The 226,329-nt window shown below is 58.0% G+C and carries 210 protein-coding genes and 2 pseudogenes (1 of these 212 only partly in view); 101 read left to right on the top strand and 111 right to left on the bottom strand.

Features of this window, described 5'->3' with window-relative positions; all coding sequences use genetic code 11:
* Positions 1 to 649: 649 nt before the first annotated feature.
* The 5 genes from glpK (at position 650) to ptsP (ending at position 7,182) form a co-directional block, all read left to right on the top strand.
* The gene (gene glpK, locus ACIQWS_RS15840; RefSeq protein ID WP_346305877.1) at positions 650 to 2,149 is read left to right on the top strand and encodes a glycerol kinase GlpK; all 1,500 of its coding nucleotides are present in this window, start codon (positions 650 to 652) and stop codon (positions 2,147 to 2,149) included.
* Between the two features lie 78 nt (positions 2,150 to 2,227).
* Positions 2,228 to 2,953, top strand: a complete 726-nt coding sequence (locus ACIQWS_RS15845; protein ID WP_223615868.1) for an MIP/aquaporin family protein — start codon at positions 2,228 to 2,230, stop codon at positions 2,951 to 2,953.
* A gap of 15 nt (positions 2,954 to 2,968) precedes the next feature.
* On the top strand, positions 2,969 to 3,970 hold the full coding sequence (gene dhaK, locus ACIQWS_RS15850) for a dihydroxyacetone kinase subunit DhaK (protein WP_223615867.1): 1,002 nt from the start codon (positions 2,969 to 2,971) through the stop codon (positions 3,968 to 3,970).
* A gap of 111 nt (positions 3,971 to 4,081) precedes the next feature.
* Positions 4,082 to 4,711, top strand: coding sequence for a dihydroxyacetone kinase subunit DhaL (dhaL, locus tag ACIQWS_RS15855; protein ID WP_346305878.1), 630 nt, complete (start codon positions 4,082 to 4,084; stop codon positions 4,709 to 4,711).
* Positions 4,708 to 7,182 carry a phosphoenolpyruvate--protein phosphotransferase gene (gene ptsP, locus ACIQWS_RS15860; RefSeq protein ID WP_403181220.1) on the top strand — a complete coding sequence of 825 codons (2,475 nt, stop codon included), beginning with the start codon at positions 4,708 to 4,710 and terminating at the stop codon, positions 7,180 to 7,182. The genes dhaL and ptsP overlap by 4 nt, the downstream gene beginning before the upstream one ends.
* Before the next feature lie 5 nt (positions 7,183 to 7,187).
* Here the strand turns inward: ptsP and ACIQWS_RS15865 are convergent, their stop codons facing one another.
* From ACIQWS_RS15865 to ACIQWS_RS15885, 5 genes are all read right to left on the bottom strand, one after another.
* Entirely contained in the window at positions 7,188 to 8,666 is a 1,479-nt protein-coding gene (locus ACIQWS_RS15865; RefSeq protein WP_403181223.1) for an MDR family MFS transporter, read from the bottom strand.
* Between the two features lie 476 nt (positions 8,667 to 9,142).
* A complete protein-coding gene (locus ACIQWS_RS15870; protein ID WP_346305881.1) occupies positions 9,143 to 10,180 on the bottom strand; it encodes an extracellular solute-binding protein in 1,038 nt (345 codons plus the stop codon).
* Between the two features lie 71 nt (positions 10,181 to 10,251).
* Positions 10,252 to 11,064 (bottom strand): ABC transporter permease, encoded by an 813-nt coding sequence (locus ACIQWS_RS15875; protein ID WP_403181227.1) that lies wholly within the window; start codon positions 11,062 to 11,064, stop codon positions 10,252 to 10,254.
* Positions 11,061 to 11,894: an ABC transporter permease gene (locus ACIQWS_RS15880; RefSeq protein ID WP_403181231.1), complete on the bottom strand. Its 834-nt coding sequence runs from the start codon at positions 11,892 to 11,894 to the stop codon at positions 11,061 to 11,063. Before ACIQWS_RS15880 ends, ACIQWS_RS15875 begins: the two co-directional genes overlap by 4 nt.
* A gap of 11 nt (positions 11,895 to 11,905) precedes the next feature.
* The gene (locus ACIQWS_RS15885; protein WP_403181234.1) at positions 11,906 to 12,658 is read right to left on the bottom strand and encodes an MBL fold metallo-hydrolase; all 753 of its coding nucleotides are present in this window, start codon (positions 12,656 to 12,658) and stop codon (positions 11,906 to 11,908) included.
* A 129-nt stretch (positions 12,659 to 12,787) separates the two neighbouring features.
* Here ACIQWS_RS15885 and ACIQWS_RS15890 point away from each other — a divergent pair, with 129 nt between their 5' ends.
* The 3 genes from ACIQWS_RS15890 to ACIQWS_RS15900 all read left to right on the top strand — a co-directional run bounded on the left by ACIQWS_RS15890 (position 12,788) and on the right by ACIQWS_RS15900 (position 15,507).
* On the top strand, positions 12,788 to 13,615 hold the full coding sequence (locus ACIQWS_RS15890; protein ID WP_403181239.1) for an IclR family transcriptional regulator: 828 nt from the start codon (positions 12,788 to 12,790) through the stop codon (positions 13,613 to 13,615).
* A gap of 8 nt (positions 13,616 to 13,623) precedes the next feature.
* Positions 13,624 to 14,430 carry an inositol monophosphatase family protein gene (locus ACIQWS_RS15895; RefSeq protein ID WP_403181242.1) on the top strand — a complete coding sequence of 269 codons (807 nt, stop codon included), beginning with the start codon at positions 13,624 to 13,626 and terminating at the stop codon, positions 14,428 to 14,430.
* 237 nt (positions 14,431 to 14,667) lie between these two features.
* Positions 14,668 to 15,507, top strand: a complete 840-nt coding sequence (locus ACIQWS_RS15900) for a bifunctional allantoicase/(S)-ureidoglycine aminohydrolase (RefSeq protein ID WP_403181244.1) — start codon at positions 14,668 to 14,670, stop codon at positions 15,505 to 15,507.
* A gap of 47 nt (positions 15,508 to 15,554) precedes the next feature.
* Here the strand turns inward: ACIQWS_RS15900 and ACIQWS_RS15905 are convergent, their stop codons facing one another.
* Both ACIQWS_RS15905 and ACIQWS_RS15910 read right to left on the bottom strand, forming a co-directional pair.
* Complete coding sequence (locus ACIQWS_RS15905) at positions 15,555 to 15,776, bottom strand: hypothetical protein (protein ID WP_403181247.1); 222 nt, start codon at positions 15,774 to 15,776, stop codon at positions 15,555 to 15,557.
* On the bottom strand, positions 15,773 to 16,528 hold the full coding sequence (locus tag ACIQWS_RS15910; RefSeq protein ID WP_403181250.1) for a COG4280 domain-containing protein: 756 nt from the start codon (positions 16,526 to 16,528) through the stop codon (positions 15,773 to 15,775). Before ACIQWS_RS15910 ends, ACIQWS_RS15905 begins: the two co-directional genes overlap by 4 nt.
* A 79-nt stretch (positions 16,529 to 16,607) precedes the next feature.
* Between ACIQWS_RS15910 and ACIQWS_RS15915 the strand changes: the two genes are divergently transcribed.
* Complete coding sequence (locus ACIQWS_RS15915) at positions 16,608 to 17,516, top strand: MurR/RpiR family transcriptional regulator (RefSeq protein WP_403181251.1); 909 nt, start codon at positions 16,608 to 16,610, stop codon at positions 17,514 to 17,516.
* Here the strand turns inward: ACIQWS_RS15915 and ACIQWS_RS15920 are convergent.
* The 4 genes from ACIQWS_RS15920 to ACIQWS_RS15935 are packed head-to-tail and all read right to left on the bottom strand — an operon-like array spanning position 17,502 to position 21,020.
* On the bottom strand, positions 17,502 to 18,287 hold the full coding sequence (locus ACIQWS_RS15920) for an undecaprenyl-diphosphate phosphatase (RefSeq protein WP_346305891.1): 786 nt from the start codon (positions 18,285 to 18,287) through the stop codon (positions 17,502 to 17,504). The genes ACIQWS_RS15915 and ACIQWS_RS15920 overlap by 15 nt on opposite strands.
* 24 nt (positions 18,288 to 18,311) lie before the next feature.
* Positions 18,312 to 18,911 carry a tyrosine-protein phosphatase gene (locus ACIQWS_RS15925; RefSeq protein WP_403181256.1) on the bottom strand — a complete coding sequence of 200 codons (600 nt, stop codon included), beginning with the start codon at positions 18,909 to 18,911 and terminating at the stop codon, positions 18,312 to 18,314.
* Positions 18,908 to 20,356: an ATP-binding protein gene (locus ACIQWS_RS15930; RefSeq protein ID WP_403181259.1), complete on the bottom strand. Its 1,449-nt coding sequence runs from the start codon at positions 20,354 to 20,356 to the stop codon at positions 18,908 to 18,910. The genes ACIQWS_RS15925 and ACIQWS_RS15930 overlap by 4 nt, the downstream gene beginning before the upstream one ends.
* The gene (locus ACIQWS_RS15935; protein ID WP_403181265.1) at positions 20,343 to 21,020 is read right to left on the bottom strand and encodes a winged helix-turn-helix domain-containing protein; all 678 of its coding nucleotides are present in this window, start codon (positions 21,018 to 21,020) and stop codon (positions 20,343 to 20,345) included. Before ACIQWS_RS15935 ends, ACIQWS_RS15930 begins: the two co-directional genes overlap by 14 nt.
* 456 nt (positions 21,021 to 21,476) lie before the next feature.
* Between ACIQWS_RS15935 and ACIQWS_RS15940 the strand changes: the two genes are divergently transcribed.
* A complete protein-coding gene (locus ACIQWS_RS15940; protein ID WP_403181268.1) occupies positions 21,477 to 21,737 on the top strand; it encodes a hypothetical protein in 261 nt (86 codons plus the stop codon).
* A gap of 33 nt (positions 21,738 to 21,770) precedes the next feature.
* Positions 21,771 to 22,559, top strand: a complete 789-nt coding sequence (locus ACIQWS_RS15945; protein ID WP_403181271.1) for a hypothetical protein — start codon at positions 21,771 to 21,773, stop codon at positions 22,557 to 22,559.
* Positions 22,560 to 22,606: 47 nt separating this feature from the next.
* Here the strand turns inward: ACIQWS_RS15945 and ACIQWS_RS15950 are convergent, their stop codons facing one another.
* Together ACIQWS_RS15950 and ACIQWS_RS15955 are read right to left on the bottom strand one after the other, a co-directional pair.
* Positions 22,607 to 23,245, bottom strand: a complete 639-nt coding sequence (locus ACIQWS_RS15950) for a DedA family protein (protein WP_403181274.1) — start codon at positions 23,243 to 23,245, stop codon at positions 22,607 to 22,609.
* On the bottom strand, positions 23,238 to 23,837 hold the full coding sequence (locus tag ACIQWS_RS15955) for a class I SAM-dependent methyltransferase (protein WP_403181277.1): 600 nt from the start codon (positions 23,835 to 23,837) through the stop codon (positions 23,238 to 23,240). Before ACIQWS_RS15955 ends, ACIQWS_RS15950 begins: the two co-directional genes overlap by 8 nt.
* Positions 23,838 to 24,104: 267 nt before the next feature.
* On the opposite strand from ACIQWS_RS15955, the gene ACIQWS_RS15960 reads away from it, so the two are divergent.
* The gene (locus ACIQWS_RS15960; RefSeq protein WP_223615845.1) at positions 24,105 to 24,779 is read left to right on the top strand and encodes a response regulator transcription factor; all 675 of its coding nucleotides are present in this window, start codon (positions 24,105 to 24,107) and stop codon (positions 24,777 to 24,779) included.
* Positions 24,776 to 26,137 carry a sensor histidine kinase gene (locus tag ACIQWS_RS15965; RefSeq protein WP_403181282.1) on the top strand — a complete coding sequence of 454 codons (1,362 nt, stop codon included), beginning with the start codon at positions 24,776 to 24,778 and terminating at the stop codon, positions 26,135 to 26,137. Before ACIQWS_RS15960 ends, ACIQWS_RS15965 begins: the two co-directional genes overlap by 4 nt.
* 20 nt (positions 26,138 to 26,157) lie before the next feature.
* On the opposite strand, the gene ACIQWS_RS15970 is transcribed toward ACIQWS_RS15965, so the two are convergent.
* Both ACIQWS_RS15970 and ACIQWS_RS15975 read right to left on the bottom strand, forming a co-directional pair.
* Positions 26,158 to 27,420, bottom strand: a complete 1,263-nt coding sequence (locus tag ACIQWS_RS15970) for an amino acid deaminase (RefSeq protein WP_403181285.1) — start codon at positions 27,418 to 27,420, stop codon at positions 26,158 to 26,160.
* A gap of 28 nt (positions 27,421 to 27,448) precedes the next feature.
* Positions 27,449 to 28,594, bottom strand: coding sequence for an NAD(P)/FAD-dependent oxidoreductase (locus tag ACIQWS_RS15975; RefSeq protein WP_403181288.1), 1,146 nt, complete (start codon positions 28,592 to 28,594; stop codon positions 27,449 to 27,451).
* Positions 28,595 to 28,722: 128 nt separating this feature from the next.
* Here ACIQWS_RS15975 and ACIQWS_RS15980 point away from each other — a divergent pair, with 128 nt between their 5' ends.
* From ACIQWS_RS15980 to ACIQWS_RS16005, 6 genes are all read left to right on the top strand, one after another.
* On the top strand, positions 28,723 to 29,397 hold the full coding sequence (locus ACIQWS_RS15980) for a helix-turn-helix domain-containing protein (RefSeq protein WP_403181293.1): 675 nt from the start codon (positions 28,723 to 28,725) through the stop codon (positions 29,395 to 29,397).
* 96 nt (positions 29,398 to 29,493) lie between these two features.
* Positions 29,494 to 31,035 (top strand): ABC transporter substrate-binding protein, encoded by a 1,542-nt coding sequence (locus ACIQWS_RS15985; RefSeq protein WP_403181296.1) that lies wholly within the window; start codon positions 29,494 to 29,496, stop codon positions 31,033 to 31,035.
* A 178-nt stretch (positions 31,036 to 31,213) separates the two neighbouring features.
* Positions 31,214 to 32,230: an ABC transporter permease gene (locus ACIQWS_RS15990; RefSeq protein WP_403181299.1), complete on the top strand. Its 1,017-nt coding sequence runs from the start codon at positions 31,214 to 31,216 to the stop codon at positions 32,228 to 32,230.
* Positions 32,230 to 33,123 (top strand): D,D-dipeptide ABC transporter permease, encoded by an 894-nt coding sequence (gene ddpC / locus ACIQWS_RS15995; RefSeq protein ID WP_288194369.1) that lies wholly within the window; start codon positions 32,230 to 32,232, stop codon positions 33,121 to 33,123. The genes ACIQWS_RS15990 and ddpC overlap by 1 nt, the downstream gene beginning before the upstream one ends.
* Positions 33,123 to 34,142 (top strand): ABC transporter ATP-binding protein, encoded by a 1,020-nt coding sequence (locus ACIQWS_RS16000; RefSeq protein WP_346307163.1) that lies wholly within the window; start codon positions 33,123 to 33,125, stop codon positions 34,140 to 34,142. Before ddpC ends, ACIQWS_RS16000 begins: the two co-directional genes overlap by 1 nt.
* A complete protein-coding gene (locus ACIQWS_RS16005) occupies positions 34,139 to 35,134 on the top strand; it encodes an ABC transporter ATP-binding protein (RefSeq protein WP_403181304.1) in 996 nt (331 codons plus the stop codon). Before ACIQWS_RS16000 ends, ACIQWS_RS16005 begins: the two co-directional genes overlap by 4 nt.
* Positions 35,135 to 35,181: 47 nt before the next feature.
* Here the strand turns inward: ACIQWS_RS16005 and ACIQWS_RS16010 are convergent, their stop codons facing one another.
* The gene (locus ACIQWS_RS16010; protein WP_403181307.1) at positions 35,182 to 36,648 is read right to left on the bottom strand and encodes a M81 family metallopeptidase; all 1,467 of its coding nucleotides are present in this window, start codon (positions 36,646 to 36,648) and stop codon (positions 35,182 to 35,184) included.
* A gap of 109 nt (positions 36,649 to 36,757) precedes the next feature.
* Here ACIQWS_RS16010 and ACIQWS_RS16015 point away from each other — a divergent pair, with 109 nt between their 5' ends.
* The 4 genes from ACIQWS_RS16015 to ACIQWS_RS16030 all read left to right on the top strand — a co-directional run bounded on the left by ACIQWS_RS16015 (position 36,758) and on the right by ACIQWS_RS16030 (position 40,902).
* Positions 36,758 to 37,582 carry a M55 family metallopeptidase gene (locus tag ACIQWS_RS16015; RefSeq protein WP_288194366.1) on the top strand — a complete coding sequence of 275 codons (825 nt, stop codon included), beginning with the start codon at positions 36,758 to 36,760 and terminating at the stop codon, positions 37,580 to 37,582.
* A 54-nt stretch (positions 37,583 to 37,636) separates the two neighbouring features.
* Positions 37,637 to 38,428, top strand: a complete 792-nt coding sequence (locus ACIQWS_RS16020; RefSeq protein ID WP_403181311.1) for a creatininase family protein — start codon at positions 37,637 to 37,639, stop codon at positions 38,426 to 38,428.
* Between the two features lie 77 nt (positions 38,429 to 38,505).
* A complete protein-coding gene (locus ACIQWS_RS16025) occupies positions 38,506 to 40,125 on the top strand; it encodes an ABC transporter substrate-binding protein (RefSeq protein ID WP_403181314.1) in 1,620 nt (539 codons plus the stop codon).
* A 99-nt stretch (positions 40,126 to 40,224) separates the two neighbouring features.
* A complete protein-coding gene (locus ACIQWS_RS16030; protein ID WP_403181318.1) occupies positions 40,225 to 40,902 on the top strand; it encodes a Pr6Pr family membrane protein in 678 nt (225 codons plus the stop codon).
* 13 nt (positions 40,903 to 40,915) lie between these two features.
* Here the strand turns inward: ACIQWS_RS16030 and pepT are convergent, their stop codons facing one another.
* The 7 genes from pepT to ACIQWS_RS16065 form a co-directional block, all read right to left on the bottom strand.
* Entirely contained in the window at positions 40,916 to 42,148 is a 1,233-nt protein-coding gene (gene pepT, locus ACIQWS_RS16035; RefSeq protein ID WP_403181321.1) for a peptidase T, read from the bottom strand.
* A gap of 177 nt (positions 42,149 to 42,325) precedes the next feature.
* Entirely contained in the window at positions 42,326 to 43,699 is a 1,374-nt protein-coding gene (locus tag ACIQWS_RS16040; protein ID WP_403181324.1) for an alpha-glucosidase/alpha-galactosidase, read from the bottom strand.
* A 17-nt stretch (positions 43,700 to 43,716) separates the two neighbouring features.
* A complete protein-coding gene (locus ACIQWS_RS16045; RefSeq protein ID WP_403181327.1) occupies positions 43,717 to 45,363 on the bottom strand; it encodes an ABC transporter ATP-binding protein in 1,647 nt (548 codons plus the stop codon).
* 35 nt (positions 45,364 to 45,398) lie between these two features.
* The gene (locus ACIQWS_RS16050) at positions 45,399 to 46,526 is read right to left on the bottom strand and encodes an ABC transporter permease (RefSeq protein ID WP_403181330.1); all 1,128 of its coding nucleotides are present in this window, start codon (positions 46,524 to 46,526) and stop codon (positions 45,399 to 45,401) included.
* Positions 46,526 to 47,536 (bottom strand): ABC transporter permease, encoded by a 1,011-nt coding sequence (locus ACIQWS_RS16055; protein WP_403181335.1) that lies wholly within the window; start codon positions 47,534 to 47,536, stop codon positions 46,526 to 46,528. Before ACIQWS_RS16055 ends, ACIQWS_RS16050 begins: the two co-directional genes overlap by 1 nt.
* 125 nt (positions 47,537 to 47,661) lie before the next feature.
* Positions 47,662 to 49,737, bottom strand: coding sequence for an ABC transporter substrate-binding protein (locus tag ACIQWS_RS16060; RefSeq protein ID WP_403181338.1), 2,076 nt, complete (start codon positions 49,735 to 49,737; stop codon positions 47,662 to 47,664).
* Between the two features lie 76 nt (positions 49,738 to 49,813).
* On the bottom strand, positions 49,814 to 51,286 hold the full coding sequence (locus tag ACIQWS_RS16065) for an alpha-glucosidase/alpha-galactosidase (RefSeq protein WP_403181340.1): 1,473 nt from the start codon (positions 51,284 to 51,286) through the stop codon (positions 49,814 to 49,816).
* Between the two features lie 245 nt (positions 51,287 to 51,531).
* Here ACIQWS_RS16065 and ACIQWS_RS16070 point away from each other — a divergent pair, with 245 nt between their 5' ends.
* Positions 51,532 to 52,395, top strand: coding sequence for an AraC family ligand binding domain-containing protein (locus ACIQWS_RS16070; RefSeq protein ID WP_403182507.1), 864 nt, complete (start codon positions 51,532 to 51,534; stop codon positions 52,393 to 52,395).
* 49 nt (positions 52,396 to 52,444) lie between these two features.
* Here ACIQWS_RS16070 and ACIQWS_RS16075 read toward each other — a convergent pair whose 3' ends face one another.
* From ACIQWS_RS16075 to ACIQWS_RS16095, 5 genes are all read right to left on the bottom strand, one after another.
* Positions 52,445 to 53,365 (bottom strand): HlyD family secretion protein, encoded by a 921-nt coding sequence (locus tag ACIQWS_RS16075; RefSeq protein ID WP_403181343.1) that lies wholly within the window; start codon positions 53,363 to 53,365, stop codon positions 52,445 to 52,447.
* Complete coding sequence (locus tag ACIQWS_RS16080) at positions 53,352 to 54,083, bottom strand: ABC transporter ATP-binding protein (protein WP_223615822.1); 732 nt, start codon at positions 54,081 to 54,083, stop codon at positions 53,352 to 53,354. The genes ACIQWS_RS16075 and ACIQWS_RS16080 overlap by 14 nt, the downstream gene beginning before the upstream one ends.
* A 5-nt stretch (positions 54,084 to 54,088) precedes the next feature.
* Positions 54,089 to 55,222, bottom strand: coding sequence for an ABC transporter permease (locus ACIQWS_RS16085; RefSeq protein ID WP_403181348.1), 1,134 nt, complete (start codon positions 55,220 to 55,222; stop codon positions 54,089 to 54,091).
* 4 nt (positions 55,223 to 55,226) lie between these two features.
* Positions 55,227 to 56,597 carry an efflux transporter outer membrane subunit gene (locus tag ACIQWS_RS16090; RefSeq protein WP_403181353.1) on the bottom strand — a complete coding sequence of 457 codons (1,371 nt, stop codon included), beginning with the start codon at positions 56,595 to 56,597 and terminating at the stop codon, positions 55,227 to 55,229.
* A gap of 294 nt (positions 56,598 to 56,891) precedes the next feature.
* A complete protein-coding gene (locus ACIQWS_RS16095; protein WP_403181356.1) occupies positions 56,892 to 57,530 on the bottom strand; it encodes a TetR/AcrR family transcriptional regulator in 639 nt (212 codons plus the stop codon).
* A gap of 206 nt (positions 57,531 to 57,736) precedes the next feature.
* Here ACIQWS_RS16095 and ACIQWS_RS16100 point away from each other — a divergent pair, with 206 nt between their 5' ends.
* The 5 genes from ACIQWS_RS16100 (at position 57,737) to cysE (ending at position 63,885) form a co-directional block, all read left to right on the top strand.
* The gene (locus ACIQWS_RS16100; protein WP_403181360.1) at positions 57,737 to 58,213 is read left to right on the top strand and encodes a (2Fe-2S)-binding protein; all 477 of its coding nucleotides are present in this window, start codon (positions 57,737 to 57,739) and stop codon (positions 58,211 to 58,213) included.
* Positions 58,210 to 59,193: an FAD binding domain-containing protein gene (locus ACIQWS_RS16105; RefSeq protein ID WP_403181363.1), complete on the top strand. Its 984-nt coding sequence runs from the start codon at positions 58,210 to 58,212 to the stop codon at positions 59,191 to 59,193. The genes ACIQWS_RS16100 and ACIQWS_RS16105 overlap by 4 nt, the downstream gene beginning before the upstream one ends.
* Positions 59,190 to 61,484: a xanthine dehydrogenase family protein molybdopterin-binding subunit gene (locus ACIQWS_RS16110; RefSeq protein ID WP_403181366.1), complete on the top strand. Its 2,295-nt coding sequence runs from the start codon at positions 59,190 to 59,192 to the stop codon at positions 61,482 to 61,484. The genes ACIQWS_RS16105 and ACIQWS_RS16110 overlap by 4 nt, the downstream gene beginning before the upstream one ends.
* A gap of 247 nt (positions 61,485 to 61,731) precedes the next feature.
* Positions 61,732 to 63,063, top strand: coding sequence for an NAD(P)/FAD-dependent oxidoreductase (locus tag ACIQWS_RS16115; RefSeq protein ID WP_403181368.1), 1,332 nt, complete (start codon positions 61,732 to 61,734; stop codon positions 63,061 to 63,063).
* Positions 63,064 to 63,075: 12 nt separating this feature from the next.
* Positions 63,076 to 63,885 (top strand): serine O-acetyltransferase, encoded by an 810-nt coding sequence (gene cysE / locus ACIQWS_RS16120; RefSeq protein ID WP_403181371.1) that lies wholly within the window; start codon positions 63,076 to 63,078, stop codon positions 63,883 to 63,885.
* Between the two features lie 21 nt (positions 63,886 to 63,906).
* On the opposite strand, the gene ACIQWS_RS16125 is transcribed toward cysE, so the two are convergent.
* Entirely contained in the window at positions 63,907 to 64,149 is a 243-nt protein-coding gene (locus ACIQWS_RS16125) for a hypothetical protein (protein ID WP_403181374.1), read from the bottom strand.
* A 351-nt stretch (positions 64,150 to 64,500) separates the two neighbouring features.
* On the opposite strand from ACIQWS_RS16125, the gene ACIQWS_RS16130 reads away from it, so the two are divergent.
* The 6 genes from ACIQWS_RS16130 (at position 64,501) to ACIQWS_RS16155 (ending at position 71,328) form a co-directional block, all read left to right on the top strand.
* Complete coding sequence (locus tag ACIQWS_RS16130) at positions 64,501 to 65,781, top strand: O-antigen ligase family protein (protein WP_403181376.1); 1,281 nt, start codon at positions 64,501 to 64,503, stop codon at positions 65,779 to 65,781.
* Positions 65,782 to 66,029: 248 nt separating this feature from the next.
* Positions 66,030 to 66,986: a galactofuranose ABC transporter, galactofuranose-binding protein YtfQ gene (gene ytfQ, locus ACIQWS_RS16135; protein WP_403182510.1), complete on the top strand. Its 957-nt coding sequence runs from the start codon at positions 66,030 to 66,032 to the stop codon at positions 66,984 to 66,986.
* Positions 66,987 to 67,063: 77 nt separating this feature from the next.
* Positions 67,064 to 68,581 carry a sugar ABC transporter ATP-binding protein gene (locus ACIQWS_RS16140; protein ID WP_403181381.1) on the top strand — a complete coding sequence of 506 codons (1,518 nt, stop codon included), beginning with the start codon at positions 67,064 to 67,066 and terminating at the stop codon, positions 68,579 to 68,581.
* Positions 68,578 to 69,594, top strand: a complete 1,017-nt coding sequence (locus tag ACIQWS_RS16145) for an ABC transporter permease (RefSeq protein WP_403181384.1) — start codon at positions 68,578 to 68,580, stop codon at positions 69,592 to 69,594. Before ACIQWS_RS16140 ends, ACIQWS_RS16145 begins: the two co-directional genes overlap by 4 nt.
* Complete coding sequence (yjfF, locus tag ACIQWS_RS16150) at positions 69,591 to 70,568, top strand: galactofuranose ABC transporter, permease protein YjfF (protein ID WP_223615809.1); 978 nt, start codon at positions 69,591 to 69,593, stop codon at positions 70,566 to 70,568. Before ACIQWS_RS16145 ends, yjfF begins: the two co-directional genes overlap by 4 nt.
* A 1-nt stretch (position 70,569) precedes the next feature.
* Positions 70,570 to 71,328 carry a FadR/GntR family transcriptional regulator gene (locus ACIQWS_RS16155; RefSeq protein ID WP_403181391.1) on the top strand — a complete coding sequence of 253 codons (759 nt, stop codon included), beginning with the start codon at positions 70,570 to 70,572 and terminating at the stop codon, positions 71,326 to 71,328.
* Between the two features lie 268 nt (positions 71,329 to 71,596).
* Here ACIQWS_RS16155 and ACIQWS_RS16160 read toward each other — a convergent pair whose 3' ends face one another.
* Positions 71,597 to 72,028 carry a MucR family transcriptional regulator gene (locus tag ACIQWS_RS16160; RefSeq protein WP_403181394.1) on the bottom strand — a complete coding sequence of 144 codons (432 nt, stop codon included), beginning with the start codon at positions 72,026 to 72,028 and terminating at the stop codon, positions 71,597 to 71,599.
* Positions 72,029 to 72,249: 221 nt separating this feature from the next.
* Here ACIQWS_RS16160 and ACIQWS_RS16165 point away from each other — a divergent pair, with 221 nt between their 5' ends.
* The 7 genes from ACIQWS_RS16165 (at position 72,250) to ACIQWS_RS16195 (ending at position 76,223) form a co-directional block, all read left to right on the top strand.
* Positions 72,250 to 72,771 (top strand): hypothetical protein, encoded by a 522-nt coding sequence (locus ACIQWS_RS16165; protein WP_403181397.1) that lies wholly within the window; start codon positions 72,250 to 72,252, stop codon positions 72,769 to 72,771.
* Positions 72,772 to 72,894: 123 nt separating this feature from the next.
* Positions 72,895 to 73,251, top strand: coding sequence for an ArsR/SmtB family transcription factor (locus ACIQWS_RS16170; protein ID WP_403181400.1), 357 nt, complete (start codon positions 72,895 to 72,897; stop codon positions 73,249 to 73,251).
* 48 nt (positions 73,252 to 73,299) lie between these two features.
* Positions 73,300 to 73,722 (top strand): arsenate reductase (glutaredoxin), encoded by a 423-nt coding sequence (gene arsC / locus ACIQWS_RS16175; RefSeq protein ID WP_403181403.1) that lies wholly within the window; start codon positions 73,300 to 73,302, stop codon positions 73,720 to 73,722.
* 1 nt (position 73,723) lies between these two features.
* Positions 73,724 to 74,425: an arsenical resistance protein ArsH gene (gene arsH / locus ACIQWS_RS16180; RefSeq protein WP_403182515.1), complete on the top strand. Its 702-nt coding sequence runs from the start codon at positions 73,724 to 73,726 to the stop codon at positions 74,423 to 74,425.
* 164 nt (positions 74,426 to 74,589) lie between these two features.
* Entirely contained in the window at positions 74,590 to 75,282 is a 693-nt protein-coding gene (locus tag ACIQWS_RS16185) for an RNA polymerase sigma factor (RefSeq protein WP_403181406.1), read from the top strand.
* Between the two features lie 89 nt (positions 75,283 to 75,371).
* Positions 75,372 to 75,896 (top strand): DUF4142 domain-containing protein, encoded by a 525-nt coding sequence (locus tag ACIQWS_RS16190; protein WP_403182519.1) that lies wholly within the window; start codon positions 75,372 to 75,374, stop codon positions 75,894 to 75,896.
* A 9-nt stretch (positions 75,897 to 75,905) separates the two neighbouring features.
* On the top strand, positions 75,906 to 76,223 hold the full coding sequence (locus ACIQWS_RS16195; RefSeq protein ID WP_403181409.1) for a cupredoxin family copper-binding protein: 318 nt from the start codon (positions 75,906 to 75,908) through the stop codon (positions 76,221 to 76,223).
* 64 nt (positions 76,224 to 76,287) lie between these two features.
* Here ACIQWS_RS16195 and ACIQWS_RS16200 read toward each other — a convergent pair whose 3' ends face one another.
* From ACIQWS_RS16200 to ACIQWS_RS16225, 6 genes are all read right to left on the bottom strand, one after another.
* Positions 76,288 to 76,950, bottom strand: coding sequence for a flagellar basal body-associated protein FliL (locus ACIQWS_RS16200; protein WP_403181412.1), 663 nt, complete (start codon positions 76,948 to 76,950; stop codon positions 76,288 to 76,290).
* Between the two features lie 186 nt (positions 76,951 to 77,136).
* Positions 77,137 to 77,442, bottom strand: coding sequence for a putative quinol monooxygenase (locus tag ACIQWS_RS16205; protein WP_403181416.1), 306 nt, complete (start codon positions 77,440 to 77,442; stop codon positions 77,137 to 77,139).
* A 102-nt stretch (positions 77,443 to 77,544) separates the two neighbouring features.
* A complete protein-coding gene (locus ACIQWS_RS16210) occupies positions 77,545 to 78,096 on the bottom strand; it encodes a fasciclin domain-containing protein (protein ID WP_403181419.1) in 552 nt (183 codons plus the stop codon).
* A 113-nt stretch (positions 78,097 to 78,209) separates the two neighbouring features.
* Complete coding sequence (locus ACIQWS_RS16215) at positions 78,210 to 79,685, bottom strand: cryptochrome/photolyase family protein (RefSeq protein ID WP_403181427.1); 1,476 nt, start codon at positions 79,683 to 79,685, stop codon at positions 78,210 to 78,212.
* Positions 79,686 to 79,694: 9 nt separating this feature from the next.
* Positions 79,695 to 80,519 carry a DUF1365 domain-containing protein gene (locus tag ACIQWS_RS16220; RefSeq protein ID WP_403181431.1) on the bottom strand — a complete coding sequence of 275 codons (825 nt, stop codon included), beginning with the start codon at positions 80,517 to 80,519 and terminating at the stop codon, positions 79,695 to 79,697.
* Positions 80,516 to 81,847: an NAD(P)/FAD-dependent oxidoreductase gene (locus tag ACIQWS_RS16225; protein WP_403181434.1), complete on the bottom strand. Its 1,332-nt coding sequence runs from the start codon at positions 81,845 to 81,847 to the stop codon at positions 80,516 to 80,518. Before ACIQWS_RS16225 ends, ACIQWS_RS16220 begins: the two co-directional genes overlap by 4 nt.
* 272 nt (positions 81,848 to 82,119) lie before the next feature.
* On the opposite strand from ACIQWS_RS16225, the gene ACIQWS_RS16230 reads away from it, so the two are divergent.
* Genes ACIQWS_RS16230 through ACIQWS_RS16240 form a run of 3 tightly spaced genes read left to right on the top strand, consistent with a single transcriptional unit; the run spans position 82,120 to position 84,181 of the window.
* Complete coding sequence (locus ACIQWS_RS16230) at positions 82,120 to 82,665, top strand: sigma-70 family RNA polymerase sigma factor (RefSeq protein WP_403181438.1); 546 nt, start codon at positions 82,120 to 82,122, stop codon at positions 82,663 to 82,665.
* 6 nt (positions 82,666 to 82,671) lie between these two features.
* Positions 82,672 to 83,319: a ChrR family anti-sigma-E factor gene (locus tag ACIQWS_RS16235; protein WP_403181441.1), complete on the top strand. Its 648-nt coding sequence runs from the start codon at positions 82,672 to 82,674 to the stop codon at positions 83,317 to 83,319.
* Between the two features lies 1 nt (position 83,320).
* Positions 83,321 to 84,181, top strand: coding sequence for an alpha/beta hydrolase (locus tag ACIQWS_RS16240; RefSeq protein WP_403181444.1), 861 nt, complete (start codon positions 83,321 to 83,323; stop codon positions 84,179 to 84,181).
* Between the two features lie 68 nt (positions 84,182 to 84,249).
* Here ACIQWS_RS16240 and ACIQWS_RS16245 read toward each other — a convergent pair whose 3' ends face one another.
* The 10 genes from ACIQWS_RS16245 to ACIQWS_RS16290 all read right to left on the bottom strand — a co-directional run bounded on the left by ACIQWS_RS16245 (position 84,250) and on the right by ACIQWS_RS16290 (position 96,412).
* Positions 84,250 to 84,660 (bottom strand): DUF2177 family protein, encoded by a 411-nt coding sequence (locus ACIQWS_RS16245; protein ID WP_346307767.1) that lies wholly within the window; start codon positions 84,658 to 84,660, stop codon positions 84,250 to 84,252.
* Between the two features lie 171 nt (positions 84,661 to 84,831).
* Positions 84,832 to 86,148, bottom strand: coding sequence for a BatD family protein (locus tag ACIQWS_RS16250; RefSeq protein WP_403181446.1), 1,317 nt, complete (start codon positions 86,146 to 86,148; stop codon positions 84,832 to 84,834).
* Complete coding sequence (locus tag ACIQWS_RS16255; protein ID WP_403181449.1) at positions 86,145 to 87,707, bottom strand: VWA domain-containing protein; 1,563 nt, start codon at positions 87,705 to 87,707, stop codon at positions 86,145 to 86,147. Before ACIQWS_RS16255 ends, ACIQWS_RS16250 begins: the two co-directional genes overlap by 4 nt.
* Complete coding sequence (locus tag ACIQWS_RS16260) at positions 87,704 to 88,711, bottom strand: vWA domain-containing protein (protein ID WP_403181451.1); 1,008 nt, start codon at positions 88,709 to 88,711, stop codon at positions 87,704 to 87,706. Before ACIQWS_RS16260 ends, ACIQWS_RS16255 begins: the two co-directional genes overlap by 4 nt.
* Positions 88,698 to 89,192, bottom strand: coding sequence for a DUF4381 domain-containing protein (locus ACIQWS_RS16265; protein ID WP_403181454.1), 495 nt, complete (start codon positions 89,190 to 89,192; stop codon positions 88,698 to 88,700). Before ACIQWS_RS16265 ends, ACIQWS_RS16260 begins: the two co-directional genes overlap by 14 nt.
* Position 89,193: 1 nt before the next feature.
* Complete coding sequence (locus ACIQWS_RS16270) at positions 89,194 to 90,159, bottom strand: DUF58 domain-containing protein (protein WP_403181457.1); 966 nt, start codon at positions 90,157 to 90,159, stop codon at positions 89,194 to 89,196.
* 5 nt (positions 90,160 to 90,164) lie between these two features.
* Entirely contained in the window at positions 90,165 to 91,136 is a 972-nt protein-coding gene (locus ACIQWS_RS16275) for an AAA family ATPase (protein ID WP_403181460.1), read from the bottom strand.
* The gene (locus tag ACIQWS_RS16280; RefSeq protein ID WP_403181462.1) at positions 91,133 to 93,679 is read right to left on the bottom strand and encodes a fused MFS/spermidine synthase; all 2,547 of its coding nucleotides are present in this window, start codon (positions 93,677 to 93,679) and stop codon (positions 91,133 to 91,135) included. The genes ACIQWS_RS16275 and ACIQWS_RS16280 overlap by 4 nt, the downstream gene beginning before the upstream one ends.
* Positions 93,680 to 93,736: 57 nt before the next feature.
* Complete coding sequence (locus ACIQWS_RS16285) at positions 93,737 to 95,407, bottom strand: arylsulfatase (RefSeq protein WP_403181465.1); 1,671 nt, start codon at positions 95,405 to 95,407, stop codon at positions 93,737 to 93,739.
* A 213-nt stretch (positions 95,408 to 95,620) separates the two neighbouring features.
* Positions 95,621 to 96,412 (bottom strand): hypothetical protein, encoded by a 792-nt coding sequence (locus ACIQWS_RS16290; protein ID WP_346307758.1) that lies wholly within the window; start codon positions 96,410 to 96,412, stop codon positions 95,621 to 95,623.
* Between the two features lie 242 nt (positions 96,413 to 96,654).
* On the opposite strand from ACIQWS_RS16290, the gene ACIQWS_RS16295 reads away from it, so the two are divergent.
* The 5 genes from ACIQWS_RS16295 (at position 96,655) to ACIQWS_RS16315 (ending at position 101,600) form a co-directional block, all read left to right on the top strand.
* Positions 96,655 to 96,882 carry a hypothetical protein gene (locus tag ACIQWS_RS16295; RefSeq protein ID WP_403181469.1) on the top strand — a complete coding sequence of 76 codons (228 nt, stop codon included), beginning with the start codon at positions 96,655 to 96,657 and terminating at the stop codon, positions 96,880 to 96,882.
* Between the two features lie 554 nt (positions 96,883 to 97,436).
* Positions 97,437 to 98,198, top strand: coding sequence for a transporter (locus ACIQWS_RS16300; RefSeq protein ID WP_403181472.1), 762 nt, complete (start codon positions 97,437 to 97,439; stop codon positions 98,196 to 98,198).
* 246 nt (positions 98,199 to 98,444) lie between these two features.
* Positions 98,445 to 98,870, top strand: coding sequence for a cysteine rich repeat-containing protein (locus ACIQWS_RS16305; protein ID WP_403181475.1), 426 nt, complete (start codon positions 98,445 to 98,447; stop codon positions 98,868 to 98,870).
* A gap of 27 nt (positions 98,871 to 98,897) precedes the next feature.
* A complete protein-coding gene (locus ACIQWS_RS16310) occupies positions 98,898 to 99,479 on the top strand; it encodes an OmpA family protein (protein ID WP_346307754.1) in 582 nt (193 codons plus the stop codon).
* Between the two features lie 408 nt (positions 99,480 to 99,887).
* Positions 99,888 to 101,600, top strand: coding sequence for a histidine kinase (locus ACIQWS_RS16315; protein WP_403181480.1), 1,713 nt, complete (start codon positions 99,888 to 99,890; stop codon positions 101,598 to 101,600).
* Positions 101,601 to 101,632: 32 nt separating this feature from the next.
* Here the strand turns inward: ACIQWS_RS16315 and ACIQWS_RS16320 are convergent, their stop codons facing one another.
* The 4 genes from ACIQWS_RS16320 to ACIQWS_RS16335 are packed head-to-tail and all read right to left on the bottom strand — an operon-like array spanning position 101,633 to position 106,973.
* Positions 101,633 to 103,231, bottom strand: a complete 1,599-nt coding sequence (locus ACIQWS_RS16320; RefSeq protein WP_403181482.1) for a bifunctional aspartate transaminase/aspartate 4-decarboxylase — start codon at positions 103,229 to 103,231, stop codon at positions 101,633 to 101,635.
* Positions 103,232 to 103,241: 10 nt separating this feature from the next.
* A complete protein-coding gene (gene aspT, locus ACIQWS_RS16325) occupies positions 103,242 to 104,933 on the bottom strand; it encodes an aspartate-alanine antiporter (RefSeq protein ID WP_403181485.1) in 1,692 nt (563 codons plus the stop codon).
* Between the two features lie 54 nt (positions 104,934 to 104,987).
* The gene (locus tag ACIQWS_RS16330) at positions 104,988 to 105,983 is read right to left on the bottom strand and encodes an HAD family hydrolase (RefSeq protein ID WP_403181488.1); all 996 of its coding nucleotides are present in this window, start codon (positions 105,981 to 105,983) and stop codon (positions 104,988 to 104,990) included.
* 21 nt (positions 105,984 to 106,004) lie between these two features.
* A complete protein-coding gene (locus ACIQWS_RS16335; RefSeq protein WP_403181492.1) occupies positions 106,005 to 106,973 on the bottom strand; it encodes a formylglycine-generating enzyme family protein in 969 nt (322 codons plus the stop codon).
* A 325-nt stretch (positions 106,974 to 107,298) separates the two neighbouring features.
* Between ACIQWS_RS16335 and ACIQWS_RS16340 the strand changes: the two genes are divergently transcribed.
* From ACIQWS_RS16340 to ACIQWS_RS16360, 5 genes are all read left to right on the top strand, one after another.
* Positions 107,299 to 107,709 (top strand): hypothetical protein, encoded by a 411-nt coding sequence (locus tag ACIQWS_RS16340; RefSeq protein ID WP_403181495.1) that lies wholly within the window; start codon positions 107,299 to 107,301, stop codon positions 107,707 to 107,709.
* A gap of 197 nt (positions 107,710 to 107,906) precedes the next feature.
* Positions 107,907 to 109,694: a hypothetical protein gene (locus ACIQWS_RS16345; RefSeq protein ID WP_403181498.1), complete on the top strand. Its 1,788-nt coding sequence runs from the start codon at positions 107,907 to 107,909 to the stop codon at positions 109,692 to 109,694.
* Between the two features lie 147 nt (positions 109,695 to 109,841).
* On the top strand, positions 109,842 to 110,879 hold the full coding sequence (locus ACIQWS_RS16350) for a transporter (protein ID WP_403181501.1): 1,038 nt from the start codon (positions 109,842 to 109,844) through the stop codon (positions 110,877 to 110,879).
* 743 nt (positions 110,880 to 111,622) lie between these two features.
* Entirely contained in the window at positions 111,623 to 113,746 is a 2,124-nt protein-coding gene (locus ACIQWS_RS16355; protein WP_403181504.1) for a mechanosensitive ion channel family protein, read from the top strand.
* The gene (locus tag ACIQWS_RS16360; protein ID WP_403181506.1) at positions 113,670 to 115,232 is read left to right on the top strand and encodes a transglycosylase SLT domain-containing protein; all 1,563 of its coding nucleotides are present in this window, start codon (positions 113,670 to 113,672) and stop codon (positions 115,230 to 115,232) included. The genes ACIQWS_RS16355 and ACIQWS_RS16360 overlap by 77 nt, the downstream gene beginning before the upstream one ends.
* 96 nt (positions 115,233 to 115,328) lie before the next feature.
* On the opposite strand, the gene ACIQWS_RS16365 is transcribed toward ACIQWS_RS16360, so the two are convergent.
* A complete protein-coding gene (locus ACIQWS_RS16365; protein ID WP_403182522.1) occupies positions 115,329 to 116,561 on the bottom strand; it encodes an alpha/beta hydrolase in 1,233 nt (410 codons plus the stop codon).
* 143 nt (positions 116,562 to 116,704) lie between these two features.
* Positions 116,705 to 117,337 (bottom strand): response regulator transcription factor, encoded by a 633-nt coding sequence (locus tag ACIQWS_RS16370; RefSeq protein ID WP_346307742.1) that lies wholly within the window; start codon positions 117,335 to 117,337, stop codon positions 116,705 to 116,707.
* Positions 117,338 to 117,654: 317 nt separating this feature from the next.
* Here ACIQWS_RS16370 and ACIQWS_RS16375 point away from each other — a divergent pair, with 317 nt between their 5' ends.
* Both ACIQWS_RS16375 and ACIQWS_RS16380 read left to right on the top strand, forming a co-directional pair.
* The gene (locus ACIQWS_RS16375) at positions 117,655 to 118,962 is read left to right on the top strand and encodes a DUF3300 domain-containing protein (RefSeq protein WP_403181511.1); all 1,308 of its coding nucleotides are present in this window, start codon (positions 117,655 to 117,657) and stop codon (positions 118,960 to 118,962) included.
* Between the two features lie 150 nt (positions 118,963 to 119,112).
* Positions 119,113 to 119,928, top strand: coding sequence for a DUF2950 family protein (locus tag ACIQWS_RS16380; RefSeq protein ID WP_403181515.1), 816 nt, complete (start codon positions 119,113 to 119,115; stop codon positions 119,926 to 119,928).
* 188 nt (positions 119,929 to 120,116) lie between these two features.
* Here the strand turns inward: ACIQWS_RS16380 and ACIQWS_RS16385 are convergent, their stop codons facing one another.
* The 5 genes from ACIQWS_RS16385 to ACIQWS_RS16405 all read right to left on the bottom strand — a co-directional run bounded on the left by ACIQWS_RS16385 (position 120,117) and on the right by ACIQWS_RS16405 (position 124,544).
* Entirely contained in the window at positions 120,117 to 120,533 is a 417-nt protein-coding gene (locus ACIQWS_RS16385; protein ID WP_223616054.1) for a hypothetical protein, read from the bottom strand.
* 147 nt (positions 120,534 to 120,680) lie between these two features.
* Positions 120,681 to 121,319, bottom strand: a complete 639-nt coding sequence (locus tag ACIQWS_RS16390) for a LysE family translocator (protein ID WP_403181518.1) — start codon at positions 121,317 to 121,319, stop codon at positions 120,681 to 120,683.
* Positions 121,316 to 121,855, bottom strand: a complete 540-nt coding sequence (locus tag ACIQWS_RS16395; RefSeq protein WP_346307738.1) for a hypothetical protein — start codon at positions 121,853 to 121,855, stop codon at positions 121,316 to 121,318. The genes ACIQWS_RS16390 and ACIQWS_RS16395 overlap by 4 nt, the downstream gene beginning before the upstream one ends.
* Before the next feature lie 357 nt (positions 121,856 to 122,212).
* A complete protein-coding gene (locus ACIQWS_RS16400; RefSeq protein ID WP_403181523.1) occupies positions 122,213 to 123,091 on the bottom strand; it encodes an MBL fold metallo-hydrolase in 879 nt (292 codons plus the stop codon).
* Entirely contained in the window at positions 123,084 to 124,544 is a 1,461-nt protein-coding gene (locus ACIQWS_RS16405; RefSeq protein WP_403181525.1) for an aminotransferase class V-fold PLP-dependent enzyme, read from the bottom strand. Before ACIQWS_RS16405 ends, ACIQWS_RS16400 begins: the two co-directional genes overlap by 8 nt.
* Before the next feature lie 135 nt (positions 124,545 to 124,679).
* Here ACIQWS_RS16405 and ACIQWS_RS16410 point away from each other — a divergent pair, with 135 nt between their 5' ends.
* The gene (locus ACIQWS_RS16410) at positions 124,680 to 125,189 is read left to right on the top strand and encodes an Lrp/AsnC family transcriptional regulator (protein WP_223613078.1); all 510 of its coding nucleotides are present in this window, start codon (positions 124,680 to 124,682) and stop codon (positions 125,187 to 125,189) included.
* Between the two features lie 146 nt (positions 125,190 to 125,335).
* Here the strand turns inward: ACIQWS_RS16410 and ACIQWS_RS16415 are convergent, their stop codons facing one another.
* Positions 125,336 to 126,142 (bottom strand): YdcF family protein, encoded by an 807-nt coding sequence (locus ACIQWS_RS16415; protein WP_403181528.1) that lies wholly within the window; start codon positions 126,140 to 126,142, stop codon positions 125,336 to 125,338.
* A gap of 82 nt (positions 126,143 to 126,224) precedes the next feature.
* On the opposite strand from ACIQWS_RS16415, the gene ACIQWS_RS16420 reads away from it, so the two are divergent.
* The 6 genes from ACIQWS_RS16420 to ACIQWS_RS16445 all read left to right on the top strand — a co-directional run bounded on the left by ACIQWS_RS16420 (position 126,225) and on the right by ACIQWS_RS16445 (position 132,396).
* Entirely contained in the window at positions 126,225 to 126,680 is a 456-nt protein-coding gene (locus tag ACIQWS_RS16420) for an EamA family transporter (RefSeq protein WP_403181530.1), read from the top strand.
* 101 nt (positions 126,681 to 126,781) lie between these two features.
* A complete protein-coding gene (locus ACIQWS_RS16425) occupies positions 126,782 to 127,459 on the top strand; it encodes an HAD hydrolase-like protein (RefSeq protein ID WP_346306614.1) in 678 nt (225 codons plus the stop codon).
* A 335-nt stretch (positions 127,460 to 127,794) separates the two neighbouring features.
* On the top strand, positions 127,795 to 128,397 hold the full coding sequence (locus ACIQWS_RS16430; RefSeq protein ID WP_346306615.1) for a hypothetical protein: 603 nt from the start codon (positions 127,795 to 127,797) through the stop codon (positions 128,395 to 128,397).
* Position 128,398: 1 nt separating this feature from the next.
* Positions 128,399 to 129,061: an ABC transporter ATP-binding protein gene (locus ACIQWS_RS16435; RefSeq protein ID WP_403181537.1), complete on the top strand. Its 663-nt coding sequence runs from the start codon at positions 128,399 to 128,401 to the stop codon at positions 129,059 to 129,061.
* 55 nt (positions 129,062 to 129,116) lie between these two features.
* On the top strand, positions 129,117 to 129,740 hold the full coding sequence (locus tag ACIQWS_RS16440; RefSeq protein WP_403181541.1) for an ABC transporter ATP-binding protein: 624 nt from the start codon (positions 129,117 to 129,119) through the stop codon (positions 129,738 to 129,740).
* 1 nt (position 129,741) lies between these two features.
* Entirely contained in the window at positions 129,742 to 132,396 is a 2,655-nt protein-coding gene (locus ACIQWS_RS16445) for an ABC transporter permease (RefSeq protein WP_403181543.1), read from the top strand.
* A 222-nt stretch (positions 132,397 to 132,618) separates the two neighbouring features.
* Here ACIQWS_RS16445 and ACIQWS_RS16450 read toward each other — a convergent pair whose 3' ends face one another.
* Entirely contained in the window at positions 132,619 to 133,032 is a 414-nt protein-coding gene (locus tag ACIQWS_RS16450; protein WP_223613075.1) for a hypothetical protein, read from the bottom strand.
* Between the two features lie 510 nt (positions 133,033 to 133,542).
* Here ACIQWS_RS16450 and repA point away from each other — a divergent pair.
* From repA to repC, 3 genes are all read left to right on the top strand, one after another.
* Positions 133,543 to 134,826, top strand: a complete 1,284-nt coding sequence (gene repA, locus ACIQWS_RS16455) for a plasmid partitioning protein RepA (RefSeq protein WP_403181546.1) — start codon at positions 133,543 to 133,545, stop codon at positions 134,824 to 134,826.
* 9 nt (positions 134,827 to 134,835) lie between these two features.
* On the top strand, positions 134,836 to 135,903 hold the full coding sequence (repB, locus tag ACIQWS_RS16460) for a plasmid partitioning protein RepB (RefSeq protein ID WP_346306456.1): 1,068 nt from the start codon (positions 134,836 to 134,838) through the stop codon (positions 135,901 to 135,903).
* A 207-nt stretch (positions 135,904 to 136,110) separates the two neighbouring features.
* Positions 136,111 to 137,457 carry a plasmid replication protein RepC gene (repC, locus tag ACIQWS_RS16465; RefSeq protein ID WP_403181551.1) on the top strand — a complete coding sequence of 449 codons (1,347 nt, stop codon included), beginning with the start codon at positions 136,111 to 136,113 and terminating at the stop codon, positions 137,455 to 137,457.
* Between the two features lie 59 nt (positions 137,458 to 137,516).
* Here repC and ACIQWS_RS16470 read toward each other — a convergent pair whose 3' ends face one another.
* From ACIQWS_RS16470 to ACIQWS_RS16500, 7 genes are read right to left on the bottom strand one after another with little or no spacing between them, the layout of a single operon-like run.
* Entirely contained in the window at positions 137,517 to 138,302 is a 786-nt protein-coding gene (locus ACIQWS_RS16470) for a transporter substrate-binding domain-containing protein (RefSeq protein ID WP_288193249.1), read from the bottom strand.
* A gap of 49 nt (positions 138,303 to 138,351) precedes the next feature.
* Positions 138,352 to 139,080 (bottom strand): amino acid ABC transporter ATP-binding protein, encoded by a 729-nt coding sequence (locus tag ACIQWS_RS16475; protein ID WP_403181556.1) that lies wholly within the window; start codon positions 139,078 to 139,080, stop codon positions 138,352 to 138,354.
* Positions 139,064 to 139,717, bottom strand: a complete 654-nt coding sequence (locus ACIQWS_RS16480; protein WP_105733670.1) for an amino acid ABC transporter permease — start codon at positions 139,715 to 139,717, stop codon at positions 139,064 to 139,066. The genes ACIQWS_RS16475 and ACIQWS_RS16480 overlap by 17 nt, the downstream gene beginning before the upstream one ends.
* 10 nt (positions 139,718 to 139,727) lie before the next feature.
* Positions 139,728 to 140,411, bottom strand: coding sequence for an amino acid ABC transporter permease (locus tag ACIQWS_RS16485; RefSeq protein ID WP_346305019.1), 684 nt, complete (start codon positions 140,409 to 140,411; stop codon positions 139,728 to 139,730).
* A gap of 15 nt (positions 140,412 to 140,426) precedes the next feature.
* The gene (gene kduD / locus ACIQWS_RS16490) at positions 140,427 to 141,182 is read right to left on the bottom strand and encodes a 2-dehydro-3-deoxy-D-gluconate 5-dehydrogenase KduD (protein WP_346305020.1); all 756 of its coding nucleotides are present in this window, start codon (positions 141,180 to 141,182) and stop codon (positions 140,427 to 140,429) included.
* 5 nt (positions 141,183 to 141,187) lie between these two features.
* Positions 141,188 to 142,024 (bottom strand): 5-dehydro-4-deoxy-D-glucuronate isomerase, encoded by an 837-nt coding sequence (gene kduI, locus ACIQWS_RS16495; protein WP_403181565.1) that lies wholly within the window; start codon positions 142,022 to 142,024, stop codon positions 141,188 to 141,190.
* Between the two features lie 42 nt (positions 142,025 to 142,066).
* Entirely contained in the window at positions 142,067 to 142,831 is a 765-nt protein-coding gene (locus ACIQWS_RS16500) for a GntR family transcriptional regulator (protein WP_403181567.1), read from the bottom strand.
* Between the two features lie 448 nt (positions 142,832 to 143,279).
* On the opposite strand from ACIQWS_RS16500, the gene ACIQWS_RS16505 reads away from it, so the two are divergent.
* From ACIQWS_RS16505 to ACIQWS_RS16550, 10 genes are all read left to right on the top strand, one after another.
* Positions 143,280 to 145,076, top strand: a complete 1,797-nt coding sequence (locus ACIQWS_RS16505) for an acetolactate synthase 3 large subunit (protein ID WP_403181570.1) — start codon at positions 143,280 to 143,282, stop codon at positions 145,074 to 145,076.
* 170 nt (positions 145,077 to 145,246) lie between these two features.
* Complete coding sequence (locus ACIQWS_RS16510; RefSeq protein ID WP_374042715.1) at positions 145,247 to 145,981, top strand: FadR/GntR family transcriptional regulator; 735 nt, start codon at positions 145,247 to 145,249, stop codon at positions 145,979 to 145,981.
* Entirely contained in the window at positions 145,978 to 147,165 is a 1,188-nt protein-coding gene (locus ACIQWS_RS16515; RefSeq protein WP_223616067.1) for a PLP-dependent transferase, read from the top strand. Before ACIQWS_RS16510 ends, ACIQWS_RS16515 begins: the two co-directional genes overlap by 4 nt.
* Positions 147,166 to 147,190: 25 nt before the next feature.
* A complete protein-coding gene (locus ACIQWS_RS16520) occupies positions 147,191 to 148,474 on the top strand; it encodes an ABC transporter substrate-binding protein (protein ID WP_403181574.1) in 1,284 nt (427 codons plus the stop codon).
* 121 nt (positions 148,475 to 148,595) lie between these two features.
* Complete coding sequence (locus ACIQWS_RS16525; RefSeq protein ID WP_374042717.1) at positions 148,596 to 149,522, top strand: carbohydrate ABC transporter permease; 927 nt, start codon at positions 148,596 to 148,598, stop codon at positions 149,520 to 149,522.
* Positions 149,522 to 150,370, top strand: coding sequence for a carbohydrate ABC transporter permease (locus ACIQWS_RS16530; protein ID WP_403181576.1), 849 nt, complete (start codon positions 149,522 to 149,524; stop codon positions 150,368 to 150,370). Before ACIQWS_RS16525 ends, ACIQWS_RS16530 begins: the two co-directional genes overlap by 1 nt.
* A gap of 17 nt (positions 150,371 to 150,387) precedes the next feature.
* Positions 150,388 to 151,467 (top strand): ABC transporter ATP-binding protein, encoded by a 1,080-nt coding sequence (locus tag ACIQWS_RS16535; RefSeq protein ID WP_403181580.1) that lies wholly within the window; start codon positions 150,388 to 150,390, stop codon positions 151,465 to 151,467.
* Between the two features lie 185 nt (positions 151,468 to 151,652).
* A complete protein-coding gene (locus ACIQWS_RS16540; protein ID WP_346308429.1) occupies positions 151,653 to 152,438 on the top strand; it encodes an amino acid ABC transporter substrate-binding protein in 786 nt (261 codons plus the stop codon).
* Between the two features lie 84 nt (positions 152,439 to 152,522).
* Positions 152,523 to 153,203, top strand: a complete 681-nt coding sequence (locus ACIQWS_RS16545) for an amino acid ABC transporter permease (RefSeq protein WP_288193239.1) — start codon at positions 152,523 to 152,525, stop codon at positions 153,201 to 153,203.
* A complete protein-coding gene (locus ACIQWS_RS16550) occupies positions 153,203 to 153,973 on the top strand; it encodes an amino acid ABC transporter ATP-binding protein (protein WP_223616076.1) in 771 nt (256 codons plus the stop codon). The genes ACIQWS_RS16545 and ACIQWS_RS16550 overlap by 1 nt, the downstream gene beginning before the upstream one ends.
* An 11-nt stretch (positions 153,974 to 153,984) precedes the next feature.
* Here the strand turns inward: ACIQWS_RS16550 and ACIQWS_RS16555 are convergent, their stop codons facing one another.
* From ACIQWS_RS16555 to ACIQWS_RS16580, 6 genes are all read right to left on the bottom strand, one after another.
* The gene (locus ACIQWS_RS16555) at positions 153,985 to 154,395 is read right to left on the bottom strand and encodes a VOC family protein (RefSeq protein WP_403181585.1); all 411 of its coding nucleotides are present in this window, start codon (positions 154,393 to 154,395) and stop codon (positions 153,985 to 153,987) included.
* Between the two features lie 241 nt (positions 154,396 to 154,636).
* Positions 154,637 to 157,300, bottom strand: a complete 2,664-nt coding sequence (locus ACIQWS_RS16560; protein WP_403181588.1) for a glycoside hydrolase family 99-like domain-containing protein — start codon at positions 157,298 to 157,300, stop codon at positions 154,637 to 154,639.
* Between the two features lie 318 nt (positions 157,301 to 157,618).
* On the bottom strand, positions 157,619 to 159,754 hold the full coding sequence (locus tag ACIQWS_RS16565) for a hypothetical protein (RefSeq protein WP_403181592.1): 2,136 nt from the start codon (positions 159,752 to 159,754) through the stop codon (positions 157,619 to 157,621).
* 280 nt (positions 159,755 to 160,034) lie between these two features.
* Positions 160,035 to 160,898 carry a class I SAM-dependent methyltransferase gene (locus tag ACIQWS_RS16570; RefSeq protein ID WP_403181595.1) on the bottom strand — a complete coding sequence of 288 codons (864 nt, stop codon included), beginning with the start codon at positions 160,896 to 160,898 and terminating at the stop codon, positions 160,035 to 160,037.
* A 170-nt stretch (positions 160,899 to 161,068) separates the two neighbouring features.
* Positions 161,069 to 162,013, bottom strand: a complete 945-nt coding sequence (locus ACIQWS_RS16575; RefSeq protein ID WP_403181597.1) for a TylF/MycF/NovP-related O-methyltransferase — start codon at positions 162,011 to 162,013, stop codon at positions 161,069 to 161,071.
* A gap of 52 nt (positions 162,014 to 162,065) precedes the next feature.
* Complete coding sequence (locus ACIQWS_RS16580; protein ID WP_403181600.1) at positions 162,066 to 163,355, bottom strand: FkbM family methyltransferase; 1,290 nt, start codon at positions 163,353 to 163,355, stop codon at positions 162,066 to 162,068.
* A 153-nt stretch (positions 163,356 to 163,508) separates the two neighbouring features.
* Here ACIQWS_RS16580 and ACIQWS_RS16585 point away from each other — a divergent pair, with 153 nt between their 5' ends.
* From ACIQWS_RS16585 to rfaD, 4 genes are read left to right on the top strand one after another with little or no spacing between them, the layout of a single operon-like run.
* On the top strand, positions 163,509 to 164,051 hold the full coding sequence (locus ACIQWS_RS16585) for a D-glycero-alpha-D-manno-heptose-1,7-bisphosphate 7-phosphatase (protein WP_403181602.1): 543 nt from the start codon (positions 163,509 to 163,511) through the stop codon (positions 164,049 to 164,051).
* A 16-nt stretch (positions 164,052 to 164,067) separates the two neighbouring features.
* Entirely contained in the window at positions 164,068 to 165,258 is a 1,191-nt protein-coding gene (locus ACIQWS_RS16590; protein WP_403181605.1) for an AGE family epimerase/isomerase, read from the top strand.
* Between the two features lies 1 nt (position 165,259).
* Positions 165,260 to 166,711 (top strand): D-glycero-beta-D-manno-heptose-7-phosphate kinase, encoded by a 1,452-nt coding sequence (gene rfaE1 / locus ACIQWS_RS16595; RefSeq protein ID WP_403181607.1) that lies wholly within the window; start codon positions 165,260 to 165,262, stop codon positions 166,709 to 166,711.
* Positions 166,712 to 166,727: 16 nt separating this feature from the next.
* Positions 166,728 to 167,708 carry an ADP-glyceromanno-heptose 6-epimerase gene (gene rfaD, locus ACIQWS_RS16600; RefSeq protein WP_403181610.1) on the top strand — a complete coding sequence of 327 codons (981 nt, stop codon included), beginning with the start codon at positions 166,728 to 166,730 and terminating at the stop codon, positions 167,706 to 167,708.
* A 182-nt stretch (positions 167,709 to 167,890) separates the two neighbouring features.
* Here the strand turns inward: rfaD and ACIQWS_RS16605 are convergent.
* Together ACIQWS_RS16605 and ACIQWS_RS16610 are read right to left on the bottom strand one after the other, a co-directional pair.
* Positions 167,891 to 168,906, bottom strand: a pseudogene (locus ACIQWS_RS16605) (IS30 family transposase); the annotation flags it as partial.
* A gap of 156 nt (positions 168,907 to 169,062) precedes the next feature.
* Positions 169,063 to 170,544 (bottom strand): diguanylate cyclase domain-containing protein, encoded by a 1,482-nt coding sequence (locus ACIQWS_RS16610; protein ID WP_403181613.1) that lies wholly within the window; start codon positions 170,542 to 170,544, stop codon positions 169,063 to 169,065.
* Between the two features lie 432 nt (positions 170,545 to 170,976).
* On the opposite strand from ACIQWS_RS16610, the gene ACIQWS_RS16615 reads away from it, so the two are divergent.
* Positions 170,977 to 172,179, top strand: coding sequence for an MFS transporter (locus ACIQWS_RS16615; protein ID WP_403182529.1), 1,203 nt, complete (start codon positions 170,977 to 170,979; stop codon positions 172,177 to 172,179).
* 14 nt (positions 172,180 to 172,193) lie between these two features.
* Here the strand turns inward: ACIQWS_RS16615 and ACIQWS_RS16620 are convergent, their stop codons facing one another.
* The 4 genes from ACIQWS_RS16620 to ACIQWS_RS16635 are packed head-to-tail and all read right to left on the bottom strand — an operon-like array spanning position 172,194 to position 175,415.
* Positions 172,194 to 173,069: an SMP-30/gluconolactonase/LRE family protein gene (locus tag ACIQWS_RS16620; protein ID WP_403181616.1), complete on the bottom strand. Its 876-nt coding sequence runs from the start codon at positions 173,067 to 173,069 to the stop codon at positions 172,194 to 172,196.
* Positions 173,070 to 173,071: 2 nt separating this feature from the next.
* Positions 173,072 to 173,716: a 2-dehydro-3-deoxy-6-phosphogalactonate aldolase gene (locus ACIQWS_RS16625; RefSeq protein ID WP_346308433.1), complete on the bottom strand. Its 645-nt coding sequence runs from the start codon at positions 173,714 to 173,716 to the stop codon at positions 173,072 to 173,074.
* Positions 173,717 to 173,721: 5 nt separating this feature from the next.
* Entirely contained in the window at positions 173,722 to 174,651 is a 930-nt protein-coding gene (locus ACIQWS_RS16630; RefSeq protein ID WP_403181620.1) for a 2-dehydro-3-deoxygalactonokinase, read from the bottom strand.
* Positions 174,648 to 175,415: an SDR family oxidoreductase gene (locus ACIQWS_RS16635; protein WP_346308435.1), complete on the bottom strand. Its 768-nt coding sequence runs from the start codon at positions 175,413 to 175,415 to the stop codon at positions 174,648 to 174,650. Before ACIQWS_RS16635 ends, ACIQWS_RS16630 begins: the two co-directional genes overlap by 4 nt.
* A 99-nt stretch (positions 175,416 to 175,514) precedes the next feature.
* On the opposite strand from ACIQWS_RS16635, the gene ACIQWS_RS16640 reads away from it, so the two are divergent.
* Complete coding sequence (locus tag ACIQWS_RS16640) at positions 175,515 to 176,297, top strand: IclR family transcriptional regulator (protein WP_403181625.1); 783 nt, start codon at positions 175,515 to 175,517, stop codon at positions 176,295 to 176,297.
* Between the two features lie 13 nt (positions 176,298 to 176,310).
* Here the strand turns inward: ACIQWS_RS16640 and pip are convergent, their stop codons facing one another.
* From pip to ACIQWS_RS16670, 6 genes are all read right to left on the bottom strand, one after another.
* Positions 176,311 to 177,300 carry a prolyl aminopeptidase gene (gene pip / locus ACIQWS_RS16645; RefSeq protein ID WP_403181628.1) on the bottom strand — a complete coding sequence of 330 codons (990 nt, stop codon included), beginning with the start codon at positions 177,298 to 177,300 and terminating at the stop codon, positions 176,311 to 176,313.
* Between the two features lie 83 nt (positions 177,301 to 177,383).
* On the bottom strand, positions 177,384 to 178,010 hold the full coding sequence (locus ACIQWS_RS16650) for a nucleoside/nucleotide kinase family protein (RefSeq protein ID WP_403181631.1): 627 nt from the start codon (positions 178,008 to 178,010) through the stop codon (positions 177,384 to 177,386).
* A gap of 20 nt (positions 178,011 to 178,030) precedes the next feature.
* Entirely contained in the window at positions 178,031 to 178,720 is a 690-nt protein-coding gene (locus tag ACIQWS_RS16655) for a D-lyxose/D-mannose family sugar isomerase (protein ID WP_223614605.1), read from the bottom strand.
* Positions 178,721 to 178,736: 16 nt separating this feature from the next.
* On the bottom strand, positions 178,737 to 179,516 hold the full coding sequence (locus ACIQWS_RS16660) for an ATP-binding cassette domain-containing protein (RefSeq protein WP_223614606.1): 780 nt from the start codon (positions 179,514 to 179,516) through the stop codon (positions 178,737 to 178,739).
* Positions 179,516 to 180,598: an ABC transporter permease gene (locus ACIQWS_RS16665; RefSeq protein WP_288194435.1), complete on the bottom strand. Its 1,083-nt coding sequence runs from the start codon at positions 180,596 to 180,598 to the stop codon at positions 179,516 to 179,518. Before ACIQWS_RS16665 ends, ACIQWS_RS16660 begins: the two co-directional genes overlap by 1 nt.
* Positions 180,599 to 180,693: 95 nt before the next feature.
* The gene (locus ACIQWS_RS16670) at positions 180,694 to 181,710 is read right to left on the bottom strand and encodes a sugar ABC transporter substrate-binding protein (protein ID WP_346308439.1); all 1,017 of its coding nucleotides are present in this window, start codon (positions 181,708 to 181,710) and stop codon (positions 180,694 to 180,696) included.
* Positions 181,711 to 182,023: 313 nt separating this feature from the next.
* Between ACIQWS_RS16670 and ACIQWS_RS16675 the strand changes: the two genes are divergently transcribed.
* The 3 genes from ACIQWS_RS16675 to ACIQWS_RS16685 are packed head-to-tail and all read left to right on the top strand — an operon-like array spanning position 182,024 to position 184,550.
* A complete protein-coding gene (locus tag ACIQWS_RS16675; protein ID WP_403181639.1) occupies positions 182,024 to 183,172 on the top strand; it encodes an ROK family protein in 1,149 nt (382 codons plus the stop codon).
* 2 nt (positions 183,173 to 183,174) lie between these two features.
* On the top strand, positions 183,175 to 183,621 hold the full coding sequence (locus ACIQWS_RS16680; RefSeq protein ID WP_403182534.1) for an RbsD/FucU family protein: 447 nt from the start codon (positions 183,175 to 183,177) through the stop codon (positions 183,619 to 183,621).
* A complete protein-coding gene (locus ACIQWS_RS16685) occupies positions 183,618 to 184,550 on the top strand; it encodes a carbohydrate kinase (protein ID WP_403181643.1) in 933 nt (310 codons plus the stop codon). The genes ACIQWS_RS16680 and ACIQWS_RS16685 overlap by 4 nt, the downstream gene beginning before the upstream one ends.
* Before the next feature lie 9 nt (positions 184,551 to 184,559).
* Here the strand turns inward: ACIQWS_RS16685 and ACIQWS_RS16690 are convergent, their stop codons facing one another.
* The 8 genes from ACIQWS_RS16690 to ACIQWS_RS16725 all read right to left on the bottom strand — a co-directional run bounded on the left by ACIQWS_RS16690 (position 184,560) and on the right by ACIQWS_RS16725 (position 194,048).
* Positions 184,560 to 184,955, bottom strand: coding sequence for a type II toxin-antitoxin system VapC family toxin (locus tag ACIQWS_RS16690; protein ID WP_403181645.1), 396 nt, complete (start codon positions 184,953 to 184,955; stop codon positions 184,560 to 184,562).
* A complete protein-coding gene (locus ACIQWS_RS16695) occupies positions 184,955 to 185,194 on the bottom strand; it encodes a type II toxin-antitoxin system VapB family antitoxin (RefSeq protein WP_346306547.1) in 240 nt (79 codons plus the stop codon). The genes ACIQWS_RS16690 and ACIQWS_RS16695 overlap by 1 nt, the downstream gene beginning before the upstream one ends.
* Positions 185,195 to 185,270: 76 nt before the next feature.
* Positions 185,271 to 186,875: an ABC transporter ATP-binding protein gene (locus ACIQWS_RS16700; RefSeq protein WP_403181650.1), complete on the bottom strand. Its 1,605-nt coding sequence runs from the start codon at positions 186,873 to 186,875 to the stop codon at positions 185,271 to 185,273.
* Between the two features lies 1 nt (position 186,876).
* Positions 186,877 to 188,007: an ABC transporter permease subunit gene (locus ACIQWS_RS16705; RefSeq protein WP_403181653.1), complete on the bottom strand. Its 1,131-nt coding sequence runs from the start codon at positions 188,005 to 188,007 to the stop codon at positions 186,877 to 186,879.
* Positions 188,000 to 188,923 carry an oligopeptide ABC transporter permease OppB gene (gene oppB, locus ACIQWS_RS16710; RefSeq protein ID WP_105733698.1) on the bottom strand — a complete coding sequence of 308 codons (924 nt, stop codon included), beginning with the start codon at positions 188,921 to 188,923 and terminating at the stop codon, positions 188,000 to 188,002. The genes ACIQWS_RS16705 and oppB overlap by 8 nt, the downstream gene beginning before the upstream one ends.
* A gap of 82 nt (positions 188,924 to 189,005) precedes the next feature.
* A complete protein-coding gene (locus tag ACIQWS_RS16715; RefSeq protein WP_403181657.1) occupies positions 189,006 to 190,604 on the bottom strand; it encodes a peptide ABC transporter substrate-binding protein in 1,599 nt (532 codons plus the stop codon).
* A 58-nt stretch (positions 190,605 to 190,662) separates the two neighbouring features.
* Positions 190,663 to 192,261, bottom strand: coding sequence for a peptide ABC transporter substrate-binding protein (locus ACIQWS_RS16720; RefSeq protein ID WP_403181659.1), 1,599 nt, complete (start codon positions 192,259 to 192,261; stop codon positions 190,663 to 190,665).
* 191 nt (positions 192,262 to 192,452) lie between these two features.
* A complete protein-coding gene (locus ACIQWS_RS16725) occupies positions 192,453 to 194,048 on the bottom strand; it encodes a peptide ABC transporter substrate-binding protein (protein WP_403181662.1) in 1,596 nt (531 codons plus the stop codon).
* Positions 194,049 to 194,621: 573 nt separating this feature from the next.
* On the opposite strand from ACIQWS_RS16725, the gene ACIQWS_RS16730 reads away from it, so the two are divergent.
* On the top strand, positions 194,622 to 195,419 hold the full coding sequence (locus ACIQWS_RS16730) for a DUF1295 domain-containing protein (protein ID WP_346305383.1): 798 nt from the start codon (positions 194,622 to 194,624) through the stop codon (positions 195,417 to 195,419).
* A 50-nt stretch (positions 195,420 to 195,469) separates the two neighbouring features.
* On the opposite strand, the gene ACIQWS_RS16735 is transcribed toward ACIQWS_RS16730, so the two are convergent.
* Both ACIQWS_RS16735 and ACIQWS_RS16740 read right to left on the bottom strand, forming a co-directional pair.
* Entirely contained in the window at positions 195,470 to 197,095 is a 1,626-nt protein-coding gene (locus ACIQWS_RS16735; RefSeq protein ID WP_403181666.1) for a cisplatin damage response ATP-dependent DNA ligase, read from the bottom strand.
* The gene (locus ACIQWS_RS16740) at positions 197,095 to 198,111 is read right to left on the bottom strand and encodes a ligase-associated DNA damage response exonuclease (protein ID WP_346305385.1); all 1,017 of its coding nucleotides are present in this window, start codon (positions 198,109 to 198,111) and stop codon (positions 197,095 to 197,097) included. Before ACIQWS_RS16740 ends, ACIQWS_RS16735 begins: the two co-directional genes overlap by 1 nt.
* A gap of 114 nt (positions 198,112 to 198,225) precedes the next feature.
* On the opposite strand from ACIQWS_RS16740, the gene ACIQWS_RS16745 reads away from it, so the two are divergent.
* The 4 genes from ACIQWS_RS16745 to ACIQWS_RS16760 all read left to right on the top strand — a co-directional run bounded on the left by ACIQWS_RS16745 (position 198,226) and on the right by ACIQWS_RS16760 (position 202,073).
* Entirely contained in the window at positions 198,226 to 200,745 is a 2,520-nt protein-coding gene (locus ACIQWS_RS16745) for a ligase-associated DNA damage response DEXH box helicase (protein WP_403181671.1), read from the top strand.
* A gap of 26 nt (positions 200,746 to 200,771) precedes the next feature.
* The gene (gene pdeM / locus ACIQWS_RS16750; protein WP_346307591.1) at positions 200,772 to 201,458 is read left to right on the top strand and encodes a ligase-associated DNA damage response endonuclease PdeM; all 687 of its coding nucleotides are present in this window, start codon (positions 200,772 to 200,774) and stop codon (positions 201,456 to 201,458) included.
* A gap of 71 nt (positions 201,459 to 201,529) precedes the next feature.
* Complete coding sequence (locus tag ACIQWS_RS16755) at positions 201,530 to 201,748, top strand: type II toxin-antitoxin system PrlF family antitoxin (protein ID WP_346307580.1); 219 nt, start codon at positions 201,530 to 201,532, stop codon at positions 201,746 to 201,748.
* On the top strand, positions 201,735 to 202,073 hold the full coding sequence (locus tag ACIQWS_RS16760) for a type II toxin-antitoxin system PemK/MazF family toxin (RefSeq protein ID WP_346307581.1): 339 nt from the start codon (positions 201,735 to 201,737) through the stop codon (positions 202,071 to 202,073). The genes ACIQWS_RS16755 and ACIQWS_RS16760 overlap by 14 nt, the downstream gene beginning before the upstream one ends.
* Positions 202,074 to 202,093: 20 nt before the next feature.
* Here the strand turns inward: ACIQWS_RS16760 and ACIQWS_RS16765 are convergent, their stop codons facing one another.
* Positions 202,094 to 202,555 (bottom strand): Lrp/AsnC family transcriptional regulator, encoded by a 462-nt coding sequence (locus ACIQWS_RS16765; protein WP_346307582.1) that lies wholly within the window; start codon positions 202,553 to 202,555, stop codon positions 202,094 to 202,096.
* A gap of 120 nt (positions 202,556 to 202,675) precedes the next feature.
* On the opposite strand from ACIQWS_RS16765, the gene hppD reads away from it, so the two are divergent.
* The 3 genes from hppD to ACIQWS_RS16780 all read left to right on the top strand — a co-directional run bounded on the left by hppD (position 202,676) and on the right by ACIQWS_RS16780 (position 204,847).
* A complete protein-coding gene (hppD, locus tag ACIQWS_RS16770; protein WP_346307583.1) occupies positions 202,676 to 203,788 on the top strand; it encodes a 4-hydroxyphenylpyruvate dioxygenase in 1,113 nt (370 codons plus the stop codon).
* A gap of 55 nt (positions 203,789 to 203,843) precedes the next feature.
* The gene (locus ACIQWS_RS16775; RefSeq protein ID WP_403181678.1) at positions 203,844 to 204,068 is read left to right on the top strand and encodes a hypothetical protein; all 225 of its coding nucleotides are present in this window, start codon (positions 203,844 to 203,846) and stop codon (positions 204,066 to 204,068) included.
* 113 nt (positions 204,069 to 204,181) lie between these two features.
* Complete coding sequence (locus ACIQWS_RS16780; protein ID WP_403181682.1) at positions 204,182 to 204,847, top strand: nucleotidyl transferase AbiEii/AbiGii toxin family protein; 666 nt, start codon at positions 204,182 to 204,184, stop codon at positions 204,845 to 204,847.
* A gap of 9 nt (positions 204,848 to 204,856) precedes the next feature.
* Here the strand turns inward: ACIQWS_RS16780 and mazF are convergent, their stop codons facing one another.
* The 5 genes from mazF to hmgA form a co-directional block, all read right to left on the bottom strand.
* Complete coding sequence (gene mazF, locus ACIQWS_RS16785; protein ID WP_403181685.1) at positions 204,857 to 205,192, bottom strand: endoribonuclease MazF; 336 nt, start codon at positions 205,190 to 205,192, stop codon at positions 204,857 to 204,859.
* A complete protein-coding gene (locus ACIQWS_RS16790; protein ID WP_403181689.1) occupies positions 205,192 to 205,434 on the bottom strand; it encodes an AbrB/MazE/SpoVT family DNA-binding domain-containing protein in 243 nt (80 codons plus the stop codon). The genes mazF and ACIQWS_RS16790 overlap by 1 nt, the downstream gene beginning before the upstream one ends.
* A gap of 64 nt (positions 205,435 to 205,498) precedes the next feature.
* Positions 205,499 to 206,143: a maleylacetoacetate isomerase gene (gene maiA, locus ACIQWS_RS16795; RefSeq protein WP_403181692.1), complete on the bottom strand. Its 645-nt coding sequence runs from the start codon at positions 206,141 to 206,143 to the stop codon at positions 205,499 to 205,501.
* Positions 206,143 to 207,165 (bottom strand): fumarylacetoacetate hydrolase family protein, encoded by a 1,023-nt coding sequence (locus ACIQWS_RS16800; RefSeq protein WP_403181695.1) that lies wholly within the window; start codon positions 207,163 to 207,165, stop codon positions 206,143 to 206,145. Before ACIQWS_RS16800 ends, maiA begins: the two co-directional genes overlap by 1 nt.
* Positions 207,162 to 208,478 (bottom strand): homogentisate 1,2-dioxygenase, encoded by a 1,317-nt coding sequence (gene hmgA / locus ACIQWS_RS16805; RefSeq protein WP_403181698.1) that lies wholly within the window; start codon positions 208,476 to 208,478, stop codon positions 207,162 to 207,164. Before hmgA ends, ACIQWS_RS16800 begins: the two co-directional genes overlap by 4 nt.
* Before the next feature lie 74 nt (positions 208,479 to 208,552).
* On the opposite strand from hmgA, the gene ACIQWS_RS16810 reads away from it, so the two are divergent.
* The gene (locus ACIQWS_RS16810; protein ID WP_403181701.1) at positions 208,553 to 209,020 is read left to right on the top strand and encodes a MarR family winged helix-turn-helix transcriptional regulator; all 468 of its coding nucleotides are present in this window, start codon (positions 208,553 to 208,555) and stop codon (positions 209,018 to 209,020) included.
* An 18-nt stretch (positions 209,021 to 209,038) separates the two neighbouring features.
* On the opposite strand, the gene ACIQWS_RS16815 is transcribed toward ACIQWS_RS16810, so the two are convergent.
* The 5 genes from ACIQWS_RS16815 to ACIQWS_RS16835 all read right to left on the bottom strand — a co-directional run bounded on the left by ACIQWS_RS16815 (position 209,039) and on the right by ACIQWS_RS16835 (position 213,939).
* Positions 209,039 to 210,508, bottom strand: a complete 1,470-nt coding sequence (locus ACIQWS_RS16815; RefSeq protein ID WP_403181704.1) for a M81 family metallopeptidase — start codon at positions 210,506 to 210,508, stop codon at positions 209,039 to 209,041.
* A gap of 22 nt (positions 210,509 to 210,530) precedes the next feature.
* On the bottom strand, positions 210,531 to 210,899 hold the full coding sequence (locus tag ACIQWS_RS16820; RefSeq protein WP_403182539.1) for a RidA family protein: 369 nt from the start codon (positions 210,897 to 210,899) through the stop codon (positions 210,531 to 210,533).
* A 19-nt stretch (positions 210,900 to 210,918) separates the two neighbouring features.
* Complete coding sequence (locus tag ACIQWS_RS16825) at positions 210,919 to 211,746, bottom strand: carbohydrate ABC transporter permease (protein ID WP_288192171.1); 828 nt, start codon at positions 211,744 to 211,746, stop codon at positions 210,919 to 210,921.
* Complete coding sequence (locus tag ACIQWS_RS16830) at positions 211,743 to 212,612, bottom strand: carbohydrate ABC transporter permease (RefSeq protein WP_403181708.1); 870 nt, start codon at positions 212,610 to 212,612, stop codon at positions 211,743 to 211,745. The genes ACIQWS_RS16825 and ACIQWS_RS16830 overlap by 4 nt, the downstream gene beginning before the upstream one ends.
* 97 nt (positions 212,613 to 212,709) lie before the next feature.
* The gene (locus tag ACIQWS_RS16835; protein ID WP_403181714.1) at positions 212,710 to 213,939 is read right to left on the bottom strand and encodes an ABC transporter substrate-binding protein; all 1,230 of its coding nucleotides are present in this window, start codon (positions 213,937 to 213,939) and stop codon (positions 212,710 to 212,712) included.
* A 281-nt stretch (positions 213,940 to 214,220) separates the two neighbouring features.
* Here ACIQWS_RS16835 and ACIQWS_RS16840 point away from each other — a divergent pair, with 281 nt between their 5' ends.
* From ACIQWS_RS16840 to ACIQWS_RS16855, 4 genes are read left to right on the top strand one after another with little or no spacing between them, the layout of a single operon-like run.
* Positions 214,221 to 215,012, top strand: a complete 792-nt coding sequence (locus ACIQWS_RS16840) for an SDR family oxidoreductase (RefSeq protein WP_346306184.1) — start codon at positions 214,221 to 214,223, stop codon at positions 215,010 to 215,012.
* 1 nt (position 215,013) lies between these two features.
* Positions 215,014 to 216,081 (top strand): sn-glycerol-3-phosphate ABC transporter ATP-binding protein UgpC, encoded by a 1,068-nt coding sequence (locus ACIQWS_RS16845; RefSeq protein WP_346306185.1) that lies wholly within the window; start codon positions 215,014 to 215,016, stop codon positions 216,079 to 216,081.
* A 1-nt stretch (position 216,082) separates the two neighbouring features.
* Positions 216,083 to 216,964, top strand: coding sequence for a MurR/RpiR family transcriptional regulator (locus ACIQWS_RS16850; RefSeq protein WP_346306186.1), 882 nt, complete (start codon positions 216,083 to 216,085; stop codon positions 216,962 to 216,964).
* Positions 216,965 to 216,967: 3 nt separating this feature from the next.
* Positions 216,968 to 218,026: a D-TA family PLP-dependent enzyme gene (locus ACIQWS_RS16855; protein WP_346306187.1), complete on the top strand. Its 1,059-nt coding sequence runs from the start codon at positions 216,968 to 216,970 to the stop codon at positions 218,024 to 218,026.
* Here ACIQWS_RS16855 and ACIQWS_RS16860 read toward each other — a convergent pair.
* Complete coding sequence (locus ACIQWS_RS16860; protein WP_346306188.1) at positions 218,023 to 218,730, bottom strand: DUF3053 family protein; 708 nt, start codon at positions 218,728 to 218,730, stop codon at positions 218,023 to 218,025. The genes ACIQWS_RS16855 and ACIQWS_RS16860 overlap by 4 nt on opposite strands.
* A 347-nt stretch (positions 218,731 to 219,077) precedes the next feature.
* On the opposite strand from ACIQWS_RS16860, the gene ACIQWS_RS16865 reads away from it, so the two are divergent.
* Positions 219,078 to 219,500 carry a hypothetical protein gene (locus ACIQWS_RS16865; protein WP_403181723.1) on the top strand — a complete coding sequence of 141 codons (423 nt, stop codon included), beginning with the start codon at positions 219,078 to 219,080 and terminating at the stop codon, positions 219,498 to 219,500.
* A gap of 82 nt (positions 219,501 to 219,582) precedes the next feature.
* Positions 219,583 to 219,771, top strand: a complete 189-nt coding sequence (locus tag ACIQWS_RS16870) for a hypothetical protein (RefSeq protein ID WP_403181726.1) — start codon at positions 219,583 to 219,585, stop codon at positions 219,769 to 219,771.
* Positions 219,772 to 219,773: 2 nt separating this feature from the next.
* Here ACIQWS_RS16870 and ACIQWS_RS16875 read toward each other — a convergent pair whose 3' ends face one another.
* The 5 genes and pseudogenes from ACIQWS_RS16875 to ACIQWS_RS16895 all read right to left on the bottom strand — a co-directional run.
* On the bottom strand, positions 219,774 to 220,535 hold the full coding sequence (locus tag ACIQWS_RS16875) for an ABC transporter permease (protein WP_288192161.1): 762 nt from the start codon (positions 220,533 to 220,535) through the stop codon (positions 219,774 to 219,776).
* Complete coding sequence (locus ACIQWS_RS16880; RefSeq protein ID WP_346306191.1) at positions 220,532 to 221,458, bottom strand: ABC transporter ATP-binding protein; 927 nt, start codon at positions 221,456 to 221,458, stop codon at positions 220,532 to 220,534. The genes ACIQWS_RS16875 and ACIQWS_RS16880 overlap by 4 nt, the downstream gene beginning before the upstream one ends.
* Before the next feature lie 222 nt (positions 221,459 to 221,680).
* Positions 221,681 to 223,870: a TonB-dependent siderophore receptor gene (locus ACIQWS_RS16885; protein WP_403181733.1), complete on the bottom strand. Its 2,190-nt coding sequence runs from the start codon at positions 223,868 to 223,870 to the stop codon at positions 221,681 to 221,683.
* A 169-nt stretch (positions 223,871 to 224,039) separates the two neighbouring features.
* Positions 224,040 to 224,921, bottom strand: coding sequence for a helix-turn-helix domain-containing protein (locus tag ACIQWS_RS16890; protein ID WP_403181736.1), 882 nt, complete (start codon positions 224,919 to 224,921; stop codon positions 224,040 to 224,042).
* Positions 224,922 to 225,148: 227 nt separating this feature from the next.
* Positions 225,149 to 226,329 (bottom strand): annotated as a pseudogene (locus ACIQWS_RS16895) (MFS transporter); it runs 45 nt beyond the window's last position.

The raw sequence follows: 226,329 nt of genomic DNA on the forward strand, positions 1-226,329 counted from the left end.
AGGATGTGCTGTGGCGGCGCACCAAGGTCGGCCTGCATGTCACCGACGCCCAGGCCGACGCCCTCGAAACCTTCATGGCCAAAACCGTCCAGCGCAGATCGCAATAGCAGGTGGCGGCTGGCCTCGCGGCCAGCCCATTCAGTGACGTGTAAGCGGTTGTGAATGCGCGTTTTATTTTCACTTTACATTCCTTGCCTTCGCGTTTGGTTTCGGTTATCGTTTCATCAACGACAAATGATCGCTTAGACAGCGGCTGTATCCGGTGGAACGCTAGAGTTGGGGTGGCACGTGCAAGCACGTCCTTACGGGCTCATTGTTTTCGGAGTTGATCTCGACGGCTGCGGCATTGCCCAGCCCGCCGTGGACACGGCGTTTTGCGGGGTATCCGATAGCAGGATCTGGCGTTTCTCCGATCATGAGCCTGCCGGACCAGTGCATACGCCGTCACTTCTTTTGAGCATGGCCGCCAGTCCGAAACGCGCCGCTTGCCGCAACGCAATGGCTGCTCAAAACCTTGTTTTCAATTCACCATCCGACATCCAAACCAAGGGGATCGCAATCCGTCTGGGGAGCCGGGAGGCTTGCGGTTGCGACCTCTGGCCGAGCCGAAACACCACACCGAACGCAAGAGAAGAAACAGGAGGAAAGTATGACGAAATATGTTGGATCCATTGATCAGGGCACAACCAGTTCCCGCTTCATCATCTTTGATCGAAAGGGTACTGTCATTGCCGTCGATCAAAAGGAACACGAGCAGATATTTCCCAAACCCGGCTGGGTTGAACACAACGCGATCGAGATCTGGCGCAACACGATGAGCGTCGTTGCCGGTGCGCTCAAGAAAGCCAAGCTTTCCGCATCGGATCTGGTCTCGGTCGGTATCACCAACCAGCGCGAAACAAGCGTTCTCTGGGACAAGAAGACGGGCGCGCCGCTGCACAATGCCGTGGTCTGGATGGATACCCGCACGGACCAGCTCGTCGGCCGCTACGCGAAGGACGGCGGCAAGGATCGGCTGCGCGAAAAGACAGGTCTGCCGCTTGCGACGTATTTTTCCGGATTGAAGCTGCATTGGCTTCTCGACAATGTGCCCGGCGCGCGCGCCAAGGCTGAAGCAGGAGAGGTGCTTTTCGGCAATATCGATACCTGGCTGGTCTGGAACCTCACCGGCGGCGCCGATGGCGGCATTCACATCACGGATGTGACGAATGCCTCCCGCACGCAGCTGATGAACCTCAAGACCCTGGATTGGGATGACGAGATTCTCAAGCTCTTCAACATTCCGCGCGCCTGCCTGCCGACCATCCGCTCGTCGAGTGAAGTCTATGGCGAGATCAAGGCGGCGCCGCTCCAGGGCGTGCCCGTTGCCGGCATTCTCGGCGATCAGCAGGCGGCGTTGTTCGGCCAGGCATGCCTCAATCCGGGTGAAGCCAAGAACACCTATGGTACCGGCTGCTTCATGCTGATGAATACGGGTGAAAAGCTCGTTCCATCGACCTTCGGCCTGCTGACGACGGTCGGTTACAAGCTCGGGGACAAGAAGGCGGTTTATGCGCTCGAAGGTTCCATCGCCATTACCGGCGCCCTCGTGCAATGGCTGCGTGATAACCTCGGCATCATCCAGACAAGCCCCGACGTCGAAGCTTTGGCCCGGACGGTGGAAGACAATGGCGACGTGTATTTCGTCCCGGCGTTTTCCGGTCTTTATGCGCCGCATTGGAAGGACAGCGCCCGCGGCGTCATTGCCGGCCTGACCCGCTTTGCCAATAAGGGGCACATCGCCCGTGCGGCGCTCGAGGCCAGCGCCTACCAGGTGCGCGAAGTGCTCGACGCCATGGTCAAGGACTCCAAGGTCGAGATCAAGGAACTGCGCACGGATGGCGGCATGACCGTCAATGAATTGCTGATGCAGTTCCAGTCGGACATTCTCGACGTGCCGGTCGTGCGCCCGAAGGTCATCGAGACCACGGCTTTGGGTGCAGCCTACGCGGCCGGTCTCGCCGTCGGTTACTGGAAATCCACCAATGACATCGTGGAAAACTGGGGTGTCGACAAGCGTTGGCATCCGGCCATGTCAAAGGCCGAGCGTACCAAGCTCTTTGCCGCCTGGAACAAGGCTGTAACCCGTTCGCTTGACTGGGTGGATTAATACATCGTCAATTGGGGGAGCTGCGCTCGTTGCAGCTCCCTTTGTTCCGTTCATCATCATTTTTAGGAGGAGGAGACTATGCATACACCATTTATCGGTGAACTATTGGGGACGATGATGCTCATCATTCTCGGCGACGGCGTCGTTGCCGGTGTTTTGCTGCAGGGTTCGAAGGCGCAGAATGCGGGCTGGGTGGCAATCACCGCCGGCTGGGCATTTGCGGTGCTCGCGGGCGTGTTTGTCGCCACATCGACAGGCAGTCCCGACGCGCACATCAATCCGGCAGTGACAATCGGTTTTGCTGTTGTATCGGGCGACTATTCGAAGATTGCGTCCTATATTCCGGCTCAGCTGATTGGTGCCTTCCTCGGCGGCGTCATCGTCTGGCTGCAATATCTGCCGCATTGGGCGAAAACATCGGACGCCGGCCTGAAACTTGCAGTTTTCTGCACGGGACCGGCCATTCGGAATACGGGGGCAAACCTTATCAGTGAAATCATCGGCACCTTCGTGCTGGTCTTCGTCATTGCCGCCATTTTCTCGAAAGCGGTTGCAGGCGCCGGCATCACCCCGGCAATCGGGCCTTACATGGTTGCCATGCTGGTCTGGGCCATCGGCCTGTCGCTCGGCGGAACCACCGGTTACGCCATCAATCCGGCCCGCGATCTTGGACCGCGTATTGCTCACGCCGTGCTGCCGATCTCCGGCAAGGGCGGCTCCGATTGGGGCTATTCGTGGATTCCGGTGGTCGGTCCTATCGTTGGTGCTATCATTGCTGCGTTCTTCATCAAGGCCCTGATTTAACCCAAGGAGGCTGGCATGAAAAAGCTGATCAACGCTCCCGACGCTGTCGTGGAGGAAGCTCTGGACGGCATGACTGCCGCCCATGGCGATCTGATCCGAGTCCACCGCAACCCCAATTTCATCACGCGGGCCGATGCGCCCGTTCGGGGAAAAACCGCCCTCCTTTCGGGGGGCGGCAGCGGTCATGAACCCATGCATGGCGGCTTTGTCGGCCGGGGCATGCTCGATGCAGCCTGTCCGGGAGCGGTCTTCACCAGCCCGACCCCGGACCAGATGCTGGAAGCATCAAAGGCGGTCAACGGCGGCGCAGGCATTCTTCACATCGTCAAGAACTACACCGGCGATGTGATGAATTTCGAAATGGCCGCCGATCTTGCCCGGGCAGAAGGCATTGACGTCGAAAGTGTTGTTATCGACGATGACGTGGCGGTGAAGGACTCGACGTGGACCGCCGGCCGGCGCGGCGTTGCCACGACGGTTCTGGCGGAGAAGATATGCGGCGGAGCCGCAGAAGCCCGGATGCCGCTCGCACCGGTGGCCGATCTTTGCCGCAGGGTCAATGCCAACGGCCGCTCCATGGGCATGGCATTGTCGGCCTGTACCGTGCCGCATGCGGGCAAGCCATCCTTCATCCTGCAGGAGGATGAGATGGAAATCGGCATCGGCATTCACGGCGAGCCGGGCCGGCACCGGGTGAAGCTGGAGAGTGCGGATCGTGTGGCGGAAATGCTGCTCGAGCCCATTCTCGAGGACCTGCCTTTCAAGAGCGGCGACAATGTGCTTCTCTTCGTCAATGGCATGGGGGGAACGCCGCAGATCGAACTGTATATCGTCTATCGCAAGGCATATGAGATCGCGGCGAAACACGGGCTGAAAGTCGTCCGCAATCTTGTCGGGTCCTATGTCACCAGTCTGGAAATGGCGGGCTGCTCGATCACCCTGCTGAAACTGGACGATGAAATGGTGAAGTTCTGGGACGCTCCGGTGGTCACGCCATCGCTGCGCTGGGGCGCCTGACATGATCGGCTGAAGCCCTCGGTCCGGGCATCGGCCAGGCTGTGAAATCAAGTCCCATCCCGTTCGCGGGGTGGGACCATTGTTGTCAAAATCTATCCGGGAGATATTCAAATGGATGTGCTGTCCGTCGCAACGCTTGTCACGTGGATCAACCGTGCTGCCGATGTCTATGAGCGTGAAAAGGCCTATCTGACGGAACTCGATGCGCCGATTGGCGATAGCGATCACGGTGAGAACATGGCCCGCGGCTTCCTCGCGGTCAAAGCCAAGCTGGCGGATCAGTCATTCCCGGATGCCGCTGCTGTCTTCAAGACGGCGGCGATGACATTGCTCTCGACCGTGGGCGGCGCCAGCGGTCCGCTCTATTCGACATTTTTTCTCAGTGCTGCGGTGAAGGCGACGGGCAAGGCTGATCTTACCCTTGCCGACTGGACGGCCTGCCTGGAAGCCGCTCTTGCCGGCATCGTGCAGCGCGGCAAGGCGGCGCTGGGCGACAAGACCATGATCGATGCGCTGTCTCCTGCCGCCGATGCGCTGAAGCAGGCCGCCGGCAAGCCACTTGCCGAAGCGCTGGCCCTGAGCGCGGCGGCGGCCGAAACCGGCATGAAGGCAACCATTCCGCTCGTGGCACACAAGGGCCGTGCGAGTTATCTTGGAGACCGCAGCGTGGGGCATCAGGATCCCGGCGCGACATCCACCCATTACCTGCTTAAAGCTCTCGCCGATGTTGCCGCGGCATGAGCGGCGCGTCTGATCACGTCGCGCTCATCCTCGTTTCGCATTCCCGCATGCTTGCCGAGGGTGTCGCCGCACTGGCGCGGCAGATGACAGGGGATACGGTCACGATCATCTGCGCCGCCGGGATGGGGGACAATGGTGACGAGATCGGCACTGACGCCATGCGTATTCTCGAAGCCTTGACCGAGGCGGACCATCCGGCGGGCAGTCTCGTGCTCATGGATCTCGGCAGCGCACTTCTGTCGGCGGAGATGGCGCTGGACCTGACCGAGAGCGACCAGCGCACGCGTGTGATTTTATCGGCGGCGCCGTTTGTCGAAGGTGCCATCGCAGCTGCAGTGGCAGCAGGGCAGGGCCTGCCGCGCGCGGAGGTTGAGCGTCAGGCGGTGCAGGCGCTGCGGCCCAAGATCGAGCAGCTGGGCGGTGAGGTGTTGTCCGCGCCGGAAGCCGCACCGGCAGATACCGGCGCGCCCGATGCCACGGCCGAAGCGGTCATTCCGGATCCGCATGGTCTGCATGCGCGCCCCGCCGCGCAGGTTGCGGCACTGGCTGCAAAATTCATATCGCAGATCGGCATTGCCCGGGCGGAAGGCAACAAATCAGCCGCTTCGGCGGTCAGCATGATCGACCTCATGACGCTTGGCGTGCGGCAAGGCGATCGCCTCATCATCACGGCGAGCGGTGCGGATGCACAAGAGGCCGTATCGGCCATGCGCGATCTGATCCAGAGCCTGGCCGGCAAGGCCGACCCTGCAGCAGCACCGGCGCAAGTCGTTGCGAAAGGCAATGCGACACCCGTTTCTCCGGGGATCGCCGTTGGACCGCTGACTGTTCTCAAGCGCCCCGTGCTTGAGGTGTCGAACGCATCCATTGCCGATCCGCAGGCCGAAATTGCCCGTCTGGATGCTGTCATTGCCTCCGTCGGCGAAACCCTGGGCAAGACGCATGGCATGGCGGGAGATATTGCGGCTGTTCAAATCGGACTTCTGGCCGAGCCTGGACTCATTCCGGCTGCCCGGACCAAAATCACCGATGAAAAATTGAATGCAACGGCGGCGGTTTCGGCGGTCTTTGACAAGGCGGCACTGGCATATCGCAGCCTTGAAGATGCCTATTTGCGTGCGCGCGAAGCCGATCTGCTCGATCTGCGCGATACAATCATCGCGGCGCTGCTCGGCCGCGCGGCGTTTGAACTGCCGGCCGGGCCGCCAGCCATCTTGCTTGCGGACGAGTTGCCGCCGTCCGTAGCGCTTGTTCTCGACCCCGCTCAGGTCCTCGGCGTGATCGAGCGGCGCGGCGGCGCGACATCGCATGCGGCAATCCTGTTGCGCGGGGCCGGTATTCCAGCCATCGCCAATGCCGGGGGACTTGTTCCGGCGGATGCGGCAACCGTTGCATTCGATGGCGCGACCGGTGCTGTTCTGTTCGATCCGACGCCCGAACAAAGCGCGCCTTTCCTCAAGGCGCGTGATGAAGAAAAGCTGGATGCTTCCGGCTCCACTCTGATCGACGGCAGCATCGAAATGCGGGACGGACGCCGAATTGAGCTGTGGGCCAATGTTGTCGGCGTTGGCGATGCCAAGGCTGCAGTGAAAGCCGGTGCTTTGGGCATCGGCCTGCTGCGCACGGAAATGATGTTCCTGGACCGGCAGGAAGCTCCCGGTGAAATCGAGCAGATGCGCGAACTCAAAGCGATCTTCGATGTATTCACGGGCAAGCCGATCGTGGTGCGCACGTTGGATGCCGGAGGGGACAAGCCGGTTCCCTATATGAACATGCCCGAAGAAGCCAATCCGTTCCTCGGTGTGCGTGGCTTGCGTCTTTCCCTCGCGGAACCGGCAATCTTCCAGACGCAGCTGCGTGCGATCCTGCGTGCTGCCGCCGGGCACGATGTGCGGATCATGCTGCCCATGGTGACGCAGGTCGATGAACTGCACGCGGCGCGCCGGGCCCTGGACGAGGCGCATGCGGCGCTCGATGCTGCAAAAATCGACCATCGCTGGCCCATCGATCTTGGCATCATGGTTGAGGTGCCGGCTGCCGCGCTGACGGCGAAACAGTTTGCGGGAGCGGCGGATTTCTTTTCCATCGGCACCAATGATCTGACCCAGTACACCCTTGCGGCGGAGCGGGGCAATCCACGGCTTGGCACCTTTGCAGATGCCGCCCATCCGGCCGTGCTTTCCCTCATCCGCGATGTTGTCGAAGCGGCGGAAGCGACCACTATTCCGGTTTCCGTCTGCGGTGAAGCCGCAGGCGATCCCGGTGCAGCCGTTCTTCTTGTCGCATCCGGCGTGACCAAGCTCAGCATGGGGGCGGCATCCCTGCCGCGTGTGGCAAAGCGATTGCTCGGAACAGAGGTAAATCTGCAGGATCTGCGGGACCGCTGGCAGGATGCTGCTTCAGCGGCCGATATGCGGCAGATCCTTTCGGACGGTGCACCCGGCGATCAGCGTTCCACGAAACGGGCTTGAACCGTTCAGTGATGCCCGCCTGAAGCCTGGCTCCCTTCGGGTTTCCGGATGAAGAACGCCGCGACAACGGCACCCAGCGAGATAATCGCTCCGCAGAGAAAAGCGGTTTTGATGCCGCCGGTCGTCGCGGTCAGAATATTGGCCCCACCCGCGGCGAGGCTCGCCGAACGCAAGGTCATGATGGCGACAAACAGCGCCGTTCCCGCCGCGCCGGCCACCTGCTGGGTGGTGCCGATCATGGCGCTGCCATGGGAATAAAGCTGTGGCGGCAATGAACCGAGGCTGACCGTGAACAGGGGCGTGAACATGAGCGCGAGGCCGATGCTCAGCACGATATGCGCGATCAAAAGGACCCAGAAGGGTGTGTCCTGCTGCACGAAGACGAGACCCCACAGCACCAGGCTCAAGACGATGGCGCCGGGGATGATCAGCGGCTTCGGTCCGTACTTGTCGAAGAGGCTGCCGACAGTGGGCGCGCAAAGACCCATGATCAGGCCGCCCGGCAACATCAGCAATCCGGTCTCCAGCGTCGAAAGCCCGAGGACGTTCTGCAGATAAAGCGGTAGCAGGATGAAAACGCCGAACATCGACATCATCAGGATCGCCATCATCGCGGTCGAAATCGCGAACGTCCGTATGGTCAATGTGCGCAGGTCAAGCAGGGCCCGCTCCTGCTTTTGCAGCTGCAGCTGGCGCAGGAGGAAAACCGCAATGACCACTGCTCCCAGCACAAGCGGGAACCAGGGCGATACGGTGGGCGTGTGAATCGCGGCTTCACCCAGTCCGCTGAGGCCGTAGACGAAACTGCCGAAACCCACGGCCGAGAGAAAGATGGAGAGGATGTCGATCGGCGCCTTGATCGGAACCGTTACATTGCGCATGCGCAGGGTGCCGAGGCCCAGCGCCAGCAGCGCAATCGGCAGGACCAGCAGGAACAGCCAGCGCCAGTCGAGTGCGGAAAGGATCAGCCCGGAAATGGTCGGTCCGATGGCCGGGGCCACGGAAATGACAATGGAGATGTTGCCCATGGTCTTGCCGCGCGTTTCCGGCGGCACGAGATTCATGATCGTGGTCATGAGCAATGGCATCATCACCGCGGTGCCGGACGCCTGGACGATCCGTCCGACGACCAGCTCCGGGAAACCCGGTGCCAGCGCGCATACCAATGTGCCGGTGCTGAACAGCGACATGGCCAGAATGAACACCTGCCGCGTGTGCAGCCGCTGCAGCAGAAAGCCGGTGATCGGGATCACCACGGCCATGGTCAGCATGAACGCCGTGGTCAGCCACTGGGCAGCACTTGCGGTTATCTTCAGATCCGCCATCAAGTGCGGCAACGCCACGCCCATGATGGTTTCATTGAGAATGACGACAAATGCCGACACCAGGAGCAAGGCAATGACAAGCCTGTTGCGGGCGCTATGGTCTTGCACGGGAGACGCAGACGACGTCCCATCGGCATAGGTCGGTGTATCATGGGTCATGGAGCTGCCTTGATTTGATATGGAATCTGGGTAGGCCCGGTTTGTCCGGCAACAGAAGCGCTTGATGCGTCTCATCTGTGATGACGAACCATCACGGGGGATTTCGACGGGTGCGATGGATTATTTTGAAATGTACATCGGCAAAGCGAGGCTCAGCATTGAACGAGGCATCGGAACAAATTCCTTGCGGACTCAAACGCGACTCATGGAAACAAGCATTCTCATTTGATTGCCCATAATGCAATAGAACGAATTCTGACAGACTTAAATATTTGATATCATATTCCCGAACCAGCCACTTCGTGCCACTGGCGGGTATGTATGTCTTCATGTACGGCTTAAGGAATTCAATTTCACAAGTGAAACAGAAATTATAGCGATATATTAAATAGATGCCGTATTTTCATGATAAATTAAATAATGAAACCGTGCGCTTACCGACGTAAGCGCACGGTTCGCTTTTGCGTTGGAAGCAACTATTTTGCGAGTTTATCCCAACCATCGGCAATTGCCTTGATCGCGCCGGAGAAGCTGGTCAGATTGGTTGGAAAACGCACTTTCTCATAGGCGCTGGCTGGCAGCATTTTCGTCTTCACGTCGTCTGGCAGCGCGATGTCCCGGGTCGGATGAGCATAGCCCTGGGCGAGAAGCAGCTGTCCTTCATCGGAGAACAGATAGTCGATGGCAACCTTTGCCGCGTTCGGGTGCGGTGCGACCGAACTGATGTACTGGGCGAACAGCATTCCAACGGTACCGTCGGCGGGAATGATGACCTTGAGCGGCAAGCCGGTCGCATCGCGCTTGGCAAAGCCGTCAAAATCATAGACCAGGGAAATAGGGCATTCGCCCTTTTGTACGGAGCCGACATTCAGGACCACGCCGTTGCGCAGGTTGCCGCTGTCGCGCAGTGTTTTGAACCAGTCGAGGCCGGGCTGCACATTGGCCTCGCTGCCGCCATTGGCATAGGCTGCGGCAAGGACGGAGGCTGTTGCATAGGTAGAGATGCGCGGATCGCGACTGCAGACCATGTCCTTGTATTGCGGCTTGAGCAGGTCATTCCAGGTCTGCGGCAGCTCCTTCACCTTGTCCGTGTTGACGAGGAAAGCGATGGCGCCCCAATAGGACGCGGCCCAACGGCCTTCGGGGTCCTTATATTGCGGCTTTATGCTGTCCCACGAGGTATTCTTGTAGCTGGCAGCCAGGCCGTTCTCCAGCAGACGTGCGGTGAAATCGTAGCCGATATCGGCAATATCCATGACCGGTGCATCCTTCTCCGCGAGAAGGTGCGTTATCTGCTCCGCCGATGTCATGTCGGTATCGACATGCTTGAGCGCGTATTTGCTTTCAATATTGGCGAAGATGGTCCCGAGATTGACCCAGTCATCCGACATGCCATAGCTGACATATTGGCCTTCCTTCTTGGCGGCGGCGAGCTTGTCGTCGGCCATCGCCGGCAGAAGCTGGGCGCTGAAGACGGCAGCGCCGATGATCATGGTAACGAGTTTCTTGGTCATGGTTTTCTCCAGAGGCGGGTTTGTTCGATACACGCCGCTCCCGCTTGCGGCGTGCATGTCGGTGTTTGCGTTCAGTGCGGGGTATCGGCTCTCGCGTTCTGGCGAACCCGCGTTGCACTCCACAGGATGGCAAGCGAAATGAGCCAGGCGAATGCAAAGCTCATGAAGGCAAGGGCGCTTGCCTGCCGGGCATCGGAACGCGTGAACTCGACGAGATAGATCGGAAAGGTCTTGAAGCGCGTGCCGGTCATCAGATTGGCAAGGACGAACTCGGCGAAGGCCGTGGAAAAGACCAGCAGGCTGCCGTTGACAATGCCAGGTGCGATGTTGGGCACGATAACCCGCAGCAAAACCTGCGCGGGGTTGGCGCCAAGGCTTTGCGCCGCCTCTGAAAGCCTGTTCGTATCCACGCTTTCAAGCGCGTTCATCACCGCGCGGTACATGAACGGCAGCGTGATGATGACATAGGCCGCAATCAGGAGATTGGGCGTGTTGATGAGGGGGAGCGGCAGCTTTGAATAGAGGCGGATGAGAGCAAGCGCCAGCACCACCCCCGACAGGGAAAAGGGCACGAGCGACAGGAATTCCAGCCATGGCTTGGCCCGCGGCATGCGCGCATGGACGAGATAGGCCGCAGGCACCACAAGGATCAGCGAAACCAGAACGGACAGTACGGAAAGCCAGAGCGAATTCATCAGCGTATCGAGGAAAGCCGAGCGCGATGAAACCTTGATCCACCAGTTCAGCGTCAGTCCTTCCGGCCACAGGGTCCGGTCCCAGCGGGTTGCGACGGAAAACAGTGCCGTTGCAATGACCGGGACGATCATGAACGCGATGAAGGAACCGATGACCGGTGCCCGCCATGTGAGGGATTTCATGCTCATGCGGAACGCCTCATGCGGCGCATGAAATGCTGATAGGCAACGAGGCAGCTTCCCATGACAAGCAGGGAAAGAACCGCAAGCGCATCAGCCAGTGCCGGGTCAAGCTTCACCTCGCCGCGTATGAGGGCGGCGATCTGCACAGGGATGATATTGACGTCGGAACCGGTAAGGGTCCACGCGGTCGCATAGGCGCCGAAGGCATTGGCGAACAGTAGGAAAAAACTTGCCAGCATGGCCGGCGCGAGAATGGGCAGTCCGATGCCGGTCCAATATTGCAGGCCGGAAGCGCCGAGGCATTCCGCCGCTTCCCGCCACTCCCGCCGCAGCCCCTTCAGCGCGGGGATGACGAGCAAAATGGCCAGCGGCAGCTGGAAATAGAGGTAAGCGATACCCAGGCCGCCGATCGAATAGATCCGGAAACCGGGATAGAGGTCGATACCGGCATAGCTCAGGAGGATCGTGATGAAGCCGGTTGAGCCAAGCGTGATGACAAAGGCAAAGGCAAGCGGGGCACCCCCGAAGTTTGCCGTGACATTGGCAAGGGCGGTCAGCGACAGCCGGACGGTGGCGTTGGAGGATGTGGCGATGGCATAGGCGATGATCGTCCCCAAAAGAGTCCCGCCCAGGGCCGTTGCGAGCGACAATTGCAGGCTGTTGGCGAAGGCTGTGGCGATGGATGGCGTCAATGCCCGCGCAAAATTACCCAGCAGCATGCCATCCGGCCCGCTCAAACTCGACTTCACAAGCATGAGGACCGGCAGGATTTCGAAGGCACTGACGAATGCCAGCAGCGGCAGAAGGCCCAACCAGGTGCGGTTGAGCTTTCCCAACCCAATCCTCTTCACGGCAGCACCACCACCGTGCCGTCACGCGCCACGATGACGTCACCGTCAAACACGGAACAGACCTGCCGCGCCACCTCGTCGTCATCCGTATCCGGATAGAGGTGTGTGAGCAGAACGCGTTTTACCCCGGCAGACGCTGCGAGGCGGCCAACGCCATCGGCCGTGAGATGATCCGCCGTGACAAAACCTGTGGGGAAGGAGCACTCGCAGGCGAAAAGGTCTGCCTTGCGGGCCAGTCCGGCAAGAGCGGCGCTTTCGATTGCATCGCCGGAATAAACAAAGACCCGGTCATCGGCTTCAAGCCGAAATGCCAGGCTGTTGTCCGTGTGGCCGGTCAGTGCTGTTTCGATGACGAAGCCGGGAAAATCATGCCGGCCGGCAGTCAATTCGACGATATTCAGTTCGTAGTTTTCCGGCTCCGTGCCGTCGAACAGGTTCATGATGCCGGCAACGAAATCGCTCAAACCCTTGCAGCCCATGAGGGTGAGGGGTGTCGTGCGGGTCCATCCGGGTGTGGCATTGAAAGCCTGCAGCAAGGCGATGAGATCGAGCACGTGGTCCGAATGCAGATGGGAGATAAAAACCTTGCCGAGGTCACGGTAGCTGAACCCTGCCGAATGCAGGCGCGCCAGCGTTCCCGCGCCCATATCAAACACCAGCCGCTCATCGGCGATATCAACGAGGTAGCCGGATGGGCTGCGGTTGGCGCAGGGAAGGACGGTGCCTGCTCCGAGTACTGTCACGTGCATGATTCATTCCTGGTAGCATCCTGTCTCAGGCAAAAGGAAGTTGCCCAGATAGGATTTGTTTTTTATTACGAAACAGTGTTTACTATTAACACGTGTCTGTTTAATGACAGGGAGGAGGAATTGTGCGCAATGGCTGAAGATCTCTACCGGGTGCAAAGCGTGGGACGAGCGCTGGATATCGTCGACAAGATCGCGGGTTCGGGGCGGGAGGGCGCGCGTCTGACTGACCTTGCGCGGGATGTCGGCATCACGAAAGCGGCGGCCTATGCCATTCTGTTGACGCTGAAGGCACGCGGCATCGTGACGGATGTGGGCGAGGGGATGACGCGGCGCTATCTGCTCGGCCTTGCCCTGGTGCGCCTTGGGGATCTCGCCATCAGCGGAACGGGGATCGCCGATGTGGCAATGCCGGTTCTGCGCCAGTTGACGCAGTCGATAGGCATCACCTCGCGCGTTGCCATCTGGGACGAGGATGCGGCCGTGGTGATCGGCAGGGCTGACGCACCCGATGCCATTCGCTTCGAGGCGGCGCTTGGCCGGCGCGAACGGCCGCATTGTTCGGCAGTCGGCAAAATCTTTCTTGCGGCCATGGCGCGCGAAGATGCGGTGACCATTCTGGAGCGTGTCGGATACCCCGCGCGGACCGCCAAGACACTCAGCTCGATACCGGCATTGAGCGCTGCGCTCGATCTCGTGACCGAGCGGCATTATGCGATTGATGACGAGGAAGATCACGAAGGCGTGGTCTGCGTCGCTGCCGGTGTCTTCGGACATGATGGAGCGGCCGTGGGGGCGATCAGCGTGACGACTTTGAAACAGCTGCTGCCGGATGCCGCCGTACCGGCGATGGCGCGATCGCTCATCGAACATGCCGACCGCATTGCCGCGGCACTGGGCGGCCTGCCGTCCGCCACGGCCTGGCGCATGAAATCACGGGCAGGCACAGCAAAACCATGAATGTTTCCATGAGCGATGCAGCGCTTTCCGCGCGTTACGATTTCGCGGTTTCAGTGGTGCAGCAGGCCGGTGCGGTTGCCATGCGCCACTTCCGCAGGTCTGACGGTCTCGGCATCATCGAGAAGGGGCCGCAGGACCTGGTCACCGCAGCGGATCACGCAATCGATGCTCTCATCCGCAATGCGATCCAAAGCCGATTTCCGGATGACGGCATTCTGACCGAGGAGTCCGGGGGAGATATCAGCGCGCAGGTGTGGGTTGTCGACCCCATCGACGGCACGGGAAATTTTGCCCGCGGCATCGCCGGTTTTGCCATCTCAATTGCTTTCAGCCTCAATGGTGATACGCGGATTGGCGTGGTGTTTGATCCCGTGGCTGGGGAATTGTTTGTTGCGCGCCGTGGCCATGGGGCGTTCTGCAATGGCGAGCGCATGCGGGTGAGCACAACCGCGACGATGGGGCGGGCGGCGGTTGAAGCGGGCTATTCCAGAAGGACATCGTCACGCGACTATCTGGCCTTGATGGCGCGTTTGCTCGATGGGGGGTGCGAGTGCGTTCAATTCGGTTCCGCGGCGCGCGGCCTGGCTCAGGTTGCCGCAGGGCGCATTGACGGCTATGTCGAGGCGCATCTCTTTGCCTGGGATGTGCTTGCCGGTTTGCTGCTTGTCGAAGAAGCCGGCGGGTATGCCGATCCGTTTCCCCTTGAAGGCGATGGGCAGAAGGGGCTGCCGGTCCGTGCCTGTACACGCGGGCTTGCGAGGCAGTTGCAGGAAGCCATGAATGGCGCCAGCGACCCCTTGGACAAAATGTCGTAGACGAAATCGTCAAAACATCTTCAATATCATTTTGAAAATGCTGCGCATCCGGTTGATTTACTATGGGCGGAATCGCCGCGTGAGCGGCGCTGATCAACCCATGTGATTTCAATGGGATTCTGCTAGGGATTGGGAGTTTGCTTCATTTGCAAGATGGTTCATAGGAGCGGGTAACACTGGCCCGCGGAATTGCGCATCTGGCGCTCAAACATTATTGGACAAGCTGAGGAGTCTCCTATGTCCCGAAACACCTATTATGCTCCCCAAGGCGGACATCCCTCGCAAAGCCAGCTGCTGACGGGCCGTGCCGTATTCACCGAGGCCTATGCCGTCCTGCCGAAGGGGGTGATGCAGGATATCGTCACCAGTGTTCTGCCGTTCTGGGACAAGACCCGGTGCTGGGTTCTGGCGCGACCATTGTCCGGCTTTGCGGAAACCTTCTCGCAATACATCATGGAAGTCGCACCCGGCGGCGGCAGCGCACGCCCGGAGCTGGACCCGGACGCGGAAGGGGTGCTGTTCATCGTCGAGGGCGCGCTGCAGCTGACGCTTGCCGGCAAGACCCACACCATGCAGCCGGGCGGCTATGCGTTTATCCCGCCTGCAGCCGATTGGTCCGTTGTGAATACAACGGATACGTTCGTGCGTTTTCACTGGATACGCAAAGCCTACGAGGCCGTCGACGGCATCGACCTGCCCACGCCGCTTGTGCTCAATGAAAACGACATTGCGCCTTCGGTCATGCCGGACACGGATGGCAGATGGGCAACCACGCGTTTCGTCGATCCCGCCGATGTGCGGCACGACATGCACGTGACGATTGTCACGCTGCTGCCGGGCGCCGTTATCCCGTTTGCCGAGACGCACGTCATGGAACATGGCCTCTATGTGCTGGAAGGCAAGGCCGTCTATCGTCTCAATCAGGATTGGGTCGAGGTCGAAGCCGGCGATTTCATGTGGCTGCGCGCATTCTGCCCGCAGGCCTGCTATGCCGGTGGCCCGCAGCCTTTCCGCTACCTGCTCTACAAGGATGTCAACCGCCACATGAAACTGACGCTGCATCCCAAGCAGCGCTGACGTGTAGGCGAATGGAGCAGCAGCCGGACACCCGCAGGCGTGTCCGGTTATGGCCGGCGTGAACGGACCGCAGCTGCGGTTGTGACGATAATCAGCGTTGCCAGGCATCCCGCCAGAAACAGATATCCGATGATGGCCGTATTCACGGCAGGCACCCATTTGACGATGGCCGCCGTCGCCGCCACCACGGCACAGGTGGCCGCCGTCAGCTTGGCATCGCCCAGGAACATCTTGTAGAGTTCCGCAAACACTTCCTTCAGAATATTCATCGGGAAAGCTCCTGCCGCTTTGCGCTTAGGATATAGGACATCGCGATTCCCGTCAGCAGGAAGAGGGCGGCGAAAAGCAGCAATGTCAGGTCCTGTCCCGGCCAGGCGATACCTAGGCCTTCTCCGGTCCAGAACACGCCGAAGGAGGACAGCATGACCCCGACGCCGAACTTCATGGTGTTTTCCGGAACGCGCGACAGGGGCTTGTGGACAACAGCGCCCACCAGCAACACGAGCACGCACGCGGCCAGTGCCCCAAGCGCAGCCGGACCGACGAGGCCGCGACCGGAGCCGACGGCGATCACGATGAACACGACTTCAAGTCCCTCGAGGAGAATGGCCTTGAATGCCGTTATACCGGCGATCCAGTCGAGCGAGGTGCCATGCGTCTGTGCCTCCTTGTCGAGATTGGCCTTTTCCGCCTGAAATGCGGCAAGCTCGTCGTGCAGGGGAACAATGCCTGCCGACCGGAGGATGGCCTTGCGCAGCCAGCCCATGCCGAACAGCAGGAGCAGAACGCCGATGACCAGTTGCAGGCCATGCAGCGGAACCTGATCGAGCAGCGGTCCCAGACCGGCGACGATGATTGCAAGGACCGCCAGGCCCGCAATGGTGCCGGCGATGGCGGGGCGCCAGCCCCGGAGGACACCGACCGCCAAAACGATGGTGAACGCCTCAACGACCTCGACAACGGAGGCGAGGAAGGCCGCGCCGATTGCTGGTCCCGCTATGCTCCACGAGATACTGTCCATGATGATGAGTCGCTTGGTTGTATTTACTACATTGCACGTGATAATGTAGTAAATACGACAAATGTCAATGGAGAACACGTTGTCCGGAGTACGTTCCATCTTTCTGCCGGTTCATGACGGCTCTCTTCCGCTGAGCCAGACGGAGCGGCGGGTCGCAACCTATTTCGCCGCAAACAGGCATCAGGTGCTGGTCATGTCCGCGATGGAACTTGCCAGGACTCTGGGGACCAGTGACGCGACCGTCATCCGCACCGCCAAGGCTCTCGGTTTCGACGGGCTTGATGCCCTGCGCCGCGCCATTGCCGATGACTTGAAGACGCAGGACAACCCGGCAGAGCGGATCACCCAGACCATCAGGGAAACCGGGGGAGATCTGAAGAAGGCGTTTGAAGACACGCAAAGGGCTCACATCCAGGCTATCGAAGCAATCAGCGAGAATGTGCCGGTGGATGATTATGTTGCGCTGGTGACAAGGCTGGCCGGGGCGCGCGAGATCGTCATTTTCGGCATCGGCCCCACAAGCGCGCTTGCCGTTTACTTCGCGACCCAGCTGACGCGGTTTGGCTTGAGGGCGCGGGCAGTGACGGCGACCGGTCTTCTGCTGGCGGACCAGCTCCTGCCGATGGAGAAGGGCGATTTGCTTTTCATTATGGCCTATGGGCGGGTCTATTCGGAACTCGACGTGCTCGTCGATCATGCGGACCGCGTGAATGCCGGAAAAATACTGGTGACGGATACGCTGGAAAGCCAGCTGGGGCCAAGAGTTGATATGACGCTCACGATCCCGCGCGGAAAGACCGATGCCTTCAGCACGCACACGGCAACGCTGGCATTCATCGAGGCGATCATCGTCGGCCTGGCGACCTTTCAGCCGAAGGCGGTGATTGAAAAGCTTGAACTTCTCAATCTGTTGCGCTCGGAGCTGGCCGGAGACGATGTCAGGCTCATGCATCGTCTCCACAAAGGCGGCAGATCAGGCAAGCACTGAGACACCGAGCAGGACAAGCCCGAAGAGAATGCGGTAGATCGCGAAAGCCGTGAAGCGGTTCGAACGTATGTAGTTGAGCAGCCATTTGACCGCGATGAATGCGGTGATGGTCGACACGACGAACGCTATGCCGAGGGCGCCCCAGTCCTCATTGCCGCCACCGGTTTTCCACTGGCCGTACAATTCATAGGCGCTGGCTGCATACATCGTCGGGATGCCCACGAGAAATGCAAACTCGGTTGCCGCTGCGCGGTTACTTGTTCCGGCCAGCATGGCAATGAAAATGGTGGCCGCCGACCGGGAGGTGCCGGGGAATATGCCGGCCACGATCTGTGCGATACCGACGAGAATGGCAACCAGCCACGTCACTTCAGTCCGGTCCGGCTGTTTTGCCGCAAGCCATTCGGCCACCAGCATCCACAGGCCGCCAATGATCAGCGCCCACGCGACCGGCTGCAGGGTCTCCGGCAGTTTGAAGCCCAGCTTCTTGGCGATAAGCCCCAAAGCGGCGGTTATCAGAAATGCCAGAAGCAGCTTGCCGACATAGGCTCGGTTTTCCGGCAGATGGAGCCCGAATGCGAGGGACCATATCCGCCGCCAGTACACGATGGTCACCGCCAGTATGGCACCGGCCTGAATGACGATGTTGAAAAGGTCCGACCTTTGCCCCAGCCAATGCTCGGCGATCAGAAGATGGCCGGTGCTGGAAATCGGGAGGAACTCCGTGATGCCTTCAATAATTCCCAGGATGACCGAATTGAGAATATCCATTTTGCGCGCCTAGAGATGAGAGGGTTACGAATCGGGGAAGCCAAGCCAAGGTTCGAGTTTTTCGAACGTGATGTCCATCGCATAGGCAGGGTTGCCCCAAACCGAGAAATGACCGAACAGCGGAGAAAACTGCGATTCCGCGTGTTCTTCGCCACCGTGCGCGATTGCCGCGATGTAAAGGGCCGCGGCCAGCCCGGTCCGGTCGGCCCCGCCTTCGCAATGGATCAGCACGGGCTTTTCGACCTGCTTCATCACAGCGAGCAAAGCTGCGGCGTCATCCTGCGAGAGGATTTCCCGCGACGACATGCGGAAGTCGACATGCTTAACCCCAAGATCCCTGGCGGCGAGCACTTCCTTGTCATACCAGCCCGTGCCCGTATTTTCACCGCGCAGATTGATGATGGTCTTGATGCCATAGGTCTTCTTGTAGAACGCGATCTGCGACGGTGTCGGCTGGGCCGACCGGTAAAGTTCGCCGGGGATTGTTGTATGGAAATTGCCTTGCCACCGCATGGTGCCGTAATAGCCGCCGACGCCCAGCACTGCGACAAGCAGCACCGCGCCGCTGCCTTTGAGAAGTTTTCGCCAACTGCCGCGACGAGCCGAATGCGTGTGCTGCTTCATTGGCCGTTGTTCTCCGCAGATGGGTTTGACATGAATGATTGTTTCGCGCGGGCCGTAGTCGCAGCCAGATCAGGGCGGTTGTAAGGCGGAACAACCGGGAACGACAATTTTACCCGCAGCCCCGGACCATTGTCTTGCAACGCAATACTCGCCTGGTGGAGGTCGAGAATAGCCTTGACCAGACTCAAACCCAGCCCCGTGCCGGGTGTCGTCCGGCTTTTATCGAGACGGTAAAGCCGTTGGAAGACCTTGTCGCGTTCTTCAACAGGGATTCCCGGGCCATTATCGGCAACGTCGACATTGATCGCGGCGTTCGAACGGGTTGCGTTGATCCAGATTTTCGCCCCCTCCGGGCTGTGGCGTATCGAATTCTCAACCAGATTGGCGAAGAGCTGAATAAGCAGCTCGCGGTCGCCCGTCATCGTAAATGCAACATTCGGTTCGAGCGATAGCCGCAATTGCTGTTTTCGATCATCGGCAACATCGGCGTAAACCTCCATGATCGTTTCAAGGCATTCCCGCAGGTCGATCCCGGAAAACCGTGACCGCCGCGATCCGGCCTCGATCTGCGCGATGCGCAGGAGGGCATCAAATGTCGCGTTGATGTGATGGCTTTCGTCCTGCGCCCGCTTGAGATCGGCGACAATCGACGACCCACGGCCCGCCCTGTCGATGGCCTGGCTGATGGTCAGGGACAATCTGTTGAGGGGTGTCTTGAGATCGTGGGCGATGTCGGTGCTGACCTGGCGCATACCTTCCACCAGCGAACTGACCCGGCCGAGGGCCTGGTTGACCTGCTCCGAAAGGCGGTCGATATCGTCGCCGTTCCCAACCAGCGGAATGCGCACGTCGAGCTTGCCGGAGCCGACCTTGCGCATGGTCGATGCAACCGTTTCCAGACGCTTCTGCACGCGCGACGCCAGAAAAACACCGCCCGCCGCGGCAAGGATCAAAACCATGACGCTGGCCCAGGCAAAACTGATGAAAACAATCCGCAGAAATTCTTCGTTTTCCCTGAAACTCATTCCGACAATCAGTGGTTGCTTGTCCACCTGGCCGGAATAGACGCGATAGGGCTCGTCATTGGCCAAGCCCAACCGCGTCCCCTCAACCGTCGACCAGCCGGAAGGCACCTCCGCCTTCTCTATGTTGCCTGCCAGGCGTTGCCCGTCCTTCGACGACAACAGGAAGACACGGCCGAGGCCCGAAGAAGACAGGACGTGGCTGGTGACCGTCTCGGACAGTTCGGAGGCATCGCCCTCTCCGTAGGAGGCGGTCAGTATCGCATAGGTATCCTGGATGGTCTGGTCCAGATGGTCGGCAAGCTCCTGTTTGAGCAGTTGAAACGTGATGAAGCCCGCCACGACAAACGACATGATGAAGAGCGTGGCAAAGATGATGGCCAGCCGGAACGGCGTGCTTTTGAGAAGGTCAATGCGGCGCATGCAGGCTGTAGCCGGTGTTTCGGATGGTGTGCAGCAGAGGAAACGAAAACGGCTTGTCGATCTTTGCCCTGAGACGGCTGATATGGGTTTCGACAACGCTGGTCTTCGGGTCAAAGTGGAAATCCCAGACGCGCTCGAGCAGCATGGTGCGGGTCAAGACCCGGCCCTCATTGCGGATGAGGACTTCCAACAGTCTGAATTCGCGCGGCTGCAAATCGATGATGTTGCCGCCGCGCTTCACGGTTCGGCGCATGAGATCAACTTCCAGATCCGCGACCGCGACAGTGTTGCTCTCGCTTTGAAAGGGCGGTCGCCGGTGCAGTGCGTTGACGCGGGCGGACAGTTCCGAAAAGGCGAACGGCTTGACCAGATAATCGTCGCCGCCCGCCTCCAATCCCTCGACCCGGTCATCCAGTCCGCCGACCGATGTGAGAAACAGGACCGGTGTCTTCACGCCAGCCACGCGCAGCGCCTTGACGATGGAGAGGCCATCAAGACCCGGAAGCATCCTGTCGACAATGAGAATATCGTATTCCGTGCCGGCTGCATGGGAAAGTGCGCTTCTGCCATCTGAAATCACCTCGGCGATGTGTCCGGCTTCGGTAAAACCTTTGGCAATGTAGTCCGAAGTCTGCCGGTCATCCTCGATGATCAGTATGCGCATGTTCCGTCCCGAATTCGTCCGTGTTGATCGACTGTAGCATAAACCAAAAGCACATGATGTCTTGATGTGGATTCTTGTCCTCTTCCACGGGGCGTACAGGTTTCTCGTCACGGCCACCTTTCCGGCACCTTACGGTTTGGTAAGAAACCGGCGCATGCCTGCGCTTACGAAATGGTAAGGGTGGGGCGAAGTGCCCGTAAGAATGGCCGTTCAAACTCTCCGGCAACGACCAAACCATGCTGGAGAGACCCAATGGATCGATATCTCGCGAAATACCCCACCCTGTTTATCGGGGCCGTGCTGTTGGCGGCCCTGCTGCTCTCGTTCCTGACCGTTCCCTCCTGAGGGAACCGCCGCGCCGCCCCTTACAAACCCAAATACTGGCAGCGAACCGGAATGTGTTGCGTTCGGTTTGCCGCCCTTTCCCCCCGCCGATCATTCAATGGAGTGTCCACAATGAAGAAATATGCCCTCCCTTTGTGCCTGCTTGTGCTCTCGACCAATTTTGTTGCACCGCAGAGTTTTGCCGCCGGGCCCGCACCTTGCGAAGACATGTTGAAGGATGTCCGTGCTGCCAAGGCCACGGCAAAGCTTAACGAAGCCGACAAGGCGCAGGTCGACCAGCTTGAAGCCAAGGGCGTCGAACGATGCAATGCGGACGACGACAAGCGCGCTGACGAATTCTTTGCGCAAGCTTTGAAATTGCTAGGCAAATAAACCGATTTTCACCGACCGGAAGGAATCCTGACAATGGATGTCACCAGGCAAGAAACGTATGGGGCGCTCAACCGCGTCCCCGAGGTCAAAGTCGATTTTTGGCTGATCAAACTGATGGCCGTAACCATGGGAGAAACCGCGGCCGACTATCTGGCGGTGAATCTCGGTCTTGGCCTGTCCGCCACTTCCCTGATCATGAGCACCGTCCTGATCCTGACGCTGGCCCTTCAGTTCCGCCAGCGTCAATATGTTCCCTGGGTCTATTGGACAGCCGTGGTTCTCATCAGCATTGTCGGCACGCTCGTTACGGACAATCTCGTCGATAATTTCCATGTTCCGCTGGAGGTGACCACGATTGTCTTCACGCTGGCGCTGATCGCCACGTTTGCGGTCTGGTATGCCTATGAAAAGACGCTCTCGATCCATTCGATTTTTACAACGCGGCGGGAAGCGTTCTATTGGCTTGCGATCCTGTTTACATTCGCTCTGGGGACTGCGGCGGGCGATCTGGTCGCGGAGAAATTCGGCTTGGGGTTTGCCGCCACCGGGCTGATATTCGGGGCAATCATTGCACTCGTTGCCGTTGGCTACTTCGTTTTTCACCTCAATGCGGTGGTGGCGTTTTGGCTCGCCTACATCTTCACCCGCCCGCTCGGCGCATCGTTCGGTGATTTTCTCTCGCAGCCCAAGGAATATGGCGGCCTGGGTTTTGGAACGATCATCACGAGCCTGATCTTCCTGGGGTGCATCATCGCCATCGTCGTCTATATGACCGTGATGTTCCGCAGCGGAAACCGCAAGGCCGCCAGCCAGGCCGCCTAGCGCCCCATTCCGCACCCGCAGACCTGGCCAAGGCTTCCAGTGGATCGCTATTCCTGCTTCACTGGAAGCCTCTGCCGGGAAGGGCTGCCGGCCATGCGGCGTTTGCAGATCGTAACGATGGCAAGGATTGACATCTCCACGCCGACAAGACCAACGGCTGCCCAGAACGCGGCTTGAAACGGGTCATAGTCAGACGTTCGCAGGACATATCCCAGACAGAGGAAAGGCGCGTTCCAGAGCATGCTGCCAAGCAATGTTGCGGCGCCAAAGATCTTGAAATCCAATCCCAGTATCCCGGCGGGAAGCGCGAGATAAACACGCGCTGTCGGGATGGTTTGCCCCGTCACGGTGACCCAGAAATGATTGCGCCGGTAGGCATTTGTCAGGCGGTCATAGAGTTGGGGGGACAGAAACACGAACCTGCCATACTGGCTGACCTTGCGGGCCACGCGTTCACCCCCCAACGTCCGGCCGATACCGAACCAGCAGCAGGCACCGATGGTCGATCCCAACGTGGTTGCTGCAATCGTGGCAATCAGGTTCTGCGGATCCGCGACCGTCATACCCAGCAGCATGAGCAGGACATAGGACGGAAACAGCGGGATGAATTTTTCCACAACGGCCAGACCTGTGAGGCCGATGAATCCGTAGCCCAGAAGCCATGAAACGGCGCCGAGCTCATCCATTGGCGCTGTCCGGTTCCACGGCTGCGGCGCGGCGTTTGATCCGGTAAACCGATGCCGGGGGGATATTGCGCATCGTCTTGCCGACAAAGCTTTCCTCCAGCTGCAGATGATCCAGAATATACTGAGGGACAGGACAGCGCGGACCATAGGTGATCTGGTAAAATGCGCCATCCGGGCGAAGATAGCGGAAGGCGCCGCTGAGAATTCCCTTCACCTGTCGCGGCGGCATCGTCAGAACACCCAAGCCGCTGACAACCGCACCGACCGTGCCAGGCTCGAACAGGTTGAAATCGCCGATCCGGGCGGCATCCATGCGCAGAATACGCGCATGCGGAAACCTTTTTCCCAGAAACCGGGCGAATTCCGTGCTGTACTCCACCAGCGTCAGCCTTGCCTCCGGTATGCCTCTCTGGAGCAGCGAACGGGTGAACGGCCCGGTTCCCGGGCCCAGCTCAAGAACCGGCCCCATATCCGCATCGATTTCTTTGGTCATCAGGGCGGAGATTCTGTTTCCCGACGGGAGTATGGCGGCGGTGCGCAGCGGATTGCGTATCCAGGAGCGAAAAAAGGAGAGAAGATCAGCAATCGGCATGACGCGATCCTTTTGCGCAAAGGGCGTTGCGGCATGCCAGATGGTGTGATGACCGGTGCGGTCGAATTGATTTCATTGTTTCCTCGCGTGAATTGTCGTTGACGGGGAAACGGTTGCAGCTTCTACATTGAGGCAGCGTGTCATGTCCGGGCTTGTGAACACATTTGGCGTTGCGCCGGAAAAAGCGATTTCCGATGCAAGCCAGCCTCAATGTACGCACGCTATCCTGTGTCATCTTGTTGGCGGACAGGCTTATGGGGGACTGGAATGCGGGTGTTGCTGGTTGAGGACGAGAAGGAGATGGTTGCCGCCCTGTGCAACGTCCTGACCCGTCAGAATATGATTGTCGATAGTGTCTCCACCATCGCTGCCGCGGAATTCATGCTGAGAGACAATGTGCACGACGTGCTCGTTCTCGACCGCCAGTTGCCGGATGGTGACGGACTGTCGCTGGTCCCGCGCTTGCGTGCAAACGGGCAGAACATCCCGGTTCTGGTCCTGACGGCGCGCGGCGATCTGAACGACCGTGTTGCCGGGTTGCAGAGTGGCGCCGATGACTACCTTGGCAAGCCGTTTGCCTATGAAGAGCTTCTGGCACGGGTCCGCGCCTTGCTGCGCCGGCCGTCGAGCCTCGTGCCGGAGGTGGCGAAGATCGGCCAGCTGGCGTTTGATTTCGGGCACCGCGAGGCCTGGGTCAAGGGCGAGCGCATCGACATGCCAAGGCGGGAGGTGCTTGTGCTTGAAGCATTGATGCGGCGCATGGGGCGCATGGTGCAGCGCGCCACGCTGATGGAAGCTGTCTTCGGCATGAATGACGAAATCGATTCGAATGCGCTCGATACGCATATTTCGCGGGTCCGCCGCAAACTCACCGATGCCGGTGCAGGCGTTACCATCAACGGTGTCCGCGGTCTTGGCTATCTCCTGCGGGAGACCGCATGAAATTGTGGAGTTCGCGGTCGCTGAAATGGCGGCTCGTCAGCCGCCTGCTGCTTTTCGAAGCCGCGATCATCCTGTCGCTGCTGGTCGCCATTGTCGGTGGTCTGTGGAGTTCCGGCTATCTGATCGAGGATTATGAAGGCGGTAATCTCGATGTCCTGAAAGATGCCCTGTCCCGCAATGAAGCGGGTCAACTGGTTCTGCTGGATACGCCCGATATGGAGCAGTTGCGCGGGGATGTCGCCGATCTCTGGTTCATCATCCGCGACAAATCGGGAAATGAACTGTCGCAGGGAAAGATTCCTCCTGCCTTCGCACCGACAGGCGCCATGCTCGATCATCTGGCGGATGCGCGTCTGGCCGATGAACCCGGTCGTCCAAAACGGCCCGACGCCGTCGTCAAATGGCAGGATACCGCCGCCGGGACCGTGCAGATATTCACGGGAACGCAGGGACGCATGTCGTTCAAGCGCATGATCGCCGGCGTCTCCGGCGGGATGATGACGGTCATTATCCCTCTCTTCCTGGCAATGGCCGTGGCCAGCCTCGCCATAACCCCGCTGGTCGTGCGGTTTGCGTTGAAGGGGGTCAAAAGGGCTGCCGACGAAGCCGCTCAAATCGCCTACGACAAACGCGGCATGCGTTTGTCGACGGCTGAAGTTCCCGACGAGCTTGGTCCGCTCGTCAATGCGGTTAATGACGCCTTGAGCCGGCTGGACAAGGGGTATGCCTTGCATGAACGCTTTCTGGCTCAAGCGGCGCATGAACTTCGAACGCCCATTGCGATCCTCAACACGCGCGTTGCGGCATTGCCCGCAAGTGCCGAGAAGACCCAGCTCCTGCAGGACATATCAAGACTGGCCATCCTGAGCGGGCAACTCCTCGACCTGCAGCGGCTCAATCATGCGCCCGTGGCTTTCGCTCCGGTCGATCTCGTGGGCGTTGCCGGACGCGTGGTGCTTGATCTTGCGCCACTGGCTTTTGCAGCGGGGTACGAAATGTCGTTCGAACCCGACGCTGACGAAGTCATCGTGGATGGCGATCCGATGTCGATCGAGCGGGCTCTCACCAATCTGGTTCAGAACGCGATCGATCATGGCGGCGGGTCAGGCACCATTCTGGTCAAAGTGCTGCAAACGAAAGCCATTGTCGTGGCGGATGAAGGCGCAGGAATTTCGCGGGAGAAGCGCGAAGAGGTTTTCGAACCGTTCAACCGCCTGCAGCCGCAGAGTTCCGGAACGGGCCTCGGCCTGAACCTGGTCAAGGAAATCATGCAGCTTCACAACGGAGCCATCGAGATCGGCAATGGCCCCCTCAAGGGCGCCTGCTTCACGATGCGCTTTGCCAGCACGACGGCTTGATCCCGGAAGGTCTATGGCCGCTAGAAAAATGTCTTGAACACGTCCTGGACGTTATAATCCTCATCGACGAGATACATGATGTCCCATTTGTCGAACGTCGTGCATGGATGCGAAATCCCCAGGCCGATACGGTCGCCATAGGCGAGTTTCAAGCCGGTATCAAAGCGCATGAAACAATGCTGGTCGTTGATATCGACGATTTGACATCCCTCGGGAAGGTCCCGAACGCCGGTCTCCGCAGTTGCCATGAGCAGCGGTATCGGTAATCCGGCGTCGGTGCCGCAATCGCGGCGGCCCGCCGTGAGCAGGGCAAGCCCGGGTTCGGGGATGGATTGAACATAGGCCCAGATTTCCAGCGCCCGCTTCAATCCATCCTCTTCTCCGATGATGGATTTCAGCTGGTTGTGGTGATTGTGATACAGGCCGGAATCGTGGGTCACGTAGCAGCCACTGCGCGTGACCACGCGCATTCCAGCCTTCGCCAACTGTTCGATGACAATGTGATAATAGGATGAGCCGCCGGCGGTGACGATGGGATCCTCTGTTCCGAACAGGTCCAATTCCCGGAACGATTGCGCAAGGGCGGCGATGTCGGCGACAAAGGCGGTCACGGCCTGTTCCTGCGCGCCGGATTTTGCCTTGATCAAGCCCTCGAAAGCTTCAATGCCAGCCAGGCAGACGTCCGGCGTGGCGCGGATGTGATGCGCAAGTGCGGTGGCGATGTCGTTGGTTCGGCAGCCGGTGCGCCCGCCGCTGTATCCGCGCTCGACAAGCAATTTGACCGGCCGGGCAAGACGGTTGCGCCGTGCGGCTTCGGCGACGGCGGTGACGCCTTCGACGCTGTCGATGATCATCATGAAGTCAAGGTCCGGCGCCTTCAGCATTTCGGCGATGGCATTGAGCTCGGCTGTACCCACGGCCTGGTTGGCGAGGATGATCCTCTGCGCGCCGAACTGGCGGCAAACACGCATCTGGTGAACCGTGGCAACCGTCAATCCCCAGGCTCCATCCGCAATCTGGCGGGCCATGATCTGCGGGCACATGGTCGTCTTGACATGGGGTGCGATCAGCGCGCCGCGATCGGAGACAAACCGCTGCATCCAGCGTGAATTGTGCGCCAGCGCATCGGCACGGATCACCGCTGCAGGAAGCGGGACATCGCCGGCAAGCACGTTCCAATGCTGTTTGCCGACATCGCTGAGCGGCATGCGCTTTCCGAATGGAAAACTCTTGAAGCTGTCGTCCAGCATCAGAAATGCCAGCGAATCCACGTTGAAAGTCATCAGCCGGTCCCTTTGATGCCGCGAGATATCAGGCTTGCAGCCGTTGAAGTGATTGGAGTTCCTTTCGCGCGGGGGAAACAGACCCCGCGTCGAAACCGGCTTCAAGGATCGCGTCCGGCACGGCCTCGTGACAGGCGAGCGCCGCCGCCACCTTTGCCAGCGCCGGAGCGGTCTGTATGCCATAACCGCCTTGGCCGGCAAGCCAGAAAAAGTTGGCGAGTGCGGGATCGTAGCCAACGACCGGGCTTCTGTCGGCGGCAAAAGTCCGCAGGCCAGCCCATCGCCGCGATATGGAACGGACCGGCAGATCGGCCGCCTGCTGGATGCGGTCGACAGCGATGGCCACATCCATTTCGTCGGCTTGCGCGTCACAGGGTTCGCTCGGTGTTTCGTCGGCCGGGGACGCCAGCAGCTTGCCCGCTTCCGGTTTGAAGTAGAATTCCTCGTCAACGTCGAGAACGAGCGGCCAGGAGGAGACATCGATACCGTCCGGCGCGTCCAAAATCATCGCCGTCCGGCGCAGCGGCGTCAGGCCGATCCGGGCCGCACCGGCCGCCGCCGCCACCTCATCAGCCCAGGCCCCCGCAGCATTGATGACCGTTGTGCCATGGAATGCACCATTTGATGTTGCAACGTCCCAGCCTGTCGAGGTTCGCTTCAGCGCAAGGACATCCGCCGACGTTGCGATGCTGGCGCCACGGGCGCGCGCACCTTTCAAATATCCCTGATGCAGGGCGTGGACGTCGATATCCCGGGAGGTCTCGTCCAACAGCCCGCAGGCGACATAGTCGGGACGGATGATCGATACGCGCCTGCATATATCGGCAGGTGTCATGACCGGAGAGGTTTTCCCGCTGGAGCCGAGGATATCGGCCATGGCCGCGATACCGTCACGCTGATCGTCCCGGGCGATATAAAGGACGGAGCGGGGGCTGAGCAGTTCATTCTGGGCAAAACCCTCCGGCGGCACTTCATACATACTGCGGCTTGCCCGGGTGAGCGCGCGGATGGCGGCATTGCCGTAGGTTTCGGAAAAGAGCGCTGCGGATCGTCCCGTGGTGTGATATCCACAATGGGACTCGCGCTCGACAAGAAGCACGGATGACTTGGCAGCCAGTTCGTAGGCTGCCGAAGCGCCGGCAATGCCACCGCCAATGATAATGAAATCGAACATGTATCGCTCCCGAATTTAGCGCATAAGAAACTTAATTTTCCTAATGATCAAGTAAATTTTCCTTATCGCGTCAATGGGCGGGCTGTAGTAGCGTAAATCGCGATAAATTGTAGGATGATAGAATTATAATGACCGATCAGAAAACTGGCTTGGGTGACTTTCTTCGGGACATTCGCGTTCGCAAGCATTGGACTTTGTTGGAAGTGAGCGAAATGACCGGGCTCGCGGTGTCGACGCTTTCCAAGGTCGAGAACAATCAGATGTCCTTGACCTATGATCGTCTGGTTCAACTCGCAGCGGGGCTGGGCGTCGATATTGTTGAGCTTTTCGGCACAAGGCCTGTGGATTCCACCCCCAATCTTTTGGGGCGCCGCGCCATAAGCCGGCAAGGGGAAGGGCGGCTGATCCAGACCGGAAACTATGACTATCTCTACCTTTGCACGGAAATATCCAAGAAATCCATGGTGCCGATCCTTGCCGTTCTGCATGCCAGGACAATGGAGGAATTTGGTGAATTCGTCCGCCATGACGGTCAGGAATATACCTATGTCGTTGAAGGCGCGCTGGAACTGCACACGGAACACTATGAGCCCGCGACGTTGAAAGCCGGTGATTCAGTCTATTTCGACGCTTCCATGGGGCACGCCTATCTTTCCGTCAGCGAAACTCCGGCGCGGATTCTCTGTGTTTGCTCGACCTCTGAAAAGGAGCTGATCAACTCACTGATCGGTGCCGATGGCGAGGTTTCGAATTTGAAAAAGAAATCCAAAAACCAGCGCAAAACTAGTATGATAAGAAAATAAGTTGCGCTTAGGAAAATCATTACCTATTCTGATTGTGCGGATAAATTGCCGGAAACAAGGCGCCGTTCGAGTCCGCCGAACCTCAGAGGGTCTAAAATGGTTTTCTCACATTGGAAAAAAATTGGGCTTGCCCTGTTGCTTGCCACATCGGTCAGCAGCAGCGCCATGGCCGCCGCCGACGTCCTGGTTCTTGCGCGCGCCGAGGATCCGCCGACTGCGGACCCGGGCGTGGAAATCAGCAACAGCGGCTATACGCTGATCTACGCAGCCTACGAACATCTGGTTGCGTATAAAGGAGCGACCACCGAGGTTGTTCCGGAACTTGCCGAGAGCTGGTCCGTCGATGACGCCAATCTGGTGTGGACGATCAAGCTCGCTGCCGGTCATAAATTCGACGATGGCACAGCCGTTGATGCGGCGGCGGTCAAGTTCAGTTTCGATCGCCTGATGAAGCTCAAGGCCGGACCGTCCGATTCATTTCCCGTGCTGAAGGAAGTGCAGGTCGTCGATCCGATGACGTTGAAATTCGTGTTGTCGTCGCCTTTCGCTCCGTTCCTGTCGACCCTTGCGGTTTCGGGTGCGGCGATTGTCAATCCGAAGGTGATGGAGCACGAAGTCAACGGCGACATGGCCAAGGCCTGGCTTGTCGAGCACTCTGCGGGGAGCGGCGCTTACAAGATTTCGAGCTGGGAGCGCAATCAGAGCATCGTGCTTGACCGCAATCCGCATTTTTCCGGGCCGGCACCTGCCCTGAAGCAGGTCGTCATCCGGGTCATGGGAGAAGTTTCCGCCCGCCGCCTGCAACTCGTCAATGGTGACGCGGATATCATCGAACAGGTGCCCGTCGATCAAGCGGAAGCCCTGAAGAAGGATCCCTCGATTGTTGTCGAGAGCAATCCGAGCCTCTATGTCAGCTACGTCTACCTCAACAACAAGCGTCCGCCGCTGGATGACGTTCGCGTCCGCCAGGCGATTTCCTATGCCGTTGACTATAAGGGCATCGTGGACGGCATCATGCAGGGGCAGGCCGTCCAAATGCGCGGGGCCGTGCCCGATGGAATGTGGGGCCATGATCCCGCAGGTTTCCAATACAGCTACAACATTGAAAAAGCCCAGGCACTGATGAAGGAAGCGGGTCAGTCCAATGTTCATCTGACCTATACGTTCTCCCAGGCCGATACGTCGTGGGAACCGGTCGGCCTTGCCCTGCAGGCCAGTCTTGCCGAAATCGGCATCAAGCTGGATCTGCAGGCGGTGGCTGATACGACAAAGCGCGAAATGGCGGCCAAGGGCAATTACGACCTTGCCCCGGGTGCTTGGACACCGGATTTTGCCGATCCCTACATGTTCATGAACTATTGGTTCGACCCGGCGAAAATGGGCGGGCCGGGCAATCGCGCATTCTATAATAATGCCAAGGTAACAAGCCTCGTGCAGGAGGCGGCCAGCACAGTTGATCAGGCCAAGCGCGAAAAGCTCTATCTGGAAGCCCAGACGCTTTCCACGCAGGATGCGCCTTATCTCTATCTCATTCAGAAGAATGATATTTTTGCGCGGAGGGCCGCAGTCCAAGGTTATGTCTATAACCCGATGCTGATCCAGGTCTACAACTTCGCGACAATGTCCAAGAAGGAATAGCCGGGCGCTGGCGTGACCACCCGGCCTGACATTTCGTCAGTTGAAACTCCTGTCCTAAGCGTTCACGCAACGCGAGGGACAGGAGGACTATCGGGTTCCGTCCGGACAGGACGGAAGGGATGCGCGCATTTCCATGATGTGACTCAGCATAACCTGCACGAAATGAGGATTGATGTTCATGACAATCACTCGAATTATCGTTCCGCGCCTCATCCTGTTGTTCTTCGTCGTCTTCGGCGTTGCCATCATTACTTTCGCCATTTCGCACCTGATACCCGGAGATCCCGCACGCCTGATCGCCGGAGACCGGGCGAGCGCGGAAACGCTGGAGAATGTGCGGCGCGACCTGGGGCTCGACCGGTCGGTCACCGATCAGTTCGTCATCTATGTGCGCAGCCTGCTGCACGGCGATCTTGGAACATCGCTGCGAACGCGGCGGCCGGTGGCCGCCGACATCGCGACCTTTCTGCCGGCCACGCTGGAGCTTGGCATTCTCTCGCTCGTGCTGGCGGTCCTGATTGGCGTGCCGCTCGGGGTTTTCTCGGCGATCTACAAGGATGGCCCGATCGACCAGATTGCCCGCACAATCTCGGTGTGCGGTATTTCAATGCCGGTCTTCTGGTTCGGCATGGTGGTTATCCTCCTGTTCTATGCCAAATTGCAGATTCTGCCAGGGAGCGGCAGGCTCGCCATGGCCTTTGCCGTACCGCAGCGTGTCACCGGCTTCTTCCTGATCGATACCCTGCTTGAGGGCCGGTTTGACGCGTTTCTCAGTGCCGTGCGGCATCTCATTCTGCCGACCTTCGTGCTGGCCTTCGCCAATCTCGGTGTCATTACGCGGCAGATCCGCGCGTCGATGCTGGATGTGCTGCAGGAAGACTATATCCGCACCGCCCGGGCAAGCGGCCTGCGGCGCAGGGTCGTCATTTTCAACCATGCCTTGCGCAATGCGTTGATACCCTCGATCACGCTGCTCGGTCTTGCCTTGGGCGATCTGCTCTACGGGGCCGTGCTCACCGAAACCATCTTCGCCTGGCCGGGCATGGGCACCTACGTGGTGACGTCGATCCAGACCCTGGATTTCCCGGCCATCATGGGATTCACCGTGGTTGCCTCCATCGGCTACGTCCTCATCAATCTGGTGATCGACCTGGCTTACATGCTTGCTGATCCGCAAATCCGGGAGGTGGGATAATGGTTGCTGTCAATCCCGAAGATCAAACCGCTGCAGGCCGCGTGTCGAAGCGCTCGCGACTGCATTTTCTCTGGTATCTGACGCGGCGAAGCCCGCTGACACTGGTCGGGCTGCTGATCATCACGCTGCTCGTCATCATGATCGTCGGCGCACCCTTCATCGCGCCGTATGACCCCAACAAAGTCATGCTGTCGGCGCGGCTGATGCCGCCGAGCGCAGCCCATTGGTTCGGCACGGATGAAGTCGGCAGGGACCTGTTTTCGCGGGTTGTCTACGGCTCGCGCGCGTCCTGCGGCGCGGCCTTCATGATCGTGCTCATTTCCATGAGCATCGGCGTGTTTCTGGGTTGCCTGTCGGGAATTGCCGGCGGAATTTTCGACAGCGCCATGATGCGTATCATGGACGTCGTCCTGGCCTTGCCCGCACTGGTGCTTGCCATGGCCTTGGCGGCCGCCCTTGGCCCAAGCCTTTTCAATTCGATGCTGGCGGTGGCGATCGTGCGTATACCAGCCTATGTCAGGCTGGCGCGCGGCCAGACGCTCTCGCTGCGCGAGCGGGTTTTTGTCAAGGCATCCCGAACGTTCGGAGCCTCCAACCTCTACATTCTGCGCTGGCACATGCTGCCGAATGCACTTTCGCCGCTGATCGTGCAGGCAACGCTCGATCTCGGCGGCATTGTCCTTATCGCTGCGGCGCTGAGTTTCATTGGTCTCGGCGCGCAGCCGCCAACGGCGGAATGGGGCGCGCTTGTCAGCAGCGGCAGGAGTTTCATCCTCGATCAGTGGTGGTATGGCACGTTTCCGGGGCTGGCAATTCTTGTGACGGCCATGGGCTGCAATCTTCTGGGTGACGGCATCCGCGACATGCTGGATCCGCGATTGGGGACGAGATAATGACGGCACACAGCGTACAGCGTCCGCACGCGTTGAGCATCGAAAACCTTTCGCTCGAATTTCCGACCTATGCCGGTGCCATCAAGGCGCTGGATGGCGTGACGATCAAAGTAGGAAATGCCGAAATCGTTGGTCTGGTGGGCGAGTCAGGCTGCGGCAAGTCCGTCAGCACAATGGCCGCAACACGCCTGTTGCCGGAAGGCCGGTACAAGATCACGCAAGGGAGCATTCGTCTCTTCGGGCGCGATCCGATGGCGATGGACGAAGAGGAACTTCAGCAGGTTCGCGGCAAACTGGTTTCGACCATTTTCCAGGAACCCATGAATGCGCTCAACCCGACGATCCGAATCGGCCAGCAGCTGGTGAGCGTCATTCGGCGTCACGAAGCGCTTGGCAGAAAAGCGGCGGAAGCGGTGGCGGTCAATATTCTGGCCGATATGCTCATCCCGGAGCCCGCCCGCATCATGCAGGCCTATCCCTTTGAACTGTCGGGCGGTATGCGCCAGCGCGTGCTCATCGCCATGGCGTTCTCGTGCAATCCGGGCCTGATCATCGCCGACGAGCCGACAACGGCTCTGGACGTCACGGTCCAGGCGGCGATCCTGCGGCTTATTCAGGGGCGGGCAAGGCGAACCGGAACATCGGTGGTGTTCATATCCCACAATATCGCCGTGGTATCGCAAATCTGCGACCGGCTTTACATCATGTATGCCGGGCGCATCGTGGAGTCAGGGCCGACCCGCGCGGTCCTCGACCGGCCACAGCATCCCTATACCCGGGCGCTTCTGCGCTGCCTGCCCGAACGTGTCCGGCCAAAGGAGCCGCTTGAGTCCATTCCCGGCACGGTGCCCAATCTCCTCGATCCGCCGCCCGGATGTTTTTATCGGCCGCGATGCCCGGAGGCTGATACGAGATGTATGGAGAAGCCGCATGAAACCGCCTTGCCGGGCGGGCAGTCGGTCTCCTGCTGGCAACGGGCCGGCCATCCATCCCTGCCGTCGAGCGAGGTTCCGTCGTGAAAGCAGCACCTCTCCTCAACGTTGAAAATCTCACCGTCCGGTTTCCCGGAGCAACAAACTGGTATGGGCGGGTGACCTCGCAGGTCCATGCCGTCAACAATGTCGATCTCTGCGTGCTGCCGGGCGAAAGCCTCGGGATCGTCGGGGAATCCGGCTGCGGCAAGAGCACGCTTGTCCAGGCGGTGATCGGCCTTGTCGGGCTGACGAGCGGCAGAGTGCTGGTGGACGGGCATGATTTTGCCGGTGCAAACGGCACGCTCAAGCGCGATCTCCGGCAGAAGATGCAGATCGTCTTTCAGGACCCGCAATCGTCGCTTGATCCGCGGTTGCCGGTCTGGCGCCTGATCACGGAACCGCTGCATATCAGGGGAGGCATGCCGACGGCTGCCTTGCGGGCGCGGGCGGAAGAACTTGCCATCTCCGTCGGGTTGAGAAGCGACCAGCTCGACCGTCTGCCGCACGAGTTTTCCGGGGGGCAGCGCCAGCGCATTGCCATTGCCCGGGCGCTCAGCACGGACCCCGAGCTTCTGATCCTCGATGAGCCGACATCGGCACTGGACGTGTCGGTGCAGGCCCAGATCATCAATCTGCTCTTGAAGCTGCAGCGCGAGCTTGGGCTTTCCTATCTGTTCATCTCGCATGACGTGTCGCTGGTCCGCCACTTTTGCGACCGGGTTGCCGTCATGTATCTTGGTCAGATCGTCGAAACGGGGACAGCGGAGGCGGTGTTTGACGATCCAGCGCACCCCTATACACGGACCTTGCTTGCCAGCGTTCCCAGTTTGAAAAATTCTCTGCTTGACGTGGATGCCAGCCTTACCGGCGAGCTTCCGAACAACCGTCGTCTGCCCGCCGGGTGCTACTATCGCGAACGGTGCGGGTCCGCCGTGCGGGGATGCGAATTGCCGCAAGCGCTTTTGACTGTGCGCAAGGCCGACGCGGAAAAGGCGTCCCCTCATCAGGCGCGCTGCCACCTGCATATGCCGGCATAGATTGGAAACACCGCAGGTCGTTTTGATCTGCGGCGTTTCCAGACGCTCTAGGCTATGGCGGTGGCAAAGGGGTTTTCCACCCTTGGCCAATAGCTGTTCTTCAGTTTTGTATAGGGCAGGTCTTCAAAGTGCGGCTGCAAAGCGCCTGGTGCCGCGATGTAAAGAATTTTGCTGGCGATCGGCTCAAATCCGGCGCGGAAGTGATTGCTTGATTTAACGATGACGATCTTCCGCGTGGAGGGATCAAGCCCGAGCGCTGTCATGCATTCCGGATGGAACGTCTGGGTGCGCAGGCTGTTGAGGATGATGTCGACCCCATCGCAACTGACCCAGGCGGCATCGCCGATCGACAGCGGCACAATGCCGAAACGCTGGGTGATGCCGGAGGCAAGACGCCGTACGGTCACCGTCAGATCAAGCGGCTGGCCCGATGCCTCGCCGATCTTGCCGCCGATCCGCAGGGGAAGCACCGCGCCTTCCCCGGCTTCGTGGCAAAGCCGGACGGCGATGGGATCCCAATAGAGGCAGCTTGCAACGTCCTTGATGCCCCGTTCGATGACCCGTCTGAGCACGAATGTCGAATCTCCGGGCGCGCCGCCGCCTGCATTGTCCGATACGTCGGCAAGCACAACCGTGCCGTGCGGTACCTCCAGTGCCTGGTCGAGCGCTTCGTCAATGCTGCTGTGTTCCGGTTTGAGTTCCTTTCGCAGCGCGAATATTTCCTGGCCAAATGCCGTTGCCAGCGCCTGCGCCTTGCCGATGTCGCGATCCACCACCACCAGCATCTTTGCGCCGACATCCGCGACATCGCCCCACGGGAAACCGTGGCAGAAGGAGACAGACAAGATGCCGTCCTGTCCCTCGAGCGCTTTCATCCGGTCAACCAGCCCGCGCAGCGGCTGCTGATGTACGCGGAACATGCCGATCATGCGGCAGTCGAAATCGGCCATCACCGGACGGCAGCCGTCCTCAAGCGCCTTGACCAGCAGCTGGAAAAGATGTTCCGCGCGCTCTTCTATGTCCGTATGTGGATATTCCTTGTAGGCGACCAGCATGGTGGCGTTGTCGATCATGGTCTTTGTCAGATGGCAGTGCAGGTCCAGTTCCGCACCGACCGGTATATCCGGGCCCACGATCTTGCGGACATGGGACAGAAGATCACCTTCGACATCGTCATAACCCTCGGCAACACAGGCGCCGTGCAACGCCAGCAGCACGCCATCAACGGGCATCGCCGCCTGAAGGTCGGCAAGAATTTCCGCACGAAACGCTTCATAGGTCGTCCGGGTGGTGGTGCCGCCCGGCTCTGCCACCGCGCAGAGGCTTTCAACCACACTCCAGCCGCGAGCCGTTGCCGCATTCGACCAGACATGCATCTGCGACGAGCAGCAGTTCAATGGCCTGGACGTGGCATCGCCATGGGCAATGAGATTTTCACGGAATGCCTCATAGCCCGTTGGTATGGGAGAAAAGGTATTTGTCTCCGTATCCAGGCCTGCAATGAACAGCTTCACGGTGATCCTCCGAAACTTTTGAAAATTAATTTTCCTATAGATAAATTATGTTTCTTGTCGGAAAGTCAATCTCGTATTAAGCCATATGGTCTGGAGCTGGGAGGAAAACATGCGCCTTTACATTTCTGCCGATATTGAGGGGATCGTTGGTGTGGTCAGCCGCGATCATCTGACGCCTGAGGGATTCGAGTATGAACGTGCCCGCGATTGGATGACGGACACGGTTGTCGCCGCCTGCGAGGAGGCGCACGAAAACGGCGTCGAGGAAATCGTGCTGAGCGACTCGCACGGCAATGGCCAGAGCATCAAGATCGAGCGCTTGCCCGATTATGTTCAGATCGTCCGCAGCTGGCCGCGGCCGCTGATGATGATGCAGGGCATCGAGGTCGGGACATTTGCCGGAGCCATGCTGATCGGTTACCATGCGGGGGCCAGCCATATGGGCGGGGTGCTCTCCCACACCATCGGCGGAACGGCATTTCACGAAATCCGCATCAACGGCAAGGTTGTCCCCGAGGCCGGTATCAATGCCGCGACCGCCGGTGATTTCGGTGTTCCGGTCATCCTGGCATCCGGAGACGATGTGGCGATGCAGGAGATCAGCGAACATCTCGGGGACATCGTGACCGTTCCGGTGAAGTGGGCCTATGGCACCCGTTCGGCGCGCTCGCTCACCCCCAATGCAGCCCATGAGAAACTGCGGGCGGGCGTGAAGACGGCCCTGTCGCGGATTGGTTCGACGCAGCCGCTGGTGATTGAGAAACCCGTTCTGGAGATCACCTTCCGCAACCGGCTTCCCGCCGAATTCCTGTCCTATCTGAAGTTCGTCGAGCGAACAGACGGCTATACGATCCGCTATCAGGGAGACGATATGGTCGATGTGTCGAAGTTCATCATGTTCGTTCTCGGCTTCAATTCGCAGTTGACCTTCTAGCCACGCACAGCCTGTCACCCGCGATGACAGAGCATTTTCGGGAGTATTGGAACAATGACAAGGGAAGTTGAATGGGCCCGCTTGACGGCCCCGGAACTGAAGGAGCGGGCAGGGCGTCCAAATGCGCTGGTGATCCTGCCGGTTGGCTCGCTTGAGCAGCATGGTCCCCATCTTCCGGTTATCACCGATACCGCCAGCGCCGTTGCGGTGTCGCTGCAGGCGGCGAGGCAGATCGCGGGCGAGATGCCGGTGACGGTTCTGCCCGGCCTCTGGCTTGGCATGAGCGAACATCACTTTCCCTTCGGCGGCACGATCAGCCTTGATTATGCGGCCTATCGCGCCGTGCTGACGAGCATCGTGCGCTCGCTCAAGGTTCTTGGCTTCCAGAGGCTGCTCATCGTCAACGGCCATGGCGGCAACATCGATCCGCTGGCGGTTTCGGTGCGTGAGCTGGCGGTGGAATACGCCATGGCCATCGTCGCCACGACACCGTGGATGCTCGCGCCGGAAAAGCTGGCCGCGGTCTTCGATGTGGATGCCGGCCCGACCCATGCCTGTGAAGGCGAATCCTCGCTGATGCTGGCCATCGCCGGGGATATGGTAAAGACGGAGAAGTTCTCCCAAGCTGCGGAAAAGCATGACGGCGCCATATCGGTTCCATCCGGGATTTCCCGCTTCTACGCCTTCCCGGAACGAGCCCCGGTCACCGGCACCATGGGAGACCCGCGGTCGGCATCGGCAGAAAAGGGCGAGCGCTTCCTCCAGATTCAGGCGGACGAGCTTGTGTCGCTGATCCGGTCGGAGCAACTCTGGTCGAAGCCGCAGGCGGTCTGGGCCGCATCGTAATCCGATTTGGTTTGCAAGGAAGACTGGCGGGGCGTTGTCCTGGCCCCGCCGATAAAAACAAAAGAGGAGAACATCTGATGAATTTCGGTATCGCCCGGCAATCCGCAGCTCTTGCCTGCACCGCTTTATCCCTCGCGCTTTTCCCGGTCCTGGCATCACCGGCCAGCGCCAAGACACTGGTTTACTGTTCAGAGGCTTCGCCCGAAGGGTTTGACCCGGCGCTTTATTCCGCCAACAGCACCTGGGATGCTTCCTCGAAGCCGGTGTACAATCGGCTTGTGGAGTTTCAGAACGGAACAACGACGGTCATTCCCGGTCTTGCCGAGAGCTGGACGATTTCCGATGACAAGCTCACCTATACGTTCAAGCTTCGAAACAACGTAAAATTCCACACCACCGAGTATTTTACGCCCAGCCGCGATCTCAACGCTGACGATGTTATTTTCTCACTGCAGCGCCAGCTCGACAAGACCAGTCCCTGGCACAGCTATATCACGGGCGTTACCTGGGAAATGACAACCGCCATGGGCCTTCCCGACATGGTCAAGGAAATCAGCAAGGTGGACGACAAGACGGTCAAGATCGTTCTGGCGGCCCCGAGCGCTTCGGTGCTTGCCAACCTTGCAATGGACTTTGCATCGATCCTTTCCAAGGAATATGCCGATCATCTGCAGGCGGATGGAAAGATGACGCAGCTCAACGAACTGCCGGTGGGGACCGGACCGTATCAGTTCGTCAATTACCAGCAGGATTCCGTGGTCCGTTTCACCGCTAATCCGGATTACTGGGGCGGCAAGCAGAAGATCGATGACCTGATTTTCTCCATTACCCTCGACCAGACGACGCGGATGCAGAAGCTGCGGGCAGGGGAGTGCCAGGTTGCCTCCTATCCGTCGCCCGCCGATGTCGCCGTGCTGAAAGCCGACAGCGAATTGAAGGTGCTGGAACAACCCGGCCTGAATGTCGCCTATCTCGCCTACAACACGCTTGTTCCGCCCTTCGATAAGCCGGAGGTGCGCAAGGCGTTGAACATGGCGATCAACAAGCAGGCCATCGTGGATGCCGTATTTCAGGGCATGGGGCAGGTCGCGAAGAACCCGTTGCCGCCGGCAGTCTGGGGCTACAACGATGCCGTCAAAGACGATCCCTACGATCCGGAAAAGGCAAAATCAATGCTTCAGGCTGCGGGCGTCAGCAATCTGGCGATGAAGATCTGGGCAATGCCGGTCAGCCGTCCCTACATGCCCAATGCCCGCCGGGCCGCCGAATTGATCCAGGCCGATTTCGCTAGGGTTGGTGTCTCGGTCGAGATCGTTTCCTATGAATGGGGCGAATATCTCAAGAAGGCGCGCGACAAGAACCGGGACGGAGCCGTCATCCTCGGCGGTACCAGCGACAATGGCGATCCGGATAACCTCTTGAGTTTCTTCTTCAGCTGTACGAGCGTCGGTGCCAGCAATTACTCCAACTGGTGTTTCCAGCCGCTCGATACGCTTCTGCAAAAGGCACGCCAGGTTTCTGATCAGGCCGAGCGCACCAAGCTCTACGAGGAAGCGCAGCTCATCATCAAGAAGGAGGCTCCGATCGCGGCCCTTGATCATTCGACCGTCGTCATGCCGATGTCGAAAAAAGTGTCCGGATATGTGCTGGATCCGCTGGGTTCGCATCGTTTCGACGGTGTCGATCTGGCGGAATAGCTGAAAGCTTCGGCGCAGTGACGATTTAGGCAAAAACCGCTTCAGTTTCCGGACGGATATGGCTAGAGCATTCTCCGGCCATCGGAGGAAACTGAGGCGGTGAAATCACCACAAATCATTCAGACATCGGGTATCACGGCCGTTCGAATCTACCGCTCCATGCTCGCAATGGTCGTGCTGACGGGTATTGGCATCGCGTATTTTGCCATCATACCCGCCGCCCATGTCAGCCGGCTCCGATTGACGGCTAACTTTTTCAGTTATTTCACCATCCAGACCAACACGCTTGTTTTTCTCGGCCTGGTGTTTTCCCTGGCGGCACCACGGTCCCGGCCGGGGCAATGGGCGCAATGTCCTCCGGTCAGGTCGGCGCTGTTGTCATACGTGGTCATGACCAGCGTCATTTATGCCCTTGTCCTGCAGACCGCGTGGCGGCCAACCGGATGGCAGGCACGCGGCGACCAGATTCTCCATTACGCCGTGCCGGTGCTTTACTTCATTGACTGGCTGTTCTGGGTCAGGCGCGGCGCGCTCTTGTGGCGCCATGCCTTGTGGTGGCTGTCTTTCCCCGCGGCTTATGCGGTCTACACCCTGATCCACGGCTATTTCTCCGGGTTCTATCCCTATCCCTTCATCGATGTCCCGGAGATCGGTCTCGACGAAACGGCGGTGAACATGGCCTGGATGACTGCCGGTTTTCTGGGGCTGGGAACACTGGTCATCACTATCGATCGCCTGGCCTGCAGATATGGTGCCCGCAACGCGCGGGCACTCTAGCGCAAATTTGGCGCTAGGCCCGTTCTTCCCAGATTTTTGCAAGCTCGACCAGCGTCTTGACGGCTCTTTCCATGTCCTGGCGGCTGACCCATTCAAGCGGTGAGTGGAAGGCGTGGCCGCCGGCAAAAATATTGGCGCAGGGCAAGCCCATGAAGGACAGCCGTGAACCGTCGGTGCCGCCACGGATGCTGCCGCGCACCGGCACCATGCCGGCCCGGCGGACCGCTTCAACCGCGTTGTCGACGATCTCCGGGTGGCGGTCGAGGACGGACTTCATGTTGCGGTACTGCTGCCTGACGGTGAACGTGTAGGACGAACCGGGATAACCGGCCATGACGTCCTTCACCAGCGCTTCGAGCACGGCTTCCTTGGCGGCAAGGCCGTCATCGGTAAAATCACGGATGATGAAGCTGAGCGCCGCCTTCTCCATCGAACCGGTGACGCCTGTCGGATGGATGAAGCCCTCTTTGCCTTCCGTTGTCTCGGGCGCGATGTCCCGGGGCAGCCGGTCGATGATGGCGCCGGCGATCTTGATGGCGTTTTCCATCTTGTCCTTGGCGAAGCCCGGATGAATTGCGACGCCCGAAATGGTGATGTCGACCCCGTCGGCCGAGAAACTCTCGTCCTCGATATGGCCTGCGGTTTCGCCGTCGACGGTATAGGCGAACTGTGCCCCGAGCTTGGCCACGTCCACCTTGTCGACGCCGCGCCCGATTTCCTCGTCCACGGTGAGCAGCAGCTTGATGGTGCCGTGGCGGATATCCGGGTTGTCGACGAGGAACTGCGCCGCCGTGATGATTTCCGCCAGCCCGGCCTTGTCGTCGGCGCCGAGAAGGGTGGTTCCGTCTGTCGTGATGATGTCATTGCCGATCTGGTCGAGCAGGACGGGATGGTCGCTGACCCGGATGACCTGCTGCGGATCGCCGGGCAGTTGTATGTCGCCGCCGCCATAATTATGCAGGATGCGCGGCTTGACGTTTGTGCCGGTAAAATCGGGGGCCGTGTCCATGTGCGAGCAGAAACAGATGACCGGCACCGGCTTGTCGACATTGGACGGGATGGTTGCGTGGACGTAGCCGTGCTCGTCCATATGCGCATCGGACAGGCCGATGGCGAGCAATTCCCCAACCAGCACATGGCCGAGATTCTTCTGCTTCTCGGTGGACGGTTGTGCGGACGATTTGGGATCCGATTGGGTGTCGATGACGACGTAGCGAAGAAAACGATCGGTAACGGTATCGGTCATGGGCTCAGCTCCAACCTTTGCATGCCAGTGATGCACTGCTGTAGCCTTTGCCGCCGGCATCGTGAACAGATTTTTGCCTTGCTCCCCGCTTTTTCCCATTCGCCTCCGCCGCAAGCACGCCGCCGGTGTTCAATTGCAGGGTGACAGCCCTGCAATTGATACGATGCATCGCTCCGTCTAAGCGGCCTGCACTTTCCGGGAACCACGGGCCCAGGCGGGAAGCCAATCGCCGTGCGCAGCAAGAAGATCATCGACGAGCGACCATATCTGATCGAGATCCAACTCAGCGGCGGTGTGCGGGTCCATCATCGCCGCATGGTAGATGTGATCCCGGTTTTCGGTCATCAGCGCCTGCACGGTCAGTTCCTGTACATTGATGTTGGTGCGGATGAGGGCGGTGAGTTGCGGCGGCAGCGCGCCGACATGGGTTGGCTGAATGCCGGACGCATCGACAAGGCATGGCACTTCCGCCGCACAATTGGCGGGCAGGGACGTGATGCAGCCATTGTTGCGCACATTGCCGTAGATGACCGATGGTTCGCCGGTCCATACGGAATTCATGATGGACGAGGCATATTCGCGGCTTTCGCTCACGTCGATCCTATCGGCCTTGGCATAGGTTTCCGCCTGTCCCTTCCAGCGTTCGATCTGCTCGATGCAGCGCTTGGGATATTCGTCCAGCGGAATGCCGAACTTTTCGATCAGATCCTCGCGGCCTTCCTTGATGAAGTATGGCGTGTACTCGGCAAAGTGCTCGGAGCTTTCAGTGACGAAATAGCCGAGCCGCGTGAGCATCTCGTAGCGGACCTTGTTCGGGCAGCGCGGATTCCAGTGGCTGGGCTTGGGCAACCGCCCCTCGCGATAGCCCCGGACAAGATCCGGATAGAGGTCGCGGTAACTGCCATCGGGCTGCTGGTGTTCGAACTGCAGGTAAAAGGCCATATGGTTGATGCCTGCAGCGCGATAGCGGATTTCTCCAATTGGGATGTCGAGGTCGCGCGCCAGTTCGCTCGCCGTTCCCTGCACGGAATGGCAAAGACCCACCTGACGGATCGTTGGGTATTTTTCAGCGATTGCCCAGGTGTTGATGGCCATGGGATTGACATACTGCAGCAGGATGGCCTGCGGGCAGACCGCCAGCATGTCCTCGCAGATATCCCAGAGGTGCGGTACGGTCCGCAGGCCGCGCATGATGCCGCCAACACCAAGGGTGTCGGCAATGGTCTGGCGCAGGCCGTATTTCTTCGGAACCTCGAAATCCGTGACGGTGCAGGGCTCGTATCCGCCGATCTGGAACGCAACCACGACGAAGTCCGCCTTCTCGAGTGCACGCCGGCGGTCCGTATGCGTTTCGATGACGGCCTTGGCATCGAGTGTTTTTGCCAGCTTGCCGGCGACGATGGCGCTCTCGGCGAGGCGCTGCGGGTTGATGTCCATCAGCGCGATTTTTGCGCCCGACAGGGCCGGGCGCTGCAGAACATCGCCGATGATGTTTTTCATGAAGACGGTCGATCCGGCTCCGATAAAGGTGATTTTGGGCTGTTTTGACATGGCAATCTCCGGGAGGATTATGCGGCTACCTCGAAGGCGGCTTTGACAAGCCGTTCAGTGTAGGCGGTCTTGGGATGAAAGAGAACGTCGTTGACGGGGCCTTCCTCGACAACCTTGCCGTGCTGCATGACCATGACACGATGGCAAAGAGCACGAACCACTTTCAGGTCGTGGGAAATGAAGAGGTAACTGAGGCCGCGCTCATCCTGCAGCTTGCGCAAGAGATCGATGATCTGCGCCTGGACCGACAGGTCGAGCGCCGACGTCGGTTCGTCAAGAAGGATGAATTCCGGTTCCAGCGCAATGGCACGGGCAATGGCGATGCGCTGGCGCTGGCCGCCGGAGAATTCGTGCGGGAAGCGGGACAGGATATTATGCGGCATCCCGGCGCTCGCCAGGGCTTTCTGGACACGGTCGAGACGGTCCGCCCGGTTGACGCCGATCCCATTGATAACCAGTCCTTCCTCGATGATCTGCCCGATCGACATGCGCGGGTTGAGCGAGGAAAACGGGTCCTGGAACACGATCTGCATGCGCGAGCGCAGCGGCCGCATTTCGGCCCGCGACTTGTCGTGGATCGGCTGCCGGTCGAAGTAAATCTCGCCACTGTCAGTATGCACCAGCCGGACGAGCGCCTGTCCGAAGGTGGTCTTGCCGGAGCCGGATTCACCGACGATACCGAGCGTCTCGTGTCTGTGGAGTTTCAGGCTGAGACTGTCGACAGCCACGAGCTCGTGCAATTGCGGCTTGAAGAAACCGCCGCGTTTGAGCATGTAGGTCACCCGCACCGACTTGCCCTCCAGAATGGCTTCGCAGTCCGCCGGCATCGGGTTGGCCTGTCCTCTGGGTTCGGACCCGAGGAGATGGCACGTATAGGGGTGGCGGGGGGCGGCAAAGAGCGCTGCGGTCGTGTTGTGCTCCTTCACCTCGCCATGCTGCATGACATAGACATAATCGGAAAACTGCCGGACAACGGTAAGGTCATGGGTGATGAGAATGACGGCCATTCCAAGCCGCTTCTGCAGATCGCGGATGAGGTTGAGGATCTGGGCCTGCACGGTTACATCGAGCGCGGTGGTCGGCTCGTCGGCAATCAATACGTCGGGATTGTTGGCGAGCGCCATGGCAATCATGACACGCTGGCGCTGACCGCCGGAAAGCTGGTGCGGATATTGGTTGAGCCGGGATTCCGGATCGGGAATTTGCACTTGTATCAACAGGTCCAGCGCGCGTTGCCGGGCGTCGCGCCGGCTGATGCGCTGGTGCACGCGGATGGCTTCGACGATCTGGCTGCCGATCGTATAGATCGGGTTGAGCGAGCTCATGGGCTCCTGAAAGATCATGGACATGCGATTGCCGCGCAACGCGCGCCGCGCCCGGCTCGAGAACTTGAGAATATCCTTGCCGTCATAGGCAATTTTCGATTCCTGGGACACCACGGCGCGCTTTGTCAGGAGCCCCATGATGGTGCGGGCGGTCACCGATTTCCCCGACCCGGATTCGCCGACAATTGCGATCGTCTCGCCGCGATAGAGTTGGAAGGAGACATCCTTGACGGCCTCCACGACCCCCTCTTCGACCGTGAAGCGGACGGCGACATTGCGGGCATCGATGATCGGATTGTCCCGATGGGCTGAACTGTCCAGCCGTTGTTCGGGTGCCATGGTGCTTGGTTCCTGCGTGTGCATGGTTTCCGGCCTCAATAGGGATCGACAGCATCGCGCAAACCGTCGCCCAGGGCATTGAAGGCAAAGACGGTCACAAGCACGAAGGCGACGGGGGTGAGAATCCACGGGTAGGACCCGATGACGGAATAGGTGGCCGTGTCCTGCAGCATCAGCCCCCAGGAAATCAGCGGAGGCTTCACTGCAAACCCGAGGAAGCCCAGAAAGGATTCCAGAAGGACAATGTGCGGGATCGCGATGGTGACGGCAACGATCACGTGGCTCATGACATTGGGAAAGATGTGCTGGAAAATGATGCGCCGGTCTGAGGCGCCCACCGCCAGCGCCGCACGCACATATTCGATGCGGGCAAGTGCCAGTGTCTTGCCGCGCACTTCACGCGACATCTGCGCCCAGCCAAGCGCCGACATGATGATGATGACGAAACCAAGGAAAATGCTCGTCGGAGCCGTGACGGGTATGAGCGAGCTGAGGGCGAGATACAGTGGAAGCTGGGGAAATGCCAGGACCAGTTCAACAAAACGCTGTGTCCAGGCATCGAACCGTCCGCCGAAATAGCCGGAGACCAGTCCGACGGTCGTGCCGACAACCGTCACGATGGAGACGACAATCAACGCAATCATCAGCGAGACGCGGGAGCCGTAAATGGCTCTGGAGAGAACGTCACGACCGAACTTGTCGGTTCCAAGGAAATGCACGGGCTTGCCGTCGAGGGTGCCGAAGAAATGCCGGTCCGCCGGGATGATGCCAAGCAGCTTGTATTCAAAGCCCTTGACGAAGAACCCCAGCAGGCGGGGATTGCCATAGTCCAGCCCGACCACCGGCTGGAATGTCACCGGATCGAGTTCCTCGGTCTCGGCGACCGGATAGGTGCGCGGGCGCAGATTGAAATGCGCATCCTTGTCGAAGAAGCGCACGGCTTCCGGCGGTGCGAAGCCGATCTCCGTCTGGGAAGGATCGACAGGGGCAAAGAAACCGGCGAAGACGGCCATAACAAGCAGCATGCAGACGAGGACAAGCCCGATCATGCCGGTCCAGGAGCGTTTGAGGCGCCGCCACACGAGAGCCGAATAGCTTTCATTGCCGCGGTTGGCTTTGCGGATGTCCACGGCGGCAACCGGCGGTCTTATCTGGATTTGCATCACCGCGCCTCCCCGTACTGGCGAACCCGCGGGTCCATCAGCGCCAGCAGAACGTCTGCAATGATGTTGCCGACAATCAATGTTGCCGAGAGCACCAGCATGAAGGTCGCCGTGACATAGACGTCTCCGATCCACATGGACCCGACGATGGCGGGCCCGACCGTCGGCAGCGCGAAGATGATGGCGGTTTCGATCTCGCCGGTCAGCATGTATGGCAGGACGACGCCCTGATACATGATGAGGGGATGCAGCGCATTCGGCACCGCATGGCGCATGATGACAGCGCCCTCGCTCAAACCCTTGGCCCGTGCCGTCTCGACATATTGGGCGTTGAGCGTGTCGAGCAGATTGCCGCGCATCACGCGCATATTGTAGGCGAGCCCGCCAAAGGTGGCGATGGCAACGACCGGCCACACATGCTGGACCAGATCAACGAACTTGCCCCACGACCACGGCGCGCCGCCATAGCGCGGGGAATAAAAGCTGCCGATCTCCGAGACGTTGAAGTGAAACACCATGATGTAGACAATGATCAGCGCCATCAGGAAGCGCGGTACGGTCATGCCCAGGAACGATATGCCGGAGAGCAGGCTGTCCACCCAGGAATATTGCCGCGTGGCGGCCAGTATCCCGAAGCTGATCCCGATGATCGACGCGAGGATATGGCAAGTGAGGGCGAGGAGAAGCGTGCGCGGCAACCGCTCGCCAACCACATCGGCAACCGGCTTGTTGTAGAACATGCTGTGGCCGAAATCCCCGCGGGTCACCATGCCGACGATCCAGTTGAGGTATTGCACGGGCAGCGGCTTGTCGAGGCCATTGGCAACCCGGTACGCCTGCGCCTGTGCATCGGCTGCCTCGAAGGACGCGCCACCCTGGTTCATCAGCTGTGAGCGGATGTAGTCGGAGTAATCGCCAGGCGGTGCCTGAATGATGGCAAAGGTCACCACGCTCAGCACAAACAGCACCGGGATGGCGGATGCGATACGCACAAGCAGGAATCGTAGCATGGGCCGGTTCGCTTTTCTTGTGTTGGTTTCAAAACTGGCGTGAACACATTCATGCCGTTGGATTTTTCAGTCCACCCGCCGGTCGCAACGCGGTGCGACCGGCCGGATCAGAGGCCTTGGGAGGCTTAGTTCATCGGTCCGGGTCCGCCGGGTTTTCCCGGCAATTGCTGCGGGAACAGTTCATAGTCGCCCTGCTTGTCCGCCTTGACGAAGATGCGTTCACGGATGACGGCATCTTCAGCCCAGTTGAACATGAAAATCGGCGCCCCGGACGGGATGTTGGAGAAGCGCTTGTTGATGACCAGTGCACCGGCAAATTCAGTCAGCCCGACCGTGTTGACGTTGGCGGTGTAAACCTTCTGATATCGCTTCATCAGTTCAGCCCGCTCGGCATTGTCCTGGCTCGCGATGAATGCGTTGACGATTTTCACCAGTTCTTCCTCGTAGGGCATCAGGTCGACTGCGCCGTTTTCCGGGGCACGGTGGTACCAGCTTGTGCGTGGCCCGACAGGCGCCAACTGTTCCGTGTTCTGCACGACGGAGGCGAGTTCCGACCTGTTGCGCAGGATCATCCAGTCAAAGCGGCCGCCGTAGTTGGCGGCATCCCGCTGGTTGCCATCAAGGGCGTTGAGAATGACACGCAGTCCGAGTTTTTCCAGCTGCGCGATAACACCCTCGGCAAGGTTCTTGTCGGTGCTGTAGGCATTGTTCACGAGAAGGGTGATCTCGACGTCCTTCCCGCCAGCCTTGTCCGGCGGGAAGTTGACGATACCATTGCCGTCGGTGTCCTTCAGGCCGGCCTTGGCCAGTTCAGCCTTCGCCCCCTCCAGATCGAAGGGGTAATAGACCGTGGACTGCCGGTCGTAGAAGCTCGTTGCCGATGACAGCCCGCCCGGATAGATCGCCGTGAACGGTCCTTTGACAAGGGCTTCGCCGAGCTTCTTGCGGTCGATGGCCATGGTGACGGCCTTGCGGAAATGCTCGTTGCGATTGAGTTCGCGCACGGCCTGACCGCGCGCATCGGGTGCGCCCCAGCCATTGGCGGAAAAGTTCATGTCGAGATTATAGCCGATCAGGCGGGGTCCGAAGGCAAGCCGGGCGGGTGCATTGTCCTGCGCGGCGCGTTTCAGCGACTCCACGAAGTTTTCCGGCTGTTCGAGATTGGAGAAATCGGCGGCCCCTGCAACGGTCTGGACGTCACGGTCGGCCCATGTGGAAAGCTTGTAATGCATCTCGTTGACATAGGGCAGCTGGTTGCCGGCTTCGTCTACTTTCCAGTAGTAGGGGTTGCGGCGCATCACGATGATGTCGTCGGGGCGGTATTCGACCGGTACCCAGGCACCCATGACCGGCATGTTCATATATTCCGGCGGGAAAGCGTTCTTGTACTGGTCGTAGGTTGTCCCGGCATATTTGGGATGCTTCGTCTTCAGAATATGCGCCGGGCCGGGGCAGAATGTGCCATAGGCCATGGCATAGAGATACTGGCGCGGGAACGCATCCTTGAAAGTCCACTGGACCGTATAGGCATCGACTTTCTTCAGCGTTGTGCCAACGCCGAAGGTTTCCTGTGTTGCGCCATTCAGCGGTGAAACATTGGGGTCGAGGACATTGTCTTCCCAATAGTACATGACGTCATCGGCATCGAATGGCGCACCATCGGACCATTTTGCGCCTTCGATCAGATGCATGGTCAGCGTGTGGCCATCCGGCGACCAGTCCCACCCCTTGGCGAGGTTGGGCAGCGGCTCGACGTCGCTCGCTTCGACCTGGAACAGCGGTGCCGTTCGCGTCAGGCATTCGGACAGGCCGATGTCGATGCCTCCATAACCCTGCGACTGGCCGCCGCTGTAGTTCCAGCCCTCCGGCCGGCCGCCGATGACGTGCCGCAAGGTATCGCCGTAGACACCGATGCCATCGGGCATGTTGGTCGTCCGGTAGACAAGGGGCTGCTTGGGCAGGCGGTCCTGAACCGGCGGAAGCTTGCCGGTCTTGACGAACTTCTCGGTCATCCAATCCGGCTCATGATAGGCGGGCAGGGTCTTGAATTCGAGGATCGCGTCGCGCGGGACATAGGTGATGTTGGCTTGCGCTTTGAAGGATGGCGGTTCAGGCGGAACTGTCGGCTCCGATGCCGCTGCCGGAACGGCCAGCATCGAAACACCCAAGGCGAGTGTACTCCAATAGCGCAGATGGCTCATCGTCTCTCCCTCTCGATTTGATCCAGCCGGTATGGCCATTCCCGTCTCCTCCAAGCCGGGAAAAGCCGCTGGAAAGCTAATTCACGGCCTGCGTCATCAATGCTTTCTCTGCCCGCAATTCTTCGATCGAGCGCACGGAACGGCTGGCAGAACCTTTCCATTCACGCGTTGCCACGGTCTTGTGGCGCAGGCGGTCCTTTGCCGCATCAATCGCATGGGCATATTGCGGCAGCCAGGGTGCTTGCGCGACGATCATCTCATCGACCATCTGCCAGACTTCCTCCGGCGTGCACACGGCGCCAACCAGCGGATCATGCAGGACGGCAAGCTTCAGAAGATCGATGTCGCCGCTGATGGCGGCGTGGACGGCCATGCGCTGCACATTGATCGATGCCATGCAGGTTGCGGCGCAGGCTTCCGGCAATGTGATGCCGGAGACCATGTTGATGCCGAACCGGTCAACGAAGCCGGGCGATTCAATGATCGCGTCGGCGGGAAGGTTGGTGATGATCCCGGTGTTGCGGGTGTTGAAATGGCCACGGTAGACCCGTCCGGTTTCCAGCGCTTCCAGAATATGGCTCGCATGTTCGTTGGAGCGGCGTGCCGGATCGATCGGCTTGGCGGCCGCTTCGAGAAATTGCGCAAATTCGGTCTCAAACCAGTTTCTGGTTTCGGTCGAATGCCGGAGATAGCCGCCGGTCTCGCCATGGATCCAGTTGGACATGTCGATCCATCTGGCGATTTCATCGGGACGCTTGCGATACCACGGCAGATATTCCGAGAGATGACCGTTGCTTTCGGTGGAATAGACGCCGAAGCGCTTCAGCACATCGATGCGCAGCTTTTCCTGCTGGGAAAAGACCGGATGCGCCTCGAATGCGGCAATGAGTTCCTCCGTGCCAATCCTGCGACCGCGCAGGCGGATATCGACAAACCAGGTCTGATGATTGATGCCCGAGCAGATATAGTCGAGCTCGTCCTTGGACCGGGCACCCAGAACTTCCGCGATCTGCTCCGCCCCATGCTGAACCCCGTGGCACAGGCCGACCGTGTCGACCTTGCCATATTCAATGGCCGCCCATGTGTTCATCGCCATCGGGTTGGCGTAGTTGAGGAATTTTGCGCCGGGTTCCGCAACTTCGCGGATGTCCTTGCAGAAGTCGAGAATGACGGGGATGTTACGCTGTCCGTAAAGGATGCCGCCGGCGCAGATCGTATCGCCGACGCATTGATCGATGCCATATTTCAGGGGAATGCGGATGTCATCGGCATAGGCTTCGAGCCCGCCGACCCGTACGCAGCTGATGATGTAGCGGGCACCCTCGATGGCCTTGCGCCGGTCGGTCGTGGCGGTTACCCGGGTTGGCAGATGATTGGCCTCGACAATGCGGTCGAGAATGGACTTGATCATTCCAAGGTTGTGTTCGCTGATGTCGGTCAGGGCAAATTCGATGTCCCTGAATTCCGGCACGCACAGAATGTCCGTAAACAGTTTCTTTGTGAAACCCACGCTGCCCGCGCCGATAATGGCAATTTTGAAACTGCTCATGCTGACCTCACCGTGCCCATCATCAATGCGGGTGAAAGCAACAGGGCAGGGTAGCTCCGGTGGAAAAACACCGGGCTTTGCAAAGACCAGGATTTTCCGGTCTTTCCCCTTGTTCTATTCCTTACCCGCAGTTCATCCGCTGTTCTTGATTGGCATTATGCGTATATTCGTGGGAGCGAATAGAGAGGGATTATGCTTTTGAGGGTAATTTTGTGCTGCAGAAACTGATCGATACCGGGCATACCATGAAGACGGTTTCCCTGCCGCGAGGCCGCCATACGCTGCACACCATGCCGACCAGCACCGGTTATGAGGTGCGGCGCGATGAAATCTATGATTGGGACGGCCGAAAACGCGGCCAGACCCCCTTCACCGTCCTGCAGCACACGATCAGCGGAACGGGCATGCTCCGCTATGAGAACCGCAACTACAAGGTGCGCGAGGGTGAAACTCTGCTGGTCCTCGTGCCGCATAACCATCGCTACTGGCTCGAGAAAGGCGATCACTGGGAGTATTTCTGGATTTCCATGAATGGCGAGGAAGCGCTGCGCATCCACCGCTCGGTGCTCGCCGCCCAGGGGCCGGTTTTGCGCTTGCCGGGCGAGACGATAGAGCATCTGGCCGATTGCAGCCTGCGCCTGATCGCGGACGCGGAGACCGCCGGCCGCGCCTCGGCCATCGCCTACGAGGCCGCCATGGCGCTCTATGACGGCGTGTTCGGCTCGCACCCCGTCGATCAGCACGAGAAGACCGTCATGCAGCCCGTCATCGATCACATCAGTGCCAATCTGGACAAACCGCTTCCCGTTGACGAGCTGGCGCGGGTATCGGGGTTGAGCCGGGCGCATTTCTCCCGGGTCTTTGCCGAGTGCGAGGGGCTGCCCCCGGCGGAGTTCGTGCTGCAGAAGCGGATGCAGCGGGCGACGAAGCTTCTGACCAACGCTGCATTCCTTCCGGTCAAGGAAGTGGCGATCATGACCGGTTTCGACGATGCCAATTACTTTTCAAAGGTATTCCGCCGCATCTACGGCGCCAGTCCGACGGAATTCCGCACCACGGGCATGTATGCCAGTCTTTCAACGCGCGCATCGGGATCGGGTGAAAGCTGATGCGGCAGACGGGCAGCGAACCGAAGCTGCCCCTGCTGCGATCATCCGGTCAGGTTTTGAAACGGACGATCACGCGCTGCCCGATGAGGAATGGTGACTTGGGCTGAATGCTGATGATGCATTCAGCCGTGCGGATATCGACGCGATCACCGGGCGCATCCCGCGATTTGGGTTGTTCAAGCACATGCTGGATGCTGATGACGCGTCCCTGGATGGACATGGTGTCATCGTTTTCCGCGATGATGTCGACATCCATGCCCGGTTTGACTAGTTTGACAAACTGCTCCTGAATTTCGGCACGGACGATACGCGGTGCCTCCGGCAGAAGCGTGAAAAGTTGGGTAACGGCTTGCGTCGATACGACTTCGCCAACGCGGGCGGACTGGCGAATGATGCGTGCCGCGATGGGCGCGCGGACAAGCCGCATCTCGACTTCGAGACGGCTGTTGTCCGCACGGCTCTCCGCTGCCGCCAGGGCGGCTTCGGCGATGACCACTTCGGCTTTGGTGGCCGACAACTGCGCCTCGGCTTCGTCAAGCGCCTGGGCCGAAACGGCGTTTCCTGCCGCTGCCCGGCGCAGCCGTGCCGCCTGACGGGTCTGGGCACCCAGCTTTGTCTGCAACGCGTCCAACTGGCCCTTGGACTGGCGTGCTTCGGCTTCGGCGGTGCGAACAGCGATCAGTTCGCGGCGATTGTCAAGCGCGGCGAGGATATCGCCGGCTTTGACCCGCTGTCCTTCCTTCACCGGCACATCCTGAATCACCCCGTCACGCTGGGTGGAGAGTCGCAGCAGGCCGCCCTCGACATCCACGACACCGCGTGCCGCCGCAATAATGCCTGGTCTGGCCTGGGCAATTTCCGCCTGATTGGCCTCCGTCGCGCTCGACATGGCCCAGAGCGCCAGACCGGCACCGCCCAGCGCTGCCAGAACGATCGCATACTGCAGAGAGGTGCGGCTAAACATAGTCATGACTGGTATTTCCTGACGCTTTTGCACCGGCGGCGGGACGCCAGTCACGAAGAATGCGGCCATCTTCCATTTGCAGGACACGGTCCGCGTGGGCAATAAGACGCGGGTCATGCGACACGCACAGAACCGTGGCCCGGGTTCGTCTTGCAATCGTGTGAAGAATCTCGATGACGATCTGGCCGTTGACGCTGTCGAGCGCGCTGGTCGGCTCATCGGCAAACAGAATGGCGGGTTTCTTCACAATGGCGCGGGCGATGGCCACTCGCTGCTTTTCGCCGCCGGACAGTTCGGCGGGGTGCAGGTGGCGCCGGGCAGCGAGACCAACCTGTTCCAGCGCCCGTTCCGCTCGCTCCGCCGTCTCTTCGGCGGCAACACCGAGATAGTCCAGCGGCACCTGGACCTGTTCGACGGCGGTCAGGGCAGGGAACAGGTTGAAGCCCTGGAAGACGAAACCGCAATGATGCAGGCGAAAGGAATCGCGCTCGGCATCGCTCGCCGCCACAAGATCGGTTCCAAGCGTTCTGATCGCGCCTGAATCGGGAATGGTCAGGCCGCTCAACGTCGCCAGCAACGTGCTCTTGCCGCATCCGGATGGCCCGATGATCAGGGTCAGTTCGCCCTGGAAGATATCGATGGATACGTCCTGCAATGCAATCGTGCGGATTTGCTTGACGACAAATGCCTTGCTGATGCCGGTCGCGGAAATCGTTGGCTGCATGGCGGTCACCGGAGCAATGTTGCTGGATCGGCGTGCTGCAGACGCCGCAGGGCGAAAAGGCCGGCAGCGAACGCCACGGTGAGCACAACGGTGGATGCTGCCAGAACGATGCTTGTCCGCAGTTCAAAGGGCACGCTGTAGATGCGGGCTATGAGAGCGGCGGCGGTGCTGAAGACGGCGCCGACAAGCAAGCCGAGAACCCCGACCCAGGCGGCCTGTTCGATGACGATGGCCCGCAGTCCCTTGAATGATACGCCAAGGGCCCGCAGCGTCGCATATTGCGGAATGGATCCGGCCACGGCGGCCATCAGTGTCTGGCTGGTGACGAGAGCGCCGACGAGCATGGCGATGATGGTTGCGAAGATGAAGGCGATACCGGCACCGGATTCGAGAAGCCAGTACCGTATCGACATTCCCGCCAGTTCCGGGGCGGACCACACGTGAAAGCGCGGGATTCCCGCTGGATTGTTCAAACGCTCGCGAATGGCTTCCGCTGGTCCGAACTTTGTCACAGTGTAAAGGAAATAGGTCACGTCGTCCGTTGCCCCAAGCGCATTGTCCAGAGTCCGCGCAGTTTCTATCGACGTGACGACGTTTACGCCGCCCAGCCCTCGCAGGCCCTCGATCAAACCGACAATGTGAATGCGGCGGCCATTGACCTCGGCGGTATCGCCGACATCGATGGCCAGCTTGTGCCTGTCGGTGGCATCCACCAGCGCTGTTCCGGGTTGCTGCAGCAGGTTGCGCATTGCCGGGGGAACAACCGTCGAGAGGCCGATGCTGCGAGGGCGCGCGTCAATGCCGACAATATTGATGCTGGTGCCGCCGCCGCGCGCGCCGCGCCAGTCGCCGGAGCCGAGCAGGAAGCGTTCCACATGGGAAATATTCGGTTCCATGTACAGGCTGGTTGCGATGCTGGCGCTGATCGGCCGCCCGAGATCCACGCTTTGCGTGCCGGGAAAACCCACCCAGTACTGCGCGCTGGACTGGGTAACGTAGAGCGCATTGGACCCGATGATGCCGAGAAGCAGGGCGCCCTGGACGATCATGAGAACGCCGGAAAAACCCACCGCTACAATCGCTGGAAGAAACCGCCGCCATTCATGGACCAATGTTTTGCGTGCTATCGAAACGGACATCCGGTTACCCCTTCCGTTGGCGGGTGGGGGCGTCTTGCGTGCTGGTCGTCAGGGGCGAGGCGCCGCCGATGGCCTTGTAGAATGTGATCAGGGCAAGCGCTTCGGCTTCCTGCGCCTCGGCCAGCTGCTTGCGCTGCGCCAGGACGCGCATCGCCGAGCCAATCGACTTGGATCCGTCGCTCAGGCCTTCCCGTTCGAGGACCGTGGTTGCGGAGCGCATCTTTTGCGCGGATGCCAGATTCGCATTCAGTCGCCGGGTCGTGGTATGAACGGCCGACCACGCCCGCAGCGCGGATGATGCTTCCTCATAGGCAACGAGAACACTCTGTCGGTAGGCCGCAACAGCTTCGTCGAACAGAGCCTGCCGTGCCGCAACGACGTCGCGCCGCCGTCCCTGATCGAAAACCGGAATTTGAACCGACGGCCCGCCCATGATGCCGAACGGCGAACCGTTGGACGGACCGCCAACACCGACAATGCCGCTCAGGCGGAGTTTTGGGTAGAGGTCGGCCTGGGCGATGCCGATATCGGCGGCAGCACGCACGGTTGCAAGCTCGGCCCGCCGGACATCCGGACGGGCGCGCAGGAGGTCCGCCGGACGGCCTGTGATGGGGTCGAGGCGGGCGACGGGTTGAGGTTTTGTGTGCTGCAGGGAGGTGTCGATCTGCGTGGTCCCGAGAAGGGTGGCAATCTGCTGCAGGGTGATGTCGATCTGTGTCTGGAACCGGGCCTGTTCCGCCTTCGCATCGCCAAGGCTTATCCGGGATTCCTCTGCGTCCGATGCGGCGGCAAGGCCGGAACGGTATTTGACCGCGGCAAGCTTGCCATCGCGCTCGATCAGGGCAAGGGAGGCGCGGGCGATCGCCTCGCGCTCCTGCAGCGCGCGCAGGCGCACGTAAGCGCTGGCAATTTCGGCGGCAACAGCGATGCGTGCGGCTTCGACATCCTCGGCGACCATATCGGCGGATGCCTTGGCTGCCCGCTGTGTGTTCTCGCTCAAGCCAAACAGGCCAAGCTCCCAGCCCACTTCAAGGTTGAGCTGAACCGGTCGGCGCAGCAGTTCCTGCGATTTGGTCGAACCCGTTCCGGCATTGGCCGTGCCCGATACATCGGCGGTGGGCATGAAAAGTGTTCTTGATGTCCGCGCCATTGTTCGCGCGGCGACAAGCTGCTGCTTCGCTTGGACGATGGTGAGGTTCTGTCCAAGCGAACGTACGACGAGCCCGCTCAGGACCGGATCGCCGAAAGTCTGCCACCAGTCGCGCAGGTCCCGCTGCCGGCCAGCAGGCATCTTCGCGGCGGCGGCATAGCGCGCCGGCAGGCTGGGCGCCGAGAGAGCCAAGCCCGATGCATCATTCTGGCAAGCGGTAAGCATCGCCGCACCGGTAAGGACGCAGATGGTCTTCACGCACGCATGGCGACAGAAAAATGGGGTAAGGGGCAATGTCAAATCTCACGCACGCGACCTTGGACCGGGCACCCGGTATTTCGGGCACAGCCATGGTCGTGGAAGCCGCGGGAACGAACGTTTTTCCCAATCGCGCTCGGTGTTGTAACTGCAGGCATTGCTTCTCACATCCAATTGTCCGCGCATCGTTGCATGCGAGGATTGCGGGAACATGATGGAGCGGTTGCCCAGGCGCGGATTTTGGCTTGAAAAACTGCCGTTTCAGGGGGTGTGTTTTGCCCCGGCACCCCACCGCAGACCATCCATCAGCAGTTTCACCAAACGGCGGGAACGCTCATGCCAGTCGGGAGCATCGGGAATGGAATAGATGGTGAAGAGGGCATGCAGCAGGTCTGTGCTGTCGATGTCCCGCCGGATGAGATTCTGATGTGCGGCCGCTTCCACGAGATTGCGCAGGGCGACGGAAACCATGCCCGAACTCTCGGCAAAAAGTTCGGAGTTCGTGTTGACCAGCATGCGCAGGCTGTTTGCCATGCCTCTTTTGGCGGCGATATAGCCGACAAACCGCTGCATCCACTCCTCGAGAGCCACATCCGGCGCATGGCTCAGGGACAATTCGCCCGCTGCCGCGCAGAGACTCTCGACTTCGCGGCGGTAAACCACTTCGACGAGATGTTCGCGCGTCGGGAAATGACGGTAGAGTGTACCGATGCCAACACCGGCGCGCCGCGCGATGTCTTCGAGGGAGCCTTCAATGCCACGTTCCGAGAAAACCGCGGCCGCGACTTCGAGCAGCTTTTCCCGGTTGCGTCGCGCATCGGCGCGCATGCCCTTGGCTGCCGACGGGGTTGGCTCGGAATTTTCTGGCGGCTTGGCAACCAAAATCTGCTCCACGCTCATGGGGGCTTGACCACGAGCAACAAGGTCTTAAGATAAGCGGAGGCCCCTCCGTTTAAGTGGAGTCCGTTTGCCTTCTTATCGCAGAATCGGTGCCGGTGTCATGTCTCTCATACGCATAGGCTGGTTTTGAACTTTCTGGCAGGCGGCAGGTGTCCGCATCCCGGGCCGCCGACTGAATCTGCATCCGCTACAGCAGGAGCAATAGAATGACCGGAACAATCGACTTGAAGCTGAACATCAATGGCAGGGAGCAGACGCTTGCCGTCGAGCCGCGTGTGACGCTGTTGGATGCCCTGCGCGAGCATATTGGTCTGACCGGAACCAAGAAGGGCTGCGATCAGGGACAGTGCGGCGCCTGCACCGTTCACATCGATGGCAGACGCGTGCTCGCCTGCCTGACGCTTGCCGCTCAGGCCGAGGGCCGTGCGATCACCACGATTGAAGGCATCGCGGCAGAAGATGGCGAATTGCATCCTGTCCAGGCAGCCTTTCTCGAGCATGATGCTTTTCAGTGCGGTTATTGCACGCCGGGACAGATCATGTCGGCGGTTGCCTGCATTCGGGAAGGACATGCGGGATCAGACAACGAGATTCGTGAATATATGTCGGGCAACCTGTGCCGGTGCGGGGCCTATTCCCATATCGTGGCTGCTGTCCGTGAAGCTGCGGAGGCCGCATCATGAAGAATTTCACCTATCTGCGTGCAGGTTCGGCGGACGAGGCGCGCACGGCCGCAGCGCTTGCCGGGAGCATGATCCTGGCCGGTGGCACCACATTGCTTGATCTTGCCAAATGCGGGGTTGCCGAACCGGACACCGTCATCGATATCACGCATCTCGCTGGTCTTGACCGCATAGAGGTCGACGGGACCCGGGCATCGATCGGGTCGCTTGCCCGCATGAGCGCGGTGGCCGATCATCCCGCAATGCAGGACGCCTTTCCGGCCGTCACGCAATCGCTGGCGCTGGCGGCCTCCGCGCAAATCCGCAACATGGCGACCATTGGCGGCAACCTGCTGCAGCGCACGCGCTGTCCCTATTTCCGTGATGCGGCCGTTTTTCCCGCCTGCAACAAGCGCAGTCCCGGCTCCGGGTGCACTGCCCTTGGCGGCGTGACCCGCAATCACGCGGTTCTGGGAACGAGCGACGCCTGCATTGCCAGCTATCCGGGCGATCTGGCTGTCGCGCTGGTTGCCTTTGATGCGATTGTGCATCTGGGAAGCCGCGAGATACCGGTCGATGACTTCTTCCTGCTGCCCGGCAATCATCCGGATCGCGAACACGCCATGGAGCGCGGTGAAATCATCACGTCCGTGACAATACCGCTATCGGCCGCCGCACGGCGCTCCACCTACCTCAAGGTCCGCGACCGGCAGTCCTATGAGTTCGCTGCCGCCAGCGCCGCTGTCGGGCTGGAACTGGCTGCCGACGGAAGGACGGTTCGCGATGTGCGCATAGCCCTTGGCGGCGTCGCAACGAAGCCGTGGCGGGCCCGCGCGGTGGAGGCGGCATTGATCGGCAAGGTGCTGGAACCGGAGCTGGTCCGTCAGGCCAGTCTGCTGTCCATGCGAGGCGCGGCTGATCATGGCGCGAACCACTACAAGATCGATCTCGCCCCGCGTGTGATCACGCGCGCTGTCCTGCAACTGGGAGGTCTGGCATGACTTTCATCAATCCAAAGGCCAAACACGGCGATGCATCCGACGGCAATCTCGGCGGACGCCTGTCAAGGCTCGATGGCCCCGCTAAAATCACCGGCAGTGCGACCTACGCCGTCGAACATCAGATCGAGGGGCTGGTCTATGCCGTAACGGTGCAGAGCACGATTGCAGCCGGTATCGTAACATCCGTTGATGCCAAGGCTGCCGAAGCATCGCCGGGCGTGCTCCTGGTGTTGACGCCCGACAATATCATGCCGTTGAAGTCAGCGACGACATGGGCCGGTACGCCCGGCCCGGAGGGTCCGTTTCTGGCGCTGCCGAGGATTGTGAGTTTCAATGGCCAGCACATCGCTGCCGTTGTGGCCGAAACCCTGGAGCAGGCCACGGCCGCCGCCGCCCTGATCAGGGTCACCTATGAGGAAAAGGAGCATGTTTACGGCCTTGACGACCCCAGGGCCGGGGACGGGGTGCCGATCGAGCGCATGACGATGTCCCGGGGCGATGCCGAGAAGGCACTGGCCGAGGCTCCGGTGCGGATCGAACAGGAATACCGGACGCCGCGCGAATACAACGTTGCCATCGAACCGCACGGCATCATCGCGCAGTGGGAGGCAGACAGCCTCACGCTATGGGAGCCAAGCCAGTGGATCGACGGCATGGCCCGTTCCTACGCTGAATGGTTCGACATACCGTTCGAGAATGTCCGCATGATCTCGCCCTATATCGGCGGCGGCTTCGGCTCGAAGGCGCTGTCACTGCCGCATGGCGCCGTTGCCGCGATTGCCGCGCGGATGCTTGGCAAACCGGTGAAGCTTGTGGTCACGCGTCCGCAAACCTTCACCGCCTATGGCGGCCGGCCCGCCACCCGTCAGACATTGGCCCTTGGGGCAACCAGGGAGGGCAAACTCCTTTCCATCGTGCAGCGCGGCGTCAACGAGACATCGATGCTCGGCGTTGCGGTCGAGCCGCTCGGTTCTGTCACCGCGATCATGTATGCGGTGCCCAATTTCAGCTCGCGGCAGAATGTCATTCCGCTCAACACGGTTACCCCGGGTGCCCTGCGGGCGCCGGGGGAAAATCCCAGCGCGTTCGGCATTGAATCGGCGATCGATGAGCTTGCCTATGAAGTGGGTATCGATCCCCTGCAGATCCGCCTGCTGAACTATGCCGAGGAAGATCCGGAGGCGAAAATTCCCTGGTCGACTCGCCGGCTGCGGGAGGCCTTCGCCGCAGGCGCGGAAGCCTTCGGCTGGTCAAAGCGCTCGCCGGCGCCGCGTTCGATGCGCGAAGGCAACCAGCTGATCGGCTGGGGTGTCGCGGCAGGGACCTATCCGGTGCGGCGCACACCTGGTGAGGCGCTGGTCCGCATTCTTGCCGATGGCACGGCGGAGGTCGCGAGCAGCAGCATCGATATGGGGCAGGGAACCTATACGATCCTTGCCCAGACCGCAGCTGAGGTTCTGGGTATTCCGGTTGACCGGGTTCGCGTGAAACTCGGAGACTCCGCCTTGCCCCGGGCGCCGGTTGCCGGCGGCTCGCAACTTGCCAACCTGATGACGGGCGCTGTCCACAAGGCAGCCCACGCGGCACGCGATGAACTGATCGGTCTTGCGCTCAATCATCCGAGTTCGCCTTTTCTCGATCAGCAGACCAATACCCTGACCATTGCCGATGGCGTGATTTCGACGCCGCGCAGCGAAAAGCCCAATATTTCCATCGCCGATTTCATGCGTGTCATCGGGCAGGAAAAGGTGGAGGCGTTGCGCGATACCCTGCCGGAGGACAAGAAGAACACGCAGGACCGCTACAACAACTTCACCACCATGATGGCGATGAAGCCGCCGACGGAAGGCGGCTACTCCCTGCACAGCTGGTGCGCGCATTTTGTCGAGGTGCGGGTTGATGCGGATTTCGGCACCGTGCGTGTCTCGCGCATGGTCTCGGCGCTTGATTCGGGCCGCCTGTACAATCCCAAGCTGGCGGAAAGCCAATGGCGGGGCGGCATCATCATGGGCATCGGCCAGGCGTTGCTGGAGGAGGGCGTCGTCGATCCGCGCTATGCCCGCGTGATCAACAACAATCTCGGCGATTATCTCGTGGCGACCAATGCCGATATCCCGGATCTGCAGGTGATCTCCGTGGGTATCCCCGATCATCATGCTTCCGTGCTCGGCGGCAAGGCTGTGGGAGAACTGCCGATCGTCGGTGTGGCCCCGGCCATAGCGAACGCGGTTTTTCATGCCACGGGAAAACGCATCCGGGACCTGCCGATCACTCTCGATAAGCTCCTGTAAGGCTTGTCCGCAAACAGGAACCCATCTGACAATATGTGTTTCGCGCATGCATGGCGCGAAACACGCTCGTTTGAGCATATTCCTGCACAGATAGGCGGTCATTGGCAAAACAATGCCTCCTCTCGAAACCGATCTTCTCTACCTTGCGGCAGCGGCGGCGTAATGGCATGGCTGCAAAGCATCTGCCACGGCGTTGCCACGCCGGTAGACCCGTGAGATCGATTGTTGGTGAGAGGAAACCTGTTCAATGCCTGGCCCCTATGTTGTGCGCGTTCATGGTGACGAAGACCTTCCGGAAGAGGTGGATGTGGTCGTTGTCGGCGGCGGTATCATAGGAGCTTCGACTGCGCTCGAACTGGCCGAACGGGGCCTCAAGGTGGCCCTGTGTGAAAAGGGCGGCATCGGCCAGGAACAATCCAGCCGCAATTGGGGATGGGTGCGTATATCGCGCCGTGACCCGCGCGAAGTGCCGCTGATGGCGGAGGCGCTGCGTCTATGGTCCGGTTTTGATCAGCGGCTTGGCCGCGATACCGGGTATAGGCGCGCCGGCATTCTGTTCACGGCGCCGGACGACAAATCCTACGAGGAAAACGAGCGCTGGCTGCAAAATCTGGAAGGTTATCAGCTGGAGAGCCGCATGATCAGTGGCAAGGAGCTCGACGATCTCCTCCCGGGCGGACATCTGCCCCTGAAAGGTGCCCTGTATACGCCCGTCGATGGGCGGGCTGAACCGCAGAAGGCGGCACCCGCCATCGCTGAAGCGGCGCGCGACAAAGGCGCGTCCATCCTCACGGAATGCGCGGTGCGGGGCATCGAAACAACCGGCGGCAAGATATCCGGTGTTGTCACGGAACGGGGGACAATCGGATGCAGCGCGGTGGTGCTCGCCGGCGGCGCGTGGTCCAATCTGTTTTGCGGCCTCTATGGCATCGATCTGCCGCAACTCAAGGTGCTGAACACCGTCATCCGCACCAAGCCGTTGCAGGGAGGCCCGGAAACGGCGCTCTGGTCCAAGGATTTTGCCATCCGCAAGCGTCAGGACGGGGGATACACCATTGCCTCCGGCCATGAGAACATTGTCGATATCGTGCCGAAATCATTCCGCTATGCGCGGCAGTTCCTGCCGGCGCTGAAACTGGAATGGGATTCCTTGTCTTTTCGCTTCGGCGGCCGCTTCTTTGATGAGGCGCGCATTCCGGCCAAATGGAAAATGGATGAGGCGAGCCCGTTCGAGTATCACCGGGTCCTTGATCCCAAGCCATCGCTCGATCTGTCGAACCGCTTTTTCGACAGCCTCAAAGCGGCATTTCCCGTATTCAATCAGGCGGAGATCGCCCAGCGCTGGGCCGGCTATATCGACGCCACGCCTGATGCTATACCTGTCATTTCGGCCGTCGACGAAATCCCCGGCTTTCACATCGCCACGGGCTTTTCCGGCCATGGGTTCGGCATAGGACCGGGTGCCGGGCGTTTGATGGCCGATATCGTGACCGGGCGCACGCCGGTGGTGGACGCGGCGGCTTTCCGGTTTTCCCGTTTCAGTGACGGGTCCAAGATAACGCCGATCACCGGATTTTGAGTGTGGTGCACAATGACCAATGCAACGGCAGTTTCAAAAAAGCGCGCACTATGGTCGCGTATTCTTACAGAGGCGGCGGCGGTGAGCGAGCGCGAACCGACGCTTTCCTCGTTTCTGCAGCATGCGGTATTGCGCTTCGACAATCCTGAGGATGCGCTTTGCCAGCAGTTGGCGGATGTTCTCGCCAGCCCTGTCGTGACAAGCGAAAAACTATGGGATCTGTTCAGCGAGGTGCTGAAAGAGAACCGGGCGGTGCTGTCCGGAATGGAGGCGGATGTCAGCGCCGTCCTTGAGCGCGATCCTGCCACCAGGAGCGCATTGCATGTGCTGCTCTATCTCAAGGGGTTCCACGCGATCCAGGTCCACCGGTTTGCCCACCATTTGTGGGATACGGGCCGGGAGGATATGGCTGCTTTCCTGCAATCGCGATCGTCACGTGTTCTGCAGGTCGACATTCATCCCGCCGTGCGCATGGGAAAGGGTGTGTTCTTTGATCATGCCACCGGCATCGTGGTCGGCGAAACCGCCGTGATCGAAGACAATGTTTCCATTCTGCAGGGCGTGACGCTGGGCGGTACGGGGAAGGACACCGGAGACCGGCATCCCAAGGTGCGCCACGGCGTTCTCATCGGTGCCAGTGCCACCGTTCTTGGCAATATCGAGATCGGCGTCAATTCCAAGATCGGCGCCGGTTCGGTTGTCCTGAAATCCGTCGAAAACAGGAAAACGGTGGCAGGTGTTCCCGCTAAGGTCATCGGCGGCGTGCAGGAAAGGGAGCCCGCCCGTTCCATGAACCAAATTCTTTATGATGTCGGGCTCTGAACCCTGCAGAGGAGGATGGGACTATTCCGCCGGATTATCGTTGGCTATTCCGCGCCTGTCGGGTTCTTTCAGCCGCGCCATCGAGAATTTCAGGACATTTTGCACGACATCCAGCTCATGACGGCCGGCGGGCGTCGCACCGCGGGCATCTTCGGTGAGTTTCAACATTTTCCGGAACAATTCGCGAATTTCGAATTCGGACAATGGAGCCATTGTTTGAATGTCTTCGATACGCATCGGTGTGTTGTCGCCGTGTCCATGCATCAGGATTCCCATTGAAATCCTTTTCAGCCGGGGTGTCTGGACATGAGTTTCTTCAAGTCGCGCAAGAATTGAAAATTATTACCGCCACAATCGCGTTGCATTCGGGCGGGTCAAACCGGTGCTTTGACCACCATTGAGATGGCAGTTGATCGCTCCCGCCATTTTTGAACAACGACATTGCAATATGCCTATTCATTGCACTTGACCCCGTTGCGCAATCTGAAACATAGTCGGGAGGCGGATGGTTCCAAGGAAAAACACCGGGTCGATTGCCGGTGAAAATCAACATCCGCACGTGGGGGCGGGCATGACGATACAGGGCAAAACACCATTCGGGTCAGCCAGACCCTGATGCGCACCTTTGTGTTTCTGGGGATATTCTTTCTATTCTGGATTACCACGACTCCATTTCCCGATTTGAGCGCTGTCATCAATCCGGCCGATCCGCGCTCCGACGCGCTCTATCAGGTGGTGATGCTGCTCCTCTCCGCCATGCTGCTCTTCTTCGGTTTGCGACACCCCCTCCGGCGAATGATCCTGCAGCCAGCCGCTCTGCTTTCGGCAATTTTCATCTGGTATATCTTCGTTTCGATCCTGTCGCTTCACCCGGACGTTGCCGTGAAAAGGGCCATTCTTGGCGCTCTGGTTTGTATGAACGCGAGCATATTCCTGCTCCTGCCAAAATCGGAGCGGCATTTTGCGGCACTCTTGAGTTTGGCCACCCTGGTGATGCTTGGGTTCGCCTACTGGGGCGTCACGGTCTGGCCGCAATATGCGATTCACAATATCGGTGATTTTGCCGAACGGGAACTGGCAGGCGATTGGCGCGGTCAGTTCTCGCACAAGAATATCACCGCAGGCGTGATGGTCATATCGGTCTTCTTCGGCCTGTACGCGTGGTCATCCCATCTGCGCCTGAGAGCCGTTGTCATTGTCGTCCTGTCAACGTACTTCCTGTTCAGGACCGGTGGTAAAACCTCCTCGGCAGCTTTGCCGGCCACACTTGTTCTTGCAGCCCTGTTCGAGCGTCTGCGATCGCTGCGTTTCCTCATCGTCCTGGGCGGAATTATCGCCATCAACTTCGTCACGGTCGGCGCGGCTTTTCTCGAGCCGGTGCGCGAGATGCTGGCCTCGGTCGGAATAGACCCGACATTCACGACACGCACCGATATTTGGAGGCTTGCGATCAATGCGGCGGCGCGCCAGCCGATCACCGGATACGGCTTTGACGTGTTCTGGGGGTCTCCTGAACTGATTTATGGCGGCGGCCAGATCGAAAGCGGAGCGTTGAACGCGGGAACCGCCCACAATGGCTATGTCGATACGCTCGTTTCAGCCGGAATTCCCGGCCTCATACTCATCTTCGTCTGGCTGTTGATTCTGCCGATCCTTTATATCGAGCGGGCAGAAGAACAGGGAGGAAACCCGCATCTGACGCGCCTTTTCTCCCGTATTTGGCTCTACGTGATTTTTGCGAGCTGCACGGACACCCTTTTCTTCCAGAATCGCAATCCGGTCTGGTTCGCGCTGCTCATTGCCGTCTTTGGCCTGCGTTTTCAGGCCAAGTCGGACATGATCGAGAGTGCCGTGCCAAGGGTGGCAACGGGTGCCTTGTCGGCGCAGCCCACCTAAACCATCCCGATAGCCGATGGAGTTTCATGACAATCCGTCGGGCTGGCGCGCCTCCGCTCGCGCTTCGGTACTTGGCATTCTCGTTATCCTTCCGTGACTGATTTCCCTCGGCGGCTGCCCGCAACCGGGCGCTTTGTCGTGACTCAAAACCGTCTTGTTATTTGTATTACTATATTATAGTAATACGCTGGAGGTCTGGGAGGATCTTGTAAATTTGACCAATTTCGGGAGGAGACGTCATGATTTCCATGAAGAGAATTCTGCTTGCCAGCACGGTTGCCATGTTGTGCGCCGGTGCTGCGCATGCGGCTGATTTGACAGTCGGTTTTTCACAGATCGGCTCGGAGTCGGGCTGGCGTGCGGCTGAAACATCCGTGTCGAAGATCGAAGCCAAGAAACGCAGCGTCGATCTCAAAATTGCCGATGCCCAGCAGAAGCAGGAAAACCAGATCAAGGCGATCCGCGGCTTCATTGCACAAGGTGTCGACGCCATCTTCATCGCTCCGGTCGTGGCGACAGGGTGGGACACTGTTCTTGCCGAAGCCAAGGAAGCCAAGATTCCGGTCATTCTTTTGGACCGCACCATCGAAACAGCCAATGACGGTCTCTATCTGACTGCGGTCACGTCCGATACCGTCCACGAAGGCAAGGTTGCCGGCGAATGGCTCGTCAAAGCGGTGGCCGGCAAGGACTGCAAGGTTGTTGAATTGCAGGGAACGGTTGGTTCAAGTCCTGCCATCAACCGCAAGAAGGGTTTCGAGGACGGAATCGCCTCGGCCTCCAATATCAAGATTACCCGCAGCCAGACCGGCGACTTTACCCGCTCCAAGGGCAAGGAAGTCATGGAAGGCTTTCTCAAGGCGGAGAACGGCGGCAAGAATATCTGCGCTCTCTACGCGCACAATGACGATATGGCCGTTGGTGCGATCCAGGCAATCAAGGAAGCCGGGTTGAAGCCGGGCAAGGACATTCTCGTCGTGTCTGTCGATGCGGTGCCTGATATTTTCAAGGCGATGTCCGAAGGGGAAGCGAACGCAACGGTGGAACTGACCCCGAACATGGCGGGACCAGCCTTTGATGCCTTGAAGGCATTCAAGGACAGCGGAAAAGCCCCGCCAAAGTGGATACAGACGGAATCGAAGCTCTACACACAGGCCGATGACCCGAAGAAGGTCTACGAGGAAAAGAAGGGCCTGGGATACTGATCAGGACCGCCGTGCCAGCCGTCCCATTGGGGGCGGCTGGTCACTGATCGGAAATCCGCTGATGGGGAGACGGCGCAATGACGGACAAACCCGGTCTTCTTGCGGTAGAGGGCATTTCCAAATCATTTGTTGGTTTCAAAGCGTTGGATGGCGTTGATTTCACCGTCAGGCCGGGGGAAATCCACGCGCTTCTCGGCGAAAATGGCGCGGGGAAATCAACGCTGATCAAAGTGCTGACTGGTGTCCACCAGCCGGATGCCGGCGTGATCAAAATCGACGGGCAACCGGTGGCCATGCGCGATACGCAGCATGCTCAATATCTCGGTATCGGTACGGTTTACCAGGAAGTGAATCTGCTGCCCAATATGTCCGTTGCCGATAATCTCTTCATCGGGCGCCAGCCAATGCGGTTCGGTTTCGTCAACCGCAAGCTGATGGAAAAACAGGCGCAGGAATTGCTGGCGCAATATGACCTGCATCTGGATGTTTCGTCCGATTTGTCCCGTTACTCCGTTGCGGTGCAGCAGCTCGTGGCAATCGCCCGCGCTGTTGATATGTCGGGGCGCGTTCTTGTCCTTGATGAACCGACCGCCAGTCTTGACCGCCATGAGACCGAAATCCTGTTCGCCATACTACGCCAGTTGCGCGCCCGCGGCTTTGGTATTGTTTTCATTACGCATTTCCTCGACCAGGTCTATGAAATCTGTGACCGGGTCACGGTCCTGCGCAATGGAAAGCTGGCCGGCAGCGCTTTGACTGCGGAACTTCCAAAGATCGATCTGGTTTCCCTGATGCTTGGACGGGCATTGGCGGTCGCAACGCACAATACGCGCCATGACCGGCCGGTCCCCGCCATCAAGCCGTTCTCCTTCAAGGGACTTGGACGCAGCCGCAGCATTGCGCCGTTCGATCTCGATATCGGTGAAGGTGAAGTGATCGGGATGGCCGGGCTTTTGGGATCGGGCCGCACGGAGACCGCCAAAATCCTGTTCGGAATCGACGCCGCGGACACGGGGCATATCCGCATAGACGGACGTCCCGTGCTCATCCGCACACCGCAGGACGCTGTCGCCTGCGGGTTCGGTCTGTGCCCGGAAGATCGCAAGTCCGACGGGATCATAGGCGATCTTTCCGTGCGCGAAAATATTTGCCTGGCGCTGCAGGCCCAGAAAGGCTGGTTCAACCGGTTGTCGAGCCGTGAGCAGATCAGCCTAGCCGACACATTCGTCAAGGCGCTCGATATCCGCACCACGGACATTGAGAAGCCGATCAAATTTCTATCCGGCGGCAACCAGCAGAAGGTTATCCTTGCCCGCTGGCTTGCAACCAATCCCCGGTTTCTCATTCTCGACGAGCCGACGCGCGGTATCGATGTCGGCGCGCATGCGGAGATCATCGCGCTGATCAACCGGCTTTGCGACGATGGCATGGCGCTGCTTGTCATCTCCTCGGAGATTGAGGAAATCGTTGCCTACAGCACCCGTGTGGTTGTCTTGCGGGATCGCGCGCATCGCGGCGAAATTTCCGGTGACGATATCACGACATCAAACATCATGCAGATGATTGCTGCTGAATCTGAAGGGGCCCCTGCATGATCCGTCTGAATACTGCAGCCTTGACGAAAGCCATGCCGCAGCTGCTTTCGCTGATGCTCATCCTGTTTCTCAATTATCTGGCATTTCCCGGATTCTTCGAAATACGCCTTCAGGACGGCCGGCTGTTCGGCAGCCTGATCGATGTCCTCAATCGCGGGGCCCCGGTGATCATCCTGGCAATCGGCATGACCGCTGTCATCGCCAGCCGCGGTGTCGATCTTTCGGTCGGCGCTGTCATGGCCGTCTCGGGCGCGCTGGCTGCAACGATGACCGTCGCCGGTTATCCCCTGCCTGTCGTCATTGTTGCCGCCCTCGGCACGGGTCTGGCGTGCGGCCTGTGGAACGGCATTCTCGTCGCCTATTTCGACCTGCAACCCATCGTGGCGACCTTGATCCTCATGGTGGCTGGCCGCGGCATTGCGCAGCTGATCACCGAGGGTTCGATTGTCACCTTCACCGAGCCCGGCCTGATCTTCTTCGGAACAGGCTCCTTTGCCGGCATTCCCATGCCCATCCTGATCGCGGTCTCGCTTCTCGTCGTGGCGATTGCCGTGGTCCGGCGCACGGCAATCGGGCTGCTGATCGAATCGATCGGCATCAATCGAAGCGCAAGCAGCTATGCCGGACTGAACAGCAAACTGCTGCTGCTCGTCATCTATGGGTTTTGCGGGTTCTGCGCTTCACTGGCCGGGATCATCATTGCCGCGGATATTCGCGGTGCCGATGCCAACAATGCGGGTCTCTGGCTGGAACTGGATGCAATTCTCGCAGTTGTCGTCGGCGGGACGTCACTGTTTGGCGGCCGCTTTTCCATTCTCATGTCGGCGCTTGGCGCAGTCATCATTCAGGCGATGAACACGGGGATATTGCTGTCCGGTTTCCCGCCCGAATACAATCTCATCCTGAAAGCGCTGGTCATCATTGTCATCCTGCTGGCGCAGTCATTTTCATCCCTGGGCGGCTGGGCATTTCTCAAGGGGGAATTCCGCTCAAAGGGGGCAAAAAGACAATGAACACACGCCTTTTGCCCCTTTGTGCCACACTGCTCATCTGCCTCATTGCGTATGCTGCCTGTGTTTTCCAGTTTCCGGCGATGTTCTCGACCCGTGTTGCCGGCAATCTGCTGACGGACAATGCCTTTCTGGGAATTGCCGCTGTCGGCATGACGTTCGTCATTCTTTCCGGCGGCATTGACCTCTCTGTGGGATCGGTGATTGCCTTTACCGGCGTGCTTCTGGCCGTCCTCATCACGCATTACGGCGTTCATCCGCTGATTGCCTTTGCAATTGCGCTTTTGATCACCACGGCTTTCGGGGCAAGCATGGGCGCGATCATCCACTACCTTGAAGTGCCGTCCTTCATCGTCACGCTGGCTGGCATGTTTCTGGCACGGGGCATGTGCTTCGTGATGACAACGGATTCAATCCCGATCGATCACCCGTTCTATACGGCATTGCAGGGGCTGTTCTACCGGTTGCCAGGCGGCGGACGGCTGACCTTCATCGGTTGCCTCATGGTGCTGGTGTTTTTGGTCGGTATCGTCGTTGCGCATTTCAGCAAGTTCGGTTCCTACATCTATGCGGTGGGCGGAAACCGCACGTCGGCCGAGCTGATGGGCGTGCCGGTTGCCAGGACCACGATCGGCATCTATGCGATGTCGGGCTTCCTGTCGGGGCTCGCCGGTATTGTCTTTTCGCTTTACACTTCTGCGGGTTATTCGCTCGCCGCTGTCGGCGTCGAACTCGATACCATCGCGGCAGTGGTGATCGGGGGGACGTTGCTGACCGGGGGCGTCGGCTATATCGCCGGTACGTTCATCGGCGTGATCATCCAGGGGATTATCCAGACTTACATCGTCTTTGATGGAACCCTGTCCAGTTGGTGGACAAAAATCGTTGTCGGTGTCCTTCTCTTCTCGTTCATTGCCTTGCAACGCATATTGGTGTTCCTGTCACTGAAGAGAACAACGGCAACCAGTGGGGGGTGATTTGCCACGCAACGACCTTACAAATTACGATTTCCGGACGGCAGGCCATTCGCACACGCATCACGGCCACGTCATGCGCGCGCTCGGCTTGCGCATCATCAGCGGTGACTACGCGGAGAACAGCATTCTGCCGGGTGACGCCGAGCTGTTCGAGCGCTTCGGCGTATCGCGGACGGTGCTGCGCGAAGCACTGAAGACGCTGGCGGCCAAGGGCCTGATTCAGCCGCGCGCCAAGATTGGCACGCGCGTGCTCGAGCGCTCGCATTGGAATCTGTTCGACCCGGACATTCTGGTCTGGCATTTCGAGGCCGGTCCCACGCCGGAATTCCTGTCGAGCCTTCTGGAAATGCGTCTGGCGCTCGAACCCGAAGCGGCGGGCCTCGCCGCGCGCCGCAGAACGGCCGCTCAGCTTGAAATACTCTATAAATGGGTCGACAGGATGGGGGAGGCTGGCCAAGCCGCATCCAGTTTCGTCGACAGTGATCTTCAATTTCATATTGCCATTGCCGATGCGTCTCACAATCCCTTCATGCGCTCGATCAGCGCGCTCATAGAGGTGGCCTTGGTGACCACGTTCACGATCAGCTCGCCGATCCCGAATCCTGAGCGCCACAGCTATTCGGTGGCACGCCACAGGGCCATTGCCGATGCGATCAGGGACCGCAATGTGAGCGCTGCCAAAAAGGCCATGCGCGGGGTCATCGAGGACGGTGCGGAACGCGTTCTTGCCGCGACAAAGGGCGTGCAGAACGCCGATTGACGCCGTCAGCGCTTCCCGGCCGCCCCTGATGACGCCACCGGGGGCATCACCACGGAATGGGGGTCGTTCCGCAAGCATGCTCGCGATATCGCGAGCATCTTCGACGATCAGGATTCGAGCCGGAATGTTCAGCGATAAAATCGCCCGACTGGCCCATTTCCGGCGGCCTGAATCACCACGCCATATATTCAGTTATGTTTCGACGGGGGAAATGGTGTGACTGGCGCTCCGGCATTCACGCTTCAAACAGATAATGCTGCGGGCCCGACTATAAACCCATTCGTTTTCGGCCAAGACCATTTTCCTTTGCCAGAGCAGAGCGCTTGGTCGAATAATTGGGTGCAACCATCGGATAAGAGGAGTCCAGGCTCCATTTTTCGCGGTAGGCTTCCGGCGTCAATCCATACTCGTTCATAATGTGACGCTTCAAAGTTTTGAACTTCTTTCCGTCATCCAGGCATATGATGTAGTCGGCCAATATCGATTTGTTCGGATTAACGGCTGGTGCTGCCTTTTGCGCTAGAGGAAGCGGCGCATGTTCAAGCGCAACTTTGTCAAGCGCGGCGTGAATTTCCGTAATGATCTTGGGCAATTCAGTCCAGGGTATCGAACTGCGCCGAACATAAGCCGCCGCCAATTTGGCTGACAATTCGACAAGCAGAACATTATGTTTCAATGTGTCATTCCGGTCGTCTTTCACGATGATCCTTTTGACTTTGTGTCTGTCGGATATATAAGTATTCGTTGAAGTACATTAAATTGAATTGGGTGAAAATTAAAGATTGAAGTGAAAAATATTCCAAAAACGGGGAGGCTTTATGCAGCAATAAGGCGGCGTTGTTTTGTATTTTGATTTGATCCGAAGATTGCGCATTTCGACACATTCGCTTCATGCGAACGATAAGAATGGGAGGAAACAGCATGGCCATTTCACGTAAGGAAGAAGCGCGCGCTTTGAGTGCGGAAGAGCGAGTCCTCGTCGATAAATCGCACCATCCTGAGCTGCAGGACTTGAACGATGCGGAACTGGCCAATTTGGTCAAGCTGTTGCGCGGGCAGCGTGACAAAGCCCAAACGCAGGCGCATCGCCGTCGCCGCGAAATGCGTGGCAAAGCGGCGCCGAAGGGTGCAACTGCGTCGACCAAAGACGACGGTTCTCAATTGAAGGTTGCGGTCCTCGCCATGGCGATGCGTCGTCTCAACAATGAAATTGAACGCCGCCGTCGACTGACGGCAAGCATCGAACTGATTGAAAATGCCCGCAAGGCGTTGAACATGAAGCAAGGCGCAAGAAAAGACGCCGCTGAGCTGAACACGCGTCACGCGCATCAAGGTTTGCGGGTCATCGAAAACTCCAAGGTTGGAAGCTTAATTCGGCCAATGGAGCGCGGGCGGCAGCGGGCTGCGGCAAAGGTAGCGCAGGCGAAGCGGGACGCGCGGTAACATTGAACGATCCTTTCCGGCAGGAATTGCTGAAGCATGCCATGGCCTCGTCGGGCGATGGAGTTCCTGCGTAGCAAGTCACTGTTCTTGACATCGATTCAATATATCTGTAAATCTGGATATATGGAAAAAGAAAACACCATTGAAGCCTTTTCGGCTCTCGCGCAACCCTCGCGCATGGATGCGTTCAAGCTGATCGTGATGCATGAGCCCGAGGGGATCGCTGCCGGGGAAATCGCCCGTATTCTCGATGTTCCTCAGAACACCATGTCGACACATCTCGCGATCCTGTCACGCGCCGGGTTGATCGCTTCGGCGCGCCAGAGCCGTTCCATTATCTACAGAGCCAATTTCGGCAAGCTGCGCGCCGCCATCTACTATCTCCTGAAGGATTGCTGCGCGGGCCACCCGGACATTTGCGCACCGCTCGTCGCCGACATTGTTCCCTGTTGCCCGCCCGAGGAAAAACGCAATGCCTGAACGCGTCCGGTCTGATGCGATCATGGCCAAAGCAGAAAGGGCCGTCTGATGACCGTCACCATTTATCACAATCCATCCTGTGGCACCTCCCGCAATGTCCTGGCGTTGATACGCAATGCAGGCATTGAACCGACCGTCATCGAGTATTTGAAGACGCCGCCCGCCCGACAGGAATTGAAAGACTTGATCCGCACGGCAGGGCTGACCGTGCGCGAGGCCATCCGCGAAAAAGGAACGCCTTATGCGGAACTGGGACTGAATGATCTGTCCTTGAATGACGAGCAGCTGTTGGACGCCATGGAGGCCCATCCGATCCTGATCAATCGCCCCTTTGTCGTTACGGAAAAGGGCGTGCGTCTTGCCCGGCCATCCGAAGCGGTCCTCGATATCCTGCCGAGCCCGCAAAAAGGTGCGTTCGCCAAGGAAGACGGCGAAGTCGTCATCGACAGTGAGGGAAAGCGCATTGTCTGATTTGCCCAATGCCGCATCGAGCGTCCTGCATATTCCGGACGCTGAAAAGCTGTCTGCACCATTCTCGGCACACCGTCCGCGCATCCTTCTGCTTTACGGCTCCCTCCGAAAAGTGTCCTACAGCCGTTTTCTGACCCAGGAAGCAGCGCGCCTGCTGGAGCATTTCGGGGCGGAAACCCGCATTTTCGATCCGGCTGGCCTGCCTTTGCCTGACGATGCGCCGGTTGATCATCCAAAAGTCCGGGAGCTGCGCGACCTCTCGCTGTGGTCGGAGGGGCAGGTATGGACCAGTCCCGAACGGCACGGTGCGATGACCGGGGTGATGAAATCGCAGATCGACTGGATACCCCTAGCTATGGGCGCGATCCGCCCCACGCAGGGGCGGACGCTGGCGGTCATGCAGGTGTCCGGCGGATCGCAGTCGTTCAATGCGGTCAATCAGATGCGGGTGCTCGGCCGCTGGATGCGCATGATCACCATCCCGAACCAGTCGTCAGTCGCCAAGGCCTATCAGGAGTTTGATGAAAACGGCCGCATGAAACCATCCGCCTATTATGACCGCGTTGTCGATGTGATGGAGGAATTGGTCAAATTCACGCTGCTGACGCGTGATGTCTCCGGCTATCTCACCGATCGCTACAGTGAGCGAAAGGAAGATGCGGCGGCGCTTGAAAAGAGAGTTGCGCTGAAGTCGGCTGTTTAACGCATCATCTGGCGGGCTGATGTCCATCACATCGATATCTTGCTCCGTACCGGCCCTGGAAGCATTCAGGCTGCTTCAATGTCTCGGCCCATATTGATCTGAAGCCCAAGATGCCGGGAACCTTTTGCCGCAAATATCATCTATGATGGCCAGAGGAGTTCAGGATGATGGTATTACCGGCAAAGACAGAGTCCCCATCCGGTCATGGGGACGATGTCGAACTTGTTCGACGTGCGCTGATCAGGGATGCCGATGCTTTCCGCATAATAATGCGGACGCATAATCGCCGGCTTTACCGAATTGCCCGCGGCGTCATTCGGGATGACAGCGAAGCCGAGGATATCGTTCAGGAAGCCTATTGCTCCGCCTTCTCTCATCTCGACCAGTTCCGGGGTGAATCCTCACTCGCAACCTGGCTTTCCCGCATTGTCGTCAATGAAGCTTTGGGGCGTTTGCGCAAAAAGCGGCGTGCGCCGGATAGTGCAGCGTCGACGAGCCGGAATTCAGACACGCGGATCATCCCGTTTCCCATCAAAACCGGTGAAGACCCGGAGCGGTTAATGGCACAGCGGCAGATTTTGCAAATGGTTGAACGGGCAACCGATGCTCTTCCCGACGTGTACAGGACTGTTTTTATCGCGCGCGTGATCGAGGGGCTCAGTCAGGAGGAGACAGCGCAGGTGCTCGGGATCAGAGTGGAGACGGTCAAGACACGTCTGCATCGCGCTCGTGCGCTCGTACGCAAACAGTTGGACGACCAGATCGGCCCGGTCTTGATGGATGCCTTTCCATTCGCTGGACAGCGCTGCGCCCGCTTGACAACAGCAGTCATGAAACAGCTCGGCTTCATCGAGTGAGCTCCGGGAACCTTTTTCGCTGTTCCACATCAAATGGCTGTCAGTTGAAAAAAAACGACCCGGACATTTCTCCGGGTGAAGGAGGTATTATGTTTTCTCGAACAATGACGGCCCTGGCTGTTCTTTCCCTGTTGGGCAGCGCTTCGCTCGCTCATGCGGCAGACAAGCCCACAGACCCGCAAATTGCGCACATTGCCTATACGGCGGGCATCATCGATATCGAAGCTGCGAAACAGGCGATTGCCAAATCAAAAAACAAGGACGTTGTTGCATTTGCCAGGGACATGGTGCGCGATCATGAAGCGGTCAACACGCAAGCTCTCGCATTGGTCAAAAAGCTGAAGGTCACGCCCGAGGACAACGACACCAGCCGTTCGCTCGTCAAGGCGGCCGCCGCCGAACGCGCCAAGCTGGACAAGTTCGACGGTACCGCCTTTGACAGGGCCTATGTAACCAACGAGGTGACCTATCACAAGCAGGTCAATGGCGCGCTTGAAACCTTGCTCATTCCTTCAGCAAAAAATGCTGAGCTTAAAAGCCTGCTGGAAACTGGACTGAAGATCTTCCAGGGACATGAACAGCACGCCGAACATGTTGCGGCCGGGCTCAAATAGGGCAGACCGATGGCGTCGCAACTCAAGACATGGATCTCGATTGTCCTGATACTGGGTATGGGGTCCATTCCTGCCAGGGCGGAAACAATACGGGTCACGATCGAGAAAATGGTGTTTACCCCAGCCGTCATCGCCGCAAAAATTGGCGACAGGATCGAATGGATCAACAAGGATATCGTGGATCATACGGCAACAGTGAAAGGCGGATGGGATGTCGTGATCTCCTCGGGCAAAGCGGCAACGCTCCAGCTTGAGCAAGCAGGGTCGGTTGACTTCTATTGCCGCTTTCATCCCAACATGAAGGGGCGCGTTACCGTAACTCGCTAGTTTTCAAGGTTGCAGAAAAATAACCGGACGGATCCCGGCTGTCCTTGGCGCAGGGAACAACCGGTCAATGAGACGTCATAGCGCCGATCTGTCCGGGCGGATTGGCGAAGTCCTCATGGATGAGCTCGGCAGAACCGGGTATCGGTTTCCCCTTATGATCAAAACGCAGCACAACCATGTAGTCGAAAACATCGTCGGGCCATTGCCCGCCGGGTAACAGCGTCGACGGATCACCCCCCAATGCTTCGATGAGCTGCGAGAGTGTGCCGTGATGCCAGGCAATGAGCACCGATTTGCCGTGCGGCTCGGTTCTCAAAGCCTTGGTAAGGCCGGTCAGATCCTTGTTGCCGAATCGCAGATCGACAGGCAGCCCCAGTGCTTGGCTCAGAGGCTCCAGGGTCAGCCGTTCGCGGGCACTGTTCTTGGAATCTGCGGTCGCAATCAGCGTGTCGGGCCGGAATGGACTGCCGTCGAGCGTCAGGTGCTGAAAATACGCGCTGTAGGCCTGCGCCCGTTTTTCACCAGCCGGAGAGAGACCTGTTCCGCTGTCCGGCTTTTCTCCATGGCGGATAATGGCAATTGTCGCATCGGCGAGACCGGTCGTCTTGCCTTCGAAAGCAAATCCGCTGGCACAGAGCAACGCGTTCGAGCCGATCAGGATCGTCATGACCAGAGCCAGACACCTCGCGTATTTGTTCTGCATGATGGAAAAAACTCTCAGGGGCATTTTCGTTTCCTCCATCAGGCGCATTCAAGATGCGGCTCATCTCCTGTCCGGTTTTCCATTCTATGTGCAGCGATCAGGTTTTCATATGCTGTTCTGCCAGAATGGCCCAAACATCACCGTCGTACCCATTGGGCCTACAACAGGTGCGCTCAGAAACTTCAGAAATATTGGGGCCTGAACCGATTTTCAGGTGGCCGACGGTTTTGATGCCAGAATATCAACCATCTGAATATCGGGTGGCGTGGCAAAGAGTTCGTCGGCCCGTCCCATCAGCAGTTTGGCGAGATCGCCGGCAAGGTGTGCATCGCGCGCACCGGCAGTGTTGAATGTGTCAAAGATCGCGAATGACGATGGACCGCTGCGCACAGCAAACCACGACACCGTATCACGCTCCTTGTTGACGATGGCCAGCCCTGCAATGAGGAAAGACTCCACATCATCTTCCTTGCCTGCTTTTGCTTCAAGCGAGACATAGAGACCATATTTTACCATGGGATTGTCCTTTCCTGCCGTCCGTTGAAACTGGCCCCTATTCATATCACATTAGCAGGGGCCAGCCGACTGTTCCCTTCGTACCGGGAACCGGAAACGGATTTACATCTTGGGCAACAGAACTTTGTCGATGACGTGAATGACACCGTTTGACTGTTTGACGTTGGCGATCGTCACATTGGCAACCGTGCCGTTTTCATCGGTCAAAGTCAGCTTGTCGCCCTTGTATTTTGCGGTCCACACGCAACCGCCAACGGTCTTGACCGGGTGCGCGCCCTTGTCATCATCGACCATCTTCATGATGGCCTTCGAATCCGCATTGGCGGCGACGACATGGCAGGTCAGAATCTTGGTAAGCTTGTCCTTGTTTTCAGGTTTCAGCAAGGTTTCGACCGTGCCCTTGGGCAGCGCGTCAAATGCTGCATTGGTTGGTGCAAAGACAGTGAAGGGACCCTTGCCCTGCAAAGTTTCGATAAGCCCTGCTGCCTTGACGGCTGCGACGAGTGTGGTGTGATCTTTGGAGTTCACGGCGTTTTCAATGATGTTTTTATTTTCGTACATGGGTGCACCGCCGACCATGGGATTCTCCGCAAACGCGGCTCCCGAAATCAACACAGATGCGAGTGCAACCAGGCGAATGGAATTGGTGAACATTTCTCTCTCCACTGTTTTTTCCCTTTGATTGGGAAGCGCCGGAGTTACGAGCGGCTTTTCAAATTAGTTTCAGCGGGGATCGAATAAGGGGACATTCACGGGGAAGAAGCGTGCTAATGGCCGGGAGAATCTTTACGGGTGTTTGCATAGGCAACCAGCGCCTGTTGTCGCGCTGCTTGATGGTCAACGATGGGATGGGGGTAGTTCTGGCCCAGAACAACGCCCGCCTCGTTCAAAATGTTCTCGGGCGCGAGCCAAGGTGCGTGCAGATATTTGTCGGAAAGATTTTTCAGCTCCGGAACAAATTCCCGCACATAGGCGCCCAATGAATCGAACTTGGCGCCCTGCAACATAGGATTGAAAATCCGGAAATAAGGCGCGGCATCTGCACCCGATCCTGCAACCCATTGCCAACTGGCGGCATTGCTGGCGGGGTCGGCATCCACAAGCGTATCCCAGAACCACGCCTCGCCCTTGCGCCAGTCGATGCGCAGATGCTTGATCAGAAATGATGCGGTGATCATACGGACCCGATTGTGCATCCAGCCTGTTTTCCAGAGTTGGCGCATGCCGGCATCGACGATCGGATACCCCGTCCGGCCCTGTTGCCATGCCTTGAGGTCATCGGCCTTGTTCTGCCAGGCGAAGCCATCAAACGATGCATTATAGTTCCTGGTCGCAAGCGCGGGATTGTTGAACAGGAGATGGTAGGAAAATTCCCGCCAGCCGATTTCCCTGCGGAATTTATCCACATCCTTGCCGTCCCGTGCAAGGCTTGGTGATTTCAGGGCATGCCATATCTGGAACGGTGTGATCTCACCGTGGGCAAGATGGGGGGAAAGCCTTGAGGTTGCTTCGATGGCAGGCTTGTCCCGATCATGATCGTAGCCGCCAATAGCGCCGCCGAGAAAGGCGGCAAGCTTTTCCTGTGCGCCGTTTTCCCCCGGTGTCCAATCCTTGGCAAAGTCCTTCGCCCAGTCGGGTTTTTCAGGCAGAAGCGCCCAGTCGTTCAGGCGCTCCGAATCCATCGATTCATGATATGGCTCCAGCGTTCGCGGTGCTGGAACCGGGTCACGTGGTTCCGGACCTGCCGTCAAAGCGCGCCAGAACGGCGAATAGACGCGATAGAACCCGCCAGTGCCGGTTTTGAACAAGAACGGCTCATGCAGGAGATGCCCGTCAAAGCTTTCTGCCGATATGCCTCGGCGGGTGAGTTCGGTTTTGAGGCTTGTGTCCGTCCTCACGCCAGGGGGATCGTACCGCCTGTTCCACAGAACCATGTCGGCGCCTGTGTCGTCCAGCAACCGATCAACAATGGTCTGCGTCGCCCCGCGTTTGAGAACAAGGTTCGCGCCAAGAACCCTGAGCGACGCTGAAAGCGCAACAAGTGAGTGGTGCAGCCACCATCGGCGCGCCCCGCCAACAGGCCGTGATGCTTCGGTGTCCCCCTCATCCCAAACGAATACGGGAATGACTGGTTTACCAGTGTTTGCGGCCGCATACAGGGCACGATTGTCGCTGATCCGCAGATCGTGTCTGAAGAGGACAATGACGGGGAAACGGGTGGCCGATGATTGCTGTTCAGTCATGTATGCCTGTTATTTTGAGAACTGTGTATCCGATTCCGTTCGGCGCGGAATGATTGTCCGGGTTTGAACAGGCGTCCGCGGCCGGGGTCTGCATTTGACACCCTTGACCCAGATCCATAGGGCTTCCCAATGGATGCCTGCAATGACCTTGAGAGTCAGCAGGGGATAGCCGAGAAACAGTTTCAGCAACTGGCGGTCGCTGAATTCCTGCCGCTTGCCTGAAAAGGCTGTTGCGATGATGAGCCCGTCCTTGTCGCTCGCATTGATGACAACCGATGCTGTATCGGCCGGCCGGGTGATGGTGAAATCATAGTCCAGCGCCATCTCCATGAAGGGCGAAACGTAGAATTCCTTGCCGCATTCCTGATGCAACGGCTTGCCGTCGTCCGTATCGCCCAGCGGAAAAACGTAGCTGTGACGCTGGCCGAACGTGTTGTTGACCTCGTAGATCAGTGCCTTCAGCCTGCCGTTCCTATCATGGCAGAAATAGACGCTCAGCGGGTTGAACACATAGCCAAGTATTCTGGGCATGGTCATCAGCTTGATGGGCCCACCATCGGGTACCATGCCGGCATCCCGCAGATGGTCCTCCACATAACCGCGCAGGTCCGGACACCGCGCTGCCGCATCAAACTTGGAGCCGTGGTCGCCATCGAAAAAACCGAAGAGATTGAACCGGTTGTGGGAGAACAACCGGCTGGCGCGCGCGATACCTGCGATCTCGTCAATATCGAGCAGCATGTAGAACATGCGGTAACGCAGAAAATGCTGTTTGGGACGCAGGCGCCGATGGGTGACCCTGCCAGTGTAGATCGCCGAGCGGAAGGCATTCATGCCGCGACCCCGATTGGTTCGGGGCGGCTCTGGCGATAGATGCGCCCGGATTCATCGGCAACCTTCCAGGGTCTGCGCGCGCCGCCGAGATCTTCCGCCACCGCAAGGCCCGCTTGCAATCCGTCTTCGTGGAAGCCCGCGCCAAAATAGGCGCCGCAGTACCAGGTGCTGCGCTGTCCCTGCATCTGCCAGAGCTGTTTTTGCGCCTGCATCGCCGCGCCGTCAAAAATCGGGTGGGTATAGGTTTCCCGGTGCAGGATTTTTTGCGCATCCGGCTGATGCTGCGGATTGAGCGTGACGAAGAACTGACGGTCGGTTTCGAGCGGCTGCAATCGGTTCATCCAGTAGGTTACACACAGCTGGTTGCCCGAACCGGCAGCTTCCTGGCGCTGTCCAAGATAGTTCCAGCTGGACCAGACGGCACGCCGTTTGGGCATGAGTGTGTCGTCTTCATGCAGAACAGCATGGTTCACCGAATAGCGGAACGCGGAAAGAAGATTGGCTTCCAGGGGCGTCGGGTCGGACAGCAAAGCCAGCGATTCATCGGCGTGGCCGGCCAGGACAACGTGATCGAAAACCCGGGTAACACCATGGATGTCGGTTACCGCGGCGCTGTCTCTGCCGCGACGGATGGATGCGGCGGCGCATCCGGTCTGGATGCGGTCCCTGTAACCTGCCGTGAGGCGATCGACATAGGCGCGGCTGCCGCCCTTGACGGTACGCCATAGCGGCCGGTTGGCCAGTTTCAGCAGGCCGTGATTATCGCAAAAGCGGATGAACGCCTCCGCTGGATACTCGAGCAATGCCGATGCCGGCGCCGACCAGATGGCGGCTGCCATGGGCAGGAGGTGATCGTCGCGGAAGGCGCGGCCATATCCCTCCCGTTCCAGAAATTCACCCAGAGCGAGCAAACCGAGTTTGCCCGCGTGGGCCGGAGTTTCGCGATAGAAGCGCAGGAGATCGCGCAGCATCATCCAGAAACGCGGGTTGAACAGGTTGCGCTGCTGGGCAAACAGGCCGCTGAATCCGGTGCCCGAATACTCCAGCTTGCCGTCGTCGAGCGATACCGCAAAGGACATGTCCGATGCCGCTGTTTCCACGCCGAGATGGTCGAGCAGGGCAGTCAGATTCGGATAGGTATGTTCATTGAAAACGATGAAACCGGTATCAACCGGAATGGGGCTTCTGCCTGTCTGGCTGACAAGGAATGTATTGCTGTGACCACCCACGCGCAGCTCCCGTTCGAAAACGGTCACGTCATGATTCTGGGAAAGAAGCCATGCGGCGGACATGCCCGCAATACCCGATCCTATGACAGCAATTTTCAACGATGTTCTCCCGTACTCATCATGTGGAAACAACACGGATCGGGATGATCAGACGTTGTTTCTTGCAGCATCAGTGCATACGGTGGAAATACGGAATTGGATCAGGATTAGTTTCGGTGCTGATCCGATTGCGGCGCATCTGCGTATTGAGCGGTATGAATGGCCTCGCAACCTTTACCTTCGGCGATTTCCACAGGATATGGCAGCGTTTTGGACGCGGTCGGTTTTCGTATGCCGGAACAAAGCCGGCAATCAGGCGTACCGTTCAGACAATGACCGGGCCGGCCGATTATTCCGCAAAAATCCTTCGTATCGCGCAGCGCAGTGACAAGGCGGCTTTCGCCGAACTTTTCGGCTATTATGCGCCGCGTATCAAAGGGTTTTTCATGCGCGGCGGCATGGCGCCGGGGCAGGCCGAGGAACTGGCGCAGGAAACCATGCTGATGCTCTGGCGCAAGGCATCTCTGTTCGATCCTGCCAAAGCATCCGCTTCCACCTGGATTTTCACGATTGCGCGAAACCTGAGGGTCGATGCGATCCGGCGCGAGCGTTATCCCGCGGCGCATCTCATGGAAGAACATGAGCCGGATCTTGAGCCTTCTCCGTCAGAGATGCTGCTGCGGCTGGAAGGCGAAACGCTGGTGCGCACGGCCATGCAGAAATTATCGCCAGAACAGATGAGCGTCATCCAACAGCACTATTTTGACGACAAGCCGCACAGTGAGATCGCCCGGACGCTGGATTTGCCGCTCGGAACCGTCAAATCCCGATTGCGTCTGGCGATGCAGCATCTCAGAAATCTGCTGGGCGAGGAATGAGCTGACATGACCCATCGCCCTTCCGATGAAATTCTGATGGCCTATGCCGCAGGCAGCCTTGCCCAGGGACCGGCCCTCGTTGTCGCGGCACATTTGTCGCTCTGCCCGGACAGCGCCGACCGCGTGCGGCAGTTCGAGGCGGTGGGTGGTATGGCGCTCGAGGATGTGCCCGTTGCGGAAATGGCAGCAGATGCCCTGGAACAGGTTCTTGCGCGTCTTGATACGCCATCATCCTTGCCGGTCACGCCGCAGGTCCGGCATCTTGCCGCCATGCCGGATGGTCTGGTTCTGCCGTCACCGCTGGAGCAATATGACATGGGCAAATGGAAGTTCCTGGCGCCGGGCGTGCAGTGGAGTTCGATTGGCAGAGGTGGTGCGCCCCGCAATCGGCCGATGCTGCTGCGTGCGAAGCCCGGAATGGTGCTGCCGGAACACACCCATAGAGGTGTCGAATATACGCTGGTGCTCAAGGGGACGTTGCACGATGCGCTGGGTGATTATTATCCGGGCGATCTTGTTGTCGCCGATGCCAGTCTTGAACATGAGCCCAAGGCGGGGCCCGACGAAGAATGCATCTGTCTGGCCGTGGTGGATGGGCGTTTGCAATTGAAGAGTGTGCTCGGCCGCCTCGTTCAACCATTGCTTGGATTTTAACGTGTTGCGTCAGCTGCTGACACTTTTGACGGTTGTAACGCTGGTTGGATGTTCGGCCGGAAAAATGCTCGATATCACGACGTCGTCCGGCGGAGCGTCTGTAACCCGGAACATTGCCTATGGCGGGGATCCCCGGCAGGCGCTTGATGTCTACGCGCCCAAAAATATCAGCGCGGCGCCCATGGCAATTTTCTTTTACGGCGGCACCTGGCAAAGCGGGGATAAGGCAACATACGCTTTTGTGGCTTCGGCGCTGGCCGCCCGAGGTATCGTTACGGTGGTTCCGGATTACCGGCTGTATCCTGGTGTGCGTTACCCGGCCTTCCTGCAGGATGGGGCTGCCGCGGTCCGCTGGGCGAAGGATCACGGTAGGACCTATGGCGGAGACCCTAACAAAATCTATCTCATCGGGCATTCGGCCGGCGCCTACATCGCCGCCATGCTGGCATTGGACAAGAGGTGGCTTGGCGAGCAGAAGCTTGATCCGGCGCGTGATCTGAAGGGGTTTGTCGGTATTTCCGGACCGTATGATTTTCTGCCGTTCGACGATAAAATCGTGGCCGATATTTTCAGCCCGGCGCGGACGCCAGAATCAACGCAGCCGGTCAATCAGGTTCGACCCGGCAATCCGCCGGTACTCCTGCTGCACGGGCAGAGCGACGATGTTGTCTATCCGCGCAACAGCATGGCGCTTGCGAAGAAACTGCGGTCTGTCGGGTCTTCGGTCCAGACGAAGCTTTATCCGGGTGTCGGTCACATCGGCATTATCGGAGCGATGGGATCGCCGATCCGCTTCATTGCGCCGACGCTGCGCGATACCGTTGATTTCATTCTTGGGCATGGGGGGAACGACAGATCATGACCGGCGCGCTGTCCGGCTTTCCGGCATCCCCACTTCAAAGGCGGAGTGCGAGGACATAGGTCGACCTGTCAAACCGTGGCCAGCCACCACCGTGTGAACAGAAGACTGAGGGTTGCGCATAGACCCGATGCGAAGGTGCCCCAGCCCATATCGACAATCGTCACCGTCGTGGACCATTGTTTGAGTGTCGCCTGATTGGTCAGATCATAGGTCGCATAGGCCGTGAAGCCGAAAAGCGCCCCATAGACGAGAGCGGTTGTCCAGCGGCCGTTTTCCAATGCGGGGCTGACCGCGAAGATCACGATACCCGCGACAAAGATCAGATAGAAGGCAATTGCCGCGGGATAGTTGGCCTGTGTGCCAATGACATCGGGAATCCGGTTGCGGTAGAAGCCGTTTGCCATGATGCTGAGCCAGACAAAATCGACCGCAAGAAACAGCGCCGCTGTCGAGAGATAGGCGATGACGTATTTGAGCATGAAAGTTTCCTTTCTGCCTCATACGCTGGCGCCCTTTGGATGGATCATCCATGTCAGGATAAAGTGAGCTGCGTCTTCATCGTCACAATCGTGATCAGGGACGGCGGCATTTCGTGTGAACAGAGCATGTGAGATTCGTAAGATTCCGACTGAGGCGAAGAGCTTCGCGCGTCAGGGGTTGAGCGGTGGCAGTGCTGGCTTCTCGTGCTTCACGTCAAGCCGCCTGCCGTTGCCGTCACGCCACGAGAAAATGGCGGAAGCCAGTTCATTCATGGTGATTTTGGAGTTCACCACAGTATCCGAACGGTATAAATCCGCCTCGAAAGCCTCAAGTGATTTTAGAATTTCCTGATCCTGTGTAGCGGCCGCCCAGGCCGCAATGCTCTTGTATCCGGCACTTGTCGTCCAGGTTCCCAAAGCGGCATAGGCCGCAGACGGATCGTCCGAGTTCAAGGCGAGATAGAGCTGCCGGAACCTGGCGGGTTCCGATCGTTCAAGCATCTTTCGGCGCGCATCCATCCATTTGAACAGGCGCGGCAATGCGATCCAGCAGAACCAGGCGGCCAAAACTGCTGCAGACAAGATTATCCCGGCAAGCACTATTGTATGCAGTGAAGGTGCACGCGACGATTGCGGTTGTGCCGGCATATCCGGAATGATTGCATTCGTCGTCGCGGGAGCCGCCTTCACAGTGAGCGCAATGGTGGAAAGCCTGGCCTGCTGGCGACTGGCTTTGCCCGTATCGTACCAGTCAATGGAAAGGCCCGGAATGATCAGGCTGCCTTCGCGCTCTACGACGTAAGTGACACTGTCGGTCCGCCTGCTGCCCGATCCGCCACCGGCTCCCTTGATGCCGTTCTCCAAATGCGGCGGTTTGACGTACATCCTGACCCCGGCCGGCGTTTCAAAATGCGGTTGCGGCAACATCATTGCCTGCGTTCCCCCGGCCGTCTGCGACACTGTCCGCACCAGGGTGTCGCCGACTGTCAGTTTGCCGGGGTCGCTGTCCAAGGTCTGTGACAGCTCGAGACTGGTCGCGGCTAGGATCGGCCCGGCGTTGCCGCTGCCGGGCACGTCATTCACATGAAACCTCGCGGGCGGAAGCGACACTTTCGCCGTGACCGACTGGCCCGGCACGGCGGCGTAGCCGAATTCTATGTCTGCGGTCGGCAATGCATAGTCGCCCGTCAATTGCGGAATGACGAGATAAGTGCGGCGGATTCCCGAGTACTGCGCTCCGTCCTTGACGACGTTGAGGTTCTGGGCGCGCCCGTCGGAGAGTGTGACAATCGCATTTGGAAGATCGAACACGGGAAATTGTGGCGGTGCGGTGAAATAATTCGGTACGAAGACATCGATGTCGATCTGAATCTGTTGACCGGCGACCAAAGTACCCTTCGTGGCAATGGTCGCCTCAGCAAAAGGGTCGGCGGCGAAAGCGGTGTGATGCCAGAACACCACCAGCAAGGCTGCAGCAAGGATTCTCATTTCGCACCCTGCGCCGCCTCGAGTGCAAACTTCCGCGCCAGCAGCTGTGCCGGGCTGACCGCAATATTCTTCATCCAGATATCCGCTGCCTGTTCCGCGACGTCGACCTCTCCCTCTTTCCCCTGTTTGCCCTTTTCATCGAATTGGATCTGATCAGGATCGTCATCCGGATCCCGTGGCTCTTCGCTCTCATCCTTCTTTTTGCGCGCTGCAAGCCGCTCGGCAACGTCAAGGTTACCCTTGGCCGGTATCCAGTCCTTGCGCACCGCCAGCGCTTTTTCATATGCGGCAACAGCCGCATCATATTTTCCAAGCTGCATGAGGCAATTGCCTTGATTGAACCAGCTTTCGGGCGTGTTTTCGCGTGCGAATGCGTTTATCGCCTCGTCAAATTTCCTGGCACGGTATAGCGACGCTCCTTTCCAGGCCGGATCGGCAAACGTGTCGGCAGCGTCCGGAAAAGCCCCGCGTTGATAGGCAAGGCGGCCCTGTTGGTCTCGGGTAAGCCAAGCGTCTGCAAACCAGTTGTCAGCGGCACGAGCCGTATCCGCGCTCGTGATCATATGGAAGGCAAGGATGGCCCCCGTCCATCGGATGCCCCCGCCACGCCGGAACGTGAAAGCGGCAAGCAGGGCGATCGGGATCGTCAGCCACCAACCGAAATCCCGCCACCGGGTTTGGCCGGCATCCGACCGCTGTTCAAAATGCGTCCGGATATGTTGGGCAATCCAATGCACGTCGCTGTCGTCCGCCGTGTAGGTGGCGACGCTGGTTTCGCTGTTGCGCAACTCTCTCAAAGCATCGATGTCGAGTTTGGCAAAGATGCGGTTGCCATTGGCATCATTGGCAAAGCTGCCGTCGGCGGTCTTGACCGGACCCCCTTGCGCAGTGCCGATGCCGAGAATCACGAGCCCGCTTCGCCGCTTCGATTGAACAGCTGCAAGTGAGCCGGAATCGATACCGTCGGTCATTAAAAGGATCGTGCCGGATGCTTCTTCATCAGCCAGGGTTTTTTCTGCCAGTTCCAGCGCGGCCGCGGTGTTCCGGCCGCCGACCGGCATGATGGGCGTGACCAGGGAATTCACATAAGTCCGGATAAGCGAAGCGTCCTCCGTCAGCGGCAGCACGAGATGAGCCGATCCGGCATAGGCGATCACAGCGGTCCTGGCCGCTGGGCGCAATGCCAGTATGTCGTCAATCTTCAGCTTGGCCCTTTCCAGCCGCGACGGTGTCACGTCAATCGCATCCATTGTCCGCGAGAGGTCGATTGCGACAACAAGCGCGGCGGCATCCTGCACAAACGGCGGCAGTTCCTTTTGCCAGGTCGGCCCCGACAGCGCGATCGCCGATAGGGCGATCAGCATTGCCATCCAATGATAGGGGCGGATGCCGCCACGGTGCTCCCTGCCGGAAATCAGATGATCGAGCAATTCCGGTACAATCATGCCGCGCCACTTTATTCTCATGTCACCTTGCCGCGCCGCCAGCCAAAGGAACAGCATCGCCGCCGGAATGCCGGTCAGCCACCACGGTCGCAGGAAGTGGAAGTCGGCGATCATGACTGCGCTCCACCGGGTAATTCCCGGCGCCTCCTGAATTCCGTTCCCAACCATGCCAGTGCATGAAATAGCACCAGGAGAACCAGAGCAGCGCCGAGCGGATAGACAAAAAGCTCGGTCCGCGGCTGCCAGGACAGAATTTTCTGCGTGGCAGGCGTTATCCGGTCCAAGGTCGCATAGACGTTTTCCAGGCTTTTCAAATCCTGCCCGAAGAAATAGCGGCCGCCGGTGGCCTCAGCGATCTTCTGCAGCATGGCCACGTCCAGCTTGTCCTCGCCAACCGCATTCATATCACCAATTCCGATTGTATGGACGGTAATCTTGGCTGTTTTGGCGATATCGGCAGCTTTTGCGGGAGGCATTTTGCTCGCGGTGTCATTCCCGTCGGTCAAAAGCACAAGCACCTTTTCCGGAATGTTCGGATCGTTGAACATTTTGATGGCGAGCCCTATCGCATCGCCGAGAGCTGTTCTCGGTCCAGCCATGCCGGGAAGCGCATCCGCTATCATCGTCTGAACCGTGGCATGGTCCATCGTGAATGGGGCAAGCGGGTAGGGCGCGTCACCGAAAGCTATCAAACCGATCCGGTCGCCCTGCCGTTTCGACACGAAATCAGCAACAACTTTGCGCACTGCCTCGACGCGGGATACCAGGGTGCCGCTTGGTTCGCGGAAATCCTTCGTGTCCATGGACTGGGATAAATCGATAGCAAGCATGAGATCCCGCTGCGGTTGCGTCTTCTGCAGCGGCGGCTCGATAAACTGCGGACGGGCAAGCGCAAGGACTATCAGTATCCAGGCGAGGCTTGCGGATAGAGTCTGCAGGACTGACCGTTGCGAAACCAGCGATCCCGTGGTCGGAACAACGCCAGCCGCACGGGCGACTTCTTCGAAGAAGGGAATGCGGACCGCAGTGGTCTGCTCCTTGTAAGGCGGCACAATCCACCAGATCAGGAGCGGTACTGGAAGCAGGACAAGCAGCCAGGGATAATCAAGTTGATACATGATGCTTTCCGATCCAGCGGATGGCTGCTTGCCTCAACTGCGAAGCATCCGGGCCAGATGCCGCATGCGCGGACACATATTCTAGTTCCGCAATGAAACGGGCAAGCTCGGAGTCCAGGCTGTGGTTGGGTGCCGCGCGCTCCAGGAAGGTCACCCACTCTTTTCCCGTCAGTGAGGCCACCTGTTGGCGCGGCCACGCGGCAAGCGCGGTCCTTTTCAAGATGACCGGCACATGTCCGGGAAGGTCGGCCATGCTCATCTGCCGTAAGCAGTTGATCGCTTCCCTGCGGTAACGGTTCCTCCGCCACCGCCTTGCCCATCGCCAAATGCTCCATCCAAGCGCAAGGCAAATGGCACCGGCAAGCACGGCCCAACCCCAGGTTTGCGGCATCCACGACACGTCAGGGGGGAGCGCAATGTCTGCGAGCGTTTTCAGCGCAGTGTTCGTGAGGTCATCGGGCATTGGCGCGAGTTCGGCCATCTCACCGTCTCCGCTGTCGCCATGCCGCCTGCGCGAGCAGACTGCGCAATTGCGGCGCGGTTTCCTGGGCGGTTGAAACCGGCAGCATCGGCAGTCCGAGTTCGACTTGCCAGGCGAGAAGGTTGCGTCCGCGTTGACGTGCGAATTCGCCGATCGCGCTTCGCATCTGGGGCCGCTGGAACGCCAGTTCGGCTTGCGTGGAGCCCCCGCTGACGACGATCCCGCCGCTGGTTGGGAGTTGAAGCAGAAAAGGATCGTAGACCAGGATTGCCAGAACATCGTTGTGCGTCGCGAGCCGCAGCAGCATGTCCTTGGTCGCGTCGGTATGGCCGTCGAAATCACTGACGATGACAATCAGATGATCGTGATCCGCCACGCTGGCGACCGCCTGGAGAGCGGCATTGAGCTGTCCACTGGACCGTCTTGCCAGCATATCCGCCGTCAATTCCTGATTCATCGCGGATATTCTGGTCGACAGGGCGAAAATTGCTTCGCGGCTGCGGTGAGGCCGCAGTTCATCAATTCTCTCGTCGTTGAAGACAAAGCCGCCGACACGGTCTCCGGAACCGAATATGCGCCATGCGCAAAGCGCCGCGGCTTCCGCCGCAGTCACGGATTTCATCGAGCGGCGGCTGCCGAAGAACATGTTCGTTCTCTGATCGACGACAATAAGCGCCGGGCGCTCCTTTTCCTCGCCGTAAATCCGCACGAACGGCTTTCCCGTCCGGGCCGTAACCCGCCAGTCGATGGTGCGGATATCGTCGCCCGCGTGATATTCACGCAATTCTTCAAAGGTCAGCCCGCGGCCACGCATTTTTGAGTTGTGCCGTCCGACCAAAGACTGCTGCACGGTGGTCTTCTGCAGAAATGTCAGGTTGCGGGCCACCATCTCCAGCTTGGCCAAATCGTCGACGGTGACATAAACGCCGCTTGCGGTTTTCTGCACGTGAGCGGGACGCGTGACCATGGCATTCAAGCCACAGCCACGAGTTCGACGATCCGGTCGATCACGGCATCAGGTGATATACGTGCGGCGTGCGCGTCGTAGGAAAGGATGAGCCGATGCCGGAATACATCGTGAACGACGGCTTTGACATCGTCGGGCGTGACATAGTCGCGCCCCTTGAGCCAGGCGTATGAGCGCGAAACCTTGTCCAGTCCGATCACCCCGCGCGGGCTCACGCCCACCTGCAGCCACTTGGCCAGATCCTTGTCCAGCTTCAGCGGATAGCGCGTGGCAAATACAAGGGCCACCATATAATCCTCAACAGCCTTGGTCACGGTTACATTGCCAATCGCCTTGCGGGCATCGAACACCGCGGAGGCACTGATTTTCCGGGCGGATTTGGCCGTTTTCGCCTGTGCGTTCTCCTCGCTTCTCACCAGTCGCATGATCGCTGCTTCGGACGTCTCATCCGGATATCCGACTTCGATATGCATGAGAAAACGGTCAAGCTGGGCTTCGGGAAGAGGATAGGTGCCTTCCTGTTCGATCGGATTTTGCGTGGCCATCACCATGAAAAGATCGGGAAGGGGATAGCTCTTGCCTCCCACCGTCACCTGCCGCTCTTCCATCCCCTCGAGCAAGGCCGACTGGACCTTGGCCGGTGCGCGGTTGATTTCATCGGCGAGTATAAGGTTGGCAAAGATGGGGCCCTGCTGAAACTTGAACTGACCCTTGCCGCCTTCGCTGAAATAGATTTCCGATCCGGTTATGTCGGCCGGCAGCAGATCGGGCGTGAACTGCACGCGCGACAGTGAAGCATCAAGATTCTTCGCCAGGCTTTTGATTGCTCTAGTCTTTGCCAGTCCCGGCAGGCCTTCGACAAGAAGATGGCCGTTGGCCAGGATGCCAAGCAACAGGCGTTCAACCATCGCCTGCTGGCCAATGATGGACTCGCCGATGTGTTTGCCAAGGAGTGTAATGTCGTCACGTGCGGTCATTCCGTCGCTCCGCCGAAAAACCATGAGTAGTACGCATTCCCGGCGACGCCTCCGCGCAACTGCGCGGCATTGCGCTGCCATCCCGCACGGTCGCCGTTATAGGCGCTCAGGCCCGTTCTGTAGAACGTGTGGAGTTTGCCGCGCTCCTCCTGCATCGCCGTGGTGAACGCGGCGCTTGCGCCATCGATGACAGGCTCCTTTGCGAGGTCCATGAGTTTGGGAAGCGTGATCGCGAACGAGTCGGGGCGCACCCAGGAGCCATACTCGATGCGCGGGTAGTCGTCGGTAACCGCTACGGCATCGCCGACGTAAGTCTCAAGTGCGGCCCGGTCGGTTACCCACGTCGCCATCAGTCCGGCAAGGGAATTCACGCCCACTTCCGCAAGGGCCTGTTTGACATCGGGCTGGTCGAACCGGGCCTGCATGCGCGGGAGGTCGAAACGCAGCGGTTCCTGCGAACCGACCAGCATCATTTCATGAAGTTCGGTGGTCCAGAGCCCGACATGCGGAAACACATCGAGGAAACTGCGCACCAGGGACCGGGTGTCCTCGTCATTCTGGGTGGGAAGGGGCAGCCATTGCGCCACCAGCCCGCCGCTTCGCAGCCTGGAAGATGCGAGGCGATAAAAGTCTGTCGAGTAGAGATTTGCCACGCCCGCTGCTGACGGGGGCGGGGGTTCGAGCGTGATCAGATCGTACCTGTCGGCGCTTGCAAGCAGTTCACGCCTTCCGTCGCGCAGACGGATATCCAGTCGTGGATCGGATGCGACGTGATTGTTTCCGGCGAACAGGTTTGTCGCCCGCGTGACGGCCGGCAGAAGTTCGGCTGCGACCCTCCGTTCGAGGCCGTGATAGGTGAGCACGGCACCCGCCGTGATTCCGGTGCCCAACCCGATGACAAGCGCCGATTGCGGCTGCTGCTGCATGCTGATCAAAGGTATCAGCGCCTGAAGCCGCATGTAGCGCAGTGACGGCAGTGAATCCCCGGTGTTGGAAACGCCCTGAATGTAAAGTCTCCTGAATTTCTTGTCGCCTCCCTGCTCGAGAACAGCCACTGCGGCACCGAGGCCCTCTTCGTAAAACACCAGCTTGCCGCCACGCGATTGGGCCAGGAGATCCGCAAAGCGTGTCGAGGGGAGCAGAAAGGTGAGGGCCACGGCGGTGGCGCAAAACACCAATGCTGCAGCGCGATGCCAGGCAACGGCAGCGATATTCCGGTAGACGGCGATGATACCAATTGCCGTTGCAATGACAGCGAGAAGCCCGAGCGAACCGATAAAGCCAAAGCTTGGGATCAGAAAAAATCCTGTCAGTGCCGTTCCGACTATGCTTCCCAGGGTGTTCCAGGCACTGACAAGTCCGACGCTGCGGCCTGTGCGGCCATCCCGTGCCACAATTTTCAACACCACCGGAAATGCCGCACCCAGGAGGACGGTCGCGGGCAGCACGGTCGCGAATGCAGCTATGGTGAACCTGGCGGACATTCCGGCGAGCTGGCTACCGGTGAGGTTCAGGACCCAGTATTCCGCCAGCGATTGTGCCGTAACGATCCAGTTTCCCAACAGTGTTGTCGAGATCAGGGCGGCAAGCCCGGCTCCGGAAAGGAGAAGACCCAGCGTGCTCCAAAGGTTTTTCAAACGATCGATTTTGGCTGCCATCACAGCAGAACCGATGGAAAGCCCGAACAGATAAGTCGCCAATACAATGGCGAAGGCAAAGCTTCGGGTGCTCATGAATTGCACAATGGACTGGGTCCAGACAACCTCATAGCCGAGGGCTACCGCGCCTGCGACAGTATAAAGCGCGAGTGCGAGACGCACGTCGCCGGTGTGGGGCTGGGAATTCCGCACGGCCTGCACCGCGGGAGGCGCGCGTCGGGGAATGGCCCACGATCCCGCGGCAGCGGCAATGCTGCAGCCGGCGGCGACATAGGCTGCACCCGAAATACCCAATGAAGGGATCAATATGAACGCGGCAGCGAGCGTGCCCGCAATCGCACCGGCGGTGTTGGCGGCGTAGAGGCGACCGCCCGCCGAACCGATATTGTTGCTGATCGATGTCACCGAGCGCATCAGAGCCGGCAGCGTGCCGCCCATGAGGACGGCTGGAGTTCCGATAAGAATGAAGACGGTCGACCAGGCGATAACCGGCGAGAACGTCTCGATCTGCACGAATGGCAGCGCATAATGTGATAGTAATATTGTCAAACCAATGCCGCAGAACGCTACTGCCGCTTCGAGCCCGGCATAGAGAGCAAGCGGCCTCGCGTGCCTGTCGGCTTGTCTGCCGAATACAATGCCGCCAAGCGCCAGCCCTCCCATGAAGGCCGCAACCCCCGCGGTCACGGCATAGACATCCACGCCGACGACAAGCGACAACTGCCTGATCCATACGACCTGGAATACCAGAGACGAGAAACCGGAGAGAAACAGCAGCAACATGGCAATATAGAGCGATGCGCCGACGGCAGCGTGGCTTTCAGCCATGCTGCTTGCTTTGTCGCGAAAGTGCCTGTTCGGCTGCAGGTCCGCATTGGCGGTCATCAGGAAGCCTCCTTGCATAGTGAGAGGAAGAGGCCGCCAGAGGCGGCCTCTCCAGGATCATTTGGCTTTCTTTTGTTCCGCAGCTTTCTCGAACATCGAATCGATCTGTTTATGGACAGCCTTTTCGACCTGATCGACACTGAAGCTCGCAGGCTTCTGGCTTGGCGGATACTGGATGAACGTCTGCAGGAATTCTGACGCTTTCATCGTGGCGATGGCGGTCAGATAGACATTCTTAGTCAGCCAATCATTGTACTGGTCGGAGGTGATATCGGCCCGTTCATACGGATCCATGCGCAGATTGAAGAGCTTTGGCACCCGCAAGCAAATCAGTGGATCCTGCCAGATGTTGAGATTACCCGGGGCACGTTGCTCGCAGAAGACGGCCTTCCAGTTATCCCAACGAATAGCGACGAGTTGCCCATCATCGTCGAAATAGAAAAATTCGTTGCGCGCACCCTTGGGTTGTTGCCCTTCCAGGTACGGCAATTGATTGTACCCATCGAGATGCACTTTGAATGTTTTTCCGCCGACGTCTGTGCCTTTCAACAGGCGATCCTTGATGTCTTTATCGCCAGCCGCTGCGAGAAGTGTGGGAAACCAGTCCAATCCCGAGAATATCTCGTTACTCACACTGTCGGGCTTGATTTTACCGGGCCAGCGGATCATCGCCGGCACACGGAACGCGCCTTCCCAGTTGGAATCCTTTTCGCTTCGGAACGGACTCATTGCGGCATCTGGCCACGAGAACATGTTGGGGCCGTTGTCGGTGGCATAGACGACGATCGTATTCTTGGTGAGGCCTTCGTCATCAAGCGTCTTCAGGAGCTTGCCAACATCCTGGTCATGCTCCCACATGCCGTCGGCATATTCGTTGCCGGGCATACCGCTTTTGCCGCGGTATTCTTCGCGAACGTGGGTAAAGACATGCATGCGGGTGGTATTCATCCACACAAAGAACGGCTTATCTTCCTTGCCGTGCTTCTTGATGTAGTCGATGGCAGCGCCTGTCGTTTCGTCGTCAATCGTCTCCATACGTTTGGTGGTGAGCGCGCCGGAGTCTTCGATTTTGCCGTCGGCGGTCGCCTTCAGCACGCCGCGCGGCGAGAAGTTTTTCACGAACGGATCGTTCGGGTCCTTGGGCCAGTACGGGCGTTCCGGCTCCTCTTCAGCATTCAGGTGATAGAGATTGCCGAAGAATGCGTCGAAGCCGTGGTTCGTCGGGAGGTATTCGTCCTTGTCACCAAGATGGTTCTTGCCGAACTGGGCCGTGTTGTAGCCGAGCGGCTTGAGGGCTTGGGCAATAGTGATGTCCCGATCCTGCAGGCCAACAGGAGCGCCGGGCGCGCCAACTTTGGAGAGGCCCGTGCGCAAGGGTGATTGGCCGGTGATGAACGACGAGCGGCCTGCGGTGCAGCTGTTCTCGGCATAATAGTCCGTGAACATCATGCCTTCCTTGGCGATGCGATCGATGTTCGGGGTCTGATAGCCCATCAGCCCACGCGTGTAAGCACTGATATTGGACTGGCCGATGTCGTCACCGAATATGACAAGAATGTTGGGTTTGGCCGCCTCTTGCGCATATGCCGGCTGAGTGCCCTGCCATTGCGAGAATGAGATGGCGGTAAAAGCCGCCGCGGTTGCCAAAAGCACTGCTTTGGCTCTGATTCCTCGCGGTATGCAGGCGCTCCACAGGGACGCGCGCTTGTGCGTGGGGTCAGCTGTCATGATGATTCAACCTCCTGTTGCAGATTGTGGTGTGGCTCACGTCGTGGTCTCCCGCTAAGGTTGGTGAACCGGCCGCAAAGCGCGGTTGCTGGCATCGTTTCCCACCCTTGAAGTTGCCGGAAGTACGTTACTGTTACGAATGAGGTTCAGAGCGCGGCCAACCGTGGTTTGCCGCTGTAAAGCGGCTGACACGCATGAAGTAACGATTGGATTTTATTTCCCGAGCGCAAACTGAAAATTGACCCCGGCGAACACCTGCCACTCGGGATTGCCGGCGCCATGGTCGAACACCGTATACTGAGGCTCGACGAACGCATTCATCGTGACCTTGTCGTTGACCTGGAACACCTTGCCGACGCCGAGCCCGACAGGGATCGAGTAGTTTCCGCTTTCCAGATCAAAGTTCCAGGTGGCCGTGGAGCGGAGATAGAAGCCATCTTTCAGATTGAAATTGACGATCGGCTGGAATGTCGCAAGGGAAACATCCTCACGGCTATCTGGGCCGGCAAACGAGGTTTGATAGGTGGCCAGTCCGGCGATCAATCCCCAGGTCTGGGGAGCGACAACAACGCCCGCAGCACCGACCTGCCATTTGCCCGATCCAAGCACGTCATCTGTAGCTGTCGGCAGCACGACGAGAGGGCCTAAGCCGAACGACACTTTTTTTCCGGGGACCAGAAAAAGGTCCATCAGCGTGAGATCGCCGAGCCCCGTGCTGTATCCCGCCGGAAATTCAGGCGCTGTCGCTACAGGCAGCGTGAACCGGAGCAACTGCGGAGCGCCGAACATGTCTGATGGTATCAGGCCGCGCAGCAGGAACTGATTGGCATACCGGTTGCCCGGCAACCCGGAAAGCTCGGGAACATAGTAATCATGCAAATTGATCGTTATTTTGGGCGTGAGCGGGTTGTTGGCAGCATTCACATCCTCATGTTGTTGAGCAAAAGAACAGGTAGCGGAGAGAATACTGGCCGCAACGGCTGTCATAAGGGCGATAAATTTCATGAATGGCTCCCCGCGTTTGATTGCGGAAGGATATTCATGGCGTTGTCCGGATGTGAGTACGTAACTGTTACATTCAATCGATGTGTATCGTCCGGATAAGTAACCGTAACGTACTGCCATATTATTTTTGCCGATACATCATGTATCAGCCTGGCTGCTCGCTGGAGCATGCCTGACTGATAGGGGCGGGTCAGACGAAAGTGATTCAGATGGCGTCGGCACAGCGAGGACTTTGGAAATTGATGCTGAAGCTGCCCGCGATGCGGGAGCAGCTGCAAGTGGAGAGTGCGAAAAATAAGGCACTTGTGGGACTATGCGACGCGTTTGATGATGCGACGACTGCCCTTGACGAACTGAACCGTGATCCAAGGTCAAACGCAGACCTGATCAAGGAGTATGAAACCATCTGCTCTGAAATCGAGAGCGAAGTCATTGATTTATGTATAAATCTGAAAAGCCGGTCCATTTAGCCGAAAGTGTGCTTGTCAGGGAGGCGGACGTTTACGCCGCAGCTTCATGGATCGGGCAGGGGGGCGCCAGCTCCCGGCTGGCGGGTTTTTCCAAGCCGGCTTGGGCCGTATGGCAGCCGCTATTGCTTCTTGATGAACTTATCCGGTGAATAGGAGAACGTCAGCCCGAAGAAGACCTTCCAGTCGCGCAGTACGACAAACGCGCCCGCCGCACCTGCCTGCCATTTGCCGCTGCCGAAGCGATCCTCGCTTGTGGTGGGAAAACTGAACAGGGGACCGACACCGAACGCCCAGCCCTTCCGCCCGAAAACCGGAAAAGGTTGGGATTATCGTGCAGCAGGCATGAGCCTCCGAAGTACGTTACGATTACACATTCAACCGAACCGTCGCGCTCGGGATTTGAGCGTAACCGTAACGTACTTTTCACCGAGGGCGGACGGATGGCATCCTGAACCGTGAAACGGGGACTATCCCAGGATTCAGGTGCAGGGCTGATAATGATGCGTATTCGACACTCTTTGTCAGCAGCGGCTCTGCTGGTGTCCGGATTTGTCATGGCCCAGATCAGTGCCCATGCCGATGACGCTGACGAACTGGCGAAAAAGGTGTCAAATCCTGCTTCGTTTATGATCAGTGTTCCGGTTCACGGTGACAGTGATTTTGCGAACAGTACTGCCGGTCACGGTTTCTATCAGACCTTGGACATCGAGCCCGTGATCCCGTTCTCGCTCAATGCGGACTGGAATCTCATCTCGCACACGGACATACCATTTGCCTATTCCGACCCGGCAGGACCTGACGCCAGCCGTTTTGGGTTGGGGGATATAAGTCAGAACCTGTCGTTCACCCCCTCGTCGCACGGGGCGATTATCTGGGCATTCGGACCGCAGCTGTCGTTCCCCACCGCGACCAATGCCATGTTCGGCTCCGGCAAGTTTTCGGCGGGGCCATCCGGACTGCTGCTGCTTCAAACCGAGAATGTGACGACCGGAGCGTCCTTCGATCACATGTGGTCGCTCTTTGGGTCATCCGGAAGGCCCGATGTCAACCAGTCGGAAGTCCAGCCTTTCATCGCATGGCATATCGGCAAGGGCCGGACGATATCCGCCAGCCTGGACGCGTCCTATGACTGGACCGGTGACAACTGGAGCCTCCCGGCTTCCGTATCCTTTTCCAAGATTGTCAAGATCGGCGAGCAGACAGTGAGCCTTTCGATCGGCGGAAAATATTGGATTGAAGGACCGGATCAGTCACCGGAGTGGGGCATAAAATCGGGAATTACCTTCCTGTTCCCCAGCGGCCGGCCGAAGCCATAGCCCCAAAGATCCACCCGTGTTGCGGGATCGCTTCGCACCCGATGCAATCTCGCACCTACGCTTGCTGTTACGGTTACGTACTTTCGCATATCGCGTGATTTTGCTTCGTTCAGCTTGGAGTATCTGAAGCTGCTGGTGATCGTTGGAAGCCATGTTGCACGCCATCATCGCTACGGCCAGCCGATGAACCGGAGCACCGGATCAACCTATGGACTGCACGCGAAACTGAGTGGATAGGATCGAGACATGTCAAACAGATTTATCGTTTTGGGTGGGGCGGCCGTCATCGCCTTTCTTGCACTGAGCGCCGCCGGGCGTGCCGAGACTATCAGCTATGGCGATGCCGTAACGACGCTTGCCAATGACTGCGGTCCGGATATCAAAAAGTTCTGTGCCGGCCTGAACCTTGGCAACGGGGTCATTGCAAACTGTCTTGCGAAGAACGCTGCGAAGATTTCGCCGAAATGTACGTCATCGTTCAACGCGGTGGCTGGTTCCATCGGGCAGCGCCGGGAGGCGCAGACCGCTTACTTCAATGTCTGCAAGGGCGACATCGCCCGGCACTGCCGCGGTATCAAGGGCGACGGCTACCAGCTGTCCTGCCTGATCAAGACACAGAAGATCGTCAGCGGCGAATGCAATCAGGCAATCAGCAACGCCGGATGGCGGTGAACCATGCGCCCCACAGGAGAAAAGACAATGTCCGCTCGTCGACTTGGCATCATCATCGCAGCCGGTATCATGTTCCAGCCCATCGGCGCCTTTGCGCAGGAAGTGACCCAGCAGCGGATCACCGCCAGCCTTGGCAAGGTCACGAAAGCCGCTCCAATCATCGATGTCGAACTGCTTCGGCAGGAGGCGCTGGGCAACCCCGGACAGAACCTGCAAACGCTGCCGAACTGGAAGAAGGTCAGCAAACTTCCGCAGATGCTCGTCGAGCTTAATTTTGACAACAACTCCGTTGCGATCGAGCCGCGCTCTTACCGGACAATCGGACTGCTCGCCGATGCGCTCCACCATCCCAACCTATTGAAGTACAAGTTCCTCATTGTCGGGCACACGAGTTCGACCGGTGACGCCAAGCATAATCTTCAGCTCAGCCAGGAGCGAGCGGACGCCATCAAAGACGCCCTTGCAACGACGTTTGCAATCGAGCCCGAACGGCTGTTTGCGGTCGGTGTCGGACAGGAATATCCGATCGAAGGGTCCAATCCGACAGCGGCAGACAACCGCCGGGTCCAGCTCTTCAACCTCGGGACTTTTACCGCGGTGAAGAAATAGAAGATGCGCGCTGCGGGTGAGTGCGACCATTCGCAGCGCGTCCGGCAAATGGCCGGCGTCACGACCCTCGTTCCCGACAAGAGCTGGGAACGGGTTGAAGCGCGAAGGTAATCCATCTCGCTCCGGAGATGGGAAGACAGTACGGATTCCTGCCAACCCACAATTAGGGATATTGCTTTTGTGGCAGTAAATCTCGGTTGGTACTGTTTTGTATTTACTGGAAGATGTTTCTTTTTCACCAGTAAGGGTTATCAGCTTAATTATGTATAGACTTCATAATAAATTTTGTGCTGATTAACGCCGCCGCTTTATAATGTAATATTTTCATATACGGATAGATCTACTTTATAGAGGCAGCAAGGGACATCGAATCACGAAAGCTCCCATGATTTTGTTCGGATATGACAATTGAGGATATTGCGCAGACATGGCGACCGCTGGAGCGTTAAACTGATACCCGATCTGCTTCGACGTTGCGGCTTGATAGCGCCACGCGGAAACGCACTCTCGAACGGCACTCGCGCCGATACGTCGGCATTGCCGCTGTCGTCTTACGGCTTTTTTATGCTGCTAAGCGTTTTTGTTATCGTCATGGTTTTCGTCGTCGGCGCTATTGAAAGCCGGGGAAGGATAATCTCCCAGGCGGAAATCGAGTTGCGCCAGAAAACTGCTTTGCTTGAAGCCTATGTCAGCAAGATTCTGGAAGCCAACGACATGGTGCTGAACGACATTACGACTGAAGTCGGTGCGATCCCCTGGGCCGAAATTGCCGGTTCAGCGCGGGTTTCACAACATTTGGCAACGCAAAAACAGTATTTGAAACACTCCGGCGTTATTGCGCTGGTGAACGCTGAGGGTTTGCTCGTATCCTACAGCGAAGGCTTTCCGGCCAAGTCCCTGAATGTATCCGACAGGGATTACTTCCGTTTCCATCGCGGCGATACATCGGACGTAACGTTCATGGGCGAACCGTTGATTGGCCGCGTGTATGGAAAGCCGTCTTTGACCATGAGCAAAGCGGTGCGCCGTCCCGACGGCACGTTCGATGGCTTGATATTGATCACAATGCCCATCGATTATTTCTCAAGATTGTTCAATGGCGCTGCCTCCCAAACCGATGCCACCCAATTGCTGCGTGTGAACGGCGACGTCGTGGTGAATGTTCCGTTCTGGGAGGGGAGTGCCGCCGCGCCGGCATGGTTTGCGGCGGCAATTGCCAGGAACCCGGAGTCGGGCGAAGTTCATCATGTTACGTCGTCGGAAGGCATCGACCGCATCGTCGCTTACCGAAAAATTCTCGACTTCCCGTTTTATGTCACATACGGAATCGATGAAAACGCCCTGATGGAGGGCTGGCGGCAATCGGTTCGCATCTACAGCCTGGTGTTGGGGACGGCATTGGCTGCCTTTATAACGACGGCATGGCTCGCGCGCAGTCGTTCAATCGCCTTGCTGCACTCAAACCAATCGCTCCGGGAGGTTGGCGAAAGGCTTCTCGTTTCGCAGGATGAAGAGCGGCGTTCCATTGCAAGAGACCTGCACGATTCGACGGGTCAGCATCTGACTGGCGCGGCCATGGAACTGGAAAATCTTCGATCCACCCTGCCAGAGCTTAACACGGAATCGTCGTCGGCATTGTCCCGCACGGCCCAACTGATTTCGCTCAGCAACAATGAATTGAGGACGCTTTCCTATCTGCTGCATCCTCCCATGCTGGATGAATCCGGGCTGCCGAATGCTTTGGAGCTCCTCATCGGAGGATTTGAGGAACGAAGCGGCATGGACATCGAGTTGCGGGTCGATCCCGTTCTTGGCGTAAAACGGCCGCCGGCGGGTGTCGAACTTGCGCTTTTTCGCATTGTGCAAGAAGCCCTGACCAACATCTACCGGCATTCCAAGGCGACAAAAGCTGTCATCAGGCTCGTCCGGAACAGCACGACGACAGATTCGCGCCTTTCGTTGACGGTGAGAGACAATGGTGTCGGCATCGAACGACGGAAGCGCGTTAGCATAGGTGTTGGCCTGTCCGGCATGGAGGCGCGCCTTCGTCCGTTGAACGGCACGCTCGATATCTCGACAAACAAACAGGGCACGACGATCTCGGTACAGGTGCCTGGCTAGGTGTAGCGAGATCGCGGTTTGCTGAATAAGGTCTATTTCTTCGGTTTTTTCGTGAAGTCCGCGTAAATCTGGTCCGCCATTTGGCGGAGTGAACGTCCGATATTGGCGTACTCATATTCATTGAGATTGGCCAGCGACACACGCCCTGCGGGTTGACGCGTGCCGAAACCGCTGCCTGGAAGGAGGACGATGCCGGTATCGTTGGCAATGCGGAACAGGAGCTCGGTGGGCGCGACATTCTTTTTGACCCAATCGGCAAAGGCATCGCCATATAGTCTTCTGGTAATGTCTTCGAGATCGAGCAATGTGTAGTAGTCGACCGCGTTCTCGTCCGGCCGGGGTGACAGGCCGAGTTCACGATAAAGAGCGGCCTCGCGGCGGCGGATGAGTTTCTTCAGCTCCGCCTTGTAGCCATCGCTCTCATCCATGAGCGCAAAGAGCGAGAACAGGACCATCTGGATCTGCTGGGGTGTCGACAAGCCGGCGGTGTGGTTCAACGCCACGGTGCGGCTGTCGGCAACCAGCCGGTCGAGGAAATTGAGCTTCGACACATCGGGCACCAATGTCGAATACCGTTCTTCCAGTTCCTTGCGGTCCGATTTTGGCAACGCCTTCAATTTTGCGTCAAAGATGTTTCCCTGCTGGGCCGCAATGACGCCCAGACGCCAGCCGGTTGCGCCGAAATATTTGGAGAATGAATAAACCAGCAGTGTGTTGGCCGGGCAGGTGGCAAAGAGAGATTTAAAGTCATCGGCAAAGGTGCCGTAGACATCATCCGTAAGGATCATCAGATCGGGGCGCTTTTCCGTGACGATCTTTGTGATCCGTTCCAGGCTCCGGGTGTCGAGCTTGACCGATGGAGGATTGCTTGGATTGATACAGAAGAAGATCTTGATGTCCTTGTCGAGAAGCTTGTCCAGTTCTTCGTCGGGATACTGCCACCCCGCACCGGGATCGGCATTGATGTGAACCTGCTTCAGCCGATAATCGTTCAGTTCAGGTATTTCGATGTAGGGGGTAAAGGCAGGCATGCCGATTGCGACTTTATCGCCGGCCGCAATGAGCTTGTTCTGTTTCAGCGAGTTAAAGATGTACGTCATCGCAGCCGTTCCGCCCTCGGTCGCGAACAGATCGATATCGCTTGAGGTCAGGAACCCGCCGATCATTTCCTTGACGATATAGTGCTTGACGATCTCTTCGCTTATTCGAAGCATGCGCGGCGGCACCGGATAGTTGCTGCCGAGAATCCCCTCGACAGCCTCGTGCAGGAAGTCGGAGGCTGAAAGGCCAAGCTGGTCACGCACATAGCTGAGGGCGCGTCCCAGAAAAACCACACCGGGCTGCGCGCGATGCTCGGAAATGAACCGCTCGAAACGGGCTTCGATCCCTTCGATCTTCGGCAGACCGCCAACGCCATTCTGCATATAGGAAAAGGACAATTCTGCTTCGGCAACCGCAAACAAGCCGAGACGGAAAAAGGCGCGCCGCGGCAAAGTTGCAAGGAAGTTCGGATTGCCGCGTCCGGCATTGAGGATCAACCGGTTTTCCCGCGCTGAGGCAACTTTGATAAGGGCATCCTTCAATTCGAAGGGGCTGAGCTTGGCGTATTGGCTGTAATCGGTGCGGGGCATGATTGTCTCCTCAAGCAAATGCGACGACCAGAGGGCCGAGCAGGGTCAGGAACACGTTGGCAAGGGCGTAGGTTATGGCAAAGGGTGCCGTGGGAATGGAATTTCCAGCCTTGTCGAGAATTTCCCCGAAGGCCGGGTTGGCGCTGCGTGAGCCGGAAAGGGCACCGGCGAAAATAGCTGTATTGTCATATTTCAGGACATAGCGGCCAAACAGCATGGTGATGATCAACGGCAGGATCGTCACAACGACGCCGATGAGGAAAATGGAAAGGCCGCTCGTTGCGATCGTTTGCACCGCCTGCAGGCCGGATTGAAGTCCCACGACCGCAACAAAACCTGCCAGCCCGAGATCGCGCAGAAGCGTCGATGCGCCGGTCGGCATATTGCCGATCGCGAGGTTTCGGCTGCGATACCAGCCGAAGAGAAGACCGGACAGCAAAGCGCCGCCGCCGCTGCCGAGCGTCAACGGTATGGAGCCGATACGAAGGACAATCAGGCCGACAAGCAGGCCGGCAACCAGGCCCAATCCATGGAAGACGAAATCCGTCTTGTCGCTCGGCAGAATGACCGTGCCGATCGATCTGGACGCGCGTTGCAAATCCTGATCCGTGCCATAGAGAGTGACGACATCGCCAGGCTCAATTCTGGTGTCGGGATCAAGCGGCAGGGGTTTGTCGGCACGTTTGATGCCCGTCACGTAGATGCCGTGACGCAAATCCGCCGTCGCGGCCTTCTTGATCTCGCCCACGGTCTTGCCGATGAATGCCGGGCTGTTGATTGTCACGTCACGTGTGACGACAACGATATCCATGCCCTCGGACGACTGCAATTCGGTTCCGATTGCTTCGGCCGCATTCACGACGCCGGCCCGTCTGCCAACAACAAGGATGATATCGTCGGCCAGAAGCGTGAGATTGGGTTGCACGCCGATCAGTGCGCCGGCTCGCTTGATCCGTTCGATTGTAAAGGTCGCGTCGCTCGCGCCGGCATTCTCAACCTCAGCAACGGTCCGCCCTGCTGCCTTGCCCACACGATAGATGCGGCCAACAAGATCGGGTGCAGCCGGGTGTTCTCCCGGTCCATACATTTGTGCGCCAGCCAGCAGCGCTGCCTGCGCTTTGATCGCATCGTCTCTGATGCTGCGGCCCATGAGTTTTGGCAGAATATTGACGCAGACTATGATGGCGCCGAAAGAACCGAAGATGTAGGTGACCGCATATCCGACAGCCACATTGCCTTGCAGTCTCTGCACCTCGTCTGCTGCCAGACCAAGCTTGCCGATGGCCGCGCTTGCCGTGCCGATAATAGCGGATTGCGTGAGCGCGCCGGATGCGATGCCCGCTGCCAGCCCCTTATCGAGACCAAACATCCGGGCAAGCACCACAACGGTAATAAGACCACTGACGGCGAGAACGACAGCCATGGCAATTTCGCGCAAGGATTGGCGGCCTAACGAGCGAAAGAATTGCGGGCCGCTTTCAAAACCGACCGCGTAGATGAACAGTGCGAAGAGAACCGACTTGACCCCGTTGTCAACGGAGACTCCGACCTGGCTGATCAAAACCGCGACGAGAAGAGACCCTGCAACGCCGCCCAACTGGAACTTGCCGAACTGGATCTTACCAATCGCGTAACCGCCGGCCAGCGACAGGAAAAGCGCGATTTCAGGTGATTGGCGAAAAACTTCATGAATCCAGTTCATCAATTCCCTCCAGTAGATGCCGCGGGTTGCTGACGTTTTCCGTGCCGAAATAGATCATCGATCTTCGAAGCTGTAAATCCTGCCCCAATCGGCCTTCATATCGACGAGCAGCCAGTTGCGGGTGCCGGCTTCTGTCAAAGCCTTGTCGAGTTTGCCGAAGTGGGAGTCGCGATCATAGGCGTATTCCCTGTCTGCGTCTGTGTGGTGCACGATCATCCCAAATCGAGGGCCGTCGCCTGCCGTTGCCCAACGCAGCATTTCGTAGTCGCCGTCGGAATTCCCCGCAACGAAGATCGGGCGGTGACCGATGAACTTGTTGATGCCGACGGGTTTGCCTGCGCCATCGTCGATGAAGTCGATTTTCGGTTCACGCGTGAGGACGGGCGTGTCACCCTCCAGGAGGTACTTGGTTTCTATGCTGCTGCCGATCACCTGTTCCGGCGGAATTCCGTACATCTTCTGCGTCATCGGACGCATGAATTCGACACCGCCGCCGGAGACGATGTAGGTTTTGAAACCATTGTCCCGCAGGTAGTCGAGAAGTTCGCGCATCGGCAGGAACGTGATTTCATTGTAAGGGCGCTTGAACTTTGGGTGTCTTGCCGTCGCGAACCAATCGGTAACGATCTTGGAGAATTCGTCCGTTGTCATCTCCGCATGCGTTGCCATACCCAGTTCGACAATGCCCTTTTCGCCCGCGCTGGCCAGGCCTGCAAGATTGCCTTCCAGGATGGATTTGAATGGTTCCTTCTCCTTCCATTCCGGATGTTCCGGAGCGAGAACCTTGACGCGATCGATCATGAAACCGAGCTGAAAATAGTATGGCTGCTCGGACCAGAGGGTTCCGTCATTATCGAAAACGGCAATGCGATCCGCAACCGGAACGAAACTCGTTCCCTCCGTCGTCACCTTTTGAACGAATGCGACGATTGCAGCTTTCGCGCGGCCTTCGCGCCACGAAGGCAGCGCATCCTGGCTGAGCGCCAGTGTTGGGACAGCGGCAATCAGAATGGCTGCGAACAGCCCGGCGAGCCTGGCAAGTCTGATCATGGAGTGCTCCATTCTAGGCAATCAAGGGCGCTTGACGCACCGGAAGCCAACATGACTGGTGGAGGTGTCTTCCGGCTCGGCGTGTCTGGCCGCCGGACGGTAACGCCTGCAGTAATTCGGGGCACAAAGGTGCGAGCCGCCCTTGAGGACCCTTCGCGGTATCCGGATTGCAGCCTGCCGCGGATCATAGCTCATTTCGATCGCACCGCCGCGGGGATTGACAGGGATGCAGCACGCCTTGGCTGCAGGTTCGGGATGGCGCGTCGACCAGAAATCGCTCGTCCATTCCCAAACATTGCCAATCATGTCGTAGACACCATAGCCGTTCGGCGGGAAGCTCGTGACGGGGGAGGTCCGGTCGTTTCCTTTCGAGCGAAGGTTGTGGTGGGGAAAAATACCTTGCCAGGTGTTCGCCATCAGTCGGCCGTCCGGTGCAAGTTCGTCGCCCCAGGCAAATTCAGCGTCGTCAAGCCCACCGCGCGCGGCAAGTTCCCATTCAGCCTCAGTCGGCAGATCCTTGCCAGACCAGTCGGCGTAGGCCTTGGCATCGCACCAGGCAACGTGGACGACCGGATGATCGAGTTTCCGTTTCAAATCGCTTTTGCGCCCGTATGGATGTTTCCAGTCGGCGCCGAATTTGAAGGTCCACCATTGGTTTATGTCCGAGCTGGTGACCGGTTCGCTGGGAGGATCGAACATGAGCGACCCTGCCTTGAGCATGTGTGGCAACGCCCCGGGATAGTCCTTCGGGTCTGGCGCTTTTTCAGCAAGCGTAACGTAGGAAGTCGCTGCAACGAATTCCCCGAACTGCCTATTGGTGACAGGTGCGGCGTCGATCCAGAAGCCGTCGACCCGGACCGGGTGGCTTGGAGCTTCTTCGGCATAGTGCTTGTCGGAACCCATGGTGAAGGTCTTGCCAGCTATCCAGACAAGACCGTCCTCGGATATCGACGGCTCGCTTACATCTTCCCGTTGAACTGCCACGGTCATCCTGTCTCGCCTCCACATGCATCGAGCGCAGCATCAAGAAGAAGAAGGGCTGACTGAAGTACGTTACAGTAACAAATCCCGATCCGGGCGTTTCCGAACACAACAATCGCGCATACGCGTCTGTTGATACGGATGGAGGCAGTCGACGATGACGCCGTTCGGAAGACGAGATCTGACGCCCGCCGGTGTATCGAAGGCGATGCCGGAACGGCAAAGGGCAAGCGAGACGCGGTGGTCTTGTAACCGTTACGTACTTAGCTGATCGCTCCAGGATATCGATGATGGCTTCAAGCATTCGCCAAGAGCACGCCGGAAATTGACGCCGGTGAAACACGACCAGGGTGTTGACCACCACGCATTGCCACTCCTCATTGCATTGGATGACAAAGCCGCCGGAAAACAACGGGCTGCTTCGACGTCTCATCCAGACGCGATAATTGGAGGGTCATCAAAGGGAGCGAGACCAGACAAAGCCATGTCGGAGGTATCGGAACGGCGGGGACTGTGGAAACTGATGCTCAAGCTGCCCGCGTTGCGCGGCAAGCTCCAGGTTCTCAGTGCGCGGAATACCACATTGCTGAGTTTATGCGAGGCATACAACGACGCAAGCTCTATGCTGGATTTGTTGCGAAGGAATGGATCAAGCGATATCAAATTGATTGCGGAGTACCAAGATCTTTGCACGGAACTTGAAGAAGAAGTCATCAAGATGTGCGTTTCAGTGAATCAAAAATGATGTGATCTAGGTTTTGCTGCTGAAATTGGCGATGAGTAATTACAAATGATTAGGCGGCGTGTGCTGTAATTAAGAATTATATTGTTTCGTTTGAATATTAAGGGAATTCACTGTTTGAACCAAGGGTTTCCCCCTATACCGCGAGTATAAAATACACTCTAACTGTACTTTGTTGTTTTTCATGGGGGATGAGTGCAATGAACGTTGACGAGGTTGTCGACGCGCGGAAACCCGCAGGAGTAACCGATGAAGATGCCAAAGTAGAGCTGGAACGGCTTCTATCGGATGCACAGTTTCATTCCACGGAGCGCAACAGGAACTTTCTGAAATACGTCGCCAACGCGGTTTTCGAAGGCAACTCAGCCTCGGTGAAGGCCTATACCATCGCCGTTGATGTTTTCGGCCGTCCGTCCAGTTTCGATCCCTCCACCGATCCCATCGTCAGAATAGAAGCCACGCGCCTTCGTGCGTCGCTGGTTCAGTATTACGAGGCGCGCACGGACATTGGAAGCGTGCACATTGAATTGCCGCGGGGGCGATACATCCCCGTTTTCTCAAGAATAGCGGAGCTGGCGAGCGGCGCCAGTCAGGCAGAGGATGCCGCAGTCAAAGAATATGCACCCCATGTCGTTAAACCTGCGAAAGTCGTTTCCCTGCGAAATTTACTGCTGCTCGGTTTGCCGATCGCTGCCGGATGCCTTGGCCTTTGGGCTTTCCTGGCGCGGGGGCCCATCTATTCCGATAAGCCGAATGTTGCGATTGAGATGAAACTCGCCGGTGATCCGTCCGATGGCGAGGCCGTTTTCATTCGCGACTATCTGATGATTGCCCTGTCGCAGTTTCATACGCTCAAACTGTCCGCGCCTGACCAGCCGCAAGCCTTGGGCCGGGATGTTTCGAGGCAGACGGCAGATGTGACCTTCCTTACGTCGGACCGGCGCATGAGCCGTTACCATGTGAAGCTGAAATATCATTCCACTGCGAGCGAACGCGCGGTCTGGTGGCAGGTCGTCAATCCTGCCACCGGCGAGGCTTTGCGATCCGGGGTGGAGAAGATTCTTGTCGGCAATAAAACCAATGAAGATTTGCGCCGCGAACTTGTGACCAATCTGGCCAATCGCTTTGCCGGCGCGCGGGGCGTGATCAACAGCACGGAACTGACGCGGGAACTGGCAGCCCCGACCATTGGGAACGGGTGTATACTTCGCGCTGCTGTCGCCATCGAACAGCACAATGGCAACGAAATGTGGGAAGCCAGGACCTGTCTTGAATCCACGCTCAGTGTCGCCCCGAACGATGCCGACGTGAATGCCCAATTGGCGGTACTTTTGCTGGAGTCGACCGCGCCGGACATTGCCAATGATTCGACGGAACGCGCACTCCTCCTTGCAAACAAATCCGTATCGCTTGCGCCAATGTCGGAGCTGAGCAACTACGCGCAAATGCTGGCACAATTCCGCAATGGTCAAACGGAAGCTGCCTTCGTCTCCGGCTATCGGGCAATGGCGCTTAATCCGCAAAATAGCGCCATCCCGGCCCGATTGGGTGCAATGCTCTTTGCTGCGGGGCGATGGGCCGAAGGTTCCGGACTGGCGATCAAGGCAGGCCTGATCGATGATGTTCCGCACAGCGACGCAGGTCTGACCCTGGCCCTCGACGCATATCGGCGGGGTGAATTTGCGGAAGCGCTTTTACGCGTGCAGCAAATGGGCCGTTCGGACGATTATGTCGCCAATATTCTTGAGTTGGCAGCTGCAGCGCAAGTTGGCGATACGGCAACGGTTGGCGAGGTTGTCACCCGGCTCAAATCGCGTGACCGGCAATTCTGGACGACTTTTCGCGCCGAAATGGCCGCCCGCCAGTACGCGCCGGTCCTTATAGACAATCTTGGTGCCGGCCTGATGAAGGCCGGGCTTGCGCTGCCGCAGTGGCCCCAAGGGGGAGCACTGGACGCAACGTCTCCTCTCGTTAGTTCGACAAATTAACTGTTACGTACTTGCCCTTGCGGCCAGCGCGACCGTTCATGCTTTCATGAATGGCACGCGGCTGTTGCTTCATTGTTCGCGTTGCCGTGGCCGCAAACCAAAGGCGGTTGATGGGTATTGGAAACTGCCAGTATTGGAGCTGTTAAAATGACTGTACACAGGGTCTTCACCGTTCCGGTACGGATGTGGTCGCACCATAAATTGAAGCGGATCGTCGCGGTTTCAGCAACGCTCTCGCTGGCTTTCGCCGGCGCGGCGTTTGCTGCGGAAGGCGGGGCAGGCTTCTACCTTCTCGGTTCACGCGGCCCTGCCGCCGGCGCGCTTCCGCCTCCTGGAATCTATTTCCAGAATGACATTTATATATACTCCGGAAGCCTCGGCGGCGGCCGTGGTCTTCCGACGGGTGGCAAGGTCGTCGGTGATGTTGATGGATCGGTGGCTGTTGAACTGCCCACTGGAATATGGGTGACACCCTGGGAGATTTTGGGCGGGAACTTCGGCCTTTCGGCAACTGTGCCGGTTGGATACAAGAGCGCGTCGGCAAAGCTTGATATTGTCAGTCCGCGATTTGGCACCGCAATCCAACGGGGCCAGTCTGACGACATATTCACTGTTGGCGATCCCGTTATCAGCGGAATGATCGGATGGCACCATGGTAACTTCCATTGGCAAACAGGCGTCATGGTCAATGTTCCGATCGGCGATTATCACGATGGCGCGCTGGCAAATCTCTCGTTCAACCATTGGGGGGCGGACGTCTATGCCGCGGCATCCTGGATAGATCCCACATCGGGAATCGACATCTCCGGCGCGATAGGCGTTACATTCAACGCTGAAAACCCTGCAACGAATTATCGTACGGGTGACGAGCTTCACATTGAATGGGCAGTTTCCAAAACCTTCTCGCCGAAGTTCTCTGCAGGTTTGACCGGATATTATTATGACCAGATATCAGGCGATAGCGGCGCGGGCGCGGTGCTTGGCGGCTTCGAGGGGCGTGTCGCGGCCATTGGCGCAACCGTGGGATACAATTTCGAGGTCGGAGAAACACCGGTTGCGGCGCGGTTGAAATATTTCCATGAATTTGCGGCGGACAATCGGGCAGAAGGCGATGCAGGATATATCACTTTCTCCATACCGATTGGCCAGCACAAGCCGAAAACGCAGCTGGCTGCTTCCGAATAAGACGGACGCTCGCTTCGCAACCGGGTGAGGACACATCGGCGGCGGAGCGCCTGGACCGAGGCTGCTTCAACGCTTCCGTTATGCCGCTGGAAACATGGCGTGCTGAAATCAGTTCCAAACTTCGATCTTCGAGATTTTATCGTCTGGGGTCATTGTCAATTTGTATTGGGCAAACCTTGTCTTGTCGTCACATGTTACCAGCACAATCGTGGGGCCTGCTGCCGACAGGACGTGATCGATTCTTGCGTCGCTGATCTTGTTGCACCAGAATCCTGCCGCCCGTATTGCGCGCGCTGTCTGGCGCTCAAGTATGCGCACCTGCAATGACTGTGCGGCAGCAACGTCTGTCAGAGCGACGAGAAGACAAAGGCCCTGGGCTATACGTTTCATCCGTTACCTCGCATAAGTTACTGATAAGAAGATGCTTTGAGCACTCCGGCAATGCAACAATGTAACTGTAACAACTTTGACGTGGCCTCCGATTTATCCCAACAATCCAGACAGAATTGGTTCGCGCGTTCTGCCGAACCAATGCTTGATCCCAATGACCTAGAACGACCTGTGCGTCCGTAATTTTCCACGTATTACCTTGGGGGCGTGCCGTTCTGAGCCGATGGGCATCAAGCCAGGGAGTGTGGCGCAGTGGGGGGGGCGGCAATGGTCGGTTCAGGTGTATATCCGCTTTTACAAATGGCGAAGGCCGTTGCGGCAACTGTCCGGGGCGCACGGCTGGAGTGGTCGTGATGCGCATCAATGCAACTCAAAGGACTGCCATCCATCTTTGCCTGATCATCGGATTGATGTTCGCCGCATGGTCTGCCTCCGGGTCGAACAGTGCCGCACAGCCCGCGGCGGCGGCAATGCCGCCTGAAAAGGTCCAGCAACTGATCAAATTGCTCGACGATCCGGAAATCCGTGCATGGCTTGCCACCAAACCGAAGACAGTGCCTGCGCCTGCCACCGATGGCGTTCCAAGCGGTTTTACGCTTTGGACCAATGGCATACGTGAACATCTTCGTGCGGTGATTCATGCCGTTCCGGCTCTCCCCGGCGATCTGTTGAATGCAGGCAGAATCCTGGCTGCCAAGGTCAGCGAATATGGCTTCTGGTCCGCAGCGTTTCTGCTTCTGATACCCATTTTCTGCGGGATGGGCCTGGAGGTTCTTTTCAGGAAATGGATAAAAAATACCGCGGGATTGAACTCAAACCAGCCGCCGGACGACAAGGTGATCTTTCACGAAGACTTGGCACAGGCGGCCTTCGTAAAAATTGCCCCGATTGCTGTTTTCAGCATTGTAAGCTTCGGCGCTTTTTTGATCCTGGCATTGCCGCCTCTGTTCAACGCTCTCGTCGTCCCGCTGTTGCTGGCGCTGATCGGATGCCGGATGATCATTTGCCTGAGCCAGCTCCTGCTTGCGCCCGGCAAAGGTGAGGCCCACATCCGGCTTCTTCCGATGGAGGATATCTCCGCCCGGTTCTGGAGCCGTCGCACCAGCGCTTTTACAATCATATTGTTCGCCGGATGGGCTGTAGCCGGCGTTCTGGCGGCGCTGGCGATACCGGCCGACACAAAGAGCCTGATCGTCTATTGCATTGGTATCGGATTGCTGGCCGTGGCGGTGGAAGCCGTATGGCATCGCCCCGGGCCTCGTCGTGACGCCAGGGATATGGGCACGGGAGGCTGGCTGCTCGTCGCTTCCTTCTGCATTTTGTGGCTCTTCTGGATTGCTGGCATGAACATTCTGCTGTGGCTCGGCATCTACGCGATAGTCCTGCCCGGCATATTGAGAGCGACCAGTGCAATCGTTAAAACCGTGTTTGACCAGTATCGTGCGGATGAGAGCAAACCGGTTTTCGAAGTCTTGGTCGATCGCGGTGCGCGAGCCCTCATCATAACACTGGCCGTAATTTGGCTCGCCATGGTTGTGCGTCTGCATCCGACCGTTCTGACCGAAGATGCCGCGGCCAGCAAAGCGATCCGCGGCGTCCTCAGCGGTGTTGTTATTCTCCTTGTTGCGGACATGCTGTGGCACGTCGCCAAAAGCTCCATAAACCATCGGCTTGAGAGGGCCCGGCAAACAAGCAGCGATGCCGCGGAACTGGCGCGCAGCGGCAGACTGTTGACCCTGTTGCCGATCCTGCGCAATTTCCTCGCGGTACTCATCGCGGTTATTGCCATCATGATGGTGCTGTCGGGGCTCGGTGTGGAGGTCGGACCGCTGATTGCCGGCGCAGGAATTTTTGGTGTCGCAATAGGTTTTGGCTCCCAGACGCTCGTCAAGGATGTCATCAGCGGCGTGTTCTACATGATGGATGATGCGTTTCGCGTCGGCGAATACATCCAGAGCGGGAGCTATAAGGGCACCGTAGAGTCCTTCAGCATCCGTTCCGTCAAACTGCGCCATCACCGTGGCCCGATCTTCACGGTTCCGTTCGGCATGCTTGGTGCGGTCCAGAATATGAGCCGCGACTGGGTCATCGACAAGTTTCTGATTTCAGTCAGCTACAACACCGACATTGCGCAGGTCAAAAAGGTGGTCAAGACCGTGGGCGCAACGCTCTTGGAAGATCCGGAATTTGGTCCGCACATCATCGAGACGGTGAAGATGAAGGGCGTCGAGGCATTCGGCGACTATGGCATTAATCTGAGCTTCGCCATGATGACCAAACCCGGGCATCAATCAACCATCAGGCGACGGGCTTACGCCATGATACGCGATGCATTTACAGCGACCGGCATCGAATTTGCCTCGCCGACCGTGCAGGTTGCGGGTGACGATCATTCAGGCAGTGTCGCCGCAGCGGCCACGAACGATGCGATCCACCGCAAGAAGGCGGCGGATGCCGCGAAGGCCGGGGAAAGTTGAACCAAGGTCAATGAATTCTGATATGGGCGGGGTAGCAATGGCATTCAGCAACGCATTGAGCCGGCTTGTTCTGGGTCTCATCGGGATCGCTTGTTTGTCCATCGCCGCGCCGGCCCTGGCCGAGTCAAAGTTCCTCTCAAGCCACATTCTTGATCTGGACGGGATGAAGCAGAGGCGGCTCATTCGAATTCTTGTCCCTTATAGCAAGACGATTTATTTCATTGATCAGGGCAAACAGTATGGCACTGCAGTCGAGTTCGGCACTGCGCTCGAGACGGCGCTCAATGCCGGAGCCAAGAGAGAACTCGACCGTGTGCGCATCGCGTTCATCCCGGTTGGCCGCAACGAACTGATTCATGCATTGAATGACGGACTGGGTGATGTGGTGATGGCAAACCTCACAATAACGCCGGCCCGGCTCGAGCAGGTCGATTTCACCGTTCCCGTTTACGACAAAGCAAGCGAAATTCTGGTGATGGGACCTACTGCCGAAAGCGTCGTCGATCTCGATGACCTTTCGGGCAGACAGGTCGCCGTGCGGCAGACGAGCAGCTATTTCGAGCATCTTTCAAAACTGAATGCCGATTTGAAATCGCAGGGAAAAACCGAGATAAGCATTCGGATTATGGACGAAAATCTCGAGGATGAAGATCTTCTTGAAATGGTGAACGCGGATCTTCTGGCCTACACCGTCGTCGACAAATACAAGGCCGCAATCTGGTCGTCGATTTTCAAGGATATTGTCGCTCGTCCGGATATCGAAATTTCCGGTAACGGCCAGATCGCCTGGGCGATCCGCAAGAACAGCCCATTGTTGAAGAAAGAGCTCGACCGTTTCGTGGCGACGCATCGGGTCGGAACGACCTTTGGCAATATTCTGAAAAATACGTATTTCAAAAGCGATAAAATTCTTCAGCGCGCTTACTCAAGCGACGATGTCGAAAAATTCAAGCAACTGGTCACGCTCTTTCGCAAGCATGGTACGACCTATTCCTTTGATTACCTGATGCTGATGGCGCAGGGCTATCAGGAATCCAAGCTCGACCAATCGAAACGCAGTCCGCGCGGCGCAGTCGGTATCATGCAACTGCTCCCTGCCACCGCAAGCGATAAAGTCGTTGCGATTGCTGGCATTGATAAGGACGAAGACCGCAACATCGAAGCCGGTTCGAAATATTTGCGCTATCTTATGGATACCTATCTGGACGAACCAGGGCTGAATGCGCGTGAACGCGAGTTGCTTGCCTTTGCCGCCTACAATGCAGGGCCGGGCAACCTGAAGAAGTTCAGGAAAAGGGCCGCAGACCTTAGTCTCAATCCGAATATCTGGTTCGGCAATGTCGAGAATTCGGCCGCGGATATCATCGGCCGGGAAACGGTGCAATATGTCGGCAACATCTACAAATATTACGTTGCCTACACGATGCTGGCGGAGCGGCTCCAGGAAAACGCCGATGCAGTGAGTTCCGGCAAAAAGGGTGGCTAGACCATAACGGTTTTCAAAGTAGCAACTGACAGAATGGGCCGCCGTGAAAGATCAGGAATGTCGGGCCGTTCTACCGTTCACGTGCCATGGGTTGGCTTAATAGCTCAGCTCGCGGGACTGCGCCTGGTCTTGCAGTGTTTCATGGAATTTATCCGATTTGACCGGAGCGTGTTTTTGGCCTTCCAGAATGTTGATCGGCGTACTTACGGTTGTCGCCGCGACCTTGCCGACGACATTGACACCCCCAGCTATCACCGCCGTTACACCTTGACCGAGTGATACGTTGGAATCGGTAAGGGTCTGTCCGGTTACAAGCCGCTGGCCGATCAACTGCACAATCTGCGGGCTCTCTGCGAATTTGCCGTGGTTGAGGCTGTCCCCGCCCTTGACCTTCGTCAGGTCGATAACCGTAATTCCGGCTTGTTCGAGTTTGCTGCGATAGGGCTCGTCGGCGGGATTGATGGCCCCGAGCCGCTGTACGTCACCCGAGATGAAGCGGGAGGCTGCGAGCGCACGGTCGTCCTGGGAAACGAATATCGTGAATTTGGGTCGCTTTTCACCCATTTCCGTCCATTGGCGCGCGAAGACATCGACATCGATATCCGGCGAAGCCAGGATTACGTTGTCGATCTTTGGGGCAACGCGGCCGTCACGAATAGCCATCTGCCGCAAGGACTCCATGGCCAGCCATGTCCCCATCGAATGCGCCATGACGGTGATGTCTTTGACGTTCGGATCATTGGCAAGCGTGCGCAATGCTTGCTCGAAAGCCACTCTCGAATAATTGGTGCTTTCCTTGTCGTAATTGTAATCGAAGAGACTGGCCCTGGACGGCCAGGTGAACAGGATCGGCGTTACCTTGGCGCCCGAGTCGTGGATAATCTGGGCAAAACGAAAGACCGAATCCTCATAGCGGTTGTTGAATCCATGCACGAAGACCAGCGCATGTCCGCCGACGACATGCGCCCGGAACCATGTTCTGGCCTGATCGACGGATTTGAGCTGCTGGACACGCGTAACGGCAAAATCGGTATCGGGGTTGGGCGGCAGTTTCTTGGGCCATTGAACCGTGCCAGCCTTGCGTTTGCTGTCCGATGGGATCGAAACCGAGATATCGGTCAGATAGGGATGCGGGCTGCGCTCTCCGGTAAACAGCGTGGCGGGATCGTCAGATGGAACCCGGCTGGTCACGACAAGCATGTCCACAGTCGAACCGCCGGTTTTGTTGGAAACCGCGACAGGGGACATGACGCCCTTGGGATGGCCGGCACATCCTCCCAATACGACCACGCAGGCCAACAGGATTGACAGAGGAGATGACAATGGCATCAGGCCAGTTGCGGCGCGCTGTCCTATCGGGCGCGTGTCGTTCGGCAGCTTGTTTCGCCTGGAAGACGCATGGTTGGACAGAGGGTTTGGCATCGGGTGTTTCCTCGAGAACCTGCGGCGCACCCGGAAGGGCATGCCTGAATTCATGCCTCAATGAGCCGGTTTCGTATCGCGAAGCGGACAAGCGCCGCCGTGGACTTGGCATCCAGTTTACGCATGGCAGCGGAGCGGTGGCTTTCAACAGTCTTTTCGCTCAGTCCAAGGACCGCTGCCGTCTCCTTGTTGCTGTGTCCCTCGGCAATAAGCTTGACGACTGCCGTTTCCCGCGACGTCAGGATGCTCGGCGATGCATCAGATTTTGCGAGGTAAGAGGATACGAGTATGTCCGAGACCGCCTTGGTGAAGAACGGTTGGCGATGTTCCAGCGCCTCCACGGCCTGGATCAGATGGCGGGTTGCATCCGACTTCAGCAAATATCCCCGAACGCCTGCTTCAAGAATATTGCGCAGCAAAGCCTCATTGTCGTGTTGGGTAAAGATAAGGATTTCGGTTTTAGGGTTGTGGGTGCGGATCTGACGGGCAGCTTCGACGCCATTGATATACGGCAAAGCATAATCCAGGATGGCAATTTCGGGGTCGGTAACACGAGCCTGCTCAACCGCATCGCGTCCGTTCTCCGCCTCGGCAACGATTTCCCAGCGCTCCCGCGTAGAGAGAATGGCTCTGACGCCTTGCCGAACGATCTCATGGTCGTCCGCGATGAGAATCCGTGTCATATCCACCCCCCGGTTGACGCCTGGTCCGCTAGCTCAGTTCGCCGATCTGGAACAAGCTTCCGGATTACCTCAGCCCTACATCGGAAACTGAAATTCGGCAAAAATTAACAGTTACGTACTTACGCCGACAGAGCCGTTGAACGCTAATGCTCCCCAATAACCAATGGGAGCGCTGCGCACAATGCAACGGTCAATCACACGCAACCGCACAGCAGCACCATCATTGCACAGGTGTGCCGATTCGTGTCGCGAGGTTGCCGTCGCCGATCGATATCAACGCTCGTACTCCGAACACAATTCATTGAGGAGAAGCAAGTATGTCACTATATCCAAAGGCGATGGCCATCGCAGCTTCGGCGATTTTGCTGTTCTGCGGCGGCATCACGCCCGTGTGGTCGCAGGCACAAACGGCTGCAGCCCCGCCTGCCGCCGCGGTCGCTGAAGCACCCAAGCTGCTTTCGAACACCGAACTGCAAACGCTTGTCGCACGCATTGCGCTTTATCCGGATGACCTGGTGGCTCTGGTGCTGTCCGCTGCGCTTAATCCGCTGCAAATCGTGCAGGCCGAGCGTTTCCTCGAAGAAGCCAAGTCCAAACCGGATCAAAAGCCGGATAAGTCTTGGGATGGCAGCATCGTCTCGCTGCTCAATTACCCGACCGTTGTCAAAATGATGAATGACGACCTGAACTGGACCCAGCAACTCGGGACTGCCGTGGTTGACCAGCAGAAGGATGTCCTCGTTGCCGTACAGCAGCTGAGGGACAAGGCGGTTTCCCAAGGGGTGATCAAGTCCAATGACAAGGTCATCGTGGAAAAGCAGAAGAGCAACGTTGTCATCCGTCCTGTCAAAAAGGAGGTGACCTACGTTCCGGAGTATGATCCGATTATCCTGACGAGCCCGACTTATGTCGCAGCGGCGCCAATCGTCTACGGGAGCCCGTATCCGTCCTATTACTACCCATATGCGCCTTACTGGGCAGGTTTCGTTACTGGTGTTGCCTTTGGCGCTGCCGTGGACTGGAACAACTGGCATTCATGGGGCGGGAATGACGTCAATGTGAATGTCAACAATTTCAACCGCAATGATTTCCACTTTGACAAGAACAATATCAGCAACCTCAACTTTGACAGCGGTAAATTCAATTTCGACCGAAATTCCATCACCAACAATATCCGTCAGAACAACGGAAACCGTCTCGATGTAAAGGGCGGCGACCGCATCGGAAATACATCCGGTTTCGCCGGCGCCGGCTCAAGAGTTGGCAGTGCGGACGTTCGCCGCGACGTACAGAGCGGCCTGAAGGAACGGGTTGGCGGGAACGTTGCAAATGATCGCGCCAACCGGGCGGCCACACGGCCTGCCAACAACAATATCGCCCGTCCCAACCCGGCCAAAGGCAATATTGCAGGCAACACCCGGCCCAGGCAAACAATGGCGGCTCGTGCCGATCATCGCCCAAGACAGCCAAGTGCATTCGGCAATTATGCTCCGGGCCATGAAGTCAGGCAATTCTCCCAGCGTGGCAATTTCAGCCGTAACTTCGGTGGCGGCGACAGGCTTGGCGCGGGTGGTGGAGGCGTAAGGCATGGATTTGGCGGCGGCGGTCGCTTCCATCGCCGTTGACCATGAAGAACCACCGCAGTTTCCTTTGAAGGATTTTGAAAAATGTCCAGACACGTTCTGAAAGCACTTTTTGCATCAACGCTCATCTCAATGGCTGTACCGTCGTTCGCAGCCGAACCGTCATTGCAACGCTTTGTCGGCACTGAACCCTTGACCTTCAAGGACGCCGGCGAAGCGGTGGATGCCCTCAAGAAGGATCTTGAGACAAAGGATGTCGGCGCACTGGCAAAATTGCTGGGTCTTAACCCGGAAGAGGCAAAGAAATCGGACGATTTCGACGCGCGCCTGACTGAACTTCAGCAGGCGTCCAAGGAACAAACCGCAATGGAAGACCGCGAGGACGGCGGCAAGGAAGTGGTCCTGGGAAATCTCGCCTGGCCGTTTCCGTTTCCCTTGATGAAGCACGACAGCGGCTGGCGGTTCGATACGCTTGCGGGCCTTGAGGAGGTCCTGGCGCGTCGTATCGGCGAAAACGAGCTTGAGGCAATCGACATATGCCGCAATGAAATCCTCGCGCAGGCGGCCTATGCACAAGTGGACCACGAGGGCGATGGCGTGCTCGAGTTTGCCCAGAAAATTATAAGCGACGAAGGCAAGCAAAACGGGCTCTATTGGAAATCGGCTGGAGGCGAAGAGAGCCCTGCCGGCAATCTGGGGGATGCCGCCAAAATCGAAGCCAGTGCCGGCTCGGACCACGGTTATTTCGGGTATCGATTCCGAATCCTCACGTCGCAAGGCAGCAATATTGCCGGCGGGAAGTACAGTTTCGTTATCAACGGCCACATGATTGCGGGACATGCCATGATTGCTTCACCGGCAGTCTATGGCGAGACTGGGATCATGACCTTTGTCGTCAGTCATCACGGTACCGTTTATCAAAAGGACCTTGGTCCGGACACGGCGAAGATAGTCAAAACAATAACCTCGTTCAATCCTGACAAAACATGGGAGCCTGTTGAGGACTGATCGTGGGTCCGCGGGATATCCAGGGCAGATATTAACTGTCGGGAGCAATACGCAATCAGAGCCGGGTGGAGCGATCATCGCTTCATCCGGCTCTGATTTTATATTGCCTCCCGATGACAAACCGTTCGCCTGAGATGCAAATACCTGACAGGAACGGTGGAATCCGGAAATGTCGGCTTTCAAGATCCTTACATGCTGCACTTGTGATAGGTGACATACATGTTGTCGCCAAACGGATCGAAGCGCTGAAATTCTTCGGGGCCGACGATTTTGAAAGTAGCCGTGACATCGCTCTGGATCATTGAATCGGTGCATGAGAGCCGAGCGGACAAACGGTCTTTTTGTTTGCGCACGCTTTGGGTGGTGCATATCGCCATCGGCCCGGATACCTTGCTTCCGACGATCAGCAAGCCGGTTGTTGTTGAGGCGCCGCGGTCCTTGAACTCAATCTTTTTGCCGACTTTCTTGAACGTATCAGCGCAGTCGGTACCGTTCATGGTCCACGCGCCTTGCAATTCCTTCATTGAAGCCGCGATTACGCCGGATGTTAAACCAAGGCCTATCAGTCCGCTCAAGAGAAGGATTTTACCGGTTTTGCCTGACATCGAAGTTCTCCATGTTCATTTCGTCTGAAGACTAGGACAACGGCAATCCAACGAAAACACGGTCCGCTCGAATATACAGATTCGATACGGTAAATGTGCCGATGGCCGATGGCGATCAGCTGGCCTCAAGCGCTCATCGGATCAATGTCATCTTCGTGTCGTCCATGCGAACCAGACGGCGACAATGGCAAGGACAATTGCCAGGAAGCGGCGGATGAAACGCTCGCGGGATGGCTCGTTCAGGACCGCTCCCAGCGAGCCGGCGAGTATCACGATGGCGCAGTGAATTGCCGTTGCGACCAGGAGGTAGATGGTTGTGAGCACCAGGGTTTGGCTGAGCGTGGGGGAGACGTCGTCGAGGAAGGTTGGTAAGACGGCAATGTAAAAGACCGCCGCCTTCGGGTTGAGAAGGTTAGTCATCAGGCCGCGCGCAAAATGTTTGCTTGCCGGTTCTGCCACGGGACCAACCTCAGTTGAGCTGTCCCGCCAAGCGTCGACGGCGAGATAAAGCAGGAAAACAATACCTGCCCAACGCAGGGCCGCGTAGAGGCCGGGAGATTGCGTTACTATTTCCGCCAGACCCAATGACGCTGCAAGTCCCACCACGGCGAGACCGAGCGTAATTCCAGCCACGGTGGCAAATCCCGATCGGCGACCATCGCTCGCGGCGATGACAGCCAGGTATGCCATATTCGGCCCCGGCGTCAGCTCGATGATCAGCGACGTTGCGGCGAACGAAAACAATGTGCTTACGGGCAGTTCGTACAATGCCAGGCCGCTCATCATGTGTTGCCCCGGCTCGCGTTTCGGGATTGCAATCCGCTGCGCTTTTCGAGCAATTTGCGCCAGAGGCCGCCCTCGAATGCCGAGCTGATCTCTCGTGATGCGAGATAGGGGATCAGGACAAGCAGCATGATGAAGCTGGTGGCGAATATCTGGGGTGCCTTGCCAAGAAGATCGGAAAGCGATGCGGCTATTGTCCTTCCATGGATGAGCCCCACGACAATCTCCTCGAGAATCGAGAGTGTGATCAGCAGCGCCAGATAGAGCAGGGCCTTGGAGGCAATGACATTGATGATCCGGCGATCGCTATAACGATCGCCCAGATGGACGGCGTGCCCAAGCAGGATGAACTTGGCCAACAGCAAGGCCTTGAGGGCAGGGAGCCCGAACGGCCAGAAACCATCACCAGAGCTGCCTACAATCGTGATTTTATAGAGGATGATGGCACTCAGGCAAACGTAGAGATAAACCGCAAGAACGGCGAATTGCAGCAAGTCACTCTTCAGTCGGGTGATCATCAAGCTGGCGTTGATTGGCATGGTGGCCTCCTGATCGAAACCGGTTACCGTCGGATTGGCATTTGTCGGCTCCCGACATCGCCGTTGCCTCATTTCGGATGGTACGCAACCAGAGCCGAAAGGGAAGCACGATACGGTAAATCAAGTGATGGATAGGCCTTTAACAAGCGTCCCAGAAATTGGAAATTATCTAATGATTCCGGTGCATTTTTGAAGAATGGGCATTTTAAAAAGCGTTCAGGCAGATAACACGAGTCCTAAAGTATAGGCCGCAATTTCCGGTGACCCTGCGGTCACGATTACGGCAAGGTGTTCTGCATCAGGATAGTTGAGCGCCGCGAATACCATGCAGAATTGTGCTGGACATCGAGATGAAAGTCAGCCCCATGGTGTGCCTTGAAATGCATTCATCGGCAGCTTGAGATAGCGTATGCCGTTCTCTTCCAACTCTGGAAGCCGGCTGCCGTTGATGTTGACCTGCAAGGCGTGCAGAATGAGTTTTGGCATTGGGAGCGTCCGGTCTCTGTTCTCGCGCATCAAGACAAAGTCCTCTTTGTTTGGTGAGCCTTTGAGATGGATATTCTCAGCTTTCTGACGGTCGACAGTGCTTTCCCATAGGGGTTGCCGTCCACCGGGCTGATAGTCATGTCCGACAAATATGCGCGTGTCTCCAGGCAGGGCGAGGATTTTCTGGATGCTTGCCCACAGTGTGCCTGCGCTTCCGCCTGGAAAGTCCGCACGGGCTGTGCCGCTGTCGGGCATGAAGATCGTATCGTGCACGAACGCCGCGTCGCCGATCGAATAGGTTATCGACGCAAGCGTGTGGCCCGGCGAAAACATGACGCCGGCCGCGATGCTGCCGATGGAGAAGGTGTCGCCGTCAACGAACAGCCGGTCCCACTGACTGCCATCGATGCGCAAATCCGGCCAATTGTAGATCTGCGACCAGATCTTCTGGACATCGACAATTCTTGCGCCAATGGCGATTGGCGCACCCGTAATCCCTTTGAGATAGGCTGCAGCCGACATGTGGTCGGCATGCGGATGGGTATCGAGAATCCACTGAACATGCAGATCTTGCGCACGGACAAAGTCCAGCAGCAGATCGGCATTGTATGTCGCTGTCGTGCCCGACTTCTCGTCGAAGTCGAGGACCGGATCGATGATGGCACAAGCCTTGGTCTTCGGATCGCTGACGACGTACTGAACCGAAAATGTGCGCGGGTCAAAGAAGGCGGTAACGTCAGGCCTATGCATGGACAGCTTCCTGAAAGTCCGAAACACGCGGCGAGAAAATCGCCCGTGCCGGATCGAATGTGTAGAGCGCTTCAAATGAAGGAGCATCACGCGCCAACTGAGCGACAGATTGCAGGATGAAGGAGACTTTTTCATCTGACAAAAGGACGCTCAGATTGAGTCTGGTAAATCCGGGCTTCTCGATCTCGTTGCCACTGAGGATCGCCAGCCGCATACGTTGCGAGGTGTCGGCATCAATCGACAGCAATCGGTGCACATAGGGCCCTGCGCAGGCGCAACCTCCCCGGGCCTGGATGCCGAACCGATCGCTCAGCAGCCGCGTGATCAATTGCTGGTGGACATACCCGCCTTTGGCGTTTCTGATTCGGAACGAGAATATCGGAAGACGTGGCAGTAGGCAGGAGCCGAGCAGTTCGATCTCGGGAATGTTCTGCCATGCCGCAAATGCCTTGTGCGTCAGTTCATCGTTGCGCCGCTTGATTTCGTCCAAGCCGATCGCCTGTTTGACCAGAAAAGCAAGTGCCGCTCGAATGTCACCGATGACGTTGGGTGTGCCCGCTTCCTCGCGCGCTTCAAGGCTGTCGCTGTAATCATGGCCGGTTGGCGAAACGAATTTCACGGTGCCGCCACCTGGCCAAGAGGGCTTGCTTGCGACAACGGCATCGTGGCGAACAATCAGGATACCTGTTGCTCCCGGCCCACCAATGAATTTATGCAGCGATATGACGATCGCGTCTATCTCGACGTCCGTTTCGGGGCGCATTGAGATTGGCAGGTAAGGTCCGGCACCGGCATAGTCCCAGACGATCTTTGCCCCTGCCGATTTGGCGATCTTCGTGATTGCCGCGACATCGGTCATAATCCCTGTCACATTGGACGCGGCCGAAAAAGAGCAGACCTTCAGATCTGCGGTGGCGCTCTCCAGCGCTTCTGTCAGAAGCACGGGATCCGGGCCGCCGTCGGCACCTTCGGCGATTTCTATGATCTGCGCGCCGCTTTCCCGCCATGGCAGAATATTTGAGTGATGCTCATAAGGTCCGATGATCACGCAAACCCGCTGGCCAGACGCGACCGCCTTGGAGACACCAAGCAAATTGACAAGCCGATTGATGCCCGCAGTTGCTCCGGACCCTGCAAAGATGACCGCGTGGTTGTGGTCTGCGTCGCAGCATTCCGCGATCACTGCGCGCGCAGCCCGGCGCAGGCGTGTCATCATGCCTCCGCAGTAGGAGGCTTCGGTATGGCTGTTTGCATAATAGGGCAACACGTCTTCGAGGATAAAATGTTCGACCTGTTTGAGCGCCCGTCCGGAAGCAACGTAATCGGCATAGACAAGATCTTTCAAGCCGAACGGCCCGTCGACTTTGGCCTGCGAACCAATGAGACCCTCGCGTAGCATGACGACGGGATCGGCCAAATCGAGGCTACTTCGGAATTTGGCGAGAACTGCCATTGGAACTGCTGATTGGCGAGTATTGACTGGCTCTTGCACTGTCGGTCTCCAGATAGGATTTGACAGAGATTATATTCCCCCTCACTCTTCAAATCCTCACCGATTTTTTGACAACTTGGAGCTAAAGTGGGTAAAATGATCGATAAATCCGAGAAAATTGATGATTTTGATCTGAAAATTCTGACTTGCCTTCAGCGAAACGCGGTCGCATCGCAACGTGATTTGGCCGACCAGGTGGGGCTATCGCAAAATGCCTGTTGGCGGAGGCTCCAACGGCTTCACGCTATCGGCATGGTGCGAGGCGCACACGCTGACATCAATCTGGAGGTGCTTGGTTTCGATCTGATCGTGATTGTCATGATCCGCACGCGCCACCACTCCAAGGAATGGTCTGATGATTTTCGCAAACACGTCGACCAGTTGCCGGAGGTTATCGATTTTTACCGAATTGGCGGGGATTGGGACTATTTAATCAAGGTCGCAACCCGTGGGATGTCGGGCTATGACGCTTTTTATCAGAAACTTATCACAAACTTCGATTTGGCAACCGTAACGGGCTATTTTTCGATGGAAGCCATTATCAACAACCGAGCGGTTGATCTAACTCGTGTCCGCCAGAGCGACAAGAGTCGTTTAATTCCGTAAAGCGTCCAGTGAGCCATAACATCGGATAATCTGGAAAAACCGCCCCGCGAAGCACTCAAGTTCAAGGCCGAATCCGCTTGAAGCCGGGAAAACGGGCTTGGAAGCATAGGTTCCTCGATCACAGCCAATCGAGACCGAGATCGGATCTACACCGGGTTCCGAGGGGACGGAAATAACTCCTCGGTCAAACCAAGGACACGATAAACCAACAATCCCAGCCATTCATGCATCGCAAGATCAGATGCGGCAAGACCTGTGGCAATGGTCGAAACGGGTCTGAGCCAATCTGCGCTTCCGCGGGTGCGATAATCCACGGGATAGGGAGTTATGTTCATACCGGCAGCACGAAAACATGCAACGGCCCGCGGCATGTGGCTCGCCGAAGTTACCAGCAGCCACTGTTCCCCTGGCTTGGCTTGAAACGCTGCGGCGGTTTCCGATCCGTTTTCGCACGTGTTGCGCGAAAGCTCCTCAATGCTGATGCGGGTTTCAGGTAGACCGATAGAGACAAGCACATCTTTGGCAATCTGCGATTCCGTCGGGGAGTTGTCGTGTACAAGATGATTGGCACCGCCGGACAGCAATACACGCGCATCAGGATGAAGCCGGGCGAGTTCAGCCGTTGCCGTCAGTCTTTCGGCTGCCTCGTTCAAAGCGGGGCTATGACGTCCGGCTGTTATGTGTGTGTCGACAGCGCCTCCGAGCATGATGATGCCGGCAACTGGCCCTGTAATGCTGGGTTGTGGAAAGCGGTTCTCAAGAAGCAGTAGAGCCGCTGGTCCTGCAGGAGACCAGCCAAGGATTGCAAGCAGCGCAACTGACATCGCGAGAAATGACAGACCTGTCCTGCGGAACCCCAGGATCAGGGCGAACATGCCTGAAATACCGAGAAGCCCGATGATATTGGACGGCAGGACCACGTAGCCCGCCACTTTGGAGATCAGGAAGAACATTGAAGGCCCCGGTGTTCACGGCATGATTGCTTGTATGCGTGATGTGTGCAGCATCGTACGCTTATTGTCCAATGGAACGAAGGTGATCGATACGGCGCAAGAGGAAGCCATATTGGGCAACGAGAAATCCAATTTCAAATCTCACATGATGGTTATCGCGCGGCGGTATCGGAATATCCCGATCATGCCGGCCGCCTGTCTGTCGGCTTTGCTCAGTGGATTGGTGTGTTGGCCGCTCGGTGATCCGCTTGCCATTACCAGTCATGAGCTTTTGATCCTGGCTCTGTTCGGCATTGTTAATTCAGCCGTTGGTCTTGCGCTGTTCACACTGGGTGCCCGGCATCTTCCGGCAATCGAGACGGCCCTGATTGGATCGTTGGACGCTCCGCTAGCGCCTCTTTGGGTTTGGCTCGCATTCAACGAAACACCCGGTGCAAGCACGATAATGGGCGCGCTGATTGTCTTTGCTGCGGTATGCGTGCACCTGATTGCCGGAACACTCAGACGAAAAACGCAATTTGAACCTGCCATATTTTGAAATCTGGGACCGCTGTTGCTGCCAAGCGGATCGGAATTGGGGGTGACGATCGGGGTCCGTTGCAGATACAAGAAGACAAAGCGAGGGGAAATCCAATCCAAATGCCGAATTCTGATCTTTCCGTTCTTCTGGACCTCGACGGTACACTGATCGACTCTCAACCCGGCATTGTGTCCAGCTGTCGTGCCGCCCTGCGTGCACTCGGACACGAGCCGCCCGAGGTTATGGATATTCAATTGTTGATCGGACCTCCTATCGAGGAGGTGATGCGCTATCTGCTCAAACCCTACGGCGACGGTCGCATCTCTGATGCGGTCGATGCCTATCGCAGCGACTACAGCGCTCGGGGACTTCTGATGAGCACGCTTTATGATGGGATTCCATCCGCACTGAATTCCCTTCGCAATGAGGGAATGAACCTGTTTCTGGCGACGTCAAAGCGCGTCTTCTTCGCCCGAAGAATTCTGGAAAATCTTGAACAGAGCGACCTGTTCGCCGGAATTTACGGTTCGGAACCCGGTGTTGTGACAGACCACAAGCCGGAGTTGATCGCGCATATTCTGGTAGAGAACCAGTTGAACCCGGACAAATGCGTGATGGTGGGCGATCGGAAATTCGATGTTTCCGGGGCGCATGCGAACAATATGAAAGCGATTGGCGTAACCTGGGGTTATGGCAGCCGGGAGGAACTCGACTTGGCAGGTGCCGATATGCTGATCAATGGCCCAGCAGATCTCAAGAATGCGATATTGAACTTACTGCGAGCAACGGCCGCCTGAAAACCCTTCAACAAAGCGGTGTTTCCTTCCGTCAGCGGTTAGTGGGTGTAATCGCGCTCTTTGCAATCTCAATTTGGGATTCGCGAAGTCGGAATTCTCTATGATGATATTGGCGGACGACCTTACATCAGTTCTTTTCCCGTAAATCTCAAAAGCGCCCGGATATCGCTCTTCGAATACAATTCCCGCCTGATCGGGACCGCCGAGAAGAGCGCTGTCCCAGCTGTGCGTATGGGCGATCGCCTTACCGAACCGTATGGTAGCGGCGAAGCGGTCGTAAAGTTGAATGTTTATGGTCTTCGATGGCGCATGGTGGCGCGCACGAAGGAATGACCATGAACAAATATCTCGAAAAACACCCCGCGGTCACGATCGCCTTGGTGCTCGGAGCTGCTGTCACATCATCTTTCTTAACATTGCCGGCAGCGTATTCCGCATCGATACCTCAGGTTGAGGATTCTGCGACGGAAAAGAATACGCCCGGAGACATCCCCGATAGCCAAGTCTTTACCGAGTATCGCTCCGCTCTCGGCTTTACTTTGAAAGTTCCCGAAGGATGGGCAAGGAAGGACGGACCGGACGGCGTCAGCTTTACCGACAAATTGGACGGCGTGGTGGTTATGGTTTCCGCCGCCGCTTCGCCGCCCTCGGTAGAATCCGTAAAGCGAGACTATGTTCCCAAAATGGAGGCCGCTGGAAAAGCGGTCAAGGTCGCTGGCGTTCGCGCCGTAAAGGTATCAGGTGGCAATGCCATCCTGATTTCATACACTTCAGATTCCGAGCCAAACGCCGTCACGAACAAACAGGTTCGGCTTGAGAACAGACGCTACCTTTACTTCAGGAATGGAAAGCTTGCCGCGCTCGATCTGTATGCACCATTTGGAGCGGACAATGCAGATCAATGGCGCATGATGTCCCAATCGTTTCGCTGGCAATGACATGCCGCTCGTCGAAGCCCATGAATTGTACCGATTTTACCACAATGGGGATGATGAAACGGCGGCGCTGCGTGGCGTCAGCCTTCAGGTTGGGCATGGCGAGATTGTTGCGATTACCGGACCGTCGGGCAGCGGTAAATCGACCTTGCTGTCATGCCTGACAGGCCTTGAAGAACCGGATGGCGGTTACGTCATCATTGCCGGTGAGAGGATCACGCGGCGCTCCGAAGCATTTCGAGCGTCCGTAAGGGCGACGCGTTTGGGCATTTTGCAACAGGTGCCGAACCTTCTTGCGCACCTTACCGTGACCGAAAACATCGAACTTCAGATGCAGCTGGCTGGCATGGCAAACATGAACAGCATCGAAATGCTGCTTTCGACTGTCGATCTGCGGCATCGTGCCTATGGTTATCCGAATGAGCTGTCCGGGGGGGAGGCGGCTCGCGCAGGGTTGGCTGTAGCGCTTGCGGCAGACCCGGTGCTGCTTGTCGCCGACGAGCCCACAGCTGAAGTTGACAGAAGAACTGAATCGCAGCTGATCGAGCATTTCAAAAAGCGGCGACAGGCCGGCAAGTCGACGCTCGTTGCGACCCATAGCGATGCGATGTCCGGTATCGCGGATCGTGTTTTCAGATTGAGGGACGGGAAGGTGGTCCATGACTGAATGTCTGGTCGATGCAAAAGATGTTGCAAGGGACTTTCCGGACGGAACATCCGGCGTGAGCACGGTCCTGCAGCCGTCATCGTGCAAGATCATATCCGGGGATCGGATTGCGCTTACCGGCCCCTCCGGAAGTGGCAAGTCTACGCTTCTCTATCTGCTGGGCGGCCTTGACCGGCCCACCCGAGGGATTGTGGTCTGGCCGGCGCTCGGTGCCGGAGATACCCTGCGGCCTGAGAAAATTACCTATGTTTTTCAATCACAAAGTTTGTTTCCCGCTCTGACGGTTCTTGAGAACGTAGCCTTGCCGCTGATCGTTTCAGGCGGGCAGGGCTTGCCTGATCAACGTGCGATGGCCTTGCTCGCTGAATTCCAGCTCGATGGGTTGGCGGGGAAGCTTCCGGAAGAGTTGTCGGGCGGGCAGGCCCAACGTGTCGCTTTGGCAAGAGCACTTGTAACGCAACCGCGATTGATCCTTGCGGACGAGCCGACCGGCCAGCTTGACGTGGCAACGGCCAGGACATTGATCGACGTGCTTCTCAGACAGATCGATGGCACGTCAACTGCGCTTATTATCGCGACGCACGATCTGAGGGTCGCCGAGCGCATGGAGAAACAATGGTCGATGCGACACGGCACGCTGACCACCGACAATCCATCTCTTGCCGAATTGGTGCCGTGAAATGATGGGTCTTTGGGTATACGGTCTTGTCACGCGCCGCCCCCTGCAGCTTTTGGGAACCGCTGCAGGTATTGCAGGGACAGTCGGCTTGATCGCGTGTCTCGGCCTCTTTCTTTCCTCCAGCGCCCAAACGATGACCAGGAGAGCGATTGCAGGCGTGCCGATTGACTGGCAGGTCGAAGTTCTGGCTACAGCCGATAAAGCAGAGATAAAGAAAGCGATTGCTGAATCCGCAAGGGTTGCGGCTATGGGGGAGGCGCATTTTGCAGGCGTGACCGGCCTGGAAGCCACAACTGACGGAACCACCCAAACCACCGGGCCGGGACAGGTGCTCGCATTTGACGCCGCCTATCTCCAAAGCTTCCCTGCCGAAATCCGCTCATTGTCAGCGCCAAACGGCGGTACGATGATAACCCAGCAGACAGCATCAAATCTCCACGTTAAGCCAGGTGATATTGTTACGATCCATCGTGTCGGTTTGTCGCCCGCGACGCTAAAAATCGACCGCATTGTCGATTTGCCCGACGCGGATTCACTTTTCCAATCGATAGGTTTGCCTCCCCAATCGGCCCCACAGGCGCCTCCCGACAATGTCTTGATACTTCCCTTGAACATTTGGAAAGACATTTTCAGACAACAGGAAGAAGCTTCTCCCGGTAGCATCAAGTTGCAGTTCCACGCGAAGCTTTCGCACGCAGAGTTACCTGCAAACCCTGATGCCGCCTATGCTTATGTCACTGGTACTGGCCGTCATCTTGAAGCCCGGGTCGCGGGCTCGGCGCTGCTCGCCAACAATCTTGGAGCACGGCTGGATGCGGTGCGAGGCGATGCCCTCTATGCCCGCGTTTTGTTTCTGTTTCTTGGAGTGCCGGGAATACTGCTTTCGGTGATGCTGACTTTTGCCATTGCCGCTTCAGGTGCCGGCCGCAGAAAACTTGAACAAGCTCAAATGCGCGTTCGCGGGGCATCAATGCGTCAAATCCTTTGGTTGACAGCGATGGAGGCGTTTGTTGTTGGTCCGTTGGGTGTCATCGGCGGAGTGATCCTGGCATTCATATTGGCCAGAACGTTCTTGGGAAATGTACCGCTGAATTTATCGCACGTGTTTCTGTTCGTGGCTCTGGCGGCTCTTGGCATGCTGCTATCCCTGGCAGCGGTCATTCTCCCCGCCTGGAATGCGGCGCGGCTTCGAACTGTTCAGCTTGCCCGAAAAGCAGTCGAACCTGCTGCGGTCCCGCTTTGGCGGCAATTCTATGCAGATATCGTGCTGATCTTGTCAGCAGCAGCTATTTTCTGGCATTCGGCGGCACATGGCTACCAGGTCGTTCTGGCGACGGAAGGCGTTGCAGCGACTGCCGTCGACTATACGGCATTCGCCGCTCCGATCCTGTTCTGGCTTGGATCTGCGCTTTTCTGTGTCCGCATCTGCGGTTTCATCATTCGTGGGAATGGCGCGATATTGCGCGCGATGGTCATGCCTGTGAGCGGGTCGATGACGAAGGTTGTATCGTCCTCGCTATCACGACAAGCCGGGCGATTGACGCTCGCAATTGCCATGGTCGCGATGGCGGTGTCGTTTGCAACCTCCACGGCGGTTTTCAATCGCACGTTCAACGATCAGGCGCATGTGGATGCCGAACTGACGAACGGCTCTGACGTCACCGTTTTTGGTACGACATTGCAACCCGCGGGGAGCCAATTGGCGCAATTGGAATCCATTCCAGGCGTCACGGTAGCGCGTCCCATGCAGCATCGCTTCGCCTATGTCGGCACGGATTTGCAGGATTTATATGGAATCGATCCCGCACGCATTCAGGCTGCAACGAAACTGTCCGACGCCTTTTTCTCTACGGGAACTGCCGCCGACAATCTGGCGAGACTCCTGAAAACGCCCGACGGGGTTCTCGTGTCGGAGGAAACGGTAAGGGATTTTCAGCTCAAAGCGGGTGACACGATAAACCTGCGCCTGCAAACCGCGGCCGACCATCAATATCATGCCTACCCGTTTAAATTCATCGGTGTCGTAAGGGAGTTTCCCACTGCGCCGAAAGATTCGTTTTTGGTCGCAAATATGGACTATGTTGCAAAAATTACCGGCGACGCGACGGCTGAATATGTGCTGCTGCGTACAAGCATCGATCCGGCAGCGGTCGCGCGCGCGGCCAGCGTATCACTGGGCTCGTTCCCGTCGTTGAAAATCGTGGATATTGGCTCGGTCAGCCGTTTGATTGGCTCCAGCCTTACCGCAGTCGATCTTCGTGGCTTGACCTCGATTGAACTGGTGTTCGCGCTCATCATGGCGATTGTCTCGGCTGGGCTCATGCTTGCCCTCGGTTTTATTGACCGAAGTCGCGACTATGCCATTCTCAACGCAATCGGGGTCAAGCCAGCCCAACTCGCGGCATTCTTGTGGAGCGAGGCCGCCATCATTCTGCTTGGAGGTTTGACATTCGGTCTTGTTACGGGCGTTATAACGGCAGGTATTCTCATCAGGATGCTGACGGGTGTTTTTGATCCGCCGCCAGAAACCATGTCGGTGCCGTGGCTTTACCTGCTCGCAGTCGGTGCCACCACAATCGCCTCGGTCATTCTTGCCGTGGCGTTTACCGAACGCCGCCGCAGACAGGCGTCCCAGGCATTCTGGCGACAAATATAAGCTCTTCGTGCACAGTTTCAGATGAGGTTGAGCTTGCTGGGCAGGATGAGAACAAGCCCAACTCGGGACCTCAATCGTAATAATGCACACTGTCTTCAATGGGCTGGACCAGCATGGCTTGCCCGCATTGAAAGTAAATCCGAAGCGCATTCTTCTCGCGCCACAGTCGATGGCGGGCGGCGACGCCCTACTCATGGAGTAGGGCCACCTGGCGTGCGCCGGTCACTTTACGGAAAAGTCGACCGCTTCCTTCATCGTGCCGTCAACGGCGATCTGCACCTGATAGGTGCCGACAGGCCAGCCAGCGTCCGGCTTGGAAAGCGAGGCGTCGATATGGTTTTCGATCTTGCCGATTTCGAAGCTGGCCTCGTCGATCTTGTAGTTCGCCGGCGCGACACCGCCCGAATCCACCGAAATCCAGCTCACGGTTAGCTTTGATCCCGAGGCCACCTCGTCGGTCAGGTCGGCGGAGAGGAATATCTTGGCCGTATCTGGCGCAAATGTCGCCTGGGTCTCGTTCGCGTCCTTGCTTGCGGAGAGCACAATGTTTTCGAACCCTTCGGCCTGCGCGTGCACAGCGAACGCTCCAACCGCCACCAAGGCAGCTGCCCCCATCATCATCGACCGAATGCGCATGTTTTTCCCTTTGGACTGAAACCGCGGCCCGCGTCCGACTCATGTGGTGCGTGCCCGTGACCGCCACAGTAGAATGCGAGGCCAGGGTTTGTCCATGGAGCCACGGCGGCACGATCTGCCTTTCGACGAAATCCTCCATGTCCGTCGTCAGGTGTCAAACGGCTTCAAAAACGCCCCCGATCTACACATAAAGGTGCGCCATGCTGGTCTCACCCCTCTTGAAGTCTTGGGATCGGCCAGAGTGACCAGCATGGGGCCCAAGGGCGCTGCCTTAATGGTTAATTTGCGTTAACTATAAAGTGCTTGACGCGACTCGGTTCTTTCAGCAGTTTACTTACGGTTTTAAGGGGTATCCTGCGATATAAGCGTTACACGTAAATCTGAATGTTAGTGCTGTTTTGCAGCGTTAAACCACCGGTCAGCGTTACCCTTTTTGGTATTTCTGTCGAATCGGCGCATCCTCATCCTGCGCTGATGCGATTCTATTGAACAGGCGCACAGGAACGATACGTGACTATGATGAATGCGGTACAGACAACTCAACCGGATGGCGCGCAATTGGCGGCTGTGCCACAGCCATCCGCTGCCTTGACCGCAGACCGGGCCATCGCTGCCGACGCAGAAATGCTGTCGGCACAGTTGCAGGCGATGCGCAACCGACTGTTTCCGCCGACCGCCCAGAAGGCTCTGCGCAAATTCACCAGCGGCGAGGCGGCAAAGCTCATCGGTGTTTCCGATGGCTATCTGCGCCAGCTTTCCATCGCCGGCGAGGGCCCCCAGCCGGAAACCGGTGCCAATGGACGCCGGCTTTACTCGCTCGCCGAGATCAATGCGCTGCGCCATCATCTCGCCGAAGCCGGCGGCCCGAAGGCCAGAACCTATCTGCCGCATCGCGATCCCTCGGCCAATGAGCATATGCAGGTGATTGCGGTCACCAATTTCAAGGGCGGTTCCGGCAAGACCACGACGAGCGCGCATCTGGCGCAGCATCTGGCCATGGCCGGGTTTCGCGTCCTTGCAGTCGATCTTGACCCTCAGGCATCGATGTCGGCGCTGTTCGGTTACCAGCCGGAACTCGATCTGACCGGCAATGATACGCTCTACGGGGCCATTCGCTATGACGGTGAACGGCGCCTGATGCGCGACATCATCCGCAAGACCTATTTTGACGGGCTCGATCTTATTCCCGGCAATCTCGAGCTGCAGGAATTTGAGCACACCACACCGCAAATGCTCGCCGACCGCCAGCATGGCGCGCAGCAGAGCATCGAACAGCAGTTGTTCTTTGCCCGGGTGCAGGCGGCGCTGGATACGATCTCGGATGATTACGACGTGGTCGTCATCGATTGCCCGCCGCAGCTCGGCTTTTTGACGCTGTCGGCGCTTTGCGCCGCGACGTCGGTTCTCGTCACGGTGCATCCGCAGATGCTCGATGTGGCATCCATGAGCCAGTTCCTGTTCATGACGGCGGATCTTCTGGCCGTCGTGCGCGAGGCGGGCGGCGAACTCAATTTCGATTTCATGCGCTATCTCATCACCCGCTTTGAGCCCAATGACGCGCCGCAGCAGCAGATTGCCGGCTTCCTGCGCTCGCTCTTCGGCGATCGCGTGCTGACATCGGCCGTGGTGAAATCGACGGCGTTTTCCGACGCTGGCCTGACCAAGCAGACGCTTTATGAAGTTTCACGCGACAGTTTCACCCGGGCGACCTATGACCGGGCCATTGAATCGCTGTCCTCCGTCAATGCTGAAATCCAGGGCCTGATTTTCAAGGCCTGGAACCGGCCTGTGTGAGGCAAGCAAATGACTGACAAGAACCGCAGGGATCAACTCAAAGCGCTTTTCGGAACGGTGGATACGGCTCCCCAGCCGGAGCCGACGCCGCTCAATGCGGCTCCGATGGACAACACTCCTCCTTCTGAGCAACCGAAGCAGCGCACGGCGTCCGGTGCCATCAAGGCTATGGGCCTGTCGCTCGGCGGTATCTCGCGTGAGCTGGAGGATGCCCGCAAGATTAGAGAAAGTCTCGAGGGAGCGGAACGGGTCATCGAGATTGATCCCCAGCTTATTGAGTATTCTTTTGTCGAAGACCGGCTGAGCCACGATTTCGGCCTTGACGAGACGTTCAGGGAACTGGTCGAGAGCATCAAGCTGAATGGCCAGCAGGTTCCCATTCTCGTCCGGCCGCATCCGGAGCGGAAGGGGTACTACCAGACAGCCTACGGCCATCGCCGTCTGCGCGCGGCGGCGGAACTCAAGCTGCCGGTGCAGGCGATCGTCCGTGAGCTCAGCGATGCCCAGCTTGTGGTGGCGCAGGGTAAGGAAAATGCCGAACGGCGCGATCTCTCCTTTATCGAACGGGCTTTCTTTGCCCGCAACCTGATTGACCGCGGTTTCAGCCGGTCGGTGGTGCAGGATGCCCTGGCTTTGCACAAAGCCGAGATGACCCGCTACCTCCAGGTCGTGGATGCCATTCCGAAGCCGATTTTGCAGGCCATCGGCCCCGCACCCAAAATCGGCCGGCCGCGCTGGGTCAAACTGGCTGATCTGTTGAAGAAGCCGGATGGCCGAACGGCCGCGCAGGCGATTGTGCAGCAGGACCATTTCAAGCTGCAGGGCAGCGACGGTCGCTTTGAAGCGGTGTTCGAGCGGCTGCTGGAGCTCAACAGGCCAGCTGCGGCAGCCAAAGCCGATCCTGCAGCCGCAAGGCATATACACGACGGCAATGGTGATTTCATCGCCCAGCTTCTGAACAGCAGAAAGGAGCGGTCGATCAGTTTTGCCGACACGGTTCCCGAGGGGTTCGTGGAGTTTGTGGCTGGCGAGTTAAACGGGCTTTTGCAGCGCTACAGGAGCGAGCAAAAAGCCTGAGACAGGCGTTATTCTGGTTTTGTGTAAGCGTTGAACGGAAAGAACAAAGAGAAGGAACAACGGCAAGAAAAAAGGCCCCCAGAACGTTACCGCTCCGGAAGCCCTCTTCAATGTAGCAATTTTAGAGAATCACTTCCTACCTGACTTGTCAAGCGTTGGACGCGTTCCGGCAACACCTTTCCCTTGCCTCAATTTGAGGTAGAGAAAATGACTGATCGTTTTGCAACGACGCCGTTTGGCGGGCGATCGCTGTCGCATGCCATGTTCGCGGTGCAGGAAAAGACAGCCCGCGCCCGTGAAAAGCTGGCCGGTAGCGATGCCAATCACCCGGAAAAATGGGCGCTGCTGCGGGAATTGACGCAGGCGCGCGCGGCTTTCTTCCTGTCGGATCGCACCATTGCCGTGCTGGAGGCGCTTCTGAGCTTCTATCCCGAGACCTTGCTCGACGGTAGCGCACCGCTGGTGGTGTTTCCGTCCAATGCGGAGCTATCCATGCGCACGCGTGGCATGTCGTCCGCGACCATTCGCCGGCATCTTGCCGCGCTGGTGGAAGCAGGATTGATCATCCGGCGCGACAGCCCGAACGGCAAACGCTATGCCCGGCGCGGGGAAGGCGGGGAAATCGAGCATGCATTTGGCTTTGATTTGTCACCGCTCGCGCTCCGCGTTGATGAAATCAGGGAACATGCGGCCGCGGCACGGGACATGGAGCGCGCCATTCATCGCGTCCGCAGCGAGATCACCATCCATTTGCGCGATGTCTCCAAGACCATTGACGCCGGACTGAGCGAGGAACGTCCAGGCGCGTGGGAAGCCTATGCGGATGAACTGGCAGCCCTTTCGGGGCGCGTCAGCAGGCATCTGCCATTGGAGACCATGAAAGCAAGGCGGGACGCGCTTGCTGATCTGCGCAAGAAGGTCGAAAAAGCCTATCTCGACACACTTTCAAACGAAGAAATGAGCGGCACTGACTCTTCTTCTGAGCACCATATTCAGAATTCAAATATAGACCACCATTTTGAAAGGGCTTACGAAAAAAGCCAGAAACGAACGGCAGCGCCTGAAACGGCAGGTAACGGGGATGCTAAAACGGAAGAAGACCGCAAGGCGGAAGCCGGGCGCAGCCAGGCAATGTCAAAAATGCGCCAGCGGTTGCTGGACGCCAAACTGAAACGGGCGCAGCACAGCGATACCCGGCCGGGGGATTTGGCCGCCGGGCCGGTGAAGACCGCGGCGCTGCCGTTGGGCGCCGTCCTGGAAGCCTGCCCGCAAATCCGGGATTATGCCCGCAATGACATCGGGGATTGGCGTGATCTGATGCAGACCGCCGGTCTCGTCCGCTCCATGCTCGGTATTTCGCCGGATGCCTGGGAAAGGGCGCGTGAAACCATGGGGGATATCAATGCTTCCATCACCATTGCCGCAATATTGGAGCGGGCTGGCGAAATTCGCTCACCCGGCGGATATCTGCGCGCGCTGACCGACAGGGCTGAAATTGGCCAGTATTCGGTCATTCCGGTGATCAAGGCGCTCAATGGTGAGGGGAGGGCATAGGTGCGAACAGCGAAAAGGGGCGCGCAAGCACCCCTGATCCAGCATTTTTGCGCCTCAGATCAACGAGAGGTGAGATCGTCAGGCAAATCGCGGTTGTGGAACTCCTTGAAAACAGTCCGCAGCGTTCCATTGGCGAAATTGGTCTTTACCCAGTTGTTGAGCCAATCCTGCAACGGTTTTTCTCCCTTCGGCAGAGCGATACCCAGATTGGTTTCCTTCTGGGTGAATTTGAGTTCAAGCGGATTGCTGGTGCGTTTCTTGTTCAGGCCGCCCAGCACAGCCGACTGGCTGGAGATGATGTCGACCTGACCCGACACGGCTGCCGTTATCAGGGTCGCATCGTCTTCGAAGCGTACGATTTGCGCGCCGGGCGCATTCTGGGTGATGTCCATGTCATTTGTCGTGGCGCGGGTAACACCGATGCGCTTGCCAGCGAGATCGGCATAATTCTTGATCTCGACATTCTTGGGCGCCGCGACAATCAGGCTCAGCGTGGCATAGGGAACGGAATAGTCGATAGCCTTCTTGCGCTCCTCGGTAATGCCGAGTGCGGAGACGACCATATCCGCCTTTCCGGTCTGGACGGTCGGTACACGGGCGGCATTGGTAATCTCGACCAGATCCAGTTTGACGCCGAGGTCCTTGGCAATGAGCCGGGCGGTCTCGACGTCGGAGCCTGTCGCTTTCAGATCGCTGTCGACATAGGAATATTCCGGGCTGCCCATGGCGACCGCAATGCGCACCTTTCCGGATTTCTTGATATTTTCCAGCACATCGGCTTGCGCCACCGTTGCGGCTATCATGAGCGCCGCTGCGGCGGCCGCCACTTTCATCATCGTTTTCATGTTCTCTCTCCCAGTTGATTCAGTCACACCGGTTTTGACCGGATTGCAGTCACAGGCCGTTTGCCAGAAAATCCTTCAATTCCTGGGTTTCCGGCCGTACGAGCATGTCACCGGTACCGGTCTCCCAGACCCGGCCGGTATTCATGTAGATGACGCGGTTGGCGACCTTGCGGGCAAAGGCCATTTCATGGGTGACGACGATCATGGTCATTCCACCCTTGGCCAGATCTTCCATCACACGCAGAACTTCGCCCGTCAGTTGCGGATCGAGCGCCGAGGTCACCTCGTCGAACAGCATCACTTTGGGCTGCATGGCGAGCGAGCGCGCAATCGCCACGCGCTGCTGCTGGCCGCCGGACAATTGTTCGGGATAGGCTTCGATTTTCTCGATCAGTCCAACCTTGGCGAGAACGGATTTTGCCGTCTCGAACGCCTCGGCGCGGCCGATGTTCTTGACGCGGCGCAGGGCAAGCATGATGTTTTCCGCCACGTTCATGTGCGGAAACAGATTGTAGCTCTGAAACACCATACCCACGTCCTGGCGCAAGGTCCGGATATTGAGCTCCGGCGATTCCACGCGGTGCCCGCAGACTTCGATGCTCCCGCCCTGGATGGATTCAAGCCGGTTGATACAGCGTAGCGCTGTGCTCTTGCCCGAGCCGGATTGACCGATGAGCGCCACCACTTCTCCCGGTGCCACATCGAAGGATACGCCTTTCAGAACTTCGACGGAGCCGAAACGCTTGATCACTTCATGGAGTTTAACGGCGGCCGACATTCAGTTTCCTCTCGAGAGAACGGCTCCAGACCGACAGCGGATAGCAGACGCAGAAGTAGAAGGCGGCGGCGATGCCAAAGATGAGAAAGGGCTGGAAAAGCGAATTGTTGATGACTTGCGCGGCACGGGTCAGCTCGACAAAGCCGACAACGGAGGCAAGCGAGGTATTCTTGACGAGCTGCACCATGAAACCCACGGTTGGCGGGGTGGCGATGCGCATGGCCTGCGGCAGGATGACGTCCACAAGCACCTGCCACCGGGTCAGGGCGAGACATTCGGCGGCTTCAAACTGGGTGCGTGGTACGGATTCGACGCATCCGCGCCAGATTTCGCCGAGATAGGCGCTGGAATAGATCATCATGCCGACACCAGCAGCCATCAGCGGCGGCAATTCAATGCCAATGACGCCGAGGCCGAAATAGATGACGAACATCAGGATGAGAAGCGGCGTTCCCTGAATGATCTGGACATAAACGAGGGACAGCCGTCGCAGCCAGCGCATCGTCGAGGTGCGTGCGAGCATGACAAAAAAACCCGCGACGCCGCCAAGCGCAAAAGCCAGTGCGGAAAGGACCACGGTCCAGACAAGCCCATGCAGCAGGTAAACGAGATGATTTATGGTGAAACCGTCGGTCATGGCAGCGTCCTCACAGGGGTGTTCCCAGCTTGCGGCGGCGCGGAAAGATCGCGAGTGCTATCGCGTGAAATCCGAAGCGCAGCAGATAGGTGATGACGAGATAGATCGCGGCGATGACGATGTAGGTCTCGAATGAGCGGAAGGTGTAGGACTGGATATTGTTGGCGACACCCGTCAGATCCTCCGCCGATATCTGTGACGTGATCGACGTTGAAAGCATCATCAGGATGAACTGGCTGGTCAGGGCGGGATAGACGCGTTCAATCGACGGCATGAGGATGATGTCGCGATAAATCTGGAAACGGGAGAGCCCAAGCGCCTCCGCTGCTTCGATCTGGCCGGGGTGCACCGCCTCCATGCCCGCCCGCACGATTTCGGCGGTATAGGCTCCGACATTGATCACCATGGCGAACACCGAGGCGAAAAACACCGGCATGGTCAGGCCGATCGACGACAATCCGAAGAAAATGAAGAATATCTGGACGATGAACGGCGTGTTGCGGACGATCTCGATGTAAATGCCGACGGCGAGACGTAACCAGGGATAGGCGCTGCGCCGGGCGATAGCGCAGAGAACCCCGATGACGAGCCCGATGGCCACCGCAACAACCGTCATCTCGATTGTCGTGACCGCGCCCTGAAGAAAGCTTTGCCAGTAGGGGAGGAGCGCTTCGAAATCGAACTGGTAATTCATGGCGCTTTTCCCGCTCTATCGTGCCAGCCAGCCGCCATCGACGGGCAGCACGGTTCCATGGACGTAATCGGAGGCACGGGAAGCCAAAAACACCGCCGCACCGCCGATATCCGAGGGATTACCCCAGCGGCCGGCCGGGATTCTGGCCAGAATCTGGGCGCTGCGGTCCTGATCGTCCCGGAGCGCCGTCGTATTGTTGGTGACGAAATAGCCGGGGGCGATGGCATTGACGTTGACGCCCTTCGCGGCCCATTCGCATGCCAGGAGCCTGGTGATTCCGGCCAGCCCGCTCTTGGAAGCGGTGTAGGAGGGGATGCGAATACCGCCCTGAAACGACAGAAGCGATGCAATATTGATGATCTTGCCCTGTCCGGCGGCAATCATGTGCCGGCCGGCGGCCTGGGCGAGGAAGAAAGCCGATTTGAGATTGGTGTCCATGACCGCATCCCAATCGGCTTCTGTGAAGTCGACGGCGTCATTGCGGCGGATGATACCGGCGTTGTTGACGAGGATATCCAACCGCCCGAAGGCTTTTTGTGTTTCCTCGACAATGGAGGCGACTGGCGCGATGGTGCCGAGATCGGCTCGTATTTCATGGAAACCTGCGCCTGCTTTTTCAACGAAGGAACGGGTTTCGTCCATGGACGAGCGGCCAACCGCGGCGATGGATGCACCCGCCTCGGCAAGCGCGACCGCGATGCCCTGGCCAATGCCGGTATTGGCGCCGGTAACGATGGCAATTTTGCCGGAAAGATCAAAAAGCTGTGTCACCGATGTCACCGCAGCGCACCGATGGGGATATGATCCATATCCGTGAAGCTCTTGTTGTCGCCGCCCATGGCCCAGATGAATGCGTAGTTGGAGGTGCCGACGCCGGAATGGATGGACCAGCCGGGCGAGATGATGGCCTGCTCATTGGCAACGACGAGATGACGCGTTTCGGAAGGGTCACCCATCATGTGGAATACGCGCTGATCATTGGCGAGATCGAAATAGAGATAGGCTTCGGAGCGCCGGTCGTGGGTGTGCGCGGGCATGGTGTTCCACATATTGCCGGGATCAAGCTGGGTCAGGCCCATCACCAGCTGGCAGCTGTCGCAGACCTCGGGATGAATGTACTGGAATATCGTGCGTTTGTTTGAGGTCAGTTGGTCACCCAACTGGATATGCTTCGCCCGTTCCGGCCTGATGAGTGTGCTCGGATGGGCGGCGTGGGCCGGCGTCGAGAGCAGATAGAATTTTGCCGGGTTCGCCGGATCGGCGCTTTCAAACACCACGTCCGCCACGCCTTTGCCGATGTAGAGACAATCCCGCGGGTCGAGGGCATGAACGGCGCCATCCAATGTCACACGGCCGCTGCCGCCAATATTGATGACACCCATTTCGCGCTGGGCAAGGAAAAACTCCTGGCCGATCGGCGTCGGTGCCGTCAATGTCAGCGGTTTGCCGGCGGGCAGGGCACCACCAATGACGAGACGATCGACATGACTGTAGGTCAGTACGATTTCATCGGTTTCAAAAATGCTTTCAATCAGAAAGTGGCGGCGCAAATCGTCCGTGCCGTAGGCACGCACGGCGTCGGGATGGGAAACCTGTCTGACTTCGATTTTCATGTCTTACCTTTGTGTGTTTTCTGTATTGCGCCCGTCCGCGCATTATTCGTCGTCGATGAAGTAACTGGGGTTGATATTGCGCATCTCCTTCACCTCGTTGAGCATTTGCCCGAGATGAAAGCCCATGGCTTCGACCGCATGCGCGGTGTCGTGCCGGCGGATACCGTCGAGAATGGCTTCGTGCTCGACAATGACGCGGGTCAGGCGGCCGCGTTGCGGCAGGGTCAGACGCCGGTAGCGGTCGATCTGCATCTTCACCTGCTGGATGACATTCCATATGCCAGGAAACCCAGCTATCGCATTGATCTGCAAATGAAAACTTGTATCGGCCTGATGGAAGAGCTCATTGTCAGGGACGGCCTCAGCCAGGGAGAGTTCGGTGATGCTGGCCTCAAGACGCTTGATATCGGCGGCGTCGGCCTGTTCGGCGGCAAGTCTTACGGTCGTCTCTTCCAGCGATTTGCGAATGAGAATGGCTTCGTAAAGCGCGCGGCGCGGAATGCGCGACACGAATGTTCCCGATTGCGGAAAAATATCGATCAGGCCGTCATCGGCGAGCCGCAGGACAGCCTGATGGACGGGCGTGCGGCTGACACCGAAATGCGCCGCGATGTCCTTCTCGGAGACAGGCTCCATCGGTTTGCGGCGGAGGGAAATGATATCCTCGAGCAGTTCCTTGTAGATATGGGTTGCCGCACGCGGTGTCGCCGCGCGCTGTTGCACATAGGCGGTCTGCGAGGATGAAAGCGGATGCGTCCGGTCGCGCTTTCTGTCGGTGTCATTGGTTTTTCTGTCGTCCGTAAGCATGCTGCCTGTCCTTTTGTCCTGCGGTCGTCGCCCGTCGCTTCTGGCAATTATCCCATTCGTATTGACGGATTTCCCCTGGCGTTTCGCAAGCCAAAATCTCAATTGAAATATAAATATTCTAATATTTCAGTTTTGACAAGCCGCTGAAAACTGGTTGTGCACAGGGCAGGCCCGCAGCGGTGGCATGCGCCCAGGCTCCAGTGCCCAGGCTGCATGTGCCTGCCAGCGGCGTTGACGGCCCGCCCATTACCGGTTAGTGAAATTGGTTATGAAAATTGCAATGGTTCTCGTGGTGGTGCGATCGCGCATGGGCAGGATGGTTTGACCATCCGGCGTTAAGCACCCATGCGCGGCAAACAGGCTCCTGACGGGGCCTTTTTTTACGCCCGAATTTCACCGGCAGCCCCGTCGAACCCGCCCTTTCCAACCATTGCAACAAGGAACTGCCATGACAGGCAAATACACCCATGAATCCGCGCGTGCGCCCATGACCGGGGCAGAGATCGTTCTCAAGGCACTGCGTGATAACGCGGTCGAACATATTTTCGGCTATCCGGGGGCAGCGGTGCTGCCCATCTATGACGAGATCTTCCAGCAAAGTGCGATCAGGCACATACTGGTGCGCCATGAGCAGGGCGCCGGTCATGCCGCGGAAGGTTATGCCCGTTCGACGGGCAGGGTTGGCGTCATGCTGGTCACATCGGGGCCGGGCGTGACCAATTCCGTCACGCCCCTGCAGGACGCCCTGATGGATTCCATTCCCATCGTGTGCCTGTCCGGGCAGGTGGCGACCACGCTGATCGGCTCCGATGCGTTCCAGGAATGCGACACTGTCGGCATCACGCGGCCATGCACGAAGCACAACTGGCTGGTCACCGACGTCAACGATCTGGCCGCCACCATCCACGAGGCCTTCCGCATCGCGCGATCAGGGCGTCCCGGGCCGGTGCTGGTGGATATGCCGAAGGATATCCTGCTTGCCAGCGGTTATTACACCGCCCGATCTGCGGTCGAGGAGAGGGAGAGCTATCGTCCGACGACAGCGGGTGAGGATGCGCAGATACAGGCCGCAATCGCGCTTCTGGCGAAAGCCCGCAAGCCCGTCATTTATACGGGCGGCGGCGTGATCGGATCCGGACCGGCGGCATCAGTCTCGCTGCGTGCGTTTGCCGAGCTGACCGGCTTTCCCGTCACCTCGACGCTGATGGGGCTTGGCGCATATCCGGCATCGGGGCCGAATTGGCTGAAGATGCCCGGCTTGCACGGCTCCTATGAGGCCAATATGGCCATGCACGATTGTGATGTCATGCTGTGCATCGGTGCGCGTTTTGATGACCGGGTAACCGCGCGTATCGACGGTTTTTCGCCGAAATCGAAGAAAATCCACATCGATATTGATCCTGCGTCCCTCAACAAGATCGTCACGGCCGACATTGCCATACGGGGCGATGTCGGTCGTGTTCTCAACGAGATGCTGCGTCTCTGGCGGGCTCTGCCGGTTCAGCCGGATCAGCGGCGGCTGCGGGACTGGTGGCAGACGATCAATCGGTGGCGGGCCCGCGAATCCTTCTCCTATGCGATGGACCACGCAGCCATCATGCCGCAATACGCGCTCGAGCGTCTTCATGCGTTGACCAGGGATCGCGATACCTACATCACCACGGAAGTGGGGCAGCATCAGATGTGGGCGGCGCAGTTCTACGGCGTGGAGAGCCCCAACCGCTGGATGACATCGGGCGGGCTTGGCACGATGGGCTATGGCCTGCCGGCCGCAATCGGCGTGCAGATCGCTCACCCCGAAAGTCTCGTGATCGATATTGCCGGGGACGCTTCGATCCAGATGACCATGAAGGAGTTGTCGACGGCGATCCAGTACGACGCACCGGTCAAGGTATTCATTTTGAACAACGAGCATATGGGTCTGGTCCGGCAATCGCAGGAGATCTTGCACGGCAACCGTCTCGCGCACTCCTATTCGGCAGCCTTGCCCGATTTCGTGAAGGTGGCCGAAGCGTTTGGCGCCGTCGGCCTGCGCTGCGACACACCCGATGCGCTGGATGATGCGATCCAGGAAATGATCGACGTCAAACGGCCGGTGCTGCTTGATTGCCGGGTCGCCAGACTGGAAAATTGTTTCCCGATGATCCGGCCCGGCCGCGCCCACAATGACATGCTGTTGCCGGATGAGATCACCGGCGCGTCCTTCCGCGGGCCGGTCGATCCAGCCAGCCAGGGCTTGGTGTAGCCGCTTCGGTTATCGTTCGGGGAGCGAAGACGCAGCGCCGCGGGCGTTGCGTCTTTTCCCGTTGCCGCTTTCCGGCCATGGCGTTCAAAAAAAATTGAACTGCCATTTGACAAGGGCGCGCTTCCATGCTGAATTGGCACAATGGTCCAACCAATTAAGCAGGGCATTTCGTGATCAACCCGATTCTTTCACCGGTGCAGACATCATCGCGCGACGACGCGGTGCTGAATGCATTGGTGGATTTCGTTGCCAGCGAGGGGTTGAAGCCGGGAGACCGCCTGCCGACGGAGCGGCTGCTGGCGGAATATCTGAAAGTCAGCCGGACGACCGTGCGTGAAGCGCTGACACGCTGGCAGGAACTCGGACTTGTCGAGCGGCGCCAGGGCAGCGGAACCTATCTGCGCTCGGCCGTGACCCGCAACATGCTGCACATGCCGCTGACACTGCCGTCCGGCAACGATTTCAACAGCCTGATGCATACGCTGGAAATTCGCCGCGGGCTCGAGGCGGAAGCGGCAGTTCTGTGCGCCGAGCGGGCAAGCGATGACGACATCGCCTTTATCGAGAAAAAACTGGTCGTCATGGAGGAAGCCTTTCATGCCCGCGCCGGCATGTCTTCGGAGGAAGACTGGGACTTCCATCTGGCGATCTTCCAGACATCGGGCAATCCGCTGTTCGAACAGATCATTGCCGCGATGTATGAAATGTTTCACCGGTTCTGGGAGCATCCGCTTGGCGTGCGCGACTTTGGTCATGCCAGCTTTCCCTACCACCGTACCCTTTTCAACTGCATCGCGGCCCGTGATCCCGTGGGCGCACGCGCCGAGGCATTGAAACTGATCGCCACGGTTGAAGATGACCTTCGACGCGGCGCTGCAAATCTCAGGAAACAGAGCAAGACATGAACGACAATCCCTTTTTCTATGATCAGGACCTCATGGCCCAGGCGGCGACACTGCTTGCCCATGACGAGCCATTTCCCGGCGGGTCTGTCGTTCCGCCCATCTATCAGACATCGCTGTTCACCTTCGAAAACTATGCGGATATGGCCGATACCTTTGCCGGCCGCAAACGCCAGCCGATCTATTCACGCGGCGACAATCCGACAGTCATGGAATTTGAAAGCAAGATCGCGGCGCTGGAAGGCGCGGAGGCCGCCCGGGCGTTCTCCAGCGGCATGGGCGCGATCAGCGCCACCGTGCTGGCCTTTGTCGGGGCAGGCGACCGGATCGTCGCCGTGCGCAACTGCTATGGCGACGCCTACCGCCTGTTCGAGCGCCTGTTGCCGCATCTCGGCATCAAGGTCGATTATGTCGACGGTTCCGACCCGGATGCAGTTGCCGCAGCACTTCCCGGTGCCCGGCTGCTCTATCTGGAAAGCCCCAGCTCCATGATGTTCGAGTTGCAGGATATTGCCCATTACGCGCAACTGGCCAAGCAGCATGGTGTCGTCACCACCATCGACAATTCCTATGCGACGCCGCTGTTCCAGAAGCCGATCAGCCATGGCATTGATCTTGTTCTACATTCCGCCTCGAAATATCTCGGCGGGCACAGCGATACCGTGGCCGGTGTGGTGGCCGGATCGCGTGAAATGATCGATCGCATCAATGGCCGCACCTATTCCTATCTCGGCGCCAAGCTTTCGCCCTTCGAGGCATGGCTGTTGCTGCGCGGGTTGCGCACGCTGACCTTGCGCCTGCCGCACCACATGAAGAGCGGTCTGACCATCGCTGAACGGCTGAAAGGGCGGGATGATGTCGAGCGCGTCATTCACCCAGCCTATTCCAACCATCCTGGTAAGGCAACGCTTACGGGATACACCGGGCTGTTTTCCTTCGAGGTGACCGAGGATGTCGACGTGCCGGCGTTTGTCGATGCGTTGAAGCTGTTTCGCATCGGCGTCAGCTGGGGCGGTCACGAGAGTCTTGTCGTTCCGGCGATGGCCTCGTTGCAGCAGACGCCGGACGCCAATTCCATCGGGCGCTTCGGTGTCAGCCCGCGAACCATCCGTCTGCATGTGGGACTTGAAAATGTAGAGGAGCTCTGGGCCGACCTTGTGAATGCCCTGGATAAAGCAAAACGCTAATCAGAAAGCCAAGTGGGAGCATAAAATGCAAAAAAGAATGGGAACATTTCTCGCCGGTGCCATGGCGGCATTGGCCATGACCGTATCGTCAGCCTTTGCTGACACGACCATCAAGATGGTCGAAGTGATCACCAGTCCGCCGCGCACGGAACTGCTGAAAAAGCAGATCGCGGGCTTCGAGAAGGCCAATCCGGGAGTCAAGGTGGAACTGGTTTCGCTGCCCTGGGGACAGGCTTTCGAAAAATTCCTGACGATGGTTCAGGCTGGCGATACGCCCGATATCGTCGAAATGCCGGAACGCTGGCTCGGGCTCTATGCCAACAATGGCCAGCTCGAAGATCTTGGAGCCTATGTTGCGAAATGGAAGGACGGCGGTACGCTCGGCGAGCGTGCGAAGCAGTTCGGGTCCGTGGTCGACCACAAGCAGTACATGATCCCCTACGGCTATTATGTCCGCGCCATGTTCTGGAACAAGAAGCTGTTTGCCGAAGCTGGGCTCAAGGAAGCGCCAAAGACGCTCGATGAGTTCATGGAAGCCAACAAGAAGATTTCCGCGATCAAGGGCAAGTATGGCTACTGCCTGCGCGGCGGCCCCGGCGGCTTCAATGGCGTCCAGATGTTCATGAACATTGCCAATGGCAAGGGCGCGTACTTCAATGCCGATGGCACGGCGACGTTGAACGAGCCGGGCTCGGTCAAGGGTCTCGAAATGCTCGCGGAGATCTACAAGAAGGGCTATGCGCCGAAGGACAGTGTCAGCTGGGGTTTCAACGAAATCGTCACCGGCTTCTACTCCGGCACATGCGCCATGCTCGACCAGGACCCTGATGCTCTGATCGGTATTGCCGAGAAGATGAAGAAGGAAGATTTCGGCGTGGCGCCGATGCCGACCGGACCGAGCGGCAAGTCCTATCCGACACTCGGTTATGCCGGATGGGCCATGTTTGCCAACTCCAAGGTCAAGGATGACGCCTGGAAGCTGATGGGCACGCTGCTGGCACCGGAAGACAATCTGGAATTCGCCAAGAATGTCGGCGTCCTGCCGATCCACAATGGTGCGGACAAGGATCCCTATTTCGGCTCGGAAAGCTTCAAGGGCTGGTTCCAGGAGCTGAGCGACCCGAAGACGTTCGAGTTCGTGACGCCGCCGACCCATCTGGAAAATCTCGGCAACTTCTACGATTCCGTATCGGTGAAGAATTTCCAGGAAGTGCTGCTTGGCCAGAAGACAGCCAAGCAGGTTGCGGATGACTGGTCTGCATTCCTGACCGAGCAGCAGCAGGCCTGGATGGCCAAGAACAAGAAATAACTCGACCGGATGCCCTGGCGCCAACAACGCCGGGGCATTTTTCTCATGACTTTCGCCAATCCGGGAATCCGGTGGCGAGGGACGGGGAATTGTTTGCAAAAGAGGGGCCAGAAACATGGCAATGCAATCCACCGCGGCACTGACGCCGCAACAGGAGAGAAGGGCAAGCAGCAAGCGCCGCTTCAGCGCTGCTTTCGAGCCGTGGTTTTATCTCAGTCCGGCGCTTGTCCTGCTGCTTGTCGTTCTGGTGGTTCCGCTGATCTTCGGCGTCAGCTATTCCTTTCGCAAGTTCTCGGCGTTCAAGTCGGACTATGTCGGGCTGGCCCAGTACAAGGCCCTGTTGTCTGACCCGGTTCTCGGACAGGCCCTGATGAACACGTTGTGGTGGACGGTTGCCAGCCTGTTTCTCCAGTTCTTTCTTGGACTGGGGCTGGCTCTGCTGCTCGACCGGCCGTTTTTCGGCAAGAAGGTCGTGCAGGCGATTGTCTTCCTGCCATGGGCAGTGCCGTCTTTCCTCTCCGGGCTGACCTGGGCCTGGCTGTTCAATCCCATTGTCGGCCCGCTGCCGCACTGGCTTTTTGCGCTTGGCCTCAAGTCCGAACCCACCAATATTCTTTCCGATCCGGCCACCGCCATGTGGGGCCCGATCATCGCCAATGTCTGGTTCGGCGTGCCGTTTTTCGCCATCACCCTGCTGGCGGCATTGAAATCCATTCCATCGGAGCTGCATGAAGCGGCGGCGATTGATGGCGCAAACCCGTGGCAGCGTTTCACCAGGGTGACGCTGCCGTTCCTGGCGCCGACCATCGCCATCACCGTCATGCTGCGAACGATCTGGATCGCCACTTTCGCCGATCTCATCTACGTCATGACCGAGGGTGGCCCGGCCGGTTCGACCAATACGGTTGCGACCTATATCTATGTCAGCGCCTTCAAGACCCTGGACAAAGGCTATGCTTCGGCTGTTGCCGTGCTGCTTCTGGCGCTTCTCATCCTCTATGCGGTTGTGCTGATCCGCATCCGCCGCTCACTTGTGAGGTATTCCTGATGATCGCCGGTCGTTCCCGCAAAGCCCGTATTCTGGGCAGCATCGGCCTTTATAGTGCCGTTGCGGCTTATGTCATCTTCGCGCTGTTTCCGCTGTTCTGGACGCTGAAGATTTCCGTCACCCCGCAATCGCTCCTGTATTCCGAAGGCATCACGCTGTGGCCGTCGTCTGCGACCTGGGAGAACTACAAGACCGTACTGCGTGCAACAGACTTCCCGCGTTATTTCCTCAACAGCGTGATTGTCTCTGTCATAACAGCCGTGCTCGTCACCATCATTGCCTCTGCCGCAGGCTATGCCATGTCGCGGTTTTCATTCCGCGGCAAGACGACCGTGGCTGTGACGCTGCTTCTCACGCAGACATTCCCGCTGGTGATGGTCATTCCGCCGATCTATCGCATCATGGGTGAGCTCGGGCTGACCAATAGCCTGACCGGGCTGATCATCATCTACACGGCGTTCAACATCGCCTTCGCAACCTTCCTGATGCAGTCGTTCTTTGACGGCATTCCGAAGGACCTGGAGGAGGCTGCGATGATCGATGGCTGCAGCCGCAGCCAGGCGCTGCGCCGGGTCATCATTCCGCTCACCCTGCCGGGCATGGGCGCGACACTTGGCTTTGTTTTCACCGCTGCATGGAGCGAACTGCTCTTCGCCCTCATGCTGATCAGCAGCGACAGCCAGAAAACCTTTGCCGTTGGCCTGCTCACCTTCATCGGCAAGTTTGCCGTCGACTGGGGGCAGATGATGGCGGCCTCGGTGCTGGCGCTCATACCGGCCTGCCTGTTCTTCGGCTTCTTGCAACGCTACCTCGTGACCGGCCTGACCGCCGGTGCCGTCAAGGGATAATCGAAAGAGATAAGCTCATGGCTTCCGTCACCATTACCAATGTTCAGAAAAACTATGGCGCGATGAATGTGTTGTCAGCAGTGGACCTTTCCATTGCCGACGGCGAGTTCGTGGTGCTCGTCGGCCCGTCCGGATGCGGCAAGTCGACCCTGCTGCGCATGATCGCCGGGCTGGAGGAAATCTCCGCCGGGGAAATCCGTATCGGCGAGCGCGTCGTCAATGACATCGCACCGAAGGATCGCGATATCGCCATGGTGTTCCAGTCCTACGCGCTTTATCCGCATATGGATGTGGCATCCAACATGGGCTTCAGCCTGTTGTTGCGCAAAACCGCCAAGGATCTGGTTTTCGACCGCGTCGGGGCGGCTGCCAAGCGGCTCGGTCTCGACGTCTTCCTGCAACGCCTGCCGCGTCAGCTCTCCGGCGGCCAGCGCCAGCGCGTGGCCATGGGCCGCGCGATTGTGCGCGATCCCCAGGTGTTTCTCTTTGACGAGCCGTTGTCCAACCTCGACGCAAAATTGCGCGTGCACATGCGCACGGAAATCAAGGCACTGCATCAGCAGCTGAAGACGACATCCGTCTATGTCACCCACGATCAGGTGGAAGCCATGACCATGGCCGACCGCATCGTGGTGATGCATGACGGGGTGATCCAGCAGGTCGGCACACCGCTCGAACTGTACGACCATCCAGCCAACCTCTTTGTCGCAGGCTTCATCGGATCGCCCGGCATGAACTTCCTGCCGGCAGTGGTCAACCGCAACGATGCCACGGTTGAGGCGCGCCTCGGTGATGGCCAGACAATTGCCCTCAATGCAAAACTGCCTGTCGAGGACGGCGAGCGGATAACCCTCGGTATCCGCCCGGAAAACATCGAAGTCGGCAGTTCGGACGCGTTGGAAGTCAAGATCCAGGTCATCGAACCTTTGGGGCTGTCGACCCAGTTCTACACGATCCTGGCTGATGTGCAGGTTTGCATCTATGCGATGGGCCGGACGGACCGCAAGCCGGGGGACACGATGCGCATCGGAATCCGGGCCAGCGACGTGCACGTTTTCAATCCGGCAACCGGGCAAAGGATCGATCCGGCGGCCTGACGCTGAACCATGGCCCTGCCGGTCTTTCAGGCGAGGAATTATTTTTCCTTGTATTGGGTATTCGTGGTATTAAATTCACAAATTCGCGTTTCATGACAGCGAATAGTGCCTGTGCATGCTTAGGACAAAGTGACATTTTCCAATCATCCGCCGAAAGGCTTGGAAACTCAGGATGGAAACAAAAAATGAACTGGCTCAAATCCCTACTCGTCGTTGGCGCTCTGCAGGCTCTGGCAATTGTGCCGATGCAAACCCAGGCGCAGGCGCAATCCAACCTTGAACAGATCAAGACGGCCGGCGTGCTCAAGATCGGCACGGAAGGCACCTATGCGCCGTTCACCTATCACGACACCGCGGGCAAGCTGGTTGGCTTCGATGTGGAAATCGGCGAGGCCATTGCCAAGAACCTCGGCGTAAAAGCCGAATTCCTCGAAGGCAAGTGGGATGGCCTGATCGCCGGGCTCGATGCCAAGCGCTATGACACGGTCATCAACCAGGTCGGTATCACCGAAGCGCGCAAGGCGAAGTATGATTTTTCCGAGCCTTACATCGCCTCCAAGGCCGTGCTGATCACCAAGGGTGACAACACGGACATCAAGTCTTTTGCCGATCTGAAGGGCAAGAAATCCGCCCAGTCGCTGTCGAGCAATTTCGGCAAGATCGCCCAGAGCAATGGCGCGGAGCTTGTCGGCACGGATGGCTTTGACCAGTCGATCCAGCTCCTGCTCAGCGGCCGTGCCGATGCGACGGTCAATGACAGCCTGTCTTTCCTCGATTTCAAGAAGCACAAGCCGGACGCCAATGTGAAGATCGCAGCAACCCAGGACAATGCCGATTTCTCCGGCATCATCATCCGCAAGGGTGAACCGGACTTGCTTGCCGCCATCAACAAGGCGCTTGTAACCATCAAGGCTGACGGGACTTACAAGCAGATCGCCGACAAGTATTTCGGCCAGGACGTTTCGAAGTAAGGCTGTTTACGCCCGGAAAAAAGTACGCTCTAACAGGGCAGGGGGATCACACTCCCTGCCTTTTCTTTTGAGGGAGATGCAGCCTTGTCCCATTGGCTGACACTGATGCTTGAATCTCTCGGGCCGCTCCTGTGGGCCGGGCTGATTTTCACCATTCCGTTGACGCTCTTGTCCTTTGTGCTCGGGCTGACAGTCGGTTTGATCGCGGCACTCGTCCGGCTGTTTGCGGCCTGGCCCTTCGTGGCTATCGTCAAGTTCTATGTCTGGATCATTCGCGGCACGCCGCTGCTGGTGCAACTGTTCCTGATTTTCTACGGGCTCCCCAGCGCCGGCATCGTGCTCGACGCTTTCACCGCGGCCCTGATCGGCTTCACCCTCAATATCGGCGCCTATACGTCGGAAATCCTGCGTGCTGTGATTTCATCCGTGCCGCGCGGGCAGTGGGAGGCAGCCTACTCCATCGGGATGACCTGGTCGCAGGCCATGCGCCGCACCATCCTGCCGCAGGCGGCACGTGTGGCAGTGCCGCCGCTGTCGAACACCTTCATCTCCCTCGTCAAGGACACATCGCTGGCCGCTGCCATTACCGTGCCTGAAATGTTTCAGGCAGCGCAGCGCATCGTTGCCACCACCTATGAGCCGTTGATCCTCTATGTGGAGGCAGCGATCATCTATCTGATCCTGAGCTCTGTCCTTTCTTCCCTGCAGGCGCGGCTCGAACAGCGTCTCAATCGTTATGGCGGATTTCTGGAGGCACGGTCATGATGATTGAACTGAAGCATATCGAGAAGCGTTTCGGCGATCTGACGGTTCTGAAGAATGTGTCTCTGAGCATTGCCGAAGGCTCGGTCATGGCGCTTGTCGGACCCTCCGGCGGCGGCAAGAGCACCTTGCTGCGCTGCATGAATCTCCTGGAGATTCCGACCTCCGGTTCCGTGGAAATTGACGGTGACCGGCTGGATTTCCAGCCTGGTGTCAAGGTGACCACCAAGTCCATCCAGCTGGTACGCCGGCATTCGGGCATGGTGTTCCAGAATTTTCAGCTGTTTCCGCATCGCACAGTGATCGAGAACGTGACGGAGGGGCTGACGACCGTTCTGAAATGGCCGAAGGAGAAGGCGCGGGAGCGGGCCATGGCGCTGCTCGACAAGGTTGGCCTTGCGCACAAGGCGGAGGTATGGCCGTCAACCCTCTCCGGCGGGCAACAGCAGCGTGTCGCGATTGCGCGCGCGCTGGCCCCTTCGCCGAAAATACTGCTCTGCGACGAGCCGACGTCGGCGCTCGATCCTGAACTCTCGGGCGAAGTCGTCGACGTGCTTGCCCAACTCGCACGTGAGGGAACGACCATGGTCATGGCGACACATGATCTGCGGCTGGCTTCGCGCATTGCCAATCAGGCCATCGTGCTCGACGGCGGCGTGATCGTGGAGACCGGCACGTCGCACGATATCTTCACCCAGCCGAAGCAGGAACGCACCAAGCGCTTTATCGCGACGCTGACCCATGAGGGTCATATGCATGGCGAGGGCATCTGAGGGTAAAGCCGTCAGGACGTTTTGGCGTTTGTCGGGACGTTGATCATCCACTGGACGCCAAAACGGTCTGTCAGCTTGCCGAAGAAATCACCCCAGACTTGAAGTCCGAACGGCGTGGTGATGGTGCCGCTCGCCGCTAGGTAGTCGCACAGCCGTTTCGCATCATCCCGGTCTTCGATCACAAGCATATGGGCGGAACCGCGCATGGGTTCGGCATCGTCATTGTCCGAGGCATAGAAGAGGACGCCCGGACCTTCGAAGCGCGCATGCATGATCTTGCCGCGCATGGCTTCGGCCGGCACTGGCATGCCGTTTGCCCCATAGCGCAATTCTTCGGTGATGCGTCCCAAACCGCACTCGGCATAAAAGGCGAGTGCCTGCTCACAGGTCGTTGTAAAGAAAAGATAATTGGACAGGATCATGATCGACGCTCCAGACGTTGAAACGATACTTCAGCCAAGAGCAAATGCCGATCACATTACCCACATATGCGGATCAGTCACGGGGAAATTGAAGGCAGAAGCCCTCGGAATACTCCAACTGACAGGGACAGCGATCCGTGTCAGCTGTGCTTTGACTGAGGATGTTCCGCATTGTCGATCATCCTACGTGGCTTACCGGCAATTCCTAGTCCAGCACCATAATTGCCGGAAACCCATCTACCTATGGTCTGGCGAAGATCTTACGAAGCCCTCGAATTGGCGCTGTCAGGCGCCAGGATATAGATTTCAGCAAAGCGGATCTGTGCGTACGCTCTGATTCAAGTTCTTTTGTCAGGGTCGCACGCGTTTGCTGTAGCTCGTTGAATATGTGTCGCGTCTGAATCTTTGCTGCTTGCACCACTCGAAAGGCGCCCTCGTCTTTCTCGCGTGCAACCCGCCGAAGTGTTGCAAGTGCGCGCGATGCCGTGCCGGTGGGATCCAGCGCGAGTATGTCCCGGACGTCGTCGATGGCTGCCTTCGTCTCTTCGAGGTAGCGCCGGCCATTCCGCCCATCCGGCTCGACATAGGTGCCTTCACACCATTCATTCCATGAATGAAGAAATACAATTCTCTCATCCGGCGTGCGGTAGCGGTAAGTATCGAGCATGGCTTGGGTCAGCCAGATGCGATACGCATCATTCTCGGTATTGACGTGGACGATAGCGCGGGATGCATATCGTGGTGTATTGTCCCATGGCAGCATTACGGTCCGGTGTCTGCGATATTCCGGTAAAGGCCGACCTGAGTGAAAGCTGGCGAATTTTCTGTAGTCAACGATGCGGCCCTCGAAATCTTTTGGCAGATCACTTGCTGCAATATGGTCGCTGAGCACGTTTTCAGGAATGGTGTTGCCGGGTATCTCATAAGCCGCATCGAAGCCGAGTGCTCGCGGATGCGTTGGCTCCTGAGACCAATCATCCACCATCACAAGATAAAGACCCGGGAATCCATGGCGTTTGGCCTCTTCACGCCAAATATCAGTGCTGGTGTTGATATCTGGAAACAGATGGGACTTGTAAACCATCAAGATCGGCTTGCCGTCGACCTTCTCGTACCGCTCGTCTTGGAACGCCGCGATGAGCTCCTGAATGAACAAAACATCGTCTTCGGGAGAGTGGTTCTGCGCGATGATGACCTCTTTGTCACCGCCATCCCAGCGTTTGCTCCAGTTTTCATTCGCCCATAAAAAGAAGAAGGGCGCCTTTATATCGGATTTTATATAGTTTTCGATCGGCTTGTAGAGAAGTTTCTTGCCCTGGAAATAGTAATAGTAAAAGCAGAATCCCGAGATGCCGTGTTTTAAGGCCAAATCGATCTGCGCCTTCATCACGTCGAGCGAGCGCAGATCGTAGTAACCCAACTCCCCCGGAATTCGCGGCTGATAATGGCCGGGGAAAAGTGGTTCAGCTTTGATGACGTTGGTCCATTCGGTAAACCCTGTGCCGTGAGCCCAGTTGTTTTCCGCGATTGGATGAAATTGGGGCAGATAGAAGGCAAAGACCCGCGGTACCTCGTTTGCCGGAAGTTGATCTTCCGGCACCTGAACAGAATCCTCGGCCTCAAGTGTCGGAGAACGCCAATGGGGAGCCAGTTCCGTGCTTGAATAAGCGGATGGCGGTTTTTGATAGAGGACGCGCATCGATCGCCCTTCCCGCCGTCCAAATTTCAAATAATGCACCAACGGATTGAGACCGGCTTTGGCAACATCCGCATTGGCGATCAGATAGTATTGGGAATCGAAATGCTGGCTCGGAGAAATGCCGTGTGATCCGCCGATCGAGAGAAAATGATCAAGGGCTTCGCTCCCGTCTACTTCAGGGATATGGACGCTATACCAAGCGGCATCGAACATTCCAGACTGCAGAACGAGCGCACGAACTTCGGCAGTAGCGTGCGATGTTCCTCCAGCTTCGATCGGTAATGTATCCGCGTCCATCCGAGGTTTCATCGAGATGAGAGACGAGAGATACGCGGTTGCTTCCTGAACCTCGCTGACACTGATCTCACAAACAGGACCGGTCAGATTGCGGACGATTTTCACATGTGAGCCATTGTCCGAGAAATGTCCAGAAAACGGATTGTAGTTCCTGAACACCCCAATCCGGCCAAGCAGGATAATACCGGGAACACCTACCGCATTTGCCATATGTGCGGGGCCGCTGTCGATTCCGATAAAAAACTTGGCGCGCCGGATGACTTCGGCGGTAGCAAGCAACGGAGTCTTGTTTACCAGGTCAATCGTTCCTTCAAGCGGGCTCGGCAGCGCCTGCTTCTTGAGAGAACCGACTTCAACGACGGCTATTCCCAGCTCTCGTTGGAGCCAGGAAACCAGTTCTGCCCATTTTTGCGGCTCCCAGTCCTTGATGGCATCATTGGACTCTCGATGGATCGCGCAATAATTGGCAGGAAGGTCCAGCGCATCCACCAAAGTCCTTGCATTGGCATCAATGTAAATTCGAGGGCTTGCTGAAAGGGGAGGCAAGCCGGCGCCAATTGAAAACGCCTGGAGGATCGAGCCAAAATCGAACCATTCATGAGCATTTACAAGTGGATTGCCATGCTTCTTGAGCAAAGGTATCCGACAACACTCGCATACCCGGAAGTTAACATGCAAATCGATCACGTGGTCGAATTTTTCGTGATTGGCCTTCTTTATCCAATCCGTAAGACAGTCGATGATGACGGTTTCGTCCACATTGGGATTGGTGTCGATCAACTCGCGATAGGCTTTGCTGACCGCCCACGTAATTTTCGCATCCGGATAGGCTTTTCTAAGATAGCGACTGACAGGCTCGCATGCGATAATATCACCAATGTGCTCAATTAGTCCGACTAAAATCTTCATTTCGCCTCTCAGCTATTAATATCCCAAGGAGGTAACGCCCCCCTCCGTCACCTATTTATTGAAGGCCTATCAAATTGCCGCACCAAGTCCAATGATCTTATTTAACATTGTTGTAATGGCCGCAAAAAATTCATCGTTTTGCCTGCCCGGCTGGATCTTGCGGGCCGCGCACCAGCGTTTGCATGGACGGTTACCACAGGGAAGGGCGGTCAATACGCATCAATGAAGAATCCAAATAAGCTCAAGGGAACGATCCATCTGGGCTGTTTGAAAGGCGCCGTCCGAGACTACTCACAATACCTGCGGCCAAACTTCAACTCATTTCTTGTGTGGCGGTCTGCACTTGTCGACAGGCACACGGGCAGCAATTGCCGACCACTCTCCCCAGCCACTTCCTTCATCCAATACGGATACATCAATGGAATCTTTATTCCCGTAAAGTGAGGGATCCAGAGTAACTTCTAACCAATCCAGCGCCTGCGGCATGAGGAACTGCGAACCATCAACGATGGACAAACGTTGATTCCCAGCTGTAGGTCCTGAACGATATAGGAAGCTTTGGCCGCTTCTCAGTTGAAACCGTAGCGCAGCCTTAGTTGCATCCCCGTCTGGACCAAATGTGCCGAGGACCTGAAGTCCATAGCTGCACAAATTGGTCTGAAGTCCATCTCCACCTGTAATATCTTTGACATCCAATACCTGCGCGATCGGCAGATCACCGCTTGATCCATAGGCGAATGGGATTTTGAGTTGCATTGGCTGAGAAGGTATTTCGGTGCTCACATTGCAGACTTGCTTCCCACCAGCTTCCGCTACGATATCAATATGTCGTCCAATTGAGCTCGCGACATAACCTTCGACCTTAAAACGATATTTACCATTAGCTGGAGTGATCTCGCGCCTGTCCCTCCACCCACTTTGCACCAGTGCGAAACCGAGTTGACGGTTCTTTTCGTCAAGAATGCGTACAAAATCCGGATAAGCGGTGGCGTGCTCTGTATCTAATTCGATAAATGACGAGAAACGCAAGAATTTTGAATCTGTGGTTGTCATCATCTGGAAGGGCGCTATCGAACAGTCCTGCACGTTTGGCTGCTTGTTTTCACGGGACGCCTGCCCGAGCTGTTCTCTGATGCCGGAGAAGGGAATTGATTGAAAATAGCCGAAGTTCGATTGATATGCAGGTTCCGAATACTGCTTTATCTGCCTGTAGAAATCAGGTGCTGTGAGAGTTCTTTGCGCAATCTGATCATCAACGCCTAACGCCAAGCCGAGGGTGGCAACCTTCCAATCGAACAAAGGGCCAGAAAAATAACCCAACGCGGAGTATTGATAGGCGATAAGGACAAGCAAAAAAACAGAAAGTGTGGTGACCCTCCAAGCCGCGCTTAACCGCCGTTGAAAACTCTCGAAATAAAGGATCGAAAGAGCCAGCCAGCCCAGCAGGGAAGGGGTGGTGTAGTGAGTGGTGACGGCAAGTCCCATGCCGATGTTGGAGCGGGAAACGGATGCACCCGCATAACTCAAGACGACGTAGAGAGCGAAGGTCGCCAGCGCCCAGTCCACTGCAGCAGAAGGTTTTTGGCGGAGCAATTGCACAATTTTCATAGATAGAAGCAGCAGATAAACAAGCCCCATTATCTCCACTTGGTAGAACCGATCAGACGACCCCAGTAAGTAATGGAAAGGTGATCCCAATAGTCTTAGCAAGAACAGTATTATGGTATCCAGGTTGGTTAAAAAGCCTAGGTTTAAAGGAGCAGCGCCTGGACTATGGTTCCATAGTAGAAATATAAATTCTAGTGCCAGTCCACCAAGAAAGGTACCGGTGAGACGTGCCGGGAAGCGCATGACAATCGCATAGGCAACATAGAGCGGTAGGACTAGAATTCCATTGCCCATGGTGCCGATTGAAAGGAGGCCTGCCCCGACCGCCCCAAGACACCGCAGCCAATTTAGGTCTTTTCGCTCGACGGCAATTAAATACAACCCTGCCAAAGGCACAAGATAAGCCAAGTGAAACTGGGCCTGAAATGCCCACGTAATGTTTTCGCCCTGCACAAGCAAAAAGCACCAGCAAATGATAAGAGCAAGTGGAATGGATGAGGCATTCCGCCGTTTCGCCAGCAGGTAAAACAAGGCTATGTTGCAAGAAATGCAAATGAAATTCGCTGTGATAGCGAAGATGCTGATGCCGCCGAATGCGTAGTTATCAAACCAAAATATGATTCTTTGCAGGAGAATTCGGTGCTCATTGTGTGGCTCTATCCAAGCTCTCCAATGACCGTCTTGCAATTTTTCCAAAAACCCAAGATACCCTTCCTGCATATCCCATACGGGAACAGGATTGTAAGCGACTATGGTTTGAAACATCGCCAATATCGTGATGACGATGGCACATAGCCAAATATAGATTCGAAACGGGGTGTCTAAGGGGGATGTTTTGTTTGTCACGTGCTCTTGAGCCACTTCAATTACCGATGCTTGTCACTGTCATGCGGTTGTCAAACGCACAATGATGTTGTTGATTCAGTCCGACCCAATTCACAGTATAATTTGTATTTATCATCTAACGTAAAAGCCGCGGTGATCGTCAATTCTTCAGGGTGAACAAGCCATGCCATTTCACATGGTTATAATTTTTTGTTACGATCGGTCCTCGAAGACTTTTCTTCCAAAGATAACCGGTGGCGCCGAATCTATAGCAGCCGACGATCTGCATTTAATTAATACACTAACGCCGCTGTTGAACCAAGGCGGCTCGAGATGGCGGCTCCTTATGGGTCAATAACCACACAATCTGTTCCGTTCGGAGAGTGTCTTCGTCATAAATTTCAGCAATATCCAAGGGAATCGCATCATCATTCTTAGTTCGATAATCCCTTATTATCTGCAAGCCTGCATCCGTGGCAGCTCTTTCCAGTTGTGGCGCTGTAATCTTATTGAGTGTGACGTAGGTCTCCCACAATTTTTGCCGCTCAATCTCCTGGTCGGCATCTAACGGTATATAGACTGACCAAGCCTTTCTGAGTGCCTCGGGGGTTGCAGGCGCATCCCATAAAGTTTCTTTAAATACATCGTGCTCCATGGAGAGATGTCCCCATGGCTGATTGATCCACGGTGCCAAGTGGGATCCGTCGCGCGAATAAAACAATGGAGATATCTGCAGGAACACGACGCCACCCGGCCTTAGAACCTCCGCGATACTGCGGAATGCATCTTGTAGGGTGTCCCTTCGGACATGCTCAAAAACCGACCATGTGTAGATGAAGTCAAAGGTACCCAGGTCGGTAAGCCGCTGCCCTGGCTCAATTTTGTACAACTCCAGATTATTCGGCAGTGTCTCAAGACCCATGTTTTTTCGCGCGTAATCCGCGCATTTGAAAACCACATCCAAGATCTCGACCCCAACGAGCCTTTGAGGTTTCTTTTGGAGAGCCAACCCGAGTGCAACTGTCGCTTCGCCACATCCAAACTCGAGCACATCTTTGTCAGCTACGCCGCCATGCGCTTCAAACCATTCACTGATAATCCTAACCACATCATTGAATTTGTGAGAGTAAGTCTCGTCTTCACAGTTCTGGGTTGTCCAATTCATATCTGCTTTGATCTTCCGGATTCTAAACAATCATCAAGTTGCGTAAACGGAAGCCGAACACAGGATGATTGGTTCTGTGCCGGCACGATGTTTTCCCGTTTGGGAAAATGGAACTACCAACAGGACACTGCAATTGTATTGCGCAAACATGACAATCTGACTTGGCGGGTTCATCTGCCGATCTTACGGATTATCACTGTTCCGGCAAGGTCCGGAATCGGGACGATGTGTTCCGGTTTGTCCGCAAAGAATTCGTCAATGGCTCGAATGGCGCCTTCCCAGCACAAACTCATATAGTCGTGCATGATAAGAAAGCCACCGTCGTTAAGCCGGGGATAAAAATATTCCAATCCCGCTTTGATCGGGGCGTAAAGATCGGTATCGATGTGGACGAGGGAATATCGGCCTGATGCCGGAAGATGCGCGGCGGTATCGGGAAAGAAACCTTGAACGAAACTGGTGTTCTCTTCACCAACACGTTTCTTCACGAACTCCAGACTTGTCTCGCTGAAGGCACCGCTCAGGTGCTGTTCGTTTAGCTCCAGATCGCGATCGTCAAAACCGTTGAACGTGTCAAGGAGGTACAATTGACGCGCCGATTTTCTCGCGAAATTGGCAAGCAGTACAGCGGTATCGCCCTTATAAACACCAAGCTCGACCACTTCACCTTTGATTTTGTCCTTCTCGATGAGATCAAACGCCATGCACAGCCCGTAGAACCGCACCATATCGCCGTAGCCGTAGCTGATGGTATTGATTTCGTTGCCGAATATGCCTCCTAAGGCTTCGTACCGCTTCAATTGGCTGCTGTAGCGTTCCGGGATATGACCGAGAAATGTTCCTGGCGGCAGGGTAAAATCATGTGTTTTGGCTGCAGGCTGCGGCTGGGCGGGTGCATCTGCTTGCCCTGTCCTTGACTCAAGATGCGCCAGCCTGGAACCGAGCGCAACCAGTGCATCACCATGTTTTTCTTCGATTGCTGCCAACCGCTGGCCGAAGTCGGTCAGTGCGTCGCCATGATGTTGTTCGAGATATTCCAGCCGATCTGTAAGCTGTTTCAGACGTTCCAGAAGGCTCTGCAAATCTGTCGACTTAATGTCTGTCCCGCGATCCACGTGCAACTCCATTATGTAAGACGAAATTTTGAACAAATTCAGATACTGTAGGTCAGTTCGTTCGTTGTTGGCCCCGCAACATAGATATAACAGCGCGCAACGGGGCGGTGATTTTCCAAGACATCGACCCATAGACAGCTGTCAGTCGATGATGCAATTCGGTCTTTTCCTCTGTTATTTGATCGAAACGAAAACGCAGGTCATTGGAATGACTTTCCGATATGGCAATTGTCTGCCGCAAAATGCGGTCGTCGCGCTGCAGCTCGTCGATGACACGTGAGGAGGTAGCTGCCAGTGCCTTCAGTTCGTCTTTTTCCGCTGCTTCTGCGGCAAGCTTATACCGCAGGAAGGCGACGTCGCCGTGAGATCGTTCGATCTCCAGTTTTTGATTGTCATGCGTGTCTAGAATCAGTGCCCCGCCAGTACGGGCGGCGGCACAGGTGCGCAGGATTTCCGGAACATATTGCGGTTTGTTGAAAAGGGCCAGTGCCAGATCATCCGCCGTCTCCAACTCAAGGACCATCTCGCATTTCCGAGAAACATAGGCCCTACACATTTCAAGGTTCTTGCCCTGCACGCCGACGAGCGCGACCTCGCGTGCGCCTGAGAATATATCGAGCGGATTTGCCATGAAATTTTGCTCATTGTAGGCATCAACCACATGAGCAAAGACTTGATAGCCTTCACCTTTCAAAATCTCCCAGGTTTTCAGCCCGCCATCGAGCGAGTTGCATTCGGCATAGATCACTGGGGACAAGCGCTGAAGCGTGCTGGATGCACCTTGGAGCACGAAATGCTCCATACCTTCTGCGTCGATCTTGATCAGCTGGCATTGTCGAAGATCCAGTGAGTCGAGAGTGATTTGGCGAACGGACAGGTGTGAACTATCGGTGACACCCGTTGTTACATCCGGAACAGCAGCGAGCACCGACGCGCTGCCGAAGGAGTCCGAGCTATCCGGATTGATCGCCAATAAATCGCGATCCCCAACTTGCGCTCCGGCGATTGCGTTTTCGATGCGCACATTGGCAAGCGCGTTGGCTTCGATATTCCGGATCAGAAGTTGATGCGTCGTTTTTTGCGCTTCTATGGCAATGACGGACCCGCCCAGCCCCACATGACGGGCGAAAGCGAGTGTATGCGTTCCTATATAGGCTCCAACATCGATGACGGTGTCACCGTCTTGTAGGAATTTCTTGATAAAGCTGATTTCATTCTCGGCCCATTCACCATATTTCTCGAGGGAGAGCCTTATGGCGCCAGAATCTTTGGCAAAGTAGGTCATATCGCCATATCGCGTTGAAATTGACTTCACCGCCGGCGTTTCGGGTATCGTGTTCATCCGTTTTGCTATTAATCCTGCGTTAAAGTATCTAATATGCGCTTGGTTAGCCTACACGCCCATGGTATGCGCGTCGAGTGGAGATGCAACTTCCGATAGTCAGAGAGTAGAAGCGTTGCTTTTGAAGCGTCATATTTTATTCGGCAGGTGTTGATGGTGATCGCCAATGCGACGCGTGACACGCGCCCGATGGCCTTCCTCGACAGGGATGGTGTCTTGAACGTGGATACCGGATATCCGATCCATCCGCATGAAATTGTATGGATGAAGGGCTGTTTTGAGGCGTTGAAACGCTTAAAGGACGCTGGATATCGTGTTGTGATCGTTACAAATCAATCCGGTGTGGCGCGTGGTTTTTTCTCGGAGGGTGACGTGCAAGCGCTCCACAATTGGATGAACGGCGAATTTACCCGACGCGGCGGAGACATTTCGGCATTCTATTATTGTCCCTATCTTCCAGACGCGCCGCTGGAGGCATACAGACACGACCATCCTGACCGGAAGCCCAATCCTGGCATGATATTCCGTGCGCTTCGGGACTATCCGACTGATTTTGCGCAGTCGTTTCTTGTAGGAGATAAGGATAGCGATCTGGAAGCCGCAGCCGCTGCTGGAATACGGGGTTTCAAATTTGCAGGCGGGGATCTGGATCAGTTCGTTCTTCAATGCCTTTCATCGACACACGTTTCCTCTTAGGTTAAATCAAGAACCCATGACTGTTGGTTATTCCGAATCGATTGAAAGCTATTGCGCGCATATAAAGAACGTCGTTCTGCCGTTTTGGCACGACAACACGTTCTCTAAAGAGACGTCACTCTTTGCAGAGCGACTGGATCTCACTGGCAATGTTCTGCTCAACACTCCGCATCGCGCTATGGTTCAGGCGCGTCAGATTTTTGTCTACAGCCATGCTGCATCGACCGGCGTGTTTCCGCAAGGAGCGGAGTATGCCATGCGGGCTGTTGAGAATCTTCTTGAATGCTTTTGCGACGCTGGTGGTGCAGAGAACGGCCTGCACTTTTCTATTACGAAGAATGGCGATGTTGTTTCCAGTGTCAGGGATAGCTACACACATGCGTTCGTACTTTTTTCCTTTGCCGCTGCCTATCGATTGTCGGGTGACAGGAACCTTCGGCTGGCTATCGACCACGTCGTGAGCTTTGTTGATCAACGGTTAAGTGATCCCCGCTCCTTTGGCCTCTTTGATCAGTTTCCGCCTTCCACCTCTCTGAAAGCGCAGAACCCTCTTATGCATTTACTTGAGGCCTATCTTGCTCTTCACGAAGCCATTCCCGACGGGGATTTTCTCGTTCGAGCCGCGGCTATAGTTGAGCACTTTAAAAGCAGGATGTTCATGCACAAGCATGGCGTGCTCGTCGAAAAATATGGTGATGACTGGTCAGTCTTGGATGAGCAATCGCCCGACCTTTTTTACGAGCCAGGTCACCAGTTTGAATGGGCTTGGCTCTTGCATAGATTCGGTTCGCTCGCCAAGACAGATGAGAGTTTGATTTCCGATCGCCTGTGGCAGACGGCTCGTCGGCATGGCCTCAACGCCAAGTTTCTATGTTATGATGAGGTATCGCTGACAATGGAGGCGAGGCGGCGGTCTCACCGGCTTTGGCCGCACGCGGAAGGCGCGAAAATTGCCGCAGTCAGGACTGAGGCAGGTGATGGCGATGCCAGACCCGTGGCGGAGGCGATGGCATATGCCCTGAATAATACTTTTCTTCACCAACCCTTCGAAGGTGGCTGGATTGATCGGGTCGATGAAGCGCATTGTGCGCTTATTGACTTCGTACCAGCCAGCAGCCTCTATCACCTCTACACGGCTTTTGTGGAGTTGGCACCCTTAACAAAAGCAGGGTATTCGGCCGAGAGGCAGATGTCAGGAGCGACTTGAAATGTGGGATATAGTGCAGCGATTTGCGTCTGCAAAGGTGGCGATCATCGGTGATCTGATGCTCGACATTTATATACAAGGTGACGTGAATCGTGTTTCACCCGAAGCGCCGGTGCCGATCGTGCGCCGGGTTTCCGAACGTGTAGTCCCCGGCGGGGCTGCCAATGTTGCCGCGAATGTCGCAGCACTTGGGGGGCGGGCCAATCTAGTCGGTATTGCTAATCGTGATGTGAGTTACGACAGGCTGGTAGCAAGCTTAACCCCGTTTTCCAACGTTGATTTCGATCGCGTCGTTTTTGACGACAGTCGCTGTACTATCACCAAAACACGCATAATGGGGCACCATCAACAAATTGTTCGTGTCGATAGCGAAGACACCTCTGCGATATCATTTGCTATAGAAGAAGCGATCATAGAAGCGGCCAAGGATGCGATTGAAAGCTCGGATTTAATAATCTTATCGGACTATGGAAAGGGTGTACTTAGCGATCGCGTACTGGCACAGACCATTTCGCATGCAAGAGCCATGGGTAAGACTGTTCTGGTCGATCCAAAGCGCCGCAATCTCTCTGCCTATCGCGGTGCATCAATCATAACCCCTAACAGGGCAGAATTAGCACAGGCGACTGGCCAAGTCTGCGAAACCGATGAAGAGGCTGCCTTTGCCGCTGAGATTGCAAGGCAGAATTGCGGGGCTGACATTCTGCTGACGCGTTCAGACAAAGGCATGTCTTATTTTGGGGCGAATCTCCAACCGATCCATCTTGCTACTGTTGCACGTGAGGTTTTTGATGTCTCTGGTGCCGGTGATACGGTTGTCGGAGCTTTGGGTGTAGCAATTGCAGCTGGGGTGCCCCTTATCGAGGCTATGCGTGTGGCCAATCATGCTGCCGGTCTTGTTGTCGCAAAAGTTGGGACTGCGACGGTCTCGCCTGCAGAATTGGTAGCCTCGATCCAGGACTCCGAGGGGCATCTTGACATTCAAGATGGGCGCTTGCTGGATATTCAAGGTTTATTGGCGGCCAGATCCTTTTGGCGTGACAGCGGCTTGACGGTTGGCCTGGCCAATGGGTGTTTTGACATCATCCACCCCGGGCACGTATCGCTGATCAGGCAGGCAGCGGCAAGCTGCGATCGGCTTGTCATTGCGTTGAATACGGATGCATCGGTTCGCCGTCTTAAGGGCGCTACAAGGCCTGTGCAGACGGAAGAAGCTCGTGCGGAAGCCATCGGCGCGATGAAAGGTGTGGCAACGGTCGTATTGTTTGGAGAAGATACACCCTACGAACTCATCGCCGCGGTCAAACCCGATGTCCTCATCAAAGGGGCGGACTATACTGAAGATCAGGTGGTCGGCGCCGATATCGTTCGCGCTTCGGGCGGTTCGGTAATGTTGGCGCATCTGACGCTTGGCCACTCTACGACTGGTTTGATTCAACGGCTAAAGACTTGAAAGCAAAGTAGATCCAATGATAATTTTAACTGGCGGGGCTGGCTTCATCGGCTCGAACATTGCTGCTGACCTCAACGAAACGGGACGAAGCGATATCGTCATCGTCGATTCGTTGGGCACTGACAGCAAATGGCGCAATATTGCCAAGCGTCGCTTTGACGACATCGTATTTCCCGACGAGGTCGATGTTTATCTCCAAAGCTTGGCCGGTGCAGATGCCGTTGTTCACATGGGGGCGAACTCATCGACCACGGCGGCTGACGCAGATGAAATTGTCAGATCCAATTTCCGGCTGTCGGTCCGGCTTTGGAATTGGTGCATTAAAACAGGAACGCCTTTCATTTATGCTTCCTCTGCTGCAACCTACGGTGATGGGAGTGCCGGCTTTGTTGATGACGACAGCGACGAGGGCCTGGATATGCTTAAACCGCTTAATCTCTATGGCTGGTCGAAACATGCATTTGATCGCTGGGCACTAGAGCGCGCGCGCCGCCATCAAGCTCCGCCGCAATGGGCAGGCTTGAAGTTCTTTAATGTCTATGGCCCGAATGAAGGTCACAAAGGAGATATGAAGAGCCTCGTGGCAAAGAATACGCCGCTCATCTTGGCTGACAAGAAAATCAGCATGTTCAAATCGCATAAGGAAGGCTATGCGGACGGGGAGCAGCTGCGCGACTTTATCTATGTTAAGGATTGCACTTCTGTCATAGGTTGGTTGCTTGGCAACCGTAACGTCAGCGGCCTGTTTAACCTGGGGACGGGGAAAGCCCGGTCGTTCCGGGAATTGATGCTGGCTATCGGAATTGCCAATGGCAAATCTGTCGATATGGAATTTATTGATATGCCTGCATCCATCCGCAACCAGTATCAGTACTTTACTGAAGCCAAGATGGAAAAACTGAGAGGTGCGGGGTATAGCAAACCCTTCTACAGTCTCGAGGAGGGCGTGCGCGATTACGTACAGAGCTATCTGATGAAAACGGACCAATACCGGTGAAGGTGTAGTTTTATCGGCGAGCTTGCAAAGCTATCATCGGCTGTACGACGCTCTTCAGGGGGAGATGAGCATAAACATGCCCAACCAATCCGTTCATAGGCAAAGTCCTTTGCGGTGATAGGCCGTTCTGTGAGTTCTCGGCCAAGCGCGACCTTGCTGCATCGGCAAGCTAATCCATTCGTGGGCCTCCTGGCCATGACCTTTTGCCGGAAGACTTCGGCCGGTGTCCTGAAGCCCAGACATTTGCGGGGTGTGGTGTTGAGCTGGTTGCAGACGCGGTGCAGTTCGATATCGCTGATGGCCAGGGAATCGACATCCCTCGAAAGCCATCTGCGTGCCCGGCGATTTGTGTTCTCGACGGTGCTTTTTGCCAGGGCGACTGCGGATCGCAGAACCTTGTCTGAGTTCCAAGCCCAGCTTGTAGGTGTGGCCAATCGGTGAATTCGGTGCCTCGGTCAAAGGTAATTGACCGGCGTGCACGGACGGGCAGGGCTTCCAGCGTCCGTATCAGACGCGCCATGATCGGCCGCGACTGCCGGTCATTGCTGCGCAGGAACACGGTAAAGCGACTGACCCGCTCAACCTGAGAAGTGATATTGGCTTCGCCGAACTTCTTCCTGAACTGAATGAGATCACACTCCCAATGACCGAACTGCTTGCGTTCACGCACGCTGTTTGGTCGATGCAGGATACTCAGTTCCGGGCTGAACCGGCGGCCATAACAGCGCCGAGCACGCCGCGGACGGCGTCGAGCGCGACGCTCCGGCAGGTGATGCCACAGTTTGATTGCCTGACCATCTTTCGAATAGGCAAACCGGTAGATCGTCTCATGACAGACACTCATGCCGTGTCGCGCTTCTTCCAGCTTGAGGCGGCCTGCGATCTGTTCGGGTGACCAGCCGTGGCGGATAAGCTCGATGATAGCCTCGCGCAGCAGCGGCCGTCGCATCAGTTTGCGCAGATTGTAACGCCGGTCCTTTGACTTCGTATCGGCCACCAGACCGTAATAACCCGTCAGTTCTCGCATCTCGGGATCATCGAATATATTGCGCTTCAGTTCGCGTGAGATCGTCGAGCGATGCCGCCCCAGTTTCTCGGCAATAATATCAACGCTGATCTTTGCGGCGCGCCAGCGCTCGATCTTACGCCGCTCATCGAGCGTGATTTGGGAGTAGGTGTGCCGAAGCAGTCCATTCATGAGCAATTCCTTTGCTGCGATAAGTCCTTGTTATCGCAGCAAAGCCGCACTTTGAAATAGAACCCACCCGGCTACATACAAAGATCGCATAAGAGTAGTTATGGAACTATCTTTTGCTTCCAGGGTGCAGACATGCCCTGACAACAGCCAAATCGATCAGCCCTGTTCGCGCACGGTCGTACCGCTGCGCCAGCCGGTTTCACCGGTCGAATAGCGCAGCCGCTTGTCCTGGTACATCTGCAGGTCGGCGCGCTTTGCCACGGCTTCCAGTTTCTCGCCGGCGGCACTGGTGGCCCAGCCGATCGAAAAACTCAACGGAATATTGGAATAGTACTGGTTGTTGATCTCGATCAGGCTGACAATTTCCTCGACGACCGCCACCGCACCGGGTTCATCGACTGCCGGCAGAAGTACGGCAAATTCATCGCCGCCGATCCGCGCGGCATAGTGCGGCGGCTTCACGGCTTCGCTGAGGATTTCGCCAGCCCGGCGCAACAGTCCATCGCCGACACCGTGGCCCCATTGATCGTTCGTTGTCTTCAGTCCGTTGAGATCGAGGATGACGATGGAGACCGGAAAGAACTCCCGGCGTTCCAGCCGGTTCAACTCGTCGACGTAGAAGGCACGGTTGTGCAGACGCGTCAGCACATCATGCTTGCCGAGATATTCAAGATAGGCTTCGGCTTTCTTGCGCGCGGTGATATCGGTCAGCGATATCTGAACCAGTGACCAGTCTGTTTCATGCCCGGGCAGCACGGAAAACTGCAGAAGGACATGGCGTTCGGAGCCGTCGAGCGCGTAATTGACCGTCTCCCGTTGATGGAACAGCTTGCCGTTCCACAGGTCGATCAGCTGTTCGCGGAAATGCACGTTCATCTCGTCCTTGAACACGTCGGGCAAGCGGCGCAGCAGGGTCATGGCGTCCGGCGCCTGGAAAAGCTTGAGTGTTTCGCGGTTCACGTCGATGACACGGATTTCGCTGGCGCATTGCTGGACGAATTCCGGGTGAACATCGGTGAAAACCCGGAAGTCTTCGATGCCGCGGTTGCGCAGCCCGTCAAGCAGCTTCTTGATCTTGCTGAAATCCTCGACCCACAGGGATACGGGAGAATGCTCGAAGAGACCCTCGGCATAGCGCTGGCTTGCCGCGTGCTGCCGTCTCGCTTCTTCCCGGTCGGTCACGTCCTCGATGGAGATAAGAACCTTTTCCCAGCTTGTTTCATAGCCTGGCAAGACCTTGCCGCGCAGCTGAATATCGAGGCGTTTGCCGGACAGCGAATAGTTTACGGTGTCGCTGGAGAACTCGCCCTTGCCTTGCCAAAGCTGCGCCAGCTCCTGCACATGCGTCTGCAGCATGTCGTCACGGAAAATGGCGCCGAGATTGGCGACGAGTTCGCTGAAATCAGCGGCTTCAAACAGCGACAGCGTCTTCTTGTTGACCTTGATGACGCGGATGAGCCTTGCGCAATCGCGCACCCGGTTTTCATCCTCGCGCAGATAGGACGTGATGTCGTCGACACCCGCCCGCCGGAGGGAATCGAAGAATTTCCGGACGTCGCTGAAATCTTCCAGCCAGAGGGAAATGGGAGCAAGATCAAATGCGTCTATTTCGTCCTGATGCAAATTCAGCTTGTCCATCGGATTATGTCTCCCGGCCGGAGGAATATGGTTAACATTCCAGCCTGATTGGCAGCTTTGACGCTATTGTCAACTACTCCAAGTTGCGTTCACTGCAAATTGCACCGGTTCTCCCGGACATGTGTCCGGAAACACGCATCGGCGTGGCCTTTTTTCGCTGCGAGGGACAATCAGACAGCCTTCCCTGCCGCCTCTAGTCCGTTGGTCTAATTCTCAGTCATTTCGATCTGATGTAGGCTTTTCGTGCAGGGGGTTAATCCAGCGGAGGATGATTATAACAAACCCAGCATATGCAATTGCGACAGCCGATGGAGAGGCTCCGGTAGCGATAACCGCCGGTTGCACTTCGGTGTCTTGGTCGCCCGAAGTCATCTCGCTGCATGGCGATAGCCAGAAAATCGGTTGAACCGCTGCACTTTCCCATCGCCCATTTTGCCGACGGACAGGACAGTTCGCGGGCTTGCCATTGCCCAGACGATGGGTGCCGTCGCCGCCGGTGTATATTTTTCCAGTTCTGTTTTGTTCTTTTCGAGAGCATCCGGTTTAGCGCCGCTCGAAATAGGCCTTGGCCTGACGGTAGCCGGATTGGTTGGCTTGCTTGTGCCATTGCCCATCGGCATTCTTGCCGATCGCTGGAACGCGCGCAACATTGCGGCGTGGTTGACCGTTGGGGCGGGCGTCAGCGACTGGATTTTCCTGTTGGTTAGCGGGGGCACGGCCTTTGTCATAACCGCCTGTTGCTTTGCCGCATGTCTGCGTGGCGCCATGACCGCGCGCATGGCGATGATTGCGACCCTTATTGATGCCAGCCAGCGCACGCAAACGAGCGCGTATCTGCGTGCGCTAGGCAATTGCGGCCTATCGGCCGGTGCCATGATCGGCGGCCTGGCATTGTATTTCGACAGTTTGACCGGCTATCGGCTGGCCTTTGCCCTTGGCGGGGCAATTTTCCTCGTTGCTGCTGCCGCCTATCGTTTGCTGCCGCCCGTCGTGCCGGGACCTGCCACCGTCCGGAAAGGTTCTCCGCTCACCGTGCTGGGAGACCGGCCCTATATGAGCCTGACGCTGCTCAACACGGTCATTCTTCTCTACATTCCTCTGCTCAACATGGCGCTGCCCCTGTGGATTGCACTGCACACCAACGCCCCGCTTTGGATCGCTTCGGTCCTCTATGGCCTGAATACCGTAAGTGTCATGCTGATGCAGGTGCGGCTGGCACGCCGGGTCACCAATGCATGCGAGGCGCGCAGGTCGATCTTCTTCGCCACCCTTCTGCTGTCTGCGGCCTGTTTCTTTTTTGCAGCAATGGCTGTGCCATCGGCGGTATGGCTGACGGTGGTGTTCGCTCTGCTGGCGGCCATGCTGCATGTATTGGGTGAGATGATGCACATGGCCGGAGCCTGGGATCTGAGCTTCCGACTGGCGCCGCCGGGGCAGGAGGGCGAATATCAGGGTTTCTTCAATACCAGTTCTGCGGCCGCCGAAATGTTCGGCCCCATTCTGCTCACGGCCCTGCTGGTTGGCTGGGGTTTGCCGGGCTGGCTGCTTCTCGCCATTGTCTTTTCAGCCACCGGCTTCATCATCATTGTCCTATTCGGCAAGCAAACATATCTGGCACGCGACCTTTCGGGTTGAGACGGGCAAGATTGTCACAACCGCACAGGCGGATCGAAACGCCCCTTCCCGGCCAGCTCGATCAGGAATGTCTTGCCGGCATTGGGATCGGATTTTTGCTCCGCTTCCGTCATGTCATGATAGGCAGTCGTTACCACCAGGGCTGCGGAGTCGGCGTCGATGAACGCCGGGCAGGATGGTTGCCGCGCCGGGGTTGCGATCGAACGGATGCGTCTGCCATCGGGCGAATAGACATCAATATGCGAGCGGCCCCAGCATGCATTCCAGAGATTGCCGTCGCGGTCAACGACGGAGCCGTCGATGCCGCCGGCGTCCTTGTGCTGGTAGAAGACCGCGGGCTCGCCGATGGGCAGGCCGGTGTGCGGATCCGTATCGACCCGCCAGATGATATTGCGGGTGGTATCGGCGAAATAGCTGATGCGCCCGTCCGGCGAGAAGCAGATCGAGTTCGTGATCGAAATGCCGGTGAAAAGGGTGCGCAACTGCCCTTCCCGGTACCAATAGATCGATCCTGCCCCCTTCTGCGATTTCTTGCCCATGGTGCCGATCCAGAAGGCGCCCGCCGGATGGACGCGGGCGTCGTTCGAGCGGGTCACCGGATTATCCGCCTCGATGGGCTGGTGCATGACGGTGTGTCCGCTCTTGCGGTCGCGGATAAACAGACCTGTTTCCGTCGCGATCAGCTGGCGCTCCGCATCGATCACCGCAAGCGCGCTCGCCATCTGGCCGAGCGGGTAGATTGCGGCCGGACCCCCGGCGCGCGGCTTCTCGAAAAGCCGGCCGGTGACGATATCGAACCACCAGATCGTGCTTGTCAGCGGATCGTAACCGGGGCCCTCGCCGAGTTCACATGGGTCGTCGTGCAGGATGCTGATCTTCGGCTGATCCATGGTCAGGCTCCGGCTTGGAAGGTGCGGTCATAGGCCTCGACCGTGGCCCTTGCCCGTTCAGCGACGTGGGAAGCCGATGCGCCGACCTTGTACAGGCTGGAACCCAGGCCGAAGGTGCGAACCCCGACCTTGGCGTAGGCGGCAAAGCCGTTCTCGTCGACGCCGCCGACGGCGCCGATGACTGTTCCCTTCGGCAGGATGGCGCTGATCGCCTTGATGCCGTCCGGCCCCAGGACGCTTGCCGGGAAAAACTTGAGGCCCGAGGCTCCGGCCTGCAAGGCGGCCAGCGCTTCCGTCGGCGTGAACACGCCGGGCATGGTGACCATCCCGGCCCGGGCGGCGGCGGCCAGCACGGCGGCATCGACATTGGGGCTGATCATCAGGCGGCCCCCGGCTGCATCGAGGCGCGCAATGTCGGCGGGATCAAGCACGGTCCCTGCCCCGATCAGGACATGGGACGGCAGCGTCTTTGCCAGGAGCTCGATGGACTGGAACGGTTCGGGTGAATTCAGCGGCACCTCGATGACATCGATACCGGCTTCCACCAGTTCTTCGCCGATGGCCAGCACTTCATCCGGCTTGACGCCGCGCAGGATCGCGATGAGATCGCGCTTCAGTTTCGGCCAGGGAGCGGACGATTGGGGCATTGGAATTATCCTTGTATGGCTGGCCAAAGCTGTGACGCGGCAACGAACAGGCCCTTGCGCACCGCTTCATCGGCGTCGACGATATCGAAGTTCAGGCCGGCAACGGTCATGGCTTTTGCATAAAGCGTGGCCATCGCGCTGGATGCGACGAGTGCAATGGTGGCCGAGGTGCCGAATTTTTCCTTGGCCCCGGCAATTTCCGTTCCAATGAGCAGACCGGACAGCCGCGACGCGGCACCGTCCGGCGGCAGATTTTCCAGCAGCATGGCTGCGCGGATGCCAAAGAGCTCGCCCAGCATGCGCCGGTTGCCGCCAAGCATCAGTTCAAGCCCCGCGGTGAATTGGGGGTGGTCCGGTGTCACCGCTTCTGCGGCGTTGCCGATGGAATGCCGCAGGATCGAATGCCCGGCCAGAAGCGCATAGAGCTCGCCGGTCAGGAAGGTGGAAAATGACGTTGCCCTGCCCTCGTCCAGCTCGACCCATTTCGAATGCGTGCCGGGCATGGCCACGAGGCCGCTGCGCAGATTGCGCGCCAGCATGGCACCCAGCAGCTGGGTTTCCTCGCCCCGCATGACATTGGGCGCGCTGCCCGACTGCGACAGGCCGGGAATAATACGCACATCGCGCCTGATACCGGCAATCTTCACCGCCCCGGAAAGAATGGCGGTAAGATCCGCCGGAACCGGGACATAATTGGCTTCCACCCAGCCCTGACGCGAACCCGCCATGCCGCAGATGATGACCGGCAAATCCACCGGTGCTTGCAGGCTGGCGAGATGATCCTCGAGCGTTTCAGCAAAACCGCGCGCGCGGGAGGTATCCAGACCGTCGTCCGAACGCTGCTCGGCGACGACATGGCCTTCACGGTCGAGAAGCCAGAGACGGAAACGGCTCGTTCCCCAGTCGGCAACGGCATAGGTTGCAGCGGTGGTCACAGGTAGCCTCCATCGACAATCAATGTCTGAGCGGTGAGCATGCGGGCGGCATCGGAGGCGAGAAACAGGCAGGGGCCGACCATGTCGCCGGGCTGGATTTCTTCCTTGAGAACCTGCTTGTCGATGTGGGACTTCAAACCGTCTTCCGTCACCCAGAGTTCGCGCTGACGGTCGGTGATGACCCATCCCGGCGCGATTGCATTGACGCGGATTTTCTCCGGCCCAAGGCGTCCGGCAAGGCCTTTGGTCAGGCCGATAATCCCAGCCTTTGCAGCGGTATAGGAGGGAAAGTTGCCCTGATTGATCATGAAGGATGTCGAGGTGAAATTGACAATGGAACCGCCCCCCGCCTGCCGCATGCCCGGCACAACGGCCTGCGCGGCAAAGAATTGCGGACGCAGATTGACCGACTGGTTCTTGTCCCAGTACTCGACGGTCACATCATCGATGTCGTGCCTGTCGTCCCAGGCGGCATTGTTCACAAGCACCGTCACCGGGCCGTGGGCCTCAATGGCGCGGCCGATAGAGGCACGCAGCGCTTCGATATCGCGCAGGTCCGTGTTGAGATAGAGCGGCCGATTGCCATATTCGCGGTCGAGGCGCTCTGCCAGTGCCTGCGAAGCCTCATCTGCAATGTCGATGAAGGCAACGCGCGACCCCTGGCGTACAAACCCTTCCGTCAACGCTGCGCCGATCCCGGACCCTCCCCCGGTGATCAGGACAGAACGATCTTTCAGGTCAGGGAAAATCGCCGAGGGCATCATGAGAAAATCTCGCTGCATTGTTCCATTATTTGGAACTTGATTTGACTATATAGAATAGTCATCCTATGGTGCCGAAAGTCAAGAGGCGGTTGCGATTCAATGGGCAAGGCACGGGAAAATTCAACGGGGACGCTCGGAAAGGCGCTTGAGGTCGTGCACATCATTGCGTCATCGCCCGTGCCGCTTCGCTTTACCGATGTGCTCAAACTGTCCGACCAGCCGCGTGGCACACTGCACCGGCAAATATCCAATCTGATCGAGGAAGGACTTCTCGACCTGAACCGGGATCACTCCTACGGCCTCGGGCTACGCCTGCTGGAATTTGCCTCCAGGGCCTGGGCCAGCAATGATTTTCGCACCATTGCCGAACCGCACCTGCAGAGACTGCACGAGCAGACCGGTGAAACGGTTCATTTGGGCGTTTTGCGGGGTATCGAGGTGATCTACCTCGACAAGGTCGAAAGCCGGCAGAGCGTGCGCATGTATTCGCAGATCGGCAATACCGCCCCGGTCTATTGCACCGGCGTCGGCAAGGCAGCCCTGTCCGCCCTGCCCGACGACGAGCTTCAGGCGCGCATTGCCCAGATCGCTTTTCAGCGTTTTACTCCGAGCACGCTGCCCGATGCCAAGGCGTTGCGGCGGGAAATCGAGCAGATCCGGGCGGAAGGCAATGCCTATGACCGGGAAGAACACGAGGCGGACATTTGCTGCGTTGCCGCGCCGATACATGCCAATAACCGGCACTTCGTTGCGGGCATTTCCGTCACCGGTCCTGCCTACCGCATAACTCCGGACGTCTTGCAGTCCTGGGCCGGCATTACCCGCGCTGCGGCTGCCGCGATCATGGCAAACATGGCCACACGTCTTTCACCCCGCGCATAGGCTTTGGGTTGCATCAAATGCCGACCGCACCATTTAATGACCCGCGTGCAAACCGGTCCGTTGCGGCGATAATGGCGTCCGTCATGCCGGGACTGGTTGGGGAATGGCCCGTATTGGGCACGATGACAAGCATGCCATCCGGCCAGGCCTTCGATAACTCCCACGCGGTGACAAGCGGCGCTTCAAGGTCGAAACGGCCCTGAATCATGACACCAGGAATTCCCTTCAACAGACTGGCTTGGTTCAATAAAATACGGTCTTCCAGCCAGGCATTGTGATGGAAATAATGGGTGATGATGCGGGCGCGTGCCAGGATATAGCGATCATCCGACCATTTCGGTGACAGTTTTGCCGTTGGATCAACCAGGATGGATGCAGACTCCCATGCATGCCAGTCGCGCGCCGCCTGCAAACGGATGGCGGGATCCGCATCGTTGAGCAGGCGATAATAGGCAGCGACAAGATCGTCATCGGGCTCATCGCTATCCAGCCCGGCTCCTCGCCGGAAATGCGCCCATTGCTCGGGAAACAGCGGAGCGATGCCGCGATAGAGCCAATCGATCTCGGATCGCCGCGTCGTCGTCACCCCTGCCAGCACCAAAGCCAGGACACGCTCCGGATAGGCCTCGGCATAGGCAAGCCCTAATGTGCAACCCCATGACATGCCGAACAGAAGCCAATGCCCGATATCAAGATGGGTGCGCAAACATTCGATATCCCTCAACACATGTTCCGTCGTGTTCACGGACATATCAGTCTGGGGATCGCTGGCATGCGGTATGCTGCGTCCGCAGCCCCGCTGATCGAACAGGATGATGCGGTAGCGTTCTGGATCGAAGAAACGCCGCGCGTTTGCGGACGAGCCGGAACCCGGCCCGCCGTGCAGGACAAGAGCCGGAATTCCCCGCGGGTTGCCGCAGGCTTCCCAATGGATTTCGTTGCCATCACCGACGGCGAGCATGCCGTGGTCATAAGGCTCAATCTCTGGATAGAGGCTGTTCATCATCGTGCCTGCATGTGGCGAATCTTCTCGCCGGGGAAGGACAGCTCATTGCCTTTCCCTGTTACAGTCAAATGACAATGGCTTTAATTGACGACCGTGTAATCAGCGGGGCGCGAGGCGGAGAGCACAAGGTCGGCATTGGGTATGTCATTCGACAGGGCACGCTGCTGTGCCGAGCCGACATTGTAGCCATAGCCCAGCCACCGCTGCACGAGGCGATTTTCCATTTCAACACGATCCACCTGCAGGAATACGGTGAGGTCGAACAGCGGCGCCAGCCGGTCCCAGGGCGACTGATCCAGAAGAAGATAGTTCCCCTCGACCAGGAGAATGCGCTGATCGCCGCTGACCACGGCGGCACCCGCCCGGGCGAGATCGAGCTTGCGGTCAAAGAGCGGAATGACGACATTGTCTTCCCCTGCCCTGAGCCGTTTCAACAGAATTTCCAGGCCGGCACAGTCGAAGGTTGGCGGCGATCCCTTGCGTTTGCGCTGGCCGCGCGCATCGAGAATGGCATTGTCGAGATGGAATCCGTCCATGGGCACCACGACGGCCGCGTTGGCCTCGCGCGCGTTGATTGCCGCGGAGATAGCGGCGGAAACCGTGGATTTGCCGGCCCCGGGAGGGCCGGCAATGGCAACGATCAAACGTTTGGTTTCGGCGGCGCGGGCCAGAATGGCCGTCACCAGGTCATCGATCGCTATAATCATTGTGCTGTCCGCGGGATGGCTCAGGCAAGCCATTTGTCATAATCGGAAACCAGAAGATGCACCGGTGCTTCGTCCTCTTCAATCGAAGAGAAGCGGCCGATCGGCTCGCGGAAGATATTGTCGGTCAGGTCGTCATTGACCGTGGAAACCTCGCCGATCAGGACGTCGCCGCCCTCGCCCCAGAATGCGTGCCAGTTTCCCGGCAGCAGCGTCACGCTTTCGCCCGGTTGCAGCTTTAGCAGGCCGCCGGCTTTCAGCGTGACGATACGGCCGTCCGTTGCCACTTCCACATCCGTCTTCTCGTCCACGCTGCCATCGGCATTCGAATTGAACAGTTCGAGCACGAGCGTGCCGCCGCCGCGGTTGATGATGTCCTCGGCCTTGACGATATGGCGGTGCATTGGCGAGAGCTGCTTTTCGCGGGAGATCATGATCTTTTCCGCATAGAGCATGCCGCCGCCTTTTTTCAGGTCTGCCTGATTGCCGTTGCGGGTGGTGAAGAGGAACAGGCCGAGTTCATCGAACTTGCCCTGTCCATAGTCGGTGATATCCCAGCCGAGCCTGGCATCGAGAATGGCCCTGGAATCGCTTGAGGTGCGGGCCTTCAGCTCTTCCGGCGACCAGTAGGCGAAAGGCGGCATGACATAGCCGAACGAGCGGATGAACTTGTCGCTTTCACGGATGATCGCGTTGACTTCTGAGCGTTTCATTTTTCAATTCTGTCCTTCATGCAGCAAGACTGGCGGGTGGTTCCTTGGCGCCGGTCATGAATGCCACGGCATCCGACATGCTGTATTCCTTCGGGTCAATGACACAAAGGCGTTTGCCAAGCCGGTGAATGTGGATGCGGTCCGCCACTTCGAAAACATGTGGCATATTGTGCGAGATCAGCACAATCGGCAATCCGCGCTTTTTCACATCCTGGATGAGCTCGAGAACGCGGCGTGACTCCTTGACGCCCAGCGCCGCCGTCGGTTCGTCCATGATCACGACCTTGGAGCCGAAGGCCGCCGCGCGCGCCACGGCAACACCCTGCCGCTGGCCGCCGGAGAGCGTTTCCACCGCCTGGCTGATGTTCTGAATGGTCATCAGGCCAAGCTCGGTCAGCTTGTCACGGGCCTGCTTTTCCATGGTCTTGCGGTCGAGCATGCGCAGCCAGCTGCCCAGAATGCCCGGCTTGCGGATTTCGCGGCCGAGAAACATGTTGTCGGCGATGGAAAGTGCCGGCGACAGGGCAAGGTTCTGATAGACGGTTTCGATCCCGGCATCGCGCGCTTCCATCGGAGAGCGGAAATGGATCGGCTTGCCATCGAGCGTGATCTCGCCCTCGTCGGGATGAACCGCACCGGAAATCGCCTTGATCAGCGAGGATTTTCCCGCGCCGTTGTCGCCGATGACGGCGAGGACTTCGCCGGCATAAAGATCGAAATCCGCATGATCGAGCGCGGTCACGCGGCCGTACCGCTTGACCAGGCCGCGGGCGGTGAGAATGGGTTGCGGTGTCATCAGCCTGCTACCTTTCTGATCCACTGATCGATTGCCACGGCCGTGATGATCAGGACGCCGATCATCAGATAGGTCCATTGGACATCCGTGCCGTACATGCGCATGCCGAAGGAGAACACGCCGACGATCAGCGCGCCGAACAGCATGCCGAGGATGGAACCGCGTCCGCCGAAGAGCGACATGCCGCCGATAACCACCGCAGTGATGGATTCGATATTGGCAAACTGGCCGACCTGCGGTGACACCGAACCGTTGCGGCCGATCTGGGCCCATCCGGCGAGCGCGCAGATGAAACCGGCCAGAACGTAGACGGAAATCAGCACGCGCTTGGTCCTGACACCCGCCAGTTCCGCCGCTTCCGGATCATCGCCGATCGCATAGAGATGGCGACCCCAGGCGGTGTGGTTCAACACGTACCAGAGAATGGCGATCAGAAGGATCATGGCGAATACGCCATAGGTGAAGGTGGCGCTGCCGATCTGGATTTTTTCGCCGAAGAACTGCAGCATGCGCGCCTTCGCTTCGATGTCCTGTGCCCGGATCGTTTCGTTGGCCGAGTAGATATAGGTCGTGGCCAGAAAAATCTGCCACGTACCGAGCGTGACAATGAAGGGAGGCAGTTTCACATAGGCGATGAGAATGCCGTTGATGAGACCGCACAATCCGCCGAGGGCCACGCCGCACAGGATGGAAAGTTCGACAGGCAGTCCATAACGGAAGGTGAACTGGCCCATGACAACCGATGTGAGGACCATGATCGCGCCGACGGAAAGGTCGATACCGGCGGTCAGGATCACCAGGGTCTGGGCGGCGCCGACAATGCCGACGATCGCGACCTGCTGCAGGATCAGCGACAGGGCAAAGGGTGTGAAAAAGCGCGAACCGACAATAATGGCGAAAACCGCCAGCGACAGAACGAGAACGATCAGCGGTACCGCTGCCGGGCTCGAATGAAGAAAATGGCGCGTCCGTTCGACCAGGCTTTTCTGCTCGCCGTCGAAACTGGCGATGGCTGTGGCGCTCTGTGTCAGAACGCGCTCGAATTCCTGCTTGGGTTGTGATCCCGGATTGGCTTCGTTCATGGGTTGGTTCCCCCCAAAATTTGCGCAGCTCAGAGAGGACGGTTTTACACCGTCCTCTCGCTGTTTGCTGGCTTTTCTGTCAAATCAGGGCGCGATCAGCCCCAGCACTTGGCAAGGCCGCTTTTCACGTCGATGGACTCGACGCCCTTGACCGGCTTGTCCGTCACCAGGGAAACGCCCGTGTCAAAGAAGCTCTTGCCTGCCGTCGGCTTCGGCTTTTCGCCGGTATCGGCGAACTTCTTGATTGCCTCGATGCCGAGCGAAGCCATCATCAGCGGATACTGCTGCGAGGTTGCACCGATGATGCCGGCTTCGACATTCTTCACGCCCGGGCAGCCGCCGTCGATGGACACCAGAAGGACGCCCTTGTCCTTGCCGAAAGCCTTCAGTGCTTCGTAGGCACCGGCCGCGGCCGGTTCATTGATCGTATGAACGACATTGATGCCAGGATCTTTCTGCAGAAGGTTTTCCATTGCCTTGCGGCCGCCTTCTTCATTGCCGTTGGTAACGTCATGGCCGACAATGCGCGGGTCTGTTTCGTCGCCGATCTTGTTGATGTCGACCACGTCAATGCCAAAGCCCTTCATGAAACCCTGGTCGCGCAGCACATCGACCGACGGCTGCGAGGGTGTCAGGTCAAGGAAGGCAATTTTTGCATCCTTGGCCTTGTCGCCCAATGTTTCGGCGGCCCACTTGCCGACGAGTTCGCCTGCCAGAAGATTGTCCGTGGCAAATGTTGCGTCTGCCGCATCGATCGGATCAAGCGGTGTATCGAGTGCAATGACGAGGACGCCGGCATCGCGGGCCTGCTTGACCGACGAAACAATGCCGGCCGTGTCGGATGCGGTGATCAGGATGCCCTTGGCACCATCGGCGATGCAGGTTTCAATCGCGGCCACCTGGCTTTCGCTGTCGCCGTCGATCTTGCCGGCATAGGTCTTGAGGTCGACGCCGAGTTCCTTTGCCTTGGCAACGGCGCCCTCTTTCATCTTGACGAAGAACGGATTGGTGTCCGTCTTGGTGATCAGGCAGGCACCGACGCCTGCAGCCTGTGCCGGAGCGGCAAAGGCGGCGATGGCCACAACGGCGGCACCAAGAATGGTTGATTTCAGATAAATGCTTCTGCGCATGTCACTACCTCCCAGAGTTTGATCGTAATACGACGCGCTGCCGGTGGGCAGCCCTACTTTCGCATGAACACCTCGGACAGTTATCCTCCCGGCCAAGTGCTGCCCTAGGAAATACCAGCCTCGCCAAGCTGTCAACATTAATAAATCACTCTTATTTATTATTGACAGGTTTGCCTGATGGCTCCATTGTCGCGCCGATATCAGGGAGGACGTCCTTTTGGGCATCAGACTATCGGAGCGCCACGGTCCGGGAGGAACACGGCCGCCGCTTCATCAGGGAACAAACCAGAGCGGGATGCGCGACCACAATGAGCGGGTCGTGCTTTCGCTGTTGCGCCAGCATGGCAGCCTTGCCAAAACAGCCATTGCGCGGATGACGGGACTTTCGGCGCAGACAATCTCGATCATCATGCGCATGCTGGAAGCCGACGAGCTGCTTTCGCGCGAAGAGCCGCTGCGCGGCCGCATCGGCCAGCCGCTCATTCCCATGTCGCTCAATCCGGAAGGTGCCTTCTTCCTCGGCCTCAAGATCGGGCGGCGCAGTGCGGATCTGGTGTTGATCGATTTTGTCGGGCGTATCCGGTCCATGCTGCATATGCCCTATGCCTATCCCACGCCGGATTCGGTCCTGGCTTTCACCAGGGATGGCATCGCGACGATGCTGGATAGCCTTGACGCGAAGCAGCGTTCGAAGGTGGCCGGTCTTGGCATAGCCGCGCCGTTCGAACTGTGGAAATGGGCCGATACAGTCGGGGCGCCGCAGGAAATCCTCGATCAGTGGCGCCAGTCCGATATCAAGGCATCCATTGCCGCCATCTGCGATTTTCCGGTCTATCTGCAGAATGACATCACGGCGGCCTGCGGTGCGGAGCTTGTCTTCGGCGAGACAAAAGACCTCAATGATTTCGTCTATTTCTATATCGGCTCGTTCATCGGCGGCGGCATCGTCATCAATGGCAGCCTCTATGCGGGGCGCAGCGGCAATGCCGGCGCGCTCGGTTCCATGCCGGTGCCCGGTCCCGACGGGACCACGCAGCAGCTGATCGACATTGCATCGATCACCGCGCTGGAGCGCATCGTCACCGGCCTTGGCCGCGACCCCTCCCCGCTGTGGACCTCGCCCGATGATTGGGGCCCGATGGGTGAGGAATTGGACGGTTGGATCGACCGTTCGGGCAAGGCCATTGCGCAGGCTGTGATTGCCGCCGCGTCGGTTGTCGATTTTGAAGCGGCTGTTATCGATGGCTGGATGCCCGCGCACGTGCGTGCCCGGATCGTCGATGCCGTGCGCACCCATGTCGGAACATTCGATCTGGAGGGGATCGAGCTGCCCGTCATTGTCGAAGGCTCGGTCGGCATTCATGCCAGAGCGCTCGGGGCCGCCAGCCTTGCCCTGTCGGACCGGTTCCTCATCGGACAGAAAATATTCAGAAAGGTCGATTGAACGTGCTGATTGGTATTCCGCCCATCCTGGGCCCGGAGCTTCTCGCGACCTTGCGTGCCATGGGCCATGGCGACGAAATCGCGCTGGTCGACGGCAATTATCCGGCGCTGGAACATGCCCGGCGGCTGATCCGGGCCGATGGCCTGCCGCTGATTCCCATCCTCGATGCGATCCTGCAGGTCATGCCGGTGGATGATTTCGTGCCGCACGCGCTGTTCCGCGCAACGGTGAAGGGAAATCCCGATCTCCTTGATCCGGTGCACGAGGAAATGAGCGAAGTCTGTGCGCGCCGCGCCCCCGGATTTTCGCTCTTGCCGCTGGTCGGTGATGCGTTCTACACACGGGTGAAGGATGCCCACACCATCATCGCGACAAGCGAACCAAGGCTTTTCGGCAATATCATCGTCCGCAAGGGCGTCATCTATCCATCGAAAGAAACTGACAAATGATCCTATGTTGTGGCGACACGTTGATTGATATGTTACCGCGGAAAACCGATACCGGTGAAACCGCCTTTTCCCCCTATGTGGGTGGCGCCATTTTCAACACGGCTATTGCTCTGGGGCGGCTTGGTGTCCCTGCTGGACTGTTTACCGGGATATCTTCCGATTTCTTCGGCGACCTGCTTCAAGACAGCCTGACCGCAAACAATGTTAGCACGGCCTATATCCATATCTCGTCGCAACCAATAACACTGGCATTTGTCAGGCTCATCGAAGGACAGGCGACTTATACTTTCTATGATGAGAATAGCGCTGGCCGGCAGCTCGAAATTGAGCACCTGCCTGTCCTGGGCGATGAAGTGACAGCCATACAATTCGGTGCGATCAGCCTTATCCCGGAACCCTGCGGCTCGACCTACGAAGCGCTGATGGCGCGCGAACATGAAAAGCGCGTCATCGTTCTCGACCCCAATATCCGGCCGGGTTTCATTCTGGACAAGGAAAAGCATCTGGCCCGCATGCGCCGCATGATCGCCATGAGCGACATCGTCAAGATTTCCGATGAGGATATGGGCTGGTTCGGTGAAAGCGGCACGATGGAAGAGATTGCACGGCGCTGGATTGTTCCGGCATCGCAGCATGGCCCCAAGCTCATTCTCGTCACCCATGGTGCGGATGGCGTGACCGGCTATACATCCGAACTGACCGTGCATGTGGCGGCACAGAAGGTTGCGGTTGTCGATACGGTCGGCGCCGGTGACACGTTCACCGCGGGTGTCCTGACCTCATTGCAGGAAGCTGGCCTTCTGGTCAAAACCGGACTGACATCGCTCGCCGAAAATCAGATCCGCGAAGCTTTGCTGCTGGGCGTCAAAGCCGCCGCGGTCACGGTGTCACGTGCCGGTGCAAACCCGCCCTGGCGGTCCGAGCTGTAGCGGCCCAGTTCAAGCAACTTCAATATCTGTGTGAGGGAAATCATTCCCCTTAAACAGGAGTGGCAGGTTGTTCGCCTTTGCACAGGCATAGGCGAAACAATCGCCCATATTGAGGTCCGCCCTGTGGCGGCCTCGGCCATATCTACCGGATGCCTTGATGGCCTCCTTCCCCACGCTGGCAGTGATGTCGAGGATTGTTGCCTGTGTCTCTTCAATAAACGCTTCAACCAGTTCTTCCGCCACATCTATCGGGCAGGCCCTTTTGCGGGCCAGACCCATTACCGCTTCGTAGGTCACGACGGGTGATATGTAGATTGCTGATGCTTGGGCCAACCGCGCCGACAGTGACAAAGCGTCGTCTTCATTGCCGATTATCGCAATGATGGCTGATGCATCGATGAACATCAGAGATCTCCGGAAAGATCATCAAAGAAGGCTTTGTCGGCTTCCTCACCAGTCGTGGGATAAGCCTGGTAGCGTTCGGAAAGCGCCGCCAGCCTCTCCTGCAAGGGAGTTTTTCTCGCGGTGCGATTGTACTCATTCACAACGGCCTCACGAATAGCATCCGTGAGGCTTGTGTTTTTAAGTTTCGCGAGCCGCCGAACCGCAGCATCTGTGGTCTCGTCTTTGACGGAAAAAGCCATTCTATAACTCGTCGTCTATATGGATATACACTTCGATCCATAAAATGAACTTTTTCTGTTGCAAATGCAAGCCGCACTAATCCAAATCGAATGCGGCGCCGATCAGCGTCTTGGTATAATCGTGCTGCGGCGCATCGAAAATATCGTCGGTCTGGCCTTCCTCGACGATCTTGCCGCTCTTCATCACGATCACATAGTCGGACATCGCCTTGATGACTGCGAGATCGTGACTGATGAAGATGTAGGACAGATCGTGCTTGGCCTGCAGGTCGCGCAGCAGTTCGATCACCTGCCCCTGCACCGACCGGTCGAGCGCCGAGGTCGGTTCATCGAGAATGACGACTTTCGGCTTGAGGATCATGGCGCGCGCGATGGCGATGCGTTGCCGTTGTCCCCCGGAAAACTCGTGCGGATAGCGGTTGCGTGCAACCGGATCGAGCCCCACTTCTTTCAATGCGGCTATGGCCCGCTTGTCGCGGTCGGCCCGCGACAGTTGCGGCTCGTGGATGAGCAGGCCTTCGGTGATGATTTCACCCACTGTCTGGCGCGGTGAAAGCGAGCCGTAGGGATCCTGGAACACCAGCTGCAATTCCCGGCGCAGCGGCCGCATGGCAGCGCGATCAAAGCCGGAAATGTTTTTGTTTTCAAAATGATACTGGCCATTGCTCGGCAGAAGCCGCAGGAGTGCCCGGCCGAGCGTCGACTTTCCGGAGCCGGATTCACCGACAATGCCGATGGTTTGCCGCTGCTTGAGCCGGACCGTTACACCGTCCACCGCGCGGAAGCGCGTGTGTGCGCTGGTGAAGAAACCGCCGCCAATGGCGAAGTCGACCGTGACATTGCGCCCTTCCAGCATGATCGGCGCCTTGTCTTCCGGCGCCGACTTGCTGCCGCTGGGCTCCGCGGCCAGCAGCATCTTGGTATAGTCTTCCTGCGGGCGTTCAAAGATGTCCTTGATCGTCCCTTTTTCGACGACCTCGCCGCGCCGCATGACAACCACGCGCTCGGCAAAATGTTTGACCACGCCAAGATCATGGGTGATCAGTACGATGGCCATGCCGAACCGCTTCTGCAAATCGCGCAGGAGATCAAGAATCTGGGCCTGGATCGTCACGTCGAGCGCGGTGGTCGGCTCATCGGCAATCAGAAGATCCGGTTCGTTGGCAAGCGCCATGGCAATCATGACGCGCTGACGCTGACCGCCGGACATTTCGTGCGGGTAGCTGTTGATGCGCCGTTCCGGTTCGGGAATGCCGACAAGCTTCAACAGTTCGAGCACGCGCACCTTCGCCTGCTTGAAGCTGACACCCTTGTGGTGGACGATGGGCTCGGCAATCTGTCGCCCGATTGTGTAAAGCGGGTCGAGCGAGGTCATGGGCTCCTGGAAAATCATGGTGATTTTCGAGCCGCGCACCTCGTTGAGCGCCTTGGTCGACAGGCCGACCAGCTCCTTGCCGCGATATTTTGCCGAGCCGGCCACGCGGCCGTTCTGCGCCAGGAGACCCATGATGCCCATCATGGTCTGGCTCTTGCCGGAGCCGGATTCCCCAACGACGGCCAGCGTTTCGCCGGGAAGAACATCGAGATCGATGCCCTTGACGGCATTGACGTCGCCGTCCGGCGTGGTGAAGTCGACTTTCAGTCCGCGCACGGACAATACTGCATCTTTGTTGTCCGTCATTTCAGCGGTCCTTCGGGTCGAGTGCATCACGCAGGCCGTCACCGATGAAGTTCAGCGAGAACAGGGTGACGACAAAGAAAATGGCAGGGAAAATCAGCAACCATGGTGCAGATTGCATCTTGTTTGCACCTTCGGAAATCAGCGCGCCCCAACTGGTCAGCGGCGCCTGAACACCGAGCCCGAGGAAGGACAGGAAGCTTTCCAGAAGGATGACTTTCGGAACCACGACCGTGACGAAGACGATGACGGGACCAATCGTATTGGGAATGATGTGCCGGCGGATGATCTGCCAGTCGGTCAACCCCAGGGCCTGCGCCGCGCCGATGAATTCGCGGCGTTTCAGGGCAAGGGTCTGACCGCGCACAATGCGTGCCATATCAAGCCATTCCACGGCACCGATCACCAGAAAGATCAGGATAAAACTGCGCCCAAAGAAGACGACGAGCACCACCACGAGAAACACGAACGGCAGGGAATAGAGAATCTCGATCAGGCGCATCATCACATTGTCGACGCGCCCGCCGATGTAGCCGGAGATGGCGCCGTAGGTTACGCCGACAGCCAGTGAAACAAGGCTGGCAAGGAACCCGACGGCCAGCGAAATCTGCCCGCCGAGCATGATGCGGGCCAGCATGTCGCGGCCGTTGGCGTCGGTGCCGAAGAAGAAGTATTCGCGATTGACATTACCCGACAGCTTGAGGGTTTTGCCATCGTCTTCCGTGGCCGCCACCTTCGTCCCCTGAAATTCGTTCGCCCGGTCGAAATAGCGGGTCGCCCGCGGATCGATCGGCTGGTCCGAATGAATGGTTGCGGTGAAGCTGTTGCCGTCGACGGCAAATTCCTTCAGCTGCACCCGCGCACGGCTTGCCACGCCTGCCATCACCTCGCCGAGGGTATCGGCCTTCGGCAAGGCTTCAAGGCTCGGCGGGATGGTGACGTAGGACGGGAATACCTGATCGTAGGTATGACTGAGGAAATAGGGTCCGAAGAAGGAAAACAGGGTGATGAAGAACAGCACCACGCAGCCGGCCATCGCCGCACGGTTGCGGCGGAAGCGGAGCGTTGCCAGCTGAAACAGGCTGCGCCCCTGGGTTTCCTTCTCGGGGATGTTTGTTGTCGATATATCAGTCATGGCGAACCCTCGGATCAAGAAGGCCGTACAGAATATCGACCACAAGATTGAAAACGATGACGAAAATCGCCACGAGAACGACCGTTCCCATCACGAGCGTGTAATCGCGATTGATGGCGCCCAGCACGAAGTAGCGGCCGACGCCGGGAATGGTAAAGATGGTTTCGACCACGGCGGAACCGGTCAGCAGCGCGGCGGCGCAGGGCGCGAGATAGGAGACAACCGGCAGGAGGGCCCCGCGCATGGCATGGGTGATGACGACGGTCCTTGGCGGCAATCCGTATGCGCGGGCCGTGCGGATGTGATCGGTATGCAGGCCTTCGATCATCGAGCCGCGCGTAAGACGGGCAAAGACGGCCAGCTGCGGCAGCGCCAGCGCAATCATCGGCAATATCAGGAAGCGCCACGATCCGTCACCCCAGCCACCCGCGGGCAAAAGGGACAACAGTACCGCGAAAATCAGGGTGAGCACCGGGCCCACGACGAAATTGGGTACCGTCACGCCGATTGTCGCGACGGACATGATGAGGAAATCGAGGAAACTGTTCTGGCGCAAAGCCGCGATCGTTCCGACAATGACCCCGCCGAAGAGTGCAAGGAGCAAGGCATAGAATCCAAGTTCCACCGAGTAAGGCAGGCCTTTGCCGATCAGCTCGGCGATCGTGTTGTCCTTGTAGATGTAGCTCGGGCCGAAATCGCCGGTCACTGCATTCTTGAGATATTGCAGGTACTGGTTCCAGAGCGGCTGATCGAGATGGTAGGCCTTCATCAGGTTTTCCATCGTCGCCGGCGGCAGCGGTCTTTCAAGGTTGAAGGGACCGCCCGGTGCAAACCGCATCAGGAAGAACGAAATGGTGACGACAATGAACAATGTCGGCACTGCACTCGCCAGTCGGCGAAGGACGAAATGAAACATGGAGATATACTCTCTCTTCTGTGCAGCTTCCGCAGCAGCTGCACCCACTCACTCAATTAGACCGTTGCGTTCAGGACAGAAATCATTCCGCAAGGCTCAGATATTTGCTCAGGTGTTCGTTGGTTGGATTGTCGCCCCAGCCTTTGATCCGCTTGGAGATGAGCCAGATGTTGGCGCTGTTCATCAGCGATGCGATGGGCTCGTCCCGGGTCAGCAGGGCTTCCGCCGCATGCAAGATCTTCGACCGGGCTGCGGGATCGCGCTCGTCATAGGATTTCTTCATCAGCGCGTCATATTCCGGGTTGTTGTAGTGCCCGTAGTTGAATGTCTTGTTGCTGCTGACATTCAGGGCCAGGAAATTTTCCGCATCGGCATAATCGGCAAACCAGCTGGCCCGGGCAACGTTGAACTTGCCGCCCTCCTGCAGGTAGGCATAGTGCGACGACACGTCGAGGTTCATCAGGGTCACGTTGGCGCCGAACGCCTTCTTCCACATGTCGGCGACAGCTGTTGCCACCCGTTCATGGTTGGCGTTGGTGTTGTAGCGGATCTCGATGTTGAGCGGCTTGCCGCCCGGACCGTAGCCCGCCTCTTTCATCAGCGCGACAGCCTTGTCGTCGCGGTCGAGCTGCGACATGTCGGCAAAGGCCGCCTTGGACGGTTCGCCATAGGTGGCAAGACCGGGCGGCACGAGCGAATAGGTCGGCAGTTGCGCGCCGCTGTAGATTTCCTTGGCGAGGAAGTCGCGATCAACCGACATGGAGAGTGCGTTGCGCACGCGCACATCGTTGAAGGGCTCGGTGCGCGTGTCGAAGGCATAATAATAGGTGGCGAGCGCCGGGGTCACATGCACCTGATCGCCCCAGGATTTGCGCAGGCGCTCGATCTGGTCCGCCGAGAAATTGTAGACCGTGTCGAGTTCCCCGGCTTCAAAGCGCCGGACCGCCGCTGCATCATCTTCCAACGGATAGAAGATGACCTTGTCCAGTTTGACATTGGCCGCATCCCAGTAATTGGGGTTCTTGCCGACGGTCAGGTGATCGTTGAGCACATGGTCGACAAGCTGGAAGGCGCCGTTCGACACCATCTTGCCGGGTTTGACGAAATCCGGGCCATTCTTCTCAAAACTGGCCTTGTTGATGGGCAACGCCGTCTGGTGCGCCATCAGCTGGATGAAGAAGGGCGTCGCCCGCTCGAGCGTAATCTCGACGGTCTTGGCATCGACGGCCTTCACGCCAAGCTGATCGAGCGGCAATTCACCCTTGTTGATCTTTTCCGCATTCTTGATGGGATAAAGGATATTGGCGTATTTGGCCGCCGTCTTCGGATCCTCGATGCGGCGATAGGAGAAGACAAAGTCTTCCGCTGTGACCGGCGTGCCATCCGACCAGTTGGCATTGGCGCGAAGCTTGAATGTATAGACCGTGCCGTCATCCGATACCGTCCAGCTTTCCGCCGCACCCGGTATGATGGCGCCCTTGGCATCGTAGACGGTCAACCCTTCGTAGAGGTCCTTGACGACAAAGGCCTCGATATCGATGGATGTCTGGGATTGGTCGAGCGTATTGGGTTCGCCCGCATTGCCCCGGTGCAGGACCGCTTCGGCGAGGGCGGGACTTGCGGCAAGCGCCAGCGTGCCAAGCAGGATTGCGGTGCGCAGATTGAACTTAACAGACATCATTTACCGTCCTTTCCCTCATTGATTCAGGCGCATCGCGCTGGCGGCGGCGCGCACGCGATTACTGTTCAAGGCTCAGATATTTGCTCAGATGATCGTTGGTGCCGTTGTCCTTCCAGCCCTTGACGCGGTTGGACACGAGCCAAAGCTGCCCGAAATTCATCATCGGCGCGACGGGCTGTTCCTGCAGGACCAGTGTTTCGGCTTCATGCAGGATCTTGGCGCGGGCCGCGGGGTCTTTTTCGTCGTAGGATTTCTTGACCAGGGCATCGAAGTCCGGATTGTTCCAGCGGCCATAATTGAAGGTGGTGTTGGTGCTCAGATTGATCACCATGAAGTTCTCGGCGTCGGCATAATCCGCGGTCCAGCCGGCCCGCGCCACGTTGAACTTGCCGCCCTCCTTCAGATAGGCGTAGTGGGCGCTGATATCGTTCTGCAGCAGCGTCACATTGGCGCCGAAGGCCTTTTTCCACATATCGGCAACGGCGATGGCGACCCGTTCGTGATTGGGATTGGTGTTGTAGCGGATCTCGATGGTGAGCGGCTTGCCGCCCGCGCCATAGCCCGCCTCCTTCATCAGCGCGACCGCCTTGTCGTCGCGGTCGAGCTGCGACATGTCGGCAAAATCGGGCTTGGCCGGTTCGCCGTAATTGGCAATGCCAAGCGGCACGAGCGAATAGGCCGGCAGCTGGGCACCTTTGTAGATTTCATTCGACAGGAAGTCGCGGTCGATCGCCATGGACAGCGCCCGGCGCACGCGCACGTCGCTGAACGGTTCGACGCGGGTGTCGAAGGAATAGAAATAGGTCGACAGTGCCGGGGTGATGCGCACCTGATCGCCCATGGATGCACGCAGGCGCTCGATCTGGTCGGCGGAGAAATTATAGACGAGGTCCATTTCCCTGGCCTCGAAGCGGCGCACGGCGGCCGCCTGATCCTCGGTCGGATAGAAGATGACCTTGTCGAGCTTGACATCGGCCGCACCCCAGTAATCAGGGTTCCTGGCGGCGGTCAGGTGATCGTTCTGGACGTGTTCGACAAGCTCGAAGGCGCCGTTGGAGACGAGTTTGCCCGGTTTGATGAACTCGGCCCCGTTCTTTTCAAGGCTTGCCCTGTTGACCGGCAGGGCGGTCTGGTGCGCCAGCAGTTCGACGAAGAACGGCGTGGCGCGCTCCAGGGTGATTTCGAGCGTCTTGGCATCAATCGCCTTCATGCCGATCTGGTCGACAGGAAGTTCGCCCTTGTTGATCTTCTCGGCATTCTTGATGGGGTAAAGCATGTTGGCGTAGCCGGCGGCTGTCTTCGGCTCTTCGACACGCTTGAAGGAGAAAATGAAATCGTCCGCGGTGACGGGCGAGCCGTCCGACCAGTTGGCATTGGCGCGGATCTTGAAGGTATAGACCGTGCCGTCGTCGGAGACAGTCCAGCTCTCGGCCGCGCCCGGCACGATCTTGCCGGCGGGATCATAGCTGGTCAGCCCTTCATAGAGGTCTTTCAGGATGAATGCCTCGATTTCAAGCGAGGTCTGGGACGGATCCAGCGTTTGCGGCTCGCCGGAATTGCCGCGGTGCAGAACCGCTTCGGCAAGCGCCGGGCCTGCCGCCAGCACAAGCGAACCGGCAAGCAGGGCGGCGGTAAAATTGAACTTCGCAAACGTCATCTGGCTGTTTCCTCGCCGTTTACTGGTCGGTCTTTGACATGAAATGGCAATATCCATCCGTTCACGGTCCTGTCGAAAGGGCCGTGCCGGGTCATGTCTGTTTGTCGATTTGCGGTCGGTAGCTGGCACATAGCGAGCCGGGCAAAAGCGTGACGCGCAACCCGCGGGTGCGGGTTGCGCGTCAGACTTTGCTATTCAACGCTGAGATATTTGCTCAGGTGCTCGTTGTTGGCGTTATCACCCCAGCCCTTGACCTTGTCGGCCACGAGCCAGAGGTTCGCATCATTCATCAGCGGCGCGATCGGCTGGTCGCGCATGATCAATGCTTCTGCCTGGTGCAGGATCTTGGCGCGTTCCGCAGGATTGCGCTCTTCATAGGACTTCTTCATCAGGGCATCAAATTCGGGATTGGAATAATGCCCGTAATTGAAGGTCTTGTTGGTGCTGACATTGAGGTTCAGGAAGTTTTCCGGATCGGCGTAATCTGCCGTCCAGCCGGCGCGGGCAACGTTGAATTTGCCGCCTTCCTGCAGGTAGGCGTAGTGCGATGAAATATCGAGGTTCATCAGCGTGACCTTGGCGCCGAAGGCCTTTTTCCACATGTCGGCAACAGCCGTCGCCACACGCTCGTGGTTCGGGTTGGTGTTGTAGCGGATTTCGATGTTCAGAGGCTTGCCGCCTTCGCCATAACCCGCTTCCTTCATCAGCTTGAGCGCTTCATCTTCACGGTCAAGCTGCGACTTATCGGCAAAATCGGCCTTGGAGGGTTCGCCGTAGTTTTGCATGCCCGGAGGAACCAGGGAGTAAACCGGCAGTTTGGTGCCGTTGTAGATGTCCTTGGCAAGGAAATCGCGATCGACGGCCATCGAAAGGGCACGGCGCACGCGCACATCGTTGAACGGTTCGGTGCGCGTATCGAAGGGGTAGTAGTAGGTTGCCATGGCCGGGGTCACGTGAACCTGCTTGGCATTGGCGGCGCGCATGCGCTCGATCTGGTCGGAGGAGAAGTTGTAGACGAGGTCCAGTTCACCGGCTTCGTATCGTCGGACGGCTGCGGCCTGGTCTTCCAGGGGATAGAAGATGACCTTGTCGAGCTTGACGTTTGCCGCATCCCAGTAATGTTCGTTCTTGGCAACGGTCAGATGGTCGTTCGGCACGTGCTCAAGCAGTTTGAATGCGCCATTGCCCACCAGTTTGCCCGGTTTGACGAAATCGGCGCCATTCTTTTCGAAGCTGGCCTTGTTGATCGGCAGCGCAGTCTGGTGCGACAGCAGCTCGATGAAGAAAGGGGTCGGACGTTCGAGCGTGATTTCCAGCGTCTTGGCATCAATGGCCTTTACGCCGAGCTCTTCCACCTTGGCCTTGCTCTTGTTGACGGCTTCGGCATTCTTGATGGGATAAAGGATATTGGCGTAGCCGGCGGCTGTCTTCGGGTCTTCGACGCGGCGCATCGAGAAGACAAAATCTTCCGCCGTTACCGGCGTGCCATCCGACCAGTTCGCATTGTCGCGCAGCTTGAACGTGTAGACGGTGCCGTCATCGGAAACCTTCCAGCTTTCCGCGGTGCCCGGAACGATCTTGCCCATGGCATCATAGATCGTCAGGCCCTCGTAAAGATCCTTGACGATGAATGCTTCGATATCGATCGAGGTCTGTGACTGATCAAGGGTCTGCGGTTCGCCGCTGTTGCCGCGATGCAGCACGGCTTCTGCCAGTGCCGGGCTTGCGCCGATCATCAGCGATCCAAGCAGCAGCGCCGCGCGGAGGTTGAGTTTCATAAATGACATTTTTTGGTCCTTCCCCTTTGAAGAATTATGAAGGCATGAACAAAAGCCAAAATTTTGCCAAACGCAAGCCGTCGATTCTGCGAATTATGCGAAATATGCGAGTCGACGAAACGGCCTAAATCGAGTTAAACTCAGGATAGAGCAGCATTTTCAGGCTGTTTGGCCTGCAAGCAAATTTTACGAAAACGTCAAAAAAATTGTGCACGATGTGGACCATCGGGCCCATTCTCGTCACTTTTTGCTCCAAAATCGCCGCTCTGGCGCGTTTCACGGTGTCTGTTTGATATTTTTCCCCGAAATGGAAATCTGGTTAGCAAAGCCTTTCCGGCACCGTGCGGGTGCCCGCGCAGACGATGAGCGCTTGCGGTCTCGTGGCCGGCCAAGGGCCGAGGACCATTGTCGCCCTTTGCTGTTGCCACACCGCGCAATACCCCCAATTTTATCCTTGGACAGCCGGACAAGAATAGGTCTTAAGCGGGTTATGATTTGCTGATCGAAAAAATCCTGTATGCTGCAGCGCCCCGCCCTTTGAACATCTGCCAGACATCCCCGGTGAACAACAGGTAAACGTGCATGACAGCTCTCGTCATTCTTACTATCGCAGCTGTCGCGCTCTGCGGCGTGATGGCCTGTGCCTTTCTTGTGCAGCGCCAGACCGGGAACAGCGGCTGGGCGGATGCCTTCTGGTCGTTCGGTGTCGGGGCAATCGGCATTCTTTCCATCCTGTTTTCCAGCGATATGGTCTCGCCGGCCCGAAAATGGCTGGTGATTATCCTGCTTGCGCTATGGTCGCTGCGGCTGGGCGGCCATATTCTGCTGCGCACGCTCAACAGCGAGGATGATCCACGCTACGCGCGGTTGCGCAGGCAATGGGGTGCCTCTGCCAATTCGCAGATGTTCTTCTTTCTGCAAACGCAGGCCTTTGCCGGCATTCTCCTTGTCGTCAGCGTTTACATCGCCGCCGCCCGGCCGGATGTCGAGCTGGAATTTCCCGATTATCTCGGGCTCGTGGTGGCGCTTGTTGCGCTTGCCGGCGAAGCGATCGCGGACTGGCAGCTCAAGCGGTTTTCGCGAAACCCGGCCAATCGCGGCAAGATCTGCGATACGGGTTTCTGGCGCTGGTCACGCCATCCGAATTACTTCTTCGAATGGCTGAGCTGGGTGGCCTATGTGCTGATCGCTGCGGATTTCGACGGCGACTATGTGCATGGCTGGCTCACGCTTGCCGCGCCGGTCCTGATGTATGTGCTGCTGCGCCATGTCTCCGGCGTCCCGCCGCTGGAGGAGCACATGCTTGCCTCGCGCGGCCAGGCTTTCCGGGACTATCAACGGCGCACGAGCATCTTCTTTCCCAAGCCGCCTCAAGAATAAGGTGAGAAAACAGGTATTAACCTATTGAAGTATCGATAATATCTATCGTCCTAATCGGTGACATCGGAATCGCGCAAAAGGGCTTCCAGGGTTTCCAGCCTGTCCGCCTCGATCGGCGGCTTGTCCCAGCGCAGGCGGGCGATACGGGGAAAGCGCATGGCGACGCCGGATTTGTGCCGTTTTGACCGGTTCAATCCTTCGAAGGCCACTTCCAGTACGAGGCCATGGTTCTGCTCCGCCCGCACGGAACGCACCGGCCCGAAGCGTTCGGTGGTGTTGTTGCGCACATAGGCATCGAGCTGTTTCAACTCTTCGTCGGTGAAGCCGAAATAGGCCTTGCCCACCGGCACCAGATGCGGGTCGTCTTCCGGGCCGGTCCACACGGCAAATGTATAATCCGAATAGAAGCTTGATCGCTTGCCGTGGCCGCGCTGGGCATAGACAAGCACGGCATCGATGGTGAAGGGATCGCGTTTCCACTTGAACCACGGTCCCTTCGGGCGTCCGGGCACGTAGGTGGAATCCCACTGTTTCAGCATCAACCCTTCGATAACGGGGTGCGGCGGGTTCCGGCGCATTGTGACAAGGTCTTCGAAGGTGGAATACGGCACGAGCGGCGACAGATCGAAACGCGTGGAATCGAGATCGGAGACAAAGCGCTCAAGCCTTTGCCTTCGTTCAGCAAAAGGCAAAGTCCGGACGTCTTCGTCGCCGTCAACCAGCAGATCGTAAAGCCGCACGAATGCCGGATGACTTTCCATCTGTTTGGCCGAAACCGCTTTCCGGTTGAGCCGCTGCTGCAGATCACCGAAGGCGCCGATTTCGACGCTTTCGGCGGTGCTGCGGGCAACGAGCAGTTCGCCATCCAGTGTTCCCTCGAAATGCATGGCATCGGCAATATCGGGAAAAGCGTGGGAGATGTCGTCACCCGTCCGCGAATAGACGCGCCGCTGGCCGGCTTCAGCCGTCAACTGCACGCGGATGCCGTCCCACTTCCACTCCGCCGCATAATCTTCTGCAACAATCTTTGCATAGTCCGATTCTTCGAGCGGGGTCGAAAGCATGACAGGACGAAACGGTGCGGCGGCAAGGCTGGCAGGTTTTTCCGTCTTGCCTTCCAGCCAGGCGAACAGGGATTGATAGGGCGGCTTCAATCCGTGCCAGAGTTCCTCGATCTCGCCAACATCCACTGCGCCGAAATCCGCAAGCGCCTGCTTGGCCAGTCGTGCCGAAACGCCGATGCGCAGGCCGCCGGTCACCAGCTTCAGCAGGGCGTAGCGGGCGGAGGCGTCCAACTGGTCCAGCCATTTCTCCACGAGCCTGATGGCATCGCTGCGCGAGGCGCGCGCGAGCGAGGCAACGACGTCGCCAAGGGTGGGGACGGCGTTGGCACGCGATGGCTCCTTGGCTGACCAGACCAGGGAAATCGTTTCAGCGAGGTCGCCGACATAGTCATAGGAATAGGCAAAAAGCTGTTCGTCCATACGCTCGGCGACGAGCGCGCGCAGCATGGCGGGTTTGACATTGGCGATGTCGAGGTCCCGCGTGATGGCGGCAAGGGCAAGACCGCGGTCGGGGTCCGGCGTCTGCCGGAAATAATCGACGAGCAGCCTGATCTTGCCGTTGCGCTGCGGCGTGAGCACCAGCCTGTCGAGAAGGGCGGCGAATTCGCGCATCAGTCCCCCTCGTCTTCATAGCCGACGAGATGCAGCGGCCGTGCGGCAAACCCGTTGAGATCGCACCATCGGACAAGCGCCTCCTCGCGGCCGTGGGTCACCCAGATCTGCGATGGGGCCAGTTCCCTGATCGTACTGGTCAGTTCATCCCAATCGCAGTGATCGGACAGGATGATCGGCAGTTCCACGCCCTGCTGGCGCGCGCGCTGGCGGATGCGCATCCAGCCCGAGGCGAAGCATGAAACAGGATCGGGAAAGCGTCGGGCCCAGCGGTCCTGAAAGGAGGAAGGCGGTCCGACAACGACACTGCCTGAAAAATCCTGCGGCGTACCGGTTTCGAGGGTTGCCGGGGACAGGGGGCCAAGATCGATGCCCTGCGACTGGTAGTATTCGCAGAGTTTTGTCAGTGCGCCGTGGATGTAGATCGTCCTGTCATAGCCCGCATCGCGCAACATGCGGATGACCCGCTGCGCCTTGCCCAGCGCATAGGCGCCCACAAGATGCGAGCGTTCCGGAAACTGTTCGATGGACTTTATGAGCTTGGCGATTTCGTCCCTGGCATCGGGATGCCGGAACACCGGCAGGGCAAAGGTCGCCTCGGTTATGAACACGTCGCAGGGAACGGGTTCAAACCCGATGCAGGTGGGATCCGCCGCCCGCTTGTAGTCACCCGAACAGACGATGCGCATGCCGTCCTTCTCGACGGCAATCTGTGCCGAGCCCAGCACATGGCCTGCCGGGTGAAAGCTGACCTTGACGCCATTGATCTCGCTGACTGTTCCGAGCTCCGCGGCCTGCGTCGTTCCGGCAAAATTGTCGCCATAGCGTATCCCCATGATATCGAGTGTCTGCTGTGTTGCCATGACATGCTGGTGGCCGGGTCTGGCGTGGTCGGCATGACCATGGGTGATCAGGGCGCGCTCCACCGGGCTGACGGGATCGATATGGAAATCCCCCGCCGGGGAATAGAGACCCGCTGGCGTTGATCGCAAAAGTGCCTCCGGACGGGTCAGCATTGTTCTTCCACCTTTCTGCACCAACGAAGATAGGCAGCATTTGGCTCCACGCAAATGCCGAAAACCGCGAAAGAAAACTTGGCGCTTTCCTTGCACACCATTACATTCGCTCTTGTGAGCACCAAGACAAAGCCCCTTTTTATCGAAGGCAGTTCTCTCCTGCCAAAACCTTTCCTGGACTGGTTTCAGGCCAAGGGATGGTCGCCGCGCGCGCATCAGCTGGAATTGCTGGAGGAAGCACAAGCCGGCCGTTCGACCCTGCTCATCGCGCCGACAGGTGCGGGCAAGACGCTGGCGGGTTTTCTTCCGGCGCTGGTCGATCTGGCGACACGCGGCAAAAGCAACAATGCCAGCCGTGGCATTCACACGCTCTACATCTCGCCGCTCAAGGCGCTGGCCGTCGACATCGAGCGCAATCTGGCCCGGCCCATCGAGGAGATCGGGCTTGATATCACCATCGAAACCCGCACCGGCGATACCCCCGCCTACAAGCGGCAACGCCAGAAGCTTGTTCCGCCGGATATCCTCCTGACCACACCGGAACAGCTCGCCCTTTTGATTGCCAACAAGGATGCCGGGCGGTTTTTCGCAGATTTGCGCTATGTCATCTTTGACGAGCTGCATTCGCTGGTGACGTCCAAGCGCGGACACCTGCTGTCGCTGGGATTGGCACGGCTGCGCAAGGTGCAGCCCGGTGTGCAGACCATCGGGCTTTCCGCAACCGTTGCCGATCCGGATGCCCTGCGGCGCTGGTTGCTGCCGCAATTGGAAGGCAGGCCCATGGCCAGCCTCGTCAAGGTCGAAGGCGGTGCCAAACCGCATATCACCATTCTTGAAACATCCGACCGCATTCCCTGGGCCGGCCACTCCGCCGTTTATGCCCTGCCGGGCATCTATGAAGCGATCAAACGGCACCAGACAACGCTGATTTTCGTCAATACCCGCAGTCAGGCGGAGCGCCTGTTCCATGATCTGTGGATGGCGAACGATGACAATCTGCCGATTGCGCTGCATCACGGCTCGCTCGATGTCAGCAAGCGGCGCAAGGTCGAGCAGGCGATGGCCAGCAATGCGCTGCGTGCAGTCGTTGCCACCTCGACGCTTGATCTGGGCATCGACTGGGGTGATGTCGATCTCGTCATCCATGTGGGTGCGCCGAAGGGGGCGAGCCGGCTGGCGCAGCGCATCGGCCGTTCCAACCACCGGATGGACGAACCCTCGCGCGCCATCCTGGTTCCGGCCAACCGATTCGAGGTGATGGAGTGCCAGGCGGCGCTCGATGCCAATTATCTCGGTGCCCAGGATACGCCGCCGCTCGGCGAGGGTTCGCTGGATGTGCTGGCTCAGCATATTCTCGGCATGGCCTGCGCTGAACCGTTTCATGCGGATGCGCTTTTCGAGGAGATAACCACGGCCCTGCCCTATGCGGGCTTGCCGCGTGAAACGTTTCACCGGATTGTCGATTTCGTCGCCACCGGCGGTTATGCCCTGAAAAGCTATGAACGTTTCGCCAAAATCCGCCAGACCGCCGATGGGACATGGCGTGTAACGCACCCGCGCATTGCCCAGCAATACCGGCTGAATGTCGGCACCATTATCGAGGCGCCCAGTCTCAATGTGCGGCTCACTCGCCAGCGCGGCAAGGGTGGCAATGCGCGTGGCGGCCCGGTGCTCGGCAAGGTGGAGGAGTCGTTTCTCGAAGCCCTTTCGCCGGGCGATACGTTCTTCTTTTCCGGGCGCGTGCTGCGTTTTGAAGGCATTCGCGAGAATGAATGCCTTGTTTCCAATGCCGAAGGGTTCGACGCCAAAATTCCTGCCTATGCCGGCGGAAAATTCCCGCTGACCACCTATCTCGCCGATCAGGTGCGCGCCATGCTGGCCGATCCGGATCGCTGGGGTGCCCTGCCCGATCAGGTCAGCGACTGGCTGAGAATCCAGAAGGAGAAATCGGTGCTGCCTGATCCCGGCAGCCTGCTGGTCGAAACCTTCCCGCGCGGTGAACGCTATTACATGGTGATCTATCCCTTTGAGGGACGGCTGGCGCATCAGACCCTTGGCATGCTGCTGACGCGGCGGCTGGAGCGGGCCAAGGCGCGGCCCCTCGGCTTTGTCGCCACGGATTATGCGCTGTCGATCTGGGGCCTGCGCGACATGGGCCGTATGTTCCGGAAGGGTGAACTGCCGCTTTCCGAATTTTTCGATGAAGACATGCTGGGCGATGATCTCGAGGCATGGCTGTCGGAAAGCTGGATGCTGAAGCGCACGTTCCGCAATTGCGCGCTGATCTCCGGCCTTGTCGAGAAGCGGCATCCGGGGCAGGAAAAAACCGGGCGGCAGGTAACCGTCTCGACCGATCTCATCTATGACGTCCTGCGCACGCATGAACCCGACCACATTCTCATCCAGGCCACGCGCGCCGATGCCGCCACCGGGCTTCTCGACATTCGCCGCCTTGCCGATATGCTGGCACGAATCAAGGGTCACATCATCCACAAGGAGCTCGACCGGATATCGCCGCTCGCCGTTCCCGTGATGATGGAAATCGGCAAGGAGCGTGTTCCGGGCGAAGCCCACGAAACGCTGCTCGAAGAGATTGCCGACGAACTGACCCGCGAGATGATGGAACGGACATGAATCTGGCGGTTCACACGACACGGACAATGCTGCACGGCGCGGTCGAGACCGATATTGCCGGCCATGCAGCTATATGTGACCCGTCCGGTGCGCTTTATCTGGAGGCCGATCGCATCCTGATCGTCTCAGACCTGCATTTCGAAAAGGGCTCGTCTTTCGCCCGGCGCGGCATGCTGCTGCCGCCCTATGATACCGCCTCCACATTGAAGGCACTGGCGGCAAGCATTGCCCGGTATCAACCGGCCTGTGTCATCAGCCTTGGCGACAGTTTTCACGATGGCGATGCCGCCGCGCGCCTGCCCGCCATCTATGCCGAGCAACTGGCGACATTGATGCATGGCCGTGACTGGATCTGGATCACGGGCAATCACGATCCGGAGCATCCGGCCGATCTTCCCGGAGAGACCTATGCGGAACTGGCTTTCGGGGCGCTGGTGTTCCGCCACGAACCTTCAAAAATCGCATCGCGGGGTGAAATCGCCGGGCATCTGCATCCGGCGGCAAAGGTGGTAAGGCGCGGCCAGGCGGTGCAGCGGCGCTGTTTCGTCACCGACCACACCCGCATGATCATGCCGGCGTTCGGCGCCTATACCGGCGGGCTCAACATTCTTGGCCGGGCCTTCCATGGCCTGTTCGACAGCAACAGCCTCAAGGCCTATATGCTCGGCCATGCCAGGGTTTACCCCATGCTGCGCAAGACGCTGTATCCTTGAGATATCTGCATGACTGTTCTTGCGGTCGGTAAGGAAATTCCTTACATATGGGCCATGCGAAGGAGTAACTCATGATCACCAGCAAAATGACGAGTAAAGCTCAGACGACCATACCGCAGGCGGTACGTGTGGCGCTGAAACTGAATCCAGGCGATGAAATTGCCTATCGGATTGAAGAGGGGCGGGTCATCCTCATGCGAGTGGAAGCCGGTACCCAAGGCGATGATCCCTTTGCAACATTCGTGGAGTGGGACAGCCCTGCCGATAGAAAAGCCTATGCTGACCTTTAAGTCCGGCGATATCGTCCGCGTACCGTTTCCTTACACGGACCGCAACACGCGCCAGCACCGGCCTGCGCTTGTCATCTCGGACGGCGCCGTGGGTGAAGATGCCAACCTTCTTTGGGTGCTGATGATTACCAGTGCTGAAAATAAATCCTGGACGGGAGATGTTTCCATTCCCCGTCATGCGGAAACTGGTCTTCCGGTCGCCTCCGTCATCCGGCCGCTTAAGATTGCGACCATTGAAGCGGCTCATGCGGACAAGCTGGGACAGGTTGCAACGGAAACACTGGATGATGTCAGGCGTGTGGTTGCCTCAGTCCTGAGCAAATAGCAATTCTGTCAGTTCTCCATTCAAATCGGCAGCCTGCCATCTTCCTTCAATGTGTCCAGCACGATGGCGGTCTTGACGTTCTGTACGGACTCGTGCGGCAGCAGCACGTCGTTGACGAAGGACGAGAGCGCCCGCAAATCTGGTGTGACCACCTTGATGAAATAATCCATCTCACCCGTCAGTGCATGGGCTTCCATGACTTCCGGCAGCTTTGAAATGAGGTCGGAAAAGCGGCGGGCATTGTCCCTGTTATGGGTGGCAAGTGTGACAGAGATGATGTTGACGATGCCGAGACCCAGTTTTTCGCGATCGATTTCCGCCCTGTAGCCGCGAATGAATCCCTCCTCCTCCAGCCGGGAGCGGCGGCGCGAGCATTGCGAGGCGGACAGGTTGATCCGCTCGGAAAGCTCGTTGTTTGTGAGTCGTCCATCCTCCTGCAGCGAAGACAGTATTTTGCGGTCAAACGCATCAAGTTGCTCCACTCATGCTCTCCTTAGTAGTTATATGCACGAAATGTGCGCATTATGCCTCTGCGGAGCGCTGAAATGCAAACACTTTGCATGCCATTTGCGCGATAATGCGGATAATCAGAGGAGGATGCCATGGGCCCATTTCCGCACGACGCACCGGTCGCTACGATCAGCAAGGAAAATCCTGCCGGGACGGATGGTTTCGAGTTTGTCGAGTTCTCGCATCCGGAGCCGGAAAAGCTGGAAGAGCTCTTCACCCGCATGGGCTACAAGCCCGTTGCCCGGCATCGCACCAAGAACATAACGTTGTGGCGTCAGGGCGACATCAACTACATCCTCAATGCTGAACCCAATTCCCATGCGACGAAATTCGTCGGTGAGCATGGCCCGTGTGCGCCATCCATGGCCTGGCGCGTGGTGGATGCCAAGCATGCCTTCGATCATGCTGTTGCCAAGGGTGCGACACCCTATACCGGCGATGACAAGACCATCGATGTTCCCGCCATTGTCGGTATCGGCGGATCGATGCTCTATTTCATCGAAAAGTATGGCGAGAAAGGCTCGGTCTATGAGGACGAGTTCGAGTGGCTGGGCGAACGCGACCCGAAACCGCAAGGCGTCGGCTTCTATTATCTCGATCACCTGACCCATAACGTCTATCGCGGCAACATGGACAAGTGGTGGGCGTTCTACCGGGAACTGTTCGGCTTCAAGCAAATTCACTTCTTCGACATCGCCGGCAAGCTGACGGGCCTCGTTTCCCGTGCCATCACCTCCCCCTGCGGCAAGATCCGCATTCCGTTGAACGAATCGACGGATGACAAGAGCCAGATCGAGGAATATCTGCGCAAGTACAAGGGCGAAGGCATCCAGCACATCGCCGTCGGGACGGAAGCCATCTACGACGCGACGGACAAGCTCGCGGACAACGGACTCAAATTCATGCCCGGCCCGCCCGAGACCTATTACGACATGTCGCATGAGCGTGTGCATGGCCACGATGAACCGATCGAGCGGATGAAGAAGCACGGCATTCTCATCGACGGCGAAGGCGTGATCGATGGCGGCATGACAAAAATCCTGCTGCAGATTTTCTCCAAGACCGTTATCGGCCCGATCTTCTTCGAATTCATCCAGCGCAAGGGCGATGAAGGCTTTGGCGAGGGCAATTTCCGCGCTCTGTTCGAGTCGATCGAAGAAGACCAGATCCGCCGTGGCGTGATCAAGGTCGCTGCTGCGGAATAACGCACAACGGAGCGGGCTATAAATCGGGTTGGTTGTGCATTATATTGAGTGCATGATGACTGCAGCTTTTGTAGCCCCTATCGTTCCCGCTGATTTCCCCGAGCTGAAACTGCTCGCGTGGAACAGGGATGCTGCGCGTCCAATTCCAGCGGAAGAAGCGTTTGAGCTCTACGAGCGCAACTGGCGCTTTGTCGATGCCGAGCACCTGACCACCCGTGAAGCCAAACTCATTCGGGAGCTGACGCGGGTTTTCGGTAATGGTGTATTGCTGATTTCCTGACTTTTCCATCCATGGCGGTTCCTGCATAGTGCAGGACGGAAAAATGTGATCGGAAAGTCATGCGGGAACTCATGAGGCAGGAACATCGCGTCATCGTTGAAGCGCTTGGGCTGATGGATCACGCGTTCCTGTCTGCCAATCATTGCTGGTTTGGTGGTGGCACGGCGATCGTTCTCAAGCTTGGCGAATACCGGCAATCGCTTGATGTCGATTTTCTCTGCTCCGACGCGGATGGATACCGTGAGTTGCGTTCAGCTGCAGTGGAGAAGGGAATCCGGGCGTTTTTTCCGGAACCGGTTGAATCCTTGCGCAGCTTCAAGATTGACCAGTATGGCCTGCGGGCTGCCTTGCTGTTGCACGGTCAGACCATCAAGTTTGAAATTATCCGCGAGGCGCGCATCGATGTGCAGGGCCATTTCGATGAGCAGATCGGCATCCCCACGCTTGTTGTCGCGGACATGTTCGCCGAAAAGCTTCTGGCGAACGCGGATCGCTGCCACGACCGGTCGATTGCCTATCGTGATGCGATTGATCTTGGAATGTTGGTTCGACGTTATGGATCTATTCCCGATGCAGCTGTCCAAAAGACCGTAAAGGCCTATGGTCAGGACATCGAACGCAAACTTGTGTGGGTTATAAACCGACTGCAGGACGACAAGGAACTGCGCCATGCCGCTGATGTTCTGAACATGAGCATAGAGGACGCTTTTGAGGGGATCGCGGCTCTGAAAATCGACGTCGCTCGCATCTGGCCGGAAGGCCGTGTAGAAGCCGAATAGGCGTTGTCTCTAACGCTTGCCGATCAATGCGGCGGCCTTGCTGCGGATTTCGGCAAGTTCTGCTGCCGACACGCTGCCCTTGTGCATTGCGCGTCGAACGCGCCAGTCGAGACTCTTGACCTGATCGGCAAGGACGGCGCCCGGTCGATCACCTGCGATCAGCACTTCGAACGGATACTTCTTGATCTGCGTGGTCATGGGGCAGCACAGCATGAGGCCGGTCTTGCCGTTATAACTGGCGGGGCTGAGCACGACGGCGGGGCGATGTCCGGCCTGTTCATGACCGGCTTGCGGATTGAAATGCAGCCACACGATGTCACCGGCATCGGGGATATAGGCCGGCATCAAAAGGATTCCTTGCCGACAGCAGTGCCAAAGTCGGCCTCGGAATGCATGTTCTCGGATGTGACGCCCTCGATCAGCTGATCCAGGTCATACTCGGTCTGACGGACCGGCTCGATGATGATCAGGCCATCTTCTTCACGCACATCAACCACCGTGTCGAGTTGCAGCCGCGCTGCAATCATGACAGCGGCCGGGATGCGCACCGAAGCACTGTTCCCCCATTTCTTCACGGTCACACGCATAGTCAACTCCTTGTATCATCATTGTCGATACAATGATGAGTTCCGCTTGATGTGTCAACAATGTCTATACGTCAGGTTTCGCTTTATCCGGATGTGCTGCTGCGAACGCCTTGAGTTTTTCGCAGCGACCGGAGATGGCATTGACCCGTTTCAACCCTGAGATATCAGCACCCCAGCGGCGGGCATTGTAGACCTGCGGCACAAGACAGAAATCGGCCATGCCCGGCTTGTCGCCATGGCAGAACTTGCCGGTATCCGGATTGTCGAGGAGCCGTTCGAAGGCTTCCAGTCCTTGCGCGATGAACTTCTGCATCCAGGCGCCGCGCGCTGCATCGCCGCCCCCGGTGATCTCCATGACATGTGCGGTCACGCCCATATTGCAGACCGGGTGAATATCCATGGCAATGGCATAGGACAGCGCCCGCACGCGTTGCCTGCCTGCCGGATCGGGGGGCAGAAACGCGGCATCGGGGTAAATCTCATCGAGATATTCGATGATGGCCAAAGACTGTGTCATCATCCTGCCGTCCATGGCCAGCGTCGGAACGAGGCCTTGCGGGTTGCGGCTCAGATTGTCCGGTTGTTTGTGCTCGCCCTTCAGCAGATTAACCGGCACGGTTTCATAGTTCAGCTTGAGGCTTTGCAGGGCAATCCGCACCCGGTAGCTTGCCGACGAGCGCCAATAATCAAAGAGGACGAGCCCGTTCATCACTCGGCGTCCGTTTGATAGCGTGTCACCTGCTGCTCGATGGCGCCGAACACGGAATGACCGGCATTGTCCTTCATTTCAATGCGCACGGTGTCGCCGAACTGCATGAATGCCGTCTTCGGCGCGCCGTGATTGATCGTCTCGATCATGCGGATTTCCGCGATGCAGGAATAACCCGCCCCGCCCTCCGCGACGGGTTTGCCAGCTCCGCCATCCAGCTTGTTGGAAACGGTGCCGGAACCGATGATCGTACCCGCCGACAGCGGGCGGGTTTTGGCCGCATGGGCAATGAGAACCGGGAAATCAAAGGTCATGTCGACACCGGCATTCGCCCGGCCGAACGGCTTGCCATTGTAGTCGACACTGAGCGGCAGATGCACCTTGCCGCCGTCCCACGCCTCGCCCAGTTCATCCGGCGTGACTGCAACCGGCGAGAAAGCCGAAGACGGTTTCGACTGGAAGAAACCGAAACCCTTGGCGAGTTCCGCCGGGATCAGCCCGCGCAGGCTGACATCGTTGACCAGCATGATGAGGCGGATGGCGCTGCGCGCCTGATCGGGCGTCGCACCCATAGGCACATCGTCGACGACGACGGCCACTTCGCCTTCCATGTCGATGCCATAGGCTTCATCCGCCATGACGATCGGCGCGCGGGGGCTGAGAAAACTGTCGGAGCCCCCCTGATACATCAAAGGATCGGTCCAGAAACTCTCCGGCATCTCCGCCCCGCGGGCCTTGCGCACCAGTTCGACATGGTTGACGTAGGCGGATCCGTCCGCCCACTGGAAGGCACGCGGCAATGGCGACAGCGCCTCATGTTCGTGAAAGCGCTCGGAAGGGACAGCCCCGTGGTCGAGGCTTTCGGCCAGCGCTTCCAGATGCGGGGCAATGCGCGCCCAGTTGTCGAGCGCGGATTGCAAAGTGGGCGTGAGAAACGACGCATCGGTGAAACGGGTCAGATCCCTGGATACGATGACGAGCCTGCCGTCCCGTGTTCCGTTGTTCAAAGATGCAAGTTTCATTCGAACCAGTCTCCTTCGGGTGTGCCGTTGAACCGCTTCTTCAGGTCCGTCCAGCAATCGGCATAATTGTCCTGCAGCGAGTCCAGTTCCGCCGCAAACCGCGTGAGATGCTGCGGGAAACGGGTTTCGAACATAAAGGCCAGGGTATTCTCCAGCTTGTGCGGTTTCAGTTCCACAGTCGATGCCTTGTTGAAGCCCATCGTATCCGGCCCGTGCGGCAGCATCATGTTGTGCAGGCTCATGCCTCCCGGAACAAAGCCCTCCTCCTTGGCGTCGTACTGACCATAAACCAATCCCATGAATTCCGACATGATGTTGCGATGGTACCAGGGCGGGCGGAAGCTGTGTTCGGCAACCAGCCAGCGCGGCGGGAAGATGACGAAATCCACATTGGCGGTGCCTTCCTCGCCGGATGGCGCGGTCAGTACCGTAAAGATCGACGGATCGGGATGGTCGAAGAGGATGGCGCCTACCGGCGAAAAGGTGCGCAGGTCGTACTTATACGGCGCGTAATTGCCATGCCATGCCACCACATCAAGCGGGGAATGGCCGAGATCCGTCCGATAGAACTTGCCGCACCATTTCACATGCAGGCGGCACGCGGTTTCCTTGTCCTCATAGGCGGCGACCGGCGTCTTGAAATCACGTGGGTTGGCGAGGCAATTGGCGCCGATCGGTCCGCGATCCGGCAGCGCGAATTTCGCACCGTAGTTTTCGCAGATATAGCCGCGGGCTTCGCCGTCAAGGGCAGTAACCTTGAACACCATGCCGCGCGGGATGATGCAGATTTCCGAGGGCTCGATCTCGATGATGCCCATCTCGGTGAATACCCGCAGACGACCCTTTTCCGGTACGAGCAGCATTTCACCGTCGGCATTGAAGAAGTAGTCATCCTCCATGTCGCGGTTGAACGCATAGACATGGGCGGCCATGCCGGTCTGGCCGTGCACGTCGCCGGCCGTCGTCATGGTACGGATGCCGTCGATGAAATTCACCGGCTCCTGCGGCATGGGTGTCGGGTTCCAGCGCAGCTGGCCGATGGGCAGTTCGTGATCGTCGAGATTGGGTGCGGTCTTCCAGTCCTTGCGCGACGTGGGCGTGAAACGTCCCGAATGTTTGACCGACGGCCGGATGCGGTAAAGCCAGGAGCGTTCATTGATGCCGCGCGGCGCGGTGAAGGGCGAGCCGGACAGCTGTTCCGCGTAGAGACCATAGGCACAGCGCTGCGGCGAGTTCTGCCCCTGCGGCAGCGCGCCAGGGAGCGATTCGGTTTCAAAGTCATTGCCGAAGCCCGGCATGTAGTGAAGGGTCATGATCAATCCTCCCGATCTATTTAGTTGCATTTGTGACGATCTTTTTTGTAACTATCAACGGCAAAGGAGATCAAATGACTGGGAAACAGAACGAGGCGGCGATGCCGCCGCTGGTGCTGGAGGATTTCATTCCCTACCGGCTGAACAAGGCAGCGGAGGCGATCAGCCAGCGCTTTGCCAGCCAGTACCGCGATGAATATGGCCTGACGCGGCCGGAATGGCGCACGCTGGCAACGCTCGGCCAGTTCGGGGCGCTGTCGGCGACGGCCATTGGTGCACATTCATCCATGCACAAGACAAAGGTCAGCCGGGCGGTGTTTTCACTGGAGCAGCGCCATTGGCTCAAGCGCAAGCGCGATGACGCCGACCGCCGCACGGAACATCTGGAACTGACGCCGGCGGGACGCAAGGCGTATCAGCATCTGGCGACGATGGCGCACGACTATGAGACCGAGCTGTTTGCCAGGCTCGGCGAACGCGGCGCCAAAGAACTGAAGGCGGGGTTGGCGGCGCTGGAAGCCTACTACCGGCAGGGCCGGTAGCAGCAGGTTGCAGGCCGATCAGAATGGCATGTCGACCCGCGGCCAGATTTCGCGGGACAATTTCCGGTAGTCGGTCTTCTTCGGGTTTGACGGATAGGGCGCGCCCGCATCGATATAGATGATCTCGGCTGCGACCGGCTCGAAACCCGCATGGAAATGGTTGGTCGACTTGACCAGCAGGATATCCTTGGCAACGGGTTCGATGCCAAGATTGGAAAAAATGTCGGGCTCAAATGTCTGGGTGCGATTGGTATTGAGGATGACCTCGATATCGGTGCCTTCGAGACGAATGACGGCGGCCGGTCCAAGGGTGACCCGGCTTTTGCCAAAACTCTGCCAGCCTTCCTGCACGGCCTTCACGACTTCTACCCGGGCATCCAGCGGTGCGCCGCCATCCGGCCCCGCCTTGCCGCCGAAGCGCAACTGAATCCGTGCGCCCTCGCCGGCGGCGAGACAGAACGTGACGGCAATCGGATCCCAGATCGTTGCCACCGCCACGTTATCGATGCCGCGTTCGATGATGCGGCGCAGGATCAGCGTGCCGTCACCGGCAACACCGCCGCCCGGATTGTCCCAGACATCGGCGACAACCACCGGCTTTCCGGTCTTCTTTGCAGCCAGAGCCACAGCTTTATCGAGCCCGGCTTCCGTATCGAGCATCGGCATGGCGGTGCGGCCGCGCATGCCGAAAATTTCCATGCCGAGGGATTCAGCCAACGCCTCGCCACGCGGTGCATCATTGTCGGTGACGACCATGACCTGTGTGCCGAGTTCCGGCACGTCGCCCGCCATGAAGCCGTGGATCAGCGAGATGGAGAGAATGTTGTTCTTGCCCTGCAAGGCTTGAATACGGTCGACGAAGGAACGCATCGGTTCGCGGCTGGTCGGGAAAACACCGATCATGCGGCAATCGAAGGTGGAGATGACCGGCTTGATCTCGCCGCGCAGCGTGCGCAGCGCGAGATCGACCACGTGCTCGCCACGCTCGTAGAAATCCGTATGCGGGAATTCAAGGAAGGCAGCAAGAATGTTGGAATTCTCCACGCGTTTGCGTGTCAGATGGCTGTGCGGATCAAGTTCCGACGCAATGAGCACGTCAGGGCCGACAATCGCGCGGATGCGCTCGAGCAGATCGCCTTCGCAATCATCATAGCCCTGGGCGACCATGGCCCCGTGCAGGCCAAGAATAACCGCGTCGACAGGCAAGGTCGCTTGCAGTTGGCCGAGAATTTCGTCGCGCAGTTCCTCGTAAGCCCGCTGCTGCAAAAGCCCGCCGGGTTCGGCCCAGGTCGCGGTGCCCTCGATGAGTTCAAAGCCCTCCTCCCGTGCGCGGCGGCGCAGAACCACCATGGGCGCCGAGCACAGCGTCGGTGTTTCCGGATGTTCGCCGGGACCCGCATAGAAGGCCATTTCAAAACTGGCGCGGTCGGTTGGAACCGGCGAAAACGTGTTGGTTTCCGTCGCGAAGGAGGCGGTGAAGATGCGCATGGAAATGCCTGTTCTTTATGTATCAGAGGGGCTTATAGGCAATGGCTTCGATTTCGATCTTGATGTCGATCATCAGGCGCGATTCAATCGTGGTACGGGCTGGCGGGTTCTGCGGAAAATAGGTCGCGTAGGTCTTGTTGAAGGCGGCGAACTCGCGCGCATCTTCGAGAATGACGAAGGTCTTCACCACGTCGGACAGATCTGCGCCGGCGAGCGCGAGTGCCGCCTTGATGTTCTCCATCACCTGCTTTGTCTGTGCTTCGATGCCGCCTGTGATGACGGTGCCATCGGCGCCGACCGGGACCTGGCCGGAAATGTAGATGAAATCCCCGGCGCGGACGGCCGGTGAGAGCGGCACATGCGATGATCCGAAATGTTGTTTTGTCATGATGTTCAATTCCCTGACTTGGTTACTTGACGGCGCCGATGGAAAGCCCGCGCACCAGATAGCGCTGCAGCCACGCAAAGAGAATGGCGACCGGAACGGATGCCACAAATGCCGCAGCCATGACGTAGTGCCAGTCGACCGTATAGCGGCCAGCTACAAGCGACAGCACGCGGATCGGCAGGGTGTAGTTCTCTTCCTTGCGCAGCATGGTAAGCGCGATGACGAACTCGTTCCAGGCATTGATGAAGGTGAAGATGGCGGTGACGACCATTGCCGGGACGGCGAGCGGCAGGAAGACGCTGCGCAGCGTGCGCCAGCGGTTTGCCCCTTCCATCCATGCGGCTTCTTCGAGATCGCGTGGAATAGTGGAGAAATAGCTCTGCAGCATCCACACGCAGAAGGCGATGTTGAAGCCGGTGTAGATGATGACAAGCACATTCAGATTGTCGATCATCCCGGCATTGGCCACGAGCCGGAACAGGCCGATGACCAGCACGATGGGCGACAACATCTGCGAGACGAGCAGAAATTGCCGGTAGGCGTTGCGGCCGGCAAACTGGTAGCGACTGAGGGCATAGGCGGCGGGAATGGAGACGACGATGGTCAGCAGGGTCGACAGCGTCGACACGTAGAGCGAATTGGCGAGCGCCGACGCAATGCCGGAGGTCTGCCACATCTCCGAAAAGTTCTGCCAGTGCAGCTCTTCCGGCCACCAGGTTGGGTTGAGCACTTCCGTTGCCGATTTGAGCGAGGTGATCGTCATGACGACATAGGGAAAGAGGATCACCACGACGATCGGCGACAGGAACAGCCAGAACAGGAGGGAGCGTTTGAGCTTGCTGTTCATCATGCCTTCTCCTCACGCATGGCCAGCCGCACATAGATGAGCGTGAAGACCAGAAGGATGGCGAACATGATCAGCGAGATCGCCGCCGCCTCGCCGAGGCGCCCCAGGCGGAAGCCGAGCTCGTAGAGATAGGTCACGAGAATATGGGTTGAATTGGCAGGCCCGCCCTGCGTGGTCACCCAGATGATCGGGAAGGAGTTAAAGACGTAGATCGTGTTGAGCACGAACGCGATGTTGATGAAGGGCCGCAACAGGGGAAGCGTGATCAGGCGGAACTGGTCCCAGCGTCCTGCCCCTTCCGTGGCCGCCGCCTCATAGAGATCATCGGGAACCGACGACAGTCCGCCGAGGAAAATGGTGACTGTAAACGGCACCGAGACGAGAATGCCGATCAGGATCTGCATCGGAAAGGCGGTGGATGCCTCGGCCAGCCACTGGATATTGCTGCCGATCAGGCCGAGATCGCGCAGCGCCGAATTCAGCATGCCGCTTTCGCCGTTGAGAGCCCAACGCCAGACCACGGCGGTCATGGTCAGCGAGATCGCCCAGGGCAGCATGATGAGGATGCGGGCAATGCCGCGCCCGTAGAAATCCTCGTTGAGAATCAGCGCGATGGGGACCGATACGATCAGCGTGCCAAGCACGACGCAAACGGTCCAGACCAGCGTGCGCCAGGTGGCGGCGATGAAATCCGGATCGGCGAACAGCACGCGGAAATGCTCAAGCCCGACGAATTCGCGCAGCATGCCGAAACGGTTCACGTCGTGCAGCGACAGCGAGACGATTTCCTTCAGCGGCCAGAGGATGATGGCGGCTGCCAGAATGAAGCTGGGCAGGATGAGAAAATAGGGGGCCGTTGCCCGTTGCATAAGCGTGCGTTCCTTGACCGGAGAATATGGGACCGGAGAATATGGCGTCTGAAGGACGGGGCGGGAGAGCGGCTGGCGCCACTCTCCCGCGGCCGGCTTATTTCAGCGTCGCGTTGATCTTGGCAGCCGCTTCCTTCAGCGTTGCCTCGGCCTCGCCCTGGCCAAGATAGATCTTCTGCACGGCATTGGACGTTGTCTTGGCGATGTCCTCCCAGCCCGGAATGACCGGTGCAAACCGGGCATTCGGCAGCAGCGAGGTGAAGACCTTCAGATCGGCATTGTCGGCGAAATAAGGGTCCTTCGCTTCTTCCGCGTTGACCGGCAGGAAGCCTTCGATCTTGTCGAACTTGGTGCGCTGTTCCTTGGTGAAGATGAAATCAAGGAACTTCCAGGCCGCTTCCTTGTTCTTGGAATTCTCGAACAGGACGATCGAGTCGGTCACACCATAGGTGCCCTTGTCGCCGCCAGGACCCGCCGGGATGGGCGCCACGCCATAATTGAGCTTCGGCGCTTCGGTCTTGATCTGACCGGAGAGGAACGGTGCGGTGATGACCGTTGCCACCTTGCCCTGCTTGAACAGGTTCTGCACGTCTTCGCGCGAATAGGAGGTCACGCCCGGCTGGGTCAGACCCTCATCGATGAAGCTCTTGTAAAGCTTGGCGGTGTCGATGGCCGCCTTCGAATCGAGGCCGGATTTGCCGCCCTTGACGATTTCGCCGCCATTCGACCACATGCCGTAGTAGAAATAGACGTCCGTCTCGATTTCCTTGCCCTGCAGGCCGAAACCATAGGTCTCGCCGCCGAGCTTCTTGATCTTTTCCGCGTCGGTCTTGAAGTCGGCCCACGTCGCAGGCGGCGCGCTGATGCCGGCCTTGGCGAAAATGTCCTTGTTGTAGTACATCGCCCGCGCCGAGGCGGCGACCGGCAGGCCGTAGACCTTGCCGTTCATGACCGACGGCGTCAGGAACGTGTCGATAAAGCGGGCCTTGAAGTCCGGTTTGATGTGCTCATCAAGCGGCGCAACGATGCCTTCCGACACATAGTCGAGCAGCCAGCGCGTGCCGATGATGGAAAGATCGGCATTGGCGCCGGCCGAAATATCGGTGGTCAGCTTCTGCTGCAGGCTGTCCCACGGCACAACCTCGATCTGGATTTTGACATCGGGATTGGCGGCTTCAAACGCCTTGGCCGCTTCCTGGAAATAAGGGCCCGTGCCCTTGCTGTATTCGGCGATCGTGACACGCACGGTGCTTGCGGCAAAGGCGCTGCTGCTGAAGGCAACGATGCTTGCTCCGGCAAGAAGGCATAGTTTCTGTTTGAACGTCATTGTCATTCCCCTTGTTTTCGCCGCAGTCACACGGCGTTTGTTTGTGTCCGCGAACCGTCTTCGGCGGGTAGGCTCCTTCGCCTCCCGCAAGCCGTTTCTTCCAACCAGCCTCTCTATCTTCAAATGTAATTTAATTTCATGCAAGCGAATTTTGCATCGGTTTGATGTATTTTTATGTTGCTTTTTTTCACGCATCGCCATTAGCTGGGCAACAGGCGGTAGAATCCGCGAGAGATTGTCCGCAGAAGCGGGCCAATGATACGGGAACAGATGAACGCGCAATGACCTCACCCAATTTGCATGATTTCTATGGACTAAAAGGCAGGCAGGTGCTGATCACCGGTGCCGGAGGCGGTATCGGCCGGGCATTGATTGCAGCCTTCACCGCTGCGGGGGCCGTCGTTTCGGGCGCCGACAGGACGGACGCGGCATTGGAAAACCTGCCCCTCGCCCATCGTCTTGTGTTTGAACTCACGGACCGCGCCGGCATCGCAAAGGCCGTCGGTGACTTCATCGGCGAAAACGGTGCGCCTGACGTGCTGGTCAATAATGCCGGCTTCACCCGCGGCGAAACACTGGATCAGGTGGATGGCGACGTCTGGGATCGCGAGATTGCGGTCAACCTGAATGGTGCCTTTCATGTGACGGCGCCGGTCGTCGATGCCATGGCCAGACGCGGCAGCGGCAATGTGGTGTTCATATCCTCGGTCAATGGCCTCTCGCATTTCGGCAACCCGGCCTATTCGGCTGCCAAGGCTGGTCTGATCTCCTATGTGAAGGCGCTGGCCGTGGAGCGTGGACGGTATGGCATCCGTGCCAATGCGGTCTGCCCCGGCTCGGTGCGCACACCTGCATGGGATCATCGCCTCGCCGGTCAGCCGGAACTCCTGGCGAAAGTCTTGCCGCACTATCCGCTCGGGCGCATGGTGACACCGGAAGAAGTGGCACATGCCGCCCTGTTTCTGGCTTCCTCGGCAGCATCTGGAATAACAGGCACGGCGCTGGCCGTGGATGCCGGGTTGACGTCAGGCAATCTGCGCTTCATCAACGACGTTCTTGCGGGAGAAGACTGACATGGCCGGACTTCAGATCAAACAACTCGTCAAATCCTATGGAGCCATGAGCGTTCTGCATGGTATCGATCTTGAGGTACGTGACGGCGAGTTCCTCGTTCTCATCGGCCCTTCCGGCTGCGGCAAGTCCACGCTTCTGCGCATGATTGCCGGTCTCGACGATATTTCTTCGGGGGAGCTATGGATCGGCGATCGCCTGACCAATGGCCTCGCGCCGCAGCAGCGCAATATTTCAATGGTTTTCCAGAGCTATGCGCTGTTCCCGCATATGACGACGCGCAAGAATATCGGCTTTGGCCCGAAAATCCGGCGCGAGGCCGGAAGCGTTATCGATGCCAAGGTGAACAAGGCAGCGGAAACGCTCAACCTGCACAACTATCTCGACCGCCTGCCGCGCCAGCTTTCGGGCGGCCAGCGCCAGCGCGTTGCCATGGGCCGGACCATCGTGCGGGAACCCGACCTGTTCCTGTTCGATGAACCGCTGTCCAATCTGGATGCCAAGCTGCGCGTACAGATGCGCACGGAAATCAAGGCGCTGCATCAGCAGCTCAAGACAACCATCGTCTATGTGACGCACGACCAGATCGAGGCCATGACCATGGCGGACCGGATCGTGGTGATGAATGGCGGCCGCATCGAACAGATCGGCTCGCCGCTCGAGCTGTATGACCAGCCCGCCAACAAGTTCGTCGCCGGTTTCCTTGGCTCGCCCGCCATGAGCTTCATTCCCGGGACGCTGGAGCGGGGTGACGGGATGGTACGCATGCGGACATCGGATGGTTTCGCGATCCCGGTTGGCGATACGACGGCCGCTTCCGGTCAGCCGATTGAGGTGGGCATCCGTCCGGAACATTACCGCCTGGCGGCCAGCGGTCAGGGTTTCCCTTATAAAGTTGCCGTGATCGAGCCGACCGGCTCGGAAACGCATCTTTTCGGCACGATTGCCGGCGTGGATGTGCGCGCGGTGTTTCGTGATCGCATTGCGCCGGAACCGGGCAGCCAGATGATGCTGACGGTCGATCCCGGCAAGGTGCACGTCTTCGACGGGAAAACCGGAAACCGGATCTGATATGGCTTCGCCGCTTTTTGACATCGTTGCCCGGTTGCGTGAGATCGCCGAGAATGGCCAGCGCTCCGATCAAAGAGTGGCTGCCGCCGTTCTGGCGGATGCAGATTTTGCCACCCATGCTTCCATCGAAAAGCTGGCGGAAAAGGCCGGGGTCAGCGAGCCGACGATTACCCGTTTCTGCCGCTCGCTCGGCTTTGAAGGCACCCGTGATTTCAAGGTGGGGCTTGCCCAGTCCCTGGCGGTTGCCGGGCGGTTCATTTCGGTCAATGCCGCCGATGGTTCGGCGAGCCATGGCATTCCGTCCATCATAGCAACCAGTGCCGTCAGCGCGATTGAAACGGTGACCAATCTCATCGACCGGGCAAGTCTCGACCGCGCTGCGGCTATCGTTGCCGGTGCCGGCATGGTTCGTGCCTACGGGTCGGGCGGTGCCTCGTCGATGGCCGCGACCGAGCTCGAAAACCGGTTATTCCGGTTGGGTCTTCCAGCCTCCTCCCATATCGACGGCGAAATGCAGCAGATGACCGCCGCTACCAGCAACAGGGATACGGTCATCGTCGCTTATTCCCTGTCCGGCGAGGTCAAGCCGGTCATCGACGCGGTGACCATCGCCGGGCGCTACGGGGCAAAGACAATTGCCTTCACGGCCGCCAAGTCGTCCTTGGCGGCCGCGGCGCAACTGGTCTTGCCTTTTCACATCGAAGAAGGCACGAATGTCTACCGGCCCTCACCCGCCCGCTATGCCCTGCTTGCCCTCACCGATATGCTGGCCATGAGCGTGGCGGAAAAAATCGGCGCGCCCGCAGTGGAACGCATGCGCCGGATCAAGAATCTTCAGGGCATGCAAAAGAGCGATGCACCCAACCTTCCGCTTGGAGACTGAGAATTGAAACTGTCCGACCTTGATACGCCTGCCGTCCTGATCGATGTGGACCGGGCCGATGCCAACCTGCAGCGCTTCCAGGCCTATGCCGATGCGCATGGGCTGCGCGTGCGCCCGCATATCAAGACGCACAAGCTGCCGCGTTTTGCCAAACGGCAGGTGGAACTTGGCGCTGTCGGCATCACCTGCCAGAAGCTGGGCGAGGCCGAAGTGATGGCCGATGCCGGTTTGACCGACATTTTCATTCCCTACAATATTATCGGCAAAGCCAAGCTCGAGCGGCTCGTTGCCCTGCACGGACGCATCAAGCTTGCGGTGACGGCGGACAGCGCCGCAACCGTCAGCGGTCTTGCCGCGGCCTTTGCCGGTTCGGCGAAGCCGCTCGAGGTTCTGGTGGAATGCGATACGGGCATGGGCCGCTGCGGTGTGCAGACGCCCGATGACGCGGTTGCGCTGGCGAAGGTGATCGACGCCGCCGACGGTCTTCGCTTTGCCGGTTTCATGACCTATCCGAAGGCGGGTGGCGTGCTGGAGAACCAGGCATGGCTGGCAACGGCAAAGCAGAAAGCGGTCGATGCGGGACTTGATCCGCGCATCATCTCCAACGGCGGTTCGCCCGATATGTGGCGCGCTCACGAGGTGACGGCGGCCACCGAACATCGGCCCGGCACGTATATCTATATGGACCGGTTTCAGGTGGCAAAGAATGCCGGCACCTGGGACGATTGCGCCCTCACCGTTCTGGCAACCGTGGTCAGCCGCCCGACGGACAATCGTGCGGTCATCGATGCCGGCTCAAAATCGCTGTCGAGCGATACGTTCGGCATGGAAGGGTTCGGGCGGATTGTCGAATTTCCCGATGCGGTGATCACCTCGCTCAGCGAGGAGCACGGGACGATCGACGTGTCGGCGTGTAAATCCAAGCCGCAGATCGGCGACCGGATCCGGATCATTCCCAATCACGCCTGCGTGGTCTCCAATCTGTTCGACAGCGTGGTGCTGATATCAGGCGACGCTGTCGTCGACATTGCCCCCGTCGCCGCGCGGGGCCGGGTCGGTTAGTTTCCGTAGATGGCCGCGCGCATTTTCCGCTGCGCGTCGGACATTGCCTGCCCCTTGGCGTTGACCTGATCGAGCAGGATGTTCAACTGCGCCTGGATGGTGGGATCCGACACTTCGAACATCGAGCCGGAGATGGTGATCTTGTCCTTGTTCTGATCGACGAAATCGACAACCTTCAGGAGGATGTCGAAGGTCTCGCTCGTGGCCGGAAAGATTTCCTTGTAGGTGTTGGCGAGATTGCTCACGGTCTTTTCATAGGCCTTGTCAAAGACGGGCTTGAGGTCTTCCGGCTGCTTCAGCGCCGCATGGGCCCTGTCGGCGACGCTCTGTTCTTCATCCATGGTCGTGCGCAGCGTGCTGAGGCCGGCATAGGCGGCCTTGATGTCATCCTTGCGGTTCATGGCATCATCAATGGAGGTGATTGCACCTTTGGTGGCAAGGGCTTCCATGGGTTTGCTGATCTTTTCATTCATCGCCGCATGAAAATCGGTGATGATCTTGTATTGTGCTGCATAACTGCCAAGAGACTTGGTTTCTTCCGTGGTCAATTGCGGGACGCTCACGCCCTTCTTGTCGACGATGCGCGTCTGCAGAAAGTCGATGAATGCCTTGCGCTGGGTGGCCTCGTTGTCCGAACAGGCGGAGATCGACAAGGCCATGAACACGGTCATCACAGCCGCAATGGCAAAACGGAATCCTGGCATTTTGTTATTTTCCTTTTCTTCTTCACGTCCGCTCAGGCAAGCGGCCTGAACGATAGAGCCTGTCGGCCTTGTTGCTCCCTGTGGTGCTGCAGAAATTGGGCGCCAGCATGGGAAGAGTGGCATTTCCCTCAAAATTGATCGGATCGCTGGGTAGGGCCTAGTGCAGAAAGATATGTTGCACAACCGTGACGGGCACCGTCAGGCATGTTTTCCAGAAGCAATGGAAACTGCGGGAGGCCGGGGCCGAGCCATCTTGCGTGGCGGACCGATCGTTCAAGGCTCCGATTGTGGCCGCTCCCGATTGGCCATAGAATGCCATGCGTTGAGGGCCGGAGGAAGGAATTGCCATGGAGGAAGATGCTGCGGAATTTGCTCATCGTTTGCGACATCGCGCAGTGACCTATGGGGTCCTGACCTGTGTCCTCATGGTGGCAACGTCGCTCATCGCCGACAAGGGCGGCGCTGTGCTTGCCGGCCTGTGGCCCCTGATGATGGTGGGCGGGCTCATCACCCTGCTGCTTACCGGCTACCTCCTGTTTGATGCCGCTCTGTTTCGTTTCATCGCCTCGCATGAGGATGAACTGGACGGGTGCAAGGCCCTGGACGACATGCTGGCGCGGATGCGGCTGCGGTCCCGTCCGAAAAAGACGCGGCCGTTGCAGGCCAGAATATCAGGAACCAAGAGCGTTCTGGTGAAATTGCATATCGCTTTTGCCGCGTTTGTCACCCTGTTCGTGGCACTCGTTGTCTACGGATTCTGGGGGCACTGAAGGGACTCGACTCCCGGCGGGTCTTTCCTGCATCATGCAGGCCTTCGCCAGAGCTTATGCGTGTGGGACACGGGGAATGCGTATGGGGCCAACTGTCAAGGTGTTGTTCAAGCAGCCTGTTTTGCCTAGCGGCCCGGCAGATGTCATCGAGCCTGATCCGGACCGCTTTGCTGTGCTGAAGCCGGAAGAAATCCCGACGGCCTTCCTTTGCGCAGAGGAGTGCAATCATACGACGGATGATCGCGATCCCTTCCAGCGCTGGGAAGAATAGGCCTAGCTTTTCAGCCTGTACCCCGTTTTGAACATCCAGCGCACAATCAGAATGCAGACGATGAGGAACACCAACGTCATGGCAAGACTGGTTCCGATGTGTACATCGGACAAGCCGTAAAAACTCCAGCGAAAGCCGCTGATGAGATAAACGACCGGATTGAACAAGGTGACCGTACGCCAGAACGGCGGAAGCATGTCGATGGAGTAGAAGCTGCCGCCCAGGAACGTCAGCGGCGTGACGATCATCAGCGGTACGAGCTGCAGCTTTTCAAAACCGTCGGCCCATATGCCAATGATGAAGCCGAATAGGCTGAAGGTCACCGCAGTGAGCACGAGAAACAGCACCATGACAAAGGGATGCTCGATCCGCAACGGCACGAACAAGGCGGCCGTTGCCAGAATGATCACGCCGAGAATGATCGATTTCGACGCCGCCGCGCCGACATAGGCGATGACAATCTCGAAATAGGACACGGGTGCCGACAGCAACTCGTAGATCGTCCCGGTGAATTTGGGAAAGTAGATACCGAAGGACGCGTTCGAAATGCTCTGCGTCAGCAGCGACAGCATGACCAGTCCCGGTACGATGAACGCACCGTAGCTGACCCCATTGATCTCGGGAATGCGCCCGCCAATGGCCGAACCGAAGACGACAAAGTACAGGCTGGTGGAAATGACAGGCGAGATGATGCTCTGCATGATCGTGCGCCATGTACGATGCATTTCAAAGAGATAGATCGCACGGATCGCGTAAAGGTTCATTTGCGTTCCCTCACCAGATTGACGAAGATTTCCTCGAGAGAGCTTTGCTTCGTCTGAATGTCGTTGAACCCTATGCCTGCCTTGTCCAGATCCTTGAGCAGGGAGGCAATGCCTGTTTTGTCCTCATGCGCATCGTAGCTGTAGATCAGCTCGCTGCCGCTGGCGGCCAGTTCGAGCCCGTACTTGGCCAAGGTGTCGGGTACGGCCGAATGCTCTTCCTGCAAATGCAGGCGCAGCTGCTTCTTGCCCAGCGAGCGCATCAGTTCGTGCTTTTCTTCGACCAGGATGATCTCGCCTTTGCTGATGACGCCGATGCGGTCCGCCATCTGTTCGGCTTCCTCGATGTAATGGGTCGTCAGGATGATGGTCACGCCGGACTCGCGCAAAGCGCGCACAACATTCCACATGTCGCGGCGCAGCTCGACATCGACGCCGGCGGTCGGTTCATCGAGGAACAAGATCTCCGGTTCGTGCGACAGTGCCTTGGCAATCATGACGCGGCGCTTCATGCCGCCGGACAAGGTGATGATCTTGTTGTCTTTCTTGTCCCAGAGCGAGAGGTCTTTCAGGATCTTCTCGACATGGCTGGGTTTGGACGGCTTTCCGAACAGACCGCGGCTGAAACTCACCGTGTTCCACACTGTCTCGAAGGCATCGGTCGTCAATTCCTGCGGCACCAGGCCGATCTTGGTGCGCGCCGCACGGTATTCCTTCTGGATGTCGTGCCCATCGGCAAGGATCGTGCCGGATGTCGGATTGACGATGCCGCAGATGGTGCTGATCAGCGTCGTCTTGCCGGCGCCGTTGGGGCCGAGCAAGGCAAAGATTTCACCGTGATGAATGTCGAGATTGATGTTTTTGAGTGCTTCAAACCCGGAATCATAGGTTTTATGCAGATTGGAAACAGATATGGCTGAGGACATGAGGTCTATCCGGACGGAATTTTCGGTTGCGACGTCTCCGGTAGAATGAAACAGGAGGCATGAACCGTCATTGGAAGAATGGTTTTCCTTATATGGTGATCCAAACTGGTTTTCAAACCACCTCCTGACAAAACGAGTCAGGAGGCCCATCAAACAAAATACCCGCCATGCGAGGTGCATGGCGGGTGTCCGGATGGGCCGTTTTCTACGAGGGCTGTGCGACTACCATTTGGTGTGGGCTGAAAGCGTGATCGTCCGGCCGTCGCCATAACCGCAGACCGCCTCGCCGTCGCAGCCCTTGACATAGGCCTTGTCGAAAAGATTGGTGACATTGAGGGCAACGCCCCAGCTGTCCTTCTCGTAGCGGATAGCGGCATCGAACAAGGTGGCGCCGGGAACCTTCAGCGTGTTGGCCTTGTTGGCGTAGGACACACCCTGATAGCGGACGCCTGCTCCGAGATTGACCCCTTGCAGCGGTCCCTGGTCAACCGTGTAATCCAGCCAGAACGCGGCAGACACTTTCGGGACGATTGTCGGCCAGTTGCCGATCAATGCCGGGTCTTCATCCTTGGTGATCTCCATATCGAGTACGGTTAGCGATGCCAGGGCCTTCCAGTTCTGGTCGATATTGACCTTGCCTTCCAGTTCCAGCCCGGTCGATTTGACCTCGCCCAGCTGCGTGTCGATAAAGGTACCGGGAATGCGCGACAGCGCGTTCTGCTTGGTGATCTGGAACACGGATGCCGTCAGCAAGCCGTCAACGAAATCCGGGGCGTATTTGACACCCGCTTCGAACTGATAGCCCTCTTCCGGCTTCAGCGGTTCGCCAAGGGTGACGCCAATCACCGGATTGAAGAAGGTTGCCGCGCTGATATAGGGCGTCACTCCGTTGGAGAATTCATAGCCGAGCCCGACACGGCCGCTGACGGCGCTCTTGTTGTAGTCATAGGTCGGGCCAAGCGGGAAGAACGGGCCTTCGGCGGAATCCGACGCGATGTTGACGTAATCATAGCGGCCGTTCAGGGTCACCAGCCAGCCATCGCCGAACCGCACCTGATCCTGCGTGTAGACGCCAATCTGGTTCATCTTCAAAACCTGATCGAGATAGACGCTGGTCGGGCCCTGCGGGGCACCATAGACCGGATTGCTGGCGCTGATCGGCGTTGCACCACCCGATGCCTGCACCTGGTCGATCTTGAAATATTTGTAGTCGACGCCAAACAGGAAATTGTGTTCGAGCGCGCCGGTGGTGAATTGCTTCTCGGCCCGGTTGTCCATCAGGAACGTGTCGACCTTCGTATCGTGGTTGAAGCCGATCCGGTACAGAAGATTGTCCGGTGTTGTCGGCTTCAGACCGCCGCCATAGGGGAAGGCCGGATCAACATAGCCGTAGGGATAGGGGCTGGTTTCTCTCTTGTTCTGATGGCCGTAGCGCACATTCTGGCTGAGCTTCCAGCCATTGTCGAATGTGTGTTCCGCTTCGTAGCCAAACAGATATTGGCGGTTCTGGCCGTCATCGATACCCGGTTCGGTGAAATTCGCCTTGCGGCTGATCTTGCCGAATGCCGCGTCCTTGACGGTGCCGTAATAAGGCAGGAACCCGCCGCCCGCATGGGTCTGGTCGAGGGCGGAGAACTGGCCGAACACGGTGACTTTTGTGTCAGCCGATGGCGCATAGGTGATCTGCGGCATCAGCGAGCCGCGAAAATCCTTGGCAAAATCCGTCTGCTGTTCGCCGCCGGCGATCCGACCGGTGAAACGGTAGGTCCAGACGCCGTTTTCATCGAGCTTGTCGCCGACATCGACACCGAGATAGGCATTGCCGTACTGATTGACACCCGTTTCGATCCGGCCGAAGCGATCCTTTTCCGGGCGTTTGCTCACCATATTGACGATGCCGCCGGGATTGGCACCACCATAGAGAACCGAAGCAGGGCCCTTGAGGGCTTCAACCCGCTCAAGCATGAAGGGATCGATCTGGAACCCACCGAAGCCATAGCCGAAGAGCGGCAGGCCATCGAGGAAAACGCCGCTTTGCGTGGCCTGGAAGCCGCGAATGAAAATCCAGTCCGTATCGGGGTCTTCGCCGAAGGGCGCTGCGGTGATGCCTGCGGTATAGCGCAGGGCTTCATCGACTTTCCTGACGCCGCGATCCTGCAGTTCCTGCTGGCCGACCACGGAAACGGACTGCGGAATGGCGGTGATCGGCAGGGCGGATTTCGAACCGGTGGTGGTCTTCTTGGCGACGTAGCCGTTGACGGGCCCGGTCGCCGTGCCGTTGCGGCCATCGATGACGATTTCCTTGAGGACGATGGATTCTTCCGCCATGGCTGCGATTGGCAGAAGTGCTATGCTGAGGATTGTGCCGGCGAGCAGAAGCCCTGCCCGCCGTGTCCGGTTATGTCCTGTCATGTGTCGCCCCAAAAACCCCAAAGAACAATGACACCGCACGCCGCTGCACCCGCGCCAATATCATCGTATGCCTGAATATTATGACTATTTAACTCAACTATAAATGCGGGTCTTGTCCGAAATCGCGGCCGTTGAATGTTTTTGGGCTAAAGTCGCCTGGCGGTAATGCTTATTTCCGGCTGCGTTGCCAGGCGGCCGGCGTGAGGCCGGTGTGCTGGCGGAACACGCGGGTGAAATGCGCCTGATCGGCAAAGCCTGCGAGCTCCGCGATGTGGTTGAGACTATGACCGGTCCGCAGCAGCATTTCTTCGATGCGGTGCACACGCGCGCGCATCTGCCACTGGTGCGGCGGCATGCCGGTCGAAGCCTTGAAGGCATGACTGAAATGCGACTGCGACAATCCGGTCAGATCAGCCAGTTCCTGCAGGCGGACCGCACGCATCCAGTTGTCACCGAGATAGTTGGTGACGCGGCGCAGCTGCCAGGGCGCGAGTTTGCTGCGTTTGCGCTCCGCTTTGGCCTTGATGTCGAACAGCAGCGTGAAGACCGAGATTGCCAGGCTCTCACCATAGAGCGGGTGCAGCGGATCGGGATTGGCACACTCCCCTGCCATGAGATTGGCCAGCGCCAGGATGCGCGGATCGGAAAACATCAGGCGCGGCCGCGTGACCGCGCCAAGATCAACCCCGTCACCAAAGCGTTTGACCAGTGTTTGGAGGTTGAAGTGCAGGTCGATGTGGCGGATGTGCTTGACCTCGCTGAGGCGGGACCAGAGCGGCATTCCCGCCGGGACATAGCACATCGGATTGGCAACGCCATCGCTGCCGAGATCCCTGCTCTGCGGGTCCAGCCGCACGTTGAACGTGCCGGTGTTCAGGCCGTCGAGAACGATGAAGAGCCGGGGATCTCTCGCCTCATACTGACCGCTGGCATCGGGGGCGCAATTCACGCTGAATAGATCGGCGACAACACCGTCCCAGGCGCGCTGCTGCAAGCCCCCGACGACGGAAAAGCCGTTTATCTTGGTATTCATCTGCGGTTGAAACGTCATTCGATTGGCATAAAACCATTGGAAATATCAGGCAACGCCAATGATTTGGAACGCTTCCAGAAGGTTTTGCATCAGCTTATAAAATATGAGTAAAGAAATCATCTTTAACTATTGAAATCATTGAGCCAATTGAAAACGGGTCCGGAACACGCGCGTTCCGGACCCGTTATGACAGAGGGCTGTTATTTCAGCGACTGTCGCCGGATGGCAACAATGCTGCAGCCTGTTTATGCCGGGACTGCCACGGGCTCACCCTTCACCTCGCGCATGCTCGGCAGGAAGATGGTCAACAGGCCGAGGAATGGCAGGTAGGAACAGACCATATAGACAAAGTCGATCCCCTTGTTGTCGGCAACGACCCCGAGAACCGCGGCTGCAATTCCGGCCATGCCGAAGGCGAAGCCGAAGAAGATGCCGGCGATCATGCCGACCCGACCCGGCACAAGCTCCTGTGCGAACACCACGATGGCCGGGAATGCCGAGGACAGGATGAGGCCGATGAACACGGTCAGCACGCCGGTCCAGAACAGGTTTGCGTAAGGCATCAGCAGCGTGAACGGCAGGACGCCCAGGATCGAGAACCAGATGACGGTCTTGACGCCGATCTTGTCGCCGACCAGTCCGCCGCCGATGATGCCGACAGCAGCGCGCCGAGGAACAGAAACAGCATCAGCTGCGACTGTTGTACGGTGATGCCGAATTTGTGGATCACGTAGAAGGTGTAGTAGCTGGAGATGCTGGCGAGATAGATGTTCTTGCTGAACACCAGCAGCGTGAGAATGATCAGCGACATCGTTACCTTGCGGCGCGGCAATTTCAGCGTGCGGCTGACCGGCGGCTTTTTCGCATTGGCGGCGCGATAGCGCTGATACCAGTTGCCGACCTGATAGAGGACGATCATGCCGATCAGTGCCGCCGCCGAGAACCAGGCGATGCTCTGCTGGCCGTGCGGCAGGATGATGAAGGCTGCAAGCAAGGGGCCGAGCGCCGTGCCGAAATTGCCGCCGACCTGGAACAGTGACTGGGCGAGGCCATGACGTCCGCCGGATGCCAGGCGCGCGACGCGCGAAGACTCCGGATGGAAGATGGACGAGCCGATGCCGATGAAAGCGGCGCCGATCAGCAGCATCGAATAGTGCGTGGCGATCGACAAGAGGCCAAGGCCAACCAGCGAGAAGCCCATGCCGACCGGCAGGGAATAGGGCATCGGGCGCTTGTCGGTATAGGTGCCGACGACAGGCTGCAGCAGGGACGCAGTGACCTGAAAGGTGAGCGTCAGCAGGCCAATCTGCTTGAAGTCGAGTCCATAGTTGGTCTTGAGCATCGGATAGATGGCTGAGAGCATGGACTGCATCATGTCGTTGAGCAGATGGCAGAAGCTCACGGCAAAGATGATGCCGAAGGCAGT

Source organism: Phyllobacterium sp. NPDC097923 (assembly GCF_044760925.1).
Taxonomy (GTDB): domain Bacteria; phylum Pseudomonadota; class Alphaproteobacteria; order Rhizobiales; family Rhizobiaceae; genus Phyllobacterium; species Phyllobacterium calauticae.

What these genes read in the sequence shown, in the direction of transcription:
- ACIQWS_RS16720 (WP_403181659.1), bottom strand. Translation starts at nt 192,261, where the DNA reads ATGACGTTTGCGAAGTTCAATTTTACCGCCGCCCTGCTTGCCGGTTCG.
- ACIQWS_RS16445 (WP_403181543.1), top strand. Translation starts at nt 129,742, where the DNA reads ATGATGGGTCTTTGGGTATACGGTCTTGTCACGCGCCGCCCCCTGCAG.
- ACIQWS_RS16280 (WP_403181462.1), bottom strand. Translation starts at nt 93,679, where the DNA reads ATGACCGCCAATGCGGACCTGCAGCCGAACAGGCACTTTCGCGACAAA.
- ACIQWS_RS15980 (WP_403181293.1), top strand. Translation starts at nt 28,723, where the DNA reads ATGACCGATCAGAAAACTGGCTTGGGTGACTTTCTTCGGGACATTCGC.
- ACIQWS_RS16640 (WP_403181625.1), top strand. Translation starts at nt 175,515, where the DNA reads ATGGGCAAGGCACGGGAAAATTCAACGGGGACGCTCGGAAAGGCGCTT.
- ACIQWS_RS16060 (WP_403181338.1), bottom strand. Translation starts at nt 49,737, where the DNA reads ATGAGCCATCTGCGCTATTGGAGTACACTCGCCTTGGGTGTTTCGATG.
- ACIQWS_RS16415 (WP_403181528.1), bottom strand. Translation starts at nt 126,142, where the DNA reads ATGTTCTTCCTGATCTCCAAAGTGGCGGGCTACGTGGTCCTGCCGTCC.
- ACIQWS_RS16725 (WP_403181662.1), bottom strand. Translation starts at nt 194,048, where the DNA reads ATGTCATTTATGAAACTCAACCTCCGCGCGGCGCTGCTGCTTGGATCG.
- ACIQWS_RS15955 (WP_403181277.1), bottom strand. Translation starts at nt 23,837, where the DNA reads ATGCCGATTGCTGATCTTCTCTCCTTTTTTCGCTCCTGGATACGCAAT.
- ACIQWS_RS16285 (WP_403181465.1), bottom strand. Translation starts at nt 95,407, where the DNA reads ATGACAGCTGACCCCACGCACAAGCGCGCGTCCCTGTGGAGCGCCTGC.
- ACIQWS_RS15890 (WP_403181239.1), top strand. Translation starts at nt 12,788, where the DNA reads ATGGCTGAAGATCTCTACCGGGTGCAAAGCGTGGGACGAGCGCTGGAT.
- ACIQWS_RS16500 (WP_403181567.1), bottom strand. Translation starts at nt 142,831, where the DNA reads ATGCTTACGGACGACAGAAAAACCAATGACACCGACAGAAAGCGCGAC.
- ACIQWS_RS16205 (WP_403181416.1), bottom strand. Translation starts at nt 77,442, where the DNA reads ATGGTAAAATATGGTCTCTATGTCTCGCTTGAAGCAAAAGCAGGCAAG.
- ACIQWS_RS16260 (WP_403181451.1), bottom strand. Translation starts at nt 88,711, where the DNA reads ATGTATCAACTTGATTATCCCTGGCTGCTTGTCCTGCTTCCAGTACCG.
- repB (WP_346306456.1), top strand. Translation starts at nt 134,836, where the DNA reads ATGACTGACAAGAACCGCAGGGATCAACTCAAAGCGCTTTTCGGAACG.
- ACIQWS_RS15970 (WP_403181285.1), bottom strand. Translation starts at nt 27,420, where the DNA reads ATGACTTTCAACGTGGATTCGCTGGCATTTCTGATGCTGGACGACAGC.
- ACIQWS_RS16185 (WP_403181406.1), top strand. Translation starts at nt 74,590, where the DNA reads ATGATGGTATTACCGGCAAAGACAGAGTCCCCATCCGGTCATGGGGAC.
- ACIQWS_RS16410 (WP_223613078.1), top strand. Translation starts at nt 124,680, where the DNA reads ATGATCGATAAATCCGAGAAAATTGATGATTTTGATCTGAAAATTCTG.
- ACIQWS_RS15985 (WP_403181296.1), top strand. Translation starts at nt 29,494, where the DNA reads ATGGTTTTCTCACATTGGAAAAAAATTGGGCTTGCCCTGTTGCTTGCC.
- hppD (WP_346307583.1), top strand. Translation starts at nt 202,676, where the DNA reads ATGGGCCCATTTCCGCACGACGCACCGGTCGCTACGATCAGCAAGGAA.
- ACIQWS_RS16435 (WP_403181537.1), top strand. Translation starts at nt 128,399, where the DNA reads ATGCCGCTCGTCGAAGCCCATGAATTGTACCGATTTTACCACAATGGG.
- ACIQWS_RS15965 (WP_403181282.1), top strand. Translation starts at nt 24,776, where the DNA reads ATGAAATTGTGGAGTTCGCGGTCGCTGAAATGGCGGCTCGTCAGCCGC.
- ACIQWS_RS16390 (WP_403181518.1), bottom strand. Translation starts at nt 121,319, where the DNA reads ATGATGAGCGGCCTGGCATTGTACGAACTGCCCGTAAGCACATTGTTT.
- glpK (WP_346305877.1), top strand. Translation starts at nt 650, where the DNA reads ATGACGAAATATGTTGGATCCATTGATCAGGGCACAACCAGTTCCCGC.
- ACIQWS_RS16665 (WP_288194435.1), bottom strand. Translation starts at nt 180,598, where the DNA reads ATGAACGAAGCCAATCCGGGATCACAACCCAAGCAGGAATTCGAGCGC.
- ACIQWS_RS16085 (WP_403181348.1), bottom strand. Translation starts at nt 55,222, where the DNA reads ATGTCCGTTTCGATAGCACGCAAAACATTGGTCCATGAATGGCGGCGG.
- ACIQWS_RS16870 (WP_403181726.1), top strand. Translation starts at nt 219,583, where the DNA reads ATGGGGCCAACTGTCAAGGTGTTGTTCAAGCAGCCTGTTTTGCCTAGC.
- ACIQWS_RS16040 (WP_403181324.1), bottom strand. Translation starts at nt 43,699, where the DNA reads ATGTCAAAACAGCCCAAAATCACCTTTATCGGAGCCGGATCGACCGTC.
- pip (WP_403181628.1), bottom strand. Translation starts at nt 177,300, where the DNA reads ATGAACAGCCTCTATCCAGAGATTGAGCCTTATGACCACGGCATGCTC.
- ACIQWS_RS16610 (WP_403181613.1), bottom strand. Translation starts at nt 170,544, where the DNA reads ATGGACAAGCTGAATTTGCATCAGGACGAAATAGACGCATTTGATCTT.
- ACIQWS_RS16880 (WP_346306191.1), bottom strand. Translation starts at nt 221,458, where the DNA reads ATGTCCTCAGCCATATCTGTTTCCAATCTGCATAAAACCTATGATTCC.
- ACIQWS_RS16310 (WP_346307754.1), top strand. Translation starts at nt 98,898, where the DNA reads ATGTCCGCTCGTCGACTTGGCATCATCATCGCAGCCGGTATCATGTTC.
- ACIQWS_RS16090 (WP_403181353.1), bottom strand. Translation starts at nt 56,597, where the DNA reads ATGCTTACCGCTTGCCAGAATGATGCATCGGGCTTGGCTCTCTCGGCG.
- ACIQWS_RS16145 (WP_403181384.1), top strand. Translation starts at nt 68,578, where the DNA reads ATGATCCGTCTGAATACTGCAGCCTTGACGAAAGCCATGCCGCAGCTG.
- ACIQWS_RS16570 (WP_403181595.1), bottom strand. Translation starts at nt 160,898, where the DNA reads ATGAATTGGACAACCCAGAACTGTGAAGACGAGACTTACTCTCACAAA.
- oppB (WP_105733698.1), bottom strand. Translation starts at nt 188,923, where the DNA reads ATGTTTCATTTCGTCCTTCGCCGACTGGCGAGTGCAGTGCCGACATTG.
- ACIQWS_RS16585 (WP_403181602.1), top strand. Translation starts at nt 163,509, where the DNA reads ATGGTGATCGCCAATGCGACGCGTGACACGCGCCCGATGGCCTTCCTC.
- ACIQWS_RS16780 (WP_403181682.1), top strand. Translation starts at nt 204,182, where the DNA reads ATGGATCACGCGTTCCTGTCTGCCAATCATTGCTGGTTTGGTGGTGGC.
- ACIQWS_RS16830 (WP_403181708.1), bottom strand. Translation starts at nt 212,612, where the DNA reads ATGCAACGGGCAACGGCCCCCTATTTTCTCATCCTGCCCAGCTTCATT.
- ACIQWS_RS16000 (WP_346307163.1), top strand. Translation starts at nt 33,123, where the DNA reads ATGACGGCACACAGCGTACAGCGTCCGCACGCGTTGAGCATCGAAAAC.
- ACIQWS_RS16295 (WP_403181469.1), top strand. Translation starts at nt 96,655, where the DNA reads ATGCTGAAGCTGCCCGCGATGCGGGAGCAGCTGCAAGTGGAGAGTGCG.
- ACIQWS_RS15905 (WP_403181247.1), bottom strand. Translation starts at nt 15,776, where the DNA reads ATGAATATTCTGAAGGAAGTGTTTGCGGAACTCTACAAGATGTTCCTG.
- ACIQWS_RS15925 (WP_403181256.1), bottom strand. Translation starts at nt 18,911, where the DNA reads ATGAAGCAGCACACGCATTCGGCTCGTCGCGGCAGTTGGCGAAAACTT.
- ACIQWS_RS16275 (WP_403181460.1), bottom strand. Translation starts at nt 91,136, where the DNA reads ATGACCGCACGTGACGACATTACACTCCTTGGCAAACACATCGGCGAG.
- ACIQWS_RS15950 (WP_403181274.1), bottom strand. Translation starts at nt 23,245, where the DNA reads ATGGATGAGCTCGGCGCCGTTTCATGGCTTCTGGGCTACGGATTCATC.
- ACIQWS_RS16620 (WP_403181616.1), bottom strand. Translation starts at nt 173,069, where the DNA reads ATGGATCAGCCGAAGATCAGCATCCTGCACGACGACCCATGTGAACTC.
- ACIQWS_RS16635 (WP_346308435.1), bottom strand. Translation starts at nt 175,415, where the DNA reads ATGATGCCCTCGGCGATTTTCCCTGACCTGAAAGATCGTTCTGTCCTG.
- ACIQWS_RS16170 (WP_403181400.1), top strand. Translation starts at nt 72,895, where the DNA reads ATGGAAAAAGAAAACACCATTGAAGCCTTTTCGGCTCTCGCGCAACCC.
- ACIQWS_RS16530 (WP_403181576.1), top strand. Translation starts at nt 149,522, where the DNA reads ATGATCGCCGGTCGTTCCCGCAAAGCCCGTATTCTGGGCAGCATCGGC.
- ytfQ (WP_403182510.1), top strand. Translation starts at nt 66,030, where the DNA reads ATGAAGAGAATTCTGCTTGCCAGCACGGTTGCCATGTTGTGCGCCGGT.
- ACIQWS_RS16270 (WP_403181457.1), bottom strand. Translation starts at nt 90,159, where the DNA reads ATGGTCACGCGTCCCGCTCACGTGCAGAAAACCGCAAGCGGCGTTTAT.
- ACIQWS_RS16695 (WP_346306547.1), bottom strand. Translation starts at nt 185,194, where the DNA reads ATGGCTTTTTCCGTCAAAGACGAGACCACAGATGCTGCGGTTCGGCGG.
- ACIQWS_RS16685 (WP_403181643.1), top strand. Translation starts at nt 183,618, where the DNA reads ATGATCCTATGTTGTGGCGACACGTTGATTGATATGTTACCGCGGAAA.
- ACIQWS_RS16015 (WP_288194366.1), top strand. Translation starts at nt 36,758, where the DNA reads ATGCGCCTTTACATTTCTGCCGATATTGAGGGGATCGTTGGTGTGGTC.
- ACIQWS_RS16865 (WP_403181723.1), top strand. Translation starts at nt 219,078, where the DNA reads ATGGAGGAAGATGCTGCGGAATTTGCTCATCGTTTGCGACATCGCGCA.
- ACIQWS_RS16860 (WP_346306188.1), bottom strand. Translation starts at nt 218,730, where the DNA reads ATGCCAGGATTCCGTTTTGCCATTGCGGCTGTGATGACCGTGTTCATG.
- ACIQWS_RS16825 (WP_288192171.1), bottom strand. Translation starts at nt 211,746, where the DNA reads ATGATGAACAGCAAGCTCAAACGCTCCCTCCTGTTCTGGCTGTTCCTG.
- ACIQWS_RS16230 (WP_403181438.1), top strand. Translation starts at nt 82,120, where the DNA reads ATGACCGGGCCGGCCGATTATTCCGCAAAAATCCTTCGTATCGCGCAG.
- dhaL (WP_346305878.1), top strand. Translation starts at nt 4,082, where the DNA reads ATGGATGTGCTGTCCGTCGCAACGCTTGTCACGTGGATCAACCGTGCT.
- ACIQWS_RS16235 (WP_403181441.1), top strand. Translation starts at nt 82,672, where the DNA reads ATGACCCATCGCCCTTCCGATGAAATTCTGATGGCCTATGCCGCAGGC.
- ACIQWS_RS16245 (WP_346307767.1), bottom strand. Translation starts at nt 84,660, where the DNA reads ATGCTCAAATACGTCATCGCCTATCTCTCGACAGCGGCGCTGTTTCTT.
- ACIQWS_RS16220 (WP_403181431.1), bottom strand. Translation starts at nt 80,519, where the DNA reads ATGAATGCCTTCCGCTCGGCGATCTACACTGGCAGGGTCACCCATCGG.
- ACIQWS_RS16075 (WP_403181343.1), bottom strand. Translation starts at nt 53,365, where the DNA reads ATGACTATGTTTAGCCGCACCTCTCTGCAGTATGCGATCGTTCTGGCA.
- ACIQWS_RS15900 (WP_403181244.1), top strand. Translation starts at nt 14,668, where the DNA reads ATGTCCCGAAACACCTATTATGCTCCCCAAGGCGGACATCCCTCGCAA.
- ACIQWS_RS16555 (WP_403181585.1), bottom strand. Translation starts at nt 154,395, where the DNA reads ATGATCCTGTCCAATTATCTTTTCTTTACAACGACCTGTGAGCAGGCA.
- ACIQWS_RS16105 (WP_403181363.1), top strand. Translation starts at nt 58,210, where the DNA reads ATGAAGAATTTCACCTATCTGCGTGCAGGTTCGGCGGACGAGGCGCGC.
- ACIQWS_RS16520 (WP_403181574.1), top strand. Translation starts at nt 147,191, where the DNA reads ATGCAAAAAAGAATGGGAACATTTCTCGCCGGTGCCATGGCGGCATTG.
- ACIQWS_RS16890 (WP_403181736.1), bottom strand. Translation starts at nt 224,921, where the DNA reads ATGACGTTTCAACCGCAGATGAATACCAAGATAAACGGCTTTTCCGTC.
- ACIQWS_RS16560 (WP_403181588.1), bottom strand. Translation starts at nt 157,300, where the DNA reads ATGAAGATTTTAGTCGGACTAATTGAGCACATTGGTGATATTATCGCA.
- ACIQWS_RS16775 (WP_403181678.1), top strand. Translation starts at nt 203,844, where the DNA reads ATGACTGCAGCTTTTGTAGCCCCTATCGTTCCCGCTGATTTCCCCGAG.
- ACIQWS_RS16540 (WP_346308429.1), top strand. Translation starts at nt 151,653, where the DNA reads ATGAACTGGCTCAAATCCCTACTCGTCGTTGGCGCTCTGCAGGCTCTG.
- ACIQWS_RS16190 (WP_403182519.1), top strand. Translation starts at nt 75,372, where the DNA reads ATGTTTTCTCGAACAATGACGGCCCTGGCTGTTCTTTCCCTGTTGGGC.
- pepT (WP_403181321.1), bottom strand. Translation starts at nt 42,148, where the DNA reads ATGACCGATACCGTTACCGATCGTTTTCTTCGCTACGTCGTCATCGAC.
- ACIQWS_RS15975 (WP_403181288.1), bottom strand. Translation starts at nt 28,594, where the DNA reads ATGTTCGATTTCATTATCATTGGCGGTGGCATTGCCGGCGCTTCGGCA.
- ACIQWS_RS16505 (WP_403181570.1), top strand. Translation starts at nt 143,280, where the DNA reads ATGACAGGCAAATACACCCATGAATCCGCGCGTGCGCCCATGACCGGG.
- ACIQWS_RS16655 (WP_223614605.1), bottom strand. Translation starts at nt 178,720, where the DNA reads ATGAAACGCTCAGAAGTCAACGCGATCATCCGTGAAAGCGACAAGTTC.
- ACIQWS_RS16485 (WP_346305019.1), bottom strand. Translation starts at nt 140,411, where the DNA reads ATGAATTACCAGTTCGATTTCGAAGCGCTCCTCCCCTACTGGCAAAGC.
- ACIQWS_RS15960 (WP_223615845.1), top strand. Translation starts at nt 24,105, where the DNA reads ATGCGGGTGTTGCTGGTTGAGGACGAGAAGGAGATGGTTGCCGCCCTG.
- ACIQWS_RS16470 (WP_288193249.1), bottom strand. Translation starts at nt 138,302, where the DNA reads ATGAAAACGATGATGAAAGTGGCGGCCGCCGCAGCGGCGCTCATGATA.
- ACIQWS_RS16425 (WP_346306614.1), top strand. Translation starts at nt 126,782, where the DNA reads ATGCCGAATTCTGATCTTTCCGTTCTTCTGGACCTCGACGGTACACTG.
- ACIQWS_RS16385 (WP_223616054.1), bottom strand. Translation starts at nt 120,533, where the DNA reads ATGTCAGGCAAAACCGGTAAAATCCTTCTCTTGAGCGGACTGATAGGC.
- ACIQWS_RS15920 (WP_346305891.1), bottom strand. Translation starts at nt 18,287, where the DNA reads ATGGATATTCTCAATTCGGTCATCCTGGGAATTATTGAAGGCATCACG.
- ACIQWS_RS16250 (WP_403181446.1), bottom strand. Translation starts at nt 86,148, where the DNA reads ATGAGAATCCTTGCTGCAGCCTTGCTGGTGGTGTTCTGGCATCACACC.
- ACIQWS_RS16130 (WP_403181376.1), top strand. Translation starts at nt 64,501, where the DNA reads ATGCGCACCTTTGTGTTTCTGGGGATATTCTTTCTATTCTGGATTACC.
- ACIQWS_RS16355 (WP_403181504.1), top strand. Translation starts at nt 111,623, where the DNA reads ATGCGCATCAATGCAACTCAAAGGACTGCCATCCATCTTTGCCTGATC.
- ddpC (WP_288194369.1), top strand. Translation starts at nt 32,230, where the DNA reads ATGGTTGCTGTCAATCCCGAAGATCAAACCGCTGCAGGCCGCGTGTCG.
- ACIQWS_RS16475 (WP_403181556.1), bottom strand. Translation starts at nt 139,080, where the DNA reads ATGTCGGCCGCCGTTAAACTCCATGAAGTGATCAAGCGTTTCGGCTCC.
- ACIQWS_RS16110 (WP_403181366.1), top strand. Translation starts at nt 59,190, where the DNA reads ATGACTTTCATCAATCCAAAGGCCAAACACGGCGATGCATCCGACGGC.
- ACIQWS_RS16885 (WP_403181733.1), bottom strand. Translation starts at nt 223,870, where the DNA reads ATGACAGGACATAACCGGACACGGCGGGCAGGGCTTCTGCTCGCCGGC.
- ACIQWS_RS16735 (WP_403181666.1), bottom strand. Translation starts at nt 197,095, where the DNA reads ATGCGCGAATTCGCCGCCCTTCTCGACAGGCTGGTGCTCACGCCGCAG.
- ACIQWS_RS16430 (WP_346306615.1), top strand. Translation starts at nt 127,795, where the DNA reads ATGAACAAATATCTCGAAAAACACCCCGCGGTCACGATCGCCTTGGTG.
- ACIQWS_RS16330 (WP_403181488.1), bottom strand. Translation starts at nt 105,983, where the DNA reads ATGATCAGACTTGCCAGGCTCGCCGGGCTGTTCGCAGCCATTCTGATT.
- ACIQWS_RS16100 (WP_403181360.1), top strand. Translation starts at nt 57,737, where the DNA reads ATGACCGGAACAATCGACTTGAAGCTGAACATCAATGGCAGGGAGCAG.
- ACIQWS_RS16525 (WP_374042717.1), top strand. Translation starts at nt 148,596, where the DNA reads ATGCAATCCACCGCGGCACTGACGCCGCAACAGGAGAGAAGGGCAAGC.
- ACIQWS_RS16335 (WP_403181492.1), bottom strand. Translation starts at nt 106,973, where the DNA reads ATGACCGTGGCAGTTCAACGGGAAGATGTAAGCGAGCCGTCGATATCC.
- ACIQWS_RS16815 (WP_403181704.1), bottom strand. Translation starts at nt 210,508, where the DNA reads ATGCGCATCTTCACCGCCTCCTTCGCGACGGAAACCAACACGTTTTCG.
- ACIQWS_RS16875 (WP_288192161.1), bottom strand. Translation starts at nt 220,535, where the DNA reads ATGAACCTTTACGCGATCCGTGCGATCTATCTCTTTGAAATGCATCGT.
- ACIQWS_RS16300 (WP_403181472.1), top strand. Translation starts at nt 97,437, where the DNA reads ATGGCCCAGATCAGTGCCCATGCCGATGACGCTGACGAACTGGCGAAA.
- ACIQWS_RS16345 (WP_403181498.1), top strand. Translation starts at nt 107,907, where the DNA reads ATGAACGTTGACGAGGTTGTCGACGCGCGGAAACCCGCAGGAGTAACC.
- ACIQWS_RS16740 (WP_346305385.1), bottom strand. Translation starts at nt 198,111, where the DNA reads ATGCTGACCCGTCCGGAGGCACTTTTGCGATCAACGCCAGCGGGTCTC.
- ACIQWS_RS16290 (WP_346307758.1), bottom strand. Translation starts at nt 96,412, where the DNA reads ATGAAATTTATCGCCCTTATGACAGCCGTTGCGGCCAGTATTCTCTCC.
- ACIQWS_RS16810 (WP_403181701.1), top strand. Translation starts at nt 208,553, where the DNA reads ATGACTGGGAAACAGAACGAGGCGGCGATGCCGCCGCTGGTGCTGGAG.
- ACIQWS_RS16095 (WP_403181356.1), bottom strand. Translation starts at nt 57,530, where the DNA reads ATGAGCGTGGAGCAGATTTTGGTTGCCAAGCCGCCAGAAAATTCCGAG.
- ACIQWS_RS16115 (WP_403181368.1), top strand. Translation starts at nt 61,732, where the DNA reads ATGCCTGGCCCCTATGTTGTGCGCGTTCATGGTGACGAAGACCTTCCG.
- ACIQWS_RS16550 (WP_223616076.1), top strand. Translation starts at nt 153,203, where the DNA reads ATGATTGAACTGAAGCATATCGAGAAGCGTTTCGGCGATCTGACGGTT.
- ACIQWS_RS16800 (WP_403181695.1), bottom strand. Translation starts at nt 207,165, where the DNA reads ATGAAACTTGCATCTTTGAACAACGGAACACGGGACGGCAGGCTCGTC.
- ACIQWS_RS16125 (WP_403181374.1), bottom strand. Translation starts at nt 64,149, where the DNA reads ATGCATGGACACGGCGACAACACACCGATGCGTATCGAAGACATTCAA.
- ACIQWS_RS16140 (WP_403181381.1), top strand. Translation starts at nt 67,064, where the DNA reads ATGACGGACAAACCCGGTCTTCTTGCGGTAGAGGGCATTTCCAAATCA.
- ACIQWS_RS16050 (WP_403181330.1), bottom strand. Translation starts at nt 46,526, where the DNA reads ATGCAAATCCAGATAAGACCGCCGGTTGCCGCCGTGGACATCCGCAAA.
- ACIQWS_RS16200 (WP_403181412.1), bottom strand. Translation starts at nt 76,950, where the DNA reads ATGCCCCTGAGAGTTTTTTCCATCATGCAGAACAAATACGCGAGGTGT.
- ACIQWS_RS16365 (WP_403182522.1), bottom strand. Translation starts at nt 116,561, where the DNA reads ATGCCATTGTCATCTCCTCTGTCAATCCTGTTGGCCTGCGTGGTCGTA.
- ACIQWS_RS16255 (WP_403181449.1), bottom strand. Translation starts at nt 87,707, where the DNA reads ATGATCGCCGACTTCCACTTCCTGCGACCGTGGTGGCTGACCGGCATT.
- ptsP (WP_403181220.1), top strand. Translation starts at nt 4,708, where the DNA reads ATGAGCGGCGCGTCTGATCACGTCGCGCTCATCCTCGTTTCGCATTCC.
- ACIQWS_RS16845 (WP_346306185.1), top strand. Translation starts at nt 215,014, where the DNA reads ATGGCCGGACTTCAGATCAAACAACTCGTCAAATCCTATGGAGCCATG.
- ACIQWS_RS16650 (WP_403181631.1), bottom strand. Translation starts at nt 178,010, where the DNA reads ATGATTATAGCGATCGATGACCTGGTGACGGCCATTCTGGCCCGCGCC.
- ACIQWS_RS16625 (WP_346308433.1), bottom strand. Translation starts at nt 173,716, where the DNA reads ATGCCCCAATCGTCCGCTCCCTGGCCGAAACTGAAGCGCGATCTCATC.
- ACIQWS_RS16210 (WP_403181419.1), bottom strand. Translation starts at nt 78,096, where the DNA reads ATGTTCACCAATTCCATTCGCCTGGTTGCACTCGCATCTGTGTTGATT.
- ACIQWS_RS16590 (WP_403181605.1), top strand. Translation starts at nt 164,068, where the DNA reads ATGACTGTTGGTTATTCCGAATCGATTGAAAGCTATTGCGCGCATATA.
- ACIQWS_RS15895 (WP_403181242.1), top strand. Translation starts at nt 13,624, where the DNA reads ATGAGCGATGCAGCGCTTTCCGCGCGTTACGATTTCGCGGTTTCAGTG.
- ACIQWS_RS15990 (WP_403181299.1), top strand. Translation starts at nt 31,214, where the DNA reads ATGACAATCACTCGAATTATCGTTCCGCGCCTCATCCTGTTGTTCTTC.
- ACIQWS_RS16675 (WP_403181639.1), top strand. Translation starts at nt 182,024, where the DNA reads ATGCGCGACCACAATGAGCGGGTCGTGCTTTCGCTGTTGCGCCAGCAT.
- ACIQWS_RS16405 (WP_403181525.1), bottom strand. Translation starts at nt 124,544, where the DNA reads ATGGCAGTTCTCGCCAAATTCCGAAGTAGCCTCGATTTGGCCGATCCC.
- ACIQWS_RS16165 (WP_403181397.1), top strand. Translation starts at nt 72,250, where the DNA reads ATGGCCATTTCACGTAAGGAAGAAGCGCGCGCTTTGAGTGCGGAAGAG.
- ACIQWS_RS16515 (WP_223616067.1), top strand. Translation starts at nt 145,978, where the DNA reads ATGAACGACAATCCCTTTTTCTATGATCAGGACCTCATGGCCCAGGCG.
- ACIQWS_RS16730 (WP_346305383.1), top strand. Translation starts at nt 194,622, where the DNA reads ATGACAGCTCTCGTCATTCTTACTATCGCAGCTGTCGCGCTCTGCGGC.
- yjfF (WP_223615809.1), top strand. Translation starts at nt 69,591, where the DNA reads ATGAACACACGCCTTTTGCCCCTTTGTGCCACACTGCTCATCTGCCTC.
- ACIQWS_RS16715 (WP_403181657.1), bottom strand. Translation starts at nt 190,604, where the DNA reads ATGATGTCTGTTAAGTTCAATCTGCGCACCGCAATCCTGCTTGGCACG.
- ACIQWS_RS16840 (WP_346306184.1), top strand. Translation starts at nt 214,221, where the DNA reads ATGACCTCACCCAATTTGCATGATTTCTATGGACTAAAAGGCAGGCAG.
- rfaE1 (WP_403181607.1), top strand. Translation starts at nt 165,260, where the DNA reads ATGTGGGATATAGTGCAGCGATTTGCGTCTGCAAAGGTGGCGATCATC.
- ACIQWS_RS16350 (WP_403181501.1), top strand. Translation starts at nt 109,842, where the DNA reads ATGACTGTACACAGGGTCTTCACCGTTCCGGTACGGATGTGGTCGCAC.
- ACIQWS_RS16320 (WP_403181482.1), bottom strand. Translation starts at nt 103,231, where the DNA reads ATGCCCCGCACCGATTACAGCCAATACGCCAAGCTCAGCCCCTTCGAA.
- ACIQWS_RS16020 (WP_403181311.1), top strand. Translation starts at nt 37,637, where the DNA reads ATGACAAGGGAAGTTGAATGGGCCCGCTTGACGGCCCCGGAACTGAAG.
- ACIQWS_RS16375 (WP_403181511.1), top strand. Translation starts at nt 117,655, where the DNA reads ATGTCACTATATCCAAAGGCGATGGCCATCGCAGCTTCGGCGATTTTG.
- ACIQWS_RS16480 (WP_105733670.1), bottom strand. Translation starts at nt 139,717, where the DNA reads ATGACCGACGGTTTCACCATAAATCATCTCGTTTACCTGCTGCATGGG.
- ACIQWS_RS16760 (WP_346307581.1), top strand. Translation starts at nt 201,735, where the DNA reads ATGCTGACCTTTAAGTCCGGCGATATCGTCCGCGTACCGTTTCCTTAC.
- cysE (WP_403181371.1), top strand. Translation starts at nt 63,076, where the DNA reads ATGACCAATGCAACGGCAGTTTCAAAAAAGCGCGCACTATGGTCGCGT.
- ACIQWS_RS16450 (WP_223613075.1), bottom strand. Translation starts at nt 133,032, where the DNA reads ATGCGCATTCGGTCGATGATGATGGGGGCAGCTGCCTTGGTGGCGGTT.
- ACIQWS_RS15865 (WP_403181223.1), bottom strand. Translation starts at nt 8,666, where the DNA reads ATGACCCATGATACACCGACCTATGCCGATGGGACGTCGTCTGCGTCT.
- ACIQWS_RS16045 (WP_403181327.1), bottom strand. Translation starts at nt 45,363, where the DNA reads ATGGCACCCGAACAACGGCTGGACAGTTCAGCCCATCGGGACAATCCG.
- ACIQWS_RS16660 (WP_223614606.1), bottom strand. Translation starts at nt 179,516, where the DNA reads ATGACACCGCAACCCATTCTCACCGCCCGCGGCCTGGTCAAGCGGTAC.
- ACIQWS_RS16850 (WP_346306186.1), top strand. Translation starts at nt 216,083, where the DNA reads ATGGCTTCGCCGCTTTTTGACATCGTTGCCCGGTTGCGTGAGATCGCC.
- ACIQWS_RS15935 (WP_403181265.1), bottom strand. Translation starts at nt 21,020, where the DNA reads ATGCGCATACTGATCATCGAGGATGACCGGCAGACTTCGGACTACATT.
- ACIQWS_RS16690 (WP_403181645.1), bottom strand. Translation starts at nt 184,955, where the DNA reads ATGTTCATCGATGCATCAGCCATCATTGCGATAATCGGCAATGAAGAC.
- maiA (WP_403181692.1), bottom strand. Translation starts at nt 206,143, where the DNA reads ATGAACGGGCTCGTCCTCTTTGATTATTGGCGCTCGTCGGCAAGCTAC.
- ACIQWS_RS16705 (WP_403181653.1), bottom strand. Translation starts at nt 188,007, where the DNA reads ATGACTGATATATCGACAACAAACATCCCCGAGAAGGAAACCCAGGGG.
- arsC (WP_403181403.1), top strand. Translation starts at nt 73,300, where the DNA reads ATGACCGTCACCATTTATCACAATCCATCCTGTGGCACCTCCCGCAAT.
- ACIQWS_RS15910 (WP_403181250.1), bottom strand. Translation starts at nt 16,528, where the DNA reads ATGGACAGTATCTCGTGGAGCATAGCGGGACCAGCAATCGGCGCGGCC.
- ACIQWS_RS15870 (WP_346305881.1), bottom strand. Translation starts at nt 10,180, where the DNA reads ATGACCAAGAAACTCGTTACCATGATCATCGGCGCTGCCGTCTTCAGC.
- ACIQWS_RS16790 (WP_403181689.1), bottom strand. Translation starts at nt 205,434, where the DNA reads ATGCGTGTGACCGTGAAGAAATGGGGGAACAGTGCTTCGGTGCGCATC.
- ACIQWS_RS16195 (WP_403181409.1), top strand. Translation starts at nt 75,906, where the DNA reads ATGGCGTCGCAACTCAAGACATGGATCTCGATTGTCCTGATACTGGGT.
- ACIQWS_RS16305 (WP_403181475.1), top strand. Translation starts at nt 98,445, where the DNA reads ATGTCAAACAGATTTATCGTTTTGGGTGGGGCGGCCGTCATCGCCTTT.
- ACIQWS_RS15845 (WP_223615868.1), top strand. Translation starts at nt 2,228, where the DNA reads ATGCATACACCATTTATCGGTGAACTATTGGGGACGATGATGCTCATC.
- ACIQWS_RS16755 (WP_346307580.1), top strand. Translation starts at nt 201,530, where the DNA reads ATGATCACCAGCAAAATGACGAGTAAAGCTCAGACGACCATACCGCAG.
- ACIQWS_RS16580 (WP_403181600.1), bottom strand. Translation starts at nt 163,355, where the DNA reads ATGAACACGATACCCGAAACGCCGGCGGTGAAGTCAATTTCAACGCGA.
- pdeM (WP_346307591.1), top strand. Translation starts at nt 200,772, where the DNA reads ATGCTGCACGGCGCGGTCGAGACCGATATTGCCGGCCATGCAGCTATA.
- hmgA (WP_403181698.1), bottom strand. Translation starts at nt 208,478, where the DNA reads ATGACCCTTCACTACATGCCGGGCTTCGGCAATGACTTTGAAACCGAA.
- aspT (WP_403181485.1), bottom strand. Translation starts at nt 104,933, where the DNA reads ATGAACTGGATTCATGAAGTTTTTCGCCAATCACCTGAAATCGCGCTT.
- ACIQWS_RS15940 (WP_403181268.1), top strand. Translation starts at nt 21,477, where the DNA reads ATGAAGAAATATGCCCTCCCTTTGTGCCTGCTTGTGCTCTCGACCAAT.
- ACIQWS_RS16055 (WP_403181335.1), bottom strand. Translation starts at nt 47,536, where the DNA reads ATGCTACGATTCCTGCTTGTGCGTATCGCATCCGCCATCCCGGTGCTG.
- ACIQWS_RS16535 (WP_403181580.1), top strand. Translation starts at nt 150,388, where the DNA reads ATGGCTTCCGTCACCATTACCAATGTTCAGAAAAACTATGGCGCGATG.
- ACIQWS_RS15885 (WP_403181234.1), bottom strand. Translation starts at nt 12,658, where the DNA reads ATGCACGTGACAGTACTCGGAGCAGGCACCGTCCTTCCCTGCGCCAAC.
- ACIQWS_RS16395 (WP_346307738.1), bottom strand. Translation starts at nt 121,855, where the DNA reads ATGCCAATCAACGCCAGCTTGATGATCACCCGACTGAAGAGTGACTTG.
- ACIQWS_RS16070 (WP_403182507.1), top strand. Translation starts at nt 51,532, where the DNA reads ATGAAGACGGTTTCCCTGCCGCGAGGCCGCCATACGCTGCACACCATG.
- ACIQWS_RS16080 (WP_223615822.1), bottom strand. Translation starts at nt 54,083, where the DNA reads ATGCAGCCAACGATTTCCGCGACCGGCATCAGCAAGGCATTTGTCGTC.
- ACIQWS_RS16025 (WP_403181314.1), top strand. Translation starts at nt 38,506, where the DNA reads ATGAATTTCGGTATCGCCCGGCAATCCGCAGCTCTTGCCTGCACCGCT.
- ACIQWS_RS16400 (WP_403181523.1), bottom strand. Translation starts at nt 123,091, where the DNA reads ATGCATAGGCCTGACGTTACCGCCTTCTTTGACCCGCGCACATTTTCG.
- ACIQWS_RS16215 (WP_403181427.1), bottom strand. Translation starts at nt 79,685, where the DNA reads ATGACTGAACAGCAATCATCGGCCACCCGTTTCCCCGTCATTGTCCTC.
- kduI (WP_403181565.1), bottom strand. Translation starts at nt 142,024, where the DNA reads ATGAAAATCGAAGTCAGACAGGTTTCCCATCCCGACGCCGTGCGTGCC.
- repC (WP_403181551.1), top strand. Translation starts at nt 136,111, where the DNA reads ATGACTGATCGTTTTGCAACGACGCCGTTTGGCGGGCGATCGCTGTCG.
- ACIQWS_RS15875 (WP_403181227.1), bottom strand. Translation starts at nt 11,064, where the DNA reads ATGAGCATGAAATCCCTCACATGGCGGGCACCGGTCATCGGTTCCTTC.
- rfaD (WP_403181610.1), top strand. Translation starts at nt 166,728, where the DNA reads ATGATAATTTTAACTGGCGGGGCTGGCTTCATCGGCTCGAACATTGCT.
- dhaK (WP_223615867.1), top strand. Translation starts at nt 2,969, where the DNA reads ATGAAAAAGCTGATCAACGCTCCCGACGCTGTCGTGGAGGAAGCTCTG.
- ACIQWS_RS16065 (WP_403181340.1), bottom strand. Translation starts at nt 51,286, where the DNA reads ATGAGCAGTTTCAAAATTGCCATTATCGGCGCGGGCAGCGTGGGTTTC.
- ACIQWS_RS15930 (WP_403181259.1), bottom strand. Translation starts at nt 20,356, where the DNA reads ATGCGCCGCATTGACCTTCTCAAAAGCACGCCGTTCCGGCTGGCCATC.
- ACIQWS_RS16370 (WP_346307742.1), bottom strand. Translation starts at nt 117,337, where the DNA reads ATGACACGGATTCTCATCGCGGACGACCATGAGATCGTTCGGCAAGGC.
- ACIQWS_RS16700 (WP_403181650.1), bottom strand. Translation starts at nt 186,875, where the DNA reads ATGACGGACAACAAAGATGCAGTATTGTCCGTGCGCGGACTGAAAGTC.
- ACIQWS_RS16835 (WP_403181714.1), bottom strand. Translation starts at nt 213,939, where the DNA reads ATGACGTTCAAACAGAAACTATGCCTTCTTGCCGGAGCAAGCATCGTT.
- ACIQWS_RS15945 (WP_403181271.1), top strand. Translation starts at nt 21,771, where the DNA reads ATGGATGTCACCAGGCAAGAAACGTATGGGGCGCTCAACCGCGTCCCC.
- ACIQWS_RS16265 (WP_403181454.1), bottom strand. Translation starts at nt 89,192, where the DNA reads ATGGCCGAACTCGCGCCAATGCCCGATGACCTCACGAACACTGCGCTG.
- mazF (WP_403181685.1), bottom strand. Translation starts at nt 205,192, where the DNA reads ATGCCGGCCTATATCCCCGATGCCGGTGACATCGTGTGGCTGCATTTC.